General features: G+C 72.2%; 199 protein-coding genes, 1 tRNA gene and 8 pseudogenes (2 of these 208 cut by a window edge). 82 read left to right on the top strand and 126 right to left on the bottom strand.

Annotated features, from left to right (window positions below; genetic code table 11):
* Positions 1-511: the 5' portion of a WD40/YVTN/BNR-like repeat-containing protein gene (locus tag ACIRB7_RS15840; RefSeq protein ID WP_403598079.1), read on the bottom strand. Its footprint begins 653 nt before the window's first position; 511 of the gene's 1164 nt are visible here — the first part of the coding sequence; the start codon lies at positions 509-511; its stop codon lies off the left edge, out of view.
* A 355-nt stretch (positions 512-866) separates the two neighbouring features.
* Between ACIRB7_RS15840 and ACIRB7_RS15845 the strand changes: the two genes are divergently transcribed.
* Positions 867-1283 carry an SsgA family sporulation/cell division regulator gene (locus ACIRB7_RS15845; protein ID WP_403598082.1) on the top strand — a complete coding sequence of 139 codons (417 nt, stop codon included), beginning with the start codon at positions 867-869 and terminating at the stop codon, positions 1281-1283.
* A gap of 260 nt (positions 1284-1543) precedes the next feature.
* Complete coding sequence (locus tag ACIRB7_RS15850; protein ID WP_403598085.1) at positions 1544-3187, top strand: ABC-F family ATP-binding cassette domain-containing protein; 1644 nt, start codon at positions 1544-1546, stop codon at positions 3185-3187.
* On the opposite strand, the gene ACIRB7_RS15855 is transcribed toward ACIRB7_RS15850, so the two are convergent.
* Positions 3184-3657: an ATP-binding protein gene (locus ACIRB7_RS15855; RefSeq protein WP_403598088.1), complete on the bottom strand. Its 474-nt coding sequence runs from the start codon at positions 3655-3657 to the stop codon at positions 3184-3186. The genes ACIRB7_RS15850 and ACIRB7_RS15855 overlap by 4 nt on opposite strands.
* Before the next feature lie 155 nt (positions 3658-3812).
* On the opposite strand from ACIRB7_RS15855, the gene ACIRB7_RS15860 reads away from it, so the two are divergent.
* The 3 genes from ACIRB7_RS15860 to ACIRB7_RS15870 all read left to right on the top strand — a co-directional run bounded on the left by ACIRB7_RS15860 (position 3813) and on the right by ACIRB7_RS15870 (position 6143).
* Positions 3813-4664, top strand: coding sequence for a helix-turn-helix domain-containing protein (locus tag ACIRB7_RS15860; protein ID WP_403598091.1), 852 nt, complete (start codon positions 3813-3815; stop codon positions 4662-4664).
* A gap of 12 nt (positions 4665-4676) precedes the next feature.
* Positions 4677-4940 carry a hypothetical protein gene (locus ACIRB7_RS15865; protein ID WP_403598094.1) on the top strand — a complete coding sequence of 88 codons (264 nt, stop codon included), beginning with the start codon at positions 4677-4679 and terminating at the stop codon, positions 4938-4940.
* Positions 4941-5168: 228 nt separating this feature from the next.
* Positions 5169-6143: an acyl-ACP desaturase gene (locus ACIRB7_RS15870; protein WP_403598097.1), complete on the top strand. Its 975-nt coding sequence runs from the start codon at positions 5169-5171 to the stop codon at positions 6141-6143.
* Positions 6144-6226: 83 nt separating this feature from the next.
* Here ACIRB7_RS15870 and ACIRB7_RS15875 read toward each other — a convergent pair whose 3' ends face one another.
* The gene (locus ACIRB7_RS15875; RefSeq protein ID WP_403598827.1) at positions 6227-6502 is read right to left on the bottom strand and encodes a WhiB family transcriptional regulator; all 276 of its coding nucleotides are present in this window, start codon (positions 6500-6502) and stop codon (positions 6227-6229) included.
* 131 nt (positions 6503-6633) lie between these two features.
* On the opposite strand from ACIRB7_RS15875, the gene ACIRB7_RS15880 reads away from it, so the two are divergent.
* Entirely contained in the window at positions 6634-7314 is a 681-nt protein-coding gene (locus tag ACIRB7_RS15880) for a TetR/AcrR family transcriptional regulator (RefSeq protein ID WP_403598100.1), read from the top strand.
* Positions 7315-7334: 20 nt separating this feature from the next.
* Here ACIRB7_RS15880 and ACIRB7_RS15885 read toward each other — a convergent pair whose 3' ends face one another.
* Entirely contained in the window at positions 7335-8225 is an 891-nt protein-coding gene (locus tag ACIRB7_RS15885; protein ID WP_403598102.1) for an alpha/beta fold hydrolase, read from the bottom strand.
* A gap of 110 nt (positions 8226-8335) precedes the next feature.
* Positions 8336-9358 carry a non-homologous end-joining DNA ligase gene (gene ligD / locus ACIRB7_RS15890; protein ID WP_403598105.1) on the bottom strand — a complete coding sequence of 341 codons (1023 nt, stop codon included), beginning with the start codon at positions 9356-9358 and terminating at the stop codon, positions 8336-8338.
* Between the two features lie 52 nt (positions 9359-9410).
* Here ligD and ACIRB7_RS15895 point away from each other — a divergent pair, with 52 nt between their 5' ends.
* From ACIRB7_RS15895 to ACIRB7_RS15905, 3 genes are all read left to right on the top strand, one after another.
* Positions 9411-10469 carry an ATP-dependent DNA ligase gene (locus ACIRB7_RS15895; RefSeq protein WP_403598108.1) on the top strand — a complete coding sequence of 353 codons (1059 nt, stop codon included), beginning with the start codon at positions 9411-9413 and terminating at the stop codon, positions 10467-10469.
* Between the two features lie 396 nt (positions 10470-10865).
* A complete protein-coding gene (locus ACIRB7_RS15900; protein ID WP_403598111.1) occupies positions 10866-11117 on the top strand; it encodes a hypothetical protein in 252 nt (83 codons plus the stop codon).
* 62 nt (positions 11118-11179) lie between these two features.
* The gene (locus ACIRB7_RS15905) at positions 11180-13276 is read left to right on the top strand and encodes an MDR family MFS transporter (RefSeq protein ID WP_403598114.1); all 2097 of its coding nucleotides are present in this window, start codon (positions 11180-11182) and stop codon (positions 13274-13276) included.
* A gap of 24 nt (positions 13277-13300) precedes the next feature.
* Here the strand turns inward: ACIRB7_RS15905 and ACIRB7_RS15910 are convergent, their stop codons facing one another.
* The gene (locus ACIRB7_RS15910; RefSeq protein ID WP_403598117.1) at positions 13301-13744 is read right to left on the bottom strand and encodes a YchJ family protein; all 444 of its coding nucleotides are present in this window, start codon (positions 13742-13744) and stop codon (positions 13301-13303) included.
* A gap of 113 nt (positions 13745-13857) precedes the next feature.
* Between ACIRB7_RS15910 and ACIRB7_RS15915 the strand changes: the two genes are divergently transcribed.
* Both ACIRB7_RS15915 and ACIRB7_RS15920 read left to right on the top strand, forming a co-directional pair.
* Positions 13858-15225 (top strand): 6-phospho-beta-glucosidase, encoded by a 1368-nt coding sequence (locus ACIRB7_RS15915; RefSeq protein WP_403598119.1) that lies wholly within the window; start codon positions 13858-13860, stop codon positions 15223-15225.
* A gap of 78 nt (positions 15226-15303) precedes the next feature.
* The gene (locus ACIRB7_RS15920) at positions 15304-17193 is read left to right on the top strand and encodes a M64 family metallopeptidase (protein ID WP_403598122.1); all 1890 of its coding nucleotides are present in this window, start codon (positions 15304-15306) and stop codon (positions 17191-17193) included.
* Between the two features lie 77 nt (positions 17194-17270).
* Here the strand turns inward: ACIRB7_RS15920 and ACIRB7_RS15925 are convergent, their stop codons facing one another.
* The 3 genes from ACIRB7_RS15925 to ACIRB7_RS15935 all read right to left on the bottom strand — a co-directional run bounded on the left by ACIRB7_RS15925 (position 17271) and on the right by ACIRB7_RS15935 (position 19276).
* On the bottom strand, positions 17271-18089 hold the full coding sequence (locus tag ACIRB7_RS15925; protein WP_403598125.1) for an SAM-dependent methyltransferase: 819 nt from the start codon (positions 18087-18089) through the stop codon (positions 17271-17273).
* A 74-nt stretch (positions 18090-18163) separates the two neighbouring features.
* Entirely contained in the window at positions 18164-18400 is a 237-nt protein-coding gene (locus ACIRB7_RS15930) for a DUF397 domain-containing protein (protein ID WP_015037566.1), read from the bottom strand.
* Positions 18401-19276 carry a helix-turn-helix transcriptional regulator gene (locus tag ACIRB7_RS15935; RefSeq protein WP_403598128.1) on the bottom strand — a complete coding sequence of 292 codons (876 nt, stop codon included), beginning with the start codon at positions 19274-19276 and terminating at the stop codon, positions 18401-18403.
* Between the two features lie 272 nt (positions 19277-19548).
* On the opposite strand from ACIRB7_RS15935, the gene ACIRB7_RS15940 reads away from it, so the two are divergent.
* From ACIRB7_RS15940 to ACIRB7_RS15950, 3 genes and pseudogenes are all read left to right on the top strand, one after another.
* On the top strand, positions 19549-19980 hold the full coding sequence (locus tag ACIRB7_RS15940) for an ATP-binding protein (RefSeq protein WP_403598131.1): 432 nt from the start codon (positions 19549-19551) through the stop codon (positions 19978-19980).
* Positions 19981-19985: 5 nt separating this feature from the next.
* Complete coding sequence (locus tag ACIRB7_RS15945) at positions 19986-20474, top strand: hypothetical protein (protein WP_403598134.1); 489 nt, start codon at positions 19986-19988, stop codon at positions 20472-20474.
* A 71-nt stretch (positions 20475-20545) separates the two neighbouring features.
* Positions 20546-21272: pseudogene (locus ACIRB7_RS15950) on the top strand (class I SAM-dependent methyltransferase).
* 55 nt (positions 21273-21327) lie between these two features.
* On the opposite strand, the gene ACIRB7_RS15955 reads toward ACIRB7_RS15950, so the two are convergent.
* From ACIRB7_RS15955 to ACIRB7_RS16065, 23 genes and pseudogenes are all read right to left on the bottom strand, one after another.
* Positions 21328-21415, bottom strand: a tRNA-Leu gene (locus ACIRB7_RS15955).
* A 108-nt stretch (positions 21416-21523) separates the two neighbouring features.
* Positions 21524-22588, bottom strand: a complete 1065-nt coding sequence (locus ACIRB7_RS15960; RefSeq protein WP_403598137.1) for a sugar phosphate isomerase/epimerase family protein — start codon at positions 22586-22588, stop codon at positions 21524-21526.
* A 45-nt stretch (positions 22589-22633) separates the two neighbouring features.
* The gene (locus ACIRB7_RS15965) at positions 22634-24070 is read right to left on the bottom strand and encodes a nucleotide pyrophosphatase/phosphodiesterase family protein (protein ID WP_403598140.1); all 1437 of its coding nucleotides are present in this window, start codon (positions 24068-24070) and stop codon (positions 22634-22636) included.
* Positions 24067-24363: pseudogene (locus ACIRB7_RS15970) on the bottom strand (xylose isomerase); the annotation flags it as partial. The gene ACIRB7_RS15965 and the pseudogene ACIRB7_RS15970, both read right to left, overlap by 4 nt.
* 105 nt (positions 24364-24468) lie before the next feature.
* Positions 24469-25341 (bottom strand): annotated as a pseudogene (eboE, locus tag ACIRB7_RS15975) (metabolite traffic protein EboE); the annotation flags it as partial.
* A 9-nt stretch (positions 25342-25350) separates the two neighbouring features.
* Positions 25351-26199 carry a TatD family hydrolase gene (locus ACIRB7_RS15980; protein ID WP_403598143.1) on the bottom strand — a complete coding sequence of 283 codons (849 nt, stop codon included), beginning with the start codon at positions 26197-26199 and terminating at the stop codon, positions 25351-25353.
* Positions 26199-26753: an EboA domain-containing protein gene (locus ACIRB7_RS15985; protein WP_403598145.1), complete on the bottom strand. Its 555-nt coding sequence runs from the start codon at positions 26751-26753 to the stop codon at positions 26199-26201. The genes ACIRB7_RS15980 and ACIRB7_RS15985 overlap by 1 nt, the downstream gene beginning before the upstream one ends.
* Positions 26747-27643, bottom strand: coding sequence for a sugar phosphate isomerase/epimerase family protein (locus ACIRB7_RS15990; protein WP_403598148.1), 897 nt, complete (start codon positions 27641-27643; stop codon positions 26747-26749). The genes ACIRB7_RS15985 and ACIRB7_RS15990 overlap by 7 nt, the downstream gene beginning before the upstream one ends.
* Positions 27640-28575, bottom strand: coding sequence for an SCO3242 family prenyltransferase (locus ACIRB7_RS15995; protein ID WP_403598150.1), 936 nt, complete (start codon positions 28573-28575; stop codon positions 27640-27642). The genes ACIRB7_RS15990 and ACIRB7_RS15995 overlap by 4 nt, the downstream gene beginning before the upstream one ends.
* Positions 28572-29789, bottom strand: a complete 1218-nt coding sequence (locus ACIRB7_RS16000) for an inositol-3-phosphate synthase (protein ID WP_403598152.1) — start codon at positions 29787-29789, stop codon at positions 28572-28574. Before ACIRB7_RS16000 ends, ACIRB7_RS15995 begins: the two co-directional genes overlap by 4 nt.
* 116 nt (positions 29790-29905) lie before the next feature.
* The gene (locus ACIRB7_RS16005) at positions 29906-33580 is read right to left on the bottom strand and encodes a ThuA domain-containing protein (RefSeq protein ID WP_403598155.1); all 3675 of its coding nucleotides are present in this window, start codon (positions 33578-33580) and stop codon (positions 29906-29908) included.
* Positions 33581-33826: 246 nt separating this feature from the next.
* The gene (locus tag ACIRB7_RS16010; protein WP_403598158.1) at positions 33827-34831 is read right to left on the bottom strand and encodes a sugar phosphate isomerase/epimerase family protein; all 1005 of its coding nucleotides are present in this window, start codon (positions 34829-34831) and stop codon (positions 33827-33829) included.
* Between the two features lie 12 nt (positions 34832-34843).
* Positions 34844-36058: a Gfo/Idh/MocA family protein gene (locus ACIRB7_RS16015; RefSeq protein WP_403598160.1), complete on the bottom strand. Its 1215-nt coding sequence runs from the start codon at positions 36056-36058 to the stop codon at positions 34844-34846.
* An 82-nt stretch (positions 36059-36140) separates the two neighbouring features.
* Entirely contained in the window at positions 36141-37187 is a 1047-nt protein-coding gene (locus tag ACIRB7_RS16020) for a substrate-binding domain-containing protein (RefSeq protein WP_403598163.1), read from the bottom strand.
* 117 nt (positions 37188-37304) lie between these two features.
* The gene (locus tag ACIRB7_RS16025) at positions 37305-38306 is read right to left on the bottom strand and encodes an ABC transporter permease (protein WP_403598166.1); all 1002 of its coding nucleotides are present in this window, start codon (positions 38304-38306) and stop codon (positions 37305-37307) included.
* Positions 38303-39790, bottom strand: coding sequence for a sugar ABC transporter ATP-binding protein (locus tag ACIRB7_RS16030; RefSeq protein WP_403598830.1), 1488 nt, complete (start codon positions 39788-39790; stop codon positions 38303-38305). The genes ACIRB7_RS16025 and ACIRB7_RS16030 overlap by 4 nt, the downstream gene beginning before the upstream one ends.
* A gap of 192 nt (positions 39791-39982) precedes the next feature.
* Positions 39983-41164 (bottom strand): ROK family protein, encoded by a 1182-nt coding sequence (locus tag ACIRB7_RS16035; protein ID WP_403598832.1) that lies wholly within the window; start codon positions 41162-41164, stop codon positions 39983-39985.
* A 131-nt stretch (positions 41165-41295) separates the two neighbouring features.
* Positions 41296-41982, bottom strand: a complete 687-nt coding sequence (locus ACIRB7_RS16040) for a class F sortase (RefSeq protein ID WP_403598835.1) — start codon at positions 41980-41982, stop codon at positions 41296-41298.
* A gap of 217 nt (positions 41983-42199) precedes the next feature.
* Positions 42200-42754, bottom strand: a complete 555-nt coding sequence (locus ACIRB7_RS16045; RefSeq protein WP_403598169.1) for a hypothetical protein — start codon at positions 42752-42754, stop codon at positions 42200-42202.
* Positions 42755-43013: 259 nt separating this feature from the next.
* The gene (locus tag ACIRB7_RS16050; RefSeq protein ID WP_403598171.1) at positions 43014-43958 is read right to left on the bottom strand and encodes a beta-ketoacyl-ACP synthase III; all 945 of its coding nucleotides are present in this window, start codon (positions 43956-43958) and stop codon (positions 43014-43016) included.
* 175 nt (positions 43959-44133) lie between these two features.
* A complete protein-coding gene (locus ACIRB7_RS16055; protein ID WP_403598174.1) occupies positions 44134-44517 on the bottom strand; it encodes a (2Fe-2S) ferredoxin domain-containing protein in 384 nt (127 codons plus the stop codon).
* A complete protein-coding gene (locus ACIRB7_RS16060; protein WP_403598176.1) occupies positions 44514-45035 on the bottom strand; it encodes an isochorismatase family protein in 522 nt (173 codons plus the stop codon). Before ACIRB7_RS16060 ends, ACIRB7_RS16055 begins: the two co-directional genes overlap by 4 nt.
* A gap of 141 nt (positions 45036-45176) precedes the next feature.
* A complete protein-coding gene (locus tag ACIRB7_RS16065) occupies positions 45177-46334 on the bottom strand; it encodes a bile acid:sodium symporter family protein (protein WP_403598179.1) in 1158 nt (385 codons plus the stop codon).
* 163 nt (positions 46335-46497) lie between these two features.
* Here ACIRB7_RS16065 and ACIRB7_RS16070 point away from each other — a divergent pair, with 163 nt between their 5' ends.
* The 4 genes from ACIRB7_RS16070 to ACIRB7_RS16085 all read left to right on the top strand — a co-directional run bounded on the left by ACIRB7_RS16070 (position 46498) and on the right by ACIRB7_RS16085 (position 51204).
* A complete protein-coding gene (locus ACIRB7_RS16070) occupies positions 46498-47364 on the top strand; it encodes a LysR substrate-binding domain-containing protein (RefSeq protein WP_403598182.1) in 867 nt (288 codons plus the stop codon).
* 375 nt (positions 47365-47739) lie between these two features.
* Complete coding sequence (locus tag ACIRB7_RS16075) at positions 47740-49563, top strand: AMP-dependent synthetase/ligase (protein WP_403598185.1); 1824 nt, start codon at positions 47740-47742, stop codon at positions 49561-49563.
* Positions 49564-49788: 225 nt separating this feature from the next.
* Positions 49789-50583 (top strand): aldo/keto reductase, encoded by a 795-nt coding sequence (locus ACIRB7_RS16080; protein WP_403598838.1) that lies wholly within the window; start codon positions 49789-49791, stop codon positions 50581-50583.
* A gap of 156 nt (positions 50584-50739) precedes the next feature.
* Positions 50740-51204, top strand: a complete 465-nt coding sequence (locus ACIRB7_RS16085) for an RICIN domain-containing protein (protein WP_403598187.1) — start codon at positions 50740-50742, stop codon at positions 51202-51204.
* A gap of 22 nt (positions 51205-51226) precedes the next feature.
* Here ACIRB7_RS16085 and ACIRB7_RS16090 read toward each other — a convergent pair whose 3' ends face one another.
* A complete protein-coding gene (locus tag ACIRB7_RS16090; protein ID WP_403598190.1) occupies positions 51227-52189 on the bottom strand; it encodes a class I SAM-dependent methyltransferase in 963 nt (320 codons plus the stop codon).
* A 79-nt stretch (positions 52190-52268) separates the two neighbouring features.
* On the bottom strand, positions 52269-53201 hold the full coding sequence (locus tag ACIRB7_RS16095; RefSeq protein WP_403598193.1) for a cupin domain-containing protein: 933 nt from the start codon (positions 53199-53201) through the stop codon (positions 52269-52271).
* Positions 53202-53290: 89 nt separating this feature from the next.
* Here ACIRB7_RS16095 and ACIRB7_RS16100 point away from each other — a divergent pair, with 89 nt between their 5' ends.
* Complete coding sequence (locus ACIRB7_RS16100; RefSeq protein ID WP_403598195.1) at positions 53291-54166, top strand: NmrA family transcriptional regulator; 876 nt, start codon at positions 53291-53293, stop codon at positions 54164-54166.
* Positions 54167-54172: 6 nt separating this feature from the next.
* Here the strand turns inward: ACIRB7_RS16100 and ACIRB7_RS16105 are convergent, their stop codons facing one another.
* Both ACIRB7_RS16105 and ACIRB7_RS16110 read right to left on the bottom strand, forming a co-directional pair.
* Positions 54173-54919 (bottom strand): class I SAM-dependent methyltransferase, encoded by a 747-nt coding sequence (locus ACIRB7_RS16105; protein ID WP_403598198.1) that lies wholly within the window; start codon positions 54917-54919, stop codon positions 54173-54175.
* A 182-nt stretch (positions 54920-55101) separates the two neighbouring features.
* Complete coding sequence (locus tag ACIRB7_RS16110) at positions 55102-55407, bottom strand: 4a-hydroxytetrahydrobiopterin dehydratase (RefSeq protein WP_403598201.1); 306 nt, start codon at positions 55405-55407, stop codon at positions 55102-55104.
* Between the two features lie 93 nt (positions 55408-55500).
* Between ACIRB7_RS16110 and ACIRB7_RS16115 the strand changes: the two genes are divergently transcribed.
* A complete protein-coding gene (locus ACIRB7_RS16115) occupies positions 55501-56325 on the top strand; it encodes a helix-turn-helix domain-containing protein (protein ID WP_403598203.1) in 825 nt (274 codons plus the stop codon).
* On the opposite strand, the gene ACIRB7_RS16120 is transcribed toward ACIRB7_RS16115, so the two are convergent.
* The 5 genes from ACIRB7_RS16120 to ACIRB7_RS16140 all read right to left on the bottom strand — a co-directional run bounded on the left by ACIRB7_RS16120 (position 56315) and on the right by ACIRB7_RS16140 (position 60669).
* Positions 56315-56737: a hypothetical protein gene (locus ACIRB7_RS16120; RefSeq protein ID WP_403598206.1), complete on the bottom strand. Its 423-nt coding sequence runs from the start codon at positions 56735-56737 to the stop codon at positions 56315-56317. The two genes, ACIRB7_RS16115 and ACIRB7_RS16120, sit on opposite strands and share 11 nt — an antisense overlap.
* A 250-nt stretch (positions 56738-56987) precedes the next feature.
* Positions 56988-57170, bottom strand: coding sequence for a hypothetical protein (locus ACIRB7_RS16125; protein ID WP_403598210.1), 183 nt, complete (start codon positions 57168-57170; stop codon positions 56988-56990).
* 62 nt (positions 57171-57232) lie between these two features.
* Positions 57233-57808: a hypothetical protein gene (locus tag ACIRB7_RS16130; protein WP_403598212.1), complete on the bottom strand. Its 576-nt coding sequence runs from the start codon at positions 57806-57808 to the stop codon at positions 57233-57235.
* 140 nt (positions 57809-57948) lie between these two features.
* The gene (locus ACIRB7_RS16135) at positions 57949-60096 is read right to left on the bottom strand and encodes a phage holin family protein (RefSeq protein ID WP_403598215.1); all 2148 of its coding nucleotides are present in this window, start codon (positions 60094-60096) and stop codon (positions 57949-57951) included.
* A 168-nt stretch (positions 60097-60264) separates the two neighbouring features.
* Complete coding sequence (locus tag ACIRB7_RS16140) at positions 60265-60669, bottom strand: hypothetical protein (protein ID WP_403598217.1); 405 nt, start codon at positions 60667-60669, stop codon at positions 60265-60267.
* Positions 60670-60805: 136 nt separating this feature from the next.
* Between ACIRB7_RS16140 and ACIRB7_RS16145 the strand changes: the two genes are divergently transcribed.
* A complete protein-coding gene (locus ACIRB7_RS16145) occupies positions 60806-61585 on the top strand; it encodes an MBL fold metallo-hydrolase (protein ID WP_403598220.1) in 780 nt (259 codons plus the stop codon).
* A 196-nt stretch (positions 61586-61781) separates the two neighbouring features.
* On the top strand, positions 61782-62504 hold the full coding sequence (locus tag ACIRB7_RS16150; RefSeq protein WP_403598840.1) for a DedA family protein: 723 nt from the start codon (positions 61782-61784) through the stop codon (positions 62502-62504).
* On the opposite strand, the gene ACIRB7_RS16155 is transcribed toward ACIRB7_RS16150, so the two are convergent.
* Positions 62484-63761, bottom strand: a complete 1278-nt coding sequence (locus ACIRB7_RS16155; RefSeq protein WP_403598223.1) for an MBL fold metallo-hydrolase — start codon at positions 63759-63761, stop codon at positions 62484-62486. The genes ACIRB7_RS16150 and ACIRB7_RS16155 overlap by 21 nt on opposite strands.
* A gap of 55 nt (positions 63762-63816) precedes the next feature.
* On the bottom strand, positions 63817-65049 hold the full coding sequence (locus tag ACIRB7_RS16160; protein WP_403598226.1) for an aminotransferase class I/II-fold pyridoxal phosphate-dependent enzyme: 1233 nt from the start codon (positions 65047-65049) through the stop codon (positions 63817-63819).
* Between the two features lie 431 nt (positions 65050-65480).
* On the opposite strand from ACIRB7_RS16160, the gene ACIRB7_RS16165 reads away from it, so the two are divergent.
* Together ACIRB7_RS16165 and ACIRB7_RS16170 are read left to right on the top strand one after the other, a co-directional pair.
* Positions 65481-65999, top strand: coding sequence for a GNAT family N-acetyltransferase (locus tag ACIRB7_RS16165; RefSeq protein WP_403598227.1), 519 nt, complete (start codon positions 65481-65483; stop codon positions 65997-65999).
* A 90-nt stretch (positions 66000-66089) separates the two neighbouring features.
* The gene (locus ACIRB7_RS16170) at positions 66090-66935 is read left to right on the top strand and encodes a methyltransferase domain-containing protein (protein WP_403598230.1); all 846 of its coding nucleotides are present in this window, start codon (positions 66090-66092) and stop codon (positions 66933-66935) included.
* A gap of 447 nt (positions 66936-67382) precedes the next feature.
* Here the strand turns inward: ACIRB7_RS16170 and ACIRB7_RS16175 are convergent, their stop codons facing one another.
* A complete protein-coding gene (locus tag ACIRB7_RS16175; protein WP_403598233.1) occupies positions 67383-67733 on the bottom strand; it encodes a hypothetical protein in 351 nt (116 codons plus the stop codon).
* Complete coding sequence (locus ACIRB7_RS16180; RefSeq protein ID WP_403598236.1) at positions 67730-67981, bottom strand: DUF1049 domain-containing protein; 252 nt, start codon at positions 67979-67981, stop codon at positions 67730-67732. Before ACIRB7_RS16180 ends, ACIRB7_RS16175 begins: the two co-directional genes overlap by 4 nt.
* Positions 67982-68157: 176 nt before the next feature.
* Here ACIRB7_RS16180 and ACIRB7_RS16185 point away from each other — a divergent pair, with 176 nt between their 5' ends.
* On the top strand, positions 68158-68940 hold the full coding sequence (locus ACIRB7_RS16185) for a GntR family transcriptional regulator (RefSeq protein WP_403598238.1): 783 nt from the start codon (positions 68158-68160) through the stop codon (positions 68938-68940).
* 100 nt (positions 68941-69040) lie between these two features.
* Complete coding sequence (locus ACIRB7_RS16190; RefSeq protein WP_403598241.1) at positions 69041-70129, top strand: adenosine deaminase; 1089 nt, start codon at positions 69041-69043, stop codon at positions 70127-70129.
* Positions 70130-70197: 68 nt separating this feature from the next.
* Here the strand turns inward: ACIRB7_RS16190 and ACIRB7_RS16195 are convergent, their stop codons facing one another.
* From ACIRB7_RS16195 to ACIRB7_RS16220, 6 genes are all read right to left on the bottom strand, one after another.
* Positions 70198-72000 carry a CocE/NonD family hydrolase gene (locus ACIRB7_RS16195; RefSeq protein WP_403598244.1) on the bottom strand — a complete coding sequence of 601 codons (1803 nt, stop codon included), beginning with the start codon at positions 71998-72000 and terminating at the stop codon, positions 70198-70200.
* A 172-nt stretch (positions 72001-72172) separates the two neighbouring features.
* Positions 72173-73150 (bottom strand): LD-carboxypeptidase, encoded by a 978-nt coding sequence (locus tag ACIRB7_RS16200; RefSeq protein ID WP_403598247.1) that lies wholly within the window; start codon positions 73148-73150, stop codon positions 72173-72175.
* Positions 73147-75207 carry a prolyl oligopeptidase family serine peptidase gene (locus ACIRB7_RS16205; protein WP_403598250.1) on the bottom strand — a complete coding sequence of 687 codons (2061 nt, stop codon included), beginning with the start codon at positions 75205-75207 and terminating at the stop codon, positions 73147-73149. The genes ACIRB7_RS16200 and ACIRB7_RS16205 overlap by 4 nt, the downstream gene beginning before the upstream one ends.
* Before the next feature lie 43 nt (positions 75208-75250).
* Entirely contained in the window at positions 75251-76585 is a 1335-nt protein-coding gene (locus tag ACIRB7_RS16210) for a M20/M25/M40 family metallo-hydrolase (protein ID WP_403598253.1), read from the bottom strand.
* A complete protein-coding gene (locus tag ACIRB7_RS16215) occupies positions 76578-77411 on the bottom strand; it encodes a M55 family metallopeptidase (RefSeq protein WP_403598256.1) in 834 nt (277 codons plus the stop codon). Before ACIRB7_RS16215 ends, ACIRB7_RS16210 begins: the two co-directional genes overlap by 8 nt.
* A gap of 99 nt (positions 77412-77510) precedes the next feature.
* Positions 77511-79274 (bottom strand): hypothetical protein, encoded by a 1764-nt coding sequence (locus ACIRB7_RS16220; RefSeq protein ID WP_403598259.1) that lies wholly within the window; start codon positions 79272-79274, stop codon positions 77511-77513.
* A gap of 174 nt (positions 79275-79448) precedes the next feature.
* Between ACIRB7_RS16220 and ACIRB7_RS16225 the strand changes: the two genes are divergently transcribed.
* The gene (locus tag ACIRB7_RS16225; protein WP_403598262.1) at positions 79449-80624 is read left to right on the top strand and encodes a hypothetical protein; all 1176 of its coding nucleotides are present in this window, start codon (positions 79449-79451) and stop codon (positions 80622-80624) included.
* Positions 80625-80639: 15 nt separating this feature from the next.
* On the opposite strand, the gene ACIRB7_RS16230 is transcribed toward ACIRB7_RS16225, so the two are convergent.
* Positions 80640-83105, bottom strand: a complete 2466-nt coding sequence (locus tag ACIRB7_RS16230; protein ID WP_403598843.1) for an MFS transporter — start codon at positions 83103-83105, stop codon at positions 80640-80642.
* A gap of 253 nt (positions 83106-83358) precedes the next feature.
* On the bottom strand, positions 83359-83802 hold the full coding sequence (locus ACIRB7_RS16235) for an SRPBCC family protein (protein WP_403598265.1): 444 nt from the start codon (positions 83800-83802) through the stop codon (positions 83359-83361).
* Between the two features lie 147 nt (positions 83803-83949).
* Between ACIRB7_RS16235 and ACIRB7_RS16240 the strand changes: the two genes are divergently transcribed.
* From ACIRB7_RS16240 to ACIRB7_RS16250, 3 genes and pseudogenes are all read left to right on the top strand, one after another.
* Positions 83950-84981, top strand: coding sequence for an Rv2578c family radical SAM protein (locus ACIRB7_RS16240; RefSeq protein ID WP_403598268.1), 1032 nt, complete (start codon positions 83950-83952; stop codon positions 84979-84981).
* A 137-nt stretch (positions 84982-85118) separates the two neighbouring features.
* Complete coding sequence (locus ACIRB7_RS16245) at positions 85119-86771, top strand: alpha/beta hydrolase (protein WP_403598270.1); 1653 nt, start codon at positions 85119-85121, stop codon at positions 86769-86771.
* A gap of 80 nt (positions 86772-86851) precedes the next feature.
* Positions 86852-87253: pseudogene (locus ACIRB7_RS16250) on the top strand (RidA family protein); the annotation flags it as partial.
* A 93-nt stretch (positions 87254-87346) separates the two neighbouring features.
* On the opposite strand, the gene ACIRB7_RS16255 reads toward ACIRB7_RS16250, so the two are convergent.
* Positions 87347-87949, bottom strand: coding sequence for a HEAT repeat domain-containing protein (locus ACIRB7_RS16255; RefSeq protein ID WP_403598273.1), 603 nt, complete (start codon positions 87947-87949; stop codon positions 87347-87349).
* 351 nt (positions 87950-88300) lie between these two features.
* Between ACIRB7_RS16255 and ACIRB7_RS16260 the strand changes: the two genes are divergently transcribed.
* The 9 genes from ACIRB7_RS16260 to pssA all read left to right on the top strand — a co-directional run bounded on the left by ACIRB7_RS16260 (position 88301) and on the right by pssA (position 99147).
* Positions 88301-90082, top strand: a complete 1782-nt coding sequence (locus ACIRB7_RS16260; protein WP_403598276.1) for a 3-hydroxyacyl-CoA dehydrogenase family protein — start codon at positions 88301-88303, stop codon at positions 90080-90082.
* A 115-nt stretch (positions 90083-90197) separates the two neighbouring features.
* Entirely contained in the window at positions 90198-91016 is an 819-nt protein-coding gene (locus tag ACIRB7_RS16265; protein ID WP_403598279.1) for a TetR family transcriptional regulator, read from the top strand.
* Positions 91017-91402: 386 nt separating this feature from the next.
* Entirely contained in the window at positions 91403-92740 is a 1338-nt protein-coding gene (gene ccrA / locus ACIRB7_RS16270) for a crotonyl-CoA carboxylase/reductase (protein WP_403598282.1), read from the top strand.
* Between the two features lie 14 nt (positions 92741-92754).
* Positions 92755-94776, top strand: coding sequence for a protein meaA (locus ACIRB7_RS16275; RefSeq protein WP_403598285.1), 2022 nt, complete (start codon positions 92755-92757; stop codon positions 94774-94776).
* Complete coding sequence (locus ACIRB7_RS16280; protein ID WP_030551238.1) at positions 94773-95738, top strand: CoA ester lyase; 966 nt, start codon at positions 94773-94775, stop codon at positions 95736-95738. Before ACIRB7_RS16275 ends, ACIRB7_RS16280 begins: the two co-directional genes overlap by 4 nt.
* Before the next feature lie 4 nt (positions 95739-95742).
* Positions 95743-96255 carry a MaoC family dehydratase gene (locus ACIRB7_RS16285; protein ID WP_351211650.1) on the top strand — a complete coding sequence of 171 codons (513 nt, stop codon included), beginning with the start codon at positions 95743-95745 and terminating at the stop codon, positions 96253-96255.
* A gap of 2 nt (positions 96256-96257) precedes the next feature.
* The gene (locus ACIRB7_RS16290) at positions 96258-97463 is read left to right on the top strand and encodes an acyl-CoA dehydrogenase family protein (protein WP_403598290.1); all 1206 of its coding nucleotides are present in this window, start codon (positions 96258-96260) and stop codon (positions 97461-97463) included.
* A gap of 168 nt (positions 97464-97631) precedes the next feature.
* Entirely contained in the window at positions 97632-98288 is a 657-nt protein-coding gene (locus ACIRB7_RS16295; RefSeq protein ID WP_073812552.1) for a phosphatidylserine decarboxylase, read from the top strand.
* Positions 98281-99147: a CDP-diacylglycerol--serine O-phosphatidyltransferase gene (gene pssA, locus ACIRB7_RS16300; protein ID WP_351212057.1), complete on the top strand. Its 867-nt coding sequence runs from the start codon at positions 98281-98283 to the stop codon at positions 99145-99147. Before ACIRB7_RS16295 ends, pssA begins: the two co-directional genes overlap by 8 nt.
* A 67-nt stretch (positions 99148-99214) precedes the next feature.
* Here the strand turns inward: pssA and ACIRB7_RS16305 are convergent, their stop codons facing one another.
* The 6 genes from ACIRB7_RS16305 to ACIRB7_RS16330 form a co-directional block, all read right to left on the bottom strand.
* Positions 99215-99796 (bottom strand): GNAT family N-acetyltransferase, encoded by a 582-nt coding sequence (locus ACIRB7_RS16305; RefSeq protein WP_403598294.1) that lies wholly within the window; start codon positions 99794-99796, stop codon positions 99215-99217.
* A gap of 85 nt (positions 99797-99881) precedes the next feature.
* A complete protein-coding gene (locus tag ACIRB7_RS16310; RefSeq protein ID WP_403598297.1) occupies positions 99882-101147 on the bottom strand; it encodes an ABC transporter substrate-binding protein in 1266 nt (421 codons plus the stop codon).
* On the bottom strand, positions 101144-102277 hold the full coding sequence (locus ACIRB7_RS16315; protein ID WP_403598300.1) for a branched-chain amino acid ABC transporter permease: 1134 nt from the start codon (positions 102275-102277) through the stop codon (positions 101144-101146). The genes ACIRB7_RS16310 and ACIRB7_RS16315 overlap by 4 nt, the downstream gene beginning before the upstream one ends.
* Entirely contained in the window at positions 102270-103160 is an 891-nt protein-coding gene (locus ACIRB7_RS16320) for a branched-chain amino acid ABC transporter permease (protein ID WP_403598303.1), read from the bottom strand. Before ACIRB7_RS16320 ends, ACIRB7_RS16315 begins: the two co-directional genes overlap by 8 nt.
* Positions 103157-103927, bottom strand: a complete 771-nt coding sequence (locus tag ACIRB7_RS16325) for an ABC transporter ATP-binding protein (RefSeq protein WP_403598846.1) — start codon at positions 103925-103927, stop codon at positions 103157-103159. Before ACIRB7_RS16325 ends, ACIRB7_RS16320 begins: the two co-directional genes overlap by 4 nt.
* A 161-nt stretch (positions 103928-104088) precedes the next feature.
* A complete protein-coding gene (locus ACIRB7_RS16330) occupies positions 104089-104907 on the bottom strand; it encodes an ABC transporter ATP-binding protein (RefSeq protein ID WP_403598306.1) in 819 nt (272 codons plus the stop codon).
* 195 nt (positions 104908-105102) lie between these two features.
* Here ACIRB7_RS16330 and ACIRB7_RS16335 point away from each other — a divergent pair, with 195 nt between their 5' ends.
* A complete protein-coding gene (locus ACIRB7_RS16335) occupies positions 105103-106302 on the top strand; it encodes a PucR family transcriptional regulator (protein ID WP_403598309.1) in 1200 nt (399 codons plus the stop codon).
* A gap of 676 nt (positions 106303-106978) precedes the next feature.
* Here ACIRB7_RS16335 and ACIRB7_RS16340 read toward each other — a convergent pair.
* A complete protein-coding gene (locus ACIRB7_RS16340) occupies positions 106979-108130 on the bottom strand; it encodes a glycerate kinase (RefSeq protein ID WP_403598312.1) in 1152 nt (383 codons plus the stop codon).
* Between the two features lie 110 nt (positions 108131-108240).
* Here ACIRB7_RS16340 and ACIRB7_RS16345 point away from each other — a divergent pair.
* A pseudogene (locus ACIRB7_RS16345) lies at positions 108241-109390 on the top strand (BCCT family transporter).
* A 53-nt stretch (positions 109391-109443) separates the two neighbouring features.
* Here ACIRB7_RS16345 and ACIRB7_RS16350 read toward each other — a convergent pair.
* From ACIRB7_RS16350 to ACIRB7_RS16380, 7 genes are all read right to left on the bottom strand, one after another.
* On the bottom strand, positions 109444-109647 hold the full coding sequence (locus tag ACIRB7_RS16350) for a type II toxin-antitoxin system VapB family antitoxin (RefSeq protein ID WP_351211629.1): 204 nt from the start codon (positions 109645-109647) through the stop codon (positions 109444-109446).
* A 21-nt stretch (positions 109648-109668) separates the two neighbouring features.
* Positions 109669-110172 carry a methylated-DNA--[protein]-cysteine S-methyltransferase gene (locus ACIRB7_RS16355; protein WP_351211627.1) on the bottom strand — a complete coding sequence of 168 codons (504 nt, stop codon included), beginning with the start codon at positions 110170-110172 and terminating at the stop codon, positions 109669-109671.
* A gap of 6 nt (positions 110173-110178) precedes the next feature.
* The gene (locus ACIRB7_RS16360; protein WP_403598316.1) at positions 110179-111663 is read right to left on the bottom strand and encodes an AlkA N-terminal domain-containing protein; all 1485 of its coding nucleotides are present in this window, start codon (positions 111661-111663) and stop codon (positions 110179-110181) included.
* A 75-nt stretch (positions 111664-111738) separates the two neighbouring features.
* Complete coding sequence (locus ACIRB7_RS16365; RefSeq protein WP_403598319.1) at positions 111739-112521, bottom strand: metallophosphoesterase; 783 nt, start codon at positions 112519-112521, stop codon at positions 111739-111741.
* 191 nt (positions 112522-112712) lie between these two features.
* A complete protein-coding gene (locus tag ACIRB7_RS16370; RefSeq protein WP_403598322.1) occupies positions 112713-113333 on the bottom strand; it encodes an L-threonylcarbamoyladenylate synthase in 621 nt (206 codons plus the stop codon).
* Positions 113334-113359: 26 nt separating this feature from the next.
* Positions 113360-114772: a phytoene desaturase family protein gene (locus tag ACIRB7_RS16375; protein WP_403598849.1), complete on the bottom strand. Its 1413-nt coding sequence runs from the start codon at positions 114770-114772 to the stop codon at positions 113360-113362.
* A 71-nt stretch (positions 114773-114843) separates the two neighbouring features.
* Positions 114844-115680, bottom strand: coding sequence for an inositol monophosphatase family protein (locus ACIRB7_RS16380; protein ID WP_403598325.1), 837 nt, complete (start codon positions 115678-115680; stop codon positions 114844-114846).
* A gap of 280 nt (positions 115681-115960) precedes the next feature.
* Between ACIRB7_RS16380 and ACIRB7_RS16385 the strand changes: the two genes are divergently transcribed.
* The 3 genes from ACIRB7_RS16385 to ACIRB7_RS16395 all read left to right on the top strand — a co-directional run bounded on the left by ACIRB7_RS16385 (position 115961) and on the right by ACIRB7_RS16395 (position 119200).
* Positions 115961-116770, top strand: coding sequence for a serine protease (locus tag ACIRB7_RS16385; RefSeq protein ID WP_403598327.1), 810 nt, complete (start codon positions 115961-115963; stop codon positions 116768-116770).
* 373 nt (positions 116771-117143) lie between these two features.
* On the top strand, positions 117144-117725 hold the full coding sequence (locus ACIRB7_RS16390; protein ID WP_403598330.1) for a carbonic anhydrase: 582 nt from the start codon (positions 117144-117146) through the stop codon (positions 117723-117725).
* A gap of 11 nt (positions 117726-117736) precedes the next feature.
* On the top strand, positions 117737-119200 hold the full coding sequence (locus tag ACIRB7_RS16395; RefSeq protein ID WP_403598333.1) for a SulP family inorganic anion transporter: 1464 nt from the start codon (positions 117737-117739) through the stop codon (positions 119198-119200).
* A 32-nt stretch (positions 119201-119232) separates the two neighbouring features.
* On the opposite strand, the gene ACIRB7_RS16400 is transcribed toward ACIRB7_RS16395, so the two are convergent.
* Positions 119233-119631, bottom strand: a complete 399-nt coding sequence (locus ACIRB7_RS16400) for an NTP pyrophosphohydrolase (protein ID WP_403598335.1) — start codon at positions 119629-119631, stop codon at positions 119233-119235.
* Between the two features lie 343 nt (positions 119632-119974).
* Here ACIRB7_RS16400 and ACIRB7_RS16405 point away from each other — a divergent pair, with 343 nt between their 5' ends.
* Both ACIRB7_RS16405 and ACIRB7_RS16410 read left to right on the top strand, forming a co-directional pair.
* Positions 119975-130399, top strand: a complete 10425-nt coding sequence (locus ACIRB7_RS16405; RefSeq protein ID WP_403598338.1) for a LamG-like jellyroll fold domain-containing protein — start codon at positions 119975-119977, stop codon at positions 130397-130399.
* 119 nt (positions 130400-130518) lie between these two features.
* The gene (locus ACIRB7_RS16410) at positions 130519-130920 is read left to right on the top strand and encodes a hypothetical protein (RefSeq protein WP_403598341.1); all 402 of its coding nucleotides are present in this window, start codon (positions 130519-130521) and stop codon (positions 130918-130920) included.
* A gap of 55 nt (positions 130921-130975) precedes the next feature.
* Here the strand turns inward: ACIRB7_RS16410 and ACIRB7_RS16415 are convergent, their stop codons facing one another.
* The 6 genes from ACIRB7_RS16415 to ACIRB7_RS16440 form a co-directional block, all read right to left on the bottom strand.
* Positions 130976-131986 carry a TIGR03842 family LLM class F420-dependent oxidoreductase gene (locus tag ACIRB7_RS16415; protein ID WP_403598343.1) on the bottom strand — a complete coding sequence of 337 codons (1011 nt, stop codon included), beginning with the start codon at positions 131984-131986 and terminating at the stop codon, positions 130976-130978.
* Positions 131987-132023: 37 nt separating this feature from the next.
* Positions 132024-133430: a dihydropyrimidinase gene (gene hydA, locus ACIRB7_RS16420; RefSeq protein ID WP_403598346.1), complete on the bottom strand. Its 1407-nt coding sequence runs from the start codon at positions 133428-133430 to the stop codon at positions 132024-132026.
* A 57-nt stretch (positions 133431-133487) separates the two neighbouring features.
* On the bottom strand, positions 133488-134768 hold the full coding sequence (locus ACIRB7_RS16425) for an aspartate aminotransferase family protein (protein WP_403598349.1): 1281 nt from the start codon (positions 134766-134768) through the stop codon (positions 133488-133490).
* Positions 134765-135607: a nitrilase-related carbon-nitrogen hydrolase gene (locus ACIRB7_RS16430; protein ID WP_403598352.1), complete on the bottom strand. Its 843-nt coding sequence runs from the start codon at positions 135605-135607 to the stop codon at positions 134765-134767. The genes ACIRB7_RS16425 and ACIRB7_RS16430 overlap by 4 nt, the downstream gene beginning before the upstream one ends.
* 215 nt (positions 135608-135822) lie before the next feature.
* Positions 135823-137145: a UL36 very large tegument protein gene (locus tag ACIRB7_RS16435; protein ID WP_403598355.1), complete on the bottom strand. Its 1323-nt coding sequence runs from the start codon at positions 137143-137145 to the stop codon at positions 135823-135825.
* A gap of 115 nt (positions 137146-137260) precedes the next feature.
* Positions 137261-137644, bottom strand: coding sequence for a PPOX class F420-dependent oxidoreductase (locus ACIRB7_RS16440; protein WP_403598357.1), 384 nt, complete (start codon positions 137642-137644; stop codon positions 137261-137263).
* 248 nt (positions 137645-137892) lie between these two features.
* Between ACIRB7_RS16440 and ACIRB7_RS16445 the strand changes: the two genes are divergently transcribed.
* A complete protein-coding gene (locus tag ACIRB7_RS16445; protein ID WP_403598851.1) occupies positions 137893-138525 on the top strand; it encodes an NAD(P)-dependent oxidoreductase in 633 nt (210 codons plus the stop codon).
* 13 nt (positions 138526-138538) lie between these two features.
* On the opposite strand, the gene ACIRB7_RS16450 is transcribed toward ACIRB7_RS16445, so the two are convergent.
* Positions 138539-138790, bottom strand: a complete 252-nt coding sequence (locus ACIRB7_RS16450) for a helix-turn-helix domain-containing protein (protein ID WP_403598359.1) — start codon at positions 138788-138790, stop codon at positions 138539-138541.
* Between the two features lie 32 nt (positions 138791-138822).
* Here ACIRB7_RS16450 and map point away from each other — a divergent pair, with 32 nt between their 5' ends.
* Positions 138823-139590: a type I methionyl aminopeptidase gene (map, locus tag ACIRB7_RS16455; RefSeq protein WP_403598362.1), complete on the top strand. Its 768-nt coding sequence runs from the start codon at positions 138823-138825 to the stop codon at positions 139588-139590.
* A gap of 141 nt (positions 139591-139731) precedes the next feature.
* Here map and ggt read toward each other — a convergent pair whose 3' ends face one another.
* Positions 139732-141546 carry a gamma-glutamyltransferase gene (gene ggt, locus ACIRB7_RS16460; RefSeq protein ID WP_403598366.1) on the bottom strand — a complete coding sequence of 605 codons (1815 nt, stop codon included), beginning with the start codon at positions 141544-141546 and terminating at the stop codon, positions 139732-139734.
* A gap of 105 nt (positions 141547-141651) precedes the next feature.
* On the opposite strand from ggt, the gene ACIRB7_RS16465 reads away from it, so the two are divergent.
* Positions 141652-142383 carry a hypothetical protein gene (locus tag ACIRB7_RS16465; RefSeq protein ID WP_403598369.1) on the top strand — a complete coding sequence of 244 codons (732 nt, stop codon included), beginning with the start codon at positions 141652-141654 and terminating at the stop codon, positions 142381-142383.
* Here the strand turns inward: ACIRB7_RS16465 and ACIRB7_RS16470 are convergent.
* Complete coding sequence (locus ACIRB7_RS16470) at positions 142334-143590, bottom strand: cytochrome P450 (RefSeq protein ID WP_403598371.1); 1257 nt, start codon at positions 143588-143590, stop codon at positions 142334-142336. The two genes, ACIRB7_RS16465 and ACIRB7_RS16470, sit on opposite strands and share 50 nt — an antisense overlap.
* A 283-nt stretch (positions 143591-143873) precedes the next feature.
* Between ACIRB7_RS16470 and ACIRB7_RS16475 the strand changes: the two genes are divergently transcribed.
* Positions 143874-145439 carry a CocE/NonD family hydrolase gene (locus ACIRB7_RS16475; protein WP_403598373.1) on the top strand — a complete coding sequence of 522 codons (1566 nt, stop codon included), beginning with the start codon at positions 143874-143876 and terminating at the stop codon, positions 145437-145439.
* A 38-nt stretch (positions 145440-145477) separates the two neighbouring features.
* Here the strand turns inward: ACIRB7_RS16475 and ACIRB7_RS16480 are convergent, their stop codons facing one another.
* From ACIRB7_RS16480 to ACIRB7_RS16515, 8 genes are all read right to left on the bottom strand, one after another.
* The gene (locus ACIRB7_RS16480) at positions 145478-146335 is read right to left on the bottom strand and encodes an amino acid ABC transporter permease (RefSeq protein WP_403598375.1); all 858 of its coding nucleotides are present in this window, start codon (positions 146333-146335) and stop codon (positions 145478-145480) included.
* The gene (locus ACIRB7_RS16485) at positions 146332-146976 is read right to left on the bottom strand and encodes an amino acid ABC transporter permease (RefSeq protein WP_403598378.1); all 645 of its coding nucleotides are present in this window, start codon (positions 146974-146976) and stop codon (positions 146332-146334) included. Before ACIRB7_RS16485 ends, ACIRB7_RS16480 begins: the two co-directional genes overlap by 4 nt.
* A 31-nt stretch (positions 146977-147007) precedes the next feature.
* Positions 147008-147925, bottom strand: coding sequence for a glutamate ABC transporter substrate-binding protein (locus ACIRB7_RS16490; RefSeq protein WP_403598380.1), 918 nt, complete (start codon positions 147923-147925; stop codon positions 147008-147010).
* Positions 147926-147939: 14 nt separating this feature from the next.
* Complete coding sequence (locus tag ACIRB7_RS16495) at positions 147940-148686, bottom strand: amino acid ABC transporter ATP-binding protein (RefSeq protein ID WP_351211575.1); 747 nt, start codon at positions 148684-148686, stop codon at positions 147940-147942.
* 136 nt (positions 148687-148822) lie between these two features.
* Positions 148823-149266 (bottom strand): DUF6278 family protein, encoded by a 444-nt coding sequence (locus ACIRB7_RS16500; protein WP_403598383.1) that lies wholly within the window; start codon positions 149264-149266, stop codon positions 148823-148825.
* A gap of 93 nt (positions 149267-149359) precedes the next feature.
* Entirely contained in the window at positions 149360-150139 is a 780-nt protein-coding gene (locus ACIRB7_RS16505) for an exodeoxyribonuclease III (protein ID WP_403598385.1), read from the bottom strand.
* Between the two features lie 46 nt (positions 150140-150185).
* Entirely contained in the window at positions 150186-150818 is a 633-nt protein-coding gene (locus ACIRB7_RS16510) for an MBL fold metallo-hydrolase (protein ID WP_403598388.1), read from the bottom strand.
* Between the two features lie 9 nt (positions 150819-150827).
* Positions 150828-152081 carry an alpha/beta fold hydrolase gene (locus ACIRB7_RS16515; RefSeq protein WP_403598390.1) on the bottom strand — a complete coding sequence of 418 codons (1254 nt, stop codon included), beginning with the start codon at positions 152079-152081 and terminating at the stop codon, positions 150828-150830.
* 162 nt (positions 152082-152243) lie between these two features.
* Between ACIRB7_RS16515 and ACIRB7_RS16520 the strand changes: the two genes are divergently transcribed.
* Positions 152244-152984, top strand: coding sequence for a restriction endonuclease (locus ACIRB7_RS16520; protein WP_403598392.1), 741 nt, complete (start codon positions 152244-152246; stop codon positions 152982-152984).
* A gap of 55 nt (positions 152985-153039) precedes the next feature.
* Here the strand turns inward: ACIRB7_RS16520 and ACIRB7_RS16525 are convergent, their stop codons facing one another.
* On the bottom strand, positions 153040-153492 hold the full coding sequence (locus ACIRB7_RS16525) for a nucleoside deaminase (protein WP_403598394.1): 453 nt from the start codon (positions 153490-153492) through the stop codon (positions 153040-153042).
* On the bottom strand, positions 153489-154364 hold the full coding sequence (locus ACIRB7_RS16530) for an LLM class flavin-dependent oxidoreductase (RefSeq protein ID WP_403598397.1): 876 nt from the start codon (positions 154362-154364) through the stop codon (positions 153489-153491). Before ACIRB7_RS16530 ends, ACIRB7_RS16525 begins: the two co-directional genes overlap by 4 nt.
* A gap of 94 nt (positions 154365-154458) precedes the next feature.
* Here ACIRB7_RS16530 and ACIRB7_RS16535 point away from each other — a divergent pair, with 94 nt between their 5' ends.
* Both ACIRB7_RS16535 and ACIRB7_RS16540 read left to right on the top strand, forming a co-directional pair.
* The gene (locus ACIRB7_RS16535) at positions 154459-154929 is read left to right on the top strand and encodes an Lrp/AsnC family transcriptional regulator (protein WP_351211538.1); all 471 of its coding nucleotides are present in this window, start codon (positions 154459-154461) and stop codon (positions 154927-154929) included.
* A 107-nt stretch (positions 154930-155036) separates the two neighbouring features.
* A pseudogene (locus ACIRB7_RS16540) lies at positions 155037-155156 on the top strand (CGNR zinc finger domain-containing protein); the annotation flags it as partial.
* Positions 155157-155209: 53 nt separating this feature from the next.
* Here the strand turns inward: ACIRB7_RS16540 and ACIRB7_RS16545 are convergent.
* Together ACIRB7_RS16545 and ACIRB7_RS16550 are read right to left on the bottom strand one after the other, a co-directional pair.
* Entirely contained in the window at positions 155210-157219 is a 2010-nt protein-coding gene (locus ACIRB7_RS16545) for a SpoIIE family protein phosphatase (protein ID WP_403598401.1), read from the bottom strand.
* 16 nt (positions 157220-157235) lie between these two features.
* Positions 157236-158828: an oleate hydratase gene (locus ACIRB7_RS16550; RefSeq protein WP_403598404.1), complete on the bottom strand. Its 1593-nt coding sequence runs from the start codon at positions 158826-158828 to the stop codon at positions 157236-157238.
* 273 nt (positions 158829-159101) lie between these two features.
* On the opposite strand from ACIRB7_RS16550, the gene ACIRB7_RS16555 reads away from it, so the two are divergent.
* Positions 159102-160541, top strand: a complete 1440-nt coding sequence (locus tag ACIRB7_RS16555; protein WP_403598407.1) for a Gfo/Idh/MocA family protein — start codon at positions 159102-159104, stop codon at positions 160539-160541.
* 64 nt (positions 160542-160605) lie between these two features.
* Complete coding sequence (locus tag ACIRB7_RS16560) at positions 160606-161616, top strand: NEW3 domain-containing protein (RefSeq protein ID WP_403598409.1); 1011 nt, start codon at positions 160606-160608, stop codon at positions 161614-161616.
* 72 nt (positions 161617-161688) lie between these two features.
* On the opposite strand, the gene ACIRB7_RS16565 is transcribed toward ACIRB7_RS16560, so the two are convergent.
* Positions 161689-162486: a DeoR/GlpR family DNA-binding transcription regulator gene (locus ACIRB7_RS16565; RefSeq protein WP_403598412.1), complete on the bottom strand. Its 798-nt coding sequence runs from the start codon at positions 162484-162486 to the stop codon at positions 161689-161691.
* A gap of 310 nt (positions 162487-162796) precedes the next feature.
* On the opposite strand from ACIRB7_RS16565, the gene ACIRB7_RS16570 reads away from it, so the two are divergent.
* The 3 genes from ACIRB7_RS16570 (at position 162797) to ACIRB7_RS16580 (ending at position 167151) form a co-directional block, all read left to right on the top strand.
* Positions 162797-163747 carry an SIS domain-containing protein gene (locus ACIRB7_RS16570; RefSeq protein ID WP_403598414.1) on the top strand — a complete coding sequence of 317 codons (951 nt, stop codon included), beginning with the start codon at positions 162797-162799 and terminating at the stop codon, positions 163745-163747.
* Between the two features lie 74 nt (positions 163748-163821).
* Positions 163822-164658 (top strand): ketose-bisphosphate aldolase, encoded by an 837-nt coding sequence (locus ACIRB7_RS16575; protein WP_403598417.1) that lies wholly within the window; start codon positions 163822-163824, stop codon positions 164656-164658.
* Between the two features lie 201 nt (positions 164659-164859).
* A complete protein-coding gene (locus ACIRB7_RS16580; protein ID WP_403598420.1) occupies positions 164860-167151 on the top strand; it encodes a SpoIIE family protein phosphatase in 2292 nt (763 codons plus the stop codon).
* 54 nt (positions 167152-167205) lie between these two features.
* Here the strand turns inward: ACIRB7_RS16580 and ACIRB7_RS16585 are convergent.
* Positions 167206-167346: pseudogene (locus ACIRB7_RS16585) on the bottom strand (transposase); the annotation flags it as partial.
* Between the two features lie 202 nt (positions 167347-167548).
* Between ACIRB7_RS16585 and istA the strand changes: the two are divergent.
* Together istA and istB are read left to right on the top strand one after the other, a co-directional pair.
* The gene (gene istA, locus ACIRB7_RS16590) at positions 167549-168964 is read left to right on the top strand and encodes an IS21 family transposase (RefSeq protein ID WP_403598423.1); all 1416 of its coding nucleotides are present in this window, start codon (positions 167549-167551) and stop codon (positions 168962-168964) included.
* Positions 168961-169731, top strand: a complete 771-nt coding sequence (istB, locus tag ACIRB7_RS16595) for an IS21-like element helper ATPase IstB (RefSeq protein ID WP_403598426.1) — start codon at positions 168961-168963, stop codon at positions 169729-169731. Before istA ends, istB begins: the two co-directional genes overlap by 4 nt.
* A 9-nt stretch (positions 169732-169740) precedes the next feature.
* Here istB and ACIRB7_RS16600 read toward each other — a convergent pair whose 3' ends face one another.
* On the bottom strand, positions 169741-170145 hold the full coding sequence (locus ACIRB7_RS16600) for a hypothetical protein (RefSeq protein WP_403598429.1): 405 nt from the start codon (positions 170143-170145) through the stop codon (positions 169741-169743).
* A gap of 136 nt (positions 170146-170281) precedes the next feature.
* Here ACIRB7_RS16600 and ACIRB7_RS16605 point away from each other — a divergent pair, with 136 nt between their 5' ends.
* The 3 genes and pseudogenes from ACIRB7_RS16605 to ACIRB7_RS16615 form a co-directional block, all read left to right on the top strand.
* Complete coding sequence (locus ACIRB7_RS16605) at positions 170282-170809, top strand: endonuclease domain-containing protein (RefSeq protein WP_402079176.1); 528 nt, start codon at positions 170282-170284, stop codon at positions 170807-170809.
* Between the two features lie 706 nt (positions 170810-171515).
* Positions 171516-171806 carry a hypothetical protein gene (locus tag ACIRB7_RS16610; protein ID WP_329286870.1) on the top strand — a complete coding sequence of 97 codons (291 nt, stop codon included), beginning with the start codon at positions 171516-171518 and terminating at the stop codon, positions 171804-171806.
* Between the two features lie 751 nt (positions 171807-172557).
* Positions 172558-172743, top strand: a pseudogene (locus ACIRB7_RS16615) (transposase); the annotation flags it as partial.
* A 35-nt stretch (positions 172744-172778) separates the two neighbouring features.
* Here ACIRB7_RS16615 and ACIRB7_RS16620 read toward each other — a convergent pair.
* The 7 genes from ACIRB7_RS16620 to ACIRB7_RS16650 form a co-directional block, all read right to left on the bottom strand.
* A complete protein-coding gene (locus tag ACIRB7_RS16620; protein WP_403598433.1) occupies positions 172779-175079 on the bottom strand; it encodes an alpha-N-acetylglucosaminidase in 2301 nt (766 codons plus the stop codon).
* A gap of 159 nt (positions 175080-175238) precedes the next feature.
* Complete coding sequence (locus ACIRB7_RS16625; RefSeq protein WP_403598436.1) at positions 175239-175817, bottom strand: hypothetical protein; 579 nt, start codon at positions 175815-175817, stop codon at positions 175239-175241.
* Complete coding sequence (locus ACIRB7_RS16630) at positions 175814-176989, bottom strand: ROK family glucokinase (protein WP_403598439.1); 1176 nt, start codon at positions 176987-176989, stop codon at positions 175814-175816. The genes ACIRB7_RS16625 and ACIRB7_RS16630 overlap by 4 nt, the downstream gene beginning before the upstream one ends.
* 57 nt (positions 176990-177046) lie before the next feature.
* Complete coding sequence (locus ACIRB7_RS16635; protein WP_403598854.1) at positions 177047-177841, bottom strand: ATP-binding cassette domain-containing protein; 795 nt, start codon at positions 177839-177841, stop codon at positions 177047-177049.
* An 8-nt stretch (positions 177842-177849) separates the two neighbouring features.
* The gene (locus tag ACIRB7_RS16640) at positions 177850-178905 is read right to left on the bottom strand and encodes an ABC transporter permease (RefSeq protein WP_403598441.1); all 1056 of its coding nucleotides are present in this window, start codon (positions 178903-178905) and stop codon (positions 177850-177852) included.
* Positions 178902-179921: a sugar ABC transporter substrate-binding protein gene (locus ACIRB7_RS16645; RefSeq protein ID WP_403598444.1), complete on the bottom strand. Its 1020-nt coding sequence runs from the start codon at positions 179919-179921 to the stop codon at positions 178902-178904. Before ACIRB7_RS16645 ends, ACIRB7_RS16640 begins: the two co-directional genes overlap by 4 nt.
* A gap of 110 nt (positions 179922-180031) precedes the next feature.
* Positions 180032-180751 (bottom strand): GntR family transcriptional regulator, encoded by a 720-nt coding sequence (locus tag ACIRB7_RS16650; protein ID WP_403598856.1) that lies wholly within the window; start codon positions 180749-180751, stop codon positions 180032-180034.
* 139 nt (positions 180752-180890) lie between these two features.
* On the opposite strand from ACIRB7_RS16650, the gene ACIRB7_RS16655 reads away from it, so the two are divergent.
* Positions 180891-181913 carry a Gfo/Idh/MocA family oxidoreductase gene (locus ACIRB7_RS16655; protein WP_403598446.1) on the top strand — a complete coding sequence of 341 codons (1023 nt, stop codon included), beginning with the start codon at positions 180891-180893 and terminating at the stop codon, positions 181911-181913.
* A gap of 40 nt (positions 181914-181953) precedes the next feature.
* Here the strand turns inward: ACIRB7_RS16655 and ACIRB7_RS16660 are convergent, their stop codons facing one another.
* Genes ACIRB7_RS16660 through ACIRB7_RS16670 form a run of 3 tightly spaced genes read right to left on the bottom strand, consistent with a single transcriptional unit; the run spans position 181954 to position 185056 of the window.
* Positions 181954-183132 carry a cytochrome P450 gene (locus ACIRB7_RS16660; protein ID WP_403598449.1) on the bottom strand — a complete coding sequence of 393 codons (1179 nt, stop codon included), beginning with the start codon at positions 183130-183132 and terminating at the stop codon, positions 181954-181956.
* 41 nt (positions 183133-183173) lie between these two features.
* Positions 183174-183845: a response regulator gene (locus ACIRB7_RS16665; RefSeq protein WP_403598452.1), complete on the bottom strand. Its 672-nt coding sequence runs from the start codon at positions 183843-183845 to the stop codon at positions 183174-183176.
* Positions 183842-185056 carry a sensor histidine kinase gene (locus ACIRB7_RS16670; protein ID WP_403598455.1) on the bottom strand — a complete coding sequence of 405 codons (1215 nt, stop codon included), beginning with the start codon at positions 185054-185056 and terminating at the stop codon, positions 183842-183844. The genes ACIRB7_RS16665 and ACIRB7_RS16670 overlap by 4 nt, the downstream gene beginning before the upstream one ends.
* 145 nt (positions 185057-185201) lie before the next feature.
* On the opposite strand from ACIRB7_RS16670, the gene ACIRB7_RS16675 reads away from it, so the two are divergent.
* Positions 185202-185423 carry a hypothetical protein gene (locus tag ACIRB7_RS16675; protein WP_403598458.1) on the top strand — a complete coding sequence of 74 codons (222 nt, stop codon included), beginning with the start codon at positions 185202-185204 and terminating at the stop codon, positions 185421-185423.
* 55 nt (positions 185424-185478) lie between these two features.
* Here the strand turns inward: ACIRB7_RS16675 and ACIRB7_RS16680 are convergent, their stop codons facing one another.
* Positions 185479-186414: a DMT family transporter gene (locus ACIRB7_RS16680; RefSeq protein ID WP_403598461.1), complete on the bottom strand. Its 936-nt coding sequence runs from the start codon at positions 186412-186414 to the stop codon at positions 185479-185481.
* 119 nt (positions 186415-186533) lie between these two features.
* Entirely contained in the window at positions 186534-187142 is a 609-nt protein-coding gene (locus ACIRB7_RS16685) for a dihydrofolate reductase family protein (RefSeq protein ID WP_403598464.1), read from the bottom strand.
* Between the two features lie 179 nt (positions 187143-187321).
* Between ACIRB7_RS16685 and ACIRB7_RS16690 the strand changes: the two genes are divergently transcribed.
* The gene (locus ACIRB7_RS16690) at positions 187322-188062 is read left to right on the top strand and encodes an SDR family NAD(P)-dependent oxidoreductase (RefSeq protein WP_403598467.1); all 741 of its coding nucleotides are present in this window, start codon (positions 187322-187324) and stop codon (positions 188060-188062) included.
* A gap of 278 nt (positions 188063-188340) precedes the next feature.
* Here the strand turns inward: ACIRB7_RS16690 and alc are convergent, their stop codons facing one another.
* Complete coding sequence (alc, locus tag ACIRB7_RS16695; protein ID WP_403598469.1) at positions 188341-189456, bottom strand: allantoicase; 1116 nt, start codon at positions 189454-189456, stop codon at positions 188341-188343.
* A gap of 1 nt (position 189457) precedes the next feature.
* On the bottom strand, positions 189458-190792 hold the full coding sequence (gene allB, locus ACIRB7_RS16700) for an allantoinase AllB (RefSeq protein WP_403598472.1): 1335 nt from the start codon (positions 190790-190792) through the stop codon (positions 189458-189460).
* Positions 190793-191131: 339 nt separating this feature from the next.
* Here allB and ACIRB7_RS16705 point away from each other — a divergent pair, with 339 nt between their 5' ends.
* A complete protein-coding gene (locus ACIRB7_RS16705) occupies positions 191132-191938 on the top strand; it encodes an IclR family transcriptional regulator (RefSeq protein WP_351211487.1) in 807 nt (268 codons plus the stop codon).
* A gap of 40 nt (positions 191939-191978) precedes the next feature.
* On the opposite strand, the gene ACIRB7_RS16710 is transcribed toward ACIRB7_RS16705, so the two are convergent.
* On the bottom strand, positions 191979-192644 hold the full coding sequence (locus ACIRB7_RS16710) for a response regulator (RefSeq protein ID WP_403598475.1): 666 nt from the start codon (positions 192642-192644) through the stop codon (positions 191979-191981).
* Entirely contained in the window at positions 192641-193798 is a 1158-nt protein-coding gene (locus ACIRB7_RS16715) for a sensor histidine kinase (protein WP_403598478.1), read from the bottom strand. Before ACIRB7_RS16715 ends, ACIRB7_RS16710 begins: the two co-directional genes overlap by 4 nt.
* A gap of 298 nt (positions 193799-194096) precedes the next feature.
* Between ACIRB7_RS16715 and ACIRB7_RS16720 the strand changes: the two genes are divergently transcribed.
* Positions 194097-194501 carry a DUF6223 family protein gene (locus ACIRB7_RS16720; protein ID WP_351211481.1) on the top strand — a complete coding sequence of 135 codons (405 nt, stop codon included), beginning with the start codon at positions 194097-194099 and terminating at the stop codon, positions 194499-194501.
* Positions 194502-194539: 38 nt separating this feature from the next.
* On the opposite strand, the gene ACIRB7_RS16725 is transcribed toward ACIRB7_RS16720, so the two are convergent.
* Together ACIRB7_RS16725 and ACIRB7_RS16730 are read right to left on the bottom strand one after the other, a co-directional pair.
* Positions 194540-195220, bottom strand: a complete 681-nt coding sequence (locus ACIRB7_RS16725; protein ID WP_403598481.1) for an ABC transporter ATP-binding protein — start codon at positions 195218-195220, stop codon at positions 194540-194542.
* Between the two features lie 43 nt (positions 195221-195263).
* Positions 195264-196379 (bottom strand): ABC transporter permease, encoded by a 1116-nt coding sequence (locus ACIRB7_RS16730; RefSeq protein WP_403598483.1) that lies wholly within the window; start codon positions 196377-196379, stop codon positions 195264-195266.
* Positions 196380-196491: 112 nt separating this feature from the next.
* Between ACIRB7_RS16730 and ACIRB7_RS16735 the strand changes: the two genes are divergently transcribed.
* Positions 196492-197676 (top strand): sensor histidine kinase, encoded by a 1185-nt coding sequence (locus tag ACIRB7_RS16735; RefSeq protein WP_403598486.1) that lies wholly within the window; start codon positions 196492-196494, stop codon positions 197674-197676.
* 3 nt (positions 197677-197679) lie between these two features.
* Positions 197680-198309 (top strand): response regulator, encoded by a 630-nt coding sequence (locus tag ACIRB7_RS16740; RefSeq protein WP_403598489.1) that lies wholly within the window; start codon positions 197680-197682, stop codon positions 198307-198309.
* On the opposite strand, the gene ACIRB7_RS16745 is transcribed toward ACIRB7_RS16740, so the two are convergent.
* Entirely contained in the window at positions 198299-198634 is a 336-nt protein-coding gene (locus ACIRB7_RS16745; protein ID WP_403598492.1) for a DUF5955 family protein, read from the bottom strand. The genes ACIRB7_RS16740 and ACIRB7_RS16745 overlap by 11 nt on opposite strands.
* Before the next feature lie 878 nt (positions 198635-199512).
* On the opposite strand from ACIRB7_RS16745, the gene ACIRB7_RS16750 reads away from it, so the two are divergent.
* The 3 genes from ACIRB7_RS16750 (at position 199513) to ACIRB7_RS16760 (ending at position 203407) form a co-directional block, all read left to right on the top strand.
* Positions 199513-200145 carry an NTP transferase domain-containing protein gene (locus tag ACIRB7_RS16750; RefSeq protein WP_403598495.1) on the top strand — a complete coding sequence of 211 codons (633 nt, stop codon included), beginning with the start codon at positions 199513-199515 and terminating at the stop codon, positions 200143-200145.
* A 259-nt stretch (positions 200146-200404) separates the two neighbouring features.
* Positions 200405-202027, top strand: a complete 1623-nt coding sequence (aceB, locus tag ACIRB7_RS16755) for a malate synthase A (protein WP_403598498.1) — start codon at positions 200405-200407, stop codon at positions 202025-202027.
* Positions 202028-202261: 234 nt separating this feature from the next.
* Positions 202262-203407, top strand: coding sequence for a GDSL-type esterase/lipase family protein (locus ACIRB7_RS16760; protein ID WP_403598501.1), 1146 nt, complete (start codon positions 202262-202264; stop codon positions 203405-203407).
* Positions 203408-203419: 12 nt separating this feature from the next.
* Here ACIRB7_RS16760 and ACIRB7_RS16765 read toward each other — a convergent pair whose 3' ends face one another.
* Entirely contained in the window at positions 203420-205210 is a 1791-nt protein-coding gene (locus ACIRB7_RS16765; RefSeq protein WP_403598504.1) for a hypothetical protein, read from the bottom strand.
* Positions 205211-205272: 62 nt separating this feature from the next.
* Positions 205273-206250 carry a fibronectin type III domain-containing protein gene (locus ACIRB7_RS16770; RefSeq protein WP_403598508.1) on the bottom strand — a complete coding sequence of 326 codons (978 nt, stop codon included), beginning with the start codon at positions 206248-206250 and terminating at the stop codon, positions 205273-205275.
* 142 nt (positions 206251-206392) lie between these two features.
* Here ACIRB7_RS16770 and ACIRB7_RS16775 point away from each other — a divergent pair, with 142 nt between their 5' ends.
* Entirely contained in the window at positions 206393-206992 is a 600-nt protein-coding gene (locus tag ACIRB7_RS16775; RefSeq protein WP_403598511.1) for a hypothetical protein, read from the top strand.
* A gap of 148 nt (positions 206993-207140) precedes the next feature.
* Here the strand turns inward: ACIRB7_RS16775 and ACIRB7_RS16780 are convergent, their stop codons facing one another.
* The 9 genes from ACIRB7_RS16780 to ACIRB7_RS16820 form a co-directional block, all read right to left on the bottom strand.
* Entirely contained in the window at positions 207141-207788 is a 648-nt protein-coding gene (locus ACIRB7_RS16780; RefSeq protein ID WP_403598514.1) for an aspartate/glutamate racemase family protein, read from the bottom strand.
* Positions 207789-207847: 59 nt separating this feature from the next.
* A complete protein-coding gene (locus tag ACIRB7_RS16785; protein WP_403598517.1) occupies positions 207848-209203 on the bottom strand; it encodes a nucleobase:cation symporter-2 family protein in 1356 nt (451 codons plus the stop codon).
* A gap of 455 nt (positions 209204-209658) precedes the next feature.
* Positions 209659-211044, bottom strand: a complete 1386-nt coding sequence (locus tag ACIRB7_RS16790) for an 8-oxoguanine deaminase (RefSeq protein ID WP_403598520.1) — start codon at positions 211042-211044, stop codon at positions 209659-209661.
* A gap of 48 nt (positions 211045-211092) precedes the next feature.
* Positions 211093-212511, bottom strand: a complete 1419-nt coding sequence (locus tag ACIRB7_RS16795; protein WP_403598523.1) for a nucleobase:cation symporter-2 family protein — start codon at positions 212509-212511, stop codon at positions 211093-211095.
* A gap of 66 nt (positions 212512-212577) precedes the next feature.
* Complete coding sequence (pucL, locus tag ACIRB7_RS16800; RefSeq protein WP_403598526.1) at positions 212578-213501, bottom strand: factor-independent urate hydroxylase; 924 nt, start codon at positions 213499-213501, stop codon at positions 212578-212580.
* Positions 213502-213506: 5 nt separating this feature from the next.
* Positions 213507-213911 (bottom strand): hydroxyisourate hydrolase, encoded by a 405-nt coding sequence (uraH, locus tag ACIRB7_RS16805; RefSeq protein WP_403598528.1) that lies wholly within the window; start codon positions 213909-213911, stop codon positions 213507-213509.
* A complete protein-coding gene (gene uraD, locus ACIRB7_RS16810; RefSeq protein ID WP_351211449.1) occupies positions 213908-214432 on the bottom strand; it encodes a 2-oxo-4-hydroxy-4-carboxy-5-ureidoimidazoline decarboxylase in 525 nt (174 codons plus the stop codon). Before uraD ends, uraH begins: the two co-directional genes overlap by 4 nt.
* Before the next feature lie 155 nt (positions 214433-214587).
* Complete coding sequence (locus tag ACIRB7_RS16815; RefSeq protein ID WP_403598859.1) at positions 214588-214926, bottom strand: helix-turn-helix domain-containing protein; 339 nt, start codon at positions 214924-214926, stop codon at positions 214588-214590.
* 44 nt (positions 214927-214970) lie between these two features.
* The gene (locus ACIRB7_RS16820; RefSeq protein ID WP_351212043.1) at positions 214971-215222 is read right to left on the bottom strand and encodes a hypothetical protein; all 252 of its coding nucleotides are present in this window, start codon (positions 215220-215222) and stop codon (positions 214971-214973) included.
* Between the two features lie 141 nt (positions 215223-215363).
* On the opposite strand from ACIRB7_RS16820, the gene ACIRB7_RS16825 reads away from it, so the two are divergent.
* The 4 genes from ACIRB7_RS16825 (at position 215364) to ACIRB7_RS16840 (ending at position 219939) form a co-directional block, all read left to right on the top strand.
* Positions 215364-216215, top strand: a complete 852-nt coding sequence (locus ACIRB7_RS16825) for a TIM barrel protein (protein WP_403598532.1) — start codon at positions 215364-215366, stop codon at positions 216213-216215.
* A gap of 49 nt (positions 216216-216264) precedes the next feature.
* Entirely contained in the window at positions 216265-217155 is an 891-nt protein-coding gene (locus tag ACIRB7_RS16830; protein WP_351211445.1) for a 2-hydroxy-3-oxopropionate reductase, read from the top strand.
* Between the two features lie 188 nt (positions 217156-217343).
* Positions 217344-218801 (top strand): catalase, encoded by a 1458-nt coding sequence (locus ACIRB7_RS16835; protein WP_403598535.1) that lies wholly within the window; start codon positions 217344-217346, stop codon positions 218799-218801.
* A 469-nt stretch (positions 218802-219270) separates the two neighbouring features.
* The gene (locus ACIRB7_RS16840; RefSeq protein ID WP_403598538.1) at positions 219271-219939 is read left to right on the top strand and encodes an HNH endonuclease; all 669 of its coding nucleotides are present in this window, start codon (positions 219271-219273) and stop codon (positions 219937-219939) included.
* Here ACIRB7_RS16840 and ACIRB7_RS16845 read toward each other — a convergent pair.
* A complete protein-coding gene (locus ACIRB7_RS16845) occupies positions 219875-221140 on the bottom strand; it encodes an MFS transporter (RefSeq protein WP_403598541.1) in 1266 nt (421 codons plus the stop codon). The two genes, ACIRB7_RS16840 and ACIRB7_RS16845, sit on opposite strands and share 65 nt — an antisense overlap.
* A gap of 73 nt (positions 221141-221213) precedes the next feature.
* On the opposite strand from ACIRB7_RS16845, the gene ACIRB7_RS16850 reads away from it, so the two are divergent.
* Positions 221214-222200, top strand: coding sequence for an ArsR family transcriptional regulator (locus tag ACIRB7_RS16850; RefSeq protein ID WP_403598544.1), 987 nt, complete (start codon positions 221214-221216; stop codon positions 222198-222200).
* A 107-nt stretch (positions 222201-222307) separates the two neighbouring features.
* Here ACIRB7_RS16850 and gcl read toward each other — a convergent pair whose 3' ends face one another.
* Complete coding sequence (gene gcl, locus ACIRB7_RS16855; RefSeq protein WP_403598546.1) at positions 222308-224095, bottom strand: glyoxylate carboligase; 1788 nt, start codon at positions 224093-224095, stop codon at positions 222308-222310.
* Positions 224096-225369: 1274 nt separating this feature from the next.
* Between gcl and ACIRB7_RS16860 the strand changes: the two genes are divergently transcribed.
* From ACIRB7_RS16860 to ACIRB7_RS16870, 3 genes are all read left to right on the top strand, one after another.
* Positions 225370-225729, top strand: coding sequence for a hypothetical protein (locus ACIRB7_RS16860; RefSeq protein WP_403598549.1), 360 nt, complete (start codon positions 225370-225372; stop codon positions 225727-225729).
* Between the two features lie 116 nt (positions 225730-225845).
* A complete protein-coding gene (locus ACIRB7_RS16865; RefSeq protein ID WP_403598551.1) occupies positions 225846-226646 on the top strand; it encodes a TIGR04222 domain-containing membrane protein in 801 nt (266 codons plus the stop codon).
* Between the two features lie 19 nt (positions 226647-226665).
* Positions 226666-227193 carry a GNAT family N-acetyltransferase gene (locus ACIRB7_RS16870; RefSeq protein ID WP_351211433.1) on the top strand — a complete coding sequence of 176 codons (528 nt, stop codon included), beginning with the start codon at positions 226666-226668 and terminating at the stop codon, positions 227191-227193.
* 117 nt (positions 227194-227310) lie between these two features.
* Here the strand turns inward: ACIRB7_RS16870 and ACIRB7_RS16875 are convergent, their stop codons facing one another.
* Positions 227311-228227: the 3' portion of an AMP-binding protein gene (locus ACIRB7_RS16875; protein ID WP_403598554.1), read on the bottom strand. Its footprint extends 745 nt past the window's final position; only the last 917 of its 1662 coding nucleotides appear in the window; its start codon lies beyond the right edge, outside the window; the stop codon is at positions 227311-227313.

The following is a 228227-nucleotide window of genomic DNA, read 5'->3' on the forward strand; positions in this document are numbered from 1 at the left end:
TCATGCAGTCGTAGAAGGCGCGCGGATCGGTGTTGCGGAAGGACTCGGTCCAGGTGGCTCCGCCGTCCTCGGTGCGCAGCACGCGCGAGGCCTCCCCCTCCCCGATGGCGAGGACGACGGCCCGGCGGGCGTCGAAGGCCTCCACGTCCCGGAGTTCCAGCTCGGCCGCACCGGGCGGTGAGACGTTTCGCCAGCTCCGGCCGCCGTCGGTGGTGCGCAGCACCGTGCCCTTGGAGCCGGCGGCCCAGGCGGTGCGGCGGTCGACCGGCGCGAGGCCGCGGAAGCGGGCGTCGGTACCGGTCGGCGTCAGTTGCCATCCGGTCGACTCCCGTCCGTCGGACGCTGGTTGGCCACCTGTCCCGGTCACCGTCCCGGTCACTGTCGTGGGCGCGGTCGTGGGCGCGGTCGTGGGGGTCTCCCCGGCGCGCGCCGGGGCGGTCAGGGTCAGCGCCAGCGCCGCCCCGATCAACCCCACCGACATCATTCGTCTCGTCTTCCCCATGGACGTCATGGCGCCGGAAGCTATTACCCCCGGCCGCTCCCCGTCCAGGGCGCGTCCCTCGCCCGCGTCACCTTGGAGCCCCGCCGATGCCGCCATGCGGGCGATGCCGTACGGCATCCGGCCCCTCCGAAACCAGCCGTACTCCGCTGGCCCCGGGCCGTGCGCCGCGGTCGGCGGTGGCCTGTCTCCACCACGCTGACCTGCGCCGCCGGTCCCCGGCACCCTCGCGGCGACCGGTTCGGTGACGCAACTCACGTGGGTCCCGAGTGCACGTTCCGGCCGCCTCACTCGTCTTGGCAGGTGTCAGGTGCCCTGGTGTCGGGGAGACGCACAGGATCCGAAGCCCGCGTGAGAGGAGCCGGTCTTGTCCGCCGTCATCGAACAAGCCGTTGAGGCACGAATGGTCGCATCCACTCCGCGGATGGAGACGGTCCCCGCCACCCTGCGGTACGACCGCGAGGACCCGTACGCCGTGAGCATGGCCTTCCCGCCGCTTGCGACCCTGGAAGGCGTCGAAGTCTCCTGGGCCTTCGCGCGTGAACTCCTCGTCCAGGGAGTCGAGCGCCCGGCCGGGGACGGGGACGTACGCCTGCGTCCGTACGGGTACGACCGTACGGTGGTCGAGTTCCACGCCCCGGAGGGAGTGGCCATGGTCCACGTCCGGACCTCGGAGCTGCGCCGCTTCCTCGAGCGCTCGGAGCACCTGGTGCCGGCGGGGCGCGAGCACCAGTACCTGGACTGGGACGAGGACCTGGCGAAGCTGCTGCACGGCCGCCCGTAACGAGGCCGCGGGGCTCGCCCCGTAAATCGTTTGCCGCCCTCCCGCGCCGATGCGTACGGTCAGTACCGACCCAGTCGTCATCTGATCGGAGAAGGACGTTGCTCGTCTGAGGCTGCGAGACACCGTGCCGCGCGTGCCCCCTGTGCCGCGTGTGCCGTTCTCGACCTCGGCGTACGAGCCGTACTTCTTACTGCCCGCGCCCCGGTGTCTCCACGCGTCGCATCCAGTCACGCTCGCGCTCGCACCTCCGGGAGGCCCCTATGGCGCATCACCCCACTTTCATCACCTGTACCTCCGTCTCCTTCTCCTGGCCGGACGGCACCGAGGTCCTCGACGACTTCCGTCTCGCGGTCGGCCCCGGCCGCACGGGGCTCGTCGGGCTCAACGGCTCCGGCAAGTCCACCCTCCTCAAGCTGATCGCGGGCGAACTGACCCCGGTCTCCGGCACCGTCCGGGTCACCGGCGAACTCGGCTACCTCCCGCAGAACCTGGTCCTGGACACCTCACGCCGGGTGGACGAGATCCTCGGCATCGCCGCGAAGCGGGCCGCCCTGCACGCCATCGAGGCGGGGGACCCGGCGGAGGAGCACTTCACCGCCCTCGCCGACGACTGGGACGTGGAGGAGCGGGCCCGCGCCACTCTCGACCAGCTCGGGCTCGGTGCCGTCGGTCTCGACCGGACCGTCGGTGAGGTCTCGGGCGGCGAGTCCGTACTGCTGCGCCTCGCCGCCCTGCTGCTCGCCCGGCCCGACGTCCTGCTGCTCGACGAGCCGACGAACAACCTGGACCGGCACGCCCGGGCGCGGCTGTACGAGGCGGTGGAGAGCTGGTCCGGCGTCCTGGTCGTGGTGAGCCACGACCGGGAACTCCTGGAGCGCGTCGACCAGATCGCCGACCTCCGTGACGGCGCGGTCACCTGGTACGGCGGCGCCTGGTCCGCCTACGAGGAGGCACTCGCGGCCGAACAGGAGGCGGCGGAGCGGATGGTCCGGGTCGCCGAGGCGGACGTGCAGCGGCAGAAGCGGGAACTCAGCGACTCACAGGTGAAGTTGGCGCGCCGCAAGCGGTACGGCCAGAAGAGCTTCGAGAACAAGGTCGTACCGAAGATCGTGGCGAACAACCGCAAGAGCGAGGCGCAGGTCTCGGCCGGCAAGCACCGGGCTCTGCACACGGAGCGCCTCTCGGAGGCACGGGAGCGGCTCGACGCGGCCGTGGAGGCGGTGCGGGACGACGACGAGATCCGCGTCGAACTGCCGCGCACCTCCGTGCCGCCGGGCCGCGAGGTCCTGTTCCTGCGGAACCTGGAACTGCTGTACGGGGCCCGGGTGAACGGCGAGTTCGAGCTGCGGGGGCCGGAGCGGATCGCGCTGGTCGGCCGGAACGGCGCCGGGAAGACGACGCTGCTCCGGACGATCGCCGGGGAGCTGCTCCCGCTGTCGGGCGAGGCGGAGGCGCGGGTGCCGCTCCGCTTCCTGCCGCAGCGGCTCGATGTCCTCGACGACGGGCTGAGCGTGGTGGAGAACGTGGCCCGGTTCGCGCCCACGGCGACGGGGAACGCGATCAGGGCGCGACTGGCACGGTTTCTGTTCCGGGGGGCGCGGGCGGATCAGCCCGTGGGCACCCTGTCGGGCGGGGAGCGGTTCCGGGCGACGCTCGCGGCGCTGCTCCTCGCGGAGCCGGCTCCACAGCTGCTGATGCTGGACGAGCCGACGAACAACCTGGACATGGCGTCGGTACGGAAGCTGACGGCGGCCCTCGACGCGTACGAGGGCGCGTTGGTCGTGGCGAGCCACGACGTGACGTTCCTTGAGTCGCTCGGGATCACCCGCTGGCTGCTGCTCGACGGTGAGCTGCGGCCGACGACGGCGGAGGAGGTCAGGGGTCTGTCGGAGGGACGTCGCTAGCGGTGCAGTAACGCCCAGGACTTCGTACCGCCGCCGGGGGTGAGGACGGGGGCGAGGCCCCAGTCCCCTCCGTGCGCGTCGACCGCCGCGGCCAGCAGCCACATGCTGCGGCTGCGGCGGTCCCGGCATTCCTCGGCGGCGGTGGGCGAGGCGTGGGCGGGATGCTGGTCGTAGAGCACGATCCGCAGCGCCTCGAACTGCCAGCGGACCCTCAGGATCATCTCCCGGTCGGGGGTGAACCGGTAGGCGGCGGAGACGAGTTCGGAGGCGGCGAGGGTGGCGGTCTCGCAGAGGTCGGAGAGGCCGTGCCGGGTGAGGAGCGACTCGACCGACCGGCGCGCGAGTCCGGCGCAGTAGGCGCCTCCTGGGAGGAGCATCGAGTAGCTGAGGTTCTCCGTGGCAGGGGGTATGGGTCCGGCCGCGGCGGCGGTCGGGAGGCAACGCAGGGCGCCCTTCATCGGGTTGCTCACTTTTCCTGTGCGGGGGGTAGCTCCACACGGTCGGTAGCCCCGTGTGAGACTGGCGCTACCGACCGTAGCGCACACATGGAGCACAGTGCTACTACTCGCAGGTACTCATGCCATATCGGCCATATCGACGTCACAGAACGAAAGGGAGACCGAGCGTGCCACCCAGGAGCAGTCCGACCGCGCGCCAGCAGCGACTCGGGAGCGAACTGCGCAGACTGCGTGAACAGTCGGGGATGTCGGCCCAGCAGGCCGCCGCCCTCCTGGGCGTCGACCGCACCCGCATCCCGCACATCGAGTCGGGCCGCTTCGGGATCAGCGCCGAGCGCGTCCGGACGCTCGCCTTCAACTACGGCTGCCCGGACACCGGACTCGTCGACCTCCTCGCCGGCATGGCCCACGAGCGGGACAGGGGCTGGTGGGAGGAGCACCGCGGACTACTGCCGCCCGCGCTCATCGACATCGCCGAACTGGAGTTCCACGCCTCGGCGTTGCACACCGCCGTAACCACCCACATCCCGGGCCTCCTACAGACCGAGCAGCACGCACGGGCCGTCTTCGACACCGCCGTCCCCCCACTGCCAGGACCCGACCTGGAAGCCCGGCTGGCCCTCCGCCTCCGCCGCCAGGAAGTCCTGGAGCGGGACCGGCCCGTACCCTACGAGGCCGTGATCCACGAGGCGGCGCTGCGCATGCAGTTCGGCGGGCCGAAGATCGCGCGGGGGCAACTTGAGCACGTCCTGGCGTACTCCGAGCGGGACACCGTCGCCGTGCGCGTCATCCCCTTCACCGCGGGTGGTTTCCCGGGAGCGGGGCAGTCGTTCACCTATGTGGCAGCGCCCGTGGCGCAGCTCGACACCGTGCAGCTCGACTCCTCCCACGGCTCCCTCCTCCTCGACGCCGACATGCAGCTGCGGCGGTACCGGGGTCTGCTGGACCGGCTGCGCGGGCTCGCCCTGCCCGCGGACGAGTCACGCGCGTTCGTCCGCACCATCGCCCAGGACCTGTGAGGGACCCCCACCATGAACGTCACGACCGGCACCACGACCGTCACGACCGGCACCGTCAGCACCACCGCCCGGCCCGGCGACCCCGCTGTCGAGATCGACTGGAGCGAGGCCTTCTGCAGCGAGGGCGCCAACTGTTTCCGCTTCGGACTCGACGACGCGGGCCGGGCGTACATCGGCTCGACCCTCTCCCCCGGCGCGTACGTCAGCGACTCGGTGGAGGCGCTGCGGGCCCTGATCCAGGCGGTGAAGGCCGGTGCGGCGGACCATCTGCTCTGAGCGGTCGGGCGTCTGCGCTGCGTAGCCGACCGGACGTCGCGCGAGTGGCGTCCACGACGTGACCTGCGTCTCCGCGACCCCGCCCGAGCAGCGCGCATAACGGAACGTAACCGGACATCGCCAGGACGGGCTTGGCCGACGCCTTACGGAGCCTTAACCTACGGTCTCGTAACCTACGAATCCGTAGGTATATCTGTATGCCCATCCCCTCCGTCCCCAGGAGTACTCGTGACGCTCACCTCTCCCCACCTCGACAGCTCGGCAGGGTGGACCGACGCCCGGCTGCTCTACGCGTTGGAAGAGGTCGTGGAGAAGGAGCTCAACCGGCACCTCAAGGTCACCAAGGACTGGATGCCGCACGAGTACGTTCCGTGGTCCGACGCCCGGAACTTCCCCGGCCTCTTCGAGGACGGCGAGGCCTGGGACCCGTCCCAGTCCAAGGTGACCGACATCGGCAAGATCGCGCTCGTGGTCAACCTGCTCACCGAGGACAACCTCCCGAGCTACCACCACGAGATCGCCAGCCTCTTCGGCCGTGACGGCGCCTGGGGCACCTGGGTGCACCGCTGGACCGCCGAGGAAGGCCGTCACGGCATCGTGATGCGCGACTACCTCCTCGCCTCGCGCGCCGTCGACCCGGACAAGCTGGAGCAGTTCCGGATGGCCCACATGAGCGAGGGCTTCGAGTCGGACAACCGGCACTCGATGCTGCACTCCGTGGCGTACGTGGCCTTCCAGGAGCTCGCGACCCGCATCTCGCACCGGAACACCGGCCACCAGTCGGGCGACCCGGTCTGCGACCGGATGCTCTCCCGCATCGCCACCGACGAGAACCTGCACATGGTCTTCTACCGGAACCTGCTGGGCGCGGCCTTCGAGCTCGCCCCCGACCTGACCATGCAGGCCGTTCGGGACGTCGTGGTCAACTTCCGGATGCCCGGACACGGGATGCCCGGCTTCGAGCGGGCGGCCGCGCAGATGGCGATCGGCGAGATCTACAACATGCGCATCCACCACGACGACGTCCTCCAGCCCGTCCTGCGCTTCCTCAAGGTCCTCCAGATCGAGGGCCTCGGCCCGGAGGGCCTCCAGGCGCAGGAGGAGCTGGGCCTGTACATGAACGGGCTCGACAGCGAGGCGAGCAAGTTCGACGAGAAGCTCGCGGCCCGCAAGGCCCGCATGGCCGCACGCGCGGCCGGCTGAGTCACCGGCGACGCGACGGGGGCGGGCCGGTTCCGACGGGGCGCCCGCGGTTCAGTGGCTCTGCCGCTTGAGCCGTACGCGGTTCAGTGGCTCTGCCGCTTGAGCCGTACGCGCTCCTTCTCGGAGAGCCCGCCCCACACGCCGAACCTCTCGTCGTGGCTCAGCGCGTACTCCAGGCACGCCAGGCGCCCCTCGCACGCCCCGCACAGCTGCTTCGCCTCGCGCGTCGACGAGCCGGGGGCCGGGAAGAAGAACTCCGGTCCCGCCTGGGCGCACAGGGCGTCCTCCCGCCACGAGAGGTCGGGGGCGGTCAGCACGTCGGTATCCATCCGCGGGTTCATGTCCATCCGCATGTCCATCTGCATGAGAGACACACTCCCGTAGTGCCGTAAACACGCCATCAACGTTCGATCAATGGCGGATACCGGACGCCGGGGGCCGCGGGCCGGGGAGATATCCGTACGGTCGTGCGGTCAGTATCATGGGGCGCATGAGCGGCAGCACCGGCAGCGGCACCGGCACCGGCAGCGGGACCAAGACGGACGGGCGCGTCGAGCGCGGCAACCAGACCCGGCGCCTCGTGCTCGGCCGGACGATGGACATCGCCTCGGTCGAGGGACTCGAAGGACTGTCCCTGGGGCGGATCGCGACCGAGCTGAACCTGAGCAAGAGCGGCGTCTTCGCGCTGTTCGGCTCCAAGGAGGAGCTCCAGCTCGCGACGATCAGAGCGGCCGTCGCCGTCTTCGCCGACCGCGTGGTCACGCCGCTGGAGGACGTGCCGCCGGGCGCGCGCCGGGTGCGCGAGCTGTGCCGGAACTGGCTGACGTACTCCTCGGACCGGGTGTTCTCCGGCGGATGCTTCTTCTACGCGGTCTCGGCCGAGTTCGACGCCCGTACGGGTCCGGTGCACGACGCCGTCGCCCGGACCCGCCATGACTGGACCGCCTACATGGAACGGGCCCTGACGGAGGCGCGGGCCGTGGGCGACTTCGTGGAGGACCTGGACGTGGAGCAGCTGGCGTTCGAGGTGATCGCCCTCATGGAGGCGGCGAACGCGCAGTCCGTGCTCTTCGGCGACACCCGGACCTACGCCCGCGCCGAGCGGGGCATCACGGCCCGCCTGCGGGCCTCGGCCACGGACCGGGGCCTGGCCGGCATGGACAACGCCTAGGAACCGTCCATCCCCACCCCTCAGCCGGCCGTCACCGGTTCCTGCGACGGCGCCGGCTCGCCCGCCGGAGCCGTCAGGAACTCCACCGCCTCTGCCACGACCGCCGGGTCCGTCAGGATGCGGCGGTGGCCGAGCCCCCGCGTGACGACGAGCCGGGCCCGGTCGCCGTGCGCCCGGGCGAGCAGGCGCGCCTGGGCGAGGGGCACCATGTCGTCGCCCTCGTCGTGGAACAGCAGGACGGGCGCGCCGAGTTCGCCGGGGTCCCGGTCGGCGCCGAAACGGTCCCAGATGCCGGGTTCGCCGGGCGCGATCCGCCGCTCGACGTGGTCGCGCATGCACCGGACGACCCGCTCGTCCAGCCCGAGTCCGGCCCGGAAGCCCGCGAGCAGCAGGTCGAAGGAGCCGACTCCGCCGAGGCCGACGAAGCGGGCCGTTCGGACGCCGTCCCTGAGGGCGAAGAGGGCGGCGAGAACACCGAACGAGTGCGCCACGACGGCGTCGAAGTCGCCGTGCCTGGCGTGCAACTCCCTGATGATCCCCCGGTATTCGACGATGTTGCTCGCCCGCCCCGGTGAGTCGCCGTGGCCGGGCGCGTCGAAGGCGACCGGGCTGTAGCCGCGCGCGAGGAGCGCCTCGATGAGGGCGGTGAGGCGGGAGGCGCGCGAGGACCATCCATGGACGACGAGGACGGGCCGGCTGCCGTCGCCCCAGGCGTAGGTGACGACGTCCTTGCCCCGGACCTGGAGGTGTCCGGTGCGGGCCGAGGCGAGGAGGGGCTGCTCCTCGGGCCTGACGCGCGCCCGTCCGAGCGGGCGGACGAAGAGGTGGAAGGCCCAGCGTCCGGCCGGCCCGGGGGCGACGCGGGCGGTGGCGTTCAAGGCAGTGCGGATGAGCGGAGCCATCGGGTACATGCCGGATCTCCTCGGTCGTCCTGGGTGGGAAAAATGCTAGCACGACCGTTCGTGTTGTTTCAGGGTCACAGGTGAGGCGGCCCGGCGGGGAACGCCGGCCCGCCTTCCGGTCAGCCGCTCTCCTTCTTCGCCCGGCTCGGCTGGACGCGCTTCGGCTCGCCCGGCATCTTCGGGTACTCCGGCGGGTACGGCAGGTCGCCGAGGCCGTGCTCCGCCTCGTCCCGCCGGGCCAGTTCGAGCAGGGACTCCAGGCTGAAGCGCTCGTCGTCCATGTCCGCGTGGACGTCGCCGACCTCCGCGTACCGGACCGGCATCTTCTTGATGTCGAAGTCCTGGGGCACCGCGTCGTCGACCTCCTCCCACCGCAGCGGCGCCGAGACGGGGGCGTGCGGACGCGGGCGTACGGAGTAGGCGGAGGCGATCGTGCGGTCCCGGGCCGTCTGGTTGTAGTCGACGAAGATCCGCTCGCCGCGCTCCTCCTTCCACCACTTGATGGTGACCCGCTCCGGCATCCGCCGCTCCAGCTCCCGGCCGCAGGCGATGGCCGCCCGCCTGACCTGCGTGAAGGTCCATCGGGGCAGGATCGGCACGAAGACATGGAGCCCTCGCCCGCCGGAGGTCTTCGGCCAGCCGCGCAGTCCGTGCTCGTCGAGGACGGCGCGCAGTTCGTGGGCGGCGCGGACGGCGTCGGCGTAGTCGGTGCCGGGCTGCGGGTCGAGGTCGATGCGGAGTTCGTCGGGGTGGTCGGTGTCGTCCCGTCGTACCGGCCAGGGGTGGAAGGTGACGGCGCCGAGGTTGGCGGCCCAGAGCACGGCCGCCGGTTCGGTGGGGCACAGCTCGTCGGCCGACCGGCCGCTGGGGAAGGTGATGTGGGCGGTCGGGATCCAGTCGGGCAGGTTCTTCGGCGCCCGCTTCTGGAAGAACGACTCGCCGGTCACCCCGTCGGGGTAGCGCTCCAGCGTGGTGGGGCGGTCGCGCAGGGCGCGGGTGACGCCGTCCCCCACGGCCAGGTAGTAGCTGACCATGTCGAGCTTGGTGTAGCCGGGTTCGGGGAAGTAGACCTTGTCCGGATTGGACACGCGCACGGTCCGGTCGCCGACTTCCAACTCCACCGCTGCCGCCTTGCCTGCCATGCCGGTCAGCCTAGGGCTCGCAGACAACTCCCGCATACCGGACAATCACCTCATGGATCTTCCGGTCATGCCGCCCGTGAAACCGATGCTCGCCAAGTCCGTGAAAAACATTCCGCCCGGGATGCAGTACGAGGCGAAATGGGACGGCTTCCGGGCGATCGTGCACCGGGACGGACCGGAGCTCGTCATCGGCAGCCGTACCGGAAAGCCCCTCACCCGCTACTTCCCCGAGCTGGTCGAGGCGCTCGCGGCCCGGCTGCCCGAGCGGTGCGTGGTCGACGGGGAGATCGTCATCGAGCACGAGGGCCGGCTCGACTTCGACCGGCTCAGCGAGCGGATCCATCCGGCCGACTCCCGGGTCCGCATGCTGGCGGAGACGACCCCGGCGCGGTTCGTCGCCTTCGACCTGCTCGCCCTCGGCGACGTCTCCCTGCTCGACGCCCCCCTGAGCGAGCGCCGGGAAGCGCTGGAACGGATGCTCGCCGGCGTCGACGCGCCGGTCCATCTGGCCCCGGCGACCCGGGACGCCGAGCTGGCCGGCAGCTGGTTCCAGCGGTACGAGGGCGCGGGCCTCGACGGAGTGATCGCCAAGCCCCTCGACCTGCCGTACCGGCCGGACGCCCGGCTCATGTACAAGATCAAGCACGAGCGCACGGCCGATGTGGTGGTGGCCGGCTACCGCTTCCACAAGAGCGGGCCGGTCGTCGGCTCGCTGCTGCTCGGCCTGTTCGACGACAAGGGCGCCCTCCAGCACGTCGGCGTGTGCGCGGCGTTCACCGCGGTCCGGCGTGCCGCGCTGATCGGGGAGCTGGAGCCGCTCCGGATGGACCCGCCGGCCGGTCACCCGTGGGCGGCGTGGGCCGAGGAGGCCGCGCACGAGGGGGCACGGCTGCCGGGTGCGCCGAGCCGCTGGTCGGGGAAGAAGGACCTGTCGTGGGTGGCGCTACGGCCCGAGCGGGTCTGCGAGGTGGGGTACGACCACATGGAGGGTGACCGCTTCCGCCACACCGCGCAGTTCAAGCGGTGGCGCCCGGACCGGACGCCGGAGTCCTGTGGTTACGGTCAGCTGGACGAGCCGGCCTCGTACGACCTGTCGGACATCCTCCGGTAGGAACGGCGGTCGCCCTCGGCGAGGATCGAGTCGACGGTCGTCCGGAATACGCCATTCCGCCGAGTGAGATGCTTCACATTCGCTCGGAGCCCGACCGCGCCCCAACCTCCCCTCGTCGGCAACGCGTTCGCCGTACGCGCGCGCGAAACGCAGGAGCGCTGCGCATCGCGGCGACGGCCACCCGCCCCCGTACCTGCGGGAACGTCCCCGTGCCCGCCCGGTGCCCGCGCCCACTCCCCCCGCCCCGGCTCCCGCGCGCGCCTCCGCGGGGCCGTCTCGTCGTTGCCCCGCCGGGACATCGCCGTACCGGAACCCGTACGGCGATCCGGTACGTATGGAGAGAACACCCTTCCACACCCCTTTCCGTACCCTTCCCCGAACCGCTAGGACTGACCCGTGATCACCTCGCCCTCGCGCCTCGTCCCCGTCCCGATCCCCGACCGTGTGGCCGCGCTGATCGGTGCCTGCCTGCCGCTGCACGTCCTCCAGGCCGAGGTCGACGCGGACTGCGCGGCACGCGAGGTGTACCGGTTCCGGGGGCCGCTGTGCACCGAGGACCGGGCCGACCGCGAACACGCGCTCGCCGCGCTCGCGCGGGCCAACAAGATCCTCGCCAAGCACCACCCGAAGCTGCCCGTCACCCCCTGACGGCCCGCCCGTTCGGCGGACCCCCGCATGCACCCGGACGGGGCCGGTGTGACGCTGCGAGAGTGACCACGACCAGCGACGCAGCGCCCGCGCCCCCGGCCGCCACCGAGCCGCCCGTCCTCGACCGCCGCCGCCGCAACATCGTCTTCGGCACCATCATGCTGGGTGTCCTCCTCGCCGCCCTCGACCAGACGATCGTCGGCACCGCGCTGCCCACGATCGTCTCGGACCTCGGCGGCGCCGCCCACATGTCCTGGGTGGTCACCGCCTATCTGCTCGCCGAGACGGTCGCGACCGTCCTCGTCGGCAAGTTCGGCGATCTCTTCGGCCGCAAGGTGATCTTCCAGATCTCGGCGGTCGTGTTCATCACCGGCTCGTTCCTCTGCGGACTCGCCACGAACATGACGCTGCTCATCGTCTGGCGCGGTCTGCAGGGCATCGGCGCGGGCGGCCTCATGGTCACCTCGATGGCGCTCATCGCCGATGTGATCCCGCTGCGCGAACGCGGCAAGTACCAGGGCGCGATCGGGGCCGTGTTCGGCGTCTCCACCGTCATCGGGCCGCTCCTCGGCGGCCTGTTCACCGACCACCTCAGCTGGCGCTGGGCCTTCTACGTCAACGTGCCCATCGCGATCCTCGTCGTCATCGCCGCCGCCCGCACCATCCCCTCCGTACGCTCGGCGAGCCGGCCCGTCATCGACTACGCGGGCATCGCGCTCGTCGCCGCCGGTGCCAGCGCCCTGATCCTGGCCACCAGTTGGGGCGGCAACGAGTACGCCTGGACGTCGGGGGTCATCATCGGCCTCTTCGTCGGCGGCCTCCTCGCGCTCGCGCTGTTCTGCTGGGTGGAGACCCGCGCCGCCGAACCCATGCTGCCCATGCGCCTGTTCGGCAATCCCGTCTTCACCGTGTGTTCCGTGCTGAGCTTCGTCGTCGGCTTCGCCATGCTCGGCGCGATGACGTTCCTGCCGACCTATCTCCAGTACGTCGACGGGGACTCGGCCACCGTCTCCGGCATCCGCACCCTGCCCATGGTCGTCGGCCTGCTCATCGCCTCCATCTTCAGCGGCAACGTGGTCAGCAAGACGGGCCACTACCGGATCTTCCCGATCGCCGGCTGCCTGGTGATGGGCCTCGGGCTCTACCTGCTGTCCCTCATGGAACCGGGCACCAGCACCTGGCTCGCGTCGCTGTACATGTTCGTGCTCGGCGTCGGCATCGGCCTGTGCATGCAGGTCCTGACCATCGCCGTGCAGAACACCGTCGACTACGCCGACCTCGGCACCGCCACCTCCGGCGTCACCTTCTTCCGTACGCTCGGCAGCTCCTTCGGCACCGCCGTCTTCGGCACGATCTACGTCAACTCCCTGAAGCCCAATCTCGCCGCCGGGGTCGGCGAGGCATCGGCCGTCGCGGGGAGCACCGGTGTGGACCCGGCCGGACTCGGGCAGGCGGCGCAGAGCCCGGCCGGAGTGCACGGCCTGCCGGACGAGGTCGCGGAGCCGATCGTCCACGCCTACGCCGACACCCTCCACACCGTCTTCCTCTGGACCGTGCCGGTGGCCGCCGTCGGTTTCGTCGTCGCGCTCTTCCTCAAGCAGGTGACACTCCGGGACTCGGCGCGCGCCGCCGCACCCGACATGGGCGAGGGTTTCGCCTCCCCCACCACGGCGGGCGACTCGGCGAAGCTCCTCGAACTGTCCGTGGGCCGTATCCTGCGCCGTCTCGACGTCGACACGGCCCGGCGGATCGTCGCCGCCTCCGACACCCGGCTCGACCCGGCCGGGGCCTGGGCGGTCATGCAGGTCGAACTCTTCACCCGGACGGTCGGGCACGCGAGCCTGGGTCTGATCTCGTCGGGCCGGCGGATCCCGCCCGAGGTGCTCCTGCCGGTCTTCGACCGGATGGTCGACGAGGGGTTCCTGACCCGCGACGGCAATCTGCTCTCCCACACGCCGGCCGGCAAGCGGGAGGCGGACGTCATCACGCACGCGTGGGGCGACTGGCTGTCCGACCGGGTCGAGCAGGAACGCGGCCGGCCGAGCGGACCCGAACTGCGGGTGGCGACGGACGCCATCGCGAAGAAGTTCGTCGCCGAGGACCTCGCGAGCGGCCTGCCGTCCGGAGGACGGCAGACGGTCAAGGCGGGGGTGCGTTGACGCGGCCCCGGAGCGGCTTCGCCGCTACGGGGCGATGTCGCCGTCCACGTACACCCAGGCGCCCTCGTGGCGGGCGAAGCGGCTGCGCTCGCTCAGTGCGCCGGGCTCGCCGTCGTGGACGTAGCGCGCGGTGAAGGTGACGGTGCCGCCCTTGTGGAACGCCGTGCCCTCGGTGGCTCCCTCGATCTCCAGGCCGGTCCAGCGCATGCCCGGGTCGAAGTCGACCTCACCGGGACGGGTCTCCGGCGCCCAGGTGCGGAGCAGATAGGCCTCGTCGCGGACGACGAAGGCGCTGTAGCGGGACCGCATGAGCAGCTCGGCCGTGGGCGCCGTGCCGCCCGTGCCCGCGTGGAACCGTCCGCAGCACGCGCCGTACCGGGCGTCGAGCCCACAGGGGCAGGGCGAGGCCGCGGTCACGGCGGGGGCCGCGGCGGCGGTCGTACGGGGGCGGGGCTTGCGTCGGGACATGCCGCCATTGTCCCCCACGGGCGACGCGGGACCGCGCCCGGCATGTGGACGCCTCCGTGGACGCCCGGCCGGAATCCCGCTGCTCAGCGGGTGTGTCCGAGTAGCGTACGAGCATGAAACTGACGATTCTCGGAGGCGGCGGGTTCCGGGTGCCGCTGGTGTACGGGGCTCTCCTCGGCGACCACGCCGAGGGACGGGTCACCCACGTCACCCTGTACGACCTCGACGAGGGACGGCTCTCGGCCATCGCCAGGGTCCTCGCGGAGCAGGGCGAGGGGGTGCCGGACGCACCCGGGGTGACGGCGACGACGGACCTGGACGAGGCGTTGCGCGGGGCGGACTTCGTGTTCTCCGCCATCCGGGTCGGCGGCCTTGAGGGCCGGGCGGCCGACGAGCGGATCGCGCTCGCCGAGGGCGTGCTCGGTCAGGAGACGGTGGGGGCGGGAGGCATCGCGTACGGCCTGCGGACCGTGCCCGTGGCGGTCCACATCGCCCGCAGGATCGCGGAACTCGCCCCCGACGCCTGGGTCATCAACTTCACCAACCCGGCGGGCCTGGTCACCGAGGCGATGTCCCGGATCCTCGGCGACCGGGTCGTCGGCATCTGCGACTCCCCCGTGGGGCTCGGCCGCCGCGTCGCCCGCATCCTGGGCGCCGACCCGGACGAGGCCTGGATCGACTACGTGGGCCTCAACCACCTGGGCTGGCTGCGCGGGCTGCGGATCGGCGGCCGCGACGAGCTGCCGAGGCTGCTCGCCGACGAGGAGGCGCTCGGCTCGTTCGAGGAGGGCAGGCTGTTCGGCGCGGAGTGGCTGCGTTCGCTCGGCGCGATTCCCAACGAGTACCTGCACTACTACTACTTCAACCGGGAGGCCGTGCACGCCTACCGGTCCGCCGAACGGACCCGCGGCGCCTACCTCCGCGACCAACAGGCTGGTTTCTACCAGCAGATGGGGAAGCACGACACGCCCGCCCTGGCCGCCTGGCACCGTACGCTCGCCGACCGCGAGGCCACCTACATGGCGGCCAACCGGGAGGCCGCCGGGATCGGGGACCGCGACGAGGAGGACCTGGAGTCGGGCGGCTACGAGAAGGTGGCGCTCGCCCTCATGCGAGCGGTGGCGCGCGACGAGCGGACCACACTCATCCTCAACGTGCGCAACGGCACGACCCTCACCGCGCTCGACGCGGACGCCGTGATCGAGGTGCCGTGCTTCGTGGACGCGAACGGCGCCCATCCGGTGTCGGTGTCCCCGCTGCCGTACCACGCGGTCGGCCTGGTGACGGCGGTGAAGGCGGTGGAGCGGGAGGTCCTCGCTGCGGCGGAGAGCGGCTCCCGGGCGACCGCCGTCAAGGCCTTCGCCCTGCATCCGCTGGTCGACTCGGTGGCCGTGGCCCGTCGGCTCGTGGACGGCTACACGGCGGAGCACCCGGGTCTGGCGTACCTACGGCGCCGAGCCGACACCCGCCTGTACGGCTGACGAACATCTTTACGGCGTCGGGGGCGCGGCCTAGGCTCGCGCCCCATGACCTCACAGAACAAAGGTGTTCGACGAGAGGTGGCCCGCCTCGCTGCCGCCCGCCCGGTCACCGCCCGCCTTGTCACCGCCTGCCTGCTGGCCGCCGCTCTGGTGGGCACGGCGCCGGCGGCGGCGGAGACACCGACGCGGGGGGACGGTCCGGTCGTCGTCCCCGTCCAGACCACCGGGCCCGCCGACCGGCGGTTCAACCTGGTGTTCATGGGCGACGGCTACACCGCGGCGGAGATGCCGGTGTTCCGGGCGGACCTCGAACGGCATCTGAACACCTTGTGGAGCATCGAGCCCTTCGCCTCGTACCGCTCGTACATCAACGTGTGGGCGGTGGAGGCCCCTTCGGCCGAGTCGGGTGTGGACTGCGACCCCGGCCTGGACGCGCCCACCCGTGACACCGCGCTCGACATGGGCTTCTGGGGCGGCTGCGATCCGGACAGTGTGCAGCGACTGCTGACCGTCGACAGCCGGAAGGCCGCCGCCCTCGCCGATCTCGTCCCCGGCACGAGCCGCGCCAACCGGCAGGTCGTCGCCCTCGCGCACAGCTCCACCTACGGGGGCGCGGGCGGCGGTTACGCCACCGCGTCCGGCGGCAACGCGCTCTCCTCGCTCATCACCCCGCACGAGATCGGGCATTCGCTCGGCGGCCTCCAGGACGAGTACGACTACTACGCGCGGGGCGTCCCCGGCGAGGCCTACTCCGGACCTGAGCCCTCCTCCGCCCACCACACCCTCATGACGGAAGATCAGATGCGGGAGCGGCGGGCCAAGTGGTGGCGCTGGCTCGGTGAGGAGAGCGAGTCGGGCGGGGTCATCGGACGCCACGAGGGCGGCCTGTACAGCACGAAGGGTGTCTGGCGCCCGAGCCGGCACTCGCTCATGAAGACCCTCGGCTACTCCTTCGACCAGGTGGAGCGCGAGGTCATGGTCCAGGCGATCTCCGCGAAGGTGAACCTGGTCCAGGACCACACGCCGAACACGGCACCCCTCGGGGCGGACCGGACGGTGTGGGTGGACACCCTGCACCCCGTGGGCGGCGCGCTCACCGTGACCTGGCGCCTCGACGGACGGACGCTCCCCGCGCACGGCGCCCGCACGGTCGACCTGCGGAAACTGCGGCTCTCCCCCGGTCAGCACACTCTCACGGCGACGGTCACGGACCCGACGCCCTTCGTCCGCGACCCGGCGGTCCGCGCCTCCGCCGCCCTCACGCGTACGGTGAGCTGGACGGTGGACCCGGCCCTCACGACCGAGCGGGACGGGACAGGGGCCGCGTTCACCGGCCACACCCCCACCGGTTCGCCCGTCGGAGCCCGGACCGTCGTCCACGCGGACACCACCCACCCGGTGGACGGCACACCGGCCGTGCGGTGGCGACTCGACGGACGGCCGGTGGCGACCGGCCCCAACGACCGTGACCTGGAACTGGGTCGACTCCGCCTGACTCCCGGGACCCATACCCTGACCGCCCGTCTCGCGGGCGGGGACGAGGAGTTGCGCTGGACGGTGGACGCCCGGCCGGCCACTTCCGCGTACGAACTGTCCGAGCCGCTGCGTACGGTACGGCGCCCCGGCCGGCCCGTGGAGTACGTCTACGACGGCCCGTTCACGATGCGGCTGACCGCCCGGGACAACGAGGAGGGCGCGGTGGTGAGCCAGTTCCGGGTGGACGGCGACGGCTGGTACACGTACTACGGCTGGCCGACGGACGCGGACGCGCCGTTCCGTTTCACGCCGGGCGGCACGGTGATCGACGACCTCGTGTACGGGAAGCTGGGCCGTAGCCGGGCGGTGCCGTGGGACGACGCGACCCCGGACTACGGCACGCACGAGATCGAGTACCGCACGATCGACGCGGCCGGGAACGTGAGCCCGGCACGGGGCTTCCGGGTGACGCTGGTGCCGCCGGGGCGCTGACACGGGTCGGTCCGCATACGGATCAGGCCCGCGGACCGGAGGATCCGCGGGCCTTCACGCGCGCTGTTCCCGTCGGGTCAGAGCTTCCGGGCCACGCCGGCCCAGCCCGGGATGGGCTCGTCGCCCGGGACCGGGACGGGCTCGCCCAGCTCCGGGTGCCACTCCGCGGTGAGCGAGACGCCGGGCTCGACGAACTCCATGCCGTCGAAGAACGCGGCCAGTTCGTCCCGCGAGCGGGGCCGCAGGGTCAGGCCGCGCGCCTTGTACATCGCCGCCGCCTGCGCCGCGCCCTCGGGGTTGAAGTCCCCGGTGACATGCGAGAGGACCAGGTAGCTGCCCGGTGCCAGCTGGTCCACGAGCTTGCGGACCAGTTCGTACGCGCCGTCCTCGTCCCCGACGAAGTGCAGCAGGGCGAGCATCGACAGCGCGATCGGCTTGTCGAAGTCAAGGACCTTTCCGGCCCTTTCGAGGATGATCTCGGGATCGCGGGCGTCCGCCTGGATGTACTCGGTGGCCCCTTGTGGGGTCGAGCGCAGCAGGGCGGCCGCGTGCGCGAGCACGATCGGGTCGTTGTCGCAGTAGACGATGCGGGACTCCGGCGCGGCCTCCTGCGCGATCTGGTGCAGGTTGGGCTCGGTCGGGATGCCCGTACCGACGTCCAGGTACTGGCGGACGCCGTGGGCGCTGAGCCAGCGGATGGCGCGGTGCATGAAGGCCCGGTTGACGCGGGCCATGTCCCGGCCCCGGGCGTCGACGGTGAGGAGCTGGCGGGCCATCGCCTCGTCGACCGGATAGTTGTCCTTGCCGCCCAGGAACCAGTCGTACATGCGCGCCGGGTGCGGCGTGCTGGTGTCGATGCGTATCTCGCTCCGCTGGGCTGCGGGGTCCTGGGTCATCGGCTCTCCTGGTCGGGGTGAACGAGTGGCGCTGGAGCAAGAGTTACGCGACGGTAGGGGTGGGGCGGAAGGGGTCAGGTGAGGAGAAAGTCAGCCTGACCGGATTTTGCCCCCTGGATGAAGGCGGCGATCTCCCCGTGGGTGTAGATGAGCGCGGGTCCTTCAGGGTCTGCGGACTGTCGCACGGCGACTCTGCCGTCGGCCAGCTTCATGGCCTCCACGCAGTTGCCCCCGTTCCCGCCGCTCCAGGGCTTGTGCCAGCCTTCGGCACCGAGCTCAGCGGCGGGCATGCCGTTGTATATGCGATCCATTCACAGCTCCTTGCGGAGATTCAGGAGAATCTCCTTCGTGCGTTGTGCAGTCGCGGCCTGAGCCGCCATGCGGTCCATGACCTCCAGGTGGGATGCCACCTCGGGGCGCGCGTCGAGATAGACGGCGCCGGTCAGGTACTCGCTGTAGACCATGTCCGGGAGCTCCGGCATGGCGAAGCGGAAGAGGACGAACGGTCCGTAGGTGCCGGGGTGGTGGCCGGACGCGAACTCCGCGATCTGCAGGGTGACGTTCGGCAGCTCGGACGCTTCGAGCAGCCGGTCGAGCTGGTCGCGCATCACTTCGGGCCCTGCGCCGACCGGTCGGCGGAAGACCGTCTCGTCCATGATCACCCAGAACTTCGGGGCGTCCTCCCTGGTCAGCAGGGACTGGCGCTCCATCCGCAGGGCTACATGCCGTTCGGTCTCCTCGTCCTTGTCGGCATCGCTGCCGCCACCGACCGCCCCACTGCGCAGAATGGCGCGGGCGTAGTCGCCGGTCTGGAGCAGACCGGGGATGAACTGGGGTTCGTACGCCCGGATGAGGCTGGCGGCCCCCTCAAGGCTCACGTACATGGAGAACCAGCCGGGCAGCACGTCATGGAACCGCTGCCACCAGCCGGGAAGGTTGGCCTCCTCCGTGAGGGCGATGAAACCCTCCGCCTCGGAGTCCGTGATCCCGTACTCCTTCAACAGGAGCTGCACGTACGGAATCTTCAGCGCGACCTCGGCGGTCTCCATCCGCCGGACGGTGGCCGGGGCCACCCGGAGGATCTTCGCGGCCTCTTCCCGCTTCAGGCCGGCTCGCTCCCGCAGATCCTGCAGGCGCCTCCCGAGAACGACCTGTCCCACCGTGGGGGCGGACCGCGGCTCGCTCACTCTCAGACCTCCCCGACGCACTGTTTCGACGAGTGTGACACGAAGCCGCGCCAGAGAGAACACAGCACTCTGCAATTTTCAGAGTGCCACTTGCCAAGTGTCCGACTCAGGAGGACAGTGATCCGGTGAACCAGTACACGCTGTCGCCGTGCGCCACCGCGCCACGGCGACAGCGCCGTACGGCAGTCCTGCCCCACTGTTGTGAGGAACCGGTCGTGGCTTCTGGTAACGCGCAGCCTTCAGGTCTCTTGAGCCCTCGAGCCCCCAGGGTCATGGCCCAGCGCCCGCAGCCGCACGCCGATACCGTCCGCCGCTTCGCCTTCGAACTCCCGGCCCTCACCGCCTCCGTCGCGCGCGCCCGCAGACTCGCCGAGGAGCGGCTCATCCTCTGGGGCTGTGGCCCCGACATACGTGACACGGTGTCCCTGGTCGTCTCCGAGCTCCTCACCAACGCCGTGGTCCACACCGCGAGCGACCGGGTGATCTGCGAACTTCGCGAGGACGAGGAGACGCTGCGGATAGCTGTGCGGGACGAGGGCGGTCCGGCGGGACCGCGGATACGCGACTGCGGCGAGGAGGAACGAGGCCGCGGGCTCCTCATCGTCGACGCGCTGTGCACCGCCTGGGGCGCCGACCGCACCGGACACGGCACGGCACAGATCGTCTGGGCGGAGCTGGCCCACGGCATGGGGGAACCGTGCTGAGGTCGATGGCCACCCGCATGTTCCCGCTGCTGCCGGGGACCCGCAGGTCCCCCGACTCCGGCCGCGTGCCGGAACCCCGCCGCTCACCGGAACTCCTCACCGGCACGCGTGGCTCCGCGAGGCCCCGGGCACTGGGCGTCACCCGCCTCGCCGTCCCCGCCGGCCTCCACACCGGCCTCGGCCGCGACGCCGTCGGCGTCCCCGCCCGCTTCGGCTTCAAGATCCTCTCCCGCCTCCCCGTCAACGGCTGCGTCTACGCCGACTCCGACTGGTGGTGGTGGCTGGTCCCGGCCGGCTCCGACCACGATCTGACCTGGCCCCTGCCCGGCTGCTACGCCCCGGGCGCCGAGATCCCGAACCGCCGACCACGCCTCATCCACCACCCCGACGGCACCTCGCCCTACACCCCGCCGATCCCCCTCTACCTGCTGGTCTGCCAGCTGACGGGAACCGCCCCGTCGTGGACGGCGCCGCCGGTCAGCAGCTCGCTCTGACCGTACGGATCCTGCCGGGCGGCCGGGGATCGCCCTGACCGTACGGGCCCGGACGGCATAGGGTCGGGAGCATGTTCACCCCGCAGGGTCCCAGCCTCCGCGAGCTGACCGCCCAGGCCCTCTCCTCGGTCGAGCACGGCTACGACCTGCTCGCCGACACCTTCGACGCGACCCCCTTCCGTACCTCCGACCGCCTCCTGACCGCCGTCACCCGCACCCTGGAACCCCTCGGCCCCTTCGACTCGGGGCTCGACGTCTGCTGCGGCACCGGCGCCGGCCTCGGCGTCCTCCGCGCGGTCTGCGCGGGCCGGATCACCGGCGTCGACTTCAGTACGGGCATGCTGGCCCGGGCCCGCGACTCCCACCCCACCGCCGACCTGGTCCGCGCCGACGCCCTGGCTCTGCCCTTCGCCCCGGTCTTCGACCTGGCGGTCAGCTTCGGGGCCTTCGGCCACTTCCTCCCGGACGCCCAGCGCACCCTGTTTCGCGCAGGTCCACGCCTCCCTGCGCCCCGGCGGCACCTTCGCCTTCCCCCTGCCGGCCCCGCCCCCGGTCGGCTCCCGCCTCTACTGGATCCTGTGGGGCTTCGACGCGGCGATGCGCGTCCGCAACGCCGTCTGGCGCCCGCCGTTCGTCATGTACTACCGCACCTTCCGCCTCCCGGACGTCCGCACCCGCCTGCGGGACGCGGGCTTCGACGTCTCCCTCACCCCGGTGGAGACCCTGGGCCGCAGGGAGGACGGAAGCCCCCGGTGCCGGCTGGTGGTGGCGCGGAAGAACGGGGACCGGCCGGCCTGATCGAAGGCGGAAACGCGAAATGCCGGTCGATCCGAAGATCGACCGGCATTTCTGCTGGTGTCCGAGGGGGGACTTGAACCCCCACGCCCGATAAAGGGCACTAGCACCTCAAGCTAGCGCGTCTGCCATTCCGCCACCCGGACCAGGTGTCTGTCGCTGCGGGTTTCCCTCGCGGCGACAGATGTAACTCTACCAGGGGTTCCAGGTGCCTTTCACCAGCGTTTTCCGTGGTCAGTGGGGCTCCGGAGGACTCAGCGGCCCTTCTCGCGCAGGGAGTGGAGGTGGGCGCTGGACCGGCGGGCGAAGCTCAGGGAGTCGACGGGGTTGTCGCGCTCGGTCTGCCAGTGGTGGGCGTGCCTGCCGTGGTGGGTGCGGTTCACCGCAGAGATGAAGCGCCGGTAGTCGATGTCGCCGTCGCCGACGTCCGTCATGCGGTAGCCGTAGGGCACCACGGAGTCGTCCCGGTCGCCGTCCTTGACGTGGAAGAGCGGGAACCGGTGGGGCTGGGCGAGGACGTAGTCGAGGGGGTCGAAGGGGGCGGGGGTGCCGTCCGGGCGGATGGAGTAGCGGTGCCGGCCGACGTACGCCCAGAAGACGTCCATCTCCAGGTGCACCAGGTCGGGGTCGGTCTCGGCGAGGAGGACGTCGTAGAGGCGCACGTCGGGTCGGTCGGTGGCGAAGGAGAACTCCTCCGAGTGGTTGTGCTGGTAGAACTTCATGCCGCGCTTCCTCGCCTCGGCGCCGTACCGGTTGAACTCCTCGGCGCAGCGCTTCCAGCCGTCGACGGTGGCGCCGTAGCGCCAGGGCCCGGAGGCGGTGCCGATGTGGGGCAGACCGAGGGCCGCGGCGTCGTCGAGGACGCGGTCGAGGTTCTGGGCGAAGGTGTACGCGGTGGGATCGTTCGCGTAGTAGCCGACATGGCTGCCGATGGGGCGCAGCCCGTGGTCGCGGGTGAGGCGCCTGAGCTCGGCGAGGGTGAGGGGGCCGGCGGCTCCCTGGCCGTAGCCGGCGTACTCGACCTCGTCGTAGCCGTACTTCTGCAGTTCGGCGAAGACGGCGGCGAAGCCGAGGGTGGCGACCTTGTCACGCAGCGAGTAGAGCTGGATGCCGAGGCGGCCGGGCGGCAGGACGGGGCGGCCGTGGCCGTGGCCCCGTGTGTCGGGGCCGGCGGCCGGGGAGGCGGCGGCGGGGGTGGCGGCGGTGCCCAGGAGGGCGGCGGCGGTGGCGCCGGCGGCGACGCCCAGCATGTTCCGCCTGCTGAGCCTGTGGACGAGTTCGGGGTCGGCGGCGGCTTCGGTACGGCGGGTGCGACTCATCTGTGGATAACTCCTTGGGTGTCGTCGGGGCCTGCTTCACTGGATTCAGCAGGCGGCTCCGGCCAGCCTGAGCAGCAGGTTCTTCACATCGGTGGCCGCGACGCGGCCGTCCAGGGCGCGGGGGGTGGAGCACAGGATGAGCGGACCGTCAGGACTGTCGTCGCTCGTGGGAAGGCGGCCATGGCTACCGCGAAGAGGTGAGGGGTCGAGGGGGACGACCGCGAGCCGGTACCGCATACCGAGCTTCTTGCGGGCGATCTCCCGTGCGGCCTTGATCCGTACGTAGGGGTCGAGCGGGTCCACGAGGAGTTCGGCGGGGTCGTAGCCGGGCTTGCGGTGGATCTCGACGAGCTGCGCGAAGTCGGGGGCGCGGGCGTCGTCGAGCCAGTAGTAGTACGTGAACCAGGCGTCGGGCTCGGCGAGGGCGACCAGCTCCCCCGAGCGCGGGTGATCCAGACCGTGTTCCTTCTTGCCGTCGTCGTCGAGGAGCCGTTCCAGACCGGGCAGGTCCGCCAGGGCTTCCCGGACGGCCGGCAGGTCCGCGGGGCGCCGGACGTAGACGTGGGCGATCTGGTGGTCGGCGACGGCGAAGGCCCGGGAGGTCATGGGGTCCAGGTACTCCATGCCGTCCTGGGTGTGGACCTCCAGGAGGCCGGCCCGGCGCAGGGCGCGGTTGATGTCGACGGGGCGGTCGACCCGCGTGATGCCGTACTCGGAGAGGACGACGACCGTGCGGCCCTCGGCCCGCGCGTCGGCGAGGAGGGGGGCGAGGACGGTGTCGAGCTCGGCGGCGGCGCGGAGGGAGCGCGGGTCGTCGGGGCCGTAGCGCTGGAGGTCGTAGTCGAGGTGCGGGACGTAGCAGAGGGCGAGGTCGGGGCGGCGGGTGCGGAGGATGTGACGGGTGGCGTCGACGATCCAGCGGCTGGAGACGAGGTCGGCGCCGGGGCCCCAGAAGTGGAAGAGGGGGAAGGTGCCGAACTTCTCGGTGAGTTCGTCGTGGAGGGCGGGCGGCCGGGTGTAACAGTCGGGTTCCTTGCGCCCGTCGGCGTAGTACACGGGGCGGGGGGTGACGGTGATGTCGGTGTCGGCGCCCATGGCGTACCACCAGCAGATGTTGGCGACGGTGTAGCCGGGGTGGGTGCGGCGGGCGGCGTCCCAGAGGCGGTCGCCGGTGACGAGGCCGTTGTGCTGGCGCCACAGCAGGACTTCTCCGAGGTCCCGGAAGTACCAGCCGTTGCCGACGATGCCGTGCTCGGCGGGGAGGGTGCCGGTGAGGAAGGTGGTCTGGGCGGTGCAGGTGACGGCGGGCAGGACGGTGGAGAGCGGTGCCTGGGAGCCGTCCCGGGCGAGAGCGGCGAGGTGGGGCATGTGCGGCAGGAGTCGTGGGGTGAGACCGACGACGTCGAGGACCAGGAGGGGGGTGGGCGCGGATGTGGCTGCGGCTGCGGCTGCGGCTGCGGGAGTGGGCGCGGGGTCGCTCATGGCAGTTCCTTGAGGCCGAGGTCGGTCAGCAGGTCACGGGCCAGGGTGAGTTCGGCGGCGATGCCGTCCGCGAGCCGGGCCCGGGTGCGGGGCCGGCGGTCGGGTGGGAGGGCCTGCCAGGTGTACGTCTCGACCTCCAGGTGATGGGTGCGGGGGTGGGGGCCGCCGACGAGGAGGGCGAGGGTGTCCTGGAGGACGGGGAGCGTGGAGTCGAGCGGAGGGGCGGGGGGAGCGTGCAGGGGGACGTGGAAGTGGGCGCGCCAGGGGGTGGCGTCGGGGAGGCCGGGGCCGGTGGCGTGGCCGGTGCCGCCGGATCTGGGGGCGGCGGATCCAGGTGCGGCGGATCCGGGGGCGGCGGATCCGGGGGCGTGACCGGGGCCGCCTGGTCCGGGGGTGCCGAGGGCTTCCGGGAGGTCGTCGGTGCCGCGCAGGCCGGCGGCGGTCCTGGTGCGGGTCTGGTGGAGGAAGCGCGGCTCGGCGAACGCCGCGAGCGCCGCCCGGACCTCGGGGAGGTGCGGCTGCTCGGCGTGGAGCGCGGCGGACAGCTGGGCCTTCGGGACCGGGATGGCGGCGGTGGCGAGGGCGTCGAGCGCGGTGCGGGGGTCTTCGAAGGAGGTCGCGAGGTGGCAGGTGTCGAGGCAGACGCCGATGCGGGGGCTCGGTACGGCCGCGAGCGCGGCGACGGCGTCGGCGACGGTCTCGACGGTGCAGCCGGGTTCCGGTTCGATGCCGATCCGGATGCTCCTCCCGGTGAGTTCCTCCAGGGCGTCGAGGCGCCCGGCGAGGGTGGTCAGCGCGGTACGGGCGAGGGCGGCGGCCCCGGCGTCGAAGGGGGTCCGCCAGGCCAGCGGCAGGGTGGACACGGACCCCTCGGTGACGTCGTCGGGGAGCAGCGCGGCGAGGAGCCGGGCGAGGTCGGTGGTGTGGGCGAGGCGTTCCGGGTGGGTCCAGTCGGGCCGGTAGACGCGGTACTTGACCTCGTCGGCGCCGAAGCCCTCGTACGGGAAGCCGTTCAGGGTGACCACTTCGAGGCCGCGACGGTCGAGCTCGGCACGCAGGGCACGGAGGGAGGCCGGGTCGGCGGTCAGGGAGCGGGCGGCGTCGCGGGCGAGCCAGAGCCCGATGCCGAGGCGGTCCCGCCCGAGGCGGCGGCGGACCGGCTCGCAGTGGTCGCGGAGCTGGGCGAGGACCCCGTCGAGGGTCTCGGCCGGGTGCACGTTGGTGCAGTAGGAGAGGTGGACGGTGGATCCGTCGGGGTGCCGGAAGCGCATGGGGGCGCCTCATTCCCCGCCGCGGCGGACCGAGTTGCCCTCGTGGAGTTCGGGCGGGGCGGGGACGTCGAGGTGGAGACGTCCGCTGAGCCCGTAGAAGGCGATGGGGTTGCGCCAGAGGACCTGGTCGACGTCGTCGTCCGTGAAGCCGGCGGCGAGCATGGCGTCGGCGACCGCTCGGGTTTTGAGGGGGTCGCTCCTGCCCCAGTCGGCGGCCGAGTTCACGAGGACGCGTCCGGTTCCGTACTCCTTGAGGATCGCGACCGTCCGGTCCTCGTCCATCTTGGTGTCGGGATAGACGGAGAAGCCCAGCCAGGCGCCGCTGTCGGCGGCCTCCTTGACAGTGGTCTCGTTGAGGTGGTCGAGGAGGACACGGTCCGGGGCGAGCGCGGACTCGCGCACGACGTCGATCGTGCGGCGCAGGCCGGTGAGCTTGTCGCGGTGGGGGGTGTGCACGAGGGCCGGGAGGCCGTGGTCGGCGGCGAGCTGGAGCTGCGCGGCGAGGGCGGCGTCCTCGGCCGGGGTCAGGGAGTCGTAGCCGATCTCGCCGACGGCGACGACACCGTCCTTGGCGAGGTAGCGGGGCAGGGCGTCGAGGACGGGGGTGCAGCGGGGGTCGTTCGCCTCCTTGGGGTTGAGGGCGAGGGCGCAGTGGTGGGCGATGCCGTGCTGGGCGGCACGGAAGGGCTCCCAGCCGAGGAGGGAGTCGAAGTAGTCGAGGAAGGAGGCGGGCGAGGTGCGCGGCTGGCCGAGCCAGAAGGACGGTTCGACGACGGCACGGACACCGGCGTCGTACATCGCCCGGTAGTCGTCCGTGGTGCGCGAGCTCATGTGGATGTGGGGGTCGAAGATGCGCATCAGGACTCCTCGGCGGCGGCGGTGAGGGCGAGGACGCGGGTCAGATCGGCGGGGAGGGCGCGCCCGGCGGCGGTGCGTTCGGCGGCGTGGTCGGCGAGCATCCGGGCCAGTTCGATGTCATCGGCGGCGCGGTCGGCCAGTCCGGCGACGGCGCTGACGGGGACGCCGGTGAAGAGACATTTGAGGAGGGCGTGGCGCCACGCGTGGGGGGTGAGGTGGGCGGCGGCGTAGGGGCCGAGGGCGGCGGCGAGCAGGGTGGTGTCGTGGGTGCGGAGGGCGTCCTCGACGAGGGGAAGGGCCTCGGGCCCGGTGACGAGGTCGGGGAGGGCGAAGAGGACGGCGCGGCGCTCGGCGGCGGTGCCGTGGTGGTAGAGGCGGGTGAGGGTGTCGGGTCCGGCGCCGTACGCCCGGAGGAGAAGGATGCGGGCCTCGTCCGCGTCCGGCCGGCCGCAGTGCCGTCCGGCGGTGACGAAGCGCTCCTCCCAGGCGGGGGCGCGGGCGGCGGCTTCCGCGAGGGCGGAGTCCAGCCAGGCGCGGGCGGTGGCGGTCAGCATGTCGGGGTCTCCTGGCGCAGGAAGGAGAGGGAGGTGCGGGCGAGTTCGGGTCCGGCGTGGGAGTGCCGGGGCAGTTCGACGACGGTCAGCCCCGGGTAGCCGCCGGCGGTGAGTTCGGCGAGGGCGGCGAGTACCGGCGGGAAGTCGATCTCTCCGTCACCGAACGGCAGGTGTTCGTGGACACCGCGGCGCATGTCCTCGATCTGGACGTGGTGCACCCAGGGGGCGGCGGCGCGGAGGCAGTCGGCGGGAGGGAGTGGTTCGAGGCACTGGCAGTGGCCGAGGTCGAGGGTGAGGCCGAGGGCCGCGGGTTCGGGATCGCCGAGGAGGCCTCGCAGGTGGTGGAAGTCGTCGAGGGTGGCGAGGAGGTGACCCGGTTCGGGTTCGACGGCCAGGGGGACATGGGCGGCCCGGGCCGCCTCCAGGACGGGGGTGAGGGAGACGGCGAGCCGTTTCCAGGCCTCGTCGGGCGGGGTGCCGGCGGGGAGGGTGCCGCTGAAGCAGTGCACGGCGTGCGCGCCGAGGTCGGCTGCGACCCGCACAGCCCGCAGCAGCAGTTGGACGCGGGTGGCCCGGTCCTCGGGGTCCGGGGCGAGCAGGGACGGGCCGTGCTTGCGACGCGGGTCGAGGACGTAACGGGCGCCGGTCTCGACGGTGACGCCGAGGCCCAGCTCGTCCAGGCGCCGGGCGACCCGGGCGGTGCGGGCGGCGAGGTCGGGAGCCAGGGGGTCGAGGTGCATGTGGTCGAGCGTCAGCCCGACGCCGTCGTAGCCGAGGTCGGAGAGGAGCCCGAGGGCCTCGTCGAGCCGGAGGTCGGTGAGGCCGTTGGTTCCGTACCCCAGCCGTAGCGGGGAGGTGGAACGGGCGGGGCCCGTGGTGCTGCTGCTCATGTGGGGCTCACCTTCCGGGCGAGGGCCCGGGCGGCCGGGACGAGACCGAGCAGCGCGAGCGCGGTTCCCGGCGCCCCGGCGCGGGCGGCGAGCGCGGCCTGGAGCGGGATGGTGGCCCGGATCCCCCCGCCGACGGCCCGCTCAGTGAGCGCGGCGGACGGGTTGAGCGCGGCGTGCAGGAGGAGGGTGGCGGGGGTACGGGCGTAGGCCAGGGCGAGGAGGGGGCCGAGACGGGCTGCGCCGGACGTCGCGCCCGCTACCGCCAAGGTCACGGCGAGGGCGGCCAGGGGGGTTCGGGTGGAGCCGCCTTGGGTTTCGTGGCGGGAGACGGCGGTGACGGCGTAGGTGTGTGCCCCGAGCAGCGCGGCGGACGGGAGGGCCCGCAGGGCGCGGGCGTCGGCCGGACGGCCCGACGTGACGGGCGGCCCGGAGCCGGTGCCCGGTCCGGACCGGCCCGTCCGCCCGGCAGCGGGCATCGAGGCCGTGGCACCCAGGAGGAGGTCCAGGGCTCGGGCGGTGGCCATGGTGGCGGGGCCCGCCGGGGTGTGTTTGAGGCCGAGGTCGTAGGCCCAGACCGTGGTGGCGAGGGCGGTGGCGACCGCGAGGGCCCGGCGGCCCGCGTGGGCGGCCAGGCCGAGGCCGGTCGCGGTCAGGGCCGCCGAGGCGGCGAGGGCGGCCCCGGGGGTGATGCGGCCCGAGGGCAGCGGGCGGTGGGGGCGTTCGGCGGCGTCCTCCGCTCGGTCGGCCCAGTCGTTGAGGGCCATCCCCGCCTCGTACAGACAGAGTGAGGCGCCGATCGCGCAGAGCGTGCCGCGTCCGGGGCGGGCCCCGGCGGCGGCCGCCCCGGCGAGTGCGTCGCCGGGCACCGAGGCCAGCGCGGATACGCGGAGGAGTTCCGCCCACGCCCTCGCCTTTCCGGCGCGGCCGGTCACCGGGACGTCTCCGGACCGGACCGCGGACCCGCGTCCGCACCCACACCCGCGTCCGTGCCCGAGCCCGCATCCCCACCCGCGCCCGCACCCGCACCCGCACCCGCACCCGTGCCCAACGTGTGGCCGAAGGTCAGCAGGCGGGTGTACTGGTCCGCGAGGGAGGCCGGTGGGGTGCCTTCCGGGTCCTTGAAGTAGAAGGCGAGGTCTTCCAGGGGGCCCGTGCGGCCGACCTCGTGGGCGCGGGCCGTGAGGCGGGCCAGGTCGAGGACGAGGGGGGCCGCGAGGGCGGAGTCGCAGCCCTGCCAGAGGGTCTGGAGGATCATGCGGCTGCCGAGGAAGCCGTCGAAGGCGATGTGGTCCCAGGCGGTCTTCCACTCCCCCAGGGCGGGGACGTCGTCGATGTGGACCTGGCCTTCGACGCCGGTGCCGAGGGTGTCGGTGAGGACGCGTTCCTTGCCGGCGTTCTTGGCGGCCGCGGCCGCCGGGTCGGCGAGGGCGGCCCCGTCGCCACCGCCCAGGAGGTTGCTGCCGGACCAGGCGCGTACGGTCAGGGCGCGCTGGCGGAACATCGGGGCGAGGACGGCGCGGAGGAGGGTCTGTCCGGTCTTGCCGTCGCGGCCGGCGTACGGCAGTCCGCTCGTGGCGAGCGGTGCGGCGAGGGCGGGGTGCCGCAGTCCGGTGGACGGGGTGAAGTTGACGTACGGGCAGCCCGCGCGGAGTGCCGCGGCCGCGTAGAGGCTGCTGGGTGGGAGCCCGGCGCCCCCCGACGCCGGCTCCGTGGAGGCCACATTGACGACCACGACGCGGTCCAGGCCAATCCTCTGCCGGAAGTCCGTCAGGTCGTCGGTGAAGGCGGTGATCAGTTGTTCGTCGGTGCGGGTGTCGCCGGGGGCGGGTCCACCGGGGCGGATCTCCCGGTCGGCGGCTTCGAGTTCGGTGTGGACGGCGTCGGCGAGGCCGTACGGGAGGACGCCGGCGGTGGTGAGCTGTTCGGCCCGTTTGGGGAGGGGGCATGCGGTGGTGTCGTGTCCGCCGAAGACGAGGGAGGCGAGTGGGGGAAGGCCGGCGTCGGCGAGCTCGGAGGTCTCGGTGGCCAGGCCGGTGGGCGGGTGGAGTCCGGCGACGAGGGCGGCGCAGCCGGCCACGGTGGTGGTGGCGACGGAGCCTCTCGCGCCGATGAGCCAGATTCCGGTGCGGGGTGCGTGGGTGGTCATGGCGTCGGCCTCCCTGGGGGCCGCGTTCGGCCTCCCTGTGGGTCTTGGACGGTGGGGGTGACGGTGGGCGGGGGGTACGGCGCCGCCCCGCCCACCGTCGGCTGGGTGGGCTCCCGTCAGGAGGGGAGTTCCTTGATCCGGATGTCGCGGAAGGCGGCCTGGTCGTCGGCTCCGTGGTTCTGGATGCCGATGTGGCCACTGGCGAGGCTGCGGGCCGGGTCGGTGTTGGTGAAGTCGTTGATCTTGATGCCGTTGAGGAAGACCTGGAGGCGTTCGCCCTGGACGCGGAGTTCGTACGTGTTCCATTGGCCGGGCGGTCGGAGTGCCTGGTCGCGGGCCTTGAGGTTGGCCGACTTGAAGCCGTAGACGGCTCCGGTGGTGCGGTCGGGGGCGTCGGTGGCGTCGATCTGGATCTCGTAACCGTTGTTCACGGCGGACCAGGGGTCGTCGGAGGCGGGGAAGCCGACGAAGATGCCGGAGTTGTCGTCGCCGGTGAGTTTCCAGTCGAGGGTGAGGGAGTAGGACCGGAACTCCTTGGCCTGGTACCAGAGCATGCCCATGCCGCCGGTGGAGCGGAGTTCACCGCCGGTGATGTCGAAGGCGCCGGGTCCGGCCTGCTTCCAGCCTTCGCTGGTCTCGCCGTTGAAGAGGTCGCGGTAGCCGGTCCGGGGCCGGCAGTCGGCCTTGACCTGACCGGTGGCGTACTGGAGTCCGCCGAGGAGGTGCTGTCGGAAGGCGGGTTCGGTGTACGACTCCTTGGTGTGGCCGCCGCCGGTGTAGAAGGAGCGGCCTCCGCCGTAGGTCTGGCACCAGGCGATGGGGTGGTCGCCCTTCATGGTGCCGCCCTGGTAGGTGGTCTCGTCGAGGGTGGCGAGGATGCGGGCCTGGCCGCGGGGGTTGGTGCGGTAGTTGTACCACTCGTCGGTGCGCTGCCAGGGTCCGTCGAGGTGGGCGGTGGCGGGGTGGTCGTGGTCCTCGACGCGGACGGTGGCGGGCTGGATCTGGGGGTGGGAGTGGAAGTGGGCGCCGACGAGTCCGCCGTAGAAGCTCCAGTCGTACTCGGTGTCGGCGGCGGCGTGGACGCCCATGTAGCCGCCGCCGGTGGAGACGTAGTTCTCGAAGGCGGCCTGCTGTGCGGCGTCGAGGACGTCGCCGGTGGTGGAGAGGAAGACGACGGCGTCGTAGCGGGCGAGGTTGTTGGTGGTGAACTGGCGGGGTTCCTCGGTCGCGTCGACGGTGATGCCGTTCTGGGCGCCGAGTTCCTTCAGTGCCGTGATGCCGGTGCCGATCGAGTCGTGCCGGAAGCCCGCCGTACGGGAGAAGACGAGGACGCGTTTGGCGTTCCGGTCGACGGGGGCGCTGGAGAGGGTGAAGTCGTCGACGTCGTAGAGGGCGCCGGTTCCGCCCTTGAAGACGAGGAAGAGTTCGGTGGTCTTGCGGGGTACGTTCCGCAGGGGAACGTCGATGTCCTGGAAGGTCTCCCAGCTTCCGGTGACGGGGACGGGTGCGGAGCCGTGGAGGGTGCCGGTGGGTGAGCCGGTGCGGACTTCGAGGAAGCCGCCGACGCCGCCGGAGGAGACGCGGGCGGTGAGCTTGGTGGCTCCGCTCAGGTGGTAGGGCTTGAGGGAGATCCAGTCGCCGTCGTGGATGTCGCCGACGGTCCGTCCGCCGTTCGCCTGGGTCTTGTCGAAGACGTTGACGCCGTGCTGGGCGTCGAAGTGTTCGGCCTGGCGGTGGCGGGGCTGGAGTTTGGCCTGGTCGTGGGTGGTGAGGGCGGCCTGTCCGCCGCCTCCGCCGTCGGTGTACTCGGCGTCGAAGACGGCGAAGATGTTGGCGTCGTCGTCGTGGCCGCCGTCGGAGGAGGTCTTGATGGTGCCGGTGCAGCCGTTGGCCGAGGTGACGGGGTGGCCGTGGCTGTCGTGGCCGAGGACGTAGGTGACCTTGACCTTGGCGCAGTCGATCGTGCCGTCCTCGGGGTCGGTGACCTTCACCCGGAAGGGGATCTCGTCGCCGAAGGCGAAGAGGGCTCCTTCGGCGGGGAGTTCGAGGGTGACCTTGGGTGCGGTGTTGCCGACGACGACGTGGACGGAGGCGGAGCCGGTGCGGCCGGTGGCGTCCTTCGCCGTCACGGTCGCGGTGTACGTGCCGTTCTTGCGGTACGTGTGCGTGGGGTGGGCGGCCGTGGACGTGCCTCCGTCGCCGAAGTCCCAGCTGTAGGTGAGGGTGTCGCCGTCGCCGTCGGTGGTGCCGGCCGAGGAGAAGGAGACCCTCAGGGGGGCCACGCCGGAGGTCTTGTTCGCGCCGGCTTCGGCGACCGGGGAGCGGCCGCCGGTGGCGTTCTCGATGCGGTAGAGGCCGGAGTTGTGGTCGCCGCCGAACCAGGCGGTGCCGTAGTCGAGGACGTACAGCGCGCCGTCGGGTCCGAAGGCCATGTCCATCACCTGGGTGCCGGTCCAGGGCATGGCGTTGATGGAGGCGACGGTGCCGTTGTCGTCCTGGTCGACGCGCTTGATCCAGCGGCGGCCGAACTCTCCGGCGAAGAAGTCTCCGTCGTACGCCTCCGGGAACTTCACCGGGGAGGTGTTGGCGGGGTCGTGGCGGTAGACGGGTCCGCCCATGGGTGATTCGGAGCCGGTGCCGAATTCGGGTACGGAGCCGCCGTTGTAGGGGATCCAGGCGGGTTCGGCGGGCGGCAGGTCGACGAGGCCGGTGTTGTGCGGGGAGTCGTTCTTGAGGGCGCCGCAGTCGTAGGTGGCACCGGAGGTCCTGGTGGCGAAGTCGTATTCGACGTAGGGCTCGTTGTCGCCGGTGCAGAACGGCCAGCCGAAGTTGCCGGGCTTGGTGACACGGGCGAACTCGACCTGTCCGGCGGGGCCTCGCTCGGGGTCGGCGGCGCCGGCGTCGGGGCCGTAGTCGCCGACGTAGAGGATGCCGGTGGGCTTGTCGACGCTGAAGCGGAAGGGGTTGCGGAAGCCCATGGCGTAGATCTCGGGCCGGGTCTTGGCGGTGCCGGGGGCGAAGAGGTTGCCGTCGGGGACGGTGTAGGTGCCGTCGTCGGCGACCTTGATGCGGAGGATCTTGCCGCGGAGGTCGTTGGTGTTGCCGGAGGTGCGGCGGGCGTCGAAGGCGGGGTTGCGGCCGGGGCGTTCGTCGATGGGTGTGTAGCCGTCGGAGGCGAAGGGGTTGGAGTCGTCGCCGGTCGACAGGTAGAGGTTGCCCTGGGCGTCGAAGTCGATGTCGCCGCCGACGTGGCAGCAGATGCCCCGGGTGGCGGGGATGTCGATGACCTTCTTCTCGCTGGCGTTGTCGAGGGTGCCGTCGGCCTTCAGCGTGAAGCGGGAGAGGCGGTTGACGCCGTCGTAGGGGGTGAGATCGGCGGGGGTGCCGTTCTCGGGGGCGTCGCCCGCGGGGGTGTTCAGGGGCGGGGCGTAGTAGAGGTAGATGGCCCTGTTGCGGGCGAAGTCGGGGTCGAGGCCGATGCCCTGGAGGCCTTCCTCGTCGTGGGAGTAGACGGGGACGGTGCCGATGACGGTGGTGTTGCCGGCGGCGTCGGTGCGGCGGAGTTCGCCGCCGCGGTCGGTGTGCAGGACGCTGCGGTCGGGGAGTACGGCGAGGGACATGGGTTCGCCGACCTCTTCGCCGCCCTTGGCGAGGGTGACCTGCTGGAACTGCTCGGCGGTGGGGGCGGCGGGGTCGGTTTCGGCCGCGAGGCCCTGGGGGGCGCCGAGGGCGAGCAGTCCGACGGTGAGGAGGGCGAGTGTCTTCCTGGCTCGGGGGCGTTTTCTCTGCACAGGTGTCCTCCGGAGTTGGGCCGTGTGTGCGGGGGGTCCGGGGACCGGCGTGCGCCGTCACGCTGGTCACATCACAGTGTTACGTCATGTACACATCAGGGACCGTAGCCGCGTTCGTCCACCACGGAAAGCCCTTGTGCACCGACGCGGTCGAACTTTTCCCTGCGACAGGACAAAGGCTCTCGCGGGCACGCCGGACCTGCCCGGCCGCACCACGGCCGCCGGGCACGGTCCCGTGCGTTCGGCTCAGTCGCCGCTGCCGAAGGCCGCGTCGAAGGAGGCCGTCGGCGGGTCGAAGTCGTACCGCTTGAGGAAGGACAGCGCCTCGGGCGCCCCGGTCAGCCGGTCCATGCCGGCGTCCTCCCACTCCACCGAGACGGGCCCGGCGTACCCGATCGACCGGAGCATCCGGAAGACGTCCTCCCAGGGCACGTCGCCGTGACCGGCGGAGACGAAGTCCCAGCCGCGCCTCGGATCGCCCCAGGGCAGATGGGAGCCGAGCCGCCCGTTGCGGCCGTCGAGCCGCTTGCGGGCCTCCTTGCAGTCCACGTGGTAGATCCGGTCGCGGAAGTCCCACAGGAAGCCGACCGGGTCGAGGTCCTGCCACACGAAGTGGCTGGGGTCGAAGTTGAGCCCGAACGCGGGGCGCCGGCCGACCGCGTCCAGGGCCCGCTGGGTGGTCCAGTAGTCGTACGCGATCTCGCTGGGGTGCACCTCGTGGGCGAAGCGCACCCCTTCGGCGTCGAAGACGTCGAGGATCGGGTTCCACCGCTCCGCGAAGTCCTCGAAGCCGCGCTCGACCATGCGCTCGGGGACCGGCGGGAACATCGCGACCAGATGCCAGATGGAGGAGCCGGTGAAGCCGACGACGGTGTCGACGCCGAGCGCCGCCGCGGCCCGCGCGGTGTCCGCGAGCTCACGGGCGGCCCGCCGCCGTACGCCCTCGGCGTCGCCGTCGCCCCAGATGCGGGCGGGGACGATCGCCTGGTGGCGCTCGTCGATCGGATGGTCGCAGACGGCCTGCCCCACCAGGTGGTTGGAGATCGCCCAGCACTTCAGGCCGTACGCGTCGAGCAGTTCCCGCCTGCCCTTGACGTACGCGGGGTCGGCGAGGGCCTTGTCCACCTCGAAGTGGTCGCCCCAGCAGGCGAGTTCGAGCCCGTCGTAGCCGAAGTCGCGGGCGAGCCGGCAGACCTCCTCCAGGGGCAGGTCGGCCCACTGGCCGGTGAAGAGCGTGAAGGGTCGTGGCACGGTGCGGAGCTCCTAACTCGGTACGGGGGTGGGGACGGCGGTGTAAAGGGCGTCGTTCCTGGCGCTGTCCTCCACGGCCGCCAGGACCCGCTGGACCTGGAGGCCGTCGGCGAAGGAGGGCGCCGGGGCGGTGCCGGTCGCGACGGCGTGGACCAGGTCGCGGGCCTGGTGGACGAAGCTGTGCTCGTAGCCGAGTCCGTGGCCGGGCGGCCACCAGCCCTCCAGGTACGGGTGGTCGGGTTCGGTCACGAGGACGCGGCGGAAGCCCGCCGTCACGGCCGGCTCGGTGTGGTCGTGGAAGGACAGTTCGTTGAGCCGCTCCAGGTCGAAGGCGAGCGAGCCGCGCTCCCCGTTGAGCTCCAGGCGCAGCGCGTTCTTGCGGCCGGCGGCCATCCGGGTCGCCTCGAAGGAGGCGAGGGCGCCGGAGGCGAGCCGCCCGGTGAACAGTGCCGCGTCGTCGACCGTGACCTGCCCGTACGCCTCCGATCCCGCTCCCCCGCCGAGACCGCCCGCGCCGACGCCCGCGAGCCGTGGCCGCTTCCGCACGAAGGTCTCCGTGAGCGCCGACACGCCGACGAGGAGTTCCCCCGTCAGGTACTGGGCGAGGTCGACGGCGTGCGCCCCGAGGTCGCCCAGGGCGCCGGAGCCGGCGTGTTCGCGTTCCAGGCGCCAGGTCAGCGGGAAGGCGGGGTCGACCAGCCAGTCCTGGAGGTAGGTGACCCGGACGTGCCGCAGACTGCCGAGGCGTCCGTCCGCGACGAGCCGGCGGGCGTACGCGAGGGCGGGCATCCGGCGGTAGTTGAAGCCGACCATGGAGATCTGGCCCCGGGCCGCGGCCGCTTCGGCGGCCGCGGCCATCGTCTCGGCCTCGGCGACCGAGTTGGCGAGCGGCTTCTCGCACAGGACGTGCTTGCCGGCCTCCAGGGCGGCGACGGCGATCTCCGCATGGCTGTCGCCCGGGGTGCAGATGTCGACGAGCTGGACGTCGTCGCGGGCGATCAGGGCGCGCCAGTCGGTCTCGGCGGCGGCCCAGCCGTGCCGGCGGGCGGCGGCCCGGACGGCGTTGGCGTCACGGCCGGCGACGGCGGCGAGGACGGGTCGCAGCGGCAGGTCGAAGACGTGGCCCGCGGTGCGCCAGCCCTGTGAGTGGGCGGCTCCCATGAACGCGTAGCCGACCATGCCGACGCCGAGCGTCGGCGGTGCGGCCCCGCTCTCCGTCTGTTCCATACGGTTCCTCCGTTTCGTGGTGCGGCGAGGTACTGCTCCCCGGGGGCGGTCGGGCCTCCGGGGGCTGCCGGTTCTGGGTCGGTCAGTTGAAGCCGGTGGGCAGGTACTCGTCGACGTTCTCCTTGGTGACGACGGCCGAGTAGAGGGTGAGCGAGGCGGGGATCTCCAGTTCGGCCATGCCGCCGATCCCCTTCTTCTGGCCGAGGGCGCGGGCGAGGTCGATCGCGGAGGCGGCCATGGTCGGCGGGTAGAGGACGGTGGCCTTGAGGACGCTGCTGTCGGCCTTGATGGCGTCCATGGCGGACCGGGCGCCGGCGCCGCCGACCATGAGGAAGTCCTTGCGGCCGACCTGGGCGATGGCCCGCAGCGCGCCGACGCCCTGGTCGTCGTCGTGGTTCCAGAGGGCGTCGAACGTCGGCTGGGCCTGCAGGAGTTGGGCCATCTTGGCCTGGCCGGACTCGACGGTGAAGTCGGCGGCCTGGCGGGCGACCTTGCGGATGTTGGGGTAGTTCTTGAGGGCGTCGTCGAAGCCCTGGGTGCGCTGTTTGGTGAGTTCCAGGCTGTCCATGCCGGCGAGTTCGATCACGGTGGCGTTCGGCTTGTCCTTGAGCTGTTCGCCGATGAAGTTGCCGGCGTTGAGACCCATGCCGTAGTTGTCGCCGCCGATCCAGCAGCGGTAGGCCTGCGGGGAGGCGAAGATCCGGTCGAGGTTGATGACGGGGATGCCGGCCTTCATGGCCTGGAGGCCGACCTGGGTGAGGGCCTTGCCGTCGGCGGGGAGGATGACGAGGACGTCGACCTTCTTGTTGATGAGGGTCTGGACCTGACCGATCTGGGCGGCGGTGTCGTTGGAGCCCTCGGTGATCTCCAGGGTGACCTCGGAGTACTTCTTCGCCCGGTCCTTGGCGTTCTGGTTGATGGCGTTGAGCCAGCCGTGGTCGGCCTGCGGGCCGGCGAAGCCGATGGTGACGGGGGTGCCCGGCTTGTCGTCGGCGGCGGGGGCGGCGCCAGCGACGGGGGCGGTGTTCCCCGAGTTCTTCGGCTCGTTGCTGGTACAGGCGGTGAGCAGGGCGCCGGCGGAGACGGCCGCGCCGCCGAGGAGGAGGTGTCTGCGGCTGGTTTCGGGCATGGCGGTGGATCCCTTCCGAGGGGTGGTGGTGAAAGGGGGGTGGTGAAAGGGGGGTGGTGAGAGGGGGGTGGTGAGAGGGGGCGGCTCTTGGGACAGGGGCGCGGTCGTGCGTCGCCGTCAGGTCTCGCCGTCGCGGGCCGTGCGGCGCTGGATCAGGACGGCGGCGACGATGATCGCGCCCTTGGCGATCTGCTGGACGTCGCTCTGCAGGTTGTTGAGGGCGAAGATGTTGGTGATGGTGGTGAAGACGAGGACCCCGAGGACGGAGCCGACGATGGTGCCGCGGCCGCCGCTGAGGAGGGTGCCGCCGATGATGGCGGCGGCGATGGCGTCGAGCTCGTACAGGTTGCCGTTGGTGTTCTGGCCGGAGCCGGAGAGCACGACGAGCAGGAACGCGGCGATGCCGCAGCACAGTCCTGAGAGCAGGTAGAGGAAGAGCCGCTGGCGGCGTACGTCGATGCCGGCGAGGCGCGCGGCCTCCGGGTTGCCGCCGACGGCGATCGTACGGCGGCCGAAGGTGGTGCGGTTGAGCAGCAGCCATCCGGCGACGGTGACGGCGGCGAAGACGAGGACGAGCGGCGGGATCCCGAGGACGTAGGCGTCGGGGATGCCGAGGTCGAGGACGGACGGGACGGTGACGATCTGCGTCCTGCCGTCGGTGATCTGGAGGGCGAGGCCGCGGGCCGAGGCGAGCATGGCCAGGGTCGCGATGAAGGGGACCATTCCGCCGTACGCGACGAGGACGCCGTTCACGAGCCCGCAGCCGACTCCGACGGCGACCGCCGTGAAGAGGATGCCGGCGAAGCCGAACTCCTGGGTGGCGACGGTGGTGGCCCAGACGGAGGCGAGGGCGACGATCGCGCCGACGGAGAGGTCGATGCCGCCGCTGGTGATGACGAAGGTCATGCCGACGGTGACGACACCGATCACGGAGGCCTGGGTCAGGACGAGTTGCAGGTTGGAGGTGGCGAGGAACTCGGCGGGCCGGGTGAGGCCTCCGACGGCGATCAGGGCGACGAGCACGCCGAGCAGGGACAGGTTGCGGACGTCGGCCCGGAGGCCGAGCGCGCTCCACCGTCCGTCACTCGGCGGCGACTTGGCGGGGGTGGTGAGGGTCATACGGCCGGGCTCCCTTCCATCACGAGGTCGAGTACGCGGTGTTCGTCGAGGTCACGGGCGGGCGCCTGGTGGACGACGCGGCCTTCGCGGAGCACCAGGACGCGGTCGGCGAGGCCGAGGACCTCGGGTACCTCGCTGGAGACGAGGAGGACGGCGAGGCCTTCGTCGGCGAGGCCCCGGATGACGGCGTACAGCTCGGCGCGGGCCCCGACGTCGACGCCTCGGGTGGGTTCGTCGAGGAGGAGGACGCGACAGCCGCGGAGGAGCCAGCGGGCGAGGACGGCCTTCTGCTGGTTGCCGCCGGAGAGGGTGCGGACGGGGGCGTCGGGGAGGTCGGGGCGGAGCGAGAGGGTGCGGGTGGCGGTCCTCGCGGTCTCGCGTTCGGCGGCCCGGTCGATCCAGCCGGCCCGGGAGAAGCGGGCGAGGGAGGAGACGGAGACGTTGCGGGTGACGGATTCGAGCAGGAGCAGGCCCTGCGCCTTGCGTTCCTCGGGGGCGAGGCCGAGTCCGGCGGCGACGGCGGCGGGGACGCTGCCGGGGCGCAGGGGCCGCCCGTCGACGATCACCCGGCCGGCGGTGGGTTTCCGTGCCCCGTAGACGGTCTCCAGGATCTCGGACCGGCCGGAGCCGACGAGCCCGGCGAGGCCGACGATCTCGCCGGGGCGCAGTTCGAGGTCGAACGCCTCGAACTCGCCTTCCCTGGCAAGGCCTTGGACCTGGAGGACAGGTACGGCGGTGGGGGGTTCGGCGGGGCGTTCGGGGAACACGTAGGGGACGTCCCTGCCGGTCATGAGGGCGACGATCTCGCGGGTCGGGGTGGTCGCGGCGGGCAGTCCGCGGGCGACGGCCCGGCCGTCCTTGAGGACGGTGACGCGGTCGCCGATGCGGCGGATCTCCTCCAGGCGGTGGGAGATGTAGACGACGGCGACGCCTTCGGCGGTGAGGTCGGCGACGATCCGGAAGAGGTTGGCGACCTCGTCGGGGTCGAGGGCGGCGGAGGGTTCGTCCATGACGATGAGGCGGACGTCGTGGGAGAGGGCGCGGGCCATGGAGACGATCTGCCGCTGGGCTGCGGAGAGCGCGCCGACGCGCCGGTCCGGGTCGATCTCGGGGTGGCCGAGGCGTTTCAGGAGGGCGGTGGTGGTCGCCCGCGCGGCGCGGGTGCGGACGAATCCGGCGGTGGTGGGTTCGTGGCCGAGGTGGACGTTCTCCGCGACGGAGAGACCTTCGACGAGGTCGAGTTCCTGGTAGATGGTGGCGATGCCGAGCCGGACGGCCGCGCTCGGGGAGCGGAGCCGTACGGGTTCGCCGTTCCAGGTGATGCGGCCGTCGTCGGGCTGGTGGGCGCCGGCGAGGACCTTGATGAGGGTGGACTTGCCGGCACCGTTCTGGCCGAGGAGGCAGTGGACCTCGCCGGGGGCGACGTCGAGGTCGACGCCGTCGAGGGCGCGGACGCCGGGGAAGGACTTGGTGATGCCGTGCATGGTGAGCAGGGGTGCTCGGGGCGGTTGTTCCTGAGGCATGGTGGAGGTCCCCTCGGCGGGTGTGGGTGACGCCGGAGCGGGTGGACGAGGTGGGCCCGGCGGTGCGGGCCGGTGGGTGTGTGCCCACGCGTTCCGCCCTGCGGAACGGGTGCCCACACACCACAGGCGAGCCGGCGAGCTGCGCCGACGGGGTTACGCCGGGGAGAAGAGGTGGTCGCTGATGAGGCGGGCCGCGCCGGTGACGCCGGCGGTCTGGCCCAGTTCTCCGAGGACGATGGGCAGGTTGCCGGTGGCCAGGGGCAGCGACTGCCGGTAGACCTGGGTGCGGATGCTGGCGAGGAGGTTGTGACCGAGGCCGGTGACGCCGCCGCCGATCACCACCAGACCGGGGTTGAAGAAGCTCACGAGTCCGGCGATGACCTGCCCGACCCGGTTTCCGCCCGCTCGAATGAGGGCGAGCGAGGTGGCGTCACCTGCGGCCGCCGCGGCGGCGACGTCGACGGCGGTGAGGTGCCCGGCCGCCGCGAGCCGGGCGGCGAGCTCCTCCGATCCGCCGCCGCGCGCCGCGTCCTCGGCGTCGCGGGCGAGGGCGGCGCCGCTGAAGTGGGCTTCCAGGCAGCCGTTGTTGCCGCAGGCGCAGGGGCGACCGTCGGGTTCGACCTGGATGTGCCCGATGTCGCCCGCGCTGCCCGTCGTACCGCGGTAGACCTCTCCGCCGACGACGATGCCGCAGCCGATGCCGGTGCCGATCTTGACGCAGAGGAAGTCACCGACGGAGCGGGCGACGCCGGCGTGCTGCTCCCCCATGGCCATGAGGTTCACGTCGTTGTCGACCATGACGGGGCAGCCGAGTTCCTGGCTGAGTGCCTCCCGTACGGGGAAGCCGTCCCAGCCGGGCATGATCGGCGGCGCGACGGGGACGCCCTCGGGGAAGCGGACGGGTCCTGGGACACCGATGCCGGCGCCGTCGAATCCCTCCGCGAGTCCGGTGGAGCGGAGCTTCGCCGCCATCGACAGGGCCTGTTCGAAGACGGCGACGGGACCCTCGCGGACGTCCATGGGATGGTTGAGGTGTCCGAGCACCTCCAACTCGGCGTTGGTGACGGCGACGTCGATGGAGGTGGCGCCGATGTCGATGCCGAGGAAGCGGAGTTCGGGGGCGAGTCGGATGTTGTGGGAGCGACGGCCGCCCCGGGAGGCGGCGAGACCGTCGGCGACCACGAGACCGGTCTCCAGGAGCCGGTCGACCTCGACGGCGAGCTTGGAGCGGGAGAGATCGATCTGATCTCCCAGCTGGGCGCGGGAGTTGGGTCCTCCGTCGCGCAACAGCCTGAGGAGCCGCGCCTGATGCCGGTTGGCAGGTCGTGCCGTCATGCGTCTCACGCGCCCCTCCCTCTCGCACACGCTCGTCTGCGGGCTTTCGAGGGGAACGTAGCAGCGGCGTACCGGAGTGGGAAGAAGTTGAGCAGGAATCGACCCCGACTTCTTCCCGAGTGGGGACAAAGTCAGGGGGCAGGTCGTGGTGTCGGTCGGCGGATCTCGATCAGGCGGGCCGAGACCACCACGTTGCCGGCGTAGCCGTTCTTCTCGGTGAAGGTGCCGCCGCAGGTGATCAGGCGGAGTTCGGGGACACCGGCGTCGGCGTAGACCCGCTGGGCGGGGAAGCCGTCCTTGGGGACGACCTCGACCCCGTACACGGAGAAGACGGCGGTCCGGCCGTCGCGGCGCGCGATCTCCACGCGGTGTCCTTTGGCGAGAGCGCCGAGGTCGTAGAAGACGGCTCGTCCGCCGGGGGTGTCGACATGCCCGACGACGACGGCTGTGCCGCGCTCGCCGGGGGTGACGGCACCGGTGAACCAGCCCGCGAGCCGGTCGTCCTCGGGGGGTGGGGCCTCGATCCAGCCGTCCGCGTCGAGCCCGACCTCCGTGACGGGGGCGTCGATCCGGACGGCCGGTACGCGGACCCGGACCGGCGTGGACGGGGGCAGCGGACGGGGTACGGCCACGGGGGCGAGCACGGCGGTCGCCCGGGTGCCGTCGGGCGCGGCGGCGGCGAGGGGCTGCGGCGGACCGGCGGCTTCGAGTTCTTCCGTACCGCCGCGCACGAGGTGTACGCCGATGAGGAGGACGACGGCGATGACACCCCAGGCGCCGTGCCGTGCCGTCGGGTCCGTTCTGCCCGTGGCGTCCACCCTGCCCGTCGGGTCCGATCTGCCCGGGCCCGACGGTGGGCCGGTACCCGGCGTCCGCCTCGCGTCGTCCTCCGACGGTCCCACGTCCGCACTCCTCCTCGCGCCACCGCCCCGTGGATCACCCCGTGGATCACCCCGTGGGTCATGGCGCCCCTCCGTCCCGGACCTCGTCACACCGGGACGGAGGGGCCGTTTCAGGCCCCCCGGTTCCCTGCCGTCAGGCGCGGCCGCCGCCGCGGCGGCGGGTCAGCACGACGGCGGCGCCGAGCGCCCCCGCGATGAGGAGGACGCCGGTGACCACCTCGGTGACGCCGAGCCCCTCGGACTCCGCGCCGGAGGCGGCGGCGGTTCCGTAGCCGGCCTTGACGCCCTTGTGCGCTCCTGGCTGCATGCCGTTGTCGTGCCCGGTCGTCTTCCCGCCGGTGCCGCCCTGGGCGATCGTGAGGGTGGTGGTGCCGCGCTCGCCCTTGCAGTCGAAGGTGATCTCGTACTGGGCGCCGGCCTTGGCGTCGAGGTCGACGGTCGCCCGGCCCGGACGGCCCTCTTCGAGGGTGACCGTGTCGAAGACGCCGGCGGTGACGGTCACCGACGGCACCTCGCAGCCGTCGGAGGTGAGGGTGACGGTGCCGCCGGGGGCCACCTTCTCGGGGGTGACGGAGAAACCGAACGACGTGATGTCGGGGTCTTCCTCCCCCGCCAGGGCCGTCGGCGCGACCACGACCACGGCGGCGGCGCTCAGCAGGGCGGCGGAAGCGGCACGTATCGCGCGCATGGCGGTGTCCTCCGTATCACGCGAGGGCCCGGCCGCGGAGCGTTTCCGTGCCGGAAGGCGACGACCCTCACCGCGATCGAAGCTAGGTCCGCCCCTGGGGCGCCGCCACCGGGCTCCGCCGAACGGGTCATGACCGCGCGTGACGGCGGTGCCGTGTTCACGCGCGCGCGGGGCGGCCGCTTCGGGGACGCGCGCGGGGCGGCAGTTTCGGGGACGCGCGCGGCGCGGTCGCTTGAGGTCACCGGCGCACGGGCAGCCGTCAGGGAATCCGGACGACCTGGCCCGCGTACGAGAGGTTGCCGCCGAAGCCGAACAGCAGGACCGGGGCGCCGGAGGCCAGTTCGCCGCGTTCGACCAGCTTGGCGAGGGCGAGCGGGATCGAGGCGGCCGAGGTGTTGCCGGAGTCGACGACATCGCGGGCGACGATCGCGTTGACGGCGCCGATCTTCGCGGCGAGCGGCTCGATGATCCGCAGGTTGGCCTGGTGCAGGACCACACCGGCGAGGTCCTCGGGAGCGATGCCGGACCGCTCGCACGCCTGCCGGGCGAGGGCGGGCAGCTGCTGGGTGGCCCAGCGGTAGACGCTCTGGCCCTCCTGCGCGAAGCGGGGCGGGGTGCCCTCGATCCGGACGGCGTGGCCCATCCCCGGGACGGAGCCCCACAGGACCGGTCCGATGGCGCCGGTGTCCGTCTCCGTGGCCTCGACGATGGCGGCGCCCGCGCCGTCGCCGACGAGGACGCAGGTGGTGCGGTCCGTCCAGTCGACCACCTCGGTCATCTTGTCGGCGCCGATCACCAGGACGCGGCGCGCCCCGCCGGCCCGTACGGCGTGGTCGGCGGTGGCCAGGGCGTGCGTGAAGCCCGCGCACACCACGTTGAGGTCCATGGTGGCGGGCGAGGTCATGCCGAGGCGGGCGGCGACGCGGGCGGCCATGTTGGGCGAGCGGTCGATGGCCGTGGAGGTGGCGACGAGGACGAGGTCGATGTCGTCGGGGGTGAGCCCGGCCGTGGCCAGGGCCTTGCCCGCCGCGTGCGCGGCCAGCTCGTCGACGGGCTCATCGGGCCCGGCGACGTGCCGGGTGCGGATGCCGACCCGACTGGTGATCCACGCGTCGTCGGTGTCGACCAATTCCGCGAGGTCGTGGTTGGTGAGCACCTTGGCGGGCTGGTAGTGCCCGAGCGCGGCAATGCGAGTGCCCGTCATCCAGGGACCCCTTCGGTGGTTCGATCGTCGGCAGGAACTACCCAGTCTTGCCAGCGACTGATGGGTAACCGGTGACGTAAACCACCAAGATTCCCCCGTACCCCTTGGCCGACCATGACAAGGCCCCGGGCGCGGCCCGGCCTCCACGGCGTCGGGCGGGTGCCGCCTGCCGGGGTCAGTTCTTCGGCGGGTCGATCATCTGGAGGGCGAGGGTGGCCGGGGGCGGGGCGATGCCGGGGCCGCCTGCCGCTGTCCAGGCGAGGATGTCGTCGAGGGAGTCCTCGTCCAGGGTGAACGCGACCCAGGCGGCCCGTCCGCCGCGCCTGCGGCCTTCGGTGGAGGGCTGGACGACGACGATGTTGGCCTGGGCGCAGGGTCCGAGGCAGTCGCTGGTACGGACGGCGAGCCGGCCGCCGGAGGCCGCGGCGGCGGCCCGGAGGCGGTCGAGCTGGCCGGTGTGGTCGGTGCCGGGATTCTTGCGGGCGTCGCCGCAGCAGCAGCCGCGGCAGACGACGAGCGAGCAGGGGCGGGCCCCGTACCGTATCGGCACCGGTGTCATGCGGGGCCGTCCAGGGTGATCGCGGAGACGGGGGCGACCGTGCCGAGGCGGGGGAAGTCGAGGGCGACGGACGCGTGGTGCTCGTCGGCGGTGAGCGCGGTCATGGCGTCCTCGGCGAAGACGAGTTCGTAGCCGTGGTCGGAGGCGGCGCGGGCGGTGGACTCGACGCCGAGGTTGGTGGCGATGCCGCCGAGGACGAGGGTGGTGGCGCCGAGGCCGGTGAGCAGCTCGTGGAGTCCGGTGTCCTGGAAGCCGCCGATGGTGCGCTTGACGACGACGGGGTCGCCGTCCTCGACGAGGTCGGGGACGAGGTCGCTGCCGGGCGGCTGGCGGTCGACGTTCGGCCGCTCGACCCGGATGTGGACGACGGGGGCGCCGGCGGCCCGGAAGGTGTCGGCGAGCCGGGCGGCCGCGGCGAGGACGTCGGTGCCGGGCCTGGGGGCGAGGGGCAGCGCGACCATGCGTTCCATGAGGTCGACGAGGACGAGCGCGGTGCGGCCGGGATCGAGTGCGGGCATGGGAGCACCGTAGCGGCCCGGATGATCATCGCGGGCCGGGCGGGGGTGTGATCCGGCCGACGGAGGGGGCGTACGGGGGCACGGGCGGGGCGGTCTCGGGCGCGGGTCGTTCAGGCGCGGGGTGTTCCCGTGCGGGGTCGTTCAGGCGCGGGGGCGTTCCGGTGCGGGGTCGTTCAGGCGCGGGGGCGTTCCGGTGCGGGTTTCCGGGGTGGGCCCGAGCTGCTCCGGTGCGGCTGTCCCGGGGCCGGGCTCCGGTGACCGCACGGCCTCCGGGTCGTGGGAGCGGCGTTTCGCGATGACCGCGCAGACCATCAGCTGCATCTGGTGGAAGAGCATCAGCGGGAGTACGGCGAGCGCGGCCTGCGGACCGAAGAGGACGCTGGCCATCGGCAGTCCGGCCGCCAGGCTCTTCTTCGAGCCGGCGAACTGGATCGCGATCCGGTCGGCCCGGTCGAAGCCGAGGCGACGGGCCCCGTACCAGGTCAGGGCGAGCATCACCGCGAGGAGGACCGCCTCGACGGCGAGCAGCAGACCGAGTCGGGCGGGCGTCACCAGGTGCCAGATCCCGGCGACCATGCCCTGGCTGAAAGCGGTGTAGACGACGAGGAGGATCGAGCCCCGGTCGACGTACCCGAGGACCTTCTTGTTCCGGGCCAGGAAACCGCCGACCCAACGGCGCAGGAGCTGCCCGGCCAGGAACGGCACGAGGAGTTGCAGCACGATCTTCAGGAGCCCGTCGGCGGAGAGGCCGCCGGCGCTGCCGGCGAGGAGCAGCGCCGCGAGGAGCGGGGTCAGGACGATGCCGGCGAGCGAGGAGAAGGACCCGGCGCAGATCGCGGCGGGGACGTTGCCGCGGGCGATCGAGGTGAAGGCGATGGAGGACTGGATCGTGGACGGCACCAGGCAGAGGAAGAGGAAGCCGCTGTAGAGCTGAGGGGTGAGCACGGTGGGCACGAGGCCGCGTGCGGCGAGTCCGAGGAGGGGGAAGAGGAGGAAGGTGCTGCCGAGGGCGGTGAGGTGGAGCCGCCAGTGCGTGAGGCCGTCGAGGGCCTCACGGGTGGAGAGTCTGGCGCCGTAGAGGAAGAAGAGGAGGGCCACGGCCCCCGTCGACGCGCCTCCCGCGACGTCGGCGGCGGCTCCGGACGCGGGGAGCAGCGCGGCGAGGGCGACCGTGCCGAGCAGGGCGAGGACGTATCCGTCGACGGGCAGCCAGGACGGCGGGCGGAGGGTGCGCAGGCGGGTACGGACGCGGGTGCGGCGGGGGCCGTGGGGGGTGTGGCCGGGTGTCGGGGCGGTCATGGCTCCACTGCTCTGGGCACAAGGAAAGTCTGGGCGCTGGGAACGGGGGGATGCGGAGTCGCGCGTTCCTATCCTGCTCCACGGGCCGGTGATCGGGAATCCCGTACAGCCCTCTGACTGTCATCATGAAGTGTGATGAACGCGATGAGCGTACGGTCGTCCCGTGTACGAGCCGACGCACCTGCGCACCTTCCTCGCCGTGGCCCAGACGCTGAGCTTCACCCGGGCCGCCGACCGCCTCGGCCTGCGTCAGTCGACCGTCAGCCAGCACGTACGGCGCCTTGAGGAGGCCACCGGGCGGCCGCTGTTCACGCGGGACACGCACCGGGTGGCGTTGACGGAGGACGGGGAGGCGATGCTCGGCTTCGCGCGCACGATCCTTCAGGCGCACGAGCGCGCGGCGGCGTTCTTCGGCGGGACCCGGCTGCGGGGGCGGCTGCGGTTCGGCGCGTCGGAGGACTTCGTGACGACCCGGCTGCCGGAGATCCTGGAGTCGTTCCGGCGTGAGCACCCGGAGGTCGATCTGGAGCTGACGGTCGAGCTGTCGGGCACGCTCCAGGCCCGGCTGGCGGCCGGCCGGCTCGATCTGATCCTGGCGAAGCGGCGTGGCGCGGAGAGCGAGGGCCGGCTCGTGTGGGAGGACACGCTGATCTGGATCGGGGCGCCCGGGCTGCGGCTCGATCCGGAGCGGCCGGTGCCGCTCATCCTGTGCCCGCCGCCGGGGATCACCCGGGCGCGTGCTCTGGAGGCGCTGGAGGCGCAGGGCCGGGCGTGGCGGATCGCCTGTACGAGTTCCAGCCTGAGCGCGAACGTGGCGGCGGCCCGCGCGGGGCTCGGGGTGATGGCGCACACGAGGGGCCTGGTGCCGCCGGGCCTGGTGCCGGTCCCGGCGCGGGCGGGGCTTCCGGAGCTGGGGGACGTGGGTTTCGTGCTGCGCGGGGGCCGTCGGGGCGGGGTGGTGCAGGAGGCGGCGGACGCGCTGGCGGAGGCGATCCTGGCGGGCGGCGACCGGCTGCACCGGCCGGGGTGAAGGGGTACGGGTCGCGGCGCCCCGGCGGGGAGAGGCCGGCCGCACCGACCCGGGTGAAGAGGCACGAGACGCGGCGCCCCGGCGGGGAGACGGTCCGCGGTGCACGGGCGCCGCACGACCTCTGGGCGGCGCTCCGGTGAGCGGCCGGTACAGATTCCGTGGAGATTCCCGCCCGGGGGACGTACCGAGTGGTCGGTAACGGCCCGGGGGTGCACGTGACTTGGCTGCTCCACCCGCCCTGACCTGTGCGAACAGGGAATGTCCCGGCTTGGTGAAGGCCCTGCCGCCGGGCAGTCGTGTGGGGTACCGTCACCCGCGCCGTACGGAGCGCGACAACGGGCTTTTCCAGCCACCGAGCCGTCGAGGAGCAGGTCAGTGCGCGAGTTCACCGTGCCGCCCGTCGAGGCGGCGCCTCAGGTCGGCGGTCTGGCGGACGCCGTGTTCGAGCGCGCACTCGCGGAGCCGGACCGGATCGCGTTCGGCCGGAAGGGCCCGGACGGTGTGTGGCGGGACGTGTCGGCCGCGCGGTTCAGGGACGAGGTCCTCGGCCTCGCGAAGGGCCTGATCGCGGAGGGTGTGCGGTTCGGCGACCGGGTCGCGATCATGGCCCGTACCCGCTACGAGTGGACGCTCTTCGACTTCGCGCTGTGGTCGCTCGGCGCGCAGCCCGTGCCGATCTATCCGACGTCCTCCGCCGAGCAGGTCTTCTGGATGCTGCACGACTCCGAGGTCACGGCGTGCGTGGTGGAGCACGAGGACCACGCGATGACGATCGGCTCGGTGGTCGACCGGCTCCCCCTGCTGCGGCGCCTGTGGCAGCTGGACGCGGGCGCGGTGGCCGAGGTGACGGCGGCGGGGGCGGACATCGACGAGGAGGTCGTGCACCGGCACCGGCGGGCGGTGACCCCGGAGACGGTGGCGACGGTCATCTACACGTCGGGGACGACCGGCCGCCCCAAGGGCTGTGTGATCACCCACGCCAACTTCATGTTCGAGACGGACATGCTGGTGGGCCGCTGGGAGTCGGTGTTCCGTTCGCGGCCGGGGGATCAGGCGTCGACGCTGCTGTTCCTGCCGCTCGCGCACGTCTTCGGCCGGATGGTGGAGGTCGCGGCGGTCCGCAGCGGGGTGAAGCTGGGGCACCAGCCGGTGATGGCGGCCGGTGAGCTGCTTCCGGACCTGGCCGCGTTCCGTCCGAGTTTCGTACTCGCCGTGCCGTACGTCCTCGAGAAGGTCTTCCACGCGGCGCGGCGCAAGGCGGAGCGGGAGGGGAAGGCCGGGCCCTTCGACAAGGCGGTGGAGGTGGCGGTCGCCTACGCGGAGGCCCTTGAACAGAAAGCGTTCGGGACCGGTCCCGGCCCTTCGGCGGCGCTGCGCGTACAGCATCAGTTCTTCGAGAAGACGGTGTACGGGAAGGTCCGGGCGGCTCTGGGCGGGCGGGTCCGGCACGCGATGTCGGGCGGTTCGGCGATGGACCGCAGGACCGGCCTGTTCTTCGCGGGCGCGGGGGTCACGGTGTACGAGGGGTACGGGCTCACCGAGTCCTCGGCCGCCGCCACCGCGAACCCTCCCGAGCGCACCAGGTACGGCACGGTCGGGCAGCCGGTCCCGGGCACGACGGTGCACATCGCGGAGGACGGTGAGGTGTGGCTCCACGGCGGCCAGGTCTTCTCCGGGTACCTCAACGATCCCGAGGCGACCGCCGCCGTCCTCAATGACGGCTGGCTGGCCACCGGGGACCTCGGCTCGCTCGACGAGGACGGCTATCTGACGATCACCGGCCGCAAGAAGGAGATCCTGGTGACCTCGGGCGGCAAGAGCGTCGCCCCGGCGGGGCTTGAGGAGCGGGTGCGGGCGCATCCGCTGATCGCCCAGTGCATCGTCGTCGGCAACGACCGGCCGTACATCGCCGCGCTCGTGACCGTCGACCAGGAGGCGGTGGAGCACTGGCTGGCGATGCAGGGGCGGGCGCCGCTCGCACCGGCGGAGCTGGTGCGGGATCCGGCCCTGGAGACCGAGATCCGGCGGGGGGTGGTGGCGGCGAACACGCTGGTCTCGCAGGCCGAGTCGATCCGCACCTTCCGGATCCTGGCGCATCCGTTCAGCGAGGAGCACGGGCTGCTCACCCCGTCCCTGAAGCTGAAGCGGAAGGCGATCGAGCGGGCGTACGCGGCGGAGGTCGCGGCGCTGTACGGCTGAGCCCGGGTTGCTGTGACGGGCTCGGCGGAATGCGTCGCGGCCCGTGATCGTTGACGCTGTGAGTACTCCGTACGGCCTCCAGGGGTCGTACGGCCGTCACGACCCGCGACAACGTAAGGATCCCCCCACGTGAGCACGGACAGCAAGGACAGCACGGTCGGCACGGACAGCAAGGTCGGCAAGGACAGCACGGTTCCTTCGGTCACCCTCAACAACGGCGTCCGGATGCCGCAGCTGGGCTTCGGTGTCTGGCAGGTGCCGGACGACGAGGCGGCGACGGCCGTGACGACGGCCCTGGAGGCCGGCTACCGCTCGATCGACACCGCCGCGATCTACGGGAACGAGGAGGGCACGGGCCGTGCCGTCGCCGCTTCCGGGATCGCGCGCGAGGACCTGTTCGTCACCACCAAGCTGTGGAACTCCGAGCAGGGCTACGACTCGACGCTGAAGGCCTTCGACACCTCGCTCGACAAGCTGGGGCTCGACTACGTCGACCTGTATCTGATCCACTGGCCGGTGCCCTCGAAGGACGCGTACGTCGACACGTACCGGGCGTTCGAGAAGATCTACGCGGACGGGCGCGCCAAGGCGATCGGCGTGTCGAACTTCCTCCCGGAGCACCTGGAGCGGCTGATCGAGGAGACCTCGGTGGTGCCCGCGGTCAACCAGATCGAGCTGCACCCGCAGCTCTCCCAGCAGGCCGCCCGTGAGGCGCACGCCCGGCATGACATCGCGACCGAGGCGTGGTCGCCGCTCGGCTCCGGCAAGGGGCTCCTGGACGTGCCGGCGATCGTCGCGATCGGCCGCAAGCACGGCCGGACCCCGGCCCAGGTCGTGCTGCGCTGGCACCTCCAGCTGGGGAACGTGGTGATCCCGAAGTCGGTCACCCCGTCCCGTATCCAGGAGAACATCGACGTCTTCGGCTTCGAGCTGGACGCCGAGGACCTGGCGGCGATCGCCGCCCTCGACGAGAACCGCCGTCTGGGCCCGGACCCGGCGGAGTTCAGCGCCGGCGCCTGAAGGCGGAGAACGCTGTGGTGCCGCGCCGCCGCTGTCGTGCGGGCCGCGCGGCACTGTCGTACCCGGGACGTAGGGTCGGTGACGGCCCGTGGGGGGGCCTGTCGCGGTGTCGTGCCGTGACGTCCAACAGTGGTGCGAGCAGAAGGAGTCGGTACGGTGAGTGGTTCTCCGGGACCCGTCGAGGAGGGGCTGTACCGGGTGCGGAACGTGGGCAGCGGGCTGTTCCTCGAGGTGTACGAGGGGTCGAGCCGCAGCGGGGCGAACGTGCAGCAGGGCACCGGGAGCGGAACGCCCGGGCAGCACTGGCACATCACGTCCGTGCCGAACGGCGGCGGGCTCTACCACCTGGTCAACGCGGCCAGCGGGAAGCGGCTCGACGTGGCGGGCGCGTCCACGGAGAACGGCGCCAACGTCCAGCAGTGGAAGGCCAACAACTTCGGTGCGCAGGAGTGGATCATCGAGCGGGACCTCCAGTCGCCGGGGACGGTCGCGCTGGTGAGCTTCATCAGCGGGCTGTTCCTGGAGGTCGCTGACGGCTCGACGGCCGACGGGGGGAACGTACGGCAGTGGGAGGACACCGACTCCCCGTTCCAGTGGTGGCGGTTGGAGCCGGTGTCCTGACCCGGGCGGTTCTTCCCGGCGGTCAGCCCTTGCGGGCGGTGTGGACGGTGCGGGCCGTGAGGTGGAACAGGTCCGTGCGGTGGTGCAGGGACAGCTCGTCGGCCGGGTCGAGGAGCCGGTCGAGCGTCGCCCGGTCGTCCGCGTCGAGCCGGGTGCCGCAGCCTTCCCGGAGCCGCCCGAAGTGGGCGAGCGCCAGCTCCCGTACGGCCGGGGACACGGGCGCGGGGACGTCGGTGAGGAACGTGCGGGTGCCCGCGGGGGTGAGGCCGGCGTCGGCGAGGAGCGCCCGCCAGTCGTCCGGTTCGTCCTTGGCACCGGGGAGTTCGGCGCGCATCTCGCCGAACCACTCCGCGTTGACGGCGTCGAGACGGGCCTCGAGGCCCGGTCGGCCGATCCCGATGTGCGAGGGCAGGTGTCGGGTGGGCAGGCCGCCCTCGACGAGGACCATCAGGCCGCCGGGGTTCAGCAGACCGGCGAACTCCACGAGCGCGGCCCGCTGGTCCCCGATGTGGTGCACGGAGTTGCCCGCCCAGATCAGGTCGGCCTGCCCAAGTCCCGCGATGTCCTCGGGGAGTTCGGCGTGGAGGGTGGAGACGCGGGCGCCCAGGCCGCGCGCCTCGGCGCGGGCGAGGGCGCGAGCGAGGAGTTCGGGGGTGCCGTCGACGGCGACCGCCTCGGCGGCCGGGAAGGCCTCGGCGAGGACGCCGGTGACGACGCCGGGGCCGCTGCCGACGTCGAGGATGCGGCGGACGCCCTGCGCCGGGGCGAGCGTGCCGAGCCAGGCGGCGGCGTCCGCGTAGGCGGGGCTCGCGATCTCGGCCTGCCGCTCCAGGAGGGGGGCGAGCTCGTTCCAGTCCAGGTGGGTGCTGTCGTGGTGGTGGCCGTGGGCGTGGGCACCGCCCTCTCCGTGACCGCCGTGACCGCCGTGACCTTCGTGACCGGCGTGTCCGTCGTGACCGGCGTGGGGTTCGCTGTGCTGACTCATGGGTCCAGCCTGCGCCGGGTCGACGCGGAGTGCGAGAAATATTGCCGGTCCGGCAATTTTCCCCACGGCCGTCGGAGCGTCACGCCCCTGCCCGGTACTCCTGCGGGCTGACGCCACGGACCCGTTTGAACGCGGCGCTCAGCGCGAACGCTCCCCCGTACCCCACCTGCCGGGCGACGGACTCGACCGTGGCGTCGGTCTCGCGCAGCAGGTCGGCGGCGTGCGCGAGCCGCCAGCCGGTGAGGTACGCCATCGGGGGCTCACCGACGAGTGCGGTGAAGCGGCGGGCGAGCGCGGCTCGGGACACGCCCGTCTTCGTGGCGAGCGAGGCGACGGTCCAGGGGTGGGCGGGATCGTTCTGGAGCAGCCGGAGGGCCCGGCCGACCACCGGATCGCCCATGGCTCGGTACCAGGCGGGGGCCTCGGCGCCGGGCCGGGAGAACCAGGCGCGGACGCCCGCGATGAGCAGCAGGTCGAGGACGCGGTCGAGGACGACGGTCTGGCCCGGTTCGTCGCGGGCGATCTCCTCGTCGAGGAACGGCATCAGGGGGCAGTTCCACAGGTCGGCGGGCAGATGGAGAAGGCCCGGCAGGGCGTCGAGCAGCCGGCGGCCGACCTCACCGTCCATCTGGTAGGTGCCGACGAGGAGGGTGGTGCCGCCGTCGGGAGCGTTGCCCCAGGTGCGGACTCCGAGCCGCATGGTCTCGGCGAGCGGCTCCCCGCTGAGGGTGGAGCAGGCGCCGCCGGGGCCGATCCGGGCGCGGGGCGGGGCGTCGGGGGCGTGGCCGACGGTGTACGGCTCCGGGCCTCGGGCGATGGCGATGTCGCCGGGCCGCAGGAGGACGGGCTCGCCGGTGTCCGGGACGATCCAGGCCTCGCCGTCGGTGACGCACATCAGGCAGAGGGGGGCGCCGTCCTCGATGCGGACGGACCACGGAGGCTCCATGATCATGCGGAGCAGGAAGGCGCCTTTGGCGCGGGGCCCGTCGAGGAGTCCGGCGAGTGGGTCCATGAGGGTGAAGCGTACGGGTGAGACGGAGACGTAGGTGGGTGAGACGGCGGAGCATGGGCGGGAGGGGCCGTGGGCGGGAGTCTTGAGCCATGACGACGAACACGCAGAACACACAGACCACCGAGAACGCTCCCGGCGCTCTCAGCGCGCGGACGATCCTGGTGACGAGCGCCTCCGGCAAGACCGGGCGGCGGGTGGCCGAGCGGCTCGGGGCGCGCGGGGCCACGGTCCGCGCCGGGTCCCGTACCGGAGCGACCCCCTTCGACTGGGAGGACCCGGCGACCTGGGCGCCGGCGCTGCGGGGCGCGGACGCCGCGTACGTGGCCTACTACCCGGACCTCGCCGCGCCCGGCGCGGCCGAGGCGATGCGCACCTTCGGCGGTCTCGCCGCCGAGAGCGGGGTGCGCCGTCTGACGCTGCTGTCCGGGCGCGGGGAACCCGAGGCGGTCGTGGCGGAGGAGGCGCTGCGGGCGGCGGCCGTCGGCGTCGAACTGACCGTCGTACGGGCCTCGTTCTTCGCGCAGAACTTCTCCGAGGGGCTGCTCGCGGAGGGCGTCGGGGAGGGCGTGCTCGTCTTCCCCGCCGGTGACACGGTCGAGCCGTTCATCGACGCGGACGATCTGGCGGACGTGGTCGTCGAGACGCTGACGGCCGACGGGCACGCGGGGCGGGTGCACGAGGTCACGGGACCCCGGCCGGTGGGCTTCGCGGAGGTGGCGGCGGAGATCTCGCGCGCCTCGGGGCGCCCGGTGGTCTACGAGGCGGTGTCGGAGGCCGACTACGCGGAGCTGCTCACCGGGTTCGGGCTCCCGGCGTCCGAGGCCGGGTGGGTCGCGGCCCTGTTCGCGACGCTCCTCGACGGCCACAACGCCTCGGTGACGGACGGGGTGAAGCGGATCCTGGGCCGCGAGCCGCGCTCGTTCGCCGCGTTCGCCACGGAGGCCTGGGGCGGCCCGGGGGCCTGAGGCGGTTCAGCCGCGTCTGACGAAGCGGGCCAGCCGGTAGCGGGGGTCGTCGCGGGGGCGGTCCTGGTCCGGGAGGGCCGTGAGGGCGGCGGCGATCGTGTCGGCGGTCGCCGCGTCGCCGTCGAACCAGGAGGCGAAGTACCCGGCGCGCAGCTTGCGTACGGTGTCGCGCGGGGTGCTGCCCTGGCCGTGTCCGGTGAAACGGGCGCCTGGGGCGGGTTCGAGGCCGTGGGCGGCGGCGTGACGGGTGATCAGGTCGGCGCGGTCGGATGCCGACTCGGCGGACCGGTGCGGGCGGAGGATCTCGTCGATGTCGCTGCCGACGTCGTGGGCCGCGTCCTTGTCGACGGTGGCGATCAGGACTCCGCCGGGGCGCAGGACACGGGCCGCCTCGGCGACGATCTCCGCGGTGAACGGCACGAGGTGCAGCAGCCAGACGGCGCAGACCGCGTCGAGGGAGGCGTCGGGCAGCGGCAGCCGCCGGGCGTCGGCGCGTACGACTCCGTCGGGTACGCGTGCGGCGGCGACCCGCAGCATGGCGTGGGCGGCGTCGGCGCCGTGGACGCGCAGTCCGGGCCGGCTGAGCCGTTCGGTGACGAGGCCGGTACCGCAGGCCAGGTCGAGGAGGGTGCGGGCGCCGGGCGGCACGAGCCGCAGGACGGCCTCGGCCGCCGCCGCTGCCCGGGGCACTCCGCCCCGGGTCCGGTCGTAGTGGGCCGCCTCGGCCTCGTAGTCGAGCAGCGTCTCCGCCATGCCGATGATCCTACGAGGCGGCGACGGCGCCCTCCGGAAAGGGTTGGGCTGTGGCGTGTGGGTCGGCCGGGCGCGTGGTGCGCAGGTCGGCCCGGCCCGTGGCCCGCGGGTGGGCCGGCGCCGTGGCCAGGGGGTCAGGTGTCCTCGTGGCGCGCGGGTCGGCCGGCCCCGTGACCCGGCGGTCAGTTGGCCCCGTGGCCCGGGGCGATCCCTTCGACGCGCTCGGCGAGATCGAAGTCCTTCTCGGTGACGGCTCCGCCGGCGGAGTGGGTGTTCACGGACAGGGTGACCGTGTTGTAGCCGAGGGTCAGGTCCGAGTGGTGGTCGAGCTCCTGCTGGATCCGGGCCACATGGACGACGAGCGCGGTCGCCGCGAAATGGTCGCCGAGCCGGTAGACACGGGTGAGGCGGTCGTCCTCGACGGACCAGCCGGGGAGCTCCCGCAGGCGGTCCTCGATCTCCTTCTGCGACAGCGGCTGTGTGGGCACGGCGGTGCTCCCTCCGGTCGGGTGGCGCGGGTGACGGACAGGGGTCCCGGGGAGGAACGTACCCGGGTCCCACCTCTGGGATACCGTCTGACCATGACAACTGTCGTGAGCGACACGGGGGTAGGACCACTGCTGCGCGGCTGGCGTGAGCAGCGGCGGCTGAGCCAGCTGGAGCTGGCGTTGCGCGCGGACTCCTCTGCGCGGCACATCTCGTTCGTGGAGACGGGCCGTTCCCGGCCGAGCGAGGAGATGGTGCTGAGGCTGGCCGAGCACCTGGAGGTGCCGGTCCGTGAGCGGAACGCGCTGCTGCTCGCGGCCGGGTACGCGCCGCGGTACACGGAGTCGCCGCTCGGCGCCCCGCGCCTGGAGACGCTCCGGGAGGGCATCGAGATCCTGTTGCGGGGATACGAGCCGTATCCGGCGCTGGTGGTGGACGGCTCGTACACGGTGGTGGCGGCCAACAGGGGTATCGGGCTGCTGCTCGACGGGCTGCCGGAGCATCTGCTGACACCGCCGCTGAACGCGATGCGGATCACGCTGCACCCGGAGGGGATCGCGCCCCGGATCCGGAACCTGCGGGAGTGGCGGGGGCATCTGCTGCACCAGATGGAGCGTCAGATCGGGCTGGCCCGCTCGGAGCCGCTGCGCGAGCTGTACGCGGAGGTGGCGGCGTATCCGCTGCCGCCGGGCGCGGACGACGAGCGCGCCCCGGGCGACCCGGGGCCGGAGGCGTATCCGTACTTCGCGCTGCCGCTCCGTATCGAGCACGACGGGCAGGTGCTGTCTTTCGTGTCGTCGATCTCGACGTTCAACACACCGCTGGACGTGACCGTCGCCGAGCTGGCCATCGAGACGTTCCTCCCGGCCGACCCGGCGACGGTCGCGTACCTGCGGTCACTGCCGCCGTTCAGCGACTAGCCGCGACGGCCTTCAGCGCGGTCCACTGGAGTACGGCGAACCCGCCGACGGTGGCCGCCTGCATCGGCGTCCAGAGGAGGCCCGCGGTGGTCGGCTCCAGCCAGACGACGAGGGCGACGATGCTCAGGACGGCCCAGAGGATGTTGAGGTCGACGACGATCTTCACGGCGGTCGCCGGCGGCTGCGTGCGGGAGGCGAGCCAGCCGACGGCGGCGGCGAACACGATCAGGAAGATGCCGAGTTCGAGCAGAACGCCCGAGTCGACGCCGAGGAACTCCCCGAGCGGCCCGGAGGCGGCGGCGTAGGCGATGCCGTTGGTGCCGGTGACGACGGCGTCGAGGGCGAGGAACCGGCGGAGCGCGGTGTGCGGCCGGGTGGTGCGGGCAAGACCGGTGAGCAGAGCCTGGGACATGGCGGATCACCCTCCAGGGGGGACGTTCGCGCGGGTGGTGGGCCCGGAGCCCGAGCGGAGTGCGCCGCCCGGGTTCCGGTAGCCATGAGCATGCCGCGCGGCCCGCGGGGGGTCGATTACCCGCGAGGTAATGCGCGGATACCCCGGAGGTAGTGCGTGGGGCCGGGAGGTCATGCGCGGGGCAGGGCGGCCGGGAGCCGTACCTCGCGCCCCGGCCGCCGGGTGACGCCGGGTCATGTCGGATCAGGCGTCAGCGGACACGGTCCTCCCGGTCCGCGGGCGGCTCGGCGGCGGGGGCGGGTTCGGCGGCCGGGGCGGCCGACTCGGGCGCCCGGCGGTCGGCGCGCGGGGAGCCGGAGGCCTCCGTGCGCAGGGAGCGGGAGGCCTCGGCGCGCAGCAGGGCCTGGAGGACGGCGAAGGGGTCGACGGGCATGACGAAACTCCTCGTTGGTGCGGGGGGGGTGATGTCGGGGGCTGCCGGGGGCGTGGGCCTCCTCAGCAGCGCATCACCACGCACCGGAGCGCGTCGCCGCGCGGGGCGGGTACGAGGGCGGGGGCCGGAGTCCGCCGGTGCCTTCGGGCGCCGTAGGGGGCGTGTCGGGGCCGAACGGGCCGTTGGCCGGTCCGGTGCCGTCGGGAGCGGCCGGCGAGTCCGGCCTCGGTGGCGGCCGGATCCTGGGTCTCGCCGCTCGGATCGGGCGCCGGGGCGGCGGTGGCGGGCCGGAGTTCGGCGCCACCGGTGAGCGTGGCCGCGGCCCCGGTGCCGAGCAGGGCGGCGAGGATCAGAAGCAGCGTGATCCAGGGACGCCGCCGCCGCGCCGGGCGGCCCGCCGAGGTGGCGGGCCGGGCGGTCGGCTCGGGCGTCGGGCTCACGGAGATCCCTACGCCCCCGTCCCGCCGGCGCTGCTCCACGCATGCCGGGCCGCCCGCCGGAATGGCGGGCCGGGGGGACGGCTCGGGCGCGGGGCTCATGGAGATCCGTACCGCCCCGTCCCGCCAACGCCGCTCCAGACATGCCTGGCGGCCCGCCGAAGTGGCGGGCCGGGCGGTCGGATCGGGCGCGGGGCTCATGGAGATCCGTACTGCCCCATCGGGGTCCCGGCGCGGCGGCCCGGGCCCGAGATCCGCCCGAGCGGCCTACGGGCGGGGTCCCTGATTCACCGCCACGGCGGTCACGGCGGTCACGGCCGGGGACGGCGTCGCCGGGCCGGTCAGGAGCGAGGCGAGGACGACGGTGATTCCGATCCGTCCGTGGACGGCGAGATCTCCAGCTGCGGCAGCGGCGGACGCGGCGGCAACGGCACCTGTGGACCCGAGCACTCCCGCAGCCAGCGCCGCAGCACCCGGTGCACCTGCTCCGCCCCGACCAGCTCCTCCCCCTCGGCCACGGGCGGCGACAGCTCGGGCGGCGAGAGGAGGAAGGGATGCGACTGCTCGCCGCCGAGGCCGCCGTGCGAACCGATCTGCTCCTCGAAGGCGTGCACGGTGCCGGTCGCCGGGTCGTACATGGAGTTGACCATGATGTCCGCGACGTGCGGGAAGCCGTCCGTACGCCGCACGACTTCCGCCGCGCCCCGGCCGAAGACGGCCAGCGGCCCCCCGTCGTCGAGCTCGGCGACCGGCACCTCCACCCCGTCACGGGCGAGCACCACCGAGCCGTGCTCGGCGCTCGCCACGAGCACGAAGCCGACGCCCGGATGGTTCGCGAGCGTGCGGAGCAGCGCCGGGTGGCGCCGGTCGATCTCCTCCCGGGTCATTCGGTGCGGCACGTCGGGGAAGGAGACGAGACCGAGGTTGCCCGAGGCGAGGACGACCGGCTCGGAGGGCCGGGCCGGAAGCTCCCGCGCCGTCTCGTCGGTCTCGTCCACCGGCCGGTGCAGCGCGAGGCGCAGCGCGTCCCTCGCCGCGTCCCGCGCCTCCGAACCGCTGCGGGTCCTGCGTACCCGACGCGGCACCGGAAGCCCGCACCCGGCCCTGACGAGCTCCTTCAGCGTCAGCCCGTACACCCCTTCGAAGGTCGGGCCCGGGCTCTGCCCGTGGTCGGAGAGCAGCACGATCCGGTACGGACGCGGGGCGTGCTCGGCGACGGTGGCGATGAGCGCGATGGACCGGTCGAGGCGCCGCAGGACCTGGTCGGTGTCCCGGCCGTGCGGTCCCGAGTGGTGCGCCACCTCGTCGTAGGCGACGAGGTCGGCGTAGACGGCGGTGCGGCCCGCCAGCATGTCCCCCATCACGGCGGAGACCACGACGTCCCGCTCCAGGACCGTCGCGAAGGCGCGGACGAAGGGGTACGTGCCGCCGCGCGAGACCCTCGGTGTGTCGCGGCGCAGCAGCGCCCGGGTCGACTGGACCATCTCGCGGACGCACTCGGCGACGAACGATCCCGCGGTACGGACGGCGTTGGCCGGGTCGGAGAAGTACGCGAAGTAGCCGGCCCGCGAGCGGTTGCGGCGGCCGCGGCGGGCGGCCACCGAGAGGACAAGGGCGACCTGGTCGGCGCCCCCGCTGAAGAGGTTGCCACGGGAGGCCCCGTCGAAGCTGAGAAGGCCGCCGTCCCCGGTGCGGCGCACGGCCCGGCGCTGGAGCTCCACGGCGCTGGCCGGGCGGTTCGACACCATGAGCCGGCCGGTGTCCTTCTCGTACCAGCGGAAGGCGGGCACGTCCTCGTTGGAGCCGTGCAGGATGCCGAGCTGGCTCGCGCCGGTCTGGCTCGACCAGTCGGTGCGCCAGGGGGTGAGCCGGTGGCCGGCGTCGAGCAGGTCCGCGACGGTCGGCATGAGCCCGTCGGCGACGGCACCGCGCAGCACGTGGTGCCCGACGCCGTCGAGCTGGAGGAAGACCGTGCCGGGGACCTGCTCGGGGGTGTCGCCCGGCGCGCGGGGCCGGGTGCGGCCGGTGAGCCGGTAGAGGCGGCTCCGGTAGGCGTCGTCGTCGCGGACGGCGAGGGCGGTGGAGGTGGCGGAGGCGACGGCGGACATGACGGCGGCGACGGCGACGGCCGTCTCGGGGTCGGCGGCGCCGCGCCCGTCGGGGACCAGCCAGAGCGCGACGAGCAGCAGCGAACCGTTGAGGAAGAAGACGAGGAGACCGAGCACGAGGGCCGGGACGAGCAGCAGGGCCCGCACGATCAGCGGCCACACGAGGGCGCCCAGCAGACCGAACGCGCCGGCCGCCGCGGCGGCGGTGAGCGCCGTCCGCGTGAAGGTGTCGCCGTCCGGGGACTGGAGCTGGAAGTCGGGGAGCAGCCCGGCGAGGATCAGCAGGGTGAGCGTGGACACCGCCCAGACCACCGCGACCCGCCCCAGCGCCCCGCCCGCGGATCGCCAGCGCTCGGCGCCACCCCATCGCCTCTCACCCACGCCCGCTTCACCTTTCGCCCGTTTCCTGCCTCAAGCGTGGCACAACGCCCACGGTCGGCGAGGGAAACGGGTGACGGCGATCGGCCCGGGTGTGTCAGGTCGGGGTCAGGGCAGGGGGCAGGCCGGTCGCCAGGTCGGGGGTCGGGTCGGGGTCAGGGCAGGCGGGTTTCAGGAACCGTCGTACCCCGCCGTCGGCATGGAGAGCCGACGGTGCACCCCCGCCTTGGCCGCCGCGTCGTACGCCGGCTCGTCGGGACAGACGGTCTCCACCCGCACCCCGCGTCGCGCGCACTCGGCGCGGAAGCCGGGCACGGAGGTCAACGCACGTGCGAGGACACGCTCGTTGGCGGCGACGAACAGGTCGACCGCCCCCGCCTCCACGTCCGCCCACAGGGCCGCGTGGTCGGGCCGGATGCCGTAGAACAGCAACTGGCGGGCGACCACGTACCCCTTGTCGTCGGCCCAGCGGGCACAGACCGCGTGTTGGCTGCGTGTGTCCACAAGGAAAGGCTCGCTGTCCAGCTCTTCGAGCGGGGTGAGGCTGGCGATCGCCGCCACCCGAACGTCGTCCATGGGCCGACCCTACTGCCGGACGGCACGGCCGAACATCCTCCGGCGCCCGCCCCGGGCAATTACCCTCGATACGGAGGTACGGGACGGCCGCGGACATCGTGAACGGCGGCCGAAGCCAGCGAGAGCGGAAGGCGGCATGCCGGTGGAGGTCACCTGGTGGGGTCACGCGACCTGCACGGTCGAGGACTCCGGGGTCCGCTTCCTCACCGATCCGCTGTTCGCGCGGCGGCTCGCCCATCTGCGGCGGCGGCGCGGAGCCCTGCCACCGCCCGAGGCCGCGGTCGCAGAGGCCGTCCTCGTCTCGCACCTGCATGCCGACCATCTGCATCTGCCCTCGCTCGCCCGGCTCGCGCCCGGGACGCGGCTCGTCGTGCCGCGCGGCGCCCCCGAGGCCGTACCGGGGCTGCGCCGGCTCGACGGGAACGGGGTACGGCTGACGGAGGTGGAGCCGGGTGACACGGTGACGGTGGAGGGCGTGACGGTACGGGCCGTCCCGGCGCTCCACGACGGGCGGCGACTGCCGGTCGGGGCGCATCGCGCGCCCGCACTCGGATACGTCGTCGAGGGCGAGGCGCGTACGTACTTCGCCGGGGACACGGGTCTGTTCGACGGGATGGCGGAGGCGGTGGGGCCGGTGGACGTGGCACTGCTGCCGGTCGGCGGCTGGGGCCCGTACCTCGGACACGGTCATCTCGACGCGGGCCGGGCCGCCGAGGCGCTGGCCGCGCTGTCGCCGGCGGCCGCGGTCCCGGTGCACTACGGCACGTACTGGCCGATCGGTCTGGACGGGATCCGGCCGCACGAGTTCCACGCGCCGGGCGACGAGTTCGTACGGCACGCGGCCCGGCTCGCTCCGAAGGTCGTGGTCCATCTCCTCGGCCACGGCGAACGGGTGCGGCCTGAGGTCGCGCGGTGAGGCGGGGAGCGCAGGGGCGGGCGGGGGCGCAAGGACGGCCGGGGGCGCAGGGGCGTTCTGGGGCGCAGGGGCGTTCTGGGGCGACGGCGCGGCCGGGGGCGGCTGGGTGGTCGGGAGCGACGGGGCAGCCAGGGGCGCCTGGGCGGGCGGAGGCGCCGGCGCGGTCGGGGGCGGCTGGGCGGTCGGCGGTCGCGCGGTGATCGACGGGATCACCCGGATCGTGGAGGCGGTCCGGGAGCTGCCGCCGGAGTCCACCCAACAGGCGGTCGGCTATCCCTCCCTGTTCCTGTTGGTCGCGCTCGGCGCGCTCGTGCCGATCGTGCCGACGGGCGCCATCGTCAGCTCCGCGGCGGTGGTCGCCTTCCACCAGACCTCGCCGCTCGCACTGCTCTTCGTCTTCCTGGTGGCGGCGTTCGCCGCGTGTCTCGGCGACGCCGCCCTCTACTGGCTCGGGCAGCGCGGGGTCCGCTCCCGCAACGGTTCGCGGTGGCTCGCCGCGCTGCGGGGGCGGGTGACCCCGGAGCGGCTCGCCCACGCGCAGGAGCGGCTCGACACCCATCAGGTGTCGGTGCTCGTGCTGTCCCGGCTCGTACCGGCGGGGCGGATCCCGGTGATGCTGGCGTGTCTGCTCTCGGAGATGCCGCTGCGGCGCTTCGTCCGGGGGGACGTCGCGGCCTGCCTGGCGTGGGCGGCGACGTACCAGCTGATCGGGATCCTGGGCGGTTCGCTCTTCCCGGAGCCGTGGCAGGGGGTCGTCGCGGCGGTCGGCCTCACGGTGCTTGTCAGCGCGGTCCCTGCCCTGTGGCGGCGGGTCCGGGGGACGACGCCCCGCGAGGCCACCCACGCAGGGAACTCGAAGAACGCAGGGAGCTCAGGGGACTCAGGCGGCTCGGGGCACTCAGGGCACGAGCACCCGTGAGCCGCCGACCGGCAGGTCCCACAGGTCCTCGCGGGGCAGCCCTGCCTTCTCCCAGGCGGTCCTGACCCGGGCGAGGGGTTCGAGGACGGGTTCGGAGGACAGGACGAAGGTGGCCCAGTGCATCGGTGCCATCCGCCGCGCCCCCAGGTCCTGGTGGGCGCGGACCGCCTCCTCCGGGTCGGTGTGGACGTCGCTGAGCCACCAGCGGGGGTCGTAGGCCCCGATCGGGAGCAGCGCCAGGTCGATTCCGGGATAGCGGCGGCCGATCTCGGCGAACCAGTGGCCGTACCCGGTGTCCCCCGCGAAGTGGACCCGGCGTCCGGACCGGTCGGTCAGCACCCAGCCTCCCCACAGCGAACGGCAGGTGTCCAGGAGGGTGCGCTTGGACCAGTGGTGGGCGGGGACGAAGTCGAAGCGCACGCCGTCGAGTTCGGCCGCCTCCCACCAGTCGAGCTCGGTCACGCGGCTGAACCGGCGGCGGGTGAACCAGCGGCCGAGGCCGGCCGGGACGAAGACCGGGGTGTGCCGGGGCAGCCGCTTCAGGGTGGGGGCGTCGAGGTGGTCGAAGTGGTTGTGGCTGATGACGACGGCGTCGACGCGCGGCAGGTCCGCCCAGCGGACCCCGACCGGGGTGAGGCGGGCGGGGGTGCCGAAGATGCGGCGGGACCAGACCGGGTCGGTGAGGACGGTGAGCCCGCCGAGCCGCACCACCCAACTGGCGTGCCCCGCCCAGGTGACGGCGAAGGTGTCGGGACCGGTCTGCGGGAGCGGGCCCGGCTCGAAGGGCAGCAGGGGGACGTCACGGAGGCCTTCGGGGCGGGGGCGTACGGCACCCTCGCGGGCGAACCTGGCCAGGGCCCGGAGGCCGGGGAGGGGTGCGGTGAGCCGGTCGGCGAAGGTACGCGGCCAGTCCGACCGCAGCCGCCCGACGGGCTGGAGGACGGGGGCGGGCGCGGGCGCGGGCGCATCGGCGGTCGCGGATGCGGGCCCGGGCGCGGGGGCGTTCGCGGTGACGGGCGGGGATACGGGGGCGGGGGCGGTGGCGGACGGAGGGGCGGGGGCGGTGGCGGACGGAGGTGCGGGGGCGGTGGCGGACGCGAACGCCGTGGCGGACCCGGGCGCAGTGGCTGGCCCGGCCGCAGGGCCCGAAGCGGCTGCGGGTGCGTTCGCGGTGGCGGGCGTGAGCCCGGGCGCCGACGTGGGAGCCGTGGCCGGGGTCTGTGCGGCGCGCGCGGGCGGTGCCATCCGTTCGGTCATCTGCGGACTCCGTTCTGCGCGGGTCGGGCGGCTCGTACGGGCTGTGCTCTGCATGTCATCGGAGTTCCTCCAGGGCTCCTCCGAACTCCGCGAGAGCGCGGGTCACATGGGTCAGTTCCAGCGGGTTCCGGAACCGCGGCGTCTCGGCCCTCTCCTCCCCCGTGGTTCCCAGGAACATTCCCGTGTCGATCCGGACGCGCAGCGCGCCGAGTTCGTCGCCGAAGCGATGGCCGCCGGTGACCGGGGCGCCGAGCCGCTCGGTGAGGTGGCTCTCCAGCTCCAGGGCGTCGGTGACGCCCCGGGCGGCGAGCCCGGTCCGCAGCGGCCCGAGATCGGCGTAGAGGTGGCGGCCGGCGCCCGGGGGCAGGGCGAGGGCGCCGGCGGCGAGGACGGCGTGGTGCGCGGCTCCGGCGAGGTGGCCGTGGACGGTGGCCGCGAGCCGGGCCCGTACGGTCACGTCCTCGGGTTCGTCGAGGGCGTGGGCGGCGGCGGGGGCGAGGGGGCCGGGGACGACGGCACCGAGGGCGGTGAGCACGTCGAGGACGCGGGACCTGCGGTCGGTCCAGCGGTCGGCGCGGGACGGATCGGTGGGCGGGAAGCGGGCGACGGCACAGGGCCAGGCGGCGGGGGTGAGCGCGCCGCCGAGGTCGCTGAGGACGGTCACGTCGTCCGGGCACATCTCGGCGGGGCTGAGGAACACGGTGTCCTGGGGCTGGTGGAGGGTGTCGCGCCAGGTCTCGTCGCTGATGATGTGGAGGCCCTCGGCGACGGCCGCCTCGCAGGCCTCGCGGACGAGTTCGGGCGGGGCGACGGTGCCGGTGGGGTCGTCGGCGACGGAGAGCAGCAGGAGGCGGGGGGCGCCGCCCTCGGCGCGGACCCGCCGGACCGTCTCCAGGAGGGCGTACGGGTCGGGGACGCCGCCGCACTCGGCGGGGGTCGGCACGTGGTAGGCCGGGCGGCCGAGGAGGCGGGCCTGCGGGGTCCATCGGGCGGGGCAGGGCCGGGGCATCAGGAGGTCGCCGCCGTGGGCGGCGGTGAGGGCGAGGAGCAGGGCGGAGGCACCGGGTCCTGCCACCACGTCCTCGGGGTGGGTGCGCAGGCCGCGGCGCCACCAGTAGCCGGAGGCCGCCTCACGCAGGACGGGTCCGCCGCCGGGCGGCTCGGGGGCGGTGCGCTCGGCGGCCGCGGCGAGGAGTCCGGCGAGCCCCGGCAGGACGGGCAGCCCGGTGTCGGGGACGGGTGGGCCGTAACGCACCGGGCCACGGCCGTCCGGAGCCGTCTGCCGCATGTCCCGTACCTCCTGAGGGCACGGGGGCGCCGGCACGGCACCCCCGTGCCCTTTATACGAAGATTCGGGCGTTTCCGCCGCTCCAGGCGTCGCTTCAGGCGAAGGGCCGGGGGGCGGCCGGCGGAGAGGCCGCGGCGGTTTCCGGCGCGTGCGTTCAGGGCCGTACGGGTGAGGGGAAGGCGCTGGCAAGGGGAGGCGCCGAGGGCGGGGACGTCACGGAGCGGCGCGTAGGCGCGCGCGGTCCGACGCCGGGCCGAGCGGCGCGTAGGCGCGCGCGGTCCGACGCCGGGCCGAGCGGCGCGTAGGCGCGCGCGGTCCGACGCCGGGCCGAGCGGCGCGTAGGGCGCGCGGGTCCGGCGCACCTCGGCCGCACCCCGGAAGCGCCCGGAATTTCGCGGGCGCCCGCGGGGCTCGCCGGTCGACAATGCGGGATGCCGATACGTGAAGCGCTTCCGGAGGACGCGGCGGCCGTCGCCGCCGTGCATGTGCTGTCCTGGCGGGCCGCCTACCGCGACCTGCTCCCCGCCCCCTACCTGGCCGCACTGGACGTGGAGGAGCGCACCGCCGTGTGGCGGGCCCGGCTGACCGCCACGGACCGGCCCACGGTCCTGGTCGCGACGGACGCCGCCGGGCGGGCGCTCGCCTTCTCCTGTTTCCGGGCCTGGCCGGGCGAGGGGTTCGATCCCGGACCCACGGCCGAACTCGCGGCGCTCTACGCCCTGCCGGAGGCGTGGGGCCTCGGCGTCGGGCGGGCGCTCCTCGCGGCGTCCACGGAGGCGCTCGTGGCGGCCGGGTTCCGTACGGCGGCGCTGTGGGTGTTCGCGGGGAACGCGCGGGGGCGCCGGTTCTACGAGGCGGCGGGCTGGCGGCCGGACGGCGAGGTGGTCCGGGAGGAGACGGGAGGCCGGGTCCTCGGCGAACTCCGCTACCGGCGGCAGCTGTTCACCTGAGTCACCGTCCACATACCAAGACGTGGGTCTCACTATCCGGCATCCGTGCGTACGGTGATGACTCGCACCCATACCGAGGGAGTCGCCGCGATGACGCATGCCTCCGACCCGTCCACCCCCGACGCGGCCCACGAGACCGCCGTCTACACCCACGGCCACCACGAGTCCGTCCTGCGCTCGCACAGCTGGCGGACCGCCGCCAACTCGGCGGCCTATCTGCTGCCCGAGCTGCGGGCCGGCCTGGACGTCCTGGACGTGGGCTGCGGGCCCGGCACGATCACCGCCGACCTGGCCGCCCTGGTCGCGCCCGGTCGGGTGACGGCGGTCGACGCGGCCGAGGACGTCCTGGCGAAGGCCCGTGCCGTGGCGGCGGAACGCGGTCTGGAGAACGTCGAGTTCGCCGTCGCCGACGTGCACGCCCTGGACTTCCCCGACGACTCCTTCGACGTCGTCCACGCCCACCAGGTGCTCCAGCACGTCGGCGACCCGGTGCGGGCGCTGCGCGAGATGCGGCGGGTGTGCCGGCCCGGCGGTGTCGTCGCGGCCCGCGACAGCGACTACGGGGCCTTCGCCTGGTTCCCCGAACGGCCCGCGCTCGACGGCTGGCTGGACCTGTACCACCGCGTCGCCCGCGCCAACGGCGGCGAACCGGACGCGGGACGGCGCCTGTTCTCCTGGGCCCGGCAGGCCGGCTTCACCGACATCACGACGACGGCCGGCACCTGGTGTTTCGCCACCCCCGACGAGCGGACCTGGTGGAGCGGCCTGTGGGCCGACCGTACGGTCGACTCCGGTTACGCGGACCTCGCCGTCTCCGGCGGCCACGCGACCGCCGCCGAGCTGGCGTCGATCGCGGAGGCCTGGCGGGAGTGGGGCACCCGGGACGACGCCTGGTTCATGGTCCCGCACGGCGAGATCGTGTGCCGGGTGGTCTGACGGCCCCGGGGCCGTGCGGCACTTCTCAGGAGAAGTGGTGTACGCCGAGGCAGTCCGGGTCCTGGTTCGGGCAGCTCGGATGGGGTGTCCGGTCGGGTTCGGGGGGCGGGGGCGGCTCCTTGACGGCCGGCGCCGGTGGCATCGTGAAGGTGTCGCAGAGGCAGCCGTCGCAGACGCCCGAGAACCGGGGTGCGCCATGACGGAAACGCGGATGTCCGCACCGGCACTCCTGTGTCGCCCAGGCCGCCATCTCCGGACCCCCCGTCCCGTCACCGTCCCCGACCCCAGGGTAGCGACCGGCCTCCCGCCCGCGTAGGTCCGCGACCTCGAAGGCGACGTCGAAGCCGGCGCCGAAGACGGCACGGGCTGAAGGCGACGCAGTTCGCGGAACGGAGGTGGTCGCGCCGCGTATGCGCGCCCGCCGGCCCGCCCCGCGGAGCCCTGCTCTCAGCGGCGCGCCGTCCGTACCCGGGGCGGGCAGGTCTCGCCCTTGCGTACGACTCCGATCATGACGGTGTCCCGGTGGTCGAGGCCCGTGCCCGCCGCCGGGTGCTGCGTGCAGACCTGCCACCTCGGCGGCCAGAGCACCCGTCGGTCGCATCCGCTCACGTCGTGGACGTCGAGTCTCGTGCGGCGGTCCAGGCGGGTGAAGACACGCCAGAGCGCCTGACCGAGGAAGTCCGGCATCGGGCGGGTCCTGGTGGCCTCGTCCGCCGTCGCCGTCTCTTCGGCCGAGGTGACGGCGACGGCCGCGAGCGCGAGGACCGCGCCCGCGCCCACGACGGCGCGCCGTCTCACTTCCGCCTCCGGGCGGCGAAGTAGAAGCCGCAGGCGAGGCCGATGAGGGCGGTGGCGAGGAGGGCCAGATAGAGCGGCGTGGTCACTTCGGGGATCAGGAGCCGGATCTTGACCTGGCGGGTGTTCTGGAAGATGAAGACCAGGGTGATGACGGCGAGCGCGATCATCGCGATCCGGCCCGGGGTGAGGGCTTCGGTGAACCGGGACCTGCTCCCGCCCGGCGCCCGTGACGTCTCCTTGGGACTCATACGCGGCCCTCTCCTCCGTCGTGCCGTCGGTCGTACGCGGCCACCGCCGTGGGACCAGAATGGGGTGAGCGCGTCCTCACCGTGACGGTGAGCGGAGCCGTACGGGTGACTTGTCAGACAACGTCGTCCGACTACGGTGGTGCCGGACACCGGCGGGAACGAGACGAGGAGCGGCCGTGGCGGTCAGCGGACAGCGGCGGCGACCGGTCGTCGCGCTCTACGAGCGGATCGCGGACGCCGTGCACGACGGCACCTATCCGCCGGGTTCGACCCTCCCGTCCGAGCCCAAGCTCGCGGCCGAGCTGGGGGTGAGCCGGCCCGCCCTGCGCGAGGCGCTGCTGCTGCTCCAGGAAGACGGTCTGCTGACCGTGCGGCGCGGGGTGGGGCGGACCGTCAACGACCGCCCGCCGCGGCGCGGTTTCGAGCACGTCCAGCCGCTCGAGGAGCTGATCGGCGCCGGGACGCCGCTGCGGGTGCGGGCGCTGCTGCGGACGGTCGAGGAGCCGACGGACTTCACCACGCAGCATCTGCTCGCTCCGGCCCGTGCCGAGCTGCGGTTCTGGGAGTCCGTGCTGACCGGGGAGGGTACGGCGGCGGCGCTGAGCCACGAGTGGGCGGCGGCCGACGAGCTGCTGGACCGGGTGCACCCGGAGTTCGCGCGGGCGCTGCGGGCGACGGAGACGGGCGCCGCGGCGAAGCCGGGGGGCGCCGGGCGCGGAACCTCGGCCTCCATGCTGTCGGTCCTGGTCGGGGCCTCGCGCGATACGGCCCTGAGCGCGCACAGCGGGATCACGGCGACGCTTCTCGGGCGCCGGCGCGGGGAGCAGCTCGGCCGCCCGGCGGACACCCCCGCGGTACTGGTCACCCAGGTGGTCCGGGTGGGCGAGGTGCCGGTCCTCGCGGCCAAACACATGCTCCCGACGGGCGCACCCGCGCTCCCCGTGCTGCAGTCGCACTGAGCACCGAGCACCCAGGGGCCCGGCCGGGCACAGGCCGGGGATCGCAGCCCGGCGGGCTCGTCACAGCGCGCCCCTCCCCCGTGGCGTACACTTCCCCGCCATGCACTTGTCTGACAACTCCGCCACGCCTGCCGCCGCCACCGTCTCCGAGTGGATCCGCCAGGCCCCCAAGGCCGTCCTCCACGACCACCTCGACGGTGGGCTGCGTCCCGCGACCATCGTCGAGCTGGCGCGGGAGTACGGCTACACCGCGCTGCCGACCGAGGACCCCGCCGCGCTCGCGGTCTGGTTCCGGGACGCCGCCGACTCCGGTTCGCTGGAGCGCTACCTGGAGACCTTCGCCCACACCTGCGCGGTGATGCAGACCCGCGAGGCGCTCACCCGCATCGCGGCCGAGTGCGCCGAGGACCTGGCGGCGGACGGTGTCGTCTACGCGGAGATCCGTTACGCCCCCGAGCAGCACCTGGAGGCCGGGCTGACCCTCGACGAGGTCGTCGAGGCGGTCAACGACGGCTTCCGCGAGGGCGAGCGCAGGGCCGGCGGCCGTATCACCGTCCGGGCACTGCTCACCGGTATGCGCCACACCGACCGCTCGCTCGAGATCGCGCAGCTCACGGTCGCGCACCGGGACAACGGCGTGGCCGGCTTCGACATCGCCGGCGGCGAGATCGGCAACCCGCCGGCCCGCCACCTCCCCGCCTTCCAGCACCTGAAGCGGGAGAACTGCCACTTCACGATCCACGCGGGCGAGGCCGTCGGCGCCGAGTCGATCCACGAGGCCGTGCAGGTCTGCGGCTCCGAGCGGATCGGCCACGGGGTGCGGATCACGGACGACATCGCGGAGGACGGCACCCTGGGCCGGCTGGCCTCGTACGTCCGGGACAACCGCATCGCCCTGGAGGTCTGCCCGACCTCCAACCTCCAGACGGGCGCCGCGAAGGACTACGCCTCGCACCCGATCGACGAGCTGCGCCGCCTCGGCTTCCGGATCACGCTCAACACCGACAACCGGCTGGTCTCCGGCACCACCATGAGCGAGGAGTTCCAGCACATGGTGGACGCCTTCGGTTACGGCCCCGAGGTCTTCGAGGAGTTCACCGTCGCCGCCCTGGAGGCCGCCTTCCTGCCGCTGCCGGAGCGGCGGCGGCTGATCGACGAGGTGGTCCGCCCGGGGTACGCGGCGCTCTGACCCGTACCCCTGGGCGATCCGCCGGACAGGCCCTGGGCCGCGTCCGGCCATGATCCGCCGGACGGGCCCTAGCCCACCCGTCCCTGGACGAGGGGCAGTTCGAGCGTCCCCGTGTCCTCGGGGGAGCTGACGACGGTGACCGGCTTGATGCCCCTGTTGCCGAAGTACGCCGTGTCGCTCGCGGCGATCACCAGCTCAAGGCGGTGGCCGATTTCGTAGCGGTGGACCACGGCGGGCAGCTCGACCGTGAACGGGCGGGTGACGTCCGGCACCCGCACCGGTGCGACCAGGCGGTTGACCAGGGTCTTGGTGCCGTCGGGTGCGACGTCGTAGAGCTTGGCGAAGAGCACGAGCTTGTCGGCGGCGTCGCCGGAGTCCTGGACCCGTTCGGTCGCCGGGGAGACCACCTTCAGGGTGGCCTTCGGCGCGCCGACGAGGTCGACGGGCTCGGTCAGCGGGGCGCTGGTCCAGCCGAGGTGGGTGCCGGGGGTGTCGTACGGCCGCGGGTCGGGCAGCCCGATCGTCCCGGCGAGCGAGGACTCCGAATGGCTCGTCGGGACCAGCCAGTTGCTGTAGCGGCGGGAGCCCTCGGCGACCTTCGTGCGGTTGTCGACGAGCTTGCCGTCGCCGGAGAGGTACAGCCGCTGGCTGAGCGCAGGGACCCGGTCCGCCGTGCCGTAGCCGCTCTGCCAGTCGCGGTACCAGGCGAAGGCGGGGCCGGTGTCCGCGGCCCGGTTCTTCCGCAGGTGGCGGTCGAACCAGCCGAGGACGCGCTGCCCGACGTAACTGCTCTCCAGGTTGCCCTGCCCGAGGTCGAGCTCACCGGGCTTCTGTCCGCCGCTGTGGCCCCAGGACTGCCAGATCATCCGGGTGTCGACACCCCGCTCGCGCAGCCGGTCGTAGGTGGCCCTCGCCTCGTTGAGGTTGAAGAGCGTGTCGGCCTGGCCCTGGACGATGAGGGTGGGGGCGGTGATCCGGTCCACGTACGAGACCGGGGAGACGCTCCGGGCGTAGGCGAGCATCTTCTCGGTCGCGGCCTTCGGGTAGCGGCCGGAGTTGAGGAGCCGCACGGTCTCGCAGGCGTCGGTGACGAAGTGCAGACAGCCGAGCGAGTTGATCCGGCTGGGGTCGAGGGAGGGCACGAGCAGCGGCTGGCCCTCGCCCATCAGGTAGAAGCCGTTGGCCCACTGCCACTTGAAGACGCCGGGCGTGGCGCGGTCGGCGGCGTTGGGGGCGAGGGAGTACGCGAGGTCGTTCCAGGTGATGAGCGGGACGAGGGCGTCGATACGGCGGTCGACGGAGGCGGCGGCGAGCTGTACGGCCCCGCCGTAGGATCCGCCGATCATGCCGACACGCGGGTCGCCGGCGCCGTCCCGGGTGATGAAGTCGACGCGGGTGCCGTCGTCGGCGGCCAGGCCCCCGGCGAGGAAGTCGACGAGCCTGGCGGCGGCCCGGCCGTCGGTCTCCGGGGCGTCGAGGGAGATCAGACAGCCGGACTTCCCGAAGCCGAGGCCCGAGTAGACGAGGCCGACGTAGCCGCGTGCGGCGAAGGCCTTGCCGATGGCGTCGGTGGAGCCGTCGCTCTTACTGCCGCCGAAGCCGTTGGTCGCGAGCACGGCGGGCGCGGGGTGCGCGGCGTCCACGCCCGCCGGCCGGTACAGGTCGGCGTCGACGGCGCAACTCCGGCCGCCCGCCTCGACGGTGAACCGGAGCGGGGTGACGGTGTACGAGCCGGTGCCGCTCTCCGCCTCGGCCCCGTTCGCGGGGACGGCCAGAGCCTGAGGTGCGGCGAGAGCGAGGGGCGCGGCGAGCGCGGCCGCACCCGCCAGGAGTGCGAGGGTCGTGCGGGGGCGGGGCACGGCACGGGACACAGAGACCTCCACGCTGAGGACGACGCCGAGAGGCCCGGCGTACCTACCGACTGGTAGGTACTGGGGCAGCGCCCATGCTGTGACACGTGTCAGACCCCGTCAACGCTCCGGACGAAGGTTGTTGACGGAGATTCAGTGAAGGCCGAACCGAGCCGGGGGCCCCGCGCGCGGCTCAGCGCAGCGCCGGTACGTCGAGGGTGAGCGTGCCCTGCTCCGCGTCGAGCGTCCCGGGCACCCCGAGCGGCATGGTCAGGGCCGTGGCACTGTGCCCGAACCCCATCTCCTCCACGACCGGCACCCCGAGTCCGCCGAGCCGGTCGGCGAGCAGCGCCCGTACCTCCTCGTAGGGGCCGCACTCCGCCCAGGACCCGAGGCCGACGCCGGCGACCCCGTCGAGCCAGCCGGAGCGCAGCAGCTGCGTGAGGACGCGGTCGATGCGGTACGGTTCCTCCCCCACGTCCTCCAGGAGCAGCAGGCCCCCACGGGCCGAGGGCCGTTGGTGCGGCGTGCCCAGGTCGGCGGCGAGGAGGCTGACGCAGCCGCCGAGCGTCACTCCCCGGGCCCGGCCCGGGACCAGGACCCTCGCCGTCCCGAGGCCGAGGGTCCGCACCGATTCGGGCTCGAACAGGGTCGCCCGCAGGGACTCCTGGGTGCGCGGGTCCGAGAGGAAGGTGCCGGCGGCGACCATCGGGCCGTGCAGGGTGGCGTATCCGGTCCGGACGGCGAAGGCCTCGTGCAGGGCGGTGACGTCGCTGTAGCCGACGAACACCTTGGGTCCGGCCTCCCTGATCGCCCGCCAGTCGACGAGGTCCACCATCCGCTGCGCCCCGAATCCGCCGCGCGCGCAGATGACGCCGGAGACCGACGGGTCGCACCAGGCCTCCGTCAGGTCCCGGGCCCGCGCGCGGTCGGCGCCCGCGAGGTACCCGAGGGCGGGGTGGGTGTCCAGGACGTGCGGGGCGACCACGGGGTCAAGCCCCCAGCCGCGCAGGATGTCGAGCCCCGCGAGGAGACGGTCCTCGGGGACGGGCCCGCTGGGCGCGACGACGGCGACCCGGGCCCCGGGCGCGAGCCGGTCGGGCCGGGTGAGGGGCCTGACGTGCGGTTTCGCCCCGCCCCCGGCGGAGGGCTCGGCAGCGGGCCCGGTCATGTGCGGTAGTCCAGATCGGGGACGTCCTGCCGGTCGACCCCGAAGACACGCGCGTACAGGGAGAGTTCGGCCTCCAGGGCGCGCACCAGGGTGTCGGCCCTGCGGAAGCCGTGGCCCTCGCCCTCGAAGGCGAGGTAGGCGTGCGGGACGCCCCGGCCGGCGGTGGCCGTCAGGAACCGCTCGGCCTGCGCGGGTGGGCAGATGACGTCGTCGAGCCCCTGGAGCAGCAGGAAGGGTGTCGTGACGCGGTCGACGTGCTCGATCGGCGAGCGCTCCTTGTACCGGGCGGGCACCTCGTCGAGGGCGCCGATGAGGCCGTACAGGTATTGGGACTCGAAGTCGTGGGTCTCGTCGGTCGCCCAGCCCCTCAGGTCGAGGATGGGGTAGATGATCGTGCCGCAGGCGTACACGTCGGTGGAGACGAGGGAGGCCGCGGTCGTCCAGCCGCCCGCGCTGCCGCCGCGCACGGCGAGCCGGGCCGGGTCGGCGGTGCCCTCGGCGGCGAGCGCCGCGGCGACCGCCGCGCAGTCCTCGACGTCGACGACGCCCCACTGTTCGCGCAGCCGCTCGCGGTACTCCCGGCCGTACCCGGTCGAGCCGCCGTAGTTGACCTCGGCGACCCCGATGCCCCGCGAGGTGAAGTAGGTGATCTCCAGGTCGAGGACGAGCGGCGCGTGTCCGGTGGGGCCGCCGTGTGCCCAGATGACGTAGGGCGGCCGTTCGCCCTCGGGCCCGGTGAAGCCGGGGTGGAGGGGCGGGTAGATCTGTGCGTGGATCTCCCGCCCGCCGGGGCCGGTGAAGGTGCGGACCCGCGGCTCGGGGTGGTAGGCGGGATCGACGGCGTCGGTGTGGTCGGCGCCGACCACACGGGTGCGTCCGGTGCGGGTGTCGAGTTCGACGAGTTCGTAGGAGGTGTGCGGTCCTGCGGCGACGCCGACCACCCGGGTGCCGTGCGCGGCGAGCGCCGAGGCCCACTCGGTCCAGGGTCCCGCGACGTCGACGAGGGTGCCGCGCTCGGGGTCGAGGATGCCGAGGGTCGTGGTCCCCCTGCCGTGGACGACGGCGATCAGCCCGTTCTCCAGGGGGGTGAACCAGTTCAGTCCGATCTTCCAGAGCGGTCCGCCGAACTCCTCGGCGCGCGGGCAGAGCGCGACCGGTTCGGCCAGGTGGCCACCGGTGCCGTCGCCGGATTCGCCATCGGTGTCGCCGCCCGTTTCGCCGCGGGTTTCGCCGGTTCCGATCTCGGCCCGGTAGAGGTTCCACCAGCCGGTGCGGTCGGTGACGAGGAGCAGCCGTCCCTCCGCGTCCCAGTCGACCTGTGGGATGGACTCGGCGGGGCCGCCCGCGACGGTCCTGGCCCCTCGGAAGGTGCCGTCGGGGGCGACCTCCGCGAGCTGGACCTCGGTTCCGTCCCAGGGCATCCGGGGGTGGTCCCAGGCGATCCAGGCCGCCCGCCGCCCGTCCGGGGAAAGCCGTGGCCCGGTCACGAACCGGTGGCGCCCGTCGGAGAGTTCGCGCACCGCCGCACGGTCCTCGGCAGCCGACCCGTCCAGGGGTACGGCCGCGAGCACCCGGCGCACGTCGGTCGGCGCGGGTCCGGTGAACTCCTCCAGGACGCACCACACCTCGCCCCGGTCCGGGTGGATCACGGGGTCGACCCAGCGCAGTCCGCCGCCGATCCCGGAGACGGGCGTGAGGGGTCGTGGCTCGGTGCCCGCGGGGGCATCGGGCTCGTACGCGTACAGCCGCTGGTCCGGGAAGTGGCAGAACACGGCGAGGGGTCCGCCCTCCGGGCGTGCGACCGCCGCCCAGGGCCGGCCGCCGTACTCGATCACCCGGCTGCGGGCGTTCCACGGCGCCGGCAGCACGCTCTCCTCGGTGCCGTCGGCGCGCCGCCTGACGAGGGCGCGCCTGCCGCCCTCGGCGGGGCGGGGCGCCGTCCACCACAGTTCGTCGCCGACGGCGCCGGGGTACTCGGGCCGTCCGTCGTGGGCGGCCGCCAGCGCCGCGTCGACGGGAGACGGCCAACTGCCGTAGGCCGCGGTGGTCGTGGTCATCCGAACTCCCCCAGTCGCGGTGTCGCGCGGACCTGTCACGGTCCTACGCCGACTTCAGATAGTGGTCGAGCACGCGGACGCCGAAGTGCAGGGCGTCCACGGGGACACGTTCGTCGACGCCGTGGAAGAGGGCCCCGTAGTCGAGGCCCGGCGGCAGCCGCAGCGGCGAGAAGCCGTAGCCGGTGATGCCGAGCCGGGAGAACTGCTTGGCGTCGGTGCCGCCGGACATCGTGAACGGCACGACGTGCCCGGTCGGGTCGAAGCGCTCGACGGCGGCCCGCAGCTTGGCGAAGGTCGGTGAGTCCACGGGGGCCTCGAGCGCGACCTCGCGGTGGTGGAACTCCCACTCCACGTCCGGGCCGGTGAGCCGGTCCATGGTCGCGGCGAACTCGTCCTCGGTGCCCGGCAGTGTCCGTCCGTCGATGTAGGCGACGGCCTGGCCCGGGATGACGTTGACCTTGTAACCGGCGTCCAGGATCGTCGGGTTGGTGCTGTTGCGGACGGTCGGCTCGACGAGGGCGGCGGCCGGGCCGAGCTTGTCGAGGAGCAGGTCCACGTCGAGGTCGGGTGCGCGGGTGTCGATGTCGATGGCGTACAGCGCGGCGAGTTCGGTGAGGGCGGCCCGGACGGTCGCGGTGAGGCGGACCGGCCAGGTGTGGGAGCCGATCCGGGCGACGGCGTCGGCGAGGCGGGTGACGGCGTTGGCCGTGTTCACCTTGGAGCCGTGGCCCGCGCGGCCGTGTGCGGTCAGCTTGAGCCAGGCGGTGCCCCGCTCCCCCGCGGCGATCGGGTAGAGGGTGGTGCCGGGCTGGGGATGGAAGCTGAACGCCCCGGATTCGCTGATCCCCTCCGTACAGCCGTCGAAGAGCGCGGCGTGCCGGTCGGCGAGGAAACCGGAGCCGTCGTCGGCGCTGGCCTCCTCGTCCGCGGTGTAGGCGAGGACGATGTCACGGCGGGGCCGGACGCCCTGCCGGGCCCAGGAGCGGACGACGGCCAGGACCATCGCGTCCATGTTCTTCATGTCGACGGCGCCGCGCCCCCACACGATCCCGTCGCGGACCTCCCCGGAGAAAGGATGGACGCTCCACTCGGCGGCATCGGCGGGCACGACGTCCAGGTGGCCGTGGACGAGGAGCGCCTCGGCCGAGGGGTCGGTGCCGGGGATGCGTGCCACCACGTTGGTACGGCCGGGGGTCCGCTCCAGGAGGGTGGGCTCGATCCCGGCGGCGGCGAGCCGCTCGGCGACGTACTCGGCGGCGGGGCGCTCCCGGCAGTCGCCGCCGCCCCGGTTGGTGGTGTCGATACGGATGAGCTCGGAGGTGAAGGTGACCACCTCGTCGAGCGCTGTCGTGTCCGGGCCCCGGAGCTCCTCAGCCATACTGCTCCTCCACCGCGGCCGAGACGATGGTCGTGACCGCCTTGAACGTGCGAATTGCCTCGTACATCGTCCCGCTGGTGTACGCGACGCGCCGCTCGCCGCTCCGCGCCACGCCGGGAACCACCGTGGCGGCGGCGCCCAGGTGGTCGGCGTCGAACTCCAGCTCCACCGTGAAGGGGCCGCCCCGGACGGGCTCGTGCCGCACGGCGAGCGCGGCGCCGCTCTTCGCCGCCGCCCGGATGTCGGCGGCGGTTCTGGCCGGGGTCCTGCACACCGCCGCGTACCGCGAGACGTGGTCCTTGACGGCGACCTTCGGGGCCTCGGGCGCGTAGCCGAGGGCGTCCTCGCAGGTGAGGTCGTCGCCGGTGACGAGGACGACGGGGACTCCGTACTCCGCGACCACCTGGGCGTTGAGCAGGCCCTCGCTCGCCCGCTCGCCGTCGAGCCAGACGCCCGTGATGGAGTTCGCGAGATAGGTGTGGGCGAGGACGCCCTCGGCGCCCGCGCCCGTGTGGTATCCGACGAAGGCGATGCCGTCGACGTCGCCGTGCTGCACGCCCTCGACCATCGAGAGCGACTTGTGCCGGCCGGTCAGCATCTCGGCCCGCTCGTCGAGCCGCTCCAGGAGCAGATTCCGCATGGACCAGTGCGCCTCGTTGATGAGGACCTCGTCCGCGCCTCCGTCGAAGAAGCCGAGCACGGCGGCGTTCACATCGGAGGTGAACATCGCCCGGCACCGCTCCCACTGGGGCGTGCCGGGCAGCACGTCGGCGGGCCAGGTCACACCGGTCGCGCCCTCCATGTCGGCGCTGATGAGGATCTTCATGTCTGGCACCGTACGCGCCGCCCGGCGGCCCCACCACCCCTGTGGATAACCGTCGTTGGAGTGGACCATTGGCAGTCACCGGGACGGCGGTACGGGCCGCTACGAGCGTTCCGCGTAGACCCTGGGGTCCCCTTCGGCCAGCAGGCGCAACGTCTCCGCCGCGCGAGCCTCCGGCAGGGTGCCGTCGTCCGGCAGCCGCCACAGGAACTGGCGGGGCTCCCCCTCCGCCGTGTTCCGCCCCCGCCTGCCGAGCGGCGGCCCGGTGAAGGTGACCAGGGTCGTGTCCGGTTCGCGGAAGTCCGTGCTGATCCAGCCCTGCCGGAGGCCCCAGCGGGTGATGAGGTCCGGCTGGTCGCGCAGCCCCGCGGCGATCAGCCGGGCGGTGCGCCGGGCCGGCCAGGTCCAGCCGTGGTCCTGCTCGGCGCGCGCGACCTCCGCGTCGTACGCGGCGGCGTCGAAGCGGTACGTCGGGAGGTCCGGCCGCCCGGCCGCACCATGCGGCCGCCGCCATTCGCTCCACACGACGTGCTCGCCCTCGCGGCGCACCGTCACGTACAACGCGCCGCAGCAGCCCTCGGTGCAGTACGCCTCGGCGAGACGAACCTCCCGGGGCTCGGGAGCGGCCCGGAGCGCGCCGCTGTCGAGGAGCTGCTCGGGGGAGTCCCCCGGCCCCGCGCCGAAGGCCTCCGGCACGAGCGGGCGCCCGTCGATCAGGATGCGGGTCTCGACGACGTCCGGGTCGCCGGGGTCGGCGACGGCCACCTCGATCCGGAACCGGGGCGGGTCCGCCGGAGCGGCGCGCAGCTGACGTGCCGTACGGCGGATCCACTCGGCGCGGCGCCGTCCGTCCGGGTCGGCGGGAGCTTCCCCGGGCCACGCCGCCGTGTCCAGGAGGGTGCGGTGGAGCGCCTCACGTCGGCCGGGCGGCCAGGGCAGGAGGTGTGAGGGGCCGCTGTGCAGGTCGAGGGCGAGGGTGAGAAGCCGGGCCCGGTGGTCCACGTCGCGGGGCAGTCGGTAGGCGTGGGCGGCCACCGTCCCGTACAGGTCGACGGCTTCGGCGTACCGCGTGATCTCGGCGTGGTAGTCCCGGCTGCTGGTCATCCGGGCGAGGAGGTGCACGGCCGACACGAGGAGTCCGGGGTGGTCCGGGTCCGCCCGGAGGAGGCCGGCGAGGCCGACGGCCTCGGCGACCCGCCGGGCGACCTCGGGACCCATGCCCCGCGCCCGCGCGGGGAGGCTGACGAGCTGGTCGCGCACGGCCGCGCGGTCGTCGGCGGCCAGGGCGTCGACAAGGCCGCGAAGATCGTCGCCCCTGATCCGGCCGATCAGCCACACCAGGGCTGCGGCCGACGGGTCCAGGGGGGCGAGGGCCTCGTCGACGGAGTTGACGAGACCGTCGAGGAGTCCGAGGACGCGCAGGTACGGGACGTCCTCGGGTTCCCCCAGCCGGCTCAGGAGCCCGAGCCCGGCGGCTACGCCGAGGACGGTCGTTCCGGTGCGGACGAGGTGTCGGGCGAACGAGCGGACGCGGGCGCGGGCACCCGGCTCGGGGGGCGGTTCGACGGCTGCTGCGGCGGCGAAGACGGCCTGCTCGCGGACGCCGGTCGCGGCGAGCGCGCGTTCCGCCTCGACAGCGGCCCGTGCGGGGTCGGGGGCGTCGAGGAACGGGAGCAGCACGTCGGTGACGGCGGCGCAGGCCTCGCGATAGCGGAGGGCGCTGTTCCCGCGGCTCGGGGGCCGTGCCGTATCGGGAAGGGGGTGTCCGCCCCGGGGCGGCAGCCCGTCGGGGTCGCGTTCGCGCAGGCCCTCGGCGTACGGGTACAGGGAAGGTGCGAGCGTCGGGCGCTCGTACGGTGCGCTCATCGCGCGCGGTGGGACTCGATTCCGTAGGTCATGGCAGCATCCTGTACGTCGGCCGCTCACCGCGCCATCGATTTTTCGGAAGCCCGGCGGCATCGAAACGGGCGAAACATCGTCAAGCGGTGCGTATAGGCTGTCGGCCGCAGTTGTCGTACCCGACCTTCCGGAGTGCTCTCGGTGACCATCGCCCTCGACCCGTCCGACACCTCCTCCACCATCCCCGCGCCCGCCGGCCCCGAGCCCTCCGCGGAGGAGTTCTGGGTGCAGCAGCCGGAGGCCACCACGGCGCCGGAGCCCGGGGCGGAGGCCGAGCCGGAGCCCGAGTCCGAGCCCGAGCCCGACGACACCCCAGCCGCCGCCGACCTCGACCCCGTCGTCGTCCGTGACGCGCAGGAATTCGGGGTGTACGCGCGTACCGGCGGCTGGGCCTTCGCGCTCAAGGTGGCGCGGAGCGTCCGGCCCGGCGGTCAGGCCGCCGAGGGGACGGCCCGGAGGAAGGTTTCCGCGAAGGCGTTCGCGGAGCTCGCGGGGTGCTCGCCGGAGCGGGTCATGCGCCATTACAAGGCCTGGGACATGGCGGCCGACGACGGCCTTGTCCCGCAGTTCGAGGTACTCGTCCCCGGTGAGGACATCGAGCTGCCCGACGCGGACGTCTGGCTGTCGTACTACACCTCCCGCAACAGCGCCTCTTCGGTGCGCGGCCAGGCGATCAGCGCGGCAGCGGAGGCGGAGGGCATCCGGCCGACGAAGGCCCTGGAGGTCGCCGAGAACCCGACGGCGCTGCGGGCCGCGATCCTCGCCGACCCGGGGACGGCGGAGGCCGCGCGCGGCGCGCTGCTCGACCGGATGAAGGAGGACCCGGCCCTCCAGACCGAGATGGCCCGCGCCATCGCGCGCACCGACGATCTGAAGAAGGCGGTGGCGAGCGAGGCGAAGGCGGCCGACCGCATCGGGTACGTGCGCCAGATCGTCGAGAACGGCCGGATCAAGACCCCCGCCGGGCAGACCGTGGAGGCGCCGGCCGAGCTGCGGGCGGAGGCGGAGCGGCATCTGTCCCTCCTCGACGAGCTCGACGACTCGGAGGAGGCGGGCGAGTGGGCCGGTGAGGCCTACGACACGGTGAAGGGCCTGGTCGCCAAGGCGGTCGAGGAGGACCCGGCGCTGCGCGTGCAGGAGCGGCGGACGAAGTTCTACAACAGCCTGCAGAAGGCGACGAAGGTCTTCGAGGAGCTGACGCTCGACGAGGTGATGGAGGAGGACATCTACGAGGCCGACATGCTCCAGCGCCTCGAAGCCCTCCAGGAGGCGATCGGCACCTGCATCAGCGCGCTGCGCAAGGCGACCACCTCCTGACGGGCCCTTGAAGCCTCAATCCTGATGGCCGAGCTGGAGGTCGCGCTCGGTGCGGCCGCCGCCGGCCATCTGGAGGACGGTCGCGACGGGCGGGTAGCCGGCGGCGATGACCGTGTACTCGCCGGAGGACAGGTCCACGAAGCGGAAGGTGCCGTCGGCGCCCGTGGTGAGGGTGTCGACGACGTTGCCCGCGGCGTCGAGCAGGGTGACCCGGGCGTCCTCGACGGGGCGCCCCCCGCCGGCCCGTACCGTGCCGCGCAGCACGGCGCCGCCGGCCAGTTCGATGTCCTGGCGGGTCTCGCGGGAGGCCTGGACGCTCACCGGGAGCGCGGCGGGCCGGAAGGCGGGGGCGCTGGCTGCCAGCGTGTACTCGCCCGCGACCAGTTCGGTGATGACGTAACCGCCCTCGCGTCCGCTGCGCGTGGAGGCGACGACCTCGCCGCGTACGTCGGTGAGGGTGACAGCCGCGTCCCGTACGGGCGTCCCGTCGGCGGTGACGACACTGCCCGCGAGCCGCCCGGCGCCGCCGAGGACGACGTCGAGCTCGATCGGCCGGTCGCCGACGGTGACCGAGACGGCCTGGGGCTGGTGCCCGCCGGCCGCCGCGATGAGGACGTACGCGCCGCTGCCGGGGACGCTCAGGGCGTACCGGCCGTCCTCGCCGCTGGCGCCGCGGCCGACCTGCCGCCCCTGGACGTCGATGAGGGTGAGGGCGGCCCGGGGGACCCGGCTGCCGTCGTGGTGCTGGACGGCGCCGCAGACGGGGAGCCCGGAGTGCGGCGGGGCGGCGGTGGGAGCCGGGGCGGCGTGCCGGGCGTGCGGGACGGCCTGGACGCCGCCGAAGTCGTCGGCCCCGGTGGCCTCGGTGGTGGGGCTGTGGTGGGTCACCAACGGTTTCTCCTTGAGGAAGAAGGCGAGGACGAGGCCGAGCACGAGGACCGGCACGAGGTAGAGGAAGATCCGCGGCATCGCGTCCGCGTACGCCTGGATATAGGCGTCACGGACGGCGGGCGGCAGGGTGTGCACCGTCTGCGGGGTGATCGACTCGGCCGGCGGGAGGGCCGTCGGGCCGCCCGCGAGGACGCCGGCCAGCCGGTCGCCGAGGGCGTCGTCGAGCCGGGAGGCGAAGAGGGTGCCGAAGATCGCCGCGCCGACACTGCCGCCGATCTGGCGGAAGTAGTTGTGGGCGCTGGTGGCGGTGCCGAGGTCGGCGGGGCGCACGGAGTTCTGCACGGCGAGGATGAGGACCGGCATGACGAGGCCGATCCCGGTGCCCAGGACGGCCTGCCAGAGGCTGTGCTGGAGGCGCGGGGTGTCGGTGTCCATCCGGGAGAGCAGCCACATGCCGAGGACGGAGACGGCGCCGCCGACCACCGGGTAGATCTTGTAGTGGCCGGTGCGGCTGATGAGCTGGCCGGAGACGATGGAGGCGATGACGATGCCGCCCATGAGGGGCAGCATCAGGAGGCCGGACTCGGTGGCGCTGGCTCCCTCGACCATCTGCAGGAAGCTGGGGAGGTAGCTGGCGGCGCCGAAGAGCGCGATGCCGACGACGGCGCCGACGAGGGCGGTGACGGTGAAGACGGAGTCGCGGAAGAGCCGCAGCGGGATGAGGGGTTCGGGCGCGAAGTGCTCGACGACCAGGAAGAGCAGGGTCGTTCCGGCGGCGCCGCAGGCGAGGGCGAGGACGACTCGCGAGTCCCAGGCGTACTCGGTGCCACCCCAGCTGGTCAGCAGCACCACGCAGGTGGAGGCGGCGGCGAGGAGAGTTGCGCCGAGGACGTCGAAGCGCCCGCGTGCCGTGGGCTTGGGGAGCTTGAGGACGACGGCGACGACGGCGAGGGTGACGAGCCCGAAGGGCACGTTGAAGTAGAAGCACCAGCGCCAGGAGACGTGGTCGGTGAAGAAGCCGCCGAGCAGGGGCCCCGCGACGGAGGCGAGGCCGAAGGCGGCGCCGATCAGGCCCATGTACCGGCCGCGTTCCCGGGCGGGGACGATGTCGGCGATGATCGCCTGGACGCCGATCATCAGGCCGCCTGCGCCGACGCCCTGGATCGCGCGGAAGGCGATGAGCTCGTCCATGCTGCGGGACCAGCCCGCGAGTCCCGAGCCGATGACGAAGACGACGATGGCGAAGAGGAAGACGCTCTTGCGGCCGAGGAGGTCGCCGAGCTTTCCGTAGATCGGCAGGCCGATGGTGGAGGTCAGCAGGTACGCGGTGATCGCCCAGGACATCCGGTCGAGGCCCTGGAGTTCGCCGACGATCTTCGGCAGGGCGGTGGCCACGATCATCTGCTCGAGGGCGGCGAGGAGCAGCGCGAGCATGAGGCCGCAGAAGACGAGCCGGACGCGGCGGGGGTCGAGGGCGGCGGGCGGGGGGTCGGCCGGTGGTGCCAGGCCGCCGGGTGGGCCGTCCGCGACAAGGGGGTCGGCGCCCACCGCAGCCACCCCGCCCGCCGCGCCTTCGGTGGCCTTCGCCATCGTGATCGCACCCACGTACCTGCTCCCCTCGTCACGGCGTCTGCGCCGCGCCATTCTTCGCATTGGGCACGAAGAGGGAGCAAGTCGGGCGGTACGGGAGGTCAGTGGCGTACGGAGACCTGAACGGCCCTGTGGTACGGCGCACTTGGGTCGCTCATCAGCGCGTTTACGAGGGGGCCCGCGCCCCCGGCGCACAGGGGGCGCCCTGACGGGGGTGCGGGCGATCCACTCGAATCGGTGAACGCTCCGGGCGTTACTTCTCGACCTCGTCCGCCAGCTTGGCGAGAAGGGCGTCGTAGATCCGGCCGAGACCCTTGGGCGCGAAGGTCCGCTCGAAGAAGCCGCCGACTCCGGTGGCGCCGTCCCAGACGGTGGTGACGACGGCACGGGACTTGCCCTCACCGGCGGGGGTCACGAGCCAGGTGGTGACCATGGAGGAGTTGCGGTCCTTCTCGACGAGCTGCCCGTCGGTGGGCTCGGTGACCTCCAGGAGGCAGTCGCGGACGCGCTTGCTGGTGGCCTGGAGCTTCCAGTGGACGAGGGTGCCCTCACCGTCGCCACCCTCGCGCACCTCGTACTCGCTGAAGTGCTCGGGGAGCACCTTCGCGCGCGTGCCGCTGTAGTCGGCCAGCGCGTCGAACACCGTCTCCGCGTCCGCGGCGATGATCCGTTCCGTGGTGGCCTCGACCTGCGCCATTGACTTCCTCCAGCTCGTGGTTCCTCAGGGGTGTGGGCCAAGAGAACCACGTGGGCTCCGGGGCGCGAAATCCGGGTTGCGGCGATCAAGGGAACATGTGTTCTATTCTGAGCGAACGGTCGAAGCAGAGCCATCGAGGAGGCGTCCATGCGCTGGGACAATCTGGGCGACACCCCTGCCGCTCCCGCCGACATCGCCCTGTTCGGCACGGACGCGGTCACCACCCGTACCTTCGACACCCCCGAGTTCCGGGGCATCACCTTCCACGAGGTACGGGCCCGCTCGATCCTCAACCGGGTGCCGGGCGCCTCCCGGATGCCGTTCGAGTGGACGGTCAACCCGTACCGGGGCTGCACGCACGCGTGTGTGTACTGCTTCGCCCGCAAGACCCACAGCTATCTCGACCTCGACACCGGGCTCGGCTTCGACTCCCAGATCGTCGTCAAGATCAACGCCCCGGAGGTGCTGGCCCGCCAGCTCGCCTCCGCCCGCTGGCAGGGCGCGCACGTCGCGATGGGCACCAACGTGGACTGCTACCAGCGGGCCGAGGGCCGGTACCGTCTGATGCCGGGCATCCTCACGGCGCTGCGGGACCACGCGAACCCGTTCTCGATCCTCACCAAGGGCACGCTGATCCTGCGCGACCTGGAGCTCCTCACCCAGGCGGCCCAGGTCACCGAGGTCGGCATCTCCGTCTCCGTCGGCTTCACCGACGAGGAGCTGTGGCGCACGATCGAACCCGGCACCCCCTCCCCGCAGCGCCGCCTCGACGTGGTCCGGACGCTCGGCGAGCACGGCATCGACTGCGGGGTCCTGATGGCCCCCGTCGTCCCCTTCCTCGGCGACCGGCCCGAGCAGCTGCGCGACACGGTCCGCGCGATAGCCGAGGCCGGGGCGAGTTCGGTCACCCCACTCGTGCTGCATCTGCGGCCGGGCGCCCGCGAGTGGTTCATGCAGTGGCTGCGGCGCCACCACCCCGGCCTGGTGGGGCGGTACGAGCGGATGTACGCGGACGGGGCCTACGCGCCGACCTGGTACCAGCGCCGGATCACCCGTCAGGTGCACGAGCTCGCCGCCGAGTTCGGGATCGGTCCCGCGCACCGGGGAGCCTCGCGCCGCGTGCCCGTACCGGAGGAACCGGAGACGGCGGCGGCTCCGGAGCAACTCACCCTCCTCTGACCACCGCCCGACCACGGCCGCCTCTCATCCTCCGATCATCGGACCGGTCACCTGACACGCCGTCGGAATCCCCTCCTTTCGGGTCAACTCTCGGCGAAACAGGTCCTTCCGTGGCCGGTTCGGGACACAAACGCCCTATGACCCCACGCGCAGGAATGCTGATCGCCGCGGGAGCGCTGGTCGCCGGGACGGTCACCGTCCTGCCGGCCGCCCCCGCGGGCGCCGGTGAACCGGCCCCCCGCCCGCTCCCCCCGCTCGCCTGGACCGGCTGCGCCACCAAGGCGTATCCGAAGCTCCAGTGCGGCACCCTGAAGGTGCCGCTCGACCACGACAACCCGGCCGGCCGGACCGTCACCCTCGCCCTCACCCGGGTCCCGCACACCGCGAAGACCTTCCAGGGGCCGCTGTTCGTGAACCCGGGCGGGCCCGGCGGCAGCGGACGGAGCATGGCCGGATACGTGGCCGCCTCGCTGCCCCCGAAGGTGGCCGCCGAGTACGACGTCATCGGCTTCGACCCGCGCGGGGTCGGCAAGAGCGAGCCCGCGCTCGACTGCCGGCCCGGCCACTTCGACCCGGTCCGCCCGGACTCGGTGCCGAGCGGCGCCGACAGCGAGCGGGCCGCTGTCGAGCGCGCCCAGGACTTCGCGGAGGCCTGCGGCAAGAAGTACGCGGACGTGCTGCCGTTCATCGACACCGTGAGCACCGCACGGGACCTTGACGTCATCCGCCGCGCGCTCGGCGCGCCGAAGATCAACTACCTCGGCTACTCCTACGGGACCTACCTCGGCAGCGTGTACGCGCGGCTCCACCCGGACCGGGTGCGGCGCATGGCGCTCGACTCCGTCGTGAACCCGCACGGCGTCTGGTACGAGGACAACATCGCGCAGGACTACGCCTTCGACACCCGCCACAAGGACTTCATGGCCTGGGTGGCCCGGCACGACGCCGTGTACAAGCTGGGCACCGACCCGGCGGCGGTCGAGGCGGCCTGGTACCGGATGCGCGACGCGCTGCGCGAGGCCCCGGCCGGCGGGAAGGTCGGCCCGGGCGAGCTGGAGGACACCTTCCTGCCCGGCGGGTACTACAACGGCTACTGGCCGCGCCTCGCGAGTGCGTTCTCCGCCTACGTCAACGACGCGGACGCCGTGCCGTTGACGGAGGCGTACGAACGGTACGGGGAGGCCGACGCCGCCGCCGACAACGGGTACTCGGTGTACACGAGCGTGCAGTGCCGGGACGCGGCCTGGCCCCGCGACTGGAGTGTCTGGCGCAAGGACAACTGGGACGTGCACGCCAAGGCGCCCTTCTCCACCTGGAACAACGCCTGGTACAACGCGCCGTGCGCGTTCTGGCCGGTCGAGTCCCTGACGCCGCCGGACGTGACCAACGACCAGGTGCCGCCGGTCCTCATCCTCCAGGCGACGGACGACGCGGCCACGCCGTACGAGGGCGGGGTCGCCCTGCACCGGCTGATTCGCGGCTCCAGCCTGGTGGTCGAGGCGGGCGGCGGGAACCACGGGGTGACGCTCGGCGGCAACGACTGCATGGACGAGCACCTGGCCGCCTATCTCGCCACGGGCAAGGTCCCGCGCGCCGAGGGCGACGCCGAGGTGGACGCGGTCTGCGCCGCGCTGCCGGAGCCGGAGCCCGAGCCCGCCGCCCCGGCCGGCGCGAAGGACGGCCGGAAGCCGGGCAGCGCGGCCGGGCAGAAGTCCGGCGACCGGGCCCTCGCCCCGAGCGCCGAGACGGCCGGCGCCACCCTGCACGGGTTCCTCGGCCACGTGCGCTGACGGCGCCGTACACCCGCTGACCATGCCCGCACCCCTGGGGGACGCGGGCATTGTCAGTGGCGTGCGCGAGGATGTCCGACATGACGAGCCACCTCACCCACGTCCCCGCACCCGACGGCATCGCCGCCAGCCCGCAGTACAGCCATGTCGTGTGGGGGACCGGCCGCTTCGTCGCGATATCCGGCCAGTGCGCCCTCGACGCGTCGGGCGCGGTGGTCGGGGAAGGGGACGCGGTGGCGCAGGCCCGGCAGGTCTTCGCGAATCTGGACCGCTGTCTCACCGCGGCGGGCGCCGGCTTCGAGGACGTGGTGAAGCTCACGTACTTCGTGACGGACGTGGCGCACCTCCCTGCGGTGCGAGAGGCGCGGGACGCGCACTTCGCGGGGGCGCCGCTGCCGGCGAGTTCGGCGGTGCAGGTGTCGGCGCTGGTCCGGCCGGAACTGCTCATCGAGATAGAGGCGTTCGCCCTGGTGCCGGAGCGGAGGACGGAACGGCCGTCGGCACGACCGTCGGAACGGCCGTCGGATCAGTCGCCAGAGTTCGACGTGGTCGGCGGCTCCCGGCCTCGTCTTCGGTCAGTGGGCGGTGCCGAGTCGGCCCAGTGACCGCTCGGCCGCCGCGCCCAGCCGCGGGTGCGGAAGCGCGGCCTCCAGGGCGGGACGGGCCCGGGGGTCGCCGAGGGCTCCGAGGGCCTCGACGCAGGCGAGGCCGACCCGCCAGTGGGGGTCGTCGGCGGGAAGGCGCCGTTCGAGGACGGTGATCAGGGCCGGGACGGACTCGGGGGCACGGAGCTCGGCGAGCAGCCGCACCGGCAGCAGGGCATAGGCGACCCGGAGTTCGTTGGTGGCGAGGGCGGCGGCCGCGCGGGCGGTGCGTGGGTCGCCGAGCCGGGTCAGGGCATGGGCGGCGGTGACGCAGCGCTCGGGGTCGCGGTGGTTGAGGAGGAGTACGAGCGCCTCGAAGGCTCGGGGGTCGCCGGCGACGCCGAGGGTGTAGGCGGCGATCTCGCGGGCCCAGAGGGGCTGCGCGGGCGCGGTGAGGACGGCGAGCAGCTCTTCGGAATCGGCGGTTCGCACGAGGTGTTCGAATGCCGCGGGGATCTCTCCGGTGTCATTCTCGATCTCGTCCCGCAATCGATCGATCATCGAGCAGAATTCCGGATCCTCGGCGTATTCCATGAATCCGAGCCTATCCGCGATCCAGATCACACTTTCCTCAACTTCCCGGGACTGGCGCGCTCGTTACCCGCCGGTTAGTCTCAGGTGAGCGGGCACCACCCGCACTTCTCGCCACGGCCTGGTGACGCAGCCGTGGTGAGCGTTTCGTCGGTTCGGCAGTTTCGACGTGGCTCCGGGACAGAGTCCGTCGCCCCTTTCACCGGGCACGCCCTTTCTTCGGGCCATTGCCCGCGTGACCCCCGCGACTTCGCCCGCACGACTTCTCTTCGTGCAATTCAGCGGCACCCCCCCTCACGTACCGCCTGGCACGCACTGCCCTCAGTCGTCACTCTTCCTCTCAGGAGTCCCCTGATGGACACCCCTCTCTCCACCATCGCCGTCGTCGGTCTCGGCACCATGGGCACCGGTATCGCCGATGTCCTGGCCCGCGCCGGCCGCGAGGTCATCGGCATCGACATCAGCGACACCGCCGCCGCCCAGGCCGTCGCCGCCCTGGAGGCCTCCACCGCCCGCGCGGTGGCCCGCGAGCGGATCACCGAGGAGGAGCGGCAGGACGTCCTGGCCCGCTTCCGTACCTTCTCCGACCTCCAGGCGGCCGCCGACGCGGACCTGGTGATCGAGGTCGTGCCCGAGTCGTACGAGGCGAAGCACGAGGTCTTCCGGGCCCTCGACGGCATCGTGCGGCCCGACGCCATCCTGGCCACCGGGACCAACGCGCTCTCCGTCACCCGGCTCGCCGCCGACTCGGCCCACCCCGAGCGGGTCATCGGACTGCACTTCTTCACCCCGGTCCAGGCGATGAAGCTGGTCGAGGTGGTCTCCTCCGTGCTTACCGACCCGCGGGCCGTCGACGCCGTCACCCGACTGGCCCTCGACCTCGGCAAGGAACCGGTGGCGGTCGGCGACCGGGCCGGTTTCATCGCGGACGGGCTGCTCTTCGGCTACCTGAACCAGGCCGCCGCCATGTACGAGGCGAAGTACGCCTCCCGCGAGGACATCGACGCGGCGATGCGGCTCGGCTGCGGCCTTCCGATGGGCCCGCTCGCGCTGCTCGACCTGATCGGCGTCGACACCGCCCGTACGGTCCTCGAAGCCATGTACGCGGACTCGCACGACCGGCTGCACGCCCCCGCCCCGATCCTCAAGCAGCTCAGCGAGGCCGGTCTGACCGGCCGCAAGTCGGGCCGCGGCTTCTACACGTACGAGGCGCCGGGCTCCGGCGAGGTGGTGCGGGACGCGCTGACCCCGCTCGGCTCCGCGGAGGCCGCCGCCGGCCGTGAGGTCCGCTCGGTGGGCGTCGCGGGCTCCGGCACCATGGCCTCGGGCATCGCCGAGGTCTTCGCCAAGGCCGGATACGAGGTCGTGCTCGCCGCCCGCTCCCAGGAGAAGGCGGACACGGCCAAGGCCCGGATCGCCAAGTCCCTGGCCCGCTCGGTCGAGAAGGGGCGGATGACGGGCGAGGCCCGTGACACGACGCTGGCGCTGATCACCGCGGCGGGCACGCTCGACGCCTTCGCCGAGGTCGACCTGGCCGTCGAGGCGGTCGCCGAGGACCTGGCGATCAAGCAGGAGCTGTTCGCGCGGCTCGACAAGATCTGCAAGCCGGGCGCGGTACTCGCCACCACGACCTCCTCGCTGCCGGTCGTCGCCTGCGCCCGCGCCACCTCGCGCCCGCAGGACGTCATCGGGATGCACTTCTTCAACCCGGCGCCCGCGATGAAGCTGGTCGAGATCGTCCGTACGGTCCTGACCGGCGACGACGTCCACGCGACTGTGCGCGCGGTCACCACGAAGATCCGCAAGCACCCGGTGGACTGCGGCGACCGGGCCGGCTTCATCGTGAACGCCCTGCTCTTCCCGTACCTGAACAACGCGATCAAGATGGTCCAGGAGCACTACGCGACCCTGGACGACATCGACGCGGCGATGAAGCTGGGCGGCGGCTACCCGATGGGCCCGTTCGAGCTCCTCGACGTGGTCGGCCTGGACGTCTCGCTCGCGATCGAGCAGGTGCTGCACCGCGAGTTCCGCGACCCGGGCCTGGCCCCGGCGCCGCTCCTGGAGCACCTGGTGGCCGCGGGCTGCCTGGGCCGGAAGACGGGGCGCGGCTTCCGCGAATATGCCCGACGCTGAGCCCGGAGCGGCCGGCTGGGGTGGTCTGCTGAGCCTCCCGGGCACCGTCGGTGTCCCGGGGGTCTCCCCGCCCCCACCTGGGCACACTCTCCCTCCGATGCAGTACGTTCGGACCATGCCCAAGGCCGCGAAGACACCCCGTGCCACCTCCTCGTCCGACGCTCCGGAGAGCGCGGCGGGTACCCGTGCCGCCGCGCAGCGGCTCAAGATGCGCCGGGAGCTCGCCGCCGCCGCGATGGAGCTCTTCGCGACCAAGGGGTACGAGGCCACGACGGTCGACGAGATCGCGGCCACGGCCGGGGTCGCGCGGAGGACCTTCTTCCGCCACTTCCGCTCCAAGGAAGAGGCGATCTTCCCCGACCACGACGACACGCTGGTGCGGGCCGAGGCGGTGCTGAACGCGGCCCCGCCGCACGAGCACCCGCTCGACACGGTGTGCCGGGGCATCAAGGAAGTCATGAAGATGTACGCGGGGTCCCCTGCGGTCTCCGTGGAGCGGTACCGGCTCACCCGTGAGGTGCCGACGCTGCGGGAGCGGGAGATCGCCTCGGTGGCCCGCTACGAGCGTCTGTTCACCCGCTATCTCCTCGGACACTTCGACGAGCGCGACCACCACGACGGCAACGACGACCCGCTGCTCGCGGAGGTGGCCGCGTCGGCGGTCGTCACGGCCCACAACCACGTCCTGCGCCGCTGGCTGCGGGCGGGCGGCCAGGGTGACGTGGAGGCCCAGCTGGACCACGCCTTCGCCATCGTCCGGGAGACGTTCGGCTCGGGCATAGGCGCGCGGCCCACCACCTCTCCGCAGCCGGCTTCCCCGGCCCCCGCCGCCATGGCGTCCACGCAGGGCGACGTCGTGGTCGCCGTGGCCCGTACGGACGCCCCTCTCGACGAGGTCATGCGCACCATTCAGCAGGCCCTGCGGAAGAGCTGACCTCTTCCCGGTTCACGCCTCGGAAGCCGCCCCCCAGGGGCGGCTTTCGTCCGTTTTACGGGCCCCTTCGATCGATCATCGCTCACATGTGACCGGCAGATTGCATATGAGTGAAATTGTTGGCACGCAGTGCCTTGTCAGGTGACACGGCGTGCCATACGTTGATGTTGTCCGGGCGGCCGGCGCGCAGAGATCTCCTCGTGCGCCGGCTGTCCCCACAAGCGATCGTGATTGTGCGCCCGGACGCCTGCGTCACAGGCACCCTCGCGCTCACCAGGCGCCGCCACCGCTCCACCCGCCGAACCGACGGCACACCTCCACAGCAGCTCCCCAGACGTAACCCTCAGCGCGTCCCCCTCGGACGCCGCACCGCCGGAGGCATCCCCGTGAAGGACATCCTGGACGCGATCCAGTCCCCGGACTCCACGTCCGCCGACTTCGCGAACATCCCGCTCCCCGAGTCGTACCGAGGGGTCACCGTCCACAAGGACGAGGCCGAGATGTTCGCCGGGCTCGCCAGCCGCGACAAGGACCCGCGCAAGTCGCTGCACCTCGACGACGTGCCGCTGCCCGAGCTCGGCCCGGGCGAGGCCCTGGTCGCCGTCATGGCCAGCTCCGTCAACTACAACTCGGTCTGGACCTCGATCTTCGAGCCGGTGTCGACCTTCGGCTTCCTGGAGCGCTACGGCCGGCTCAGCGACCTCAGCAAGCGCCACGACCTGCCGTACCACGTCATCGGCTCCGACCTCGCGGGCGTCGTGCTGCGCACCGGCCCCGGCGTGAACTCGTGGAAGCCCGGCGACGAGGTCGTCGCCCACTGCCTCTCGGTCGAGCTGGAGTCCTCGGACGGCCACAACGACACGATGCTCGACCCCGAGCAGCGCATCTGGGGCTTCGAGACCAACTTCGGCGGCCTGGCGGAGATCGCCCTCGTCAAGTCGAACCAGCTGATGCCGAAGCCCGGCCACCTGAGCTGGGAGGAGGCCGCCTCCCCCGGCCTCGTGAACTCCACCGCGTACCGCCAGCTGGTCTCCCGCAACGGCGCCGGCATGAAGCAGGGCGACAACGTCCTGATCTGGGGCGCGAGCGGCGGGCTCGGCTCGTACGCCACCCAGTTCGCCCTGGCCGGCGGCGCCAACCCGATCTGTGTCGTCTCCTCCCCCGAGAAGGCCGACATCTGCCGGGCGATGGGCGCCGACGCGGTCATCGACCGCAACGCCGAGGGCTACAAGTTCTGGAAGGACGAGCACACCCAGGACCCGAAGGAGTGGAAGCGCTTCGGCAAGCGCATCCGCGAGCTCACCGGCGGCGAGGACATCGACATCGTCTTCGAGCACCCCGGCCGCGAGACCTTCGGTGCGAGCGTCTACGTCACCCGCAAGGGCGGCACCATCACCACCTGCGCCTCCACCTCGGGCTACATGCACGAGTACGACAACCGCTACCTGTGGATGTCGCTCAAGCGGATCATCGGCTCGCACTTCGCCAACTACCGCGAGGCGTGGGAGGCCAACCGCCTGATCGCCAAGGGCAAGATCCACCCGACCCTGTCGAAGGTCTACTCCCTGGAGGAGACCGGCCAGGCCGCGTACGACGTGCACCGCAACCTGCACCAGGGCAAGGTCGGCGTCCTCGCGCTCGCCCCCCGGGAGGGCCTCGGCGTGCGCGACCCGGAGATGCGCGAGAAGCACATCGACGCCATCAACCGCTTCCGTAACATCTGACCCCGGGGCGACACATGACAGAGCGTCAGAAGGACCGGCCGTGGCTCATGCGGACGTACGCCGGTCACTCGACCGCCGAGGCGTCCAACGAGCTGTACCGGCGCAACCTCGCCAAGGGCCAGACCGGCCTCTCGGTCGCGTTCGACCTGCCGACGCAGACCGGATACGACCCCGACCACATCCTCGCCCGCGGCGAGGTCGGCCGGGTCGGGGTCCCCGTCTCGCACCTCGGTGACATGCGGCGGCTGTTCCAGGACATCCCCCTGGACCAGATGAACACCTCGATGACCATCAACGCCACGGCGATGTGGCTCCTGGCGCTCTACCAGGTGGTCGCGGAGGAGCAGGGTGCGGACGTCACCCGGCTCCAGGGCACCACCCAGAACGACATCGTGAAGGAGTACCTGTCGCGCGGGACGCACGTCTTCCCGCCCGGCCCCTCGCTCCGCCTCACGACGGACATGATCACCTACACGGTGAACAACATCCCGAAGTGGAACCCGATCAACATCTGCAGTTACCACCTGCAGGAGGCGGGGGCCACTCCGGTCCAGGAGATCTCGTACGCGATGTCCACCGCGATCGCGGTGCTCGACGCGGTACGGGACTCCGGGCAGGTCCCTGCGGACCGCTTCGGCGAGGTGGTCGCCCGTATCTCGTTCTTCGTGAACGCGGGCGTCCGCTTCATCGAGGAGATGTGCAAGATGCGCGCCTTCGGCCGCATCTGGGACCAGATCACCCGCGAGCGGTACGGCATCGAGAACGAGAAGCAGCGCCGGTTCCGCTACGGCGTGCAGGTCAACTCGCTCGGTCTGACCGAGGCCCAGCCGGAGAACAACGTCCAGCGGATCGTCCTGGAGATGCTGGCCGTCACCCTCTCCAAGGACGCCCGCGCGCGGGCCGTGCAGCTGCCCGCCTGGAACGAGGCCCTCGGCCTGCCCCGGCCGTGGGACCAGCAGTGGTCGCTCCGCATCCAGCAGGTCCTCGCCCATGAGTCCGACCTCCTGGAGTACGAGGACATCTTCGCCGGCTCGCACGTGATCGAGGCCAAGGTCGAATCGCTCGTCGAGGAGTGCCTGGCCGAGATCGGGCGGATCCAGGAGATGGGCGGCGCGATGGCCGCCGTCGAGTCCGGCTACCTCAAGTCGCAGCTCGTCTCCTCGCACGCCGAGCGGCGCGCCCGGATCGAGGCCGGCGACGAGAAGATCATCGGCGTCAACATCTTCCAGTCGACCGAGGAGAACCCCCTCACCGCCGATCTGGACACCGCGATCATGACGGTGGACCCGGCGAACGAGGCACGCGTCGTCGCGGCCCTCCACGAGTGGCGCGACGACCGCGACGAGACCCGCGCCCAGGAATCCCTGGCGAAGCTGAAGGCGACGGCTGCCGGTGACGGCAACCTCTTCGCCGCCACCCTGGAGTGCGCGCGTGCGGGCGTCACCACCGGGGAGTGGTCCTGGGCGCTGCGGGACGTCTTCGGCGAGTTCCGCGCCCCGACGGGCGTGTCCTCGGCCCCGGTCGCGGTGACGGCCGAGGCGGGCACACCGATGGCTCTCGTACGGGAGAAGGTGGCGCGGACCGCCGAGGAGCTCGGCTGCGGGCGGCTGCGGCTGCTCGTCGGCAAGCCGGGCCTTGACGGGCACTCCAACGGGGCCGAGCAGATCGCCGTACGCGCGCGTGACGCCGGTTTCGAGGTGGTCTACCAGGGCATCCGGCTGACCCCCGAGCAGATCGTGAACGCGGCCCTCGCCGAGGATGTGCACTGCGTCGGTCTTTCGATCCTCTCCGGCTCGCACGCCGAGCTGGTCCCTGACGTCCTGGACCGCCTCCGCGAGGCGGGCGCGACCGACGTGCCGGTCATCGTCGGGGGAATCATCCCGAACGCCGACGCCGCAGAACTGAAGCGGGCGGGTGTGGCCGCCGTCTTCACACCGAAGGACTTCGGTATCACGGAGATCATCGGCCGTATCGTCGACGAGATCCGGACAGCTAACAAGCTCAGCCCCCTTGAACGTACGGAGGTCCCCGCATGACCAGCCCCGTGAACCGGCTCCGCCCCCGCCGCTCCTGCCTGGCGGTCCCCGGCTCCAACCCGCGCTTCCTCGAGAAGGCCCAGGGCCTCGCCGCCGACCAGGTCTTCCTGGACCTGGAGGACGCGTGCGCCCCGCTGGCCAAGCCCGAGGCCCGGCACACCATCGTGAAGTTCCTGAACGAGGGCGACTGGACCGGCAAGACCCGCGTCGTCCGCGTCAACGACTGGACGACCCACTGGACGTACCGTGACGTCGTCACCGTCGTCGAGGGCGCCGGCCAGAACCTCGACTGCATCATGCTGCCGAAGGTCCAGGACGCCCAGCAGATCGTCGCGCTCGACCTGCTGCTCACGCAGATCGAGAAGACGATGGGCTTCGAGGTCGGCAAGATCGGCATCGAGGCGCAGATCGAGAACGCCCAGGGCCTGAACAACGTCAACGCGATCGCACAGGCCTCCCCGCGCGTCGAGACGATCATCTTCGGCCCGGCCGACTTCATGGCCTCCATCAACATGAAGTCCCTGGTCGTCGGCGAGCAGCCGCCCGGCTACGGCGCCGACGCGTACCACTACATCCTGATGGCGATCCTGATGGCCGCCCGCGCCAACAACCTCCAGGCGATCGACGGCCCGTACCTCCAGATCCGCAACCCCGAGGGCTACAAGGCGGTCGCCCAGCGCGCCGCGGCCCTGGGCTTCGACGGCAAGTGGGTGCTGCACCCGGACCAGGTCGCCGCCGCGAACGAGATCTTCTCGCCGTCGCAGGAGGACTTCGACCACGCCGAGCTGATCCTCGACGCGTACGACTACTACACGTCCGAGGCCGGCGGGAAGAAGGGCTCCGCGATGCTCGGCGACGAGATGATCGACGAGGCCTCCCGCAAGATGGCCCTGGTCATCTCCGGCAAGGGCCGCGCCGCCGGCATGCAGCGCACCAGCAAGTTCGAGATCCCGGAGGCGTAGGGCCATGCAGTTCGGACGCACCTATGAGGAGTTCGAAGTCGGCGCCGTGTACAAGCACTGGCCCGGGAAGACGGTCACCGAGTACGACGACCACCTCTTCTGTCTCCTGACGATGAACCACCATCCGCTGCACATGGATGTGAACTACGCCGAGAACACGACGGACTTCGGCAAGAACGTCGTCGTCGGCAACTACATCTACTCGCTGCTGCTCGGCATGTCCGTCCCGGACGTCTCCGGGAAGGCCATCGCCAACCTGGAGATCGAGTCGCTGCGGCACGTGGCGCCGACCTTCCACGGCGACACCCTCTACGGCGAGACCACGGTCCTCGACAAGACCCCGTCCAAGTCGAAGAACGACCGCGGCATCGTCTACGTCGAGACCAAGGGCTACAAGCAGGACGGCACCCTCGTCTGCGTCTTCCGGCGCAAGGTGATGGTCCCGACCGAGACGTACATCAAGGAGCGCGGCGGCGAGCAGCCCGGCCGCCCCCAGCTCAAGGAACAGGGGAAGTAGCCATGGCCCGACTCGCCCAGACCGCCGGGCTCACGGACGTCCAGCAGGAGATCCTCAAGACCGTCCGGGAGTTCGTCGACAAGGAGATCATCCCGGTCGCGACGGAGCTGGAGCACCGCGACGAGTACCCGCAGCAGATCGTCGACGGGCTCAAGGAGCTCGGTGTCTTCGGTCTGATGATCCCCGAGGAGTACGGGGGTCTGGGTGAGTCGCTGCTCACCTACGCGCTGTGCGTGGAGGAGATCGCCCGTGGCTGGATGTCGGTCTCCGGCATCATCAACACGCACTTCATCGTGGCGTACATGCTGAAGCAGCACGGCACGCAGGAGCAGAAGGACTACTTCCTTCCGCGGATGGCGGCCGGCGAGACGCGTGGCGCGTTCTCGATGTCGGAGCCCGCCCTCGGCTCGGACGTGTCGGCCATCACGTCCAAGGCGGTCAAGGACGGTGACGAGTACGTCCTGAACGGTCAGAAGATGTGGCTGACGAACGGCGGAACGTCCACTCTGGTCGCCGTTCTCGTCCGAAGTGACGAAGGACACCCGGAGGGCACCGCCCCTCACAAGTCGATGACGACCTTCCTCGTGGAGAAGGAGGCCGGCTTCGGAGAGGTCCGCCCCGGCCTCACCATCCCCGGGAAGATCGACAAGATGGGTTACAAGGGCGTCGACACCACCGAACTCATCATGGACGGACTGCGCATTCCGGCCAATCGGGTGCTCGGCGGGGCCACCGGCCGAGGGTTTTACCAAATGATGGACGGCGTGGAGGTCGGCCGGGTGAACGTGGCCGCGCGTGGCTGCGGCGTCGCTCAGCGTGCCTTCGAGCTGGGCGTCTCGTATGCCCAGCAGCGTCACACTTTCGGCAAGCCGATCGCCCAGCACCAGGCGATTCAGTTCAAGCTCGCCGAGATGGCTACCAAGGTCGAGGCCGCGCATGCCATGATGGTGAACGCAGCACGCAAAAAGGACTCCGGGGAACGAAACGACCTTGAAGCAGGGATGGCGAAGTACCTCGCCTCCGAATACTGCAAGGAGGTCGTGGAGGACGCCTTCCGCATCCACGGCGGGTACGGGTTCTCGAAGGAGTACGAGATCGAGCGTCTCTACCGCGAGGCGCCGATGCTGCTCATCGGTGAAGGTACCGCCGAGATCCAGAAAATGATCATTGGTCGCCGGCTCCTCGAGGAGTACCGATTCCAGGGGTGATTGTCGGCTTTGAGTCGATACGGCCGCGAAGAAGATCACACCCTGTGTTCGTCTTCCGGCCGTCGACTCGGTTCCTGGCTTACCCAGTTGCGCCCCGCAACCGATAGCATCGCGGGAAAGCCGCCGTCCCCCTTGCCAGTGCGGCATCATCCGCTACGAAGGTCATCCATGCCCCACAGCCAAACCTCTGCACACCGCGACAGCCTCTCGGGCGTACGCCTCGCGCGCGGAGCATCGCCGTGGCTTCTGCCGACCGTCGCCACCGCGGCGCTCAGCCTCGTGCGCGCGCGCAAGTCGAGGCGGGCCGCGGCCATCGCCGTGCCGACCACCGCTCTCGCGGCCGGCATGCTGTGGTTCTTCCGCGACCCCGAGCGTGAGATCGCTCAGGGCCGGGTCATCTCCCCCGCCGACGGTGTGGTGCAGAGCATCATGCCGTGGAAGGACGGACGCACCCGGGTCGCCATCTTCATGAGCCCGCTGAACGTCCACGTCAACCGGGCGCCGCTGGCCGGCACCGTGACGTCCGTGGAGCACATTCCCGGTGGGTTCGTCCCGGCGTTCAACAAGGAGAGCGAGAACAACGAGCGCGTTGTCTGGCACTTCGACACCGAGCTCGGCGACATCGAGATGGTGCAGATCGCGGGCGCCGTCGCCCGGCGCATCGTGCCGTACATCCCGCAGGGGACGAAGGTCGAGCAGGGTGACCGCATCGGTCTGATCCGCTTCGGCTCGCGCGTCGACATCTACCTCCCCGAGGGTGTCGAGGTCGCCGTCGAGGTCGGCCAGGCCACCACGGCGGGGGTGACTCGCATTGACCGTGATTGATCCCGACACACGGGCCGCCGACTGGGCCTCCGGTACCGATGACGAGGCGGCCGAAGAGGCCGAGGAGATGCCGCTGTCGCTGAGGCTGTCCATAGCGGACGCCCTCACGCTCGGTAACGCCACCTGTGGATTCATGGCGGTGTACTTCACCACCACCGGCATCCTCATCCCGCACCTCACGGGCAGCACCGAGTCCGGCATGGCGCGCAACAGCGCCGCCACCGCCGTGATCCTGATGCTGTGCGCGGCGATCTTCGACCTCTTCGACGGCATCGTGGCCCGCAAGCTGCGTTCGTCGCCGATGGGCGCCGAGCTCGACAACCTGTCGGACCTGATCAGCTTCGGTCTCGCCCCGGCCTACTTCGTACTCGTGTACGGGATGGTCGCGGACGACGCGCAGCAGAAGGTCTCGGCGGTGGCCGCGATCGTGGTGCTGCTCGCGGTGGTGCTGCGGCTGGCGAGATTCTCCTGCGTGACCATGAAGGACGGCATGTTCCAGGGCATGCCGAGCCCCTTCGGCGCGCTGACGGTGGTCTCGATCGTGCTCCTGGAGCTGCCGTTCATCCCGACGCTGCTCGCGATCATCGGTGTGGCCTGGCTGATGGTGAGCCGGGTCGAGTACCCCAAGCCGCGGGGTGTCCTCGCGGTGGCGATGCTCAGCTGGATCGTCGGCGCGATGGGCATGCTGGCGGCCTGGGCGTTCGACGCCCCGGGCGGGCAGTTCCTGCTCCAGACCGGCTGCGCGCTCCAGGTCGTGATGGGCGCCGTGATCCCCCTCTTCGCGACGGCCCGTCGGGTGAACACCTTCCGCGGCAACCGGCGTGAGAGCCGGGAGGCGCGGGCGGCACAGCTGCCGTAGGCGGACGATGTGTGGGAAGGGCCCCGGAGGCGATGTCGCCTCCGGGGCCCTTCCGCGTGCCCGGGGGCTATCCGAGACGTTTGTAGTACAGCGTGGTGGAGCGGAGGGTGCCTGCCGGGTCGGCGGCGAAGTCGGGGATCGTCCCGGCGGCCGTCCAGCCCGCCCCCCGGTAGAGGCGCTCGGCCGGGCTGTCGGTCTGGGTGTCGAGCACGAGCAGGCTGAGGCCGGTGGCGATGGCGTGGGCCTCCGCGGTGGCGAGCAGCCGGTGGCCGAGGCCCCTGCCCCGGGCGGAGCGGTGCACCAGGAGCCGGGCGATCTCGCCGCGGTGCCGGCCGTTGGCGGCGCCGGAGCGGACGAGGGTGACGACACCGGTCAGGCCCCCGTCGGGGCCGTGGGCCGCCCAGACGTCCCGTAGGCCCTCCCCCGCCTCCTCGGCGACTCCCGTCCACCAGGCAGCCGCCTCGGTGGTCTCCAGGGGCGCCAGGAAGCCGACGGAGGCTCCGCCGTCCACGGCGTCGACGAGGAGCGCGGCGAGGCCGGTGGCGGCGTGGGCACGTACGGCTTCGGGGGTGAGGCGCTCGATGCTGTCGGCGGCCGCCAGGTCAGGGAGGTGGGGGTGGGAGCGGTTCTCCTCGATCGTCACGTTCATGGGCCGAGCTTCACATCGCGGTGTTTCACGCGTGTGAAGCCCGGCCCATGGGGTCGAGCGTGTCGGGCGGATCGAGCGGGTCGGATCAGGGGGTGTAGGCCTTCGCCGCGTCCGCGACGAAGGGCTGACGGACCGTGCGCATGCCGCCGGGGACGGTCTTGTCCGGCTGGATGATGACGGACTCGCGGGACGACGGGGCCTTCGGGTCGCCGAGGTTGTGACTCATGCCGAACCCGGCGTCGTGGGCCGTCATCGTGAGGAGCGCCTTGCCGACGCCGTCGCGGGTGAGGTCCTTGTTCGCGCAGGCCTTCTTCAGGGCCTCGCCGAAGACGCTCGCCGCGGTCCAGCCGGCGACGATGCCGTTGTCGAGGGCGTCACCCGGGTAGGCGGCCTTGTAGTCGGCGACCAGCTTCTTCGCGGTCGGGGTGTCCGCGCCGATGGGCAGGCTCGGGGAGGCGAACCAGTACATCTTCTCCAGGGCGGGTCCCGCCTGGGTGCCGAGGAGCTGGGGGGCGAAGGCCGAGTTGTTGCCGACGACCGGCACCCGCAGGCCGGTGGCGGCGGCGACGCCGACGAGGGAGGCGGCCTGGCGCGGGCCCGCGCTGATGACGATGGCCTTGACCCCGGCCTGCTTGAGCGCGGCGACCTGCGCCGACATGTCGTTGTCGGTGGGCTTGATCTTCTGCTCGACGACGGTGAGGCCCGCCTTCTCCGCCGCGTACTTCGAGCCCTTGAGCGCGTTCTCGCCGTAGTCGCCCTCGAAGTAGACGTGCCCGAGCTTGTCGCCCGACTTCAGGCCCTTCTCCTTCGTCAGGAAGTCGACGGCGTTGATCGTCTCGACGTCGTACGTGGCACCCAGGACGCGGATGTACGGGGAGCCGAGCAGCGAGGCCGACCAGGCCTGCGGGAGGACGAGGCCCTTGTCCTGGCCGTCGACCCGGGGCTTGACGGCGGCGACGAACGGCGAGCCGATGAACTGGGCGTAGCCGACGACCTTGGGCTCCAGCTCGGTGTAGGCGGCGAGCGCCTTCTGCGGGTCGTAGCCGTGGTCGCGGACCGTGAGCTCCAGCTGCCGGCCGCAGATGCCGCCTGCGGCGTTGGCCTGCTTCACGTACAGCTGCTGGGCCTGGGTGACGCTCTTGCCGAGGGTGGCGTACACACCGGTCATGTCGGTGAGCGCGCCGAGCGAGATCGTCTTGTCGGTGATGCCCTCGCCGGTCTTCACCCCGCCCGCGTCGGTCTGCTTGCCGTCGCCGGTCTTGGCCTTGGAGCTGCATCCGGCGGCGGTGAGGGTGACCAGTGCGGCGAGCGCGACGGCCAGGCCCCGCACGGCCTGTCTGCTGTGGTTCATCGTGTCTCCCCAGAGGGTTCGGTGGTGGGTGTGGGGCTCTTGGATGTGGGGTGCTCGGGTGTGCCTGGTCTGCCGGGCCTTCGGGCCGCGAGCCGGGCCAGGCCTCCGGGCAGGAACAGCACCACCGCGACGACGGCGGCGCCGTACAGGTAGCGGGAGGCCTCCCCCGGTGCGATCCCGCCCGTTCCCGGGGCGGAGACCAGCGGGAGCGCCTCGCTGTACCGGTTGAGGAACTGCGGCAGGAGGGAGACGAAGACGCCTCCGACCACCGCGCCGGCGACCGAGCCGAGACCACCGATGACGATCATGGCCAGGTACTCCAGGGAGAGCGCCATGCCGAAGTACTCCGGCACCGTGCGCTGGAAGACCAGGGCGAGCAGGACGCCCGCGAGGCCCGCGTACATGGAGGACAGGACGAAGACGGCGGCGCGGTAGCGGGCCACCGGGATGCCCATCACGCCGGCGGCGATCCGGTGGTCCCGGATGGCGTTCATCGCGCGGCCGGGGCGGCCCCGCAGCACACCGCGGGCGAAGACCACCCCGGCGACGAGCAGCACGAGGCCGAGGTACCAGAGCTTCTCCACCGCGCCGAACGGCACCTGGGCGACCAGGAGTTCGCTGTCGTCGAAGGTGAGGCCGAAGAGGGAGAGCGGCGGGACCGCGCGGCCGTTGTAACCGCCGGTGAGGTCATGGGCGTTGAAGAGCACGTGCTGACCGATGAAGATCAGCGCGAGGGTGGCGATGCCGAGGTACGCGCCCCGCAGCCGGCCCGCGATGGGGCTGAACACCCCGCCCGCCAGGCCCGCGAGGGCGACCGCGAGGACGGCGGCGAGCCAGCCCGGCAGTCCGAGCCCGGCGAGGCCGTCGGCGCCGTCACCGGCGAAGGCGCAGTAGCCGTAGGCGCCGACGGCGAGGAAGAAGGCGTGCCCCATGGAGAGCTGTCCGGTGGCGCCGGTCAGCAGGTTGATGCCGATCGCGCCGATGGCCGCGGCCATCGCGAACAGGCCCGCCTGGAGCCAGAAGCGGTCCAGGTAGAAGGGGAGGACGACGAGGACGAGGCCGGCCACGGCCCACCCGTACACCGCGGGGGTACGGACCCGGAGGCCGCTCCGGGCGAGGGTCTCAGACACGGGCCAGCTCCTTCGTACCGAAGAGTCCGGCCGGGCGGATCAGGAGCACCGCGACCATGACGAGATAGGGGGCCAGATCGCCGATCCCCCGGCCGAGGAACGCCAGATCGCCCTGGTAGCCGGTGGCGAGGGACTCGGTGACGCCGACGAGGAGACCGCCGACGAGGGCGCCCGTGGTGGAGTCGAGGCCGCCGAGGATGGCGGCGGGGAAGGCCTTGAGCGCGGCGAGCGACGTGGCCCGCTCGAGGCCCGGCGTCGGGAAGACGGTGAGGAAGAGCGCGGCGACGGCGGCGAGACCTCCGGCGACCGCCCAGGCGCCGAGCGAGACCCGGCCGAGCCGGATGCCCATGAGGGCGGCGGTCTCCTGGTTCTCGGCGGCGGCCCGCATGGCGACGCCCCAGGAGGTGTACCGGAAGGCGAGCAGGAAGGCGGTGATGAGGAGGGCCGCGGCGAGCAGGGCGGCGATCCGGGTCTCCGCGATCGTGACCGGGCCGACGGTGACGACGGCGTCGCCCCAGGGGTCGCCCAGGGCGAGGATGTCGGTGCCGATCCTCCGGGTCAGCTCGGTGGCGAGGAGGATGTCGACGCCGATGGTGACGATGGCGAGGACGCTGTGGTCGGCGCCGCGGTGCCGGCGCATCACGAAGAACTCGACGGCCGCTCCGACCACCGCCGCGCCCGCGATGCCCGCGAGCAGGGCGGGCCAGAAGCCGATCTCGTCGTGGAGCACGGCGGTGACGTAGCCACCGGCCAGGAGGAGCGAGGCGTGGGCGAAGTTGACGACCTCGGTGGCGCGGAAGATGACCACGAAGCCGAGGGCGATGAGGGCGTAGATCGAGCCCAGTGAGATGCCGTTGATCAGGAACTCGGCGAAGGTGCTCACGCGGCGGACTCCTCTCCGAGGTAGGCGCGGACGACCGCCGGGTCGTTCTGTACGTCGGCGGGTGCCCCGTCGGCGATGCGGCGGCCGAAGTCGAGGACGGTGACGGAGTCGGCGAGCCGCATCACCAGGCCCATGTCGTGCTCGACGAGGAGGACCGAGATGCCGAGGCTGTCGCGGACGCCCGCGATGACCGAGGCGGTACGGACCCGCTCGTCGGCGGTCATGCCGGCGACGGGCTCGTCGAGCAGCAGGAGCTTCGGCTCCATGCAGAGGGCGCGGGCGAGTTCGGCGAGCTTCTGCTGTCCGTACGGGAGGGAACCCGCGGGCTGGGCGAGCTGCTTCTCGAGACCGACGAAGGCGGCGATCTCCCGGACCCTGGCGCGGTGGCGTGCCTCCTCCCGGGCGGCGGAGGGGAGCCGGAGGCCGGCGGCGATGAAGCCGGTGCGGGTCAGCCGGTGGCGGCCGAGCATCAGGCTGTCCTCGACGGTGGCGCGGGGCGGCAGGGCCAGGTTCTGGAAGATCCGGCCGACGCCGAGGTCCGCGATCCGGTGCGGCGGCAGCTCGGTCAGCTCGTGCGCACCGAGGCGCACGGAGCCCTCGGTGGCCCGGTAGACGCCCGAGAGCACGTTGAAGCAGGTGGACTTGCCGGCGCCGTTGGGCCCGATGAGAGCGTGCACGGTGCCGGGCCGGACGGTGAACCCGACGGCGTCGAGGGCGGTGAGGCCGGCGAAGCGGACGGTGAGGTCGCGGACTTCTAGGGCGGGGATGTGGGGGGTGGGGGTGTCGGGGGCGGGGTCGCCGGGGCCGGATTCGGGGGCGGGAACGTCGGGGATGGGTCCGCCGGGGGCGAGTTGGCCGGGGGCTGGTTCGCCGGGGCCGGATTCGCCGGGGACGGGAACGTCGGGGGCGGGGTCGCCGGGTGGCGGGGTCATCGGGTTTCCTCCCAGCGGGACAGGACCGGGTGCGTGGCGCGGGCGCGGGCCGCGTCGGCGGCGGCGTCCTCGTCGACCACGCCCAGATAGCGGCGGCGTACCTCGTCGGATGCGGCGAGTTCGGCCGCCGGACCGGAGAGGGCGACCTCGCCGACCTCCAGGACGTACGCGCGGGAGGCGAGCCGGAGCGCGAGCGCCGCGTTCTGCTCGACCAGGAGCACCGCCGTGCCCTGGGCGTTGATCTCCCTGATCGCGTCCGCGATCCGGGCGGCCATCAGCGGGGCCAGGCCGAGGGAGGGCTCGTCCAGGAGGAGCAGGCCGGGCGCGGCCATCAGCGCGCGGCCGACGGCCAGCATCTGCTGCTCGCCGCCGGAGAGCAGCCCGGCCTGCTGGCGGGAGCGCTCGGAGAGGACCGGGAACAGCTCGTGGACCCGGCGAAGCGCGGCGGTCTTCTCCGCCCGGTTGCCGCGCCTGCCGAGCGCGCCGGCGCGCAGGTTGTCCTCGACCGTCATCCGGGCGAAGACCTGGCGGCCTTCGGGCACTTGGGAGACGCCGGCCGCGACCACCCGGTCCGGCGGCAGCCCGTCGAGCGGCCGGCCGTCGCGGCTCACCGTGCCGGAGACCACGGCGCCGCCGTGGAACCGCAGGGTGCGCGAGACCGCCCGCAGCAGCGTGGACTTGCCGGCTCCGTTGCCTCCCAGGACGGTGACGACCTCGCCCGCCGGCACGGTCAGCGACACCTGCCGCAACGCGCGCACCGGTCCGTAGCCCGCCGTCAGGTCCGTCACCTCGAGAGCGGGTGCGGTACCTCCCATGGTTCCCCTTTCCCCGGCCGCTTTGTTACTCGGCCGTTCAGTGGCGCTCACCCCAACACCGCGCCCGACCGCGCGTCCACGTTCCGCGGCCGAATCGCTGCCGGTGACCAGCGGGGACGGCGGCGGGCTGTGCATGCGCACAACAGTGCGCGTCAGGGGTGTGCGGAGGGGGCAGGGGCGGTGGATCCTCCCGGCATGGGACGGCGCAGACGGCGGACCGGTGACGACTGGAAGGTGCTCGCTCAGGCGTGCACGGCACTTCTGGAGCGGGTGCCGGAGCTGGTGGACGAGCATCTGAGGGAACTCCACGCCTACGAGCCCGCCTACGGGCGGATCCTTCCGTACGACCAGCACTGGCAGGAGGCGCAGGAGGCGATGCGGATCGGGATCGAGATGATCTCGGCACCGCGGAACTCGCCCCGGCGAGACCTGGAGCACGCGGAGCAGATGGGCCGGCGGCGGGCCGCGCAGGGCATGCCGCTCGAGCTGGTCGTCCACGCGTACCGGCACGCCGGGCATCTGGTCTGGGACGCGCTGATCGAGGGCGCGGGGGCGGACGCGGCGCAGCTGGCGGCGCTGATGCAGTCGGCAACGACGGTGTGGTCGGCGGTGGACGCGCAGGCGGACACGGCGTCGGAGGCGTACCGGTCGACCGAGCTGGAGCTGCGGCGGCGGACCGACGAGCAGCTCCAGGCGCTCCTGGACGCGCTGCTCCAGGGCCAGCGGTCGCCGGAGCTGGTGTCGCGGGCGGCGGCGGGGCTCGACCTGCCGGAGCAGGGGCGGTACGCGGTGGTGGTGCTGCGCTACGACCGGCGGGAGGAGCGGGAGCCGTTCCACCGGCAGGTGCAGGGCGAGGGGGTGCGGTTCCTGTGGCGGATGGGCGCGGACTGCGAGCTGGGGGTGGTGGCGCTAGCCGGGGACACCGGGCTCGACGCGCTGTCGGAACTCCTCGAGGGGCGGTGCCCGGGGCCGGGCGGGATCAGTCCCGTGGTGGTGGGCCTCACGGAGCTGGGCCGGGCGCGGCGGCTCGCGGAACTGGCGCTGCGGACCTGCCCGCCGGGGAGCCGGCAGATCGTGCGGCTTGACCGGCGGATGGCGGGGGCGCTTGTGGTGGGCCAGCCGGAGATGGCGAGCCTGCTGGTCTCGGACGTGCTGGGCGGGCTGCTCGAACTGGACCCGGCGGACCGGGCGGTGCTGCTTGAGACGCTGGACGCGTGGCTGGACTGCGAGGGGTCGGCGGGGCGGGCGGCGGGACGCCTCTACTGCCACCGGAACACGGTCTTCAACCGCCTGCGCCGTCTCGAACAACTGACGTCCCGGTCACTGTCCCGCCCCCGGGACCTGACGGAGATGACCTTGGCCCTGGACGCGTTCCGCCTGACGGCACCGGGCTAGAGGGGGGCTGGGCCCGCACCGGGGGCGGCGCTGCCGGCGCCCGAGGGCGACCGCCTGCGCCGCCCGCGCCGCGCGTTGGGGCCTGCGCCGCATGCGCGGGCCGGGGTTGGGCGCTGGGGCCTGCACCGCATGCACGGGCCGGGGTTGGGCCGCTGGGGCCTGCGCCGCATGCGCGCCCGCCGAGGGCTGGGGCCGCCCTGGGGCCTACGCCACGCCCGCCGTGCCTGCGGCCTGGGGCCTACGCCGCCCTCGCGCCCGCCGAGGGCCGGGGCCGCCCTGGCCCCTACGCCACCCTCGCCATGCCTGCGGCAGCTTCACGCCGCCGGGACCGTCGCCCCCCGTTGTGGGCAATCGTCCCTCCCCCAGACGCCGTCCGGGGGGACCCCCAGGGCGGGACGGGTGGGCACAACGGGACGGCGCCCTTGGCGGCGCCTCCGCCCCCTGCGGTCCGGTGCCCACGAGGACCGTACCCGTGTGCGGGCCGGTGGTCGGCTTGTGCCCACCCGTTCCGCCCCGGCGGAACGCATGCCCACAAACCGGCTGACGGCGGGCGTGCCGCACGCCCGCCCCGGGGCGGCTGCCTGCGGGCCGGCGCACGCCCAGACCGGGGCGGGGAGCCTGCCGGCCCGGCGTGCTTCCGAACCGGCGGGTGCGGGCCGGACGTGGGCGGTGCGTCCTACGACAGGAAGTCCTGGGCGATTGATGACGCCACGTCTTCCAGGAGCGGGCCCGCGTTCGCCATGGACTTCGCCGGGTCCGGTTCCAGCGCCGTGAGCGGGTACGCGCGCCGGATGCCCGCCTTGCCCAGGGCCTCGGGGAGCAGGGCCAGGCGGCCGCAGACCGCGACGACCTCCTTGCCCGCGGCACGCGCCGCCGCGGCGACCCCCGCCGGGGCCTTGCCGTGGAGGGTCTGCTCGTCGAGGGACCCCTCGCCGGTGATGACGAGGGTGGCGCGCTCCAGGGCAGGGGCGAAGCCGAGGACCTCCAGCATCAGCTCGATGCCGGGCCGGAAGCTCGCGCCGAGGATGAGCGCGCCGTAGCCGATGCCCCCCGCGCCCCCCGCGCCGGGCGCGACCGCCGCCTCGGCGGCCTTGGGGCCGATGGCCTTCTCCAGAACGGTGGCGAAGTGGGCGAGGGCCGCGTCCAGGGTGCGGACGTCGTCCGGGGTGGCGCCCTTCTGCGGCCCGTAGACGGCGGGGGCGCCCTTGGGCCCGGTGAGCGGGTTGTCGACATCGCTCGCGAGGATCAGGTCGACGGAGGCGAAGCGGGGGTCGAGTCCCGTGAGGTCGGCCGTGGCCAGGTCGGCGAGGGCCGCGCCACCCGGGCCCACAGGGGCGCCGGACGCGTCGAGGAAACGGGCGCCGAGCGCGGCGAGCATGCCCGCGCCGCCATCCGTGGTGGCGCTGCCGCCGACGCCGAAGACGAGGGTGGTCGCGCCCGCGTCGAGGGCCGCGCGGAGCAGCTCGCCGGAGCCGTACGTCGTCGCGGTCAGCGGGGCGAACACGCCGGACGGGAGGAGCTGGAGGCCGGAGGCCTCGGCCATCTCGACGACCGCGGTGGTGTCGCGCAGCGCGAAGGCGGCGGTGACCGGCTCGCCGAGCGGCCCCGTCACCCGCACCTCGCGGCGCTCGAATCCGGCCGCGACGGCTGCCGCGACGGTGCCGTCGCCGCCGTCCGCGACGGGCAGCGTCTCCACCTGGAGCTCCGGGATGACCCGTCGCAGTCCTGCCGTGACCCGCTCCGCGACCTGTACGGCCGTGAGCGAACCCTTGAACTTGTCAGCCGCCACGAGTACGTGAGCGACCTGAGTTGCTGCCCCGTCCGTCACCTTGCATCCCTTGCTTTCGAACGTGCAGTCGCGCCGAGGCCGACCCTATCCGTACCCCCGGACGGCGTGCCACCCCCGGATAAGACGATATTCCGCACCATAGGGGGCTCGTGAGTACGGAACCGATCGATCAAACGGAGCCGGATCGGTACGCGCCCGATGGCAAGGTCATCGGGATCGGGATCGCGGCCGTCGTCGCGGCGGTCGCCTGGGCGGCGCTCGGCGAGGACTCGTGCGACAGCGCCTCGTCCGCCGCCCTGGAATGGGTTCTGTCCAACTTCACCTGGCTCTTCGTGGTCGCCGCGGACACCTTCCTCGTCCTGTGCGTGGTGATCGCCCTGAGCCGGTTCGGCCGGATCAGGCTGGGCGCGGACGACTCGGAGCCCGAGTTCACGAACCTGGCGTGGATCGCGATGATGTTCAGCGCCGGCATGGGCATCGGTCTGATGTTCTACGGGGTAGGGGAGCCGCTGACGCATTTCCTGAGCCCTCCCCCGGCGAGCGGCGCTCCGGCCGGGACCGGTGCGGCGGCCCGTACCGCCATGGAGTATTCGTTCTTCCACTGAACGCTGACCCCGTGGGCGATCTACGGCATCGCGGGGCTCGCCCTGGCGTACGCGGGCTTCCGGAACGATCCGGGAGTTCCTGATGGGCGTGCTGCTCGTGCCCTCCGGCGCGACGGTGGTGTGGTTCTGCGTGAGGGGCGGTACGGCGATCCGGATGGGGTCCACGGGCGCGGCGGACCTGGCGGCGGCGGTGGGGGACGGCGCGGAGGCCTCGCTGTTCGCGATGCTGGAGGCGCTGCCGATCGGCACGGTCACGTCGGTCCTGGCGATGCTCCTGGTGATGACGTACTTCATCACCAGCGCGGACTCGGCCTCGCTCGTGATGGGTTCGCTGACGAGCCGCGGCTCGCTCCATCCGCCGACCTGGCTCGTGGTCACCTGGGGCGTCCTGATGGCCGCCGTGGCGGCGGTGCTCCTCGTCGTGGGCGGTCTGAACTCGCTCCAGACGGCGACGATCCTGGTGGCGCTGCCGTTCGTGGTGGTGATGCTGGCGCTGTGCTGGGCGCTCCTGAAGGACCTGCGGGAGGATCCGGGGGCGGGTCCGGTCCGGCACCACGCGCTGCACGGCCTCGGGGACGCGGTACGGGCCCTGGTCGGCGAGGCGATCAGCGAGCAGGGCGGTTCCCGCCACCACAGGCTGCGCCGGCTGGCGAAGGGGCGCGGTGACGCGGAGCCGCCGGGGGACGAACGCTGACAGGCCCGGGCCGCTGGTGGTGGTGTTCCACCCGGGCCCGGGAACCCGGCCGGTCAGCCCTGCGGGGGCTCCGGTGGGACCAGCTCACCGGTGCGCCCTGCCTCGTCCCGGCTGACGGCTCGCGCCTCGGTGCGGTGTCCGCGGGCGATGTAGTCCCGTACCACCGCCTCGACGGCGTCCTGGGGGTTGCCCACACCGGCCAGGACCATGACTTCCACGACGAGTTCGGCGTCGAGCGCGATATTCACCTTGGCCATGGCGGGAACCTAACACCTCACTCAGAAGAGGCCCACCGGTTCCGCCGCACCCGACTCGAAGGCGAGCAGCCGCTGCTTGCGGTCGAGCCCGCCGCCGTATCCGGTGAGGCTGCCGCCGGCGCCGATCACCCGGTGGCAGGGGACGATGATGCTGACGGGGTTCTTGCCGTTGGCGAGGCCCACCGCCCGGGAGGCGCCGGCGTTGCCCAGCTCCTCGGCGAGTTCGCCGTACGTCCGGGTCTCCCCGTACGGGATACGGAGCAGCTGCTCCCAGACCCGCATCTGGAACGGGGTGCCGGTCATGCTCAACGGCAGGTCGAACTCGGTGAGTTCGTTGGCGAAGTAGGCGTCGAGCTGGCGGATCGCCTCGCCGAACGGGCGCGGGTCGGGCTCGCCGAACGTCTCCTCCGGCGGGCGGTGGCGCTGTCCCGTCATATAGAGGCGGCTGAGGACGCCGTCGACGGCGACGAGGGTCAGCGGCTCGTACGGGCTGTCCACGACGGTGTGCCGGACGGTGGGGGCCATGGCGGTTCAGTTTCCTTCGCTGGGCAGGTAGTTGATCGGGTGGTCGTCGGTCGCCCAAAGGTACTGGACGGCGTAGGCGCGCCAGGGGCGCCAGTGGGCCGCGCGGACGGTCAACGCGGCCGGGGTGCCCGGCAGTCCGAGTCCCACGGCGGCGCGACGGACGCCGAGGTCTCCGGGAAGGAAGGCATCGGGATCGCCGAGCGCCCGCATGGCGATGATCTCGGTGGTCCAGGGGCCGAATCCGGGCAGGGCGAGCAGCCGGGCGCGGGCGTCCTCGCGGTCGTCGGCGGGGCCGAGGGTGAGCGAGCCGTCGGCGAGGGCCCCGGCCAGGGTGAGGAGGGTGGTGCGGCGGCTGCGGGGCAGGGCGAGAGCTTCGGGGTCGAGGGCGGCGAGCGCCTCGGGGCCCGGGAAGAGGTGGGTGAGGCCGCCTTCGGGGTCGTCGACGGGTGTGCCGTACGCGGTGACGAGCCGGGCCGCGTGGGTGCGGGCGGCGGCGGTGGACACCTGCTGGCCGAGGACGGCCCGTACCGCGAACTCGGCGGGGTCGACGGTCCCTGGCACCCGGCGGCCGGGTGCCTTGTCGACGATCGGCGCGAGCAGCGGGTCGGCGCGGAGCCGTTCGTCGACGGCGACGGGGTCGGCGTCGAGGTCGAGGAGGCGGCGGCAGCGGCTGATCGCGTGGGTGAGGTCGCGGGGGTCGGTCAGGGAGAGGCGGCAGGCGATGTGGTCGGCGCGCGGGGCGAGGGCGACGATGCCGTGTCCGTACGGCAGGGTCAGCGTCCGCCGGTAGGCGCCGTCGCGCCACTCCTCCACGCCGGGGACGGCGGTCGCGGCGAGGTGGCCGAAGAGGTTGGAGGGTTCCAGGGGGGCGCGGAAGGGGAGCCGGAGGCTGATCACCCCGGGGGTGGGGGTCCGGTCGGGGGCGGGCCGGGCGGCGCGGGCGCGGAGCTCGCCGGGGGTGAGGGCGAAGACCTCGCGGACGGTGTCGTTGAAGGTGCGGATGGAGGAGAATCCGGCCGCGAAGGCGATCTCGCCCATGGGCATCGGGGTCGTCTCGATGAGGACCCGGGCGGTCTGGGCGCGCTGGGCGCGGGCGAGGGCGAGGGGTCCGGCGCCCAGTTCGGCGAGGAGCTGGCGTTCGATCTGACGGGTGGACCAGCCGAGCCGGCGGGCGAGCCCGGGGACGCCCTCCCGGTCGACGATCCCGTCCTGGATGAGCCGCACGGCACGGGCGACGGCGTCGGCGCGGACGTTCCACTCGGGCGAGCCGGGGCTGGTGTCGGGCCGACACCGCTTGCAGGCCCGGAAGCCGGCGCGCTGGCAGGAGGCGGCGCTGGCGTGGAACTCCATGTTCTCGGGCTTGGGCGGGACGACCGGGCAGCTGGGTCGGCAGTAGATCCGGGTGGTGCGGACGGCGGTGAAGAACACGCCGTCGAAGCGGGCGTCCTTCGACTGGACGGCCCGCACGCAGCGCTCGGTGTCGGTGTGCATGGTTCAAGGATCGGGGATGGACGGCGCTCGGGCTGGCGAGAAAACGACATGATCGTCCGCTGCCGGGTCCTCGCCTCAGGCGGTGACCGTCCGATAGTGGGTGGTCAGCCTGCCGTCCTCGCCGAGGATGTGGAAGGCGAGGGCGGGCGGCGGATCGAGGTGGACGTGCGGGCTGTCCGGGCCCGGGTTCTCCCAGGGCAGCCGGAGGGTGGAGACGACACCGGGGGCGACGAGCAGCGGGCGTCCGGCGAAGGTCGTGGCGGCGGCCGTGTGCGCGTGGCCGGCGAGGAAGGCCGTGAGGTGGGGGTGGCGGTCGGCGAGCGCGGCGAGCCGCTCCTCGCCGAACTGCCGGATCTCGTCCACGTACGGGGTGTGCAGCGGTACCGGCGGGTGGTGGAAGGCGACCAGGACGGGCACCTCGTGCGGGGTCCCGGCGAGGACGCCGTCGAGCCAGTCCAGGGTCTCGTCCTCCAGGAGGCCCTGGTGCTCGCCGGGGACGGACGAGTCGCAGACGGCGATGACGAAGCCCTCGCCCCGGAGTACCTGGTTGACGGGGGCGTACGGGCGCGCACCGGCCTCCGCGGCCTCCCCGGCCTTCGCGTGGAGCAGGCCCTTCCGGAAGGCGGCGCGGTCGTCGTGGTTGCCGGGGCAGACGAGCAGCGGGTGACGGGAGCTCAGGAGCCGCCGCGCCTCCGCGTACTCGTCGTGGGTGCCGTGGTCGGCGATGTCCCCGGTGACGAGCACGGCCGCCAGGTCGTACGGCAGCTCCTCCAGGTACCGCAGGACGGCGCGGGTGCGGTCGGTGGCGCGCTGCTCGCCGTCGATGTGGATGTCGCTGACATGGGCGATGACGATCATGCGGCCGGGTCCTCCGTGGTGATCGCGAACGGGCGTCACCCGACCGTACGACTCCCCCGGCCGGCGGGGAAAGGGCCGCCTCGGGACCGGTGGACCCTCCCCCAAGGCCGGTTGACCTTCCCCCGGGGCCCGGCGGGCCTCCCGGGGACGGTGGACCTCTCCCCGGGGCCGGTGGGACGGCCTCCCGCCCCCTACTCGAAGCGGGTGGTGTCCCCCGCCCCGCGGCGCAGGATCTCGGGCTCCCCGCTGGAGAAGTCGACGACCGTGGTGGGTTCGGTCCCGCAGTCGCCGGAGTCGAGCACGGCGTCCACCTGGTGGTCGAGCCGCTCCTTGATCTCCCAGCCCTGGGTGAGCGGCTCCGCCTCGTCGGGCAGGAGCAGGGTGCTGGAGAGCAGCGGTTCGCCGAGTTCGGCGAGGAGGGCCTGCGTGACGACGTGGTCGGGGATGCGGACGCCGACGGTCTTCTTCTTGGGGTGGAGCAGCTGCCGAGGCACCTCCTTCGTCGCCGGCAGGATGAAGGTGTACGCGCCGGGGGTCGCCGCCTTGACCGCGCGGAAGACGTCGTTGTCGATGTGCACGAGCTGGCCCAGCTGGGCGAAGTTCTGGCACATGAGCGTGAAGTGGTGCCGGTCGTCGAGGTCGCGGATCGTCCGGATGCGGGTGATGCCGTCGCGGCTGCCGAGACGGCTGCCGAGCGCGTAGCAGGAGTCGGTCGGGTACGCGATGAGCGCCCCGTTCCGGATGGAGTCGGCCACCGCACCGATGGTGCGCGGCTGGGGGTTGTCGGGGTGCACGTCGAAGTACTTCGCCATGGGGTCAGTCTATTTTCGCGACGGACCTATTCTCGCAACCGGCGCCATACCGCCTTCGCCGCGTTGTGGCCGGACATGCCGTGCACGCCGGGGCCGGGCGGGGTGGCGGCGGAGCAGAGGAAGATCGCCGGGTGCGGGGTGGCGTAGGGGCGGAGCGAGAGGGTGGGGCGCAGCAGGAGCTGGAGGCCGCGGGCGGCGCCGCAGGCGATGTCGCCGCCGACGTAGTTGGCGTTGTGGGCGGCGAGTTCGGCCGGGCCCGCGGTGGCGCGGGCGAGGACTCGGTCGCGGAAGCCCGGGGCGAAGCGCTCGATCTGACGCTCGATGGCTTCGGTGAGGTCGCCTCGCCAGCCGTTCGGCACGTGCCCGTACGCCCAGAACACGTGCTTGCCGTCGGGGGCGCGGGACGGGTCGACGAGGCTGGGCTGGGCGGTGATGAGGAAGGGGGCGTCGGGGGCGGTGCCGGAGGAGGCCTGGCGCAGGGCGGTGCCGATCTCTCCGGCGGAGGGGCCGATCTGGACGGTGCCGGCGCGGCGGGGTTCCTCGGCGGTCCACGGCACGGGCCCGTCCAGGGCGTAGTCGATCTTGAAGACGCTCGCGCCGTACCGGTAGTGGTCGAAGTGACCGCCGAAACCGGCGATCCTCGCGAGGGCCGTGGGCGAGGTGTCGAAGACGTAGGCGCGGGCGGGTGGCAGGTCGTCGAGGCGCTTGACCTCGAAGTCGGTGTGGACGGCGCCCCCGAGGTCCTTGAGGTACGCGGTGAGGGCGTCGGAGATCGACTGGGAGCCGCCCCGGGGAAGGGGCCAGCCGCCGGCGTGGGCGGCGAGCGCGAAGACCAGGCCGACGGCGCCGGTGGCGAAGCCGCCGAGCGGGGCCATGACGTGGCCGACGAGGCCTGCGAAGAGCCCGCGGGCCTTCTCGTCCTGGAAGCGGCGCATCAGCCAGGTGGAGGGCGGCAGTCCGGCGAGACCGAAGCGGGCGAGGGTGACCGGGTCGCGGGGCAGCGCGGTGAGCGGCAGCTGCATGAAGTCCCGGGCGAGGGTGTCCCACTTGTCGCGGAAGGGTGCGACGAGCCTGCGGTACGCCCCCGCGTCGCGCGGGCCGAAGGAGGCGGCGGTCTCGGCGACGGAGCGGGCGAGGACGGCGGCGGTGCCGTCGTCCCAGGGGTGGGCCATGGGCAGTTCGGGGTGGAGCCAGTGGAGCCCGTACCGCTCCAGTGGCATGGTCTTGAAGACCGGTGATCCGGCACCGAGGGGGTGGACCGCGGAGCAGGGGTCGTGCCGGAAGCCCGGGAGGGTGAGCTCCTCGGTCCTGGCGCCGCCGCCGACGGTGGGTCTGGCCTCGAAGACGGCCACGGAGAGGCCGCGGCGGGCCAGTTCGACGGCCGCGGTCAGTCCGTTGGGCCCCGCGCCCACGACGACGGCATCGAGCATCGACGTCACCTTCGACACCTTGGACTCCTTCGTCAGCCGATGGCCTGGGGCCTCAGGATATTCCTGTGGCCCGACGGGTCTTAACGACCCCTCAGGAGGGTCAGGACACGGTCGGCGGTGGCCGTGTCCCTGGCCGCGGTGAACGGCAGCGCGTTCCCTCCGGTGATACGGAACGGTTCCCCGGCGACGGTCATGTGCGCGCCGCCCGCCTCGGTCACCAGCAGCAGTCCGGCCGCGTGGTCCCAGGCGTACTCCCAGGAGAATGCGGTGGCGTCGAGCGCGCCGCGTGCCACGGCCAGGTACTCGAGTCCGGCGGAGCCACAGGGGCGGGGGGCGACGCCTTCGGTGGCCAGGCCGAGCAGGGCGCGCTTCTGGTCCGGTGTGGTGTAGTCGGGGTGCGAGGCCGCGACCTGGAGCACCGCGCCGGGCGCGGGGGAACCGGCGTGCAGAGGCTGCCCGTTGAGGGTGGCACCCCTGCCCCGTACGGCGACGGCGAACTCGTCGAGGGCGGGCGCGAAGGTCCAGGAGGCGAGCAGCTCGCCGTGCCGCGCGAGGGCGACGAGGGTGCAGAAATTGGGGTCGCCGTGCACGAACTGGCGGGTGCCGTCGACGGGGTCGACGATCCAGACGGGGGCGTCGCCGCGCAGCGCCTCGTAGACCGTGGGGTCGGCGTGCACGGCCTCCTCACCGACGACCACCGAGCCGGGCAGCAGGGCGGTCAGGGAGGCGGCGAGATGGGCCTCGGCGGCCCGGTCGGCGACGGTGACCAGGTCGTGCGGCCCGTTCTTCTCGACGATGTCGTGGGCGGCGAGCTGCCGGAAACGCGGCATGATCTCGACGGCGGCCGCCTTGCGGACCGCCTCCTCCACCTCGGACGTACGGCCGCCGAGGACGTGCTCGATGAAGTCTTCCGTCATGCCCTCCAGCTAAGCACGCGGCGCTGACAACCGGACCACCGCACTTGTCACCCGTCGTTTCCCCGGAGAGTGCCCTTTGGCCGGGTTCACCCCTTACGTACGGACAGGGCTCCTGAGCAGCCCGTACGCCCGCGCGGTGGCGGACACCTGTCCGGCCCCGTGATCAAGTGACCTGACCCGGCCCGCGTCGTTGATGCCCACGCGGGCCGGGACGGACGTGCGGAAACGTCTCCGCACCACGGACGGCCGGGAACCACGGCGTCGACGGTGCGGAGATCAAGTGGGACGGGCGAGGCAGGCCATGGCGGCGGTCGTGGGCGCGGTGCTGGCGGTGTGCCCGCTCGGCGTGGCGCCGCCCGCGCGGGCGGTCGTCGGTGGACAGGAGGCGCGGCCCCACCAGTACCCCTTCATGGCGGGACTCGTGGACACGGTCGAGCGCCGGGTGATGTGCGGCGGCGCGCTGATCGGCGACCGGTACGTCCTCACCGCCGCGCACTGTCTGACCGGCTCCTACAGCAGCCCCGCACGCGTGGGCGTGCTCCTCGGCGACCACGACCTCACGACCGGGGCCGACAGCCCGCACGCGGTCCTGGTGACGCCCGACCGGTTCCTCCCGCACCCGGAGTACGACCCGGAGACCCAGCGGAACGACATCGCTCTCGTCCGGCTCTCCGAGCCGGTCGCCCTCAGCCGTGACGTCCGTCCGGTCGGCCTGCCCACCTCGTACGCCCACGGATCGCCCGACGGCACCCAGGTCGAGGTCCCGGGCTGGGGCACCACCTCGTTCGGCGGGCCCTCTTCCGACGTCCTGCGGACCGTGGCCCTGCGCACCATGAGCAACCCGGCCTGCGCGAGCCGGGGCATGGAGCAGGTCACCCCCACCCAGATCTGCACCTACAGCCCCGGCCGTGACACCTGCCAGTTCGACTCCGGCGGCCCCCTGGTCCGCACGGTCGCGGGGCGCCCGCACGTCGTCGGCCTGGTGTCCTACGGCAGGGAGTGCGCCACCGACACGCCCGCCGTGAACACCCGCGTCGGTTCCTACCTCGGCTGGATCGAGCGGACGACCGGCCGGCTCCCCCGCTCCTGACGGGGGCGGTGCGGTCCGGGGCACCGCAGCGGCGACCAGCACGCCGTATACACCACCGTCGCGCACCGTTCAAGGGTCGATCCGCGTCAACAATCCGAGGGTTTTCGGGCTCACTTCCAGCCGTAACGTTCAGTTAACTCCGCGCACAGCTCTGCCGAGTTATCGTCGACCTTGACCGGTTGTTGACCAACTGTTGGGGCTCTCTAGACCTTGCGAATGTCTGGAGGAAGGCAGCGGACGTCATACGCATCGAGCTGCCCCCTCCGGCGTCCAGGCGTCCCCCTGTTGATCAGCAGAGCAGCCCCACCGCCCCACGCACCTGCCCTGCACACCCGACGCGCCCCCACGACGCGCCAGGAGGAGTCACCACACCATGCAACCCCTCATCGACAACGCCCGCACGTTCGGACAGCGCCCTGAGGAGTTCGCCAGACTGGCCGAAGGCCAGTCCCCCGAGGTCCTGTTCATCACCTGCGCCGACTCCCGGGTCGTACCCGCCCTGATCACCGGCGCCAAGCCCGGCCAGCTGTTCGAGCTGCGTACGGCCGGCAACATCGTCCCGCCGTACGGCTCCGGCATCCCGACCGGCGAGGCCGCCACCATCGAGTACGCCGTGGAGGTCCTCGGCGTCCAGCACATCGTGGTCTGCGGCCACTCGCACTGCGGCGCCGTCGGCGCGGTGGTGCGGGGCGACGACCTCGACGCCGTCCCCGCGGTGCGCGACTGGCTCGCGCACGCCGCGGAGGAGCCCGCGTGCGCGGACCCGGCCGATCCGACGGTCGCGGAGGCCGTACGGCATCACGTCCTGACGCAGCTGCTGCGGCTGCGTTCCTACCCCTGCGTCGACAAGCGGCTGGCGTCGGGGCGGCTGAGCCTGCACGGCTGGTACTACGAGGTGCACACCGGAGCCGTACGCGAACACCGCGCGGACACCGACACCTTCGAAGCCCTGTGAGGGCGCCCGCCATGACCAAATTCCCTTACTTACGACAGGACTTCGCCGCCTCACTCGTCGTGTTCCTCGTCGCCCTCCCCCTCTGCGTGGGTGTCGCCGTCGCCTCCGGTGTCCCGGCCGAACTCGGACTCGTCACCGGCATCGTGGGTGGCATCGTCACGGGTCTCCTGCGCGGCAGCAGCCTGCAGGTGTCCGGCCCCGCGGCCGGACTGACCGTGCTGGTCTTCGAGGCCGTCAGCGAGTTCGGACTTCCCGTGCTCGGTGTGATCGTGCTGGCCGCGGGGCTGCTCCAGCTCGTCATGGGCGCCCTGAAGCTGGGGCGTTGGTTCCGCGCGATCTCCGTCGCCGTCGTCGAGGGCATGCTGGCCGGAATCGGTCTGGTGATCATTGCCGGTCAGCTGTATGCGGCGGCCGGCCTGAAGGCTCCCGTCTCCGGCATCGACAAGATCCTGGGGCTGCCCGGGGCCACCGTCGACGCGCTCGGCAGTACCGCGGCACTGGCCTCGCTCGCGGTCGGCGCGGGCACCATCGCCGTGATGGTGGGGTGGAAGAAGCTGCCGAAGAAGGCCCAGACGGTGCCGGGCGCCCTCGCCGCGGTGATCCTGGCGACGGTGGCGGCCCCGGCGTTCGGCCTGCCGGTGGCCACCGTCGAGGTGAACGGCCTGCTCGGCTCCGTCCAACTGCCCGGCGCCGACGCCCTCGGCGCGCTGGCGGACCCGGCCGTCCTGGGCACGATCCTCGCGTTCACCCTGATCGCCTCCGCCGAGAGCCTGTTCAGCGCGGCCGCGGTGGACCGGCTGCACGACGGCCCCCGCACCGAGTACGACAAGGAGCTCATGGCGCAGGGCGCGGGCAACGCGGTCTGCGGCGTGCTCGGGGCCCTGCCGATGACCGCGGTCATCGTGCGCAGCTCCGCCAACGTGGCGGCGGGCGCCAGGACCAAGGCGTCCCGGGTCCTGCACGGCGTGTGGCTGCTGCTGTTCGCGGCGCTGCTGCCCTGGGCGCTGGCCCTGATCCCGCTGCCCGCGCTCGCCGGCATCCTGGTCCACGCGGGCTGGAAGCTGATCCCCTTCCGCGGGGTCGTATCGCTGTGGCGGGGGCACCGGGGCGAGGCGCTGATCCTGGTGGTCACGGCCGTGGCGATCGTCACGGTGAACATGTTCGAGGGCGTGCTGATCGGTCTCGCCCTGTCCGTGGTCAAGACCGCCTGGGAGACGTCGCACGTCAGGCTTGAGGTCATCGACAAGGGCGCGGGCCCGATCCAGGCCTACCTGTCGGGCAACGCGACCTTCCTGCGGCTGCCGAAGATACTGGACAGCCTGGAGGCGCTCCCCCAGGACCGCCCGGTGGAACTCGACCTGTCCGGCCTGCACCACCTCGACCACGCCTGCCGCACGGCCCTGGAGACCTGGGCCGAACGACACAGTGCCACCGGCACGGAACCGGTGAAGGTCACGTCCCTCGGGCTCGCCTGACTCCGGCGGGGTGGCCCATCGCGGGAGGGGCTTCAGGCGGGCGTCTCGGGGAGACTGCGCGGGCCCGTGCAGCGGGCGCCCGTCTCCTCCACCCGTCGGCGCAGTTCGCGGTCGGCCGTGACCACCAGGCACGGCCGGCCCTTCGCGTCCCGGGCCAGTTCGGCGATCAGGTCGTCGCCGCTGCCGGGGGCCTCGTCGACCCGCACGCCGGGAACGGAGGAGACTCCCCGGGCGCGACCCTCGACGACCAGGACAATCTCGTACGGGCCCGGGTAGGGGCCGTCGGCCGGGCCCCCGGTCGCGGCGAGCCGGTCGCGCAACCGCTCGGCGGCCCCCCGCCGGTCGCGCCACCAGCCGTCCGGCACCGATCCCACGACGTTGGCCGCGTCGACGACCAGCAGGGGACGCAGCGGCGGTTCTTCAGGGCTCATGAACCCAGGATGTCAGCCCGGCCCTTCGGACGCTTCCGTCCGGCGCCGGCGAAACCATGGAAGGTTCCCGCCCGCGGCGTGATGTCACACACTCCGATGGCGCCGATGGCGGGCCGGTTTGTCCGTTGATCACTCACCAAAGGTGTCTATAGCCACCCGCCTCCGGCGCGGAGGCAGAAGGGGCCACGTCTGGGCGGATCTTGTGCGCAAGGAGTGAAAGTGGATAGGACAACCCCACTGATCGTCTATGTGGGGGATTTCCGTGCGCACAGCGCGACCACTGGTACTCCTGGTGGCATTTGTCATGGCCGTTCTGGCAGGTACAGAACAGGCCGCATTCGCGATGGACAGAGGGTTCGTCGCACAGACCGGCTACGGAGCCGGTGAATTGCCCGCACAGGGCTGGGGATCGGCGCACGGGCGGGGCCACGGCGCCCCCGGCGACGCCACGGACGCGGCGGCGGGAGGCGGACGCAGCGGCGCGCTGAAGGCCCCGGGCGAGCTCCCGCCGGACGGCGGCGGCACCGCGCCGCCGCGCCTGGGCCAGGCACCCAAGCCGCCGGCCAGGACGCCGTTCGTGAAGGTCCAGGCACCCAAGGTGGCGGCGCCGAAGGGCTTCGTCCCGAAGGCCAGCACCGAGGTGCCCGCTCAGCGCACCGAGCGCGGCCGCACCTTCGCCAACCCCGACGGCACCTTCACGACCCGTTTCTACAACGAGCCCGTCAACTTCCGCGGAGACGACGGCAAGTGGACGGGCATCGACACCCGACTGGCCAAGAGCTCCGACCCGGCGCCTGCCTCGGCCCCCGCAGGCTCGGCATGGCAGCCCCGGTCCACCGAGGACGCCATGGCCCTGGGCGAGTACGCCGATGCCGCGCCGCTCGTGCGCCTCTCCGTGTCCGAGACCGCATCGCTCGGATACGCGATCGAAGGCGCCTCCCACAGCCGCGGCACGGTCTCCGGAAGCGTGATCACCTACCGCGACGTCCGCCCCGCCTCGGACGTGGAACTCATCGCGGGCAGCAACTCCGTCAAGGAGACACTCGTCCTCAAGGACCGCTCGGCCCCTACCGAGTGGCGCTTCCCCCTTGCCCTGAACGGCCTGACCGCGCAGCTCGACGGTCACGGCGGCGTGGTCTTCACCGACCCCGCGGGCCGGCAGCAGGCCCGCATGCCGGCCGGGTGGATGGAGGACTCCCGACACCAGGAGAACGCCTCGGAGGGCGTCATCTCCGCGGGGGTCACCTACCGTCTCGAGAACCTCTCCGGACGGCAGACGCTCGTCGTCTCCCTCGACCGGGAGTGGCTCGCCGCCCCGGAGCGGGTCTTCCCCGTGAAGGTCGACCCGTCCGTGAACGGCGTGGGCGCGACCTCGGGCACGTACGTCGAGTCGCCGTACAACACCAACTTCTCCAGTGCCAACGTCCTCAAGGTCGGCACGTACGACGGCGGTGGCCACAAGGCCGCGAGCTTCCTGCGCTTCGACGGCCTCAACACGGGCAGTCTGAAGAACGCCTGGGTCATCAGCGCCAACCTGGCGCTCTACAACTCCTGGTCGGGCTCCTGCACGGCCCGCCCGGTGACCGTGCACCAGATCACCTCGAACTGGTCGGAGGCAAGCACCTCCGTGTACCCCGGTCCCTCGACCGGTCCGGCCCTCGGGTCGAAGAGCTTCGCCCACGGCTGGCGGCCCACCGGGACCGAGACGTGGTCCTGCTCCCCCGCGTGGGAGACCATTCCCCTCGGCTCGTCCGGCCGCGCGCTGGTCGACGACTGGACGCACGGCCGCACGCCGAACTACGGCCTCGCGGTCAAGGCCGCCACGGACGACTCGAAGAGCTGGAAGCAGTTCCACTCCGACGACTACGCCGGCGGTGTCCCGAGCCTCGACGTGTCCTGGACGAAGTACGGCGCGAGCTACCAGCTCGGCAACTTCGTCGCCCCCATCACCGCGACCTCCGAGGGCATCTTCAAGGTCACGGTCACCAACCGGGGTCAGCAGACCTGGGCCAAGGGCAGCAACTTCAAGCTGCGCTACGACCTGTACGACGGCAACGGCAACCAGGTCGGCGGTGACTACTGGAGCAAGATCCGCTGGACCGACATGCCCCACGATGTCGCGCCGGGCGCCACGGTGACGCTCGACGCCAGGATCGCCCCGCTCGCACCCGGCACCTACTCCATCGCCTGGACGATGGACGAGTTCGGGGTGAACTCCTTCGCCTCGCAGGGCGTGCCCGCCGCGGCCATGAGGGTGGAAGCGGCCAACGCCGTGCCCTACATCACCGGGGCGAGCCCTCCGAGCGGAACGCTCGTCGACTCCCTCACCCCCGTCCTGTGGGCATCAGCGTCCGACCACGACAAGTACCCCAGCGGCCTGACGTATCAGTTCGAGGTGTGCGAGGTCGAGGGCAAGGACACCCGGAAGAACTGCCGGGGCAACACGCACGCCGCCTCACAGAGCTGGACCGTGCCGTCCGGCTGGCTGAGCTGGGCCAAGACGTATGCCTGGTACGCGTACGCCAACGACGGCAAGGACCAGTCGGCCCGTACCGCACCCTCCATCCTGACCACGTGGGTACCGCAGCCCGTCATCACCTCCCACCTGGGAGGGGCCGAGAACGGGCGCAGCTTCGGCGAGCGGTCCGGCAACTACGTCACCGCCGCCACGGACGCCACCGTGCCCACGGTCGGCCCGGAGCTGGCGGTCACCCGCACGTACAACTCGCAGGACCCGCGCACGACCACCGCCTTCGGAGCCGGCTGGGCCACCCGCTGGGACATGCGGGCCACGTCCGAGCCCGACGGCAGCGTCGTGATCACCCTCGCGGCCGGCAACCAGGTCCGCTACGGCAGGAACAGCGACAACTCGTACAGCGCGCCGTCCGGCTCGATGGGCGTGCTGACCGCCGTCACGGGCGGCGGCTGGACGCTGCGCGACGCCGGCGCCACGCTGTACACCTTCGACGCGACCGGTCTGCTGACCAACGTCAAGGACGGCCACGACCGCGAGCAGCAGCTCACCTACACGGGCGGCAGGCTCACCAAGGCGACCGACGTCCAGTCCAGGCGGACGCTGACGTTCACCTGGAGCGGCGCGCACGTCGCGTCCGTCTCCACGGACGCCGTCGGCCCGTCCGCGCCGGCTCTCGTCTGGTCCTACACCTACACCGGCGACCTGCTCACGAAGGTCTGCCCGCCGTCGTCCACGACCGCGTGCACGGTGTACGCGTACACCGCCGGCTCCCAGTACCGGAGCATGGTGCAGGACGCCAACCCGGTCGCCTACTGGCGGCTCGGCGAGACCGAGGGCGAGGCCGCGCGGAGCGAGGCCGTCTCCCGCACGGGCATGAACGCCGGGCGCTACCGCGACGTGGGCCTCGGTCACGCCGGAGCCCTGGTGGGCACGGACAACAAGGCGGCGTCCTTCAACGGCACGAACTCCTACGTGGAGCTGCCCGAGTCGACGCTCGCGGCCTCCACCGTGCTGTCCGTGGAGCTGTGGTTCAAGACGGACAAGCCGAACGGGGTTCTCGTCGGCTTCCAGGACGACCCGCTGGGTCCCACCCACCCCAACGTGTACAACCCCGTGCTGTTCGTCGACTCTGCGGGCAAGCTGCGCGGTGCCTTCGAGAAGGCTGACGGGGGTCTCGTCCCGATGAGCTCCCCGGGCGTCGTCACCGACAACGCCTGGCACCACGCCGTGATCACCAGCACCGGCACCGGCCAGACGCTGTACCTCGACGGCAAGGCCGTCGGAACCCTCGCAGGCCCCGTCAGCCACTCCGTCAAGACGTACACGTACCTCGGCGGCGGCTTCACCGACCACACCTGGGACGGCGCCGGCACCTACGGCACGCGCCACTACCAGGGGCTGATGGACGAGGTCGCGGTCTACCACCGCGCCCTCGACGCCGGCTCCGTCCGCGCCCATCACCAGGCCCGCGGCGGTGCGTCGAAGCTGTCCCGGGTGACCCTGCCCTCGGGCCGGGTCGGCGGCAAGGCCGAGTACGACAACGGCACCGAGCGCGTCGTCAAGGCCACCGACGAGAACGGCGGCACCTGGCAGGTCTCCTCCCCGCGCTACGCGTCCGGTTCCCAGGTCTACGCGGACGCCGTGCACACCGCGGGCCCGGTCAACTACTGGCGTCTGGGCGACAGCAGCGGCGCGGCGGCGGCGGACGAGATATCCGACGGCGGCAACGGTTCCTACCGCGACGGCGTCACGCTCGGTGGGGTGGGCACCTTCCTCGACGGCGACGACGGCGCGGTCACCCTCGACGGGTCCAAGGGCGTCATCTCCGTACCGGCGGAGTCCATCAGCACCGCCACCTCGCTCTCCGTGGAGCTGTGGTTCAAGACGGACAAGCCCAGCGGTGTCCTGCTCGGTCTGCAGAACGCGGAAATCGGCAGCACCCCCACGATGTGGAACGCGAGCCTGCTCGTCGACGGTGAGGGCAAGCTGCGCGGCCACCTGTGGGACGGTCCGTCCGCGGGCTGGCCGGTCATGGGCGGCGTCAAGGTCACCGACAACAGGTGGCACCACGTCGTGATCACCGGCGGCCCGACCGGGCAGTCGCTGTACCTCGACGGCTCGAAGATCGGTTCCAAGTCCGGTGCGGTCAAGCCGGAGACCCTGGACCACGCCTACCTGGGCGCCGGCTACTCCAGCGAAGCCTGGGACGGGCAGCCGCGCGCGACCCGCTACTTCAACGGCCGGCTCGACGAGGCGGCGTTCTACGCGAAGGAACTGACCGCCCAGGACGTCACGGAACACTTCACGGCCCGCAACAAGGCCATGAGCGGCACGGGCGACCAGTACAGGGGCGTCGTCACCGCGGCGAACCCGGCCGGTTACTGGCGCCTGGACGAGACCTCCGGCACCAAGGTCAACAGCAGGGTCGCCGCCCTCGACGGCACCGGCACCTACACCAAGGCCACCCTGGGCGTCACCGGCGCCTTCGACACCGGCGACGGCACGGCCGCGCGGTTCGACGGCGACGGCTACGCGGAGGTCCCGGGCGTCGGCATCGGCAGCGCGGATGTCTCCGCGAGCCTCTGGTTCCGCACCGACAAGGCCGGCGTCATGCTCGCCAACCAGTCGGCGCCGATGGCGGGTGCCACCGAGCCCTCCGGCAACTGGGCGCCGATCCTCTACGTCGGCACCGACGGCAAGCTCCACGGCGAGTACTTCTCCGGGACGGGCGCCTCGAACGCCTCACCCGGCACGGTGACCGACAACCAGTGGCACCACGCGGCCGTCACGGTCAAGGGTGATGTCCAGACGCTGTATCTGGACGGCGCCCAGGTGGCGACGCGGTCCGGTGCGCCCGTCAACCACGAGAGCAGCAACCGCACCTACATCGGTGCGGGCTTCGCGAAGAGCTGGCCCGCCGCCCCGGCACACGTCAGCTACTTCACCGGAGCGCTCGACGAGGTCGCGGTCTACCGCCGCGGCCTGAGCGCCGACGAGGTCGCCGACCAGTACGCGGCGCGCGTCACCTCCGCGTCCTCCTCGCTCACCTCGACGGTCACGGTCACCGACCCCACCGGCGCGACCACGTCCAGCACGTTCGACGCGGTCCGGGGCCAGCGCCGTACCGCCTCGACGGACGCGGACGGCGGTGTCACCACGTACGCGTACGACACCGGCGGCTTCCTGCACACGGTCACCGACCCCAACGGCCACGCGACCATCACCGGTCACGACGAGCGCGGCAACACCGTCTCGACCACGACCTGCCGGGACGCCGACTCCTGCTGGACCTCCTTCGCGGAATACCACCACAACGCGTCCGACCCGCTGGATCCGCGCAACGGAAGGCAGCTCTCCACCCGCGACGGCCGCTCCACCGGCCCGGACGACAACCGCTACCGCACGACCACGACGTACACGCCGCTCGGCCTGACCGACACGATCACGCTGGCGGACGGCCGCACCATCTCCACCACGTACACCAACGGCACCGAGGCCGCGGTCGCCGGAGGCAGCACCCCGGCCGGCCTGGTCGCCACCAAGAAGAGCACCGGCGGAGCCACGACCTCGTACGCCTACTTCGCGAGCGGCGACCTGGCCAGGACCACCGAGCCCTCCGGTCTGGTGACGACGTACACCTACGACGGCATCGGCCGGAAGCTGACCGAGACCCAGGTCTCCGACGCCACCCCGGGCGGCGCGACGACCTCGTACACGTACAACGCGATGTCACGCGTCTCGTCGGAGTCGGGCCCCGGCGTCAGGAACGAGATCACCGGAGTCACGCACACCGCGAGGATCTCCCGCACCTACGACGCGGACGGGCGCCTGCTCACCGAGTCCGCGGAGGACACCACCGGCGGCGACGCCACCCGCACCACCACCTACCGCTACAACGCCCTCGGCCTGGCCGAGAGCACCACTGACCCGGCGGGCAACGAGACGGTCTTCGGACACGACGCGCTGGGCCGGGTGGTCCGCGAGACGGACGCCGCGGGCACCGTCGTCACGCACGCGTTCACCAAGCGCGGGCAGCCGGCCGAGTCGGTGCTGAAGGACTGGACGGGCGACCCGTCCGGCCAGACCCGTGACCTGGTCCTGGTCTCCCACGCGTACGACCCGGCGGGCCGGCTGGCCTCGACGACGGACGCGATGGGCGCGACGACCGCCTTCACGTACTACGACGACGGCCTCCAGGCCACGGCGACGGCGAAGCAGGTCACCCAGGCGAACGGCTCCAAGAAGGACATCCTCCTCGACTCGACGGTGTACGACGGCGCCGGTAACGCGGTCACCCGGACCGTGAGCGGCAGCCGCACCACGGTCCACACGGTCGACGCCACCGGACGGGTCACCCGCTCGGTCTTCGACCCGAACGGCCTCAACCGGGTGACCACCTTCGCCTACAACGGCGACGACCAGGTCACCGAGGAGAGCCGGTCCATCGACGCGGCCGGGAAGAAGCTGACCTCGTCCACCGAGTACGACGGGGCGGGCAACCCGAAGAAGACCACGGTCACCGACGGCACCGGCAGCCGGACGTCCTCGGCCACCTTCGACCAACGGGGTATGCCGGTCACGGAGGTCAGCCCGCGGGGCAACACCTCCACCCACCGCTACGACGTCCTCGGCCGGCTGGTCGAGACCACGGCTCCGCAGGTGCAGGCGGAGGAGAACGGCGGCGCGGCCGCGGCCGTCACCCCGACGTCCCTCGTCGGCTTCAACACCTTCGGCGAGATCACGGAGGCGCGTGACGCCCGGGGCCTGGTGACCCGTACGGAGACCGACACGTCGGGCCGCCCGACGGCGGTCACGCTGCCCGGCTACACGGCCCCTGGCACCACGACGCCGATCACGGCCGTGACACGCATGACGTACGACAAGCTCGGCAACCCCGCCTCCACCACCGACCCGCTCGGACGTGCGACGTACTTCGCGTACGACCAGCTGGGCCACCTGGTCCGCAGGACGGACCCGGCTCTCGGCGGCGGACAGGGCCTCCAGGCTCCGGGCGCCACCACGTTCAGCGGCACCTCCACGGACCTGTCCGGCGGCGGTGTCTCCACCTACACCTGGACCCCCACCGGTCTTCCGCTCTCCGCGACCGACCCGACCGGGGCCCGTACCGAGTCCACCTACGACGAACTGGGCCGCAGGCTCACCGACACGACGGTCGAACGCAGGCCCACGCTCCAGAACCTCGTCACCCGCTACACCTGGGACGACGCGGGCAACCAGACCGGGTCCACCACGCCCGGCGGCCGCCGCACCACGGCGACCTACAGCACCGCCGGTGAGGTGCTGACCGCCACGGACCCGATGGGTGGCATCACCCGTGCCGCCTACGACGGTCTCGGACGTCAGACCGAGAGCAAGGACGCGACCGGCCGCAGGACGGTCACGGCGTACGACGTCCTCGGCAAGCCGACGACCGTGTCGGACTACGGAACCGGAACGACGGTCCTGCGGACGGTCTCGTCCGAGTACGACAACGACGGAAACGTCACTGCATCGGTCTCCGCGACCGGCGCCCGACGTACCTACACCTACGACGCCCTCGGCCGGATGACCAAGCAGGTCGAACCGGTCACGGGCAGCGACTCCATCACGACGACCTTCGGCCACGACGCGGCGGGCAACCGCACCCGGCTGACCGACGGCCGTGGAAAGGCCACGTACTACACCTTCAACGCGTGGGGCCTCCAGGAATCCACCATCGAACCCAGCACCACGCTGCACCCGGCCCTGAACAACCGCACCTGGACGAACGTCTACGACGCGGGCGGCCGGCTCGTCACCGAACTGCTCCCGGGCAACGTCAAGCGGCAGAAGACGTACGACGCGCTGGACCGGCTCACGGCCGAGACCGGCTCCGGCACCGCCGTGGCCACCCGCCCGCGCTCGCTCTCCTACGACCTCGCCGGCCGTCTGACCGGCGTCGGCGGTGACGGAGTCCTCGCGGGCAACACGTACACCTACAACGACCGCGGCCAACTGCTCTCCAGCGAGGGCCCGGGCGGCCGGTCCGGGTACGTGTACGACGCGGACGGTCAGCTGACCTCCCGTACGGACGCGGCGGGCACGACGGCCTTCACCTACGACCTGGCCGGACGCCTCGACACCACGACCGACCCCCTCACCGGCACCCAGGTGCGCAACGACTACGACGCGGCCGGGCGACCGACCGTCGACGAGTACGCACGCCCCGCGGCCGGCGGCACGTACACGATCGGTTCGAGGCGCTCGTACACGTACGACGCTCTGGGCCGGCTCGCGGACGACAGCGTCAGGCAGACCGGCACGGGCACCGGAGTCCAGGGCCTCGCCTACGAGTACGACCTCGCCGACCGGCTGGTCAAGAAGACCACGACCGGCATCGCCGGGGCGGGCGCGCGGACGTACGCCTACGACCTCGCCGGCCGCATGACCTCCGAGACCAGCGGGAGCACCACCACCGCCTACGAATGGGACAAGGCCGGCAACCTGACCAAGAAGGGGGACATCTCCGGCACGTACGACTCCCGCAACCGCCTCCAGAGCTGGGGCACGCAGACCTTCGACTACTCCGCGCGCGGCACGGTCAAGGCCGTCACCGACTCCAACGGCCCTGCCCGCACGATCAGTTCGGATGCCTTCGAGCGTACGGTCAACAACGGCACGAGCACCTTCACGTACGACTCGCTCGACCGGATCATGACCCACAACGGAAGCGACTTCAGCTACGACGGCGGCTCCAACAACCTGGTCAAGGACGGGACGTCCACCTACAGCCGCACCCCCGACGGACCGCTGCTCGCCAGCGCCACCACCGGGACCGCGGACTCGTCCCGGCTCGCCGTCACCGACGGCCACACGGACCTGGTCGCCAGCCTGTCCGCGGACGGCACGTCGGTCACCTCGTCCCGCGCGTACGACGCCTCCGGCAAGGTGACCGCGAGCAGCGGCACCGCCCCGTCGGTCGGCTACCAATCCGGCTGGACGGACTCGTCCACGGGCGAGGTCAACATGGCCGCGCGCTGGTACCAGCCCGGCACCGGCGGCTTCACCGGCCGCGACACGTGGCAGCTCCACCCGGACCCGTCGGTGCAGGCCAACCGCTACACGTACGCCAACGCGAGCCCGATGAACGGGATCGACCCGTCCGGTCACCGGGTCGAGATGGGAGGCGGCAGCGGCTCGATGGGCACCATGATCCCGTACCGCACCTGGTCGCCGCCGAGGCCGACCCAGACCGCCGATTCGATGCGTTCCCAGCTCGCCCGCTACCTGAAGCTGGAGACCAGGTACAACAGGTCCAAGGGGCAGGAGGAGTACTACTCCTCCTCCAGGAGTTCGAGCAGCCCGGGTTCCTCCACCAACACCTCGCCCTTCCGGGGCTACCGGAACTGCGACAAGTACTGGTACCACACCGACTGCGGGGGCAGGGGATCGCGCGGCGACTACCGGACCCCGACCCGCGGCGAGATCGGCACGGCCGCCAGCGGGTCACGGGGCCGCGGCAACGGCGGTCCCGGCGGTCTCGGCCACGGCGGTGGTGGCGGTCACGGCGGTGGCAGCGGGGGGAGCAGCTCGCTCGTCAACACCCTGAAGGTCATCAACCAGAACCCCAACAACCCGGCCCCCGCTCGGCGTCCGGAGTTCGACTGGGGCACCGGCGACAGCCAGTGGAAGATCGACGTCGGCTACATGAAGCAATTCTCCAAGGAAGACTTCCAGGAGATGATGCAGACCTTCGGGTTCACCCCCGCGGAAGCCGCCGCGATGTACAACAGCCCCGATGCCCAGGTGAGCGCGCCCAACGGAGGCAAGAATCCTTGCGACCGTGACAGGTCCGAGCGCTTCCGCTACATGCCGCTCGTCGACGACGCGCCCACGGGTGTCGCCGCTCTCATCTGCCCGGACGACCTCAAGAAGAAGGACCGGGGCAACCGGAAGGGGACCTGGGAACCGCCGGGCTGGAAGTCCGAGAAGATTCCGGGCACCAAGAAGTACCGCTACAACAGGTCGCACATCCTCGGCGACAGGTTCCACGGGGACTGGATCAAGGAGAACATCTTCACCGGTCATACGCAGATGAACACTCCGGACATGAGGAAGTGCGAGAACCGGATGGCGACGGTTCTCGACAAGACCAACGGCGGGGGAAACCCGGTCCTCTACTTCGGTAAACTGGAGTACGGGAACGGGCGGAGAGAGATCCCCACGGCGATCAACATGGACGCGTTCACGCAGAAGGGCCGACTCTTCTCCGTGAAAATAGCCAACATACCGACCCCGCAGGTGACCTGTTGAACCTCGACGATCTCGAACGAGCCATTCCGAATCTGAGTCCCCTCAGGGCGAGGGAGCCGAGGCGGATCGCATGGGATGAGCTCTGCGGCGACCTGGGAACGACGCTGCCCGGAGATTTCGTGGAACTCGCCGAGGCCTATCCGGCGTTCTCGCTCTCCGACTTCCTGAGCGTGCACCTCCCCGATCCGGGACGGGAAGCGGAGTTCGCCGACGGAGTGAGGGAGTCCCTGCGCGCCCTCGCGAGTCTGTCCGACGACGACATGACCGAGGGATACGTTCCGTATCCGGCGGCCGGCGGATTGATCCCGTGGGGGGACTCGGCCGAAGGCGACACCTTCTACTGGCACACCGTCGCCGAGGATCCCGACGCCTGGACCGTCGTCGTCGAGACCACCAACGGCTACTGGGCCACGTATGACGGCACCCTCACGGACTACCTCACCGGCCTCGCGGCCGGCGCCGTAGAACCCGACGGGCTGCCCTCGGAGTTCCCGGGGGACAACCCGAGCGTCGAGCTGTAGCCCCACCCGATCCCTCAGGCCGGCCCGTCCCCAGGACGCGCCGGCCTGAGGCGTTTCACGGGTGCTCTCGGCGGAGTGCCGGGATGACCTCCGCCCCGTACGCGTCGATGGTGCCCTCGCGGTTGTCGTGCATGTTGTAGAGGGCGAACTGGTCGACGCCCAGGGACTTGAGGTGGCGGAGCTTGTCGATGTGGGCGCCGGCGGGGCCGAGGAGGCAGAAGCGGTCGACGATCTCGTCGGGGACGAAGGCGGTGTCGGGGTTGTCGGCGCGGCCGTGGTGGGAGTAGTCATAGCCTTGACGGTCCTTGATGTAGGCCGTCAGCTCCTCGGGGACCATCGACGAGTGCTCGCCGTACTTGGCGACCAGGTCGGCGACGTGGTTGCCGACCATGCCGCCGAACCAGCGGCACTGGTCCCGGGCGTGCGCCACGTCGTCGCTCACGTAGGCGGGCGCGGCGACGCAGACGGTGATCGCCGACGGGTCGCGTCCCGCGTCGACGGCGGCCTGGCGGACCGCCTTCACCATCCACTCCGTCAGGAACGGGTCGGCGAGCTGGAGGATGAAGCCGTCCGCCTTCTGGCCCGCCAGGGCGAGGGCCTTGGGCCCGTACGCCGCCATCCACACCGGCAGCTTCCCGTCCTTGATCCACGGGATGCGGATCGGGTTGCCGTCCACCAGCGCTTCCCGCCCCTCCGCGAGGTCGCGGATGACGTCGATGGCCTCGCCCAGGCGGGCCAGCGTGTTCGGCCTGCGGCCCGCGACGCGCATCGCGGAGTCGCCGCGGCCGATGCCGCAGACCGTGCGGTTGCCGAACATGTCGTTCAGGGTGGCGAACGTGGAGGCGGTGACCTCCCAGGTGCGGGTGCCGGGGTTCGTCACCATCGGGCCGACGTGGAGCTTCGTGGTGTGTTCCAGGATCTGGCTGTAGATGACGAAGGGTTCCTGCCACAGCACGGCGGAGTCGAAGGTCCAGCCGTAGCGGAAGCCGTTGCGCTCCGCCCGGCGCATCAGTCCGACGACCTGCGAGGCGGGCGGGTCGGTCTGCAGGACGAGTCCGAAGTCCACGCGGGACCTCCTGGTTCGTTCGGTACGGTCAGGTGGTTCAGTCCAGGTACTGGCAGGTGGAGCGCGGCACGAACGTGCCGTGGCCGGCGTGACCCACGTACTCCCGCCGGTCGATGACGAGTTCGCCGCGCGAGAGCACCGTCTCGACCCGGCCGGTGACCGTCCTCCCCTCGTACGCGGAGTAGTCCACGTTCATGTGGTGGGTGGACGCCGACAGGGTCTGGGAGGCGTGCGGGTCGTAGAGGACGATGTCGGCGTCGGCGCCGGGGGCGATCGTCCCCTTCTGCGGGTAGAGACCGAACATCCTGGCCGGGGTCGCGCAGGCGATCTCGATCCAGCGGCGCCGCGAGATACGCCCGTCGACGACCGCCTGGTGGAGGAGGTCCATACGGTTCTCCACGCCCGGGAGGCCGTTGGGGATCTTGGAGAAGTCGCCGCGGCCGAGGTCCTTCTGGCCCGTGAAGCAGAAGGGGCAGTGGTCGGTCGAGACCACCTGGAGGTCGTTGGTGCGCAGCCCGCGCCAGAGCGCCGCCTGGTGCTCCCTGGGCCGCAGCGGGGTGCTGCACACGTACTTCGCGCCCTCGAAGCCCGGCTCCGCGAGGTTGTCGGTGGAGAGGAAGAGGTACTGGGGGCAGGTCTCGCCGAAGACGGGGAGTCCCTTGTCGCGGGCGGTGGTGATCTCGGCGACGGCCTCCTCCGCCGAGACGTGCACGACGTACAGCGGTGCGCCGGCCACCCGGGCCAGCTGGATGGCCCGGTGGGTCGCCTCCGCCTCCAGGAGGGCCTTGCGGACCTCCCCGTGGTAGCGGGGGTCGGTCTCGCCGCGGGCCAGGGCCTGTTCGACGAGGACGTCGATCGCGATGCCGTTCTCGGCGTGCATCATGATCAGCCCGCCGTTGTCGGCGGAGCGCTGCATGGCCCGCAGGATACGGCCGTCGTCGCTGTAGAAGACGCCCGGGTAGGCCATGAAGAGTTTGAAGGAGGTGATGCCCTCCTGGACGAGCCAGTCCATCTCCTTGAGCGTGTGCTCGTTGACGTCGGAGAGGATCATGTGGAAGGCGTAGTCGATCGAGCAGTTGCCGTCGGCCTTGGCGTACCAGGCGTCGAGTCCTTCGCGCAGACCCTGGCCGACGGTCTGGACGGCGAAGTCGACGATGGTGGTGGTGCCGCCCCAGGCGGCGGCGCGGGTGCCGGTCTCGAAGGTGTCGGAGGCGAAGGTGCCGCCGAAGGGCAGTTCCATGTGGGTGTGGGCGTCGACGCCGCCGGGCAGCACGTAGCGGTCGGTGGCGTCGAGGGTACGGGCGGCGGTCCAGCCGGCCGCCACGTCCGAGCCGTGGGCCGCGAGGGCGACCACACGGCCGTCCTCGATCAGCACGTCGGCGTGGACTTCGTCGGCGGCGGTGACGACGAGGCCGCCCCGGATGAGGGTACGGGTGCTGCTCACGGGACTCTCCCTGCTTGAGGAGCGGGAACCACAGGGCCCCTGCTCGAGGAGCCGGAACTACAGGGCCCTGAAGGCCTGTTCGAGGATCTCCGCGCCTTCTTCGGCCTCGGTCACGGTGAGCGAGAGCGGCGGGGCGATGCGCAGCGTGCTGGTGTTGTGGCCGCCGCCCTTGCCGATCAGCAGGCCGCTCTCACGGGCGGACTCCAGGACGGCGGCGGCCGCGTCGGGATCGGCCCGGTCGGTGCCCGGTTCGGTGAGTTCGATGCCGATCATGAGTCCCCGGCCGCGGACCTCCCGTACTGCCGGGACTCCGGCGCAGGCGGCCCTGACGCGTTCGATGAGGAGGCCACCGACGCGGCGCGCGTTGCCCTGGAGGTCGTGCTCCAGGAGGTACGAGAGGTTGGCGAGGCCTGCGGCCATGGTGACGGGTGAACCGCCGAAGGTGGAGATGGAGTTGGCGTCGAGGCAGTTCATGATCTCGGCGCGGGCGACGACCCCGCCGACGGACATGCCGTTGCCGATGCCCTTGGCGAAGGTGAGGATGTCGGGTGGTCCGGCCTGGCCGTGGGCCTGCCAGCCCCAGAAGTGGTCACCGGTCCGGCCCCAGCCGGTCTGCACCTCGTCGGAGATCCACAGGATGCCGTGCCGGTCGAGGACGCGGCGGAAGGCGGCGTACAGACCGTCGGGTGGCGAGGTGAAGCCGCCGACGCCCTGGACGGGTTCGGCGATGAGGGCGGCGACGTCGCGGGTGTGGCCGAGGAGGTCTTCGAGGTCGGCGACGCAGGCCTCGGTGAACCGCTCGTCGGTGTACTGGGCGAACGGGCCGCGGGTACGGACGCCGCCGTGCACGTACAGGGTCTGGAGCGGGGAGAGGCCGGTCGGCGACCAGGCACGGTTGCCGGTGATGCCCACGGTGGAGAAGGAGCGGCCGTGGTAGCTGTTCCGCATGGCCAGGATCTGGTTCGAGCCGCGGTACGCGGTGGCGAGGAGGAGCGCCGTGTCGTTGGCCTCGGTGCCGGAGGTGGTGAAGAAGACGCGGGCGTCGGGGATGCCGGAGAGGGCGGCGATCCGCTCGGCGAGCTCCACCATCGGACGGTTGAGGTAGAGCGTGGAGGAGTGGATGATCCGTCCGGCCTGCTCGGCGACGGCCTTGGTGACCTCGGGCAGGGCGTGGGCGGTCATGGTGGTGAGGATGCCGCCGAAGAAGTCGAGGTATCTGCGCCCCTCGGCGTCCCAGACGTGCCGGCCCTCGCCGTGGGTGATCTCGAGGGGGTCCTTGTAGTAGAGGGCGAGCCAGTCGGGGGCGACGGCGCGGTGGCGGTCGTGGAGGCTGCTCACGGCTGCACCAGCCCGTCGTACGCGTCGGGGCGGCGGTCCCGGTAGAACGCCCACTGCTGGCGCACCTGCTCGATGAGGCCGAAGTCCAGGTCCCTGACGACGAGTTCCTCGGCCTTGTCGGAGGCGACGTCACCGACGAAGCGGCCGCGCGGGTCGACGAAGTAGCTGGTGCCGTAGAAGTCGTTGTCGCCGTACTCCTCGACGCCGACGCGGTTGATGGCGGCGACGAAGTACTCGTTGGCGACGGCGGCCGCGGGCTGTTCCAGCTGCCAGAGGTGGGAGGAGAGGCCGCGGTGGGTGGCGGAGGGGTTGTAGACCAGCTGGGCTCCGTTGAGGCCGAGTTGGCGCCAGCCCTCCGGGAAGTGGCGGTCGTAGCAGATGTAGACGCCGACCCTGCCGACGGCGGTGTCGAAGACCGGCCAGCCGACGTTGCCCGGGCGGAAGTAGTACTTCTCCCAGAAGCCCTTGACCTGGGGGATGTGGTGCTTGCGGTACTTGCCGAGGTAGGTGCCGTCGGCGTCGATCACGGCGGCGGTGTTGTAGTAGAAGCCCTCGCCCTCGATCTCGAAGACCGGCACCACGATCACCATGCCGGTCTCCCGGGCGAGGTCCCGCATCCGGCTCACGGTCGGGCCGTCGGGGACGGGCTCGGCCCAGCGGTAGTGCTCGGGCTCCTGGACCTGGCAGAAGTAGGGGGCGTTGAACACCTCCTGGAAACCGATCACCTTGGCGCCCTGGCGGGCCGCCTCCCGGGCGTGCTCCTCGTGTTTGGCGATCATGGATTCGGTGTCGCCGGTCCAGGTCGCCTGGACGAGCGCGGCGCGTACGACGTCGGTCATGAGCTGCTCCTTCGGCACGGCGTCAGAGAGCCTCTACGCACGTAGACGCGGTGCGTAGGAGGAGAACGTAAGCCCCGTCACACCTCGGAGCAAGACCGCCGCCGGGAAGCGGCCGGGTCGATCATGTTTCATACCCGAGTGGTCCACGTCGGACACATACCGACACGTACGGGCAAGGACTGACACGTGCGGTGACTCGTCCCCCATCCCCCGGGTCAGCCGCCGGCGAGGCCCGCCACGCGCAGGGCGTGGAGCAGGTCGCGCTCGCGGGCCGCCGACACCGCGCGGGCGGCGTCGAGCAGCAGTGGGACGAGCCCGCGCGGGTCCTCGCTCGCGAGCCGGGCCGCGTCCTCGGGTGCGCGGACCCGGACGAAGGCGGTGAGCAGCGCGTGGGCCTCACGGTGGTGCCCCTCGGCCCGCAGGGCGTCGCACGCGCCCGCGAGCTCCTCGACCGGCCGTGCCACGCCTTGGCGCAGGAGCTGTTCGCAGTCGGCCGCCCGGCCCGCGTCGGCGAGCGCTCCGGCCACGGCGGCGAGATGGCCCGGCGGCAACGAGGCGGCCTCCCAGAGCAGGATCGACCAGTCGGCACCGAGCCCCGCCCGGTGGAGCTCGCCGGCGAGGGCGGGCAGCCGGTCGGGCGGTCCGTTGAGCGCCTCGCAGAGCAGGGCGTGGGCATCGCCGCTACGGCCCTGGGCGCGGAGCCGCTGAAGGGCGTAGACCGCGTTGGCCGCGGCGCGGGCGGCCTCGGCGGCCGCGTCCGGGTCCGGAACCGCGCCGGGCTCCCGGTCGGGCGCCGCGGCGACCCCGAACCGGGCCCCCCGGGGCGCCGCTCCCCCGGCCGACGGCACGGACGCGGGTACGGGCGCGACCACCGGCCCCTGCCCCTCGTCCCCACCCTCCAGCCACGCGTACCGCGCACCCCGCGGCCGCCGCTTGGCTTTCGGGGGGACGGGGTCGGGTGCGGGTGCGGGCGGCGGAGCCCAAGCCGGCGCGGGCGCCGGGGCACGAGCGGGCTCCGGCCCCGCCGTCGTCCCGTCGTGCTGTTCCAGGCGTCGCAGGCGGCTCGTCAGGTCCGTGAGGCGGGAGGTCGCTCTCGCGTGGTCGTCTCTCGTCCAGGCGAGGTCGTGTTCCAGGCGGACGGTCTCCTCCGGCGGCGGGGCCGGGGTCGCTCGGAGCCGGTCGCCCAGCTCTCGGGCGCGGGCTTCGGCGTACCGGCGTTCGCGTTCCATGAGTTCCCGGCGCTCGATGAGCGCCTCCGCTCCGCCGTGGCGGCGGTCATGGGCGCCGGTGGCCGCGGCGTACAGCGTCCTGCCCCGGAGGGCGAGCGGCCCTTCGGCCGGTTCCCCGGCGTCCTGGAGCAGGGACTCGACGACGTCCCAGGGCAGGATCTCCGTCCCGTCGAAGCAGGCGCGCAGCCCGTCGGGGTCGCGTTCGGCGAAGACCCCGTACCAGCCTCCGCCCGGCGGGATGCGGCCCGCGAGCTCGGCCAGCCAGCGCGCGAACACCGCCTGCTCCGTCGGGAGTTGATACACCGTCATGCGTCACGCACCTGCCCCGCGGTCGACTGGAACCTTCCGGTCCGCGGGTATTGGACCGCAGTCGTGTTACGGGACGACTACGGACCGTTTTCCTTTGGGTGCCGCGCCGCACAATTCACCCGAAGCGCACGACGATCCCGGCGTGCGGACGCTTCCCGAGCCGGGCGAGCATCGCCGGCACGTCGGTCAGCCAGAACTGCCAGGTGTACTTGCGCGAGAGCAGGCGCCGGATCCGGCGCAGCTCCTCCCCGTCCACCAGCCGGCCCTCGCCGGCGACGTGCTCGGCGCCCTCGGGGATGTTCCCCCGCATGTCGCAGACGGCGACCGTGACCCGCGGGTCGTTCCGCAGGCGCTTGACCTTCCAGGAGTCGGAGCGGGTCCATACGTACAGTTCGGCGCCGTCCACCGCGTACCAGACGGGTGTCGCGACCCCCGTGCCGTTCTTCCGGTAGGTGGTCAGGCTCACGTAACGGCCGCGCCGCAGCTCTTCGGGCATCATGCGCGGGAGCCTATGCCGGGGTCGGGTGGGAGGCGTGGGTCAGGGTCTCCCTCACCGACCGTGCCCGTACGCGGTCCTGGCCTCGGTGATCTCGGGGACGTGGGCGCGGGCCCACGCGCACGCGTTGTCGAGCGGGTCGATCAGCGAGCGGCCGAGCGCGGTCAGCGCGTACTCGCCGGGTCGCGGAAGAGGTCGGCGGGCAGTGGCTGGTTCATGCCCCCGAAGCCGCCGGCGTCAGCAGGAACATCATCGTCTTCGGTGCGGGTGGCCGGGTCGGCCGCGCGGCCGTGGCCGAGGCGGTGGCCCGTGGCCACCGGGTGACGGCGGTGGTGCGCGATCCGTCGAAGTACCCGGATCTGGCCGGTGGTTCGGTCACGCCGGTACGGGGTGACGCCACCGACCCGGCCTCGGTGGCCACCCTCGCGGCCGGCCATGAAGCCGCCGTGAACGCCTCGGTCCGCATGGACGTCCCCTCGGAGGAGTACTTCACCACGGCGGCGAAGGCCATGGTCGCCGGTCTCACGGAGGCGGGCGTGTCACGGCTGTTGACCCTCGGGATCGCCACGACGCTGGAGACGGCGCCGGGGGTACGGATCATGGACGGGGCCGAATTCCCGGCGGCGTGGCGCGCGTTCGCGCAGGGGCACGTGGCCGAGTTCGACCTGCTGACCGCCGAGGCGGGGCCGGGGCTCGACTGGCTGATGGTCGTGCCGCCGCTCGACCTGAACGCGGAGGCGGAGGCGACCGGCGGCTACCGGACGGCCGTGGGCACGGTGCTCGACGGCCCCGGCAGGATCGCGCACCGGGATCTCGCCCTGGCACTCCTCGACGAGATCGAGCGCCCGCGCCACAGCCGCGTACAGCTCGCGGTCTCCGCGTAGGCGGCCGGCGCCCTCAGACGGGCACGAGCGCGCACCGGACGATCAGCTCGTCCATGGAGAGGCCGAGGACCCCGGCGAGGGCCGCGACGGTGAAGAACGCCGGGGTCGGGGCCCGGCCGGTCTCGATCTTGCGGAGGGTCTCGGCGGACAGGCCGGCGGCGAGGGCGATCTCGGCCATGGACCGCTCGCCGCGCGCCTCGCGCAGGAACAGGCCGAGGCGTTCGCCGCGCTCGCGCTCTTCTGGGGTCAGGGGTGTGCGCACCATGCCACCATTCTAATACCGGTATAGTAATTGGCATGGTGGAGATCAAGACGAACGAGAACCTGGCGTCCATGCGTGAGTCGGGGCGGGTGGTGGCCCGCGCCCTCGCGGCCGTACGGGAGAAGGCGGCGCCCGGCGTCCCGCTGTCCGAGCTCGACCGGGCCGCGCGGGAGGTCCTGGACGCGGCGGGAGCGGGCTCGCCCTTCCTCGGCTACCGCCCGGAGTGGGCGCCGGTCCCGTTCCCCGCGGTCGTGTGCGTCTCCGTCAACGACGCCATCGTCCACGGCATCCCGGACGGGACCCGGCTGGCCCCCGGCGATCTGGTCTCCGCGGACTGCGGGGCCCTGCTCGGCGGCTGGGCGGGCGACTCGGCCGTCAGCTTCACGGTCGGCCCGGCCCGGCCGGAGGACACCCGGCTGATCGCCGCGGCGGAGGAGGCCCTCGCCGCGGGCATCGCGGCGGCCGTCGTCGGCAACCGGATCGGCGACATCGCGCACGCGATCGGCCGGGTCTGCCGCGCCGCCGGATACGGCGTCCCGGACGGCTTCGGAGGTCACGGGATCGGGCGTGCGATGCACGAGGACCCGGGCGTCCCCAACGAGGGACGACAGGGCCGGGGCATGAAACTGCGCCACGGGATGGTGCTCGCGATCGAACCGATGCTCATCGGGGGCGGTACGGACGACCACTACACGGCGAGCGACGGCTGGACGATCCGCACGGCCGACGGTTCGCGCGCGGCCCACGCGGAGCACACGGTGGCGATCACCGACGCCGGCCCACGCGTGCTCACGGCGCTGTAGCAGGCAGCGGGGGCGGCCCGCGTGTCCTTACGGCGCTGTAGTCAGCAGGGGCGGCCCGCGCGTCCTTACGGCGCTGTGAGCAGCGCGGGCGGCCCGCCGCCCGGGCGCTACCTCCCCGCGGGCCGCCGCCCGCCGCCCGGCCTACCCTCCCGCCGGACGGACCACCATCGCCGAGCCGCCGCCCCTGCGGACCTTCTCCGCGGCGGCCACCCAGCGGCCGTCCGGCAGGCGCTGCACGCCGGTCGTCGCGCCGATCTCCGGGTTCTGCCGGAAGCCGTGGCCGATCGCCTCCAGCTCCGCCTTGAGCGGGCTGTTCCACAGGCCGGGTTCGAGTTCGGTGGTCGTCTGGTTGCGCTGGCTGGCGCGCGGCGCGGCGATCGCCTCGACGAGCGGCAGGTCCCGGTCGACGACCCCGGTGAGGGTCTGCAGGACCGTCGTGATGATGGTCGCGCCGCCGGGGGACCCGAGGGCGAGGACGGGCCGGTCGTGTCCGTCGAGCACGATCGTCGGGGACATCGAGGAGCGGGGCCGCTTCCCGGGCCCGGGCAGGTTCGGGTCGTGCACGGCCGGGTTGGCCGGCGCGAAGGAGAAGTCGGTCAGCTCGTTGTTGAGCAGGAAGCCCCGGCCGGGCACGGTGATGCCGCTGCCGCCGGTCGACTCGATGGTGAGCGTGTAGGCGACGACGTTGCCCCACTTGTCGGCGACCGTGAGGTGCGTGGTGTTCTCCCCCTCGTACGTGGTCGGGGCGGCCGTGCCGCCGCTCTTGCACGGCGCCGGGTCGCGGGGGTCGCCGGGCGCGAGGGGGCTGGTCAGGACGGCGTCGTCGCGGATCAGGCAGGCGCGCGAGTCGGCGTACCGCTGGGAGAGGAGCCCGCGCGTCGGCACCCGTTCGAAGGCCGGGTCGCCGACCCAGCGGCCCCGGTCGGCGAAGGCGATGCGGCTGGCCTCGATGAAGCGGTGCAGGTAGCGGGACGGGGAGGCGGCCGCGAGGTCGGTGCCCTCCAGGATGTTCAGCGCCTCGCCGACGCTCGTACCCCCGGAGGAGGAGGGGGCCATGCCGTAGACGTCGAGCCCCCGGTACGAGACCTTCGTGGGCCGGCGGAACTCCGTCTCGTACGCGCCGAGGTCACGTGTCGTCAGATCGCCCGCGCGGACCTTCCGGGTGGCGCCTTCGCGGACCGGGGGCGTACGGACCGTGTTCAGGATGTCCCGGGCGAGCGGGCCCCGGTAGAGGGCGCCGACGCCCTGGCGGCCGAGCGTCTCGTACGTACGGGCCAGGTCGGGGTTCTTGAAGACGGAGCCGACCACCGGCAACTCTCCGCCGGGCAGGAAGAGTTCGGAGCTGGCGGGGAAGTCGCGGAACCGCGCCTCGTTGGCGGCGGTCTGCGCGCGGAAGGTGGGGTCGACGGTGAAGCCGTCCCGGGCGAGGCGCCCGGCGGGTTCGAGCAGGGTGCCGAGCCGTTTGGTGCCCCAGGCGTCGAGGGCGGTCTTCCAGGTCGCCGGGGTGCCGGGGGTGCCGACGCCGAGGCCGCTGGTCATGCCCTCGTCGAAGGGGATCGGCTTGCCGTTCTCCACGAACAGCTCCGCGTCGGCGGAGCGGGGCGCGGTCTCACGGCCGTCCACGGTGTGCACCGTACGGCTCTTCGCGTCGTAGTAGACGAAGTAGCCGCCGCCTCCGATGCCCGCCGAGTACGGCTCGGTGACGCCGAGGGCGGCCGCGACGGCGACGGCGGCGTCCACGGCGTTGCCGCCCGCGCGGAGCACCTCGACCCCGGCGGCCGACGCGTCGGCGTCGACACTGGCGACGGCTCCGCCGTAGCCGACGGCGACGGGCTCCTTGACGGGTGCGGGTGGCGGCGGGGTGGTCGGTGGCGCCGCGGGTGGGGCGGCGCCGATCGAGAGCACCGTCGCCGCAAGGGCGAGAACGGAGACCTTCCCAGCGGCGGAGCGACGCATTCCCTACCTCCAGTCGATGACCGTCCGGGCAGCCTAACTTCCCCCGCCCCGTTCCGTCAGGACCGCCTCGAACAAGGTGCCGGTTCGCCGCTAGCATGCGCGCCCATGAACGAAGACGTGCGCAACATCGTGCTCGGGGTGCTCGCGACGGGGGTCAGCGCGTCCGTCGGCTGGCTGGCCCGCACGTACCTCTGGCGGCGCAGACTCCGCCGGAAGCAGGCGTTCTTCGGCCTTCCGGGGGGCGCGGAGTGTCTGCTCGTGGTGAACCGGGAGGCGGGCGGGGACAACGTGGTGCACCGCTTCGACGTGTTCGCGATGCTCGAACTCTCGGCGCTGATCAAGGACTGCGGGGCGCAGGCCCGGATCCTCGGGCACGACGTGGCCCACCAGGGCTTCGGGGACCGGACCGAGTTCTGCGTCGGCGGGCCGTACTCGAATCGCCGGACGGACGCTCATCTGTCCACTCTGCTCCCCGGTGTGACCGTGAACGTGGACGTGGAGCCGTCCGAGGTCAGGGGGTCGATCTCGGTCGGCACCGAGCGCTACCTCATGGAGAAGGGCGCCTCCGAGTACGTGATCCTCGCCCGGCTGACGGCCGGGGAGGGCGGTCGGCCGGTCTTCCTCTTCTGCGGGCAACGGGCCATCACCAACCAGGCGGCGACCCGCTACCTGGCGCGTCACCACGAGTCGCTGGCGCGCGCCCACCGCTCAGGTTCCTTCGTCCTGCTCCTGAAAGTGGTCAACTCGCAGGCGTACGGCCCCGATGTGGTGGAGCTGGTGGCCGATGTCACGCGCGCGGCGCTGACGGCTCCCGCAGCCGCACCGGCAGCGTCTTGACGCCGTTGATGAAGTTGGAGACGAGCCGGCGGGGCGGGCCGGTGAGTTCCAGGCCGCCGCACGCCCTCCGCACCTCCTCGTGGAGGACGCGGAGCTGGAGCCGGGCGAAGTGGGCGCCGAGGCAGACGTGCGGGCCGTCGCCGAAGGAGACGTGAGGGTTCGGGGTCCGGCCGAGGTCGAGGCGATGGGGGTCGGGGAAGGCGCGCTCGTCGTGGTTGGCGGAGGCGTGGAAGACGACGACCTTGTCGCCGCGCCGGATCGCCTGGCCCGCGAGCTCGGTGTCACGGGTCGCCGTGCGCCGGAAGGAGAGCACGGGCGGGTGCACGCGCAGGAGTTCGTCCACCGCCGTGTCCGGGGAGACTTCGCCGTTCCACAGCCTCCGCTGCTCGTCGGGGTGCTCGGCGAGGGCGAGGAGTCCGCCGGGGGCGGCGCTGCGGACCGTGTCGTTGCCCGCGACGGTCAGCAGGAAGAAGAACATCTCCATTTCCGCGTCGGCGAGTTCGGAGGTGGCGAGTGAGGTCATGACGTCGTCGGCGGGATGCGCGCGCTTGTACGCGGCGAGGTCCTGGGCGTAGGCGAACATCTCGGCGAGCATGGCGGGCGAGCGCGGGTTGACCGGCCGCCCCTCGTCGTCGAGGACCGGGGGCTCGTCGGGGTCCTGATAGGCGATGACCCGCTCGGTCCAGGCGTGGAGCAGTCCGCGGTCGCTCGCGGGCACGCCGAGCAGGTCGGTCAGGTTGAGCAGGGCGTAGTCGTCGGTGACCGTACGGACGAGGTCCGTACGGCCGCCGTCCGCGCGGGCGGCGCTCAGCAGGCTCCGGGCCCGCTCGCGGGCGGTGAAGCCGAAGCGTTCGATCCGCCCCGGTGTGAACGCCCTGCTGACGAGCCGCCGCAGCCTGCCGTGCTCGGGCGGGTCCTGGTTGAGCATCATGCGGCGGATGAACGGCAGGTCGGCGGGGTCGGGGTCGCGGATCTGGGTGGCGCCGAGGCACGAGGAGTACGTCCCCGGGTCCCTGAGCACCCGGACGACGTCGGCGTGCCGCGTGACGGCCCAGAATCCGGGCCCGGCGGGCCAGCCCAGGATCTCCGGCTCCTCCTGACGGGCGACGGGCGTCAGATCGCGCAGGGCGCGGAAGCGGTCGTGCGGGATACCGGCGGCGTAGATCCGCGGATCGAAGACGCCGGGTGTGCTGTTCGGGTCCGCCACCGCGCCGCCCCCGGGAGTGATTCAGAGGTGAAGACGTCGCCATCATGACAGGTCGGGGCCCGCCGCCACAGGTCCGCACGCACCGGCGGCGCCCTCCGCGGCATCCGCGGCCGCGGTATCCGCGCCCTCCGCGACATCGGATCAATCGTTACTCACGCGTAACATACCGACCGGTTACCACGGGTAAAGCGTTCCGGTTACCGTCGGGTACTTTCACTGCCCCCCATCACCGCCCCCGGCAGTGCCCGCACTGACCCCGCAGTGCCCCAGTGAGGAGTGACCCGTGCGCACATCCCTGACCCTCGCCGTCTCGGCCGCTCTCGTGGCCGGGACGGCCCTCGGGCTCGCGCCTGCCGTCCAGGCCGGAGAGACCGGAGCGAGCGCCGACACCGGCATCCGTTTCGTCGACATCGTCGGGGAGGGCGGCACCGTCCTCAAGGCGAACGTCGTCACCCCCGCCGGTTCCGGCGGCGCCGCCCGCCACCCCCTGATCGTGCTCCCCACCAGCTGGGCCATGCCCCAGATCGAGTACATCGCCCAGGCCAAGAAGCTCGCCGACTCCGGTTACGTCGTGGTGAGTTACAACTCGCGCGGCTTCTGGCAGTCCGGCGGGGAGATCGAGACCGCGGGCCCCAAGGACGTCGCCGACGCCTCCAAGGTGGTCGACTGGGCGCTCGCGAACACGCCCGCCGACCCCGAGCACGTGGGCATGGCGGGTGTCTCGTACGGCGCCGGGATCAGCCTCCTCGCCGCCGCCCACGACCCGCGGATCAAGGCCGTCGCCGCGCTCAGCGGCTGGGCCGACCTCATCGAGTCCATCTACAGCGGCCGCACCCAGCACCTCCAGGCCGCCGCCCTGCTCGGCGGCGCCGGGTACCTCACGGGCCGCCCCGGACCGGAGCTCAAGGAGGTGCTGGGCGACTTCCTCTCGTCGAACCTCGACAAGGAGGACGAGATGATCGCCTGGGGCCGCACCCGGTCCCCCGCCACCTACCTGGACCGGATCAACGCCAACGGCGCCGCGGTCATGCTCGGCAACGCCTGGGGCGACACCATCTTCCCGCCCAACCAGTACGCGAGCTTCTTCGAGAAGCTCACCGGCCCCAAGCGGCTGGAGTTCCGCCCCGGAGACCACGCCACCGCCGAGGCCACCGGCCTGTTCGGGCTCCCCAACGACACCTGGACCAGCGCCCACCGCTGGTTCGACCGCCACCTCAAGGGCGTCGACAACGGCATCGACCGCGAGCAGCCCGTCCAGCTCAAGTCCCGCTCGGCCGGCGGCTACGAGGGCTACCCCGACTGGAAGTCCGTCCACGCGAACCAGCGGAAGTTCGACCTCGGCGGTACGCAGCGGGTCTGGGCGAACATCGACTCCGGCGCCAACGGCGGCATCACCCTCCTCTCCAACGCCCTGGACCAGTTCCTCCGCGTCCCGCCCGTCGTCTCCGTCCCCCTGCTCCCCCGCGCCTTCGCCGGTGTCTGGCAGTCCGAGCGGTACGACACCCCGCAGCGGGTGCGCGGCACGGTGAAGGTGCACACCACGGTCGCGTCCAGCGAGGAGAGCGGCACCCTCGTCGCGTACCTCTACGACGTCGGTCCGCTCGGCGTCGGCAAGCTGGTCAGCAACGCCCCGTACACCTTCCACGACCGGACCCCGGGGAAGCCGTTCGCCGTCGACCTGGAGCTGTTCTCCACGGCGTACGACGTGCCGGCCGGGCACCGGCTCGCGCTGGTCGTCGACACCGTCGACCCGCTCTACATCGAGCACAACCCGACCGGCGCGCAGCTGACCTTCTCCTCCCCCTCGGCCGACCCGTCGTACGTGTCGGTACCGCTGCGGAAGGAGTGATCACCGGCTGCTGCCGGGCGGGTGCGGCTCCTCGCTCGCTACTGCGGTCCCGGCAGCAGCGTCTGTGGTTCGGCCGGAGCGACGTCCACGGCCCTGGTCTTCGGGTTGCGGCGCTCCCTGCGGGCCACCCAGGTGGCGAACCAGGAGAGCAGCATGCACATCCCGATGTAGATCGGTGAGATGACGAGGACGACGGGGATGAACGGCAGGTCGTAGTCCAGGTTCGAGGCGATCAGCTTGCCCGCGTGCAGGAACTCCTCGTAGGTGATGAGGAATCCGAGTGAGGTGTCCTTGAGCGCCACCACCAGCTGGCTGATGATCGCCGGGAGCATCGCGCGGACGGCCTGCGGCACCAGGACGTAGGTCATGACCTGGGTCTTGCGCATGCCGAGCGCGTAAGCGGCCTCGCCCTGGCCGCGCGCCACGGCGTGGATGCCGGTGCGGAAGACCTCCGCGAGCACGGAGCCGTTGTAGAGGGTCAGTCCGGCGACGAGCGCGGGCAGTGCCTGCACCTTGAGCGCCACGAAGATGAAGAAGATCATCACGAGGACGGGCATCGCGCGGAAGAACTCGACGAGCAGCGTCGAGATCCAGCGCAGCACCCGGTGTTCGGAGAGCCGACCGGTGGCGAGGACCGCGCCGAGGGCGAGCGAGAGCACCGAGGCGTACGCGAAGGCCTTGAGGGTGTTGCCGAGCCCTTCGAGCAGCAGCTCCTGGATGCCCTCGTACGCGAAGGGCGACCACTTGGTGGAGGTGAACTGGTCGTTGTCGAACAGGAGATAGAGGATCCAGCCGGCCAGGGCGAGGATCAGCACGGTGGACGCGAGGCCGTAGAGGAGGTGACGCCGCCGGGCCTGCGGTCCCGGGATGTCGTAGAGGGCGGTGGACTCGGTCATCGGGCGACTCCCCAGCGCTTCTCCAGGACGTGGAACAGGGCGCTGATGGTGAGGGTGATGATCAGGTATCCGGCGGCGATCCAGACGAAGGTCCAGATGATGTTGTAGCCGAGTTCGCTCAACGTCTTGTAGGTGCCGAGGAGTTCGGTGACGCTGAACGCTCCGGCGATGGCCGAGTTCTTGGCGAGGGCGATCAGGGTGGAGCCGATCGGCGGGATGACCGTGCGGAAGGCCTGCGGCAGGACGACCGTGCCGAGGGTCTGGGTGAAGGTCATGCCGAGGCTGCGGGCGGCCTCGCCCTGCCCGCGCGGCACGGTGTTGATGCCCGAGCGGAGCGCCTCGCAGATGAAGGCCGAGGTGTAGCAGCCGAGCGCGAGGACCGCGAACAGCTGGAAGGGCAGGACGAGTCCGAAGCGGGGCAGGCCCAGCATGACCGCGAAGAAGAGCAGGGTCAGCGGGGTGTTGCGCAGGACGGCGACCCAGACCGTGCCGAAGACCCGGAAGGAGCCGACGGGCGCGACCCGGAAGGAGGCCATGACGAAGCCCAGGACGAGGGCGAGCACCGAGGCGTAGACGGTGAGTTCGACGGTGCCGAGGAATCCCTTGCCGTAGAGCGAGAAGTTGTCGGTCAGGACGTCCATGACGTTGACTCCATGTCGGGGGGTCCTCCGGTCAGCTCGCCGGGTAGCGGTCGATGGCGGGCGGTCTCGGGGCGGGCACTCCGGAGAGGCCGAGCGTGGCGTCGTACGCCTTCTTCCAGTCGCCGTTCTTCTCGTGGGCGGCGATGGCGTCGTCGAGGGCGAAGCGCAGGGCGTTGTCGCCGCGCGGGACGCCGATGCCGTACGGCTCCTTCGAGAACGGCTTGCCGACGACCTTGAGTTCGTCGGGGACCTTGGCGGCGTAGCCCATGAGGATCGTGTCGTCGGTGGTGACGGCGTCGACCTGGTAGGTCAGCAGGTTGTCCACGCAGGCGGAGTAGGTGTCGTAGGCGACGAGTTCGGCCTTCGGGTAGTCCTTCTCGATCCGCTGGTACGGGGTGGAGCCGGCGGCCGAGCAGACCCGTTTCCCCGCGAGGTCCTGGGGGCCCTTGATGTCGTTCTCGTCGGTGCGGACCAGGAGGGACTGGCCGGCCTGGTAGTAGGGCCCGGCGAAGCCGACGAGCTTCTTGCGGTTGTCGTTGATGGTGTACGTGCCGACGTAGTAGTCGATCTGGCCGTTCTGCAGGGCGGTCTCGCGGTTGGCGGAGGCGATCGTACGGAAGTCGATGCCCGCCGGGTCGAAGTTGAGGGAGGCGGCCATCATCTTGGCGATCTCGATGTCGAAACCCGAGTAGCGGCCGGTGGCCGGGTCCTTCTCGCCCATGTAGGGCTGGTCCTCCTTGGCACCGACGACGAGCCGGCCGCGCTTCTTCGCCCGGTTCCAGGTGCTGGAGTCGGGCAGGGTGAAGCCCGACCGGACCTGGTAGACGGGGAGTTCGTCGGGCTGCGGGCCCTTGACGGGCGGGCTGCCCTCCTTGCCGCAGCCGGCGAGCGCCGCCGCCGTGGCGAGGAGCAGGACGAGGACGGCCGGGGCCCGGTGCGTGCGCTGCATGGTTCCCACCCCGCTCAGTGCTTGAGGATCTTGGAGAGGAAGTCCCTGGCGCGCTCGCTGCGCGGGGCGGTGAAGAAGTCCTCCGGCGCGCGGTCCTCGACGATCTTCCCGTCGGCCATGAAGACGACCCGGTTGGCGGCGGAGCGGGCGAAGCCCATCTCGTGGGTGACGACCACCATCGTCATGCCCTCGTGGGCGAGTTGCTGCATGACCTCGAGGACCTCGTTGATCATCTCGGGGTCGAGGGCCGAGGTCGGCTCGTCGAAGAGGAGCGCCTTGGGGTCCATGGCGAGGGCGCGGGCGATGGCCACGCGCTGCTGCTGGCCGCCGGAGAGCTGGGCCGGGTACTTGTCGGCGTGTGCGGCGAGTCCGACCCGGTCGAGGAGTTCACGCGAACGCCGGTCGGCCTCGTCCTTCTTGCGCTTGCGGACCTTGATCTGCGCGAGGGAGACGTTCGCGAGGACGGTCTTGTGCGCGAAGAGGTTGAACGACTGGAAGACCATGCCGACCTCGGCGCGCAGCCGGGCGAGTGCCTTGCCCTCGTCGGGGAGGGGCTGTCCGTCGATGACGATCTCGCCGGACTCGACGCGCTCCAGGCGGTTCATCGCCCGGCAGAGGGTGGACTTGCCGGAGCCCGACGGGCCGATGACGACGACCACCTCCCCCCGGCCGACGGTGAGATCGATGGACTGGAGGACGTGCAACGTGCCGTAGTGCTTGTTGACGCCACGCAGTTCGATCAGCGGATCGACGACGGCCATACGCTGCCCTGCCCCATTTCTCAGCGGTGTCGAGTCAGCGCAAACTATCCACCAGAAAAGGGACTTCACGCCCGACACGCATGAAACAGGAAAAGCCGTATTTACTGCAGAAGGGTGGCGCGGGCCTCCCTCGGAGTCAGTACTCGGCGGCCTCGGCGTACACCTGGGAGAGCTCCGGCGAGCCCGTCACCGCCCAGTCGAGACCGGCCTCGACGACCTGGATCTCCCGGCCGGAGGCGAGCCTTACGACGGGGCCGCCGTTCGGCCACACCTGCCAGCGGGCTCCCGGCACGTTCCGGACGATCACGGTGCCGAGGTAGAGCCCGGCGTCGTTCCCGATCCAGGGCAGCTCCTCCGGATCGTCACGCCAGCGCGGCGGCAGCTGGTCGAGCTCCTCGAGGGAGCGCGGGGTGTCGTCGAGCGCCACCCCCGCCTCCGCGACCCGGGCACGCAGCAGCTCGCATTCGGCGAGCAGCTCGCCCGCTCCCCCGGGGTCGCGGTCGAAGGCCGCGACCAGCGGGGAACCGGTCGGCTCGGGTTCATGCCGCTTGCGCCAGTGGTCGAGAAACGGGATGTTCATCAGAACAGCGTCGCACCGACGTCCCCCGGTCGCCCACCCGGCGCGCGGAGATCATCATCGCCGCGGCGGTGGCTCGGACACGCCCTGAACGCCCTACACGTCGAGGTCGACGACGACCGGCGCGTGGTCCGACGCGCCCTTGCCCTTGCGCTCCTCGCGGTCCACATAGCTGTCCGTGACCGCCTCGGCGAAGGGCTTGTTGCCGTAGACCAGGTCGATGCGCATGCCCTTGTTCTTGGGGAAGCAGAGCTGGCGGTAGTCCCAGTACGTGAAGGGGTGGTCGTACTTGAGGGGGCGCGGGACCACGTCGGTCAGGCCTGCCTCGCGCAGACCGGCGAGCGCGGCCCGCTCCGGCTCCGTCACGTGCGTGGCGCCCTCGAAGACGGCGATGTCCCAGACGTCGTCGTCGGTCGGGGCGATGTTGTAGTCGCCGAGGACGGCGAAGGGGCGCTCCGCCGCCGCGTCGTCCGCTACGGCCGCCTTCAGCGCCTCCAGCCAGCGCAGCTTGTACGCGTAGTGCTCGTGGGCCACCTCCCGGCCGTTCGGCACGTACACCGACCAGACGCGGACCGGGCCGCAGGTCGCGGAGATCGCCCGGGGCTCCTCAAGCGTGTCGTAGTTGGGGCCGCCGGGCAGGCCCATGACGACGTCAGCGAGGCCGACACGGGAGACCAGGGCCACGCCGTTCCACCGGCCCGTGGCGTTGACCACGGACTCGTAGCCGAGGGCGCGCAGCTCCTCGGTGGGGAACTGCTCGGCCGTGCACTTGGTCTCCTGGACGCACAGCACGTCCGTGCCGCTGCTCTCCAGCCAGGCCAGGAGCCGGGGCAGCCGGGCGGTGATCGAATTGACGTTCCAGGTGGCGATGCGCATGTCCGCAAGCCTACGTGCGGGGTCCGACAATCGGCGCCCGGCCGGCTCAGAGCTCGGTGGACGCGCCGGGGGCCAGACGGTCGTGGTCGGTGCCGCCGAGGGCGCCGATCTGGCGGTCGTAGATGGGCCGGGCGAGATCCGTGAGCAGGGCGTCGTGGATGTCGTAGGCGCGGCGCGGCTTGACCTCGCGGACGTAGTCGATGACCTCGGAGATCTTGTTCCACGGGGCCATGACGGGGAGCAGCAGCGTGTCCACGGGGTGGTCGGGCACGGTGAGCGCGTCGCCGGGGTGGAAGACGGCGCCGTCGACGAGGTAGCCGACGTTGGTGACGCGCGGGATGTCCGGGTGGATCACCGCGTGCAGCTCGCCGTGGACCTGGATGTCGAAGCCGGCCGCTGTGAACGTGTCGCCGTGCCCGACGGTGTGCACCCGCCCGGGGAAGGCCGCCGAGAGCTGTTCGGCGACGCTGCGGAGCGTCCAGATCTCGGCGGCCGGATTGGCGTCCAGGGCGGCGCGGAGGCGGCCCTCGTCGAAGTGGTCGGGGTGCTCGTGCGTGACGAGGAGGGCGTCGGCCCCGAGGGCCGCGTCCTCCTCGGTGAACCCGCCGGGGTCGAGGACGAGCGTCCGCCCGTCCTTCTCGAGACGCACGCAGGCGTGGGACTTCTTCGTCAGCTTCACGGGGCCAGGTTACGCCGGGGGCGTGGTCTCCTCCTCGACGACGCGGGCCACCACCCGGAGCGCGGTGTCGGCGGCGGGGAGGCCGCAGTACACGCCCGCGTGGAGCACGATCTCCCGCAGCTCCTCGGCCGACAGGCCGTTGCGGAGGGCGGCGCGGGTGTGGTCGGCGAGGGCCTCCCGGTGGCCCCCGGCGATGAGGGCCGTGAGGGTGACGACGCTGCGGGTGCGCCGGTCGAGGCCCTCGCGGCTCCAGACCTCGCCCCATGCGTAGCGGGTGACCAGGTCCTGGAAGGCCCCGTCGGGGTCGTCGGCGAGGGCCTGGTCCACATGGGCGTCGCCGAGGACCTCGCGGCGCAGCCCGAGGCCCTTCTCGTACGGGTCGGGGCGACCGGCCTCCGCGGCCTCGGCGGCGGCCGGGGCGGGCTCGGCCACGGGCGCGGGGGTCGCGGGCAGGGGCGGCACGGTCAGGACGCCGCTGGTGTCGGGGGCGGTGCCGGCGAAGTGGTCGATGAGCAGGTCGGTGACGGCGGCCGGCTGCTCGACGGGGGCGAGGTGCGAGGCGCCGGGGACGACGGCGAGACGGGCGTCGGCGATGCCGGCGACCAGGGTCCTGGCCTCGGCGGGTCCTGTGACCTGGTCCTCGGAGCCGACGAGGACGAGGGCCGGGACGCCGATCCGGTCGAGGGCGTCGCGGACGTCGAAGAGGGCGAGGGCCTCGCAGGCGGCGGTGTAGCAGGCGGGGTCGGTCGTCCGGACCATCTGGACGGCCCAGTCCACGATCGCGGGCTGAGCCCCGGCGAACACGGAGGTGAACCACTGCTCGGGGGCGGCGCGGGCCATCGGCTCCAGGCCGTTGGCGCGGACGATGACTCCGCGCTGGCGGAACTCGTCGGCGCTGCCGAACCGCGGCGAGGTGGCGACGAGGGCGAGGGAGGCGACCCGGTGGGGCGCGCGCAGGGCCAGGTCGAGGCCGACGGCGCCGCCGAGGGAGCAGCCGGCGTACCCGAAGCGCTGGACGCCGATCGTGTCGAGGGTGGCGAGGAGCCGGTCGCCGAGGTCGGCGACGGAGGTGAAGGGCTGGGCGGGCGCGCCGCCGTGCCCGGGCAGGTCGAAACGGACGACCCGCCAGTCCCGGGTGAGCTCGGGTATCTGCCGGTCCCACATGTGGAATGTGGTGCCCAGCGAGGGCCCGAGAACCAGGACCGGTGCGTCCTCTCGCCCGTCGGCGCGGAATTGCAGAGTGTTCGGTGGTGTCTCGCTCACCCGCCAGACCCTCTCATCTCTCCCGGGTGCCCCTCCAGCCGGGGGGCCCGTCGTGCCTGCCACCTCCAGGCCGCCACGTTTCGAAAGCGCGTTCACGGACAGGCGGTGGCGTCAGGGACGCCGCGGTGGGCGGGAGCCGTCGACGAGTGGGGGAGGTTCCGGATGAAGGCGACCGGGGAGGGCAGAGGTGCGGCCGGGCGCCGCCCCGCGGCCATCGGGCGCGATCTGGTGCTGGCGGTGGGACTCATCGGGATATGCGGCGGTGGCCTGGCCCTCTTCGTCAGGACGGCCGATGTGGCGGGTGGCACGGTCGTCGCCCTGGTGGCGCTCGCCGCGCTCGGAGTGCTCGCCGTCGGCCTCGCGGTGGCCCGGGGAGGCAGGACGCCCGTCCGGAACCACGCGGGCACGCGTCCCGCCGACATGCCGGACGGCCCGGCCCCCGTCCCGGACGTGCCCGGCGTCGGGGCGGAGGCTCTGGATCACGCGGCGGTCGACGCCGACGGCTTCGAGCACACGGTCGCCGCGCTCTGCGCGCGGGACGGCTGCGGCGCTGTGGAAGTGGTCGGTGGAGCGGGCGACCTGGGCGCCGATGTGGTCGCGGTGACCGTGGACGGCCGGCGTGTCGTACTCCAGTGCAAGCACTACGCGGAGGACAACCGCGTCGGCTCCCAGGATCTGCAGCGGTTCGGCGGCACCTGCTTCACCATCCACGAGGCCGATGTGGCCGTCGTCGTGACCACCAGCTCCTTCACCGCTCCCGCTGTCGAGTACGCCGCCACGTGCGGGATCATCTGCGTGGACGGTGAAGCCCTTGCCGCGTGGACGGACCAGGTCGCGCCGCCTCCCTGGGACGCGCTCGCCGAGGATCCGACGGCTCCCGCCTCTCTGACCGGCCCGGCGTGAGCCGTCGTCCTCCGGCGGCGGAACCCGCGCAGGCCGCGGCGTCCGGAGCTCGGCGTCAGCGGTAGTGGGGCGCGACCACGGCCCGTACCTCGTCGAGCAGCGCGGGTCCGTGCTGCGGCACGGGCGGCCGGCCGCTGCCCGGCCTGATGTCCAGGAGCTGCTCGTTGGACAGGGCGAACACCACCCGCCGCAGCCCGGCCTGTTGGATGGCCGCCTCGCACATCCCGCACGGCTGGCAGCTGGTGTACATCGTGGTTCCCGCGGCCGTCGCCACGTCCAGCTCTCGTGCGGCCCACCTCGCCAGCTTCAGTTCCGGGTGCGCGGTGATGTCGTCACCGGTGAGGGTCGTGTTGCGTTCCTCGGCCAGCACCGTTCCGTCCGGTCCCGACAGCAGTGATCCGAACGGCGGGTTGCCGCTCGCGCGTGCCTCGGCCGCGAGCGCGATGGCCCGCCGGAGGAGGACGTGGTCCTCAGGGGTGAGGGCGGGGGTGGGGCCTGGGGTGGTCATGGGTGCTCCGTTCTGGTGCGGGGTGCGATGTGGGGCGCCCGCGTGTGCGCGGCCACCGTGGCGAGGGCTTGCCAGGCCGCCTGCGGGTGGTGGGTCTCACGGGGGTCACCCTGGTAGGGGTCGAGGACGACGGAGTCGACGCCCAGCAGCCGTAGTTGGTCGAGGTCGTCCATGATCTGGTCGATGGTGCCCTCACCGGCGAGCCGTTCCGGTCCGTCGACGGGTGTCGCGGTGAGTCGGAGGGCGATCCGGGGGGCCAGGGCGGGAACGGGGAACTGTTGCCCTTCCGCGTACGCCTCCATCCTGGTCACGGCTTCGCGCAGCCACGGCAGGGTGGGACGCAGCGGGTGCCACGCGTCTCCGAGCCGTACGGCCCTGCGCAGTCCCGCGTCGCTGTTCCCGCCGACCCACAACGGGATGCCGCGGTCTCCGTAGGAGGCGGTGTCCGCCCATGCCGCCCGGATGTCCCTCAGATGGTCGTCGGTCAGCCGTCCGCGCTGCGTGAACGGGATGCCGAGGGCGGCGAACTCCTGCCGTGCCCAGCCCACTCCCACACCGAGGACGAGCCGCCCGCCGCTCAGCTCGTCCAGGTTGGCCGCCATCCGGGCGGTGAGCAGCGGGTGGCGGTAGGGGGCGATGAGGACCGTCGTCCCGAGCCGGATGCGGGTGGTGAGGCCGGCCAGCCAGGACAGGGTGGTGAAGGGCTCGTAGAAGGGAGCCGGATAGCGTTCGGCGACGTCGGGCGTGATGGCTACGTGGTCCGAGACCATCAGGAGGTCGAAGCCCAGGCCCTCCACGGTCCGGGCCCAGTTCCGCAGGACTCCCGGGTCGGTTCCGGGGCCGAAGTTGAGGACGTTCACGCCGATCTTCATGATCCCGAGCGTAGTCAGCCCATACGACCCGGCTGAAGGGATTCCTCCCTGTGCTCGCGCCCGTTCGCCGTGGATCTACCGGTAATCTGACCGGATGACCGAGAGTCTTGACGCGACGGACTGGGCGATCCTGGACGAGGTCCAGCGGGACGGCCGGATCGCTTTCACGGAGCTGGCGCGCCGGGTGAACCTGAGCACCTCGGCGACGACGGAGCGGGTGCGACGCCTCGAGGCGGCCCGGGTGATCACGGGGTACCAGGCGGCGGTGGACCTGGAGCGGACCGGATACCCGGTGATGGCGGTGGTCCGGCTCAAGTACCCGGGGCCGGGGACCCGGCACGAGCCGCTGCGCCGGCTGCTCGGCGAACGCCCCGAGATCCTGGAGTGTCTGCGTACCACCGGAGACGACTGCTACGTCATGAAGGTGGCGACCACGTCGATGGCACACCTGGAGGAGATCGTCGACGAGCTGGCCGAGTTCGGGAGCACGACCACCAACCTCGTACTCAGCCGGACACTTCCGTTCCGTGGCCCCCGAGTCCCTCGGGCGGACTCCGCCGGGTAGGCGCGGGCGCGGTCACGGCATCGGTCCGCCCGGGATGCCCAGGTCCAGGCGGTCGGCGAGACCGGCATCGGTGAAGGCGGCTACCAGTTCGGCTCGCCCCTCGGTGGAGCCCCGGCCACCGGTATCTGCTGCGCCACGGCCGCCGCCACTGGTGCTCCACCCGCTGCGGGGACCGTGCCCGCGCCGCCCGCGCCTACGCCCGGCGCACCGAGCCGAAGGCCGACTGACGCGAACCCCGCCTGCGTACCTGCGTATCCGCGTATCCATGGCCCCGTCGCCGTCACCCGGGAGGCTCGGCCTCCTCCCCCAGTTCCGCCCAGACGGTCTTGCCCTCGTCGGTGTAGCGCACGCCCCAGTTCTGCGCGAGGGTGGCGCAGATGAGGAGGCCGCGGCCGCCCTCGTCGACGGCCTTGGCGTGGCGGAGGTGGGGGGCGGCCTGGCCGGCGTCGCCGACCTCGCAGATCAGCGTGGTGGCGGAGTCCCGGATGAGCCGCAGCGTGATCGGCGCGGCGCCGTAGCGCACGGCGTTGGTGACGAGTTCGCTGGCGACGAGCGTCACCGTGAACGGGTCGGCGGGATGCTCCCACTCCCGGAGGCACGCCTCGACATGGGTGCGCGCGGCGCCGACGGCGGCGAAGTCGAAGGGGACGGTCCACTCGGCCAGTTCGCTCGGCGGCAGGTGACGGGTCCGGGCGAGGAGGAGGACGCGGTCGGGGGCGAGGAGCCCTTCCACGTCGTCCGCCATGGCCTCCACGTCGCGTCCGGGGTGGCCGAGGGCGCGGAGGAGGTCCTCCGTCGGGGGGTCGGCGTCTCCTGAGGTGGCGGGAGAGGCCAGGCAGAGCGTGCTGCCTTCCGGCAGGCGATGTTCCGCGCAGGCGAAGGGCGGGCCCTCGGCACCGAGCAGAGGGCCCTCGTCGACGGGTTTCGTGTCGATCGACCCGTCGGGCCTGACGACGGCGAAGAGCGAGGTGCCGGCGCGGGCGATGTCGAGTCGTCCGCCGACGGGGTCGTGGACGGCGACGGTGCAGCTCGCCGTCGGGCGGTCCTTCTCGGACGCGTCCGTGTGCTCGGCCGCGAGGCGGAGGGTGGTGTCGTGCAGGCGGGCGAGGAGTTCGTGGGGGTCGAGGTCGAGCGTGGTCAGGCTGTGGACGGCGGTCCGCAGCCGGCTCATGGTGGCGACGGCGCTGAGTCCCGCGTGCTCGACCTGACCGACGACGAGCGCCACCCGCGCCCCCGGCAGGGGGACGACCTCGAACCAGGCTCCGGCGCCGCTCCCGCCGGGGCGGTGCCGCTGCGCCACGTCGACGGCCCGCTGCGTGGCCTCCTCCTGACGCAGCGGCCAGCTCTGCAGCGCGGTCATGATCACATGCTCGCGGGTGAACCGCAGGGCGTTCTCCAGGCACGTCGCCGTCCGGTCCGCGATGCCCGCGACGAGTTCGACGTCGTCCGCGTCGTAGGGCTCGGCATCCGCCGTCCGCTGGAAGGCGACGACCCCGAAGATCTGCCCCCGTACCGTCAGCGGGGCGACGAGGCGCGTCCCGGTGGACCCGCCGTCCCCTGCGCACGGGAGCAGTACGGCCTTGGACGGCAGCGCCTCGCCGAAGATCCCCGGGAGCAGGGTGGCGCCCGCCGCCGGGACCGCAGGACCGGTGTCGGTCCGGCCCGCGGCGGTGCAGCGCAGGAGGGGTGACGGGTTCCGGGACCGCAGGCCCGGTTCCCTCCCTCTCAGCACGGCGTCGGTGAGGGCGACCACGACGGAGTCGGCGAACCGCGGCAGCGTCAGGTCGACGAGTTCATGGGCCGTACGCTCCACGTCGAGGCTGGAGCCGATCCGTTCGTGGGCGTCCTGGAGCAGCCGCAGCCGGGCCTGTGCGCGCTCGCGCGCGGTGACGTCCGTACTCGTGATGACCAGGCCGAGCACGCCTCCGGCGGCGTCCTGGAGGCGGTAGGCGGAGACGGAGAAGACGTGCTCGGTCCGGCGGTCGGTGGGGGGCCGGCCGGTGACGAGGCGGTCGAGCGCCGGGCGGCCGGTGGCGAGGACGGTGCGCAGGACGTCCTCGTCGACGCTGACCCCCGCGGGGGCGTAGGCCTCCGCCGCCGGCAGACCGACGAGCCGTTCCGCCGGGATGCCGCGGATGCCGACGGCGACCGTGTTGACGCGGACGACGCGGAGCTCCGTGTCCAGGACGTGGAGGCCGATGTCGGACTGGGTGAACACCGCGTCCAGGACGGCTTCGCCCCAGGGCCCCGAGGCAGCGTGTTCCCGCGACTCTTCGGGCTCCGTGTTCACTCGTGCCTCCCGGGCATCAGGCGAAGGCGGTCTTCAGCGCGGACCAGGCGATCTTCGGATCGGCGAGGCCGTGGTACATCGCGGGGATCTCCCGGTCGACGCCGAAGTGGTGGTAGACGGCCAGCATGGCGGAGCGGACCGAGTACTCGACGGTGAAGACGACGTCGTCGGGGATCTCGACGAACTGTCCGAGGAAGGCGAAGTTCTGGGCGCCGTCCGGGACGACGAGGGGGCGGTCGGCGACGACGCGGCGCTGGAACTGGGCGTCGATGTAGGGCATCTGGACGGTGGTGACCTGGGTGGTCGCCCGTACCTCGTCGGCGATGTCGTCGAAGCCGAGGTGGCCGAGGAGTTCGTCGAGGATCTCGGCGCCGGTGCAGTCGTCCATCTTCTTGGGCACGTGGTCGCCGGGGACGTCGCCGAAGAGCCCGTACCCCCACAGCGTGTACGTGTCCTCCCGCTGCTCACGGAAGTGGGGCTGCGCCGGCACCACGACCGAGAGGAGCCAGCGGGAGTCCTTCCAGGTCATCAGGGCGCCCTCGCCGGGGACGTTGCCGGTGTACTCCTGGATGCGGTCCAGGAGGGTGCGGCCGGTCATGGTGAGGGTGAAGGACTCCCATTTGGTCTCGTCGATGTTGCCGCAGAAGGCGTTGGGGCGGCCGAAGTCGGGGGCGTTCTTGGCGATCGACTCCCAGAGCCGCCAGGAGCCGTCCCGCTTGTCGCGGATCAGCTCGGGGACGGTGGTGCTGTCGCCGTACGCGGTGTCGGCGGTCATGGAGCCGATGGTGAGGAACGTGTAGTCGTCCTCCCCCAGCTCGATCGTCCCGTCCTCGGCGCCGTCCCGCTCCAGATGGAGCCGGGAGATCCGGCGGGCGGCGGGGCCCGAGAAGTCGACGTCGGCGACGGTCACCCCGAACTCGGTCCGCACGCCCTGGGCGGTGAGCCACTCCTGGAGCGGGCGGATCACGGAGTCGTACTGGTTGTACTTGCTCCGCCGCACACCGGACAGGGTGTGAATACGGTCGAACTCCTGCACGAAGGCAAGGAAGTACCGCTTCAGCTCGATCGCGGAGTGCCAGTTCTGGAAGGCGAACGTGGTCCGCCACATGCACCAGAAGTGGGTCGTGAAGAAGTGCGGCTGGAAGAAGTCGTCGATGCGCCGGGCCCCGATCACCCGCTCCGGCAGGGCGAGCAGCCGGGTCATGTCGGCGCGGTCGCGCGTGTCCAGGCCGAGGAGGGAGGCGTCGGCGATGGTGCGGTCGGCGTTGATGATGCGGGCCTTGGCGTTCGTCGGGTGCTCGATGTTGAAGGCGAGCATCTCCTGCCGTACCGAGATCGCCGGATCGTCCAGGGTGGGGATCGACTCCAGGAGGTTCCACAGGCACACATAGTGCTCCTCCTCGAACATCCGGCCGCCCCTGGTGACGTATCCGCCCTCGCGGGTCGGGGCGGGGGCGCCGTCCATCGAGCCGCCCGCGATCGGCAGCTGCTCCAGGATGCGCACGTTCCGCCCCGGCACTCCCGCGTCCCGCACGAGGAACGCCGCTGCCGCGAGCGAGGCGATCCCTCCGCCGACGAGGTGGACCTTGGAGTGCTTCGATGCCGGCACGGGCGGGACCTCCGGTTCGCGGGCGGACGCAGCGCGGACGGTCGGGAAGCGACGTGTCGACCCGACCGCCCAGCCCTACGAGCCTCACCCGGATCGGCCCTCGGCGCGAACCGAGCACGTGGCGCGCGTGAACGATCCACGCAAAGGATCTGGCCAGGGATGCGCGGCCATGCTTATAACTACCTCGCAATGAACACCTATTGACACACATCCGATCGTCCCGTCACAGTCGTCACGCGTCCGCTGCCGTACGCCTAGAGGAGCGATGAATCCATGACAGAAACCCCCGCAGTCTCACGCCGCCTGATCCTGGGAGGCGCTGTGGCCGCCACCGGGGCGCTGGCCACCGGCGTCGGAGCGGCGGCGGCCCCCGCCGCCGCCGCGACGGACACGGCGGCGGCGACGCCGCGCCGCAGGGCGGGCCAGAGGTCGATGATCGACGTGGCCTACGAGCCCCACCGGACGGTCCGCGTCGGTGTCATCGGCCTGGGCAACCGGGGCTCCGGTATGACCACGGGCTGGTCCGTGGTGCCCGGCTGCACCGTGACCGCCGTCTGCGACATCCGCGCGGACCGCGCCAAGCGGGTCGCCGACCGGCTGGCCGCCGACGGCAGGCCCCGCCCCGTCGAGTTCGGCGGCTCCGCCGACTCGTACGCCCAGATGCTGCGGCGCGACGACATCGACCTCGTCTACATCGCCACGCCCTGGGAGTTCCACTACGAGCAGGGCAAGGCCGCGCTCCTGGCCGGCAAGCACGTCATCGTCGAGCTGCCCATCGCCACCGGGCTCGACGAGCTCTGGGACCTGGTCGACACCTCGGAGCTCACCCGGCGCCATCTGATGCTGGCGGAGAACTGCAGCTACGGCCGCAACGAGCTGGCCATGCTCAAGATGGCGCACGAGGGACTGTTCGGCGACATCACCAACGGGCACGGCGGCTACCTCCACGACCTGCGCGCCCTGCTGTTCTCCGACACGTACTACACCGACTCCTGGCGCCGGCTGTGGCACACCCGCAGCACCGCCTCCTTCTACGCCATGCACGGGCTCGCGCCGATCGCCGCCGCCATGGACATCAACCGGGGCGACCGCATGACCACGCTGCGCGCCACCGCGACCGCGCCGAAGGGCCTGGCCGACTACCGGGAGCGGTTCGTGCCCCGGAACCACCCCTCCTGGAACGAGACGTACGTCAACGGCGATCTCGTCACGTGTCTGATCGACACGGCCAAGGGCCGGGTCATCCGCGCCGAGCACGACGTGAGCTCGCCCCGCCCGTACAGCCGGATCAACACGCTCGCCGGCAGCCGGGGGATCTTCGAGGACTACGCCGGGGTGCTGTCGGCCGGGGGCGGACGCGTCTACGTCGAGCCGGACCACAGTGGACACGCCTGGCGGGACTTCGGCTCCTACCGCAAGGAGTTCGACCACTGGCTGTGGAAGAAGATCGGTGACGACGCCGCGAACAACGGCGGCCACGGCGGCATGGACTACGTCCTGCAGTGGCGGACGGTCCAGCTGATGCGGGCGGGCCTCGTCCCCGACATCGACGTCTACGACTCGGCGGCCTGGTGCGCCCCCGTCCCCCTGAGTGTCATGTCCCTGGCAGCAAAGGGGCGGCCCGTGCAGATCCCCGACTTCACCCGGGGAGCCTGGGTCAACCTGCGCATGGGGCTCGACTCGCGCACCACCGACATGCCGCCCGTCGTCTGACACCTCCCTTCACCCTCTTCACCCCCTCCACTTCCTCCACCCCCTTCCCGAGAAGGAGCAGTACGTGAGATCAGCAGGACTGGTCGGATCGCTCAGAGCGGTGGCCGTGGCAGGTGCGCTCGCACTCCTCCCGGCCGCGGCGGCGGCAGGGACCGCGGTCGCGGCGGAACAGGAGCCGGCGCCCGCCGCCGCCCGGACGGCGGTGACGATCTCCCCCGTCGACCTGGCCGGCCCGGCCATCTCCACAGTGAAGGTGACCGTCACCAACGCCGGACCGGAACGGATGCGCTCGCTCAAGGTGTCCTTCGGCGGCCCGACCGGCTGGGCCGTCCAGCCCTCCGTCCTCAGCGTGGACGGTTCCCTCACCACGGGGGCCTCCGCCGACGCCACCTTCCGCATCCAGGTGCCGGAGCAGCGCGGCGGGTTCACCGTCCGTACGTTCACCGCGACCGCGACCTACCAGGGCGGCGACGGAGTCGGCTCGGCCACGGCCACCAGGACGCAGCGCAGCGGCACGCCCCTCGCGAGCCTGGCCGCCGCGTACAACAACGTGGCCGTGACCGACGAGAGCGACACCACGCCCGGGGACTACGACGGCGAGGGCAACAGCTTCTCCGCGCAGAAGCTCGCCGACGTGGGGCTGCGCCCCGGAGCGCCCGTCAGCGCCCTGGGCGCGGAGCTGCACTGGCCGAACGTGCCGAGCGGCACCAGGAACAACGTCACCGCCTCGGGCCAGGCCGTCGCCCTGAGCGGTGCCGGTGGCAGGCTCGTGTTCCTCGGCTCGGGCGTCACCAGCGGGGCGTCGGGTACGGCCACCGTGTACTACACGGACGGGACGAGCAGCACCGGCTCGTTCGGCTTCCCGAACTGGTCGTTCGACCCGGCGAACGCCCACGGGGCGACCCTGGTGGCGTCGAGCGACGGACGCAACCGGCCGAGCGGGTACGGGAACGCCGGCATCAAGTACCGCGTCTTCGCCCACTCCATCCCCCTCGACGGGACCAAGCAGGTCGACTTCGTGGTGCTGCCGAGCAACGGCAACATCCACCTGTTCGACATGGCCATCGCGCCCTGAGCTCCTGAGGCCTGAGGGCCTGACAGCTGCCCAGCCCGCCCCGGACCTCACCCGAGGTCCGGGGCGGACCCGTCAGACCGCGATCACCTTGATGCCGAGGTCCTGGAGACGGGCGGTCATGTCGGCCGGGGCACCCGAGTCGGTGACGACGACGTCGACTGCGTCGAGTCCGCAGATCCGGGCGAAGGCACGCTTCCCCATCTTCGACGAGTCGGTGACCACGACGACGCGCTGGGCGCGCTCCGCGAACAGTCTGCTGATGCTCGCCTCGTCCTCGTGACGGGTCATCACGCCGAGCCGGGGGTCGAGCCCGTCCACGCCGAGTACGGCGATGTCGAGGACGACCTCCTTCAGCACACCCGCCGTCAGGGGGCCCACCAGCTCGTACGTCTGGGGGCGGGCCACCCCGCCGGTGACCACGAGCTTGATCTGGGGCCGGACCGCGAGCTCGCCCGCGATGTTGAGGGCGTTGGTGACGACGGTGAAGGCGGGCGCCGTGGCCTCGGTCGCGCCACGCTGACCGCTCCCCACCCGCAGCGCCAGCGCGCGGGCCACCTCCGTGGTGGTCGTCCCTCCGTTGAGGCCCACGACGTCTCCGTCGCCGATGAGTTCCGAGACCGCGGCGGCGATGCGCTGCTTCTCGGAGGCGTTCCGGGACGACTTGTACCGCAGGGGCAGTTCGTAGGAGACGCCGTGGGCGATGGCTCCGCCGCGCGTCCGGACGAGCATCTGCTGCTCCGCGAGCTCGTCGAGGTCGCGCCGGATGGTCGCGGCGGAGACCCGCAGGGACGCGGCGGTCTCGTCGACCTCCAGCCTGCCCTCGGCGGCCAGCAGCTCAAGCAGGGCGTTCCACCGCTCGTGTTTGGACATGCTCCGGCGCTCCTTAGACCTCGATCCCCGCGATCCCCGCACGCGCGTGTCGCGAGGTGCGCCCGGTGGCCCGCCGCCGGGCCGTGTCGCTGACGAATGGGGAAGCGTAACCCGTGCGCGGAAGGGCCCGCCGCTGCGGGGTGTGGGCCTTCCGCGCGACGTCACGGCCTGCCCTCTGGACCATGAGCCACCGTTCCGCCATACTTCTCGCACCAAATATGCTTGCAATTGATCGAAGTAAGCGCTCACCATACGTTTTCACGCACCAGTCAGGGGTGTGTGGGCCTGTCCTCCGAAGGAGCCGTTCCCCATGACCACCACAGCGTCGTCCCGTACCTCGGTCGAGATCGCCTCGCAGCCCGACACCTGGCTGCGGGTGAAGGAGTCGTCGGCCCGGCACGCCGACGTCCTGCCCCGCCGTGGCGAGCGCGTCGCCGTCGTCGGCTGCGGAACCTCCTGGTTCATGGCCCTGGCCTACGCCGAGCTCCGCGAGCGTGGCGGTCACGGCGAGACGGACGCCTTCGCCGCGTCCGAGTTCCCGCACGGGCGCCGCTACGACCGCGTGCTCGCGATCAGCCGCTCGGGCACCACGACCGAGGTCCTGGACCTCCTGGCCCGGCTGAAGGGCACCACGCCGACCGGTGCGATCACCGCCGACCCGGAGACCCCCGTCATGCGGGTGGCCGACGCCGTCGCCGTACTCGACTTCGCCGACGAGGAGTCGGTGGTGCAGACGCGGTTCGCCACCACCGTGCTCGCCCTGCTGCGCGCGCACCTGGAGGCGGAGGACGCGCTGCCGGCCGGCGTGCTGCCGCTCGACCGCGCGATCTCCGACGTACGGCGGGCGATCGCGCTGGACCTCGACGCCGACGTGTGCGCCGCCGAGCAGTTCACCTTCCTCGGCACCGGCTGGACCTACGGGCTCGCCCTGGAGGCCGGCCTGAAGATGCGTGAGGCCGCAGGCGCGTGGACGGAGGCGTACCCGGCCATGGAGTACCGGCACGGCCCGATCAGCATCACCGGTCCCGGCCGGGTGACCTGGGTCTTCGGCCCGACCCCGGCGGGTCTCGCCGACGACGTCGCCCGGGTCGGCGGCACGCTCGTCGCCGGATCCGGCGACGGCTCCGGCGCTCTCGACCCGCTGGCGGACCTCGTCCTGGCCCAGCGGCTCGCCGTCCGGCTCGCGGAGGCCCAGGGCTTCGACCCCGACCGGCCGCGCAACCTCACCCGCTCGGTGATCCTCGACGACCCCCGTGCCTGACGACGCCGGACGTCCCTCCGACATCGCACGTCCCCGCGCCCCCTTCCGTACCTCCGGTCCCGTGGAGAGAAGCCATGCCCCTGTCCGCCACTGACGAGATCGTCGCTCCCGCGTACGCGAGGACGTCCGGTGTCGGCGCGTTCAACGTCGTCCAGATCGAGCACGCCGAGGCGATCGTCGCCGGGGCGGAGAGCGCGGGGCTGCCCGTCATCCTCCAGGTCAGCGAGAACACCGCCCGCTACCACGGCTCGCTCGCACCGATCGGCCTCGCGTCCCTCGCCCTCGCCCGCGCGGCGGACGTCCCGGTGGCCGTCCACCTCGACCACGCCGAATCGGCCGACCTGGTCCGCGAGGCCGTCGACCTCGGCTTCACGTCCGTCATGTTCGATGCCTCCAAGCTGCCGTACGCCCAGAACACGGCGGCGACCCGGGAGATCACGGACCACTGCCACCGCGCGGGCGTGTGGGTCGAGGCGGAACTGGGCGAGGTCGGCGGCAAGGACGGCGCCCACGCCCCCGGCGTCCGCACCGACCCGGACGAGGCCGCCGCGTTCGTCACGGCGACCGCCGTGGACGCCCTCGCCGTCGCCGTCGGCAGCTCGCACGCGATGCTCACCCGCGACGCCGTCCTCGACTTCGGTCTCATCGCCCGGCTACGGGCCGCCGTGGGCGTGCCGCTCGTCCTGCACGGCTCGTCAGGGGTCGCCGACGACGATCTCGCCAAGGCGGTCACGGCCGGCATGACCAAGGTGAACGTCTCCACCCACCTCAACAAGACCTTCACCCGGAAGGTACGCGACCACCTCGACGCCCACCCCGATGCCGCCGACCCCCGGAAGTACCTCGGCCCGGCGCGCGACGCCGTCGCCGCGGAGGTGGCACGGCTCCTGCGCGTGCTCGCCGTCGGCTGACCCGTACGGCTCGTGGGGGGCTCGAACGGGACTCGTAGGGGGCTCGACCGGGACTCGTACGGGCCGGCCCCGGCCCGGGCGCGTCCCACTCCCCGCCATTCGGGCCCTGACGGCGTGCCGAGGAGCGGACGCGCGGGCAGAGTGGCGGTGAGAGCCGTGGTCCTCGCCGGTGACCAGGTGTGGAACGGAGTGTGCACCCGGATGGCCCGCACGAACGACGACCCCCTCGACGCCGGGCACGCGGCCGGGCTCGTCGTGGACGCCGACGGGACCGTCCTGAGCTGCACCCCCGCCGCGGAGGCGCTCCTGAACCGCACGGCGCGGGACCTGCGCGGGCTGCGGGTCCGCGACCTGCTCGCGGACCCCGGCAGCTGGGGGACGGTCATGGCGCAGCGGGACGGACCGGTCTGGGAGGGGCGTGCGGAACTCGCTCCGGACGGCGGCGGCGACGTGCTGTTCCGCGTCCTGCCGCTCGACGACGGGCGGGATGCCGGCGACGCGCGCCAGTTCCTGATCCTCGCCGCCCCGCGCGCCCTGGTCGCGCAGTGGCGTCAGGGCCATGCCTTCATGCGGGAGCTGTTCCTCCAGGAGCGTGTCGGTCTCGCCGTCCTGGACAAGGAGTTGCGGCTGGTCCGGACGAACACCCCCCTCCTTCCCTATACGGGTGTTCCGGCCGATCTGTACGGGGCCCGGCTCGCGGACTTCCTCCGGGAGTCGGACGCCCGGGCGATCGACGCGCGGCTGCGCGAGGTGCTGACGACCGGGGCTCCGCTGGTCTCGGTCGACGTGGAGGTCCACACCCAGGTCGACCCGGGTACGGGCCGGATCCTGGCGCTTTCCGCGTTCCGCCTCCAGGGAACGGACGGCGGGGTCGCGGGGGTCACGGCCATGTTCCTCGACGTCACGGAGGAACGGCTCTCGCGGCGCCGTCTCGACCTGCTGCACCGCGCGACGGCGGCGCTGAGCGCCAATCTCTCCGCGGAGGAGACCACCCGGGATCTGGTCGAGCTGCTCGTCCCTGGCCTGGCCGACGTGGCGGTCGTGGATGTCGCGGAGGCCGTCTTCACCTTCGAGGAACCGGGCCCCGAGCCCAGCGACTCCCTGCGCCGGGTGGCCGCGGCCGGGGGCTCCCCCGGGCTGCTCGACGCCGGTGCCGGGGTCGATCCCGTCGCCTCCCCGTACGGGATGAGCGCGTGGCTCCGGGCCAGGGGGCTGCTCCTCGGCCGTATCCAGGTCGGGCGGGGCGAGGGCCGGCCGCCGTTCACCCCCGAGGACCTCGCCCTGCTCGACGAGATCGCCTCCCGGGCGGCTCTGGTCGTGGACAACGCCCGCCGGTACAACCGCGAGAGGAGCGCCGCGATCAGCCTGCAGCGCAGTCTGCTGCCGTCCCCGACGACCGACACCGTCGCGGTCCACACCGCGAGCGTCTACCTCCCGACCGACACGGCCAACGGGGTCAGCGGCGACTGGTTCGACGTCATCCCCCTGTCCTCCGCGCGGGTCGCCCTCGTCGTCGGCGACGTCGTCGGCCACGGTCTCCAGGCCACCGCGACGATGGCGCGGCTGCGCACCGCCGTACGGACGCTCGCGGACCTCGACCTCGAACCCGACGAGCTGCTGACCCACCTGGACGACCTGGTGTCGCAGTTCGTGATCGAGGCCGGCGAGGCGACCCGTACCCCGGGGGCGGAGACCGCCTACGGCTCGTTCGGTGCCACCTGCCTGTACGTGACGTACGACCCGGTGACCCGGCGGTGCCTCGCGGCCAGCGCCGGGCATCCGCCGCCGGCCCTGGTGGCTCCGGACGGGACCGTCGGCTACCTCGACGTCAGTCCGGGTCCGCCGCTCGGCGTCGGTGGGCTGCCCTTCGAGCCGGTCGAGACGGAGGTGGCGGACGGCAGCGTCCTCGCGCTGTACACCGACGGTCTGATCGAGCGTCGCGGGCACGCCGACCTCGACTTGGGCATGGCGGCGCTCGGGAACGCGCTGTCCGCGGCGGTCGCCCTCGGCCGACCGCTTGAGGAGGCCGGGCCCGAGGTGGTGCGACAGCTCGTTCCGGGCCCGCTGTCGGACGATGTGACGCTTCTGCTCGCGCGGACCCGGGCGGTGCCAGGACGGGACACCGCCGCGTGGACGTTCGCGGCGGATCCGTCGATGGTGGCGGAGGCCCGGGAGCGGGTGCTGGACCAGCTGTCGCGGTGGGGCCTGGACGAACTGGCCTTCACCACCGAGCTGGTGGCGAGCGAGCTGGTCACCAACGCCATCCGCTACGCGGGCGGTCCGCTCGAACTCCGGCTGATCCGGGCGGCGTCGCTGATCTGCGAGGTCGCCGACCGCAGCAGCACCCAGCCCCGTATGCGCCGGGCGCAGGCCTCGGAGGAGGGCGGCAGGGGCCTCTTCCTGATCGCGCAGCTCACCGACCGGTGGGGCAGCAGGTACACCCGGTACGGAAAGACGATCTGGACGGAACAGGCCCTGCCCCCGCCTAGTTGAGCGCCGCCTTGCCTCCGCCCGGCTGAGCACCGCCGTGACCCCTTAAAGGTCATCTCATTTGGTGAGTCTGCGGTAGCAGATGAGGGTGAAGGCGAGGAAGTGGTCGGCCTTGCACTCGTAGCGACGGTGGAGTCGTCGGCAGCCGGCGAGCCAGGCCATGGTGCGTTCGATGGCCCAGCGGTGGCGGCCCAGTCGCTACGAGGACTCGAGATGCCCTCTTAAAGAGCGTTTTATCCCGTCTGGGGTGTTTGGTAAGTCGCCCAATGTCGGCGGTGTCGGCGTACACGTGAACGCACATAGCTGCGTACGGATGAACGTGCAGAGTTCTTGATGCGCTGAGGGCCGGCCCCCCGGCACGCTGCTGCCTGTTGTCGAAGGTCGCAGAGAGGGGTGGGCCATGGTCTTGGACCCGCAGCGCTGGCTCGAGCTCCGGCGTTTTCGCGGTTTGGTGGAGTCCGGGGCGATGAGCCTGTCGGAGGTTGCCAAGGAGACTGGGCTGAACTGGCGGACGGTCAGCAAGTACCTGTCTGCTGACTCGTCTGCGCCTCCGCGCCGGGTGTCGAGGGGTAAGCCGCGTAAGCGGGTGGTTGACGAGGTCGCTCCGCTGATCGACGCGATGCTGCGGGCGGAGATCCTGATGAAGGCTGCGGTGATTCACGAGCGGCTGGTAACGGAGTACGGGTTCACCGGGAACTACCAGCGGGTCAAGCTCTACGTTCAGGAGGCCCGCCCGAGAATCGCGGAGGAACTGGGGATCGCTCCGCGGGAGCTGGCGGGGATACATCGCCGGTTCGAGGTGATCCCGGGTGCTCAGGCTCAGGTGGACTGGGGCGATGAGGGCAAGCTCCTGGCCCACATGGGCATCCCGAAGGTCTACTCCTTCCATATGGTGCTGTCGTACTCGCGTGATCCGTTTTGCTGTTTCACCACCAGCCTGGACCTGCAGACGTTTTTCGACTGCCATCGGCGGGCATTCGCGCACTTCAACGGGGTTCCGATGACGATCGTCTACGACCGAACCAAGACGGTCGTGCGCCGTCACGTGGCTCCGGGTGAGGCGGTTCCACTGCATCCGGAGGCGGTCGGGTTCGCCGGTCACTACGACTTCGACATCGATGTGTTGGCTGCCTACCGGCCCCAGGGCAAGGGCCGCGTCGAACGCCAGGTCCTGATTGTCCGCGACCACGTTCTGTCGGGCCGGGCCTTCTCCTGCGTCGAGGAGATGGACGCCGCGTTCACCGCATGGGTGCCGAAACGGCGAACCCAGACGCACCGGACTCACCAGCAGGTGATCGGTGAGCGGGCAGTTCGTGACCACGCGGCTCTCAAGCCGTTGCCACCCACTCCGTATCTGGTGGCCGAACGTCATCTGCGGCCGGTCGGCAAGGACTGCCTGGTTGCCTTCGGCGGGAACCTCTACTCGGTCCCGGCCCGCAAGGTCCGACCGCGTCAACTGGTGGAGATCAGGGCCACGAAGTCGCAGGTCATGCTGCATTCCACCGTTGCCGACGCAAGCGGCGAGACGCTGCTGGCCATGCATCCACGGGCCGTCGGCCGAGGGGTCCGTGTCGTCGAAGAACAGCATTGGGACGGCCTGCCCACCGGCAAAGGACGTCGGACCGCCACCGGTGATGTATTGCCCCGGCCGCGTCACGATCGCCCCCCGGGCAAGGAGAGCGGACCGTTGCAAGCCCTCCTTAACCGGGCTGCGGCGACCCGCGTCGAGGTCGGCCGCCGGCCGTTGTCGGTCTATGACGAACTGACCGGGACCCGCCCTTTCACCAGTAACCGAGCGACGAAGGAATCGTCTTGAGCGAGCTGACCGGCAACCGCATCCGCACCACGGCGACCAAGCTCGGCCTGCCCCACCTGGCGGAATCCATCAACGAGTACACGCGGCGGGCGGACGAGGGGAAGATGGGCTACCTCGACTTCCTCGACCTGGTCCTCTCCGAGGAACTCGCCGTCCGCGACGACCGCCGCTTCCGCCAGGGCCTGCGGCTCTCTCGGCTGCCGCACCACAAAACACTGGATGAGTACGACTTCTCGTTCCAGCCGGAGCTCGACCCGCGCAAGATCAAAGACCTGGCCACCCTGTCCTTCGTCGAAGCGAAGGCCAATGCCGCCTTGCTGGGGCCGCCCGGCGTCGGCAAGACCCACATCGCGATCGCGCTGGCGGTCGCGGCCTGCCGGGCCGGCTACTCGATCTACTTCACCAGCCTCGACGACATGGTCCGCAACCTCAAGGCAGCCGAGGCGGCCGGACGTCTGACCAGCAAACTGGGCTCCTACCTGCGGCCGAGCGTTCTCGTGGTCGATGAAGTCGGCTACCAGCCTCTCGAACGCGCCGAGGCGAACCTGGTCTTCCAGGTCATCTCCAAGCGCTACGAAAAGGGCTCTATCATCCTGACCTCGAACAAGACCTTCAGCGAGTGGGGCCAGGTCTTCGGCGACGAAGTCCTCGCCACCACCATCCTCGACCGCCTCCTGCACCACTGCGAAGTCGTCGCCATCAACGGCCCCAGCTACCGGCTGAAGAACCGCCTCAAAGCCATCGAGCGCGAGACGGAAGTCGCCTGATCCGGGAGTTCAGTCCTGGCCCAGCTCCTCGCCCGGCGGGATGAAGGCGTCGGCACTGTCGGCATCGTCAACATGCCCGTGAGTGTCCATCGTGATGGCCGTTGCCCGGCCCTGCGAGGTGATCAGCCACGCGAGTACCTGTTCCGTGAGCGGGGTGTTCCCCGGGCCCTCGTCTTTCCAGTGGGCCCGCCACCCGCCACCAGGAACTGCGGCTACGACCTGGTCGGCCTTCTCAAGGTGGGAGAAGTCCTCGTAGTCCGTGACGGGACGCATGGCGCCTCGCTTCGGGTCGACTACAAGCGCCGTTCCAGTTGCCGGGTCCCATGCCTCCACCCGCACCATGCGGTCGATCTCGGTCTCGGTGCCATTGAAGATCGCGGTCCAGCCGGTCTGATTGAAGTAACGAAGGTCCACCGCCCCATCCTCTCGCATGGCGATGAGCGCAGCGGGCGGCTACTTGCTCTGCACGTTCATCCGTACGCACCTCTGCACATAGGCAAGTACGCCGACAGCAGCTAACCACTGCATCGCGCGCCGAGCTGGAGCGTTCATGAGCAAGGACCACGAGTCGGCGATGAAGGAGATGCGCCGTCGAGAAGCAGTCGAGCGCGAGTGGCTGGGAGGCGTAACGCGGGGCCGGCTGACCTTCTCGGAAGCCGAGACCTTCGATCGCCAGGGAGTGCCGTCTTGCCACACATGGAGGGTCCCCGGCAAAGAGGTGCCAGTGCACCTTTCTGCCACGCAGGCGGTCCGGCGTTGGCAAGCTGGCGCCTGCGCGATGTGCAGCGCGCACCCTGAGCGGCTACTGGTCGACCACTGTCACCGGACTGGTCTCGTGCGGGGCCTGCTGTGCACCAGTTGCAACACGTCTGAGGGGGTGCGGAATGTGCCATCGTTCGTCGCTTATCGGGAGCGGCCCCCTGCGGTGATGCTGGGCCTGGATGAGCAGTACGGCTCGGCCTGGGACGGTTTTGGGCTCGACCCGGCAGAGCGGGGCCAGCGCAACGCCGCCCACGTCGACGCTGCCGAAGCCCTCTTCGGAGGAATCGCTGACCGATTCCGACTGGGGAGAAAGTGACCGCTCACGAGGACGCTGTCGGCGTGCCACAGGCGTTGGCTACTTCTGGTTCGAGGGAGGCTCTTCCCCGAGTTCGAGCCTGAGCTTGCACACCTTGAGGCCGGCTGCGCGTCCTCGCATGGCCTGTCCGGTGTCGTAGGTGATCAGGGTGACTGGGCTGCCCGCCAATGTCTGAGCTGCCACAGCTCTGTCGACGATTTCGTCATCAGTGATGGGAAGCCTTTGATGGCCGGGGGGATCGAAGAGACTCGACCGTCACGGGCCCTCGCGGCGTCGGAATGCGGCCCGTGGGGTCTGTGACCTTGTCGTCTTGGGCCTTCAGGAGTCCCGGCTGTGATGGGTCCTCGCTGAGGATGCGGTCCAGTACGGCGAGGGTGTAGCCGGCTCTGTATCGCACAAGCGGTTTGCTGGCTTGCGGCAGGCCGCCCTCCATCTCGAGGACGTAAGCGAAGCGCCAGTGGGACGTTAGAGGAGAGGGCGAGGATATCCACGTCGGGTGGCAGGGGGGTTGGTTCTTCCCGCTCCCCGACATGACCACGCCACTCGGCAAAGGAATATGGACATGCGCGGATTCAAGAGTGCCCTCGCGACAGTCGCGGCTTTGGCCGCTTTCGCGGGGGTGGGGGTCGCGGCGTCGCCGGCACAGGCGGCGACCTACTGCTCGACCAAGGGGCAGACATACATCTGTGAGTACGGCGTCTCGACCATGAGATTCGCCAACGGGACGAAGGAGGAGTTCGTCGTCGGTGCCGATCACGCGGTGTGGACGAACTGGACCAGGTCCGACGGATCCTGGAACGGCTGGATGTCCATGGGCGGGTGGGTCCAGAGCCGCATCTACGCGACCCCTGAGCAGGAGAACAGCACTTCGCTCCTCTACATCATCGCCACCGGCTCGGACGGCAACGACTGGGCCCGTGTGCGCCACTCCAACGGCTACTGGACCAGCTGGCAGCCCCGCTGCTTCGCCATCCCGGAGGGCCATAACTGCGCGTAACCGGCGGGGCGAGCGGTACTCGCCCCGACCACCGCACGCGGTCCACGGGGTGTCACTGGCGGCGGACCGCACACCGGCGCGGCGCGTAGCACGGATCATCGAGGAGCCTTTCGAGGAATGTGGCGCGGAAGTGGCCTGGCAGGGTCGAAGCTGCGCATCTGGTCGCGGCCGGTGATCGGCTCGGCCGCCCGGCTCCCGCGGCCTGCAACGGCAACTTGGGGTGCCGGTCCGCAGAGCGGGAACAGCAGTGCCGGGGCCTGCAGGTGGCCGCGGTCCCACCTTCTGGCTCCGCGACTTGCCCCCGCCCTCCCCGCAGGCGGAATCGGCCGGGAGGCGGCCGGTGCCCGGCGTGGCGGCACTGCCCGGGGCCGCCCAGTCCGTGGGGCGGGAGGCGCAGCCTGGTTGTGCGCCGCATCCTCCCGCCCCACGGCGTCCTCGGCGGCCGGGGGCCCGAGGCGGCTGTGGGCGGGCGTAGATGGGGTGGCACCTGTTGCCCGAGCGACCCGTATGGAGCCGATGACGTGAGCCCCCGCACCGCCCCGAACCTGCCCGATGAGGGCCTGGCCATCGGCTTCCAGCCGTATTTGCCCGTGGAGATGCGCTGGGAAAGGGCGGTCGCGGACGGCCCTCCCCTCGACGTTTCCCACGCCTTCGGCATCTTCGACAGGACGCTGTGCGGAGTCCAGCAAGTCGGCATGTCGCCGTCTGATTACGGATGGCTGCCGCAGCTGTGCCCGGTTGCGAGCGCGGCATCGCCCGTATGGGCGTCGAATCCTCGCAGCGACTGGGCCGCCACCGCTGGACCATCGAACGCACCATGGCCTGGCTCGCCGGCTGCCGACGACTCCACCGTCGCTACGAACGCGAGGCCGACCACTTCCTCGCCTACACCAGCATTGCCTGCACCCTCATCTGCTATCGCAGACTCACCAAATGAGATGACCTCTTGGCTGAGCGCCGCCCGGTCCCCGCCTAGTCCAGCGCCGCCCGCTCAGGGGTGCGGCGCCACTGGTGGAGCGGGCCTGCCGTGTCGGTGGCGGCTTGGGTCGGCTGGGGGGCGGGCAGGGCTTCGTGTACGGCGGTGGCCAGGGTCACCGGGTCGCCCGAGGTCCGGACGGGGTACGGGTCACGCTCCTGGTTCCAGGCGTTCTCGACGGCGAACCAGTCGATGGCGGCCGGGGCCCGGCCGGTGGCGAGGGCGGTGTCGAGGGAGTCGAGGTACGTCGTCCAGCGCATGGCGTAGAAGTCGGAGACGAGCCCGGACCATTCCCGGTTGGCGTAGTCGTGGAGGCCGCCCGCGTCGCTGCCGGAGCGGTGGCCCCAGGTGGTGAGGACGGAGCGGGCGTCGAACTCGGCCGCGGCCCGCTCCTGCTCGGTGCCGCCCCAGGCCTTGGCGTCCTCGAGCCAGGGCCCGAGGAGGAACCGGCGGTCCGTGGCGAGGAGTTCGTCGAGGAGGGTGAGATGGCCCTTCCATTCGGTGGCCAGCTGCCGGAACCGGGAAAGGTCCTTGGCGTCGTAGGCGGTCTTGATCCGCGGGAGCAGGGTCCGGCTGTGGTTGGCGAGGGCCTGCCGTGCGACGTCGACCAGGTCGAAGCGGTAGGCGTCGGTGGTCCGCAGTCCGGGGGCGACACGCAGCAGTTCCGTCAGCGCCCGCCGTACCGTGCCCGCGTCATAACGCATGCCCGCGGGCCCCCAGCTGGCCGCCTTGGTCGCCGTCAGCCGGGGGCGGGCGGTGAACAGGCTGTCCTGGGGCTCGCTCCAGGCGCCGGACGGGGTGCTGTACGGGCCGCCGCGGAGCAGCTCCCACGCCTTGGCGGCGTGCGGGTCGGCGCCTCCGTAACGCCGCTCGGCGTACTCGGCGAACCATGCCCGGTGGTCCAGCGGGCCGGTGCGCCAGGCCAGTTCGGCGAACAGCTCGTAGGCGACGGGGTTCTGGCCCGTGCCCTCCGGCAGGTAGGCGATGCCCTTGAGGGTGCTGCCCGGCTTGGAGCGCCACGCGTCGAAGCGGTCGGCCCAGACGGCGGTGTTGGCGCCGATGGTGGTGTGACCGCCGAAGTTGGGGATCGTGCCGAAGGCGTAGGGCGCGCCGTGCCAGGTGGTCTCCCGGTCGAGTCCGTCGAAGCGGTCCGACAGGCCGTCGACGATGAGGAGCCTGTTCTTGTCGACGGCGTCGATGATCTGCGTGGAGGGGTTCTTCTGCCAGCCGAGCAGGGTCCAGACGGCGCCGGGGCGCGCGGTCTGCAAGGCGTTCATGACGGCCTTGGCGGCCTCTCCCATGGGGACGTCCCCGGGCCGTCCGCCCTCGTGGAGCAGGTCCATCTTGTACATCGTGGAGTCGCCGAGGAGTTGCCGCTGGTGGCGGTAGAAGGAGGCGGCGACCTCGCGGTACACCGGGCTGCGCGGGTCGAGCCAGTCGGGCCGGTCGAAGCCGACCCAGCGGCCCTGCGGGACGACGGGTCCTGTGGGGTTCCTCGCGGTGAAGGACGGGGGCACGGTGCCGAAGTAGCCGGGCAGTACCGGGGTCATGCCGAGCTGGCGCAGCCGGTCCGCGATCCTGCGGCCCAGCGCCGCGCGGTCGTCGAGCAGCCGCTCGGAGACGGGGCCGCCGAAGTCCGACATGTTCTGCATCAGCCACCACGGCTGGTGCGCGGGGCCGGGGATCCAGGTGCGGAGCTGGTCCTCGGAGTAGCCGAACTCCTGGAACGTCCGGTGGTAGACGGCGTCGGCGCCCATCTGGACGAAGACCTCGTTCGCGCCGTGCAGGGCGAGCAGGTCGATCTGCTTCTCGAACGCGGCCCAGTCGCGGTAGGCGCCGGAGTAGCCGTCGTCGGTGTCGTTGAGCGCGAAGCGGTGGGGCACGGACGCGTCCTTGCGGACGGTGCCGGAGGGGGCGGGGAGGATCCGGGGCAGTTTCGCCGTGCTGTCGCCGGGCCATCCGATGTCGACCTTGGCGGTGTACTTCAGGTACCAGTTGACGCCGCTGAGGAGGACGGCGGGGCTGGTGCCTTCGATCCGTGGCGCACCGGCGCGGCCGGAGACGGTGAAGTAGTCGCCGGAGGCGGGGCGGCTCACCGGGACGAGGGTGAACTGGGAGGCGTGGCGGGGCAGCAGGCGGGCGAGCGCCGCTCTGGCCGGGCCGACACCGAACGCGGACTGCCCGGCGGCGGCCGCTGCGGTGGGGTCCGGCGGCGCGGCGGCCCCGGCCCCGGTCGTGGCCGGTACGGCGAGGGCCAGGGCCACGATCGCGGATGCCCAGAAGGCCAGTCTTCTCACGGCGGCTACCCATCGGAGCAGGGGTGGTGATGGAGCGTCCGATCATTTGAAGGCGGGCCCAGGAGCCCGTCAAGGCAACGCACCGCTCGTCGTGAGGGGAACACCTGCGGGAATGACGACCGTCCGGCGCGGGGCGCGGGAGTGTGACCCCTCGGGGGGTCAGGGGCTGGTCGTCGAGACCGTGTGGACGCGCGGGAAGGCGGGGTCCGTGAGGTCGACGGTGATGTCGGTGGTCGGGCGCGGTGCCTCGCGCTTCACCGTGGTGCCCGCCCAGTCCACGCCCTCGACGAAGTTCCAGCCGACGATGTCGGCGTCGCGCTCGCCGATGGTGATCCGGCCGGGTGTGAGCGCGGCGCGGCCGGTGCCGGACTCGGCCAGGTAGGCGTCGAGGCCGCCGGCGGTGGTCGTGAACTGGACGTACAGCCGGCTCGTCCGCCAGTTGCTGGTCTCGTAGTAGGCGACGTCCCAGGACCCGGCCGGGACCGGGACCTCGAAGACCCGGCGCTTCATCAGCGAGGGCCAGTTGTCCTGGAGGCCGGCCGCGGAGGACTCGCGTTCCTTGTCGCGGCCGCTGTCCCGGCTCTGGCCGGCGGAGACGACGAGGTAGCCGGCCGGGATGCCGACGAGCAGCACGATGATGACGGCGGTCAGCCAGCGGCGGCGGATCATGTGCCGGTGGTCCTCGGGCAGCTTGTCCCGGGTGTCGCGCGGTGGGAGGGATTGGCGGGGCACGGTCATGAGGGCGGGTCCTCGGGGGGACGGGCGGCCAGGGCCGAGGTCCCGTGGCGCAGGGCCTGGGCGTAGCGCTCGTACCGTTCGTACCGCTCGACCCGGCGCCGGTTGGCGCGGCGGAAGCGGCGGGCGACGAGCCGGGCGAGGTCGGCGGCGCCGACCATGCCGGCCTCGGGGCCGAGCTGGGCGCGGGTGATACGGGCCTCGGGGCGGTAGCCGCGGCCGGTGAGGTGGCGGCGGAAGGAGTCCCTCGCGGGGCCGATGAGCAGGTCGTCGGCGGCCGAGACGCCGCCGCCGATGACGAAGCAGGAGGGGTCGAGGGCGGCGGCGAGGTTGGCGATGCCGACCCCGAGCCACTGGCCGATGTCCTGGAGCAGCTCGACGCACATGGCGTCGCCCTCGCGGGCGAGCTCGGTGATGAGCGGTCCGGTGATCTCGGGGATGTTGCCCTTGACACGGTCGATGATGCTGTACGCGACCGGGGAGTCGGCGGCGGCCAGCTCGCGGGCCTCGCGGACCAGGGCGTTCCCGGAGCTGTACTGCTCCCAGCAGCCGCGGTTGCCGCAGGGGCAGCGGTGTCCGCCGGGGACGACCTGCATATGGCCGAACTCGCCGGCGACGCCGTACTTGCCGCGCTTGACCTGGCCGCCCTCCAGGATGGCGCCGCCGATGCCGGTGCCGAGGGTGATCATGACGAGGTGGTCCTCGTCGCGGCCGGCGCCGAAGCGCCACTCGGCCCAGGCGGCGGTGTTGGCGTCGTTGTCGACCATGACGGGGACGGCGAGGCGGCCCTGGAGGGCGTCGCGGAGGGGCTCGTTGCGCCAGGCGAGGTGCGGGGCGAAGAGCACCGTGGCGCGCTCGGCGTCGACCCAGCCGGCCGCGCCGATGCCGACGGCGTGCACGTCGTGCCGGTCGGAGAGGTCGAGGACCAGTTCGACGATGGTGTCCTCGACGACCTTGGGGCTCTTGGACTTGTCCGGGGTCTCCGTGCGGATCTTCTCCAGGATGTTGCCGTCGGCGTCGACGACACCGGCCATCACCTTCGTACCGCCGATGTCGATGCCGACGGTCGGCACCCGGGGCGCCGTCAGGTGGGAGCGCCGCTCCCGGGTGCCGACGGTCCGCAGCACGGTGCCGCGGGCGGAGCCCCGGTGCGCGAGGTCACGGTAGGTACTCATCGGCTCCGATTCTGCCAGGTGGGGGGTGAGGGGGCCGTTACATCGGGGAGGGCGCGGTCACGTCGCGGAGGGCCGCTCCAGTTCGTGGCGGAGGTCGTCCAGCTCGGTGCCGCCGGCCATCTGCCGGGTCAACTCGTCGAGCGTGACGGAGCCCTTGGTGTGGCTGCCTGCCATCACACCGCGCTTCAGGAGGACGAAGCGGTCGCCGACGAGGTAGGCATGGTGCGGGTTGTGCGTGATGAGGACCACGCCGAGACCCTGGTCGCGGGCGGCGGCGACGTACTTGAGGACGACTCCGGACTGCTTGACGCCGAGGGCGGCGGTCGGCTCGTCGAGGACGAGGACCTTGGCGCCGAAGTGGACGGCGCGGGCGATGGCCACGCACTGGCGCTCGCCGCCGGAGAGGGTGCCGATCGGCTGATCGACGTCGCGCAGGTCGATGCCCATGCGGAGCAGGGCCTCGCGGGTGGTGGACCGCATCAGGCCGACGTCGAGCCGCTTGAAGGGGCCGGAGCCCTTGGTGGGCTCGGAGCCGAGGAAGAAGTTCCGCCAGACCGGCATGAGGGGGACGACGGCGAGGTCCTGGTAGACGGTGGCGATGCCCCGGTCGAGGGCGTCGCGCGGGTTGGCGAGGGAGACGTCCTCGCCCTCGATACGGAAGACGCCGGCGTCGTGCCGGTGAAGGCCCGCGACGATCTTGATGAGGGTGGACTTGCCGGCGCCGTTGTCGCCGAGGACGCAGGTGATCTCGCCGGAGCGGACCTCCAGGGAGACGCCTTCGAGGGCGCGGATGTTGCCGTAGTACTTGCTGACGTCGTCGAGCTCGACGAGGGGAGCGGACTCGGTCGTCATGGCCGTCGTCACTTGGTGGCCTCCACGCGCTTGCGGATCCAGGCGTTGAGCAGGGTCGCCAGGAGGAGCATCGCTCCCAGGAAGAACTTGAACCAGTCCGGGTTCCACTCGGCGTACACGATGCCCTTGCTGGTCATGCCGAAGATGAGGGCGCCGACGGCCGAGCCGATGGCGGAGCCGTATCCGCCGGTGATCAGGCAGCCGCCGATGACGGCCGCGATGATGTAGATGAGCTCGTTGCCGACGCCTTCGCCGGACTGGACGACGTCGAAGGAGAACAGCAGGTGCTGGCCGGAGACCCAGGCGCAGAAGGCCACGCCCAGGTAGAGGCCGATCTTCGTCCGGAAGACGGGGACGCCGACCGCGCGGGCCGCGTCGGCGCCGCCGCCGACCGCGAAGATCCAGTTGCCGAAGCGGGTGCGGAGCAGGATCCAGGTGGCGAGCGCGACGAGGCCGAGCCACCACAGGATGGTGACCTTGAACTCGACGCCGCCGACGGTCAGCTGCGAGGCGAACAGCTTCCGGGCGGATGAGAAGCCCTCCATGTCGGCGATGGTCTTGGTGGAGACAGTGCCGCTGATCAGCTTGGTGAGGCCCAGGTTCAGGCCGGTCAGCATGAGGAAGGTGCCGAGCGTGATGATGAAGCTGGGCAGTTTCGTACGGGTCAGCATGAAGCCGTTGAAGGCGCCGACGGCCAGCGTGACGAGCAGCGAGACGCCGACACCGACCCAGACGTTCGCCGTCATCTGGTAGCTGAACATCGAGGAGATCAGCGCCGAGCTGGTGACGAGCACACCGGCGGACAGGTCGAACTCGCCGCCGATCATGAGGAGCGCGACGGGGACGGCCATGATGCCGATGGTGGAGGCCGCGTAGAGCACGGTCCCGAGGCTGGAGGCCTTCAGGAAGCTGTCGGCGACCACCGAGAAGAAGACGAAGACGGCGATGGCGCCGACGACCGAGCCGAGCTCGGGGCGGGCGAGGAGCTTCTTCAGCGGCGAGGTGCGGAGCAGCCGTTCGTCGACGTGGTCGACGCCGTCGGCCGGTGGGGCGGTGGAACTCATCGGGTGCCCCGCTCCGCGTACTCGACGAGCTTCGCGGCGTCGTCCTCGGTGATGATCTGGGGGCCGGTGAGGACCGGCTTCCCGCCGCCGAGGACGTCGGCGTTGTAGCGGTACAGCCAGAGCAGGTCGACGGCCTCGTAGCCCTGGAGGTAGGGCTGCTGGTCGACGGCGAAGCCGAGGGTGCCGGCCTTGAGGGCGGTGGCGACCTTGGCGTTGAGGTCGAAAGTGTCGACCTCGGCCTTGCTGCCGGCGCTCTTGGCGGCCTGGACGGCGGTGTCGGCGAAAGGGGCGCCGAGGGTGACGACGGCGTCGATGTCCTGGTCGGACTGGAGCTTCGCCTCGATGGAGGCCTTGACGTCCGGCATGTTGGTGCCGTCGACATAGAGGTTGACCAGTTCGCCGCCGAAGGTCTTCTTCGTCCCGGCGCAGCGCTGCTCGTGGCCGACGTTGCCCTGCTCGTGCAGGACGCAGAGTGCCTTCTTCCTGCCCCGCTTGTCGAGCTCCTCGCCGACGGCCTCGCCCGCGACGGTCTCGTCCTGGCCGATGTGGGTGAGCGCGCCGTACGCCTTGGACTGCTCGGCGCCGGAGTTCACGGTGATCACCGGGATGCCGGCCTTGACGGCCTTCTCGACGGCGGCCTTCATGGCGTCGGGCTTGGCGAGGGTCACGATCAGTCCGTCGACGCCCTTGGCGACGTACGAGTCGATCAGCTGCGCCTGCTGCTGTGCCTCGTCGTTGTGGGCGTAGAGGAAGTTGATGTTGTCCTTGGCGGCGGCCTGCTTGGCGCCCTTCTGGACGATGTCCCAGAAGGTGTCGCCGTCACCCGAGTGGGTCACCATGGCGAAGGTCCAGCGGGGGGTGTCGACGGCCGCCCTGCCCTGGGCCTCCGCCGCCTTGCGGGCGTCCTCCGCCCTCTTGCCGCCGGTGCTGCTGCATCCGGCGAGCGCTCCTGTGAGCGCGAGCGCGAGCACGGCGCCGATTGCGGCGCGTACCCCTCCTGTCCGAAGCCTGGTCACGAGGCCGTGCCCTCCTTTGTGTCCTTCTGCGTGCATTGCAGTATCGGTCATGCGGGTCGTGGCGCTCGTCAGGGGGGCCGTCTGTGGCCTTCTCGCCCACCGCCCCCGGGCTATGGACGGACCATCAGCTGGAACTCGAAGGTGTAGCGGGCGGCCCGGTAGAGGTGGGAGCCGTACTCGACGGCCCGGCCGGTGTCGTCGAAGGTGACGCGCTCCATCGTCAGCAGCGGCGCGCCCTCCCTCTCGTCGAGCAGCGCCGCCTCCTCGGCGGTCGCGGCGCGGGCGCCGACGGTCTGCCGGGCGCTGTGCAGGGTGAGCGCGGCGGCGCGGAGCATCCGGTAGAGACCGGTGGTCTCCAGTCGCTCGGTGTCCGCTTCGACGAGCCCGGCCGGGAGGTGGTTGCGGAGGTACGCCATGGGCTCGCCGTGCGCGGTACGGAGCCGTTCGAGGTAGAGGACCTCGCTGCCCTCGGGTACACGGAGGGCGGCCGCGACCGGGGCGGTGGCGGGTTCGACGCGGTGGACGAGGACGCGGGTGGCGGGGAGTTGCCCCGCGGCGTCGAGATCGTCGTACAGGCTGCTGAGTTCGAGCGGGCGCCGGACCGTGCTGTGCACGACCTGGGTGCCGATGCCCCGGCGGCGGACGAGGAGGCCCTTGTCGACGAGGGTCTGGATGGCCTGGCGGACGGTGGGACGGGAGAGGCCGAGGCGGGTGGCGAGGTCGATCTCGTTGCCGAGGAGGGTGCCCGGGGTCAGCGTCCCGTTCGCCACGGCGTCCTCCAGCTGCCCGGCCAGCTGGAAGTAGAGCGGGACCGGGCTGCTGCGGTCCACGGCGAGCGGGGGCAGGGGGGAGCCGGACTGCTTGGACACGGGGCGAGCGTAGCCCGGTGCGCTGATGACGGGAAGTCGTGACGTCCGGTTGTCCTGACAAATCCTTGACACCGGGGACGTGCGCCTCCACGGTGGGGCCATGCGCATCGGACTCATCGGTACGGGACGGATCGGGAGCTTCCACGCGGGGGTGCTGGCCCGCCACCCGGAGGTCGAGTCGCTGGTCCTCGCGGACGTGGACGCCGGCCGGGCCGCCGGGGTCGCCGGGGCCCTCGGGGCGGCGGGGGCTCTCGGGGCGGAGGCCGCGCCGGACGTGACGGCGCTGTTCGCGCACGCCCTGGACGCCGTGGTGATCGCCTCGGCGACGGCCGCGCACGCGGAGCTGATCGCCCGCGCGGCGGGCGCCGGGATCCCGACCTTCTGCGAGAAGCCGATCGCCCTCGACGTGCCGGGGACGAGGACCGCGCTCGCGGCGGTGGCGGAGGCGGGGACCGAGCTCCAGCTGGGGTTCATGCGCCGCTTCGACGCCGGGTACCGGGCGGCGCGGGAGGCCGTACGGTCGGGGCGGCTCGGCCGGCTGCACACCGTACGGGCGGCGACCTCCGACCCGGAGCCGCCGCCCGCCGCGTATCTGCCGCTCTCCGGCGGCCTCTTCCGGGACTGTCTGGTGCACGACTTCGACATCGTCCGCTGGGTGACCGGCCGGGAGGTCGTGGAGGTGTACGCGACGGGCTCGGACGCGGGGCCCGCGATGTTCCGGGAGGCGGGGGACGTGTCCACGGCCGCCGCGCTCCTCACCCTGGACGACGGGACGCTGGTGACGGCGACCGCGACCCGCCGCAACGGCGCCGGGTACGACGTCCGCATGGAGCTGGCGGGCGACCGGGACCAGATCGCGGTGGGCCTGGACGACCGCACCCCGCTCACCTCGGTGGAGCCACGGGGGCCGGCCGCGCCGGGAAAGCCCTGGCCGGGGTTCCTCGAACGGTTCGCCCCCGCGTATGAGGCCGAGCTCGACGCCTTCGTCCGGCTCGTACGCGGCGAGGCCCCCAACCCGTGCGACGGGCGTGAGGCCCTTGAGGCGCTGCGGATCGCGGAGGCGTGCGAGCGCTCGCGCCGGGAGCGGCGGCCGGTACGGGTGAGGGAGAGCGGGTCGGTTTGAGGGGTGGGCGCGGGCGACCGGGCGGGGCGGGCCGGGCGCCTTACCAGCGGACCGGGAGGTGGCGGACGCCTCGCATGAGGAGGCCCGGGAGCCACTCCCACGGCGGGCCCTCGGGGTCGAGTTCCAGGCGGGGGAAGCGGTCGAGCAGCGTCCGGAGCGCGATCCGGCCCTCCAGGCGGGCGAGCGGGGCGCCCAGGCAGTAGTGGATGCCGTGGCCGAAGGCGAGGTGGCCGCGGGTGTCCCGGCGGATGGCGAAGCGGTCGGGGTCGGGGAAGCGGGCCGGGTCGCGGTCGAGCGCCCCGATGGCCACGAGGACGCTCGCCCCCGCCGGGATGTCGGCGCCGCCGAGGGAGACGGGCTCCCGGGTGAAGCGGAAGGTGCTGGTCTCCACGGGCCCGTCGTACCGCAGGGACTCCTCGATCGTCCCGTCGAGGAGTCCGGGGTCGGCGCGCAGGGCGGCGAGTTCCTCGGGGTGGGTGAGGAGGTTGCGGACGGTGTTGGCGATGAGGTTGACGGTGGTCTCGTGGCCTGCGATGAGCAGCAGGTAGGCCATGGCCCGGAGTTCGGGCCCGGAGAGCCGGTCGCCGTCCTCGGCGCGGGCGGCGATCAGACCGGAGAGCAGGTCGTCGGCGGGGCCCGCGGCCCGCTTGTCCTCGATGAGCTCGTCGAGGTAGCCGGCGAAGCTCTCCATGGCCTGGGTGAGGGCCGTCTCGTCGCTGGGCGTGACGAGCTCGGTCGACCAGCGCCGGAAGGTGTCGCGGTCGGCGGCGGGCACCCCGAGGAGTTCGCAGATGACGGTGATCGGCAGCGGGTACGCGTAGGCGTCGACGAGGTCGGCGCGGCCTGCCGGTTCCATCGCGTCGACGAGCTCGGCGGTGAGCCGCTCGACGCGCGGGCGCAGGCTCTCCACCCGGCGGGCGGTGAACTCGCGCGTGACGAGCTGCCGGAGCCGGGTGTGGTCGGGGGCGTCCGCCGCGAGGAGGTGGACGCCGATGATGTCCTCCTCCGGCGGCCGTACGCCGATCACGGAGGGGGACTTGGCGAGCCGGGGGTCGGCGAGCGCCGCGCGCCCCTCCTCGTGGCCGACGACCAGCCAGAACTCGTAACCGTCGGGGAGTCGTACCGGGTGGACGGGGCCGGCCGCTCGGAGTTTCGCGTAGAAGGGGTACGGGTCGACGGTGAAGTCCTCGCCGTACTCCCCCAGTTCGATGACGGACATCCCCGCAGCCTAGCCGAGGGGCCTCGGGCGCACCGGATGGTTCAGGCCGGGTCGTCCTCGTCGAGGAGGCCCGCGTCATGGACGAGGAGGGCGATCTGGACGCGGTTGTTCAGGCCGAGTTTGGCGAGGACGCGGCTGACGTGGGTCTTGACCGTCGGGACGCCCATGTACAGCTGGGCCGCGATCTCGGCGTTGGAGCGGCCGCGGCCGACGGCGACGGCCACCTCCCGTTCGCGGGCGGCGAGTGCGGTGAGCCGGTCGGCGGCCGCGGCGCGCCTGGGCTGTTCGGGCTGCCCCGCGACATGGGTCATGAGCTGGCGGGTGACGGCCGGGGAGAGTACGGGGTCCCCGGTGGCGACCCGGCGGACGGCGGCGACGATCTCGGCGGGCGGGGTGTCCTTGAGGACGAAGCCCGCGGCGCCGGCCCGCAGGGCGCTCAGCACCTGCTCGTCGGCGTGGAAGGTGGTGAGGACGACGACCTCGGGGGCGCCGGGCCGGGCGCGGAGGCGTGCGGTGGCGGTGAGGCCGTCCACCTGGGGCATGCGGATGTCCATGAGGACGACGTCGGGGGCGTGGCGGGCGACGAGTTCGGGGACCTCGCTGCCGTCGGCGCCCTCCCCCACGATCTCCAGGTCCTCGGCGCCGCCGAGCATGAGGGTGAGGCCCGCACGGACCAGGGGGTCGTCGTCGACGATGAGCAGCCGGATGGTCATGGGGGCCACGGTAGCCAGGCGTGCAGGGTGAATCCGCCGTCGGGGCCGGGCCCGTGGTCCAGCCGGCCGCCGGCGAGGGCGGCGCGTTCGGTGAGGCCGATGAGGCCCTGGCCTGAGCCGGGTACGTGCGGGACAGGTCCGGCGGGGGCGGGGTTGTGGACGCCGACGGTGAGGCCCTCGCCGGGGCGGCCGCGCACGGTGACGGTGACCGGCGTGCCGGGGGCGTGCTTCCGGGCGTTGGTGAGGCCCTCCTGGGCGATGCGGTAGACGGTGCGGCCGGTGGCGGCGGGCACGGTCGCCGGGTCGTCGACGGTGGTGTCGAGGACGACCTCCGCCCCGGCCTCGCGGGATTCGTCGATCAGCGCGCCGAGGGTGGCGAGGGTGGGCTGCGGCCGGTTGCCGCCGTCGCCGTTCTCGTCGGGTGCGCGCAGGACTCCGATGATCTCGCGGAGGTCCTGGAGGGCTTCGTGGGCGCTGTCGCGGATGACTCCTGCGGCGCGGGCCACCTGCTCGGGAGGGGCGTCGGGCCGGAACTCCAGGGCTCCGGCGTGCACGCTGAGCAGGGTGAGCCGGTGGGCGAGGACGTCGTGCATCTCGCGGGCGATGGACTCGCGGGCGAGCCGCTGGGCCTGGGCGACGCGGAGTTCGGCCTCCGCCTCGGCGCGGCGGGCGCGTTCCCTGAGGGCCTCGACGAGCTGGCGGCGGGAGCGGACGAGCATGCCCCAGGCGGTGACGAGGAGGACGAGGACCAGGCTGAGGGCGAGGTTGAGCCCGGTCGAGGTCTCGGGGTCGGGGCGGACGAAGACCGACACGGCCGAGCCGACGACGGCGAGGGCCGCGACCCAGGAGATCTCACGGAAGGGCCGGCGTACGGCGAGGCTGAAGAGGCTTGCCAGGAGGGCGCCGCCGGCGACGGGGACCACGCTGCTCACGAGGGCGAGCGCGACCGCGAGCCCCATGGGCCGGCGGCGGCGCAGCCAGAGGGCGCAGCAGGCGGCGGCGCCGATCACCTGGTCGGTGAGGGTGACGGCCTCGCTGGTGTATTTGGCGCTGGTCTCCACCGCGAGCAGGCCGACGAGGGCGGCGAGGAGGAAGAGCGAGGTGTCCACGATCCAGTCGCGGACGGTACGGCGGGGCCGGGCCGCTCCGTCCCCGCCCGGTTCGACCAGGTGGGAGGGGAGCAGCCAGCGCTGCCGGTCCGTGCGAGTCATATCCGCAATGTACGCAGGCCGGGGGCGGTCGAGCGGTCGTGCGGGCGGTCGGGCTACCGGAGTCGCGCGGGTCGATACTTTCGTATCGGCCGCCGTAGACGAGCGGCGGACGCGTCCGGTCGCCGCTGCCCGCCATGATCGGATCATGAAAGGTTTTCTGGAGGGCCTCGGGGCCCTGCTCTGTGTGGCGGGCGTCTGCGGAGTGATCCGCGAGCTGACGGACGGCTGGTTCAGATTCGTGGGTCTGACGCGGTTCCTCACGGAGAACGTGGGGTTCCTGGAGGGACGGGAGCTGTTCGCGAACATCGTGATCGCGGCCCTCGGCATAGCCCTCGCGACCATGGCGAGCCGGGTGGTGAAGTCCTGACCGGCCGGTCCCGGCCTCGCCGGGTGCTCGCGGTGTCGAGGCGCGGTCGGAGTACCTAGCCGCCGTCGTGGGCGGCGGCCTTGCGGCCCCAGCTGGTGCCCGCGAGGACGAGGACCGCGCCCGCGAGACCGAGGACGCCGGGGCGGTCTCCGGCGAGGGCGATGCCGACGGCGGCGGCCCAGAGCGGTTCCGTGCCGAGGAGGAGGCTGACCCGGGACGGGGAGGTGCGGCGGACCGCCCACATCTGCACGAAGAAGGCGAAGAGCGTGCAGAAGACGGAGAGGAAGATCAGCCCTGCCCACTCGCGGGGGCCGAAGTCGAGGGCCACCGCCCAGGGCGAGGCACCCGTGCCGGGGAAGGCCGCGATGACGGCGAAGACGGCGACGGCGGCGCCGAGCTGGACGGTGGTGAGGGAGAGCGAGTCGGCGTCCTGGACCGCCTTGGTCCGGGACATGGCCAGGACGTGGACGGTACGGGCGACGGCGGCGAGCAGCATGAGCAGGTCGCCGAGGGAGGGGGCGGTGAACCCGCCGCCCTGGGTGAGGAGGACGACGCCGGTGACGGAGAGCGCGGCGGCGGCGAGGAAGGCACGGGGCGGGGCCACCCGGGTGAGGGCGGCCTCGGCGAGCGGGGTGAGGATCATGGTGAGGCTGATGATCAGACCGGCGTTGGTGGCGGAGGTGTGGACGACGCCGTAGGTCTCCAGGAGGAAGATCCCGCCGAGGATCAGCCCGAGGGTCGCGGCGCCGCGCCACTGGGCCGCGCTCAGGGCCCGCAGCCTGGCCCAGCCGGCGACGACGAGGACGGGCAGCACCACCGCGAACCGCAGCACGAGGACCGCGATGACGGTGTGGGTGGTGGTGATGCCCTTGGCCGCGAGATAGCTGGCGCCCCAGACGACGGCGACGAGCAGGACGGGCAGATCGGTGAGCCAGGCGCGGCGGGGGGCGCCGAGGGAAACGGGCGCGGCGACGGGGGACGTGGCAGACATGGCGGGCCGGTTCTCCAACTCTCAAGGTGGGGTGGAGACTTCAACGGCTCGCACGCGGAGCGCTCACCGTACCCGGCCCGGCCTGTGGTGGCTACACCTTTCTGGAGGCGGCGGCCGTGTCAGTAGCTGCCGTACGTGGGGCGGCCCGCCAGTTCGTACGTGTGGATGGCGATGCCCGAGCCGGTGGTCCGCGCGGCGGTGTGCCGGAAGGCGGCGGGGTGGACGCCGTCGGAGAAGAGACGGCGGCCGGTGCCGAGGAGCACGGGGAAGACGAGCAGGTGCAGGGTGTCGATCAGGTCGTGGTCGAGGAGCGTCCGGGCGAGACCGGCGCTGCCGTGCATCTGGATCTCGCCGCCGGTGCGCTCCTTGAGGGCGGCGACCTCCTTGACGACGTCTCCGCGGAGCAGGGTGGTTCCGGACCAGTCGGCGGAGTCGAGGGTGGTGGTGGCGACGTACTTGGGGAGCGCGTTGAGCTTGCTCGCGATCGGGTCGGCGGGGTCCGTCTGCTTCGGCCAGTAGCCGGCGAAGATCTCGTACGTACGGCGGCCGAGGAGGAAGGCCGTCGGCCGGGCGAAGACCTCCTCGACGAACCGGCCGAAGTCCTCGTCGCCGTACGGCACGGACCAGCCGCCGTGCTCGAAGCCGCCGCTGGGGTCCTCGTCCGGGCCGCCGGGGGCCTGGTGGACGCCGTCGAGGGTGAGGAACTGGGTGAGGCTGAGCGTGGCCATGGTGGTGCCCTTTCGTCTCCGGTCCATCGTGTCTCACCAGTGCAGACGGCACAGCTCGGCGAAAGTCATCGGCGTTCGGGGCGGGTCCGGGTCGGGGTCCGATTCCCGCCAGCGTCCGGACGCACGGACGGCTTTCATTGAACCCGCAACCACTTAGGTCTTTCTCACGGAGGTTCGGGATGTCCACGATGAACGGCACGGCGGTTCTGGTGACGGGCGGCAGCAGGGGAATCGGCGCGGCGACGGCCGTCCGCCTCGCCCAGGAGGGCGCCGACGTGGCCTTCACCTACGTCCAGGACGAGGTACGGGCCAAGGCGGTCGCCGCGCGGATCGAGGCGGCCGGACGCAGGGCGCTCCCCCTGCGGGCCGACGCGGCCGACGCCGGGGACGCGGCGGGCGCGGTGGAGTGGGCGGCGGACGCCCTGGGCCGGCTCGACGTCCTCGTGAACAGCGTGGGCGCCGGGGTCCTCGGCCCGCTGGAGTCGCTGACCCTGGCGGACGTGGACCGGGTCCTCGCGGTGAACGTCCGTGCGGCGTTCCTCGCCTCGCAGGCGGCGGCCGCGCGGCTGCCGGAGGGCGGCCGGATCGTCACGATCGGCACCTGCATGACGCAGCGGGTGCCGGGGCCTGGCGGCACGCTGTACGCGACGAGCAAGTCGGCGCTGATCGGCCTGACGAAGTCGCTCGCCCGGGAGCTGGGCGGGCGTGGCATCACGGCCAACATCGTGCACCCCGGCCCCATCGACACCGACATGAACCCGGCGGACGGCCCGTACGCGGAGGGCCAGGCGGCCATGACGGCGCTCGGCCGCTTCGGCACCCCGGACGAGGTGGCCGCGATGGTCGCCTTCCTGGCGGGCCCGGGGGGCCGGTACGTGACGGGCGCCGAGTTCGCGGTGGACGGCGGCCACGCGGCGTGACCCGGGGCGGGCGCCGGGCGCCCGCCGTTGTGCCTCGGCCCTCCCGCCACCCCCAGAACCGGCGAGTGAGCCGAAGGGGCGCGCCGGGGGAACGGCCCCGAGCGCGCGGAGCCTCCTGAGGAACGAAGGAGGCGAGCACGGTCGGGACCGTGAGCCCGGCTCCAGCGCCCCGGAGGCGAACCGAGCCCTAAAAAAAGGGGGGAGGGCGCACCGGTGCTGTCTGGCCGGTGCGCCCTCGCGGGGCCGGGCGGGGTGTCGTGCCCGCCCAGTTCAGGGGGTCAGCCGCCGAGTTCCTGGTGGCGGGCGGTCAGGCGTGCCGTACCGGCTTCCGTGAGGGAGCCGAAGAGGCGGAGGCGGGAGATGCCGCCGTCGGGGTAGATGTCGACCCGGACGCGGGAGCCGACCGCGGGGGTGTCGAGCACGAAGCGGTGGTTGGTGTCGGGCTGGAGGCGGGTCCGGGGCAGGATCTCGGTCCACTCCTCGGAGCCCTCGGCGGCGACGGAGAGGGCGGCCCAGCCGGCGCTGTTGCCCTTGAGGTACGCGGTGTCGATCTCGACGGCGCGGATCTCGGACTCGGCGGCGAGCTGGTAGCGGATCCAGTCGTTGCCCTTGTCGCGGCGGCGGCGGGTCTCCCAGCCGTCGTCCATCTTGCGGGAGCGGCCCGGCTGGATGGTGTTGGTGGCCGGGGAGTAGAAGCGGTCGGAGGCGTCCTCGACCTGGCCGCCGTTCTCCAGGGCCGCGAGGTCGAAGGTGCCGAGGACGCCGAGCCATGCCGGGTCCGGGGCGACCTCGCCGTACACGCGGAGGCGGGCGATGCCGCCGTCGGGGTGCTGGTTGACGCGCAGGTGGGTGAAGCGCTGCTCGATGTCGACGGCGAAGCCGTTGGCGGCGTGGCCGCCGACGGCGGTGCGCGGGACGAGCGTCGTCCACTTCACGTCGTCGGCGAGGAGTTCCTCGGGCGAGGGCGAGCCGGCGACGGAGGTGGCCTCGACGGAGACGGCCTGCGGGTAGTTGCCGCGGAAGTGGGCGGTGTCGAGGACGATGCCGCGGACGACACCGGGCGCGCCGAGCCGTACGAGGGCCCAGTCGTGGTCGTCCTCGGTGGGGTGCGGCTGCTGGGCGGAGACGCCGCGGCGGCGGCGGGTCTCCCAGCCGTCCATGATCTTGCCCTTGTGGCCGAAGTGCTCGGGGTCGAACTCGGCGGCGTCGGGCTTGAGCAGGTTCTCGCGCTCCGCGAAGAACTCGTCGTTGGCGGCGATGACACCGGCGCCGAGGCGCCGGTCGGCGAGGTCCGCGTACCGGGTGAAGGCGAAGTCGGCCGTCCGGTAGTCGGCGTAGGGGTCGCCGCCACCGTAGGGGCTCGCGTCACCGGTGAAGCTGGGTATGACGGACACGTCAGTTGCTCCTTTCGAGGAGGCGGCCGGAGGGCTCGGCGAGGGTGCCGTGGTCGACGATCCGCTCTCCGCGCAGCCAGGTGGAGGTGACGACGCCGCTGAGGGTCTTGCCCGCGTAGGCGGTGATCCGGTTGCGGTGCTGGAGCTCCGCCGGGTCGACGGTGAAGGTGGCGTCGGGGGCGAGGACGGCGAAGTCGGCGTCGCGGCCGGCCTCGATGGCGCCCTTGCGGGTGAGTCCGGCGAGCCGGGCCGGGCCCTCGGACATCCAGCGGACGACGTCCTCCAGGGTGTGGCCGCGGCGGCGGGCCTCGGTCCAGATGGCGGGGAGGCCGAGCTGGAGGGAGGAGATGCCGCCCCAGGCGGACGCGAAGTCGGGGGTCTTGAGGTCGGCGGTGGACGGCGAGTGGTCGGAGACGATGCAGTCGATCGTGCCGTCCGCGAGTCCCTGCCAGAGCGCGTCCTGGTTGGCGGCCTCGCGGATGGGCGGGCAGCACTTGAACTCGGTGGCGCCGTCCGGGATCTCCTCGGCGGTGAGCGTGAGGAAGTGCGGGCAGGACTCGACGGTGATCTTGACCCCCTCGGCCTTCGCGGCGGCGATCAGCGGCAGCGCGTCGGAGGAGGAGAGGTGCAGGACGTGGACGCGGGCGTTCAGCCTGCGGGCCTGGTTGACCAGGTTCTCGATCGCCGTGTTCTCGGCGTCCCGGGGGCGGGAGGCGAGGAAGTCGGCGTACGCGCCGCCCGGGCGCTGAGGCGCGGCGGCGAGGTGGTGCGGGTCCTCGGCGTGCACGATCATCAGGCCGTCGAAGCCGGAGATCTCGGCGAGCGAGGTCGCCAGCTGCTCCTGGTCCAGCTCGGGGAACTCGTCCACGCCGGACGGCGACAGGAAGCACTTGAAGCCGAAGACACCGGCGTCGTGGAGCGGCCGCAGGTCCTTGACGTTGTCGGGCAGGGCGCCGCCCCAGAAGCCGACGTCGATGTGGGCCTTGGCGCGGGCGACCTCCTGCTTGGTCCGCAGGTTCTCCACGGTGGTGGTCGGCGGCAGCGAGTTGAGGGGCATGTCGAGCAGGGTGGTGATGCCACCGGCGGCGGCCGCGCGGGTGGCGGTCCAGAAGCCCTCCCATTCGGTGCGGCCGGGGTCGTTCACGTGCACGTGGGTGTCGACGAGTCCGGGCAGGACGACGTCGTCGCCGACGTCCTCGAGCCGGGCGCCGGCGGGTACCTCGGCGTCGTACGGCAGCACGGCCGCGATCGTCCCTCCGGAGACGGCGATCGACGCCGGGTGTGTCCCCTCGGGGGTGATGACACGCGTCGAGCGCAGGACCAGGTTGACGTCCACCCGTACCCCTCTCTTCAAGTGACTCGCAGAGAAAAACTGAGAAATTCAACGAACTGTTGAAAAGGAGTCTTCACTTCCGGGCGACATGTCGTCAAGGGCACACTTCCAGCATCGTCCACTGACGAACCCGTCTTGGATGTTTCCACAAAGTGGAATCAGAATTCCGTACAGTAGAACGTAGCTCCACACATGCGGGGCAGAGCCGGACCCCGCCGAGCCCTCCCCGACACCGGACAAACACCCCCTGACCGGCCCGTACACCAGCACCGGGGCCAGGCGCCCCGGCCGGTGGCCCGGTAGGCTGCTGCCTTGCCCGCCTGCCTCGAAAGGACCGTTGACGTGCCGACGTCCAGCGCCAGCACCACCGACGCCGCCAAACCCGCCGCGAGCGGGGGCGTCCAGTCCCTTGAGCGTGCCTTCGACCTCCTGGAGCGGATGGCCGACGCCGGGGGCGAGGTCGGGCTGAGCGAGCTCTCCGCCAGCAGCGGACTCCCGCTCCCCACCATCCACCGCCTGATGCGCACCCTGGTCGCCTGCGGCTACGTGCGCCAGCAGCCCAACCGGCGGTACGCGCTCGGCCCCCGGCTCATCCGGCTCGGCGAGTCCGCCTCCCGCCTCCTCGGCACCTGGGCCCGCCCGTACCTCGCGCGGCTCGTCGAGGAGACCGGCGAGACCGCGAACATGGCGCTGCTCGACGGCGACGAGATCGTGTACGTGGCGCAGGTGCCGTCCAAGCACTCGATGCGCATGTTCACCGAGGTCGGCCGACGGGTGCTGCCGCACTCGACGGGTGTCGGCAAGGCGCTCCTCGCGCACACCCCGGCGGAGGAGATCCGCGCGCTGCTGGCCCGTACCGGCATGCCCGCCGCGACCGAGAAGACGATCACCACGCCGGACGGCTTCCTCGACGCGCTCGTCGCGGTCCGCGAGACGGGGTACGCGGTCGACGACAACGAGCAGGAGATAGGAGTCCGCTGCCTCGCGGTGTCGGTGCCCAACTCGCCCACCGCCGCGGCGATCTCCATCTCGGGCCCGGCGGGCCGGGTGACCGAGGCGGCCACGGAGAAGATCGTCCCGATCCTCCAGCAGGTCGCCCGCGAACTCTCGACGGCGCTGGCGAACACGGCGGGCAACGGCCAGGGCTGAGGCACTCCTCACCACCCCGCCTGACCCCGCGGCCGCCGGGTCAGGCGGTCTCGCGCGGGGTCACAAGGCCGGACTCGTAGGCGAGGACGACGAGTTGGGCCCGGTCACGGACGTCGAGCTTGGCCATCGCCCGGTTGACGTGGGTCTTGGCGGTCATGGGGCTGATCACCATGTGATCGGCGATCCGGTCGTTGGACAGGCCCCGCGCGACCAGGACGACGGCCTCGCGTTCACGCTGGGTCAGCTGGTCGAGGCCCGTGACCGCGCCCCCCGGAAGCGGCTGCGTGACGTACCTGTCGATCAGCTTGCGGGTGATCGAGGGAGCGAGCAGGGCGTCGCCGCGCGCCGCGACCCGTACGGCGTGCAGGAAGTCCTCCGGCACGATGTCCTTGACGAGGAATCCGGCGGCGCCGGCGCGCAGCGCGTGGAAGACGTACTCGTCGAGGCCGTAGTTGGTCAGGATGACGACGTGCGTCCCGGCGAGGGCCGGGTCCGCCGCGATGCGCCGCGTCGTCTCGATGCCGTCCATCACCGGCATCTGGATGTCGACGAGAGCGATGTCGGGCAGGTGTCTCCTGGCCAGCGCCAGGCCCTCCTCCCCGTCGCCGGCCTCGGCCACCACCTCGATGTCGTCCTCCAGGTCGAGGAGGGCGCGGAATCCGCTGCGGATGAGCGGCTGGTCGTCGACCAGCAGGACACGGATCATGACGCACGCTCCACGGGGAGTTCTGCGTGGACGGTGAAGCCGCCCGCCGCGCCGCGCGGTCCGGCGCTCAGCCGGCCACCGAGGGCGGTGACCCGTTCGCGCATGCCAAGGAGCCCCACACCGGGCGTCGGGGCGGTGGCGGGTGCCGGAGCCGGCGCGGCCGCGCCGTCGTCGTCGACCCGTACGGTCAGGGAGTCGGGCCGGCAGTCGATCAGGACCGACGCCGTCGCCGCCGCCTCCGCGTGCCGGGTGATGTTGGTGAGCGACTCCTGCACGATCCGGTAGGCGGTACGGCCCACCGCGGCCGGCACGTCCTGACGCCGCCCTTCGATCGTCAGCGTCGCGGCCAGACCTGTCAGCCGGGCACGGGCCACCAGGTCAGGGACGTCGTCGAGCCCCGGCGGCGGGGACGTGTCGTCGTCGCGCAGCGCCTCCAGGGTCGCCCGCAGCTCCCGGGTCGCCGCCCGCCCGGCCTCCTGGATCGCGAGGAGAGCCTCCGGCACCTTCTCGCCGCGCCTGCGGGCGACATGGACGGCGACCTCGGACTGCACCTTGATGATCGAGATCTGATGGGTGAGCGAATCGTGCAACTCGCGCGCGATGCGCAGCCGTTCCTCGTCGGCGCGGCGCAGCGCGGTCTCCTCCCGGGTGCGCTCCGCCTCCTCCGCCCGCCGCTCGGACTGCCGCAACGCCTCCCCCGCGGCGCCCGCGGCGACCAGCCAGGCCAGCTCAAGGGCGTCCCGCGACCGCGCGAGCGCCCCGCCCACGTCGACCGGCCCCGAGACCAGGGCCGCGAGCGGCAGAGCCGTCAGCATGGCCACGCTCGCCACCACCGTGGCGGTGCGGTGCCCCGCCCGTACGGCCGCGTAGACCGCGAACAGGTACGCGACGACGGGCACGTCGAAGCCGACCGCCTGATAGCCCACCGCGCACAGCCCGGTGACGGCCAGGACGGCGACCGGAGCGCGGCGGCGCGCGGCCAGCGCGAGTCCCCCGGCCGCGAGCAACGCGTAGCCGAGCAGGTCGAGGCTCGTGGTCGCGTCGCGCTCGGACATCCCGGTGGCGAGGAGCGTCGCCGCCACGCCGACGGCGATCACCCCGTCTGCCGCTCCGGCTTCTGCTCCGGCCCGCAAACCGAACCGTCCTGTGCTCATGGGCGCACCCTAGCCGGGCGGGGTCGGGGGTGGATCCCGCTCGCGGAGGAGCGTGCGACTACCGCGTGCGCGGTAGTCGGCCGGTTCCTGCGGCGTTCGTGGCAGCGGGATACGGCGGCGACGGCAGCGCACAGTGTCCGCGTTCGCCGGACGACGGGGGGCGGGTCCGGCGGACATGCTCGGGTCATCCCGTCCCCCTGAGGAGAAGGAGCACCTCGTGTCAGCTCATGCGGCTCATGCGGCTGGTTCGGCTGGTTCGGCTGGTTCAGCGCGTACGGCAGTGCTTTCCGTGATCGCCGTGGCCGGTGCCGTCGTGATCGGCGGCCTCGCGTTCGCGGGGCCGGCGGCCGCGGAGGCCTCCGTCCAGCCGGTCGCCGCGAGCCTGTCCACCGTGAGCGTCGGCCGCGTCGGAGCCTCGCTGTCCGCGCTGACCGGCCTCCTCGGCGCGGTCGGCGGCGCCCTTGCCCTGGCCCGCCCGAGCGGCCGGGGCCGCGTGGTCAGCTGGGCCGGGCGGAACGGTTCCGCCGTGGCTCTGGCGGCGGGGCTGATCGCCGTGGCCGTCGGCGCCTCTGTCGCCGCCACCGCCGAGGGAGGGCTCGGCACCGGCAACGGACTCGGCGGCGCCTACGTGGCCGTGGTGGTGGGGCTCGTCGCCGTGGCCCTCGGCGGGCTGGCGCGGTCCCGGTCCCGCCGAACGGGCTGACGAGGGCCGACCCCTGCCACCACAGCGCGCCCGGCGGTTCAGGCGAGGGCGGACTGCGCGAGGCGGCCGTCGTGGACCGTGACCGTGCGGTCCGCACGGGCCAGGTGGGCGCGGTCGTGCGTGACCAGGACCGTCGCCGTGCCCCACTCGACCGTCAGCGCGGCGAGCAGGTCGATGACCTCCGCGCCCCGCTCGTGGTCGAGCGCGCTGGTCGGCTCGTCGACCAGGAGGACGGACGGCTCGTTCATCAGGGCCCGCGCGATGTTCACGCGCTGGCGCTGACCGCCGGACAGCTGGTGCGGCCGCCGCCCGGCCAGGTCCGCGAGGCCCACCGCGTCGAGGAGTTCCAGGGCCCGGCCCCGTACCGACTTCGGCGCCCGCCCCGACAGGTGCGCCATCACCTGGAGCTGTTCCGCCGCGCTCAGTGAAGGCAGCAGGTTGGGCTGCTGGAAGACGATCCCGATGTGCTCGCGGCGCAGCTCGGCGCGGGCGGCGGGGGTGAGCGGCCCCGTGTCCGTACCGGCGACGACGACGCGGCCCCGGTCCGGGGTCACGAGGGTGGCGGCGGCCGCGAGCAGGCTGGACTTGCCGGAGCCGGAGGGGCCGACGACGGCCGTGAGCGTACCGGCGGGGACGATGAGGGAGACGTCGTCGAGGGCGGTGAGACGGCCGTCCCCGTCGGGGTAGGTGAGGGTGACGGCGTCGAGGACGAGGCTCATCGGGCGCTCCCGGGCAGGAAGGGGGTGGAGGGGACGGCGGGGCTCATCGGGCGCTCCCGAGTGCGGTGAGCGGGTCGACGGCGGTGATCCGCCGGATGGACAGTGCCGCGCCGAGGACACCGAGCACGATGATCACGGCGGCCGGGCCGAGGACGGTGAGGGGTTCCAGGACGAAGGGCACGTTCCCGCCGCTGACGAGGGCGCCGATGCCGACCGCCAGCGCGGTACCGAGCAGCGTGCCCGCGCCGAGCATGAGGACGGCCTGTCCGAGTGCGTCCCTGAGGAGGTACGGGGTCGAGGCGCCGAGCGCCTTGAGGACGGCGACGTCTCCGCTGCGCTGGATGGTCCAGACGGTGAAGAAGGCTCCTATGACCAGCGCGGAGATGGCGAAGAGGAAGCCGCGCATGAGCTGGAGCGAGCCGTTCTCGGCCTGGTAGGACCCTATGGCGGTGAGGGCGCCGTCGACGGTCCGCGCCTCGGTGCCGACGGCTTTGTCACCGGCGGCCCAGTCGGCGCCGTCGGCCTCGTCGGCACTCTCTCCCCCACCGTTCCCGTCACCTTCGCGCAGCGCGATGACGGTGGCCTGTGTCTGCGCGGTCGTCCCGTCGTTCCCGATCCGCTGCCAGTCGTCGAGTGAGGTCCACACCACGGGGGTGTGGCTGTACGAGGCGTCTCCGGCGACCGCCGCGACGGTGAGTTCCAGGGGCCCGAGGCGGACGGTGTCGCCCGCCGAGACGTCGAGTTCCTCGGCCGCCGACTCGGAGAGGACGGCCTTTCCCCGAGCGGGGGCCACGGGAGCGAGGCCGCCCTCCGGTTCCGTACCGAAGGCGGACACGGCGGCGGTACGGTCCCCGGCGGCGCCGTTGAGCGTGCGGATGCCGAGCGGTACCGCGGCCGTCACACCGGGCCGCTCCGCCCAGCGACGCCACTGCTCCTCCGTCACCGTCGAGTTGGTGAAGGAGACAGCCTGCCCGGACGGTGGCGCCGCGAAGGCGAGCCGGTCGGCCGGCAGCCCGGTGATCGCGGAAATGTTCTCCCGCGCGAGCCCGGCGGTCAGCCCTGACAGCAACCCGACGAGCAGGGTGATCAGCACGATCACGGTGCCCATGAGGGCGAATCGCCCCTTGGCGAATCTGAGGTCTCTCCATGCCACGAACATGCTGACCAGAGTGGTCCGAACGGTGCCCGGCGGGCATCGCGCCACGGATGGCTCCGCAATCAAACTTTCGGTTGAGTCCGGATTGTCGCCCGGTGTCTACGCTGGAGGGATCATGGATCCCCGTTCCTCCCCCCACCCCGCCCGACGGTCTCTCACCCCCGCCCTCCGCGCGCTGCGCCTCTGTCTTCACCTGCTGATGGCGGGCCTGCTCGCCCTGGCCGCGGTACGGGCGGGGTCGGCCGCCGGGACGGTACTCGCGGTGGTGACGGGCGTGGTCTACGCGGCCGGTTCCGCCCTGCCGTCCGTGCGGAGTTCACGGCGGGCCGCCGCCGTGTGGCTGGGGATCCTCGGCGTGTCCTGGCTCGCGCTGCTGTGGCTGACCCCGGAGGCGCTGTGGGTGGCCTTCCCGCTGTACTTCGTCCAGCTGCACCTGTTGCCGGCGCGCTGGTCGCTGCCGGTGGTCGCGCTGACGGCGGTCGCGGCGATCTTCTCGTACGTGGGGCACGGCGCCAGGCTCAACCCGGGGGTCTTCATCGGGCCGCTGCTCGGCGCGGCGGTCGCGGTGGCGACGGTCCTCGGCTACCAGGCCCTCTACCGGGAGAGCGAGCGGCGGCGCCGGCTCATCGAGGAGCTGATCGCGACCCGGGAGGAGCTGGCGGCGGCCGAGCGGCACGCGGGGACGCTCGCCGAGCGGGAGCGGCTCGCGCGGGAGATCCACGACACGCTCGCGCAGGGCCTGTCGTCGATCCAGCTGCTGCTGCGGGCGGCCGAGCGGGCGCTGCCGCCGGGCTCCCCGGCCGCCGGGCACATCGACCGGGCGCGGCAGGCGGCGCAGGACAACCTGGCGGAGGCCAGGCGCTTCGTCCGGGCCCTGTCACCGCCGGACCTGGAGCACGGCTCCCTGGCGGCGGCCCTGGAGCGACTGTGCGAGCCGGGGGCGGCCGGGCCGCGGGTGCGCTTCTCCGTGAGTGGTACGCCGGTCGAGCTGCCGACCCCGTACGAGGTGGCGCTGCTGCGGATCGCGCAGTCGGCGCTCGCGAACACCGTGCGGCACGCGGGGGCCTCGCGAGCGGAGATCACCCTGTCGTTCATGGACGAGTCGGTCACCCTGGACGTGGTCGACGACGGTCGGGGCTTCGACCCCGCTTCCGTACGCCGCCCCTCCTCCGACGGTGGTTTCGGGCTTCCGGCGATGCGCTCGCGGGCGGAGTCGCTGGGCGGCACGTTCACCGTGGAGTCCGCGCCCGGTCAGGGCACGGCCGTCGCCGTCTCCCTCCCTCTCCCGGCTGGAGCCTGAACCATGACCACCATCCGTCTTCTTCTCGCCGACGACCACCCGGTGGTACGGGCGGGCCTGCGCGCGGTCCTCGACACGGAGCCGGACTTCGCCGTCGTCGCGGAGGCGGCCACCGCCGAGCGCGCGGTGGAGCTGGCCGCCGCCGGGGGTGTGGACGTGGTCCTGATGGATCTGCAGTTCGGTCCCGGGATGCACGGCTCGGAGGCGACGGCGGCGATCACGGCGGCGCCCGGTGGGCCGAAGGTGCTGGTCCTGACGACGTACGACACGGACGCGGACATCCTGGCGGCGGTGGAGGCGGGTGCCTCCGGCTACCTCCTGAAGGACGCGCCGCCGGAGGAGCTGGCGGCGGCGGTACGGACGGCGGCGGCCGGTCAGTCCGCGCTCGCGCCGGCGGTGGCGCACCGGCTGATGGACCGGATGCGGACCCCGGCGGAGGCGCTGACCAAGCGGGAGCTCGAAGTGCTCCAGCTGGTCGGGGACGGTCTGTCGAACCAGCAGATCAGCAAGGTGCTGTTCCTGAGCCAGGCGACGGTGAAGTCGCACCTGGTGCATGTCTTCGCGAAGCTCGGCGTGGACTCGCGCACGGCGGCGGTGGCGGCGGCGACGGCCCGCCGGCTGATCAGGCGCTAGGTCCGGGCTCCTGGGCGGCGGGCGGGGGGCCGAAGAGCTCGACGGCGCGCCGGACGCCCGCGAGGCCATCCGCGAGCGCGCTGACGGAGCCGACGGAGCCCGCGACGAGCAGCAGGGAGCGGCGCAGCCGCCGCACCTCGGGGGCGCCGCTGAGTGCCATCGCGTCCAGGGCGGCGAGCTCGTCCTCGGCGATGCCCCGGTCGGTGAACTCGACACGATGGGCGGCGAGTTCACGCCTGAGCCGGGACACGGCGGACCGCAGTTCGGCCACCCTGGGGTCCACGCCCTCGCCGGTCACTCGCCTCTGCCCCACGCTTCGCAACATGGTTCTCCCCCTCGCACGACACTGTGCGCAGAACGCCGTACCCCGAACACACCCCACGACCCCGAACGACCCGGCCGACGAAGGCCGGGCGCCGCGAGTCGCGGGCCAGTTAACTCCTTCGCCACCCCGGCGCGCCACCCTTGGCGGTCGGAATTCAGCTGTTCTAGCGAGGGCCCGGCCTTCACGCCCACGTGGATCGTTGTCAGTGCCTCCTGTTACGTTGCCGGCGTGAAATCGGTGGTGCAGGTCAAGCTCCTGCCAGATGCTTCACAGACATCGACCCTGAGGGCGACCTTGCGGGCCGTCAACGAGGCGGCGAACTGGGTTTCCGCCGTGGCGCACGAGCGAGGCGTGCCTCGTGAGTACGAACTGCGCAGGCACACCTACTCGGAGCTGAAGGCACGCGGGCTCGGGGCGCAGGCCGCACAACACACCATCAAGAAGGTCCGCGACGCCTACACCTCGCTGCAGGCGAGCGTCCGGGCAGGGAGACCCGGCAGACCCGCGTCGAAGCGGAGGGTACAGACGGCGTCAAGGCCGGTGAGCTTTCGGCCGGACTCGGCACAGCCGTACGACGACCGGTGTCTCTCGTGGCAGCACGAGGCGCGGACCGTCGGCATCTGGACCACAGCGGGGCGGCTCAAGAACCTCCGATTCGCCTGCGCCCCGGACGCACTCACCACGCTCCGCCGGTACCGCAAGGGCGAAGCTGTGTGGACCGCGGGGCGTGAGTCACGCGTCCCTGCCACCCCGTAAGGGGTGACCGGACGGAGGAGGCAACCCGGCAGCCGGTCGGGCCCTACCTCCAAGCCCGGACCGTCAGGTCCAGGTCAAAGTGACGCGACCGTGTCATTCCGCGCATGCGGTATGCAGTCCTCATGACAACCACAGAACACCGAGCCCCTCTCCCCCACCCGGCCCCGATCGTCGCCGGCCTCCTCCTCGCCGCCGGGGGTGGGCGGCGGCTCGGGGGGCGGCCCAAGGCGCTTCTTTCGCATCGGGGGCGGCCGCTGGTCGAGTACGCGGTGGGGGTGCTGCGCGCGGCCGGGTGCGAGGTGGTGCACGTGGTGCTCGGGGCGTCGGCCGAGGTCGTACGGGAGCGGGCGGAGCTGCCCGGGTGTGTGCTGGTGGACAACCCGGAGTGGGCGGAGGGGATGGGTTCCTCGCTGCGGGCCGGGCTCGCCTCGCTTGCGGCCGATCCGCGCGGGGTGGACGGGGCGCTCGTCCTCCTGGTCGACCAGCCGGGGATCGGGGCGGAGGCGGTGGCTCGGGTCCGGGGGGCGTACGGCTCGCGGGACACGCTGGCGGCCGCCTCGTACGACGGGGAGCGCGGCCATCCGGTGCTGTTCGGCGCCGGGCACTGGGCGGGTATCGCCGCGGCGGCGGTGGGTGACCGGGGCGCGCGGGACTATCTGGCGGCGCACCGGGATGCGATCACCCCGGTGGACTGTTCGGATGTGGCCGAGCCCTATGACATCGACACGGAGGCGGACCTGGCGCACCTTGAGTGAGGGCAGCGCGAGCGGGGCATGAGCGGGGCGTGTACGGCATGGCACCGAGCGCCATGTTCTGTTGATCCGGAGAATCTCGACATCAACAAACCATTGAACTTCCACCATGAGGAAACTAGTATCCACTGTTCAGAAGCGCCTGCTCGTACAGAAGGCGCTTGCGGCCGTATCTCGGCGCCTGCGGCACTCCGTGCCGTCCCGCGACGCCCGGCGGCCGCCTCGCACCGCCCGTGAAGTCCGCTGAAGGAAGTGACAGTTCATGTCCGCACCAGCGCCGTCCCCCCTGGCCGTCGTCGATGCCGAGCCCCTGCCGCGCCAGGAAGAGGTGCTCACCGAGGCCGCCCTGGCCTTCGTCGCCGAACTGCACCGGCGGTTCACCCCGCGCCGGGACGAGCTCCTCGCCCGCCGGGCGGAGCGCCGCGCCGAGATCGCCCGTACGTCCACCCTGGACTTCCTGCCGGAGACGGCGGCGATCCGCGCCGACGACTCCTGGAAGGTCGCGCCGGCCCCGGCGGCCCTGAACGACCGCCGTGTCGAGATCACCGGCCCGACCGACCGCAAGATGACGATCAACGCCCTCAACTCCGGTGCGAAGGTCTGGCTCGCCGACTTCGAGGACGCCTCGGCGCCGACCTGGGAGAACGTCGTCCTCGGCCAGGTCAACCTGATCGACGCGTACACCCGGAAGATCGACTTCACCGACGCGCGCTCGGGCAAGTCGTACGCCCTCAAGCCCGCGGACCAGCTCGCCACGGTCGTCATGCGGCCGCGCGGCTGGCACCTCGAGGAGCGTCACCTCACCTTCGACGGACGCCCGGTGCCGGGCGCGCTCGTCGACTTCGGCCTGTACTTCTTCCACAACGCCCAGCGGCTCATCGACCTCGGCAAGGGCCCGTACTTCTACCTGCCGAAGACGGAGTCGCACCTGGAGGCCCGCCTCTGGAACGAGATCTTCGTCTTCGCCCAGGAGTACGTCGGCATCCCGCGGGGCACCGTCCGCGCCACGGTCCTCATCGAGACCATCACGGCCGCGTACGAGATGGAGGAGATCCTCTACGAACTCCGCGAGCACGCCGCCGGGTTGAACGCGGGCCGCTGGGACTACCTCTTCTCCATCGTCAAGAACTTCCGTGACGGCGGAGCCAAGTTCGTCCTGCCGGACCGCAACGCGGTCACGATGACGGCCCCGTTCATGCGCGCGTACACCGAACTCCTCGTGCGCACCTGCCACAAGCGCGGCGCGCACGCGATCGGCGGCATGGCGGCGTTCATCCCGTCCCGCAGGGACGCCGAGGTCAACAAGGTCGCCTTCGAGAAGGTCAAGGCCGACAAGGACCGTGAGGCCGGTGACGGCTTCGACGGCTCCTGGGTCGCCCACCCCGACCTGGTGCCGATCGCGATGGCCTCCTTCGACGCCGTCCTCGGCGAGAAGCCGAACCAGAAGGACCGCCTCCGCGAGGACGTCTCCGTCGCGGCCGGCGACCTCATCGCCATCGACTCGCTGGACGCCAAGCCCACGTACGCCGGTCTGGTGAGCGCCGTGCAGGTCGGCACCCGCTACATCGAGGCGTGGCTGCGCGGCCTGGGCGCCGTCGCGATCTTCAACCTGATGGAGGACGCGGCCACCGCCGAGATCTCGCGCTCGCAGATCTGGCAGTGGATCAACGCGGGTGTCGTCTTCGAGAACGGCGAGGCCGCCACCCCCGAGCTGGCCCGCAAGGTCGCCGCCGAGGAGCTGGCCGCGATCCGCGCCGAGATCGGGGACGAGGCCTTCGCGGCCGGCAAGTGGCAGCAGGCCCACGACCTGCTGCTGCACGTCTCCCTCGACGCGGACTACGCGGACTTCCTGACGCTGCCCGCGTACGAACAGCTGGTCGGCTGACCGCACAGCGGCCGAACAGCTCACTCAACACTTCACACAGGGCTCTGCCCCGGTGCTCGCACAGGCACCGGGGGCAGAGCCCTGTCGCATGTCCTGATGTCCCACAGGTGCCGTGACGGAACCGAGATGTGCAGCTACCTAGCGGTAACAAGCCGCGCCGTGCGAGATTCCGCCATGCCACCGGCCGGCGGCTGCTCTCCCCCACACGTCACTGCGCACCGCAGGAGCACAGCCATGCCTTCGACCCCCCACCGTGCGCTGCGCGCACTCCTGGCACTGTGTACCGCCGCCGGGCTCGCCTCCGTCGCCGCCCCCACAGCCACCGCCTCACCCGGCACCGGGCCCACCGCCGTCGTCGCCATGGGCGACAGCTACATCTCCGGCGAGGCCGGCCGCTGGCTCGGCAACAGCCTCACCAACTCCGGCAGCCGCAACGGCACCGACCGCGCCTGGACGGGCAGCGGCTACGACCCCTCCCGGGTGTACGGGACCACCGCCGGCGGCTGTCACCGCTCCGACACCGCCGAGGTCCTCAGCGCCGGACCGATCGCGAGCTCCCTGATCAACCTGGCCTGCTCCGGAGCGACCACGAAGAACGTCATCCGCGCCTCACAGGGCGGCCAGGCCTACAAGGGCGAGGCCCCGCAGGCCGACCGGCTCGCGGCCGTCGCCGCCTCGCACGACGTGAAGCTGATCGCGCTCTCCGTCGGCGGCAACGACCTCGGCTTCGCCGACATCATCACCACCTGCGCGACCGACTACATCGTCTGGTACTCGTACTGCCACGACGACCAGCAGGCCGAGGTCGACGCCCGGATCGACGGCGTGATGGCGGACGTCGGCCGTTCCGTCGACGAGATCAGGGCCGTGATGACGAGCGCGGGCTACTCCTCCTCGGACTACCGGATCGTCCTCCAGTCGTACCCGTCCCCCATCCCCCGCGCCGCCGAGAACCGGTACGGCGAGAGTGGCTGGGCCCGTACGAACACCGGCGGCTGCCCCTTCTGGAACGCCGACTCCGACTGGGCCCGCGACTCCCTCGTCCCGCAGCTCGCGGGCCGGCTCAAGGGCGTCGCGGCGGCCAAGGGCGTGCAGTTCATGGACCTGCGGGACGCGCTCCAGGGACGTGAGGTCTGCGCGAAGGCGAGCCGTCAGGTGACCTCGACCGCGCCCGCGTCGGGGACGACGAGCGAGTGGGCGCGGTGGATCGACAGCCAGAGCACCCAGGGCCTCGTCCAGGAGTCCATGCACCCCAACGCCTACGGCCAGCAGGCGCTCGGCCGCTGCCTGGCCCTGATCCACGCCCGGCCGACCGGCCACCAGAGCTGCCGCAACACGGCAGGGTCGGGGCCGGCGGGCATGTACCTCACGGCGGGGTGACCGCGCGGCTCGTCACGCGTTGAGACCGAGCGGGCCGAGGACCCGCTCCGTCTCGTGGTGGTCCGCCTCCCTCATCGCCCGCACCAGCGCGGCGGACCCGCCGGGCCAGGCGGCGGCCGCCGTGTCGAAGGCGGTACGGCGGGCTTCCAGGGGGCCCTTCTTGGCGGGCAGCGCGTCGAGGACGTAGAGCGCCCGCGCCGAGGTGCTCACCTGGACCAGGTCGGACGGTTCGCCCCGCAGGCGCAGGGCCTGGTGGGCGTACGCGCCGATCACCGGGTCGCGGAGGGCGCCGCGCAGGGCGTCGGGCGGGGCGGAGCTGGTGTTCAGGGCGGCGAAGAGGCCCCGTACGGCGGCCGCGTCGGAGGCTCCGGCGTGCACGGTGCCGAGGGCGGTGAGCAGCTGGGTCCAGGCGTCGGCGGTGTCCCCGCGCGCGTGGAGCCAATCGGCGAGCACGCGCGTGGCGACGCCGCCGGGCCAGCCCGCGGCGGCGGCGACCAGCTCGGGCGCCGCCCATCCCCTGGCGTCGGCGGCGCGGGGCGCGGCGATCCCGCGCACCCCGAGCAGGTACCGCACGGCGCCCGCGCCGCGCGGGGTGAGCCCGAAGGCGTCGCCGGTGCGGAAGACCAGGCCGGTGGCGGCGAGCCGGTCGAGGACGGCGGCCAGTTCGCGGGCCGGCTCTTCGAGCCCGGCCCGGTCGGCCTCGGTCAGCCCGGCCGTGCCGATGAGCCGGACGAGTTCGGGCAGGGGCGGAAGCACGTACGCGTCGGACGCCCCCGCCGGTACGGGCATGGGTACGGGCGCGTCCTCCAGGTCCGGATCGACCGACCAGTCCTCGTACTCGGCGGCCTTGCGGGCGACGGACTCGGCCGAGCAGCCCCGCCGGTAGGCCACGTACAGGAGATGGGGAGCCTCTCCGCCGTACGGCTCGAACTCCTCCTCCGCCAGCTCCTCGACGGCGGTGATGAGAGTGTCCGCGTCCTCCTCGACGGGCCCCGCGTCGATCGCGGGCGGCGGGGGTACGGGGGCGGCGACGTCGCCGTAGTGGTCGAGGTGCTCGTCGAGGAGGGCGTCGGCGAGGACCAGGTGGGGGAAGGCGTCGGGTCCCGGCGCGAACCGCGCGTAGGGTCCGGCGAGCTGTTCGGTGAGTCCCGCGGCGGTCCACCGGTCCTGGAGCGCGGCGGCCACCCGTCCGATGCCGGTCGCGACGGCGTGGTCGGTGAGCAGCGGCCCGGCGACGGGCGGCTCCTCGGCGTCCCGGACGTACGCGCGCGTGAGGGCCTCGGCGAGGAGGACGTCCGCGAGGGCCGTACGCCCCATGAGGTCGGCCCGGTGCACCCCGTCGGGGAGCGGCGCCCCTTCGAGGGCGTCGAGCCGGCGCCGTACGTCCTCGGGGTCGGTGAGGTCGGCGCCGCAGGTCCGCAGCAGGGAGGCGTACCAGCGGTGCCAGGTGAGATTCCCCGGGTCGGTCATGGCCCGTGCGAAGTCGGGCCCGGCCTCGCCCACGACGGCGGCGACCCGCTCGCGCAGCTCCCCGTCGAACCGTCCGGCGAGTTCCCCGAGGACGGTCGGGTAGACCTCCAGCTCCCCTGGTGGGGCGTACACGAAAATGGGCAGGTCCTCGACGAGCAGCTGCCGGACGAGCGCGGGCGTCGGCTCGGGCACCCCGCTCCCCCGGTCGGCTCCCCGGAGGGCGAGCAGGCCCAGGACCGCCTCGGCGGCACGGACGAAGACAGGATCGCGGCGCTCGGGCGCTCCGTCGAGGAAGCTGTCGAGCCCGGTGTTGGTCAGAACGGTCTCGGCCACGCTTCCCAGGGTAGTTCGGCGGGGACGAATCGGGCGTATGACGCGGGGCAGGGGTGACTCCGTCAGCGCACCACCACCGTTCGGGGCGCCGAGAAGTCGCCCCAGGTGCCGTCGGGGAGTTGGGCGCGGAGGGTGACGGTGTAGCGGGTGCCCGGGGGGTCCTGGACCGGGAAGGTGTAGGTGGCGCGGCCGGGGGGCGGGGTGGTGCCCCAGATGATGGTGGTGGCGAAGCGGCCGTCGAGGTGGAGTTCGTGGTGGGTCACCGGGGCGCCGGTGTCCGGTGGGGTCCAGGTGACGGTGATCTCGCCCTTGGCCGAGGTCGCGGCGAGGCGGGTGGGGGCGGTGTTCGCGGGCGCGCCGGGGGACGGGGCCGTGGTGAGGTCGGCGGGGGCGCTGTCCGGGGAGGAGTTCTCGGCGGCGTCGCGGGCGCGGACGGTGAACGCGTAGGCGGTGCCGGGGCGCAGGCCGGTGACACGGGTGCTGGTGGCGGTGCCGGGCACGGTGTGGATGCGGGTGTCGGCCTGGTAGACGTCGTACGCGGTGACCCGGGTGTCGTCCCTGGCCGGGGACCAGCGGAGGGTGACGGCGCGGCTGCCGTCGGGCGTGGCGCGGAGGGCGGCCGGGGTGGTCGGGGGCGTGCGGTCGTCGGCGGCGGCGCGGAGTGTGGTGGCGGTGACGGTGGCGCTGGGGGGTGAGACGTTGCCGGCGGCGTCGCGGGCGCGGACCGTGAAGCGGTGGGGAGTGGCGGGGGTGAGTCCGACGACGTCGGTCATCAGGGTGGTGGCGGGGAGGTCCTTGACCCTGCGGCCCTCGCTGAAGACCGTGTAGCCGGTGACGGCCCGGTCGTCGGTGGCCGCGCTCCACATGACGTGGACGGTGCCGGCGCTGCCGGCGGTGGCGGTGACTCCGGTGGGGGCGGTGGGGGCGCGGGCGTCCTTGGCCTCGGGGACGGCGGCGCCGGAGCACCCCGTGAGGGCGAGGGCAAGGGCGAGGGCGGGCACGAGGGGGGTCAACAGGCGTGTGGCGAGCGGGCGTTGCACGGGCCGGCCTCCGTCCGAGCAGTCCGTCGAAAAGGTCCAGACCTATATCGCACAAGCGGGCCGACCCCGGCAAGAGGGGCGTTTGTCAGTGGCGTGCGCTTCACTGAGAACATCACTCTCCGTAGTCGATTCTGGGGGAATCATGACGGACCGTACGACCTATGTGACCTTCGCCGGGGTACGCCGCCGGGGCTGGACCGACTCGATGGTGCGGGACCTGCTCGGCACGCCCGACGTGCAGGGCCGGGATCCGCGCCGCTGGTCACTCGCGCCCCTGCGGCTCTACCTCCTGGCCCGGGTCGAGACCGTGGAGCGGACGCCGGAGTTCGCCGAGACCTCGGCGCTCTGCCCCGCCCGTTCCTCGGCCGCCACGGCCTACGCCCAGCGACGACGGGGCGCCGTACTCGCCGCGATCCGCGCGGAACCGATCGAGGTGCCCCGGCTCCCCGGGCCCGAACTGGAGCGGCGGGCCGTCCGCCACCGGCAGCTCCTCGGGGCGCGGCGGCCGGGCGGAGCCGGGGACGGGTCCGCCGGGGTGCCGGTGGGGGCTCTTGTGCGGTGGCAGGTCACGTATCTGAGGCATGTCCTGTCGCGGTACGAGGTGCTGCTCGACGGCCTGTACGGGGAGACCGGGCGGGGCGAGGCCGAGCGGCTCCTCCGACGGCGCGTGTACGAGGCGATCGCAGCGGCGTATCCCGCGCTGGCCGACGAGTGCCGCCGACGGATGGCGGTGGAGGGGTGAGCCGTGTCGCGGCCGGGCTCTGGGGCCTTCTCGCGGGCTGGCTCTGTGGCCTTCTCGCGGCCGGGCTCGGCGGCCGGGTCGGGGGCCGGTTCGGCAGCCTTCTCGCGGCCGGGCTCGGCGGCCGGGTCGGTGGTCGGCTCCCCGGCCCTCACACGGACAGCAGGCGCACGATCGCGCGGCAGGCCGCCGGGATCGGGGACACGATCCTGACCGCGCAACGGGAGCGGAGTTCCTCCGCCGCCTCGCCCAGTGGGCCGCCGCCGATGACCACCGCCCGTGCCCCGTCCCGTTCCACGCATGCCCGGACCGCTCGCTCCAGGCGGTCGAGGAGCAGGGCCGGGTCGGCGGAGAGGTGTGCGGGATCTCCCGTGGTGAGGCGGAGGCCGGTGTACCGGTCGGCGAGGCCGAGGGCCGTGACGTGTTCGGTGAGGGCGGCGGCCAGGAGCGGTGTCGTGGTGGCGATACCGAAGGGCGGGCCGTCGGCGGCGGCCTCCCTGAGGGCCGCCTCACCGATGCCCACGACGGGGACGTCCACCGCCGCGCGCAGTGCCGCCACGCCCGGGTCGCCGAAGGCGCCGACGAGGAGCGCCGCGCAGCCGCCGGCGGCCGTGGCGCCCAGGCCCGCGGCGAGGACCTCGGGGGCGGCGGCGCGCAGGGCGGCCGGGTCGGTGAGCATGCGCGGGCCACGGGCCACGGTGACGCCCCGGACGGGGAGGGCGCGGCCCAGGGCGCGCCGGGCGATGGCGGTCATCATCGCGGTCGTGGCGGTGGAGGTGTTGGGGTTGACGAGCACCACGGCCCCGGGCCCCGCGGCGTGCGCGGGGACCGGGGCGGGCGGTGGGGTGACGGGCGGGTTCAGTGGACGTGCGCCGCCTTGGCCGTGTGGCTGCCGGAGATGTCCTCGCCCGGCTCCATCGGCGCGGTCACCTCGTCGTCGTCCCGGCGCCGGCCCAGGTGGTTGAAGACCACGTTGAGCAGGACCGCCGCGACGCAGCCGGTCGAGATGCCGGAGTCCAGGATGATCTTCGCGGTCTCCGGGAAGGCGTGGTAGAACTCCGGCGCCGTGATCGGAATGATGCCGACGGCCAGGGAGACGGCCACGATCAGCACGTTGTTGTCCTTCTCGAGACCGGCCTTGACCAGGGTCTGGATACCGCTCGCGGCGACCGAGCCGAAGAGGACGACGCCCGCGCCGCCGAGGACCGGCCGGGGGACGACCGAGATGAGCGAGGCGGCGACCGGCGAGAGGCCCATCAGGACCAGGAAGCCACCGCCGCAGGCGACGACGAAGCGGCTGCGGATCCGGGTCATGGCGACCAGGCCGATGTTCTGCGCGAAGGCGCTGCACATGAAGCCGTTGAAGAACGGGCTGATCGCGGAGCCGAGGGTGTCGGCGCGCAGTCCGGCCGCGATGGTCTTCTCGTCGGCGGGCCGGTCGACGATCTCGCCGAGCGCCAGCATGTCGGCGGTCGACTCGGTCATGGAGACCAGCATGACCACGCACATGGAGATGATCGCGGCGAGGGCGAACTGCGGGCCGCCGAAGTGGAAGGGGGTCGGGAAGCCGACGATGTCCGCCTCGGTGACCGGGGAGAAGTCGGTGACGCCGAACGGGATGGCGATGACGGTGCCGATGACGAGGCCGACGAGGACGGCGATCTGCTTGAGGAAGCCGCGGGTGAAGCGGCGGAGCAGCAGGACGACGACGAGCGTGATGCCGGCCAGGCAGAGGAACGTGGTCGAACCGTAGTCCGCGGCCTGCGGGTTGGGCCCCTGGGCCCAGCCGAAGGCGACCGGGAGGAGGGAGATACCTATGAGGGTGATCACGGTGCCGGTGACGACCGGCGGGAAGAACCGCACGAGGCGGGAGAACCAGGGGGCGGCGAGGAAGCCGAGGAGTCCGGCGACGATGATCGCGCCGAAGATCACGGGGAGCGCGTCGGCCTTGTCGTCCGTGGTGTCGATGATGGCGAGCATCGGGGCGACACCGGCGAAGGTGACGCCGTTGACGAACGGCAGCCGGGCGCCGATCTTCCAGACGCCGAGCGTCTGGAGGAAGGTGGCGAGACCGGCGGTGAAGAGGCTGGCGCCGGTCAGGAAGGTGAGCTCGGTGCCGGAGAGGCCGACGGCCGCTCCGACGATCAGGGGCGGGGCGACGACGCCCGCGTACATGGCGGCCACGTGTTGGAGGCCGCTGGTGAGCATCTTCATCGGGGGCAACGTCTCGTCGACCGGATGCGTCTCTCGGTCTTCGGGAGCGGAGCCTGCGTCTTGTGCATTGCGAACCTGGGGCTTGGCGGCCACGGCGGTTCCTCCGGTCGGTTACACGTCGGCGGCGACGCGGGGTTCAGGGAGGTGGTGCGATGCGGTGCGGGGTGCAGGAGGTGCGGCTCGTTGCGGGGTGGTGCGGTGCGGGGTGGTGCGTAACGGGGTGGTGCGGGGTGGCGCGTTGCGGGGTCGTGCGGTGCGCGCGGGGGGGGGGGGGGGGGGGGGGTTACGGCGCGGGGACGGCCTGCCCGGTGGGGGTGCGGGCGGTGATCACCTTCCCGGGAGGCGCCGTACGTCTTCTGCGTACGGCGCCTCCCGGTCGGGCTGCCGCGAACCCCGCTCGGGTCCGCGGCGACCGACCGAGGGCCGTCCCCCTCGGTCGGACTCCATGGGGTGGGTCAGCCCTGGGCCGCGATGCGGGCCAGGCGCTGCGCCTCCGCGCGCGCGTCGCGCGCGATCTGCTCCTCGTCGGCGAACAGCAGTCGGTTGTTCTCGACGATCTGCTTGCCGTTGACGAAGGAGGCGGTCACCGGGGCGGCCGCGCCGAAGACGACGGCGGTCACCGGGTCGGCGATCGACGAGTGGCCGAGGCCGTCGATCTTCCACAGGACGAAGTCGGCGAGCTTGCCGGCTTCGAGGGAGCCGATGTTGTCGGCGCGGCCGAGGACCTGCGCGCCGCCGTAGGTGCCGAGGCGCAGGGCCTGGCGGGCGTTGAGCGCGGCCTCGCGGTGGGCGCCGAGTCGGTTGATGAGGAGAGCGTTGCGCAGCTCGGTGTGGAGCTCGCCGGACTCGTTCGAGGCGGTGCCGTCGACGCCGAGGCCGACCGGGACGCCCGCCTTGAGCATGTCCGGTACGCGGGCGATGCCGGCGGCGAGGCGCGCGTTGGAGGAGGGGCAGTGCGCCACACCCGTACCGGTGCGGGCGAAGGCGGCGATGTCGGAGTCGTTCATGTGGACGCAGTGCGCCATCCACACGTCCTCACCGAGGAAGCCGGTGGACTCGAAGTAGTCCGTCGGGCCCATGCCGAAGAGCTCGTGGCAGAACTTCTCCTCCTCCACGGTCTCCGAGCCGTGGGTGTGCATGCGCACACCGAGACGGCGGGCCAGCTCGGCACCCTGCTTGAGCAGCTGGGTGGAGATGGAGAACGGGGAGCAGGGCGCGACGGCGACCTGGGTCATCGCGTCGAAGGAGGCGTCGTGGAACTTCCGCACCGTCTCCTCGGTCGCGGCGAGCGCGCCCTCGGTGGTCTCGACGGCGAAGTCCGGCGGCAGGAAGCCGTCCTTCTCGCTCATGTCCATCGAGCCGCGGGCGAGGGTGAAGCGGACGCCCATGTCGGAGGCGGCGCCGATGATGGCGCCGGACAGGTCGCCGGAGTTCTTCGGGTAGACGTAGTGGTGGTCCATCGCGGTGGTCACACCACCGCGGGCCATCATCGCCAGGGAACCCTGGGCGGCGACGCGGACCATCGACTCGTCGATGCGCGACCAGGTCGGGTAGAGCGCGACCAGCCAGTTGAAGAGGTTGTGGTCGGTCGCCAGACCCCGGGTGATCCACTGGTAGAAGTGGTGGTGGGTGTTGACGAGACCGGGCGTGATCAGGTGGCCGGAGGCGTCGATCCGCCGGACCACGTTCTCCAGGCCCTCGGGAGCCTGGCCGGCACCGATGGACTCGATCTTGTTGTCGGCGACGACGAGGTAGCCGGAGGCGTACTCGGTGTCGTTCGCGTCGACCGTCGCGATCGCCGCGTTCTCGATGACGATGCGGGCTGCCGAAGGTGCTGCCATGGCGGTGGTTCCTTCATTCCTCTGGGGTGGTGTGGGCACGGCAGGACCCTAGGAGGATTTGAGTGCCGGGGCCGTGTGACGGCTCCGGGTGCCGAGGTGGTGGAAGAACAGATTGAGCAGGACGGCGACGAGCGCGCCCGCGCTGATGCCGGAGCCGAGCACCGTCTGCGCCCAGGCGGGGAAACCGGCGTAGAAGGTGGGCGCGGCGAGCGGGATGATGCCCGCCCCGAGCGCGACGGCCACCAGGATGATGTTGGAGCTGTCGTCGAGCCCGGCTTCCGACAGGGTGCGGATGCCGCTGACCGCGATCGAGCCGAAGAGGACGATACCGGCGCCGCCGAGGACGGGCATCGGGACCATGGAGACGACCGCGCCGAGGACGGGGAAGGCGCCGAGGACGAGCAGGGCGCCGCCGGCGACGGCGACCACGTACCGGGAGCGGACCCGGGTCAGCGAGACGACGCCGACGTTCTGGGCGAAGGCCGAGGTCGGGAAGCCGCCGAAGACGGGGCCGATCAGGGTGGCGATGCCGTCGGTGCGCAGCCCGCGGGTGATGGTCCGGCCGTCGCTGCGCCGCTCGCAGATCTCGCCGAGGGCGAGCATGCCGGCGCTGGACTCGGTCATCAGGACGAGCATGACGATGCACAGGGAGAGGATCGCCGCGGGCTGGAACTCGGGGGTGCCGAAGGCGAAGGGTGCGGGCAGCGCCGCGACGGGCGCCTCGCGCAGGGCGGTGAAGTCGGCCATCCCGAAGGGGATCGCGGCGAGGGTGCCGATGAAGAGGCCGAGGAGCAGGGCGATCTGTTTGACGAAGCCCTTGCCGAAGCGCTGGAAGAGCAGGATGACGACGAGGGTGAAGCCGGCGAGGGCCAGGTACCTCATGGCGCCGAAGTCGGCGGCGGTCTTGTCGCCGCCCTGTGCCCAGCCGACGGGCACGGGCATCAGGGTGACCCCGATGAGGGTGATCACGACGCCGGTGACGAGCGGCGGGAAGAAGCGGAGGAGCTTGCCGAAGAAGGGTCCGACGGCGAGGCAGAACACTCCGGCGACCATCACCGCGCCGTAGATGGCGGGGAGTTGGTGGCCGGGGGCGCTGGTCTCGGCGATGGCGAGCATCGGCGCGATTCCGGCGGAGGAGGCGGCGTTGACGAACGGGAGCCGGTTGCCGGCGAAGCGCCCGGCGCCGAGGGTCTGCAGGATGGTCGCGCAGCCGGCGATGAGCAGGCTCGCGGCGATGAGCCGGGTCATTCCGGCGGCGTCCAGGCCGACGGCCTGGCCGATGATGAGCGGAGGGGTGACGACGCCGGCGTACATGGCGGCGATGTGCTGGAGTGCCGCGGGGACGAGCCGCGAGGTGGGGAGCTTCTCGTCCACCGGGTGGCACTCGGTCGGGGCCGTGCCGGGGGTGGACGGAGGGGTGGAACACGGGCCTTCGGCGGTTGCCGGCCCCTTTGCGGGCTGTGCCATGGGAATCCCTCCGGTGCGGCCCCCGCCCGACTGCGGGCGGGCGGGGGCCGGTCACTCAGATGCCGCTTAGAGGTTGGTCATGTCGACCGGGATCTGCGCCGTGGCTCCGTCGCGGAGGACGGTGGCCTCGATGAGGCCGTACATGCGGTCGGCGGCGTAGTAGACCTCGTTGTCGTTCTTCAGGCCGAAGGGCTCGAGGTCGACGAGGAAGTGGTGCTTGTTCGGGAGCGAGAAGCGGACCTCGTCGATCTCCGAGCGGTGGTTGATGATCCGCGAGGCCATCTGGTACAGCGTCTGCTGGAGGGAGAGCGAGTAGGTCTCCGCGAAGGCCTGGAGCATGTGCTTCCGGGTCTCGGCGTAGGACCGCTCCCAGTTGGGCATGCGCTGCTCGTCGTCGGTCCAGTTGAAGCGCCACCGGCCGGACACCTGCGTGGCCAGGATGCGGTCGTACGCCTCCTGGAGCGTCGTGTACTTGTCCTTGATGTAACCCCAGAACTCCGAGTTGGTGGAGTTCATGACGACGAGGTCCTTGAGGCCGGAGATGACCTCCCAGTTCTTGCCGTCGTAGGTGACCTGGGTGACGCGGGTCTCCTGGCCCTTGCGGACGAAGGAGTGGTTGACGTCGTCGGAGCCTATGAACTTGGAGTTGGCCTCGGAGGTGGCGATCCGGTCCCAGGCGTACTCCTCGATCTGGATGCGCGCCCGGTGGATCGGCTCCTGGCTCGTCACGAAGTGGCGGGCGAGGTGGATGCCGAACTGCTCGGCGGACTCGATGCCGTACTCCTTGGCGAACGCGAAGACGGTGTTCTTCGTCGTGTCGGTGGGGAGGCAGTGGGCGTTGGAGCCGGAGAGGTGCACGTCGTCGAGGTCGCCGGAGAGGGCGACGGAGACGTTCAGGTCCTTGATGTGGTGGGTGTCGCCGTCCCGCGTGATCTTGACGACGCGGTTCTCTGCTTTGCCGTACTGGTTCTGGCCGAGAATCGTGGGCATGTCTGCTAGCTCCCTCGGTATACGGAGTAGCCGAACGGGTTGAGCAGCAGCGGTACGTGGTAGTGCTCGCCCGGGGTGACGGCGAACGTGATCGCCACCTCCGGGAAGAACGCACCGCTGTCCCTTACGCGGGGGGCGTCCTGCTGCGCCTCGGCTTGGTTCTTGGTACTGGACTTGTTCGAGAAGTAGGTCTCGACCTCGAAGTCGAGACGTACGTGGGTGGTTCCCTCCGGCAGCGCCGGCAGGTCCTTGCAACGGCCGTCCGCGTCGGTGGCCGAACCGCCGAGCGCGACCCACTCCGCGTCGGAGCCGCCGCGGGCCGCGAGCGTGATGGCGACGCCCTCGGCGGGGCGGCCGACGCTGGTGTCCAGGATGTGCGTGGACACCGAGGCGGTGGTGTCGGTGCTCATGCGGAGCTCTCTTCCTCGGAGGTCTCTACGAGACGGGTCAGCCGGATGCGGTTGATCTTGCCCAGTTCGGTGCGGACGATCTCCCGCTCCTCGTCGGGCGAGTTTCCGATCCGCTGCCGGAGCGCGTCGCGCATCTGCTCGCCGGTCAGGCCGGTGGCGCAGATGAGGAAGACGTGTCCGAACGTGTCCTGGTAGGCCAGGTTGAGTTCGAGCATCTCGGCCTTGAGCTCCGTGGAGGCGCCGGCCATCCCGCTCTGTTCGCGGGAGGAGGTCGGGTCCCCTGCCTTCGGACGACCGATCGGCGGGTGCCCCGCCATCGCCTCGGCCAGGTCCTCGGCGGTCAGCTCGGCCATGGCGGCGTCACTGGCGAGGAAGAGAGCTTCGGCGGTGGTGTACGGGCGCTGGGCGAGGATCTTGCTCCCCCACGCCGAACTGGAACACACCTCGTGGAGCGTGGCGACGGCCTCGCTGTCCGCCGAGGTGTTGAACCGGGTGAGGCCCGGTGTCGTACCTGAAGTCACGGGAAGCCTCCGTGGCTGTTTTTCGCTGTGCGTCGGACGGGCTGCGGATAGCTAACGCCCTCCGCAACACAACGTCAACACTTTGTTGAAAACTCGGCCACGCAAAAGCCGTCGTCCCGACATCTGGACGACGGCTTGTGGCCACGCATGATCAACTACTCGGCCTTGGGGGCCTTTTCCCTGCTCAGGGCGGTCTCCCTGTTGAGGTAGTTGTACACGGTGAAGCGGCTGACACCCAGTGCCCCCGCCACTGTCTCCACCCCATGGCGTACCGAGAAGGCCCCGCGCGCCTCAAGGAGCCGGACGGCCTCCTGCTTGGATTTCCGGTCGAGCTCGGCCAGCGGCATCCCGTGCCGCCGCTCCATCGCCGCCAGGATGTGATCGAGGGAGTCGGACAGCTGGGGCAGCCGTACGGCGAGCACGTCCTCGCCCTCCCAGGACAGGACGACGTCGTCGGGCTCCGCGTGCGCGGGAACCAGCACCTCGGCGCCCATGGCGTCGACCAGGGGCTTCACCGCCGCGACCAAGGGGTGTTCGCTCACTTCTCACCCTCCCCGATGACATTGACCTGGAGCGAGACGCGGGTGGCGCCGGCCGCGAGCGACGAGCGCAGCAGCTCGTCGACGGCGGTGAGCACCGCGTCGGCGCCGCCTTCCGCCGTGTTGCCGAAGGGACCGACGTCGACCGCGTCCAGCTCGGCCGACTGGATGACCTCACGAGCCACGACCGCGTGCGCCGGTGCCTCGTCGAGGTCGAACGGCTCGGTCGTGAACTCCACTCTCAAACGCACCATGGGCCCACGCTACGGCCCCGCTCGCCCCGACGGGAGCCCCGGACCTGCGGGGACCTCTTGACAAGCGCGCCGCCCGCCTTGCAACATTCCGTCAGACAGAAACTTACTTCCGCGATACGGAAGGAGCGCCTACCCCTCATGACCCGCTTCTCAGCAGACGCAGCCATGGACCAGCGCTTCGATGTGAACCTGTCGATCCTCTTCACGGAACTCCCGCTCCTGGAGCGCCCCGCGGCCGCCGCCGCGGCGGGCTTCACCGCGGTCGAGCTGTGGTGGCCCTGGATCGACACCGCCACCCCCGAGCAGAGCGAGCTCGACGCCCTCAAGAACGCTCTTGAGGACGCCGGCACCCGGCTGGTGGGCCTGAACTTCTACGCCGGGCAGCTGCCCGGCCCGGACCGCGGAGCCCTCTCCGTGCCCGGTGACGAGTCGGACCGCTTCCGCGCCAACATCGACGTGGCGGCCGACTTCGCCGCCTCGGTCGGCTGCAAGGCGCTCAACGCGCTCTACGGCAACCGCGTCGACGGCGTCGACCCGCAGATCCAGGACACCCTCGCGCTGGAGAACCTGGTCCTGGCCGCCCGCGCGGCGGACCGGATCGGCGCGATCCTGCTGGTCGAGACCCTCAACAAGCCGGAGTCGCCGCTCTACCCCCTGGTGAGCGCCCCCTCCGCCATCGAGGTCGTCGACAAGGTCAACGCGGCCACCGGACTCGGCAACGCCAAGTTCCTCCTCGACATCTACCACCTGTCGATGAACGGCGAGGACGTCAGCCAGGTCATCGCGGAGTACGCCGCCAAGACCGGCCACGTCCAGATCGCGGACAACCCGGGCCGTGGCGCTCCGGGCACCGGCGACCTGCCGCTGGAGCAGCTGCTCGACGAGCTGAAGAAGGCCGGATACGACGGCTGGATCGGCCTGGAGTACAAGGCGGCCGACGCCGCCGCGTCCTTCGAGTGGCTCCCGGCCGAGGCCCGCGCGGCCCGCTGACCGGCCGACCCCCTCCCCGTACCACCAGTTTTTGAGAGGCACCCTCACCATGAGCAATCTCCCCAAGGTCGCGTGGATCGGCCTCGGCATCATGGGCTCGCCCATGTCCGAGAACCTCCTGAAGGCCGGCTACCAGGTCACCGGCTTCACCCTTGAGCAGGACAAGCTGGACCGGCTCACGAAGGCGGGCGGCACCGCCGCCGCGTCGATCGCCGAGGCCGTGAAGGACGCCGACGTCATCATCACGATGGTGCCCGCCTCCCCGCAGGTCGAGGCCATCTCCTACGGCCCCGAGGGCATCCTGGAGAACGCGCAGCAGGGCGCGCTGATCGTCGACATGTCGTCGATCACCCCGCAGACCTCGGTCGACCTGGCGAAGAACGCGGCCGAGAAGGGCATCCGCGTCATCGACGCGCCCGTCTCCGGCGGCGAGGCCGGTGCCATCGAGGCCGTCCTGTCGATCATGGTCGGTGGCGAGCAGGCCGACTTCGACGAGGCCCTCCCGATCCTGGAGACCCTCGGCAAGACCATCGTGCTCTGCGGGCCGCACGGCTCCGGCCAGACGGTGAAGGCCGCCAACCAGCTGATCGTCGCGGTCAACATCCAGGCGTGCGCCGAGGCCGTGGTCTTCCTGGAGAAGTCCGGCGTGAACCTCCAGGCCGCCCTGGACGTCCTCAACGGTGGTCTGGCCGGCTCCACGGTCCTGACCCGCAAGAAGGACAACTTCCTGAACCGCGACTTCAAGCCCGGTTTCCGGATCGACCTGCACCACAAGGACATGGGCATCGTCACCGACGCCGCCCGCAACGTCGGTGCGGCCCTCCCGGTCGGCGCGGTCGTCGCCCAGCTCGTGGCCTCGCTGCGCGCCCAGGGTGACGGCGGCCTGGACCACTCGGCGCTGCTGCGCGCCGTCGAGCGCCTCTCCGGCCAGCAGGTCTGATCCACCGCCCCGGTCACCCGGGCCCCAGATTTCCGGTCGGCGGCGGCGCTGACAACTGTCCTGTCGCGCCCAGGCGCCGCCGCCGACCGGAACACCACACTTCATTTTCAACAAACTGTTGACGTTATGTTCGAGCCGAATTTACGCTCCTCGCACCGTCAAGCAGAGTTCCCGTACGGAAGGTCACGATGTCGAAGCGCGTGCTTACGACCGAGTCCGGCGCCCCCGTCGCCGACAACCAGAACTCCGCCACCGCCGGCGTCGGTGGCCCCCTCCTGCTCCAGGACCAGCACCTCCTGGAGAAGCTCGCGCGCTTCAACCGTGAGCGGATCCCGGAGCGCGTGGTGCACGCCCGGGGTTCCGGTGCGTACGGTTACTTCGAGGTGACCGACGACGTCACCGGCTTCACCAAGGCGAACTTCCTCGGTGAGGTCGGCAAGAAGACCGAGACGTTCATCCGCTTCTCCACCGTGGCCGACTCGCTCGGCGGCGCGGACGCGGTCCGCGACCCGCGCGGCTTCGCTCTGAAGTTCTACACCGAAGAGGGCAACTACGACCTCGTCGGCAACAACACCCCGGTGTTCTTCATCAAGGACCCGATCAAGTTCCCCGACTTCATCCACTCCCAGAAGCGCGACCCCTTCACGGGCAAGCAGGAGCCGGACAACGTCTGGGACTTCTGGGCGCACGCCCCCGAGGCCACCCACCAGATCACCTGGCTCATGGGCGACCGCGGCATCCCGGCCTCGTACCGTCACATGAACGGCTACGGCTCGCACACCTACCAGTGGACCAACGAGGCGGGCGAGGCCTTCTTCGTCAAGTACCACTTCAAGACGAACCAGGGCATCCGCAGCCTCTCCGCCGACCAGGCCGCCGAGCTCGTCGGCAAGGACGCCAACTCGCACCAGACCGACCTGCTCCAGGCGATCGAGCGCGGCGTGAACCCGTCCTGGACCCTGTACGTCCAGGTGATGCCGGCCGCCGAGGCCGTGGACTACCGCTTCAACCCCTTCGACCTCACCAAGGTGTGGCCGCACGCGGACTACCCGCTGCAGCGCGTGGGCCGTCTGGTCCTCGACCGCAACCCGGACAACGTCTTCGCCGAGGTCGAGCAGGCCGCGTTCTCCCCGAACAACTTCGTCCCGGGCATCGGTCCCTCGCCGGACAAGATGCTCCAGGGCCGTCTCTTCGCCTACGCCGACGCCCACCGCTACCGCCTCGGTGTCAACCACACCCAGCTGCCGGTGAACGCCCCCAAGGCGACCGTCGCCGAGAACTACGGCCGGGACGGTCTCATGGCCACCCGCCAGGGCTCGCGCCACGACAAGAACTACGAGCCCAACTCGTACCAGGGCCCGGCCCAGACCGAGGCGGCGCTCTCCGCCCCGCTCGCGATCCACGGCTGGACCGGCACCCACGAGGCGCCGCAGCACACCAAGGACGACGACTTCTTCCAGGCCGGTGAGCTCTACCGCCTGATGTCCGAGGACGAGAAGGGCCGTCTGATCGCCAACATCGCCGGCGGTCTGTCCCAGGTGTCCCGCGAGGACGTCATCGAGAAGAACCTCGCGCACTTCGCCGCCGCCGACGCGGAGTACGGCAAGCGCGTGGCCGAGGCCGTCCGCGCCCTGCGCGAGGACTGACCGAGAAGCAACACCCAGACTACGTACGACATCTGACGGGAGGTCAGTGTCGTACGTGGTCCGGATCGCCGACCCGGATGAGGGGTGGCCGGCGAACCGGACAAGCGTGAGGACCGCGGCGGCGCCGAGCCAGTGCGGTGGTAAGGGCGACGGCTCTCCTTCTTGACCTGAAAGAAGGGGAAGCCGCTCAGCCCGTCGACACCGCCGCGGTCCCATCGCCCCCGCCAGGGGATACCCCAGACTCCGCCCGGCGGCGCGAACGTCCTGTCGCGCCAGCCTCGTGCCGTCGGGCGGTCACAAGACGGAAGAGCGTGGAACCAGGTTTACGGTCCCTGGTTCCGCGCTCTTCTTCATGTGCGCGTACCGACCCGCAGCGCATCGTTTCTGCGGTGAAGATCCACACCCGGTCGGGCGAGCGCACCGCGATTCGGCTCCCGTGCGCCCCGCGACCGCCGCTATCCACTCGTACATGATCAAGAACCTGATGCGCGGGCTCGCCCCGCTCGCACTCGTCCTGTCCCCCCTCGCCGTCCCCTCCCCCGCCCTCTCCGCGAGCGGCGTCATCCTGTTCCCCGACGCGCTCGCCGAGCTCCCCGAGGCCACCGAGGACACGGCCGGCTACAAGGTGACGGCGTTCCGCCACTGGAACAAGGGCCTCGACCCGGCGGACGGCTGCGACACCCGCGCCGAGGTGCTCGTCGCCGAGGCCGTCGACGCCCCCAAGACCGGCAAGGACTGCGCCATCACCGGGGGCCGGTGGACCTCGTACTACGACGGGCAGAACGTCACCGACCCGGCCCTCCTCCGCGTCGACCACCTCGTCGGCCTCGAGGAGGCCTGGCAGTCGGGGGCGTCCGGCTGGACGGCCGCGCGGCGCGAGAAGTACGCCAACGACCAGGGCGCGGCCGCGACCCTCGTCGCCGTCACCGCCCGCAGCCAGAAGGACAAGGCCGGACGCGACCCCGCCGAATGGGTGCCCGCGGAGAACGCCCGCTACTGCCGTTACGTCGGCGAGTGGGTGGGCACCAAGCTGCGCTGGGGCCTCTCGGTCGACAAGGACGAGATGGAGGCGCTCAAGCTGTTCGCCGACGGTCCGTGCGAGGACACGGTCGTGCACCGCTCGACGGCGCCTCGCTAGACGACGCTCCCCCGGCCCCGCGGCCGGCACTCCGCCCGGTCCTCACGGCCCTCCGCTCGGCCCGCGCGAGCGCCAGGGTCACGGTGAGCGAGGCGAGCGCGAGCAGCACCATGCCCGTAGGCGGTGACGTGTACTGGGCGAGGGTGCCGGCGAGGGCCGCGCTCACCCCCTGGAGGGCGAGCATCCCCGAGGTGTGAAGCCCGAGCGCGTGACCGCTCAGCTCCTCCGGCACCAGGGCCGTCAACCGCTCCTGGTGCAGGAGGCTCGCCCCGTACCCGACCGCCGAGACCGTGACCGCGAGGAGTACGACCGGCAGCGGCGGGTCCAGGGCGAAGACCAGGAACGGGGCCGCGAGCAGTGCCTGGAGCGGGAAGCGGATCCGGCCGCGCAGCCGCGCCGGTACGAAACGGCCGACGACCGTGTCCCCGGCCAGCATCCCGAGCGCGGCGCACCCGAAGAGGAGCCCGGCGCGCTCGGGGTCGTACGGCACGAAGAGCGACTCGCAGCCCACGATCAGCCCGTTGGGCACCCAGAGGGCCAGGTAGCAGCGGCGGCGCGCGGACGAGGACCACAGCCGCCGGTTGGTACGCCAGGTCTCGGCGACCGAGGCGCGTCCGGCGGCACGCGGCGGGCGCGCCCCGAGGCCGGCACGGGCGAGGAGCGCGGCGCCGAGGTACAGGGCCGCGCCCACGAGGACCGCGCCGCGCGGCGCGAGCACGGCGATGAGGGCGCCGCCGGTCACGAAGCCGCCGATCTGGCAGACGCCGACCGCCATGTTCGTCACCGAGCGGCCGAGGAGGAAGTCCTCGCGGGCGAGGATCTCGTTGAGGAGCCCGTAGCGCACCCCGCCGCCCAGCGAGGCCACGAGCCCCTCGGCGAGGAGGATCGCGAAGAGCGCCCAGGTCGGCAGGGCGGGGATCGCCAGGACGGCGGTGCCCAGGGCGAAGAAGAGGGACATCCCGGCGAGCGCGGCGCGCGGCGGCAGCCGGTCGGCGGCCGACAGCAGGGTGGTCGCGCCGAGCAGCTGCGCGAGCGAGGGGCCGAAGAGCGCGAGGGCGGAGAGGAGCGGGGAGCCGGTCGCCCGGAACACCAGCGTGGCGAGGCCGAGCCCGGCGACCGTCTGGGCGGCGGTGTGGACGGCGCCGGTGAGGAAGAGCGGGGTGAACTCGGGCGTGCGGAAGAGGTCTTGGTAGCGGGGCATGCCGGGGAGTCTCCGGGCGGGCCGTCCGCGCCGATATTGTTTCGCCGGAGGACGAAAGGACCGGGCGGGTGTCATGGGCTGGTGGCAGATCGGTACGGACTCCCTGGCGGGGAGCTGCTTCGTCGTCTCGCCGCTGGCCGAGACGGTCGCGGCGCTGAAGACCCTGCACGGGGCGGCCGGTGCGCATCCGGGCGAGCGGGCCTGGCTGGCCGCGCACCTGCCGGCGTACCGGGAGCGCCTCGCCGCCGAACCGCTGGACGCGCTGCTCGTACGGGCGGCCATCGGGCCCACGTGGAACGCCGACTTCCTGACACCGACGCCGACGGGCGGACGCGACCGCTCCTTCGAGGAGGAGGTCGCGGCGGTGCGTGAGGCCGAACCGGCGGACGCGGTACCGCAGTTGGAGGTGGCGGTCGGTGGCCCCGTACCGGAGCCGCTGAGGTCCGCGAGGGACCTGCCGCACCGGATGGCGGGGGTCCTGGAGTGGGTGTGGCGGGAGACGGTGCTGCCCGACTGGCCGCGCAGGCGCCGGGTCCTCGAGGCCGATGTGGTGGCGCGGACCGCGCGGCTCGCCAGGGACGGCTGGGCGGCGGCGCTCGACGAGCTGTGTCCGGGGAAGATGCGCTGGCTGGGCGACGGGCGGCTCCAGGTCAACCCCCGCGCGTATCCGCCGAGACGGGTCGACGGCGGCCGGCTGCTCTTCGTGCCCGTGACGCCGAACCGGGGCTGGGTCTCCTGGGAGGGCTTCGAGCGGTTCGCCATCGTGTACGCGTGCTCCGGCGCCCTCGCGGACGTGACGGGGCCCGTCGTGCCGGAGGCGCTCGGGGCGCTGCTCGGCGGGGCGCGCGCCGGGGTGCTCGTACGGCTCGAATCGCCCAAGTCCACCAGCCAGTTGGTGGCGCTGACCGGGCAGGGTCTGGGGTCCGTGGGGCGGCACCTGAAGGTACTGCTCGACGCCGGTCTCGTACGGCGGGGCCGGGCGGGGCGGTCGGTCCTGTACGAGTGGACGGCGGCGGGCGCGGTCCTCGTAGGGGCACAGGGCGGGACGAGCGGGACGTGAAGCGGCCCCCGCCCCGGTGCTCATCGGGGCGGGGGCCGTCTCGCGACACCCGCTGTCGGAGCCGTGCCACGGGCTCCGTGATCAGAGCCGTGTCACGGGCTCCGTGATCAGACCTTGAGGGCCTTGATCGCGGTGGGCGCGTGGCCGGGCTCGGTGGCGAGCTCCTCGAACTCGGTGACGTCGCTCATGTCGACCGTCTTGCTCATGGCGATGTTGGTGATGCGCTCCAGGATCGCCTCGACGACGACCGGGACCTGGTGCTCGACGGCCAGCTTCTTGGCCTCTTCGAGCGCCTCGCCCAGCTTCTCCGGGTCGGTGACGCGGATCGCCTTGACGCCCAGGCCCTCGGCGACCTTGACGTGGTCGACGCCGTAGACGCCGATCTCCGGGGTGTTGATGTTCTCGAACTCAAGGTTGACCTCGAAGTTGATGCCGAGGCCGCCCTGCGCCTGCCGGATCAGACCCAGGTAGGCGTTGTTCACGAGGACGTGGACGTAGGGGACCTTGTGCTGGGCGGCGACCGCCAGCTCCTCGATCATGAACTGGAAGTCGTAGTCGCCGGAGAGCGCGACGACCGGGGTCTCCGGGTCGGCGGTGGCGACGCCGATCGCGGCCGGGATGGTCCAGCCGAGCGGGCCGGCCTGGCCGCAGTTGATCCAGTGGCGCGGCTTGTAGACGTGCAGGAACTGCGCGGCGGCGATCTGGGAGAGACCGATGGTGGTGACGTAGCGCGTGTCCGGGCCGAAGGCCTTGTTCATCTCCTCGTAGACGCGCTGCGGCTTGATCGGGATGTTCTCGAAGTGCGTGCGGCGCTGGAGGGTGGCCTTGCGGTCCTGCGCGGAGGCGGCCCACGCGGAGAAGTCGGGCAGCGTGCCGGCGGCCTTCAGCTCCTTGGCGATCTCGATGAAGAGTTCGAGCGCGGCCTTCGCGTCGGAGGCGATGCCGTAGTCCGGGGCGAAGATCTTGCCGAGCTGCGTGGGCTCGACGTCGACGTGGACGAACTTGCGGCCCTTGGTGTAGGCGTCGAGGTTGTAACCGGTGTGGCGGTTGGCCCAGCGGTTGCCGATGCCGAGGACGAAGTCCGACTCCAGGAAGGTCGCGTTGCCGTAGCGGTGCGCGGTCTGGACGCCGACCATGCCGGCGGCCAGCTCGTGGTCGTCCGGGATGGTGCCCCAGCCCATGAGGGTGGAGATGACCGGGATGCCGGTCAGCTCGGCGAACTCGACGAGGAGGTCGGTGGCGTCGGCGTTGATGATGCCGCCACCGGCGACGATCAGCGGGCGCTCGGACTCCAGGAGGAAGCTCAGCGCCTTCGCGGCCTGCGCGCGGGTGGCACGCGGCTGGTAGACCGGCAGCGGCTCGTAGGTCTCCGGGTCGAACTCGATCTCGGTCAGCTGAACGTCGATCGGCAGGTCGATGAGGACCGGGCCGGGACGGCCGGAGCGCATCAGGTGGAAGGCCTGCTGGAAGACGCCGGGGACCTGCGCGGCCTCCAGGACGGTCGTGGCGGCCTTCGTGACCGGCTTGGCGATCGTGGCGATGTCGACGGCCTGGAAGTCCTCCTTGTGGAGCTTCGAGACCGGGGCCTGGCCGGTGATGCAGAGGATCGGGATCGAGTCCGCGATCGCCGAGTACAGGCCGGTGATCATGTCGGTGCCGGCGGGGCCGGAGGTACCGATGCAGACACCGATGTTGCCGGCCTTGGCGCGGGTGTAGCCCTCGGCCATGTGGGACGCGCCCTCGACGTGACGGGCGAGCGTGTGGTTGACGCCGCCCACGTTCTTGAGCTCGCGGTAGAAGGGGTTGATCGCCGCGCCGGGGACGCCGAACGCCTGGGTGACGCCTTCGCGCTTGAGGATCTCAACGGCCGCTGCGGCGGCGGTCATACGAGGCATGGGAGTGCTCCTGCTTCGGCCGGGCGGATCCAAGCCCGCCGGTCGACTCGCGGAGCCCGGGCGGCTTGTTTCCGTAATGCGGAAATACTGTTCTGCTATACGGAAGCAATGTAGGTCGGGGTCCTGAGAGCCGTCAAGAGAAGTCCGAGCGGCGGGATCACGGAAGTGGCCGAACACCCTCCCTCGGGGCGGTCGATGGGTGGACGATGGGGCGGGACGACAGGGGGTTGACCATGGGTGAGTCGGTACCGGTGCGCTGCCCGGAATGCCTGCGCACGCAGGCGTACGCGGCACCCGTCTTCCCCTGCGCGTGCGGAAGCCCGGTGGCGCCGCCCGTGCGGGCGGGGGCGACGGCGGAACGGATCACGCACCGGAACTGGACGGACGAGTGGGTCACCGTCCGCTGCGGCGCCTGCGGCCGCGAGGACGACTGGCCCCACCCGGAGCTGGGCTGCTCGTGCGGGACGGTGCTCCGGATACCGGTACGGCCGGTGGACGGGGTCGGGGACGGGGCGGCGGGGGTCTCCGGTACGGCTCCGGAGAGCGGCGGGGGCCTTGGGGTCGCCGGTACGGCTGGGGAGGGCGACGACTCCGGCAGCTCTGGGGCGGGACCCGGACCCAGGTCCCGGGCCTCCTCGGGCCCGGCCGCCACCGGGCGGCCCGCCGGGACCAGGACGGACGCCGCCGCCGGTACGGCACCGTGGCGCGCGGTCGAGCCCGGCTCGGAGTGGTTCGGGACGGGCCCGACCGGCCGACGCGGGGTGGACGGAGTTTCCGGGTCAGGCGCCTCGGGGGCAGGCACCGCCGGGTCAGGCGCCCCCGGGCCGGGCGCCTCCAAGCCCGGCACACGCGGGCCCGGGACTCCCGAGTCAGGCACTCCCCGATCAGGCGCCTCCGGGTCGGGCGCCTCCGGGGCGGGCACCGCCCGGCCCGGCACCCCCAGGTCAGGCGCCTCCGGATCAGGCGCCTCCGGGCCCGGCACCCCCGGATCAGGCACCTCCGGATCAGGCACCTCCGGATTGGGCACCTTCGGGTCCGGCTCTCCTGCTCCCGGCAATCCCTCGCCCGGTCCCGCCGCCCCCGGCCCCGGCTCCCCCGGGCCCGCCGCTCACCGGCGGCGCCCCGTGGAGCCGCCCCGTCCCGTGGGGCCTCCCCGCCCTTCGGAGCCGCCCCGCCCCTCGGGTCCCCGGACGTTCGCCGAGCGCTATCCCGCGCACATCCCGCTGCCGCCCACCGCCCCGCGCCCGGCTCCGGCGCGGGGGAGCTTTCGGCCCGTGACGATCCGGACCGCGCGAGACGCGGTCGGCGCGGCGGCCGGGTACCTGCGCTGGCTCGGTTTCCGGGACGTCGTCCAGCCCGAGGAGCGGCCCGCGTCCGGTGTGGACCTGCGGGCGCCGGGGCTCGTCGCGCAGGTCGACCCGAGCACCCGGCCCACCGGGCTGCGGGCCGTGGAGTGCCTGTGGCTCAACGGGCTCAGCGCCTCCGCCGTGAGCGTGTTCTTCTCGCTCGCGGGCTACACGCCGGAGGCCCGCTCCCGTGCCGCCGAGGTCGGTCTCCCGCTCTTCGTGCTCGACCTGACCGGCACCCCGCAACCGGTGAACGACGCAGCCGACGACCTGGCCACCGGCGCCTGAGCCGGAGGCGCCCGGCCCACGAGACGCCCACCGCCCGGTACTTCGGCATGCGAATCCGGCCATTCACGCGTGACGATCACGCTCTGCCGGGCACAACACCCTCGGGGGTGGGTGTCATGCCGACGGGAATGTGGTGGTTCATCGGAGCGGCCTGCGGGCAGCTGCTGTGCGCCGTCCTGCTGCTGCGAACCCGCAGCCGGGAAAGCGGAGCGCCGCGCACGGACGAGGTGCCGCCGCCGCAGGCGCTGGCGCTGTTGCGGGGCGGGCGGCGGGCGGCCGTCACCGTGGCGCTCGTGGCGCTGCACCAGCGCGGAGCGGTCGCGGCGGGCCGCAAACATACGATTCGGGCCAACGGCGGGCCGGGCCGCACCCGGGACCCCGTACAGCTGGGTGTGCACCGGTCGCTCCACCGGGCCTTCGCGCTGCGGGATCTCGTACTGCGTCCCGAGGCGCGGCGGGCGGTGGACGCGCTGCACGTCGAGCTGCGCGCGACGGGGCTGCTGCGGTCGCCCGCGCGGCGCGGGGCGGCGGGGGCGCTGCTCGGCTGCGTACCGCTGACGGTCGGGGTGGGGGCGTACGCGACGGCGCCGTCCGGTGGCGTCCTGACGGTGGTGTTCACGGCGGGCGCCCTGCCGGTGCTCCTGGCCGTGGTGCTACTGCGGTTGCCGCCGGCCACCCGGGCGGCGCGGCTGCTCCTCGCCGACCTCCGGGAGCGGCACCCGCTGCCGGCGAACCGGCGCGAGGTGACGGACGGGCGGCTGGTCCAGCTGTACGTGGCGTTGTACGGCGATCCCGCGCTCGCCATGTTCCTGCCGAGGTTCTCGTGGGAGGGCGGGCTGCTCGACCGGCCCTGGGAGGTGGAGCGGAACCGGCCGCCGGCGGATCGCGGCCCGGGCACGGGTGACCGTCCGGGGTGAGGCCGCGCCATACTGGCGTATGCGCATCAGAGCGGCCGCTCCGGCCGAACTCCCGCTGCTCCAGGACATCGAACGGGCGGCGGGCGAGCCGTTCCGCACGCTCGGCATGGCGGCGATCGCCGACGACGACCCGCTGCCCCTGGACGTCCTGGAGGCGTACCGCCGCGCGGGCCGGGCGTGGGTGGCGGTGGACGCCGCCGATCGCCCGGTCGCGTATCTCCTCGCCGACACGGTCGACGGTTCCGCCCACATCGAGCAGGTGTCGGTGCATCCGGACGCCGCGCGCCGAGGCGTGGGCCGCGCGTTGATCGAGCACCTGGCGGCGGCGGCGAGGGAGCAGGGCCTGGCGGCGCTGACCTTGACGACGTTCACCGAGGTGCCGTGGAACGCGCCGTACTACGCGCGGCTCGGCTTCCGCCCGCTCGCGGAGTCCGACCCGGCGCTGACGGACGGCCTGCGCGCGATCAGCCACGCGGAGGCGGCCCACGGCCTGTCGGTCTGGCCGCGCGTCTGCATGCGCCGGGAGGTACGGAGCCCGGTCCCGTAGAGGGCCGGGCCGCGGGGCTTCCCGTACCTCAGGCGCCTCCCGCCCCGCAGGGACTCCCGCACCTCAGGCAGCCTCCCGTCCCCGCAGAGGCTGCCGTCCCTCAGGTCCTCCCGTCCCTTACCCGCTCCCGTACCGCTGCCGCAGTTCCACCTTCCGTACCTTGCCGCTCACCGTCATCGGGAACTCGCTGAGGATCTCCACCCTGCGCGGGATCTTGTAGTGGGCGAGCCGGTCGCGGCAGAAGGCCGTGATGTCGCCCAGGGTGGGCGCGTCGGCCGGGTCGCGGGGGATGACGCAGGCCATGATCTCCTCGCCGTACCGCGCGTCGGGAACGCCGACGACCTGCACGTCGGCGATCTTGGGGTGCCCGTGGAGGAACTCCTCGACCTCCCTCGGGTAGACGTTCTCGCCACCCCGGATGATCATGTCCTTGATGCGGCCGACGATCTGCACGTACCCGTCGTCGCGCATCACCGCCAGGTCCCCGGTGTGCATCCAGCGGCCGCTGTCGATCGCCTCGGCGGTCTTCTCCGGTTCGTCCCAGTAGCCGAGCATCACGCTGTAGCCGCGGGTGCACAGCTCCCCCGCCGTGCCGCGTTCCACGGTGAGCCCGGTCGCGGGGTCGGTGATCTTCACCTCGATGTGCGGCATGACCCGGCCGACCGTGCCCGTGCGGCGCTCCAGGTCGTCGTCGCGCCGGGTCTGGGTGGAGACGGGCGAGGTCTCGGTCATGCCGTAACAGATCGACACCTCCGCCATGTTCATCTCGGCGACGACCCGTTTCATCACCTCCACCGGGCACGGCGAGCCGGCCATGATGCCGGTGCGCAGAGTGGAGAGATCGTACGAGGCGAAGTCGGGGAGGTTCAGCTCGGCGATGAACATCGTCGGCACGCCGTACAGCGAGGTGCAGCGTTCCTCCTGCACCGCCCTGAGAGTGGCCGCCGGGTCGAAGGAGGGCGCGGGGATCACCATGCAGGCGCCGTGCGAGGTGGCGGCCAGGTTTCCCATGACCATGCCGAAGCAGTGGTAGA

The organism is Streptomyces sp. NPDC093795, assembly GCF_044764665.1.
GTDB lineage: Bacteria > Actinomycetota > Actinomycetes > Streptomycetales > Streptomycetaceae > Streptomyces.

Bases quoted from the DNA above. Each gene is read 5' to 3' on its own strand.
- ACIRB7_RS16305 (WP_403598294.1), bottom strand. From the start codon at position 99,796: ATGAACGTGACGATCGAGGAGAACCGCTCCCACCCCCACCTCCCTGAC.
- ACIRB7_RS16525 (WP_403598394.1), bottom strand. From the start codon at position 153,492: ATGACCACCCCAGGCCCCACCCCCGCCCTCACCCCTGAGGACCACGTC.
- ACIRB7_RS16275 (WP_403598285.1), top strand. From the start codon at position 92,755: ATGACAGAGCGTCAGAAGGACCGGCCGTGGCTCATGCGGACGTACGCC.
- ACIRB7_RS16680 (WP_403598461.1), bottom strand. From the start codon at position 186,414: ATGTCTGCCACGTCCCCCGTCGCCGCGCCCGTTTCCCTCGGCGCCCCC.
- ACIRB7_RS16120 (WP_403598206.1), bottom strand. From the start codon at position 56,737: ATGTCCCAGGCTCTGCTCACCGGTCTTGCCCGCACCACCCGGCCGCAC.
- ACIRB7_RS16740 (WP_403598489.1), top strand. From the start codon at position 197,680: ATGACCACCATCCGTCTTCTTCTCGCCGACGACCACCCGGTGGTACGG.
- ACIRB7_RS16630 (WP_403598439.1), bottom strand. From the start codon at position 176,989: ATGAGTACCTACCGTGACCTCGCGCACCGGGGCTCCGCCCGCGGCACC.
- ACIRB7_RS16685 (WP_403598464.1), bottom strand. From the start codon at position 187,142: ATGGCCACGCTCAGCCTCACCCAGTTCCTCACCCTCGACGGCGTCCAC.
- ACIRB7_RS16850 (WP_403598544.1), top strand. From the start codon at position 221,214: ATGGGCTGGTGGCAGATCGGTACGGACTCCCTGGCGGGGAGCTGCTTC.
- ACIRB7_RS16725 (WP_403598481.1), bottom strand. From the start codon at position 195,220: ATGAGCCTCGTCCTCGACGCCGTCACCCTCACCTACCCCGACGGGGAC.
- ACIRB7_RS16205 (WP_403598250.1), bottom strand. From the start codon at position 75,207: ATGACCACGACCACCGCGGCCTACGGCAGTTGGCCGTCTCCCGTCGAC.
- ACIRB7_RS16675 (WP_403598458.1), top strand. From the start codon at position 185,202: ATGAAAGGTTTTCTGGAGGGCCTCGGGGCCCTGCTCTGTGTGGCGGGC.
- ACIRB7_RS16155 (WP_403598223.1), bottom strand. From the start codon at position 63,761: ATGACCGAACGGATGGCACCGCCCGCGCGCGCCGCACAGACCCCGGCC.
- ACIRB7_RS16335 (WP_403598309.1), top strand. From the start codon at position 105,103: ATGGGACGGCGCAGACGGCGGACCGGTGACGACTGGAAGGTGCTCGCT.
- ACIRB7_RS16530 (WP_403598397.1), bottom strand. From the start codon at position 154,364: ATGAAGATCGGCGTGAACGTCCTCAACTTCGGCCCCGGAACCGACCCG.
- ACIRB7_RS16845 (WP_403598541.1), bottom strand. From the start codon at position 221,140: ATGCCCCGCTACCAAGACCTCTTCCGCACGCCCGAGTTCACCCCGCTC.
- ACIRB7_RS16000 (WP_403598152.1), bottom strand. From the start codon at position 29,789: ATGACCACCCACGCACCCCGCACCGGAATCTGGCTCATCGGCGCGAGA.
- ACIRB7_RS16635 (WP_403598854.1), bottom strand. From the start codon at position 177,841: ATGACGACCGAGTCCGCTCCCCTCGTCGAGCTCGACGACGTCAGCAAG.
- ACIRB7_RS16285 (WP_351211650.1), top strand. From the start codon at position 95,743: ATGCAGTTCGGACGCACCTATGAGGAGTTCGAAGTCGGCGCCGTGTAC.
- ACIRB7_RS16870 (WP_351211433.1), top strand. From the start codon at position 226,666: ATGCGCATCAGAGCGGCCGCTCCGGCCGAACTCCCGCTGCTCCAGGAC.
- ACIRB7_RS16450 (WP_403598359.1), bottom strand. From the start codon at position 138,790: ATGGTGCGCACACCCCTGACCCCAGAAGAGCGCGAGCGCGGCGAACGC.
- ACIRB7_RS16140 (WP_403598217.1), bottom strand. From the start codon at position 60,669: ATGGACGACGTTCGGGTGGCGGCGATCGCCAGCCTCACCCCGCTCGAA.
- ACIRB7_RS16750 (WP_403598495.1), top strand. From the start codon at position 199,513: ATGACAACCACAGAACACCGAGCCCCTCTCCCCCACCCGGCCCCGATC.
- ACIRB7_RS16105 (WP_403598198.1), bottom strand. From the start codon at position 54,919: ATGGCGGAGACGCTGCTCGACTACGAGGCCGAGGCGGCCCACTACGAC.
- ACIRB7_RS15945 (WP_403598134.1), top strand. From the start codon at position 19,986: ATGGCCACCCGCATGTTCCCGCTGCTGCCGGGGACCCGCAGGTCCCCC.
- ACIRB7_RS16655 (WP_403598446.1), top strand. From the start codon at position 180,891: ATGCGCATCGGACTCATCGGTACGGGACGGATCGGGAGCTTCCACGCG.
- ACIRB7_RS16670 (WP_403598455.1), bottom strand. From the start codon at position 185,056: ATGACTCGCACGGACCGGCAGCGCTGGCTGCTCCCCTCCCACCTGGTC.
- ACIRB7_RS16365 (WP_403598319.1), bottom strand. From the start codon at position 112,521: ATGATCGTCATCGCCCATGTCAGCGACATCCACATCGACGGCGAGCAG.
- ACIRB7_RS16555 (WP_403598407.1), top strand. From the start codon at position 159,102: ATGACAGAAACCCCCGCAGTCTCACGCCGCCTGATCCTGGGAGGCGCT.
- ACIRB7_RS16745 (WP_403598492.1), bottom strand. From the start codon at position 198,634: ATGTTGCGAAGCGTGGGGCAGAGGCGAGTGACCGGCGAGGGCGTGGAC.
- ACIRB7_RS16210 (WP_403598253.1), bottom strand. From the start codon at position 76,585: ATGGCTGAGGAGCTCCGGGGCCCGGACACGACAGCGCTCGACGAGGTG.
- ACIRB7_RS15865 (WP_403598094.1), top strand. From the start codon at position 4,677: ATGAACGTCACGACCGGCACCACGACCGTCACGACCGGCACCGTCAGC.
- ACIRB7_RS16025 (WP_403598166.1), bottom strand. From the start codon at position 38,306: ATGACCCTCACCACCCCCGCCAAGTCGCCGCCGAGTGACGGACGGTGG.
- ACIRB7_RS16065 (WP_403598179.1), bottom strand. From the start codon at position 46,334: ATGACCGCCCCGACACCCGGCCACACCCCCCACGGCCCCCGCCGCACC.
- ligD (WP_403598105.1), bottom strand. From the start codon at position 9,358: ATGGCAGGCAAGGCGGCAGCGGTGGAGTTGGAAGTCGGCGACCGGACC.
- ACIRB7_RS16170 (WP_403598230.1), top strand. From the start codon at position 66,090: ATGACGCATGCCTCCGACCCGTCCACCCCCGACGCGGCCCACGAGACC.
- ACIRB7_RS16310 (WP_403598297.1), bottom strand. From the start codon at position 101,147: ATGAACCACAGCAGACAGGCCGTGCGGGGCCTGGCCGTCGCGCTCGCC.
- ACIRB7_RS16045 (WP_403598169.1), bottom strand. From the start codon at position 42,754: ATGCGCGCGATACGTGCCGCTTCCGCCGCCCTGCTGAGCGCCGCCGCC.
- ACIRB7_RS15960 (WP_403598137.1), bottom strand. From the start codon at position 22,588: ATGAGTCGCACCCGCCGTACCGAAGCCGCCGCCGACCCCGAACTCGTC.
- ACIRB7_RS16730 (WP_403598483.1), bottom strand. From the start codon at position 196,379: ATGTTCGTGGCATGGAGAGACCTCAGATTCGCCAAGGGGCGATTCGCC.
- ACIRB7_RS16835 (WP_403598535.1), top strand. From the start codon at position 217,344: ATGTCGAAGCGCGTGCTTACGACCGAGTCCGGCGCCCCCGTCGCCGAC.
- ACIRB7_RS15915 (WP_403598119.1), top strand. From the start codon at position 13,858: ATGAAACTGACGATTCTCGGAGGCGGCGGGTTCCGGGTGCCGCTGGTG.
- ACIRB7_RS16690 (WP_403598467.1), top strand. From the start codon at position 187,322: ATGTCCACGATGAACGGCACGGCGGTTCTGGTGACGGGCGGCAGCAGG.
- ACIRB7_RS16795 (WP_403598523.1), bottom strand. From the start codon at position 212,511: ATGGCACAGCCCGCAAAGGGGCCGGCAACCGCCGAAGGCCCGTGTTCC.
- ACIRB7_RS16050 (WP_403598171.1), bottom strand. From the start codon at position 43,958: ATGACGGGCACTCGCATTGCCGCGCTCGGGCACTACCAGCCCGCCAAG.
- ACIRB7_RS16160 (WP_403598226.1), bottom strand. From the start codon at position 65,049: ATGCGGCAGACGGCTCCGGACGGCCGTGGCCCGGTGCGTTACGGCCCA.
- aceB (WP_403598498.1), top strand. From the start codon at position 200,405: ATGTCCGCACCAGCGCCGTCCCCCCTGGCCGTCGTCGATGCCGAGCCC.
- ACIRB7_RS16060 (WP_403598176.1), bottom strand. From the start codon at position 45,035: ATGCCCGCACTCGATCCCGGCCGCACCGCGCTCGTCCTCGTCGACCTC.
- ACIRB7_RS16390 (WP_403598330.1), top strand. From the start codon at position 117,144: ATGCAACCCCTCATCGACAACGCCCGCACGTTCGGACAGCGCCCTGAG.
- ACIRB7_RS16350 (WP_351211629.1), bottom strand. From the start codon at position 109,647: ATGGCCAAGGTGAATATCGCGCTCGACGCCGAACTCGTCGTGGAAGTC.
- ACIRB7_RS15880 (WP_403598100.1), top strand. From the start codon at position 6,634: ATGAGCGGCAGCACCGGCAGCGGCACCGGCACCGGCAGCGGGACCAAG.
- ACIRB7_RS16435 (WP_403598355.1), bottom strand. From the start codon at position 137,145: ATGACGGTGTATCAACTCCCGACGGAGCAGGCGGTGTTCGCGCGCTGG.
- ACIRB7_RS16575 (WP_403598417.1), top strand. From the start codon at position 163,822: ATGCCCCTGTCCGCCACTGACGAGATCGTCGCTCCCGCGTACGCGAGG.
- ACIRB7_RS16480 (WP_403598375.1), bottom strand. From the start codon at position 146,335: ATGACCGAGTCCACCGCCCTCTACGACATCCCGGGACCGCAGGCCCGG.
- ACIRB7_RS15910 (WP_403598117.1), bottom strand. From the start codon at position 13,744: ATGTCCCGACGCAAGCCCCGCCCCCGTACGACCGCCGCCGCGGCCCCC.
- ACIRB7_RS16095 (WP_403598193.1), bottom strand. From the start codon at position 53,201: ATGGACCCACTCGCCGGACTCCTCGACGGGCCCCGCGCCAAAGGCGCC.
- ACIRB7_RS16240 (WP_403598268.1), top strand. From the start codon at position 83,950: ATGCGCTGGGACAATCTGGGCGACACCCCTGCCGCTCCCGCCGACATC.
- ACIRB7_RS16260 (WP_403598276.1), top strand. From the start codon at position 88,301: ATGGACACCCCTCTCTCCACCATCGCCGTCGTCGGTCTCGGCACCATG.
- ACIRB7_RS16405 (WP_403598338.1), top strand. From the start codon at position 119,975: ATGGACAGAGGGTTCGTCGCACAGACCGGCTACGGAGCCGGTGAATTG.
- ACIRB7_RS15850 (WP_403598085.1), top strand. From the start codon at position 1,544: ATGGCGCATCACCCCACTTTCATCACCTGTACCTCCGTCTCCTTCTCC.
- ACIRB7_RS16400 (WP_403598335.1), bottom strand. From the start codon at position 119,631: ATGAGCCCTGAAGAACCGCCGCTGCGTCCCCTGCTGGTCGTCGACGCG.
- ACIRB7_RS16495 (WP_351211575.1), bottom strand. From the start codon at position 148,686: ATGGCCGTCGTCGATCCGCTGATCGAACTGCGTGGCGTCAACAAGCAC.
- ACIRB7_RS16370 (WP_403598322.1), bottom strand. From the start codon at position 113,333: ATGGCGAAGTACTTCGACGTGCACCCCGACAACCCCCAGCCGCGCACC.
- ACIRB7_RS16625 (WP_403598436.1), bottom strand. From the start codon at position 175,817: ATGACCGTGCCCCGCCAATCCCTCCCACCGCGCGACACCCGGGACAAG.
- ACIRB7_RS16830 (WP_351211445.1), top strand. From the start codon at position 216,265: ATGAGCAATCTCCCCAAGGTCGCGTGGATCGGCCTCGGCATCATGGGC.
- ACIRB7_RS16020 (WP_403598163.1), bottom strand. From the start codon at position 37,187: ATGCCCGAAACCAGCCGCAGACACCTCCTCCTCGGCGGCGCGGCCGTC.
- ACIRB7_RS16440 (WP_403598357.1), bottom strand. From the start codon at position 137,644: ATGATGCCCGAAGAGCTGCGGCGCGGCCGTTACGTGAGCCTGACCACC.
- ACIRB7_RS16815 (WP_403598859.1), bottom strand. From the start codon at position 214,926: ATGGGCGCCGAGGTGCTGGTTCCCGCGCACGCGGAGCCCGACGACGTC.
- ACIRB7_RS16180 (WP_403598236.1), bottom strand. From the start codon at position 67,981: ATGAGTCCCAAGGAGACGTCACGGGCGCCGGGCGGGAGCAGGTCCCGG.
- ACIRB7_RS16490 (WP_403598380.1), bottom strand. From the start codon at position 147,925: ATGCAGCGCACGCACCGGGCCCCGGCCGTCCTCGTCCTGCTCCTCGCC.
- ACIRB7_RS15965 (WP_403598140.1), bottom strand. From the start codon at position 24,070: ATGAGCGACCCCGCGCCCACTCCCGCAGCCGCAGCCGCAGCCGCAGCC.
- ACIRB7_RS16280 (WP_030551238.1), top strand. From the start codon at position 94,773: ATGACCAGCCCCGTGAACCGGCTCCGCCCCCGCCGCTCCTGCCTGGCG.
- ACIRB7_RS16115 (WP_403598203.1), top strand. From the start codon at position 55,501: ATGACAACTGTCGTGAGCGACACGGGGGTAGGACCACTGCTGCGCGGC.
- ACIRB7_RS16295 (WP_073812552.1), top strand. From the start codon at position 97,632: ATGCCCCACAGCCAAACCTCTGCACACCGCGACAGCCTCTCGGGCGTA.
- ACIRB7_RS16500 (WP_403598383.1), bottom strand. From the start codon at position 149,266: ATGAACATCCCGTTTCTCGACCACTGGCGCAAGCGGCATGAACCCGAG.
- ACIRB7_RS16255 (WP_403598273.1), bottom strand. From the start codon at position 87,949: ATGGAATACGCCGAGGATCCGGAATTCTGCTCGATGATCGATCGATTG.
- ACIRB7_RS16665 (WP_403598452.1), bottom strand. From the start codon at position 183,845: ATGACCATCCGGCTGCTCATCGTCGACGACGACCCCCTGGTCCGTGCG.
- ACIRB7_RS16605 (WP_402079176.1), top strand. From the start codon at position 170,282: ATGAGCAAGGACCACGAGTCGGCGATGAAGGAGATGCGCCGTCGAGAA.
- ACIRB7_RS16775 (WP_403598511.1), top strand. From the start codon at position 206,393: ATGACGGACCGTACGACCTATGTGACCTTCGCCGGGGTACGCCGCCGG.
- ACIRB7_RS16230 (WP_403598843.1), bottom strand. From the start codon at position 83,105: ATGGCGAAGGCCACCGAAGGCGCGGCGGGCGGGGTGGCTGCGGTGGGC.
- ACIRB7_RS16190 (WP_403598241.1), top strand. From the start codon at position 69,041: ATGCACTTGTCTGACAACTCCGCCACGCCTGCCGCCGCCACCGTCTCC.
- ACIRB7_RS16710 (WP_403598475.1), bottom strand. From the start codon at position 192,644: ATGATCCGTGTCCTGCTGGTCGACGACCAGCCGCTCATCCGCAGCGGA.
- ACIRB7_RS16330 (WP_403598306.1), bottom strand. From the start codon at position 104,907: ATGGGAGGTACCGCACCCGCTCTCGAGGTGACGGACCTGACGGCGGGC.
- ACIRB7_RS16715 (WP_403598478.1), bottom strand. From the start codon at position 193,798: ATGAGCACAGGACGGTTCGGTTTGCGGGCCGGAGCAGAAGCCGGAGCG.
- ACIRB7_RS16380 (WP_403598325.1), bottom strand. From the start codon at position 115,680: ATGACGGAAGACTTCATCGAGCACGTCCTCGGCGGCCGTACGTCCGAG.
- ACIRB7_RS16465 (WP_403598369.1), top strand. From the start codon at position 141,652: ATGAACGAAGACGTGCGCAACATCGTGCTCGGGGTGCTCGCGACGGGG.
- ACIRB7_RS16360 (WP_403598316.1), bottom strand. From the start codon at position 111,663: ATGCACACCGACACCGAGCGCTGCGTGCGGGCCGTCCAGTCGAAGGAC.
- ACIRB7_RS16790 (WP_403598520.1), bottom strand. From the start codon at position 211,044: ATGGCAGCACCTTCGGCAGCCCGCATCGTCATCGAGAACGCGGCGATC.
- ACIRB7_RS16760 (WP_403598501.1), top strand. From the start codon at position 202,262: ATGCCTTCGACCCCCCACCGTGCGCTGCGCGCACTCCTGGCACTGTGT.
- ACIRB7_RS15885 (WP_403598102.1), bottom strand. From the start codon at position 8,225: ATGTACCCGATGGCTCCGCTCATCCGCACTGCCTTGAACGCCACCGCC.
- ACIRB7_RS16035 (WP_403598832.1), bottom strand. From the start codon at position 41,164: ATGACGGCACGACCTGCCAACCGGCATCAGGCGCGGCTCCTCAGGCTG.
- ACIRB7_RS16100 (WP_403598195.1), top strand. From the start codon at position 53,291: ATGACGACGAACACGCAGAACACACAGACCACCGAGAACGCTCCCGGC.
- ACIRB7_RS16200 (WP_403598247.1), bottom strand. From the start codon at position 73,150: ATGACCGGGCCCGCTGCCGAGCCCTCCGCCGGGGGCGGGGCGAAACCG.
- ACIRB7_RS16145 (WP_403598220.1), top strand. From the start codon at position 60,806: ATGCCGGTGGAGGTCACCTGGTGGGGTCACGCGACCTGCACGGTCGAG.
- ACIRB7_RS16485 (WP_403598378.1), bottom strand. From the start codon at position 146,976: ATGGACGTCCTGACCGACAACTTCTCGCTCTACGGCAAGGGATTCCTC.
- ACIRB7_RS16660 (WP_403598449.1), bottom strand. From the start codon at position 183,132: ATGTCCGTCATCGAACTGGGGGAGTACGGCGAGGACTTCACCGTCGAC.
- ACIRB7_RS16840 (WP_403598538.1), top strand. From the start codon at position 219,271: ATGATCAAGAACCTGATGCGCGGGCTCGCCCCGCTCGCACTCGTCCTG.
- gcl (WP_403598546.1), bottom strand. From the start codon at position 224,095: ATGCCTCGTATGACCGCCGCCGCAGCGGCCGTTGAGATCCTCAAGCGC.
- ACIRB7_RS15875 (WP_403598827.1), bottom strand. From the start codon at position 6,502: ATGGACATGCGGATGGACATGAACCCGCGGATGGATACCGACGTGCTG.
- ACIRB7_RS16535 (WP_351211538.1), top strand. From the start codon at position 154,459: ATGACCGAGAGTCTTGACGCGACGGACTGGGCGATCCTGGACGAGGTC.
- ACIRB7_RS16395 (WP_403598333.1), top strand. From the start codon at position 117,737: ATGACCAAATTCCCTTACTTACGACAGGACTTCGCCGCCTCACTCGTC.
- ACIRB7_RS16505 (WP_403598385.1), bottom strand. From the start codon at position 150,139: ATGCGCATCGCCACCTGGAACGTCAATTCGATCACCGCCCGGCTGCCC.
- ACIRB7_RS16245 (WP_403598270.1), top strand. From the start codon at position 85,119: ATGACCCCACGCGCAGGAATGCTGATCGCCGCGGGAGCGCTGGTCGCC.
- ACIRB7_RS16580 (WP_403598420.1), top strand. From the start codon at position 164,860: ATGGCCCGCACGAACGACGACCCCCTCGACGCCGGGCACGCGGCCGGG.
- ACIRB7_RS16030 (WP_403598830.1), bottom strand. From the start codon at position 39,790: ATGCACGGCATCACCAAGTCCTTCCCCGGCGTCCGCGCCCTCGACGGC.
- uraH (WP_403598528.1), bottom strand. From the start codon at position 213,911: ATGAGCACCGACACCACCGCCTCGGTGTCCACGCACATCCTGGACACC.
- ACIRB7_RS16090 (WP_403598190.1), bottom strand. From the start codon at position 52,189: ATGAGTCAGCACAGCGAACCCCACGCCGGTCACGACGGACACGCCGGT.
- ACIRB7_RS16125 (WP_403598210.1), bottom strand. From the start codon at position 57,170: ATGCCCGTCGACCCCTTCGCCGTCCTCCAGGCCCTGCTGCGCGCCGAG.
- ACIRB7_RS16215 (WP_403598256.1), bottom strand. From the start codon at position 77,411: ATGAAGATCCTCATCAGCGCCGACATGGAGGGCGCGACCGGTGTGACC.
- ACIRB7_RS16565 (WP_403598412.1), bottom strand. From the start codon at position 162,486: ATGTCCAAACACGAGCGGTGGAACGCCCTGCTTGAGCTGCTGGCCGCC.
- ACIRB7_RS15990 (WP_403598148.1), bottom strand. From the start codon at position 27,643: ATGAGCAGCAGCACCACGGGCCCCGCCCGTTCCACCTCCCCGCTACGG.
- ACIRB7_RS15930 (WP_015037566.1), bottom strand. From the start codon at position 18,400: ATGGATCGCATATACAACGGCATGCCCGCCGCTGAGCTCGGTGCCGAA.
- ACIRB7_RS15985 (WP_403598145.1), bottom strand. From the start codon at position 26,753: ATGCTGACCGCCACCGCCCGCGCCTGGCTGGACTCCGCCCTCGCGGAA.
- ggt (WP_403598366.1), bottom strand. From the start codon at position 141,546: ATGCGTCGCTCCGCCGCTGGGAAGGTCTCCGTTCTCGCCCTTGCGGCG.
- ACIRB7_RS15980 (WP_403598143.1), bottom strand. From the start codon at position 26,199: ATGCGCATCTTCGACCCCCACATCCACATGAGCTCGCGCACCACGGAC.
- ACIRB7_RS16430 (WP_403598352.1), bottom strand. From the start codon at position 135,607: ATGACCGACGTCGTACGCGCCGCGCTCGTCCAGGCGACCTGGACCGGC.
- ACIRB7_RS16825 (WP_403598532.1), top strand. From the start codon at position 215,364: ATGACCCGCTTCTCAGCAGACGCAGCCATGGACCAGCGCTTCGATGTG.
- ACIRB7_RS16735 (WP_403598486.1), top strand. From the start codon at position 196,492: ATGGATCCCCGTTCCTCCCCCCACCCCGCCCGACGGTCTCTCACCCCC.
- ACIRB7_RS16130 (WP_403598212.1), bottom strand. From the start codon at position 57,808: ATGAGCCCCGCGCCCGATCCGACCGCCCGGCCCGCCACTTCGGCGGGC.
- ACIRB7_RS16235 (WP_403598265.1), bottom strand. From the start codon at position 83,802: ATGGCGCAGGTCGAGGCCACCACGGAACGGATCATCGCCGCGGACGCG.
- ACIRB7_RS16865 (WP_403598551.1), top strand. From the start codon at position 225,846: ATGCCGACGGGAATGTGGTGGTTCATCGGAGCGGCCTGCGGGCAGCTG.
- pucL (WP_403598526.1), bottom strand. From the start codon at position 213,501: ATGCCCACGATTCTCGGCCAGAACCAGTACGGCAAAGCAGAGAACCGC.
- ACIRB7_RS16265 (WP_403598279.1), top strand. From the start codon at position 90,198: ATGCCCAAGGCCGCGAAGACACCCCGTGCCACCTCCTCGTCCGACGCT.
- ACIRB7_RS16520 (WP_403598392.1), top strand. From the start codon at position 152,244: ATGAAGGCGACCGGGGAGGGCAGAGGTGCGGCCGGGCGCCGCCCCGCG.
- ACIRB7_RS15925 (WP_403598125.1), bottom strand. From the start codon at position 18,089: ATGACCCAGGACCCCGCAGCCCAGCGGAGCGAGATACGCATCGACACC.
- map (WP_403598362.1), top strand. From the start codon at position 138,823: ATGGTGGAGATCAAGACGAACGAGAACCTGGCGTCCATGCGTGAGTCG.
- ACIRB7_RS16640 (WP_403598441.1), bottom strand. From the start codon at position 178,905: ATGAGTTCCACCGCCCCACCGGCCGACGGCGTCGACCACGTCGACGAA.
- ACIRB7_RS16015 (WP_403598160.1), bottom strand. From the start codon at position 36,058: ATGGAACAGACGGAGAGCGGGGCCGCACCGCCGACGCTCGGCGTCGGC.
- ACIRB7_RS16610 (WP_329286870.1), top strand. From the start codon at position 171,516: ATGAGATTCGCCAACGGGACGAAGGAGGAGTTCGTCGTCGGTGCCGAT.
- ACIRB7_RS16355 (WP_351211627.1), bottom strand. From the start codon at position 110,172: ATGGCCCCCACCGTCCGGCACACCGTCGTGGACAGCCCGTACGAGCCG.
- ACIRB7_RS16080 (WP_403598838.1), top strand. From the start codon at position 49,789: ATGCCGCAGCTGGGCTTCGGTGTCTGGCAGGTGCCGGACGACGAGGCG.
- istA (WP_403598423.1), top strand. From the start codon at position 167,549: ATGGTCTTGGACCCGCAGCGCTGGCTCGAGCTCCGGCGTTTTCGCGGT.
- ACIRB7_RS16290 (WP_403598290.1), top strand. From the start codon at position 96,258: ATGGCCCGACTCGCCCAGACCGCCGGGCTCACGGACGTCCAGCAGGAG.
- ACIRB7_RS16785 (WP_403598517.1), bottom strand. From the start codon at position 209,203: ATGAAGATGCTCACCAGCGGCCTCCAACACGTGGCCGCCATGTACGCG.
- ACIRB7_RS16165 (WP_403598227.1), top strand. From the start codon at position 65,481: ATGCCGATACGTGAAGCGCTTCCGGAGGACGCGGCGGCCGTCGCCGCC.
- ACIRB7_RS16570 (WP_403598414.1), top strand. From the start codon at position 162,797: ATGACCACCACAGCGTCGTCCCGTACCTCGGTCGAGATCGCCTCGCAG.
- ACIRB7_RS15895 (WP_403598108.1), top strand. From the start codon at position 9,411: ATGGATCTTCCGGTCATGCCGCCCGTGAAACCGATGCTCGCCAAGTCC.
- ACIRB7_RS16055 (WP_403598174.1), bottom strand. From the start codon at position 44,517: ATGACACCGGTGCCGATACGGTACGGGGCCCGCCCCTGCTCGCTCGTC.
- ACIRB7_RS16220 (WP_403598259.1), bottom strand. From the start codon at position 79,274: ATGAGCGCACCGTACGAGCGCCCGACGCTCGCACCTTCCCTGTACCCG.
- ACIRB7_RS15940 (WP_403598131.1), top strand. From the start codon at position 19,549: ATGGCCCAGCGCCCGCAGCCGCACGCCGATACCGTCCGCCGCTTCGCC.